This window comes from Enterobacter sp. BIDMC 27 (genome assembly GCF_000534415.1).
Classification (GTDB): Bacteria; Pseudomonadota; Gammaproteobacteria; order Enterobacterales; family Enterobacteriaceae; genus Enterobacter; species Enterobacter hormaechei_C.
This window is the reverse complement of sequence record NZ_KI973178.1, coordinates 343,062-573,747: the sequence shown is the minus strand read 5'-3', so window position 1 is coordinate 573,747 and position 230,686 is coordinate 343,062. Positions and strand designations below refer to the sequence as shown.

Annotated in this window: 218 protein-coding genes and 1 pseudogene (2 of these 219 only partly in view); 139 read left to right on the top strand and 80 right to left on the bottom strand. The window is 56.2% G+C overall.

Going from position 1 to position 230,686, the window contains the following annotated elements; genetic code table 11:
* From bcsQ to L463_RS19720, 8 genes are all read left to right on the top strand, one after another.
* Positions 1–507: the 3' portion of a cellulose biosynthesis protein BcsQ gene (bcsQ, locus tag L463_RS19685; protein WP_003861177.1), read on the top strand. 246 nt of this gene lie to the left of the window's left edge; the window shows 507 of its 753 coding nt (coding positions 247–753); its start codon lies beyond the left edge, outside the window; the stop codon is at positions 505–507.
* Positions 504–3,119, top strand: coding sequence for a UDP-forming cellulose synthase catalytic subunit (gene bcsA / locus L463_RS19690; RefSeq protein WP_032104374.1), 2,616 nt, complete (start codon positions 504–506; stop codon positions 3,117–3,119). The genes bcsQ and bcsA overlap by 4 nt, the downstream gene beginning before the upstream one ends.
* A 10-nt stretch (positions 3,120–3,129) precedes the next feature.
* Positions 3,130–5,553, top strand: coding sequence for a cellulose biosynthesis cyclic di-GMP-binding regulatory protein BcsB (bcsB, locus tag L463_RS19695; RefSeq protein ID WP_071993128.1), 2,424 nt, complete (start codon positions 3,130–3,132; stop codon positions 5,551–5,553).
* A 6-nt stretch (positions 5,554–5,559) separates the two neighbouring features.
* Entirely contained in the window at positions 5,560–6,666 is a 1,107-nt protein-coding gene (gene bcsZ / locus L463_RS19700) for a cellulose synthase complex periplasmic endoglucanase BcsZ (protein WP_032104377.1), read from the top strand.
* On the top strand, positions 6,648–10,130 hold the full coding sequence (bcsC, locus tag L463_RS19705; RefSeq protein WP_032104379.1) for a cellulose synthase complex outer membrane protein BcsC: 3,483 nt from the start codon (positions 6,648–6,650) through the stop codon (positions 10,128–10,130). Before bcsZ ends, bcsC begins: the two co-directional genes overlap by 19 nt.
* Before the next feature lie 120 nt (positions 10,131–10,250).
* Positions 10,251–12,257 carry a biofilm formation regulator HmsP gene (gene hmsP, locus L463_RS19710; RefSeq protein ID WP_023295578.1) on the top strand — a complete coding sequence of 669 codons (2,007 nt, stop codon included), beginning with the start codon at positions 10,251–10,253 and terminating at the stop codon, positions 12,255–12,257.
* Between the two features lie 159 nt (positions 12,258–12,416).
* Positions 12,417–13,703: a C4-dicarboxylate transporter DctC gene (gene dctA, locus L463_RS19715; RefSeq protein WP_015571524.1), complete on the top strand. Its 1,287-nt coding sequence runs from the start codon at positions 12,417–12,419 to the stop codon at positions 13,701–13,703.
* A gap of 222 nt (positions 13,704–13,925) precedes the next feature.
* Positions 13,926–15,416: a M16 family metallopeptidase gene (locus tag L463_RS19720; RefSeq protein WP_023295577.1), complete on the top strand. Its 1,491-nt coding sequence runs from the start codon at positions 13,926–13,928 to the stop codon at positions 15,414–15,416.
* Between the two features lie 62 nt (positions 15,417–15,478).
* Here the strand turns inward: L463_RS19720 and L463_RS19725 are convergent, their stop codons facing one another.
* A complete protein-coding gene (locus tag L463_RS19725) occupies positions 15,479–16,408 on the bottom strand; it encodes a 2-dehydro-3-deoxygluconokinase (protein WP_017384186.1) in 930 nt (309 codons plus the stop codon).
* A 230-nt stretch (positions 16,409–16,638) separates the two neighbouring features.
* On the opposite strand from L463_RS19725, the gene pdeH reads away from it, so the two are divergent.
* Together pdeH and L463_RS19735 are read left to right on the top strand one after the other, a co-directional pair.
* Positions 16,639–17,412, top strand: coding sequence for a cyclic-guanylate-specific phosphodiesterase (gene pdeH, locus L463_RS19730; protein WP_015571521.1), 774 nt, complete (start codon positions 16,639–16,641; stop codon positions 17,410–17,412).
* 65 nt (positions 17,413–17,477) lie between these two features.
* Positions 17,478–19,520, top strand: a complete 2,043-nt coding sequence (locus tag L463_RS19735; RefSeq protein WP_023295575.1) for an AsmA family protein — start codon at positions 17,478–17,480, stop codon at positions 19,518–19,520.
* Between the two features lie 510 nt (positions 19,521–20,030).
* Here the strand turns inward: L463_RS19735 and L463_RS19740 are convergent.
* The 3 genes from L463_RS19740 to L463_RS19750 form a co-directional block, all read right to left on the bottom strand.
* Positions 20,031–21,353: an MFS transporter gene (locus tag L463_RS19740; protein ID WP_032104617.1), complete on the bottom strand. Its 1,323-nt coding sequence runs from the start codon at positions 21,351–21,353 to the stop codon at positions 20,031–20,033.
* Positions 21,354–21,613: 260 nt separating this feature from the next.
* Positions 21,614–22,639 carry an inner membrane protein YhjD gene (gene yhjD, locus L463_RS19745; RefSeq protein WP_023295574.1) on the bottom strand — a complete coding sequence of 342 codons (1,026 nt, stop codon included), beginning with the start codon at positions 22,637–22,639 and terminating at the stop codon, positions 21,614–21,616.
* Between the two features lie 50 nt (positions 22,640–22,689).
* Entirely contained in the window at positions 22,690–23,589 is a 900-nt protein-coding gene (locus L463_RS19750; protein ID WP_032673074.1) for a LysR family transcriptional regulator, read from the bottom strand.
* 119 nt (positions 23,590–23,708) lie between these two features.
* Here L463_RS19750 and L463_RS19755 point away from each other — a divergent pair, with 119 nt between their 5' ends.
* Entirely contained in the window at positions 23,709–24,467 is a 759-nt protein-coding gene (locus L463_RS19755) for an SDR family NAD(P)-dependent oxidoreductase (protein ID WP_032104619.1), read from the top strand.
* Between the two features lie 174 nt (positions 24,468–24,641).
* The gene (locus L463_RS19760; protein WP_032104620.1) at positions 24,642–25,244 is read left to right on the top strand and encodes a response regulator transcription factor; all 603 of its coding nucleotides are present in this window, start codon (positions 24,642–24,644) and stop codon (positions 25,242–25,244) included.
* On the opposite strand, the gene L463_RS19765 is transcribed toward L463_RS19760, so the two are convergent.
* Positions 25,223–25,561, bottom strand: coding sequence for a lysozyme (locus tag L463_RS19765; protein ID WP_015571514.1), 339 nt, complete (start codon positions 25,559–25,561; stop codon positions 25,223–25,225). The genes L463_RS19760 and L463_RS19765 overlap by 22 nt on opposite strands.
* Before the next feature lie 71 nt (positions 25,562–25,632).
* Positions 25,633–26,172 carry a GNAT family N-acetyltransferase gene (locus tag L463_RS19770; RefSeq protein ID WP_017384181.1) on the bottom strand — a complete coding sequence of 180 codons (540 nt, stop codon included), beginning with the start codon at positions 26,170–26,172 and terminating at the stop codon, positions 25,633–25,635.
* A 146-nt stretch (positions 26,173–26,318) separates the two neighbouring features.
* Here L463_RS19770 and L463_RS19775 point away from each other — a divergent pair, with 146 nt between their 5' ends.
* Positions 26,319–27,905, top strand: a complete 1,587-nt coding sequence (locus L463_RS19775) for an STY4199 family HEPN domain-containing protein (RefSeq protein ID WP_017384180.1) — start codon at positions 26,319–26,321, stop codon at positions 27,903–27,905.
* Between the two features lie 57 nt (positions 27,906–27,962).
* Here L463_RS19775 and L463_RS19780 read toward each other — a convergent pair whose 3' ends face one another.
* From L463_RS19780 to L463_RS19795, 4 genes are all read right to left on the bottom strand, one after another.
* Positions 27,963–29,612 carry an alpha,alpha-trehalase gene (locus L463_RS19780; RefSeq protein ID WP_015571511.1) on the bottom strand — a complete coding sequence of 550 codons (1,650 nt, stop codon included), beginning with the start codon at positions 29,610–29,612 and terminating at the stop codon, positions 27,963–27,965.
* Positions 29,613–29,853: 241 nt separating this feature from the next.
* Positions 29,854–30,141 carry a hypothetical protein gene (locus L463_RS19785; RefSeq protein WP_015571509.1) on the bottom strand — a complete coding sequence of 96 codons (288 nt, stop codon included), beginning with the start codon at positions 30,139–30,141 and terminating at the stop codon, positions 29,854–29,856.
* Between the two features lie 171 nt (positions 30,142–30,312).
* Positions 30,313–31,665, bottom strand: a complete 1,353-nt coding sequence (gene gorA, locus L463_RS19790; protein WP_017384179.1) for a glutathione-disulfide reductase — start codon at positions 31,663–31,665, stop codon at positions 30,313–30,315.
* A gap of 70 nt (positions 31,666–31,735) precedes the next feature.
* Positions 31,736–32,578 (bottom strand): 23S rRNA (adenine(2030)-N(6))-methyltransferase RlmJ, encoded by an 843-nt coding sequence (locus L463_RS19795; RefSeq protein WP_006808562.1) that lies wholly within the window; start codon positions 32,576–32,578, stop codon positions 31,736–31,738.
* A 208-nt stretch (positions 32,579–32,786) separates the two neighbouring features.
* On the opposite strand from L463_RS19795, the gene prlC reads away from it, so the two are divergent.
* The gene (gene prlC / locus L463_RS19800) at positions 32,787–34,829 is read left to right on the top strand and encodes an oligopeptidase A (RefSeq protein WP_017693817.1); all 2,043 of its coding nucleotides are present in this window, start codon (positions 32,787–32,789) and stop codon (positions 34,827–34,829) included.
* A gap of 7 nt (positions 34,830–34,836) precedes the next feature.
* Positions 34,837–35,589 (top strand): 16S rRNA (guanine(1516)-N(2))-methyltransferase RsmJ, encoded by a 753-nt coding sequence (rsmJ, locus tag L463_RS19805; protein ID WP_032104623.1) that lies wholly within the window; start codon positions 34,837–34,839, stop codon positions 35,587–35,589.
* A 91-nt stretch (positions 35,590–35,680) separates the two neighbouring features.
* On the opposite strand, the gene uspA is transcribed toward rsmJ, so the two are convergent.
* Positions 35,681–36,118 carry a universal stress protein UspA gene (gene uspA / locus L463_RS19810; protein WP_003861223.1) on the bottom strand — a complete coding sequence of 146 codons (438 nt, stop codon included), beginning with the start codon at positions 36,116–36,118 and terminating at the stop codon, positions 35,681–35,683.
* A 283-nt stretch (positions 36,119–36,401) separates the two neighbouring features.
* On the opposite strand from uspA, the gene uspB reads away from it, so the two are divergent.
* On the top strand, positions 36,402–36,737 hold the full coding sequence (uspB, locus tag L463_RS19815; RefSeq protein ID WP_003861224.1) for a universal stress protein UspB: 336 nt from the start codon (positions 36,402–36,404) through the stop codon (positions 36,735–36,737).
* A 54-nt stretch (positions 36,738–36,791) separates the two neighbouring features.
* On the opposite strand, the gene pitA is transcribed toward uspB, so the two are convergent.
* Positions 36,792–38,291 (bottom strand): inorganic phosphate transporter PitA, encoded by a 1,500-nt coding sequence (gene pitA / locus L463_RS19820; protein ID WP_003861225.1) that lies wholly within the window; start codon positions 38,289–38,291, stop codon positions 36,792–36,794.
* A 228-nt stretch (positions 38,292–38,519) separates the two neighbouring features.
* Between pitA and L463_RS19825 the strand changes: the two genes are divergently transcribed.
* Together L463_RS19825 and L463_RS23265 are read left to right on the top strand one after the other, a co-directional pair.
* Positions 38,520–39,722, top strand: coding sequence for a BaiN/RdsA family NAD(P)/FAD-dependent oxidoreductase (locus tag L463_RS19825; RefSeq protein WP_032104624.1), 1,203 nt, complete (start codon positions 38,520–38,522; stop codon positions 39,720–39,722).
* 142 nt (positions 39,723–39,864) lie between these two features.
* Positions 39,865–40,044, top strand: a pseudogene (locus L463_RS23265) (transposase); the annotation flags it as partial.
* Between the two features lie 14 nt (positions 40,045–40,058).
* Here L463_RS23265 and L463_RS19830 read toward each other — a convergent pair.
* Positions 40,059–40,756, bottom strand: a protein-coding gene (locus L463_RS19830) for an IS1-like element IS1B family transposase (RefSeq protein WP_095033700.1) whose coding sequence is annotated in 2 segments (ribosomal slippage) — positions 40,059–40,507 and positions 40,507–40,756 — 699 coding nt in all. Because the reading frame shifts where the segments join, the coding sequence is not laid out codon by codon here.
* A 349-nt stretch (positions 40,757–41,105) separates the two neighbouring features.
* Here L463_RS19830 and L463_RS0122540 point away from each other — a divergent pair.
* Entirely contained in the window at positions 41,106–41,405 is a 300-nt protein-coding gene (locus L463_RS0122540) for a helix-turn-helix domain-containing protein (protein ID WP_001097216.1), read from the top strand.
* Positions 41,406–41,968: 563 nt separating this feature from the next.
* Positions 41,969–43,795: an AAA family ATPase gene (locus L463_RS19835; protein WP_032104736.1), complete on the top strand. Its 1,827-nt coding sequence runs from the start codon at positions 41,969–41,971 to the stop codon at positions 43,793–43,795.
* Positions 43,796–43,963: 168 nt separating this feature from the next.
* Here L463_RS19835 and L463_RS19840 read toward each other — a convergent pair whose 3' ends face one another.
* From L463_RS19840 to silR, 4 genes are all read right to left on the bottom strand, one after another.
* Positions 43,964–44,314: a CopM family metallochaperone gene (locus L463_RS19840; protein ID WP_000647571.1), complete on the bottom strand. Its 351-nt coding sequence runs from the start codon at positions 44,312–44,314 to the stop codon at positions 43,964–43,966.
* 147 nt (positions 44,315–44,461) lie between these two features.
* The gene (gene silE, locus L463_RS19845; RefSeq protein WP_000790485.1) at positions 44,462–44,893 is read right to left on the bottom strand and encodes a silver-binding protein SilE; all 432 of its coding nucleotides are present in this window, start codon (positions 44,891–44,893) and stop codon (positions 44,462–44,464) included.
* A 244-nt stretch (positions 44,894–45,137) separates the two neighbouring features.
* A complete protein-coding gene (gene silS, locus L463_RS19850) occupies positions 45,138–46,619 on the bottom strand; it encodes a copper/silver sensor histidine kinase SilS (RefSeq protein WP_000555733.1) in 1,482 nt (493 codons plus the stop codon).
* Positions 46,612–47,292, bottom strand: coding sequence for a copper/silver response regulator transcription factor SilR (gene silR / locus L463_RS19855; protein ID WP_000697966.1), 681 nt, complete (start codon positions 47,290–47,292; stop codon positions 46,612–46,614). Before silR ends, silS begins: the two co-directional genes overlap by 8 nt.
* 189 nt (positions 47,293–47,481) lie before the next feature.
* Between silR and silC the strand changes: the two genes are divergently transcribed.
* The 7 genes from silC (at position 47,482) to L463_RS19890 (ending at position 57,162) form a co-directional block, all read left to right on the top strand.
* Positions 47,482–48,867: a Cu(+)/Ag(+) efflux RND transporter outer membrane channel SilC gene (gene silC / locus L463_RS19860; protein WP_001507116.1), complete on the top strand. Its 1,386-nt coding sequence runs from the start codon at positions 47,482–47,484 to the stop codon at positions 48,865–48,867.
* A 27-nt stretch (positions 48,868–48,894) separates the two neighbouring features.
* Positions 48,895–49,248: a Cu(+)/Ag(+) efflux RND transporter periplasmic metallochaperone SilF gene (locus L463_RS19865; protein WP_001246152.1), complete on the top strand. Its 354-nt coding sequence runs from the start codon at positions 48,895–48,897 to the stop codon at positions 49,246–49,248.
* 113 nt (positions 49,249–49,361) lie between these two features.
* Positions 49,362–50,654: a Cu(+)/Ag(+) efflux RND transporter periplasmic adaptor subunit SilB gene (silB, locus tag L463_RS19870; protein ID WP_032104739.1), complete on the top strand. Its 1,293-nt coding sequence runs from the start codon at positions 49,362–49,364 to the stop codon at positions 50,652–50,654.
* Positions 50,655–50,664: 10 nt separating this feature from the next.
* A complete protein-coding gene (gene silA, locus L463_RS19875; RefSeq protein WP_001759379.1) occupies positions 50,665–53,811 on the top strand; it encodes a Cu(+)/Ag(+) efflux RND transporter permease subunit SilA in 3,147 nt (1,048 codons plus the stop codon).
* An 85-nt stretch (positions 53,812–53,896) separates the two neighbouring features.
* Positions 53,897–54,337, top strand: coding sequence for a DUF411 domain-containing protein (locus L463_RS19880; protein ID WP_000720618.1), 441 nt, complete (start codon positions 53,897–53,899; stop codon positions 54,335–54,337).
* A 127-nt stretch (positions 54,338–54,464) separates the two neighbouring features.
* A complete protein-coding gene (silP, locus tag L463_RS19885; protein ID WP_032104740.1) occupies positions 54,465–56,924 on the top strand; it encodes an Ag(+)-translocating P-type ATPase SilP in 2,460 nt (819 codons plus the stop codon).
* A gap of 40 nt (positions 56,925–56,964) precedes the next feature.
* A complete protein-coding gene (locus L463_RS19890; protein ID WP_000843494.1) occupies positions 56,965–57,162 on the top strand; it encodes a DUF2933 domain-containing protein in 198 nt (65 codons plus the stop codon).
* 33 nt (positions 57,163–57,195) lie between these two features.
* On the opposite strand, the gene L463_RS19895 is transcribed toward L463_RS19890, so the two are convergent.
* The gene (locus L463_RS19895; protein WP_000287499.1) at positions 57,196–57,933 is read right to left on the bottom strand and encodes a peptidoglycan DD-metalloendopeptidase family protein; all 738 of its coding nucleotides are present in this window, start codon (positions 57,931–57,933) and stop codon (positions 57,196–57,198) included.
* 274 nt (positions 57,934–58,207) lie between these two features.
* Positions 58,208–58,657, bottom strand: a complete 450-nt coding sequence (locus tag L463_RS19900) for a hypothetical protein (protein ID WP_001023231.1) — start codon at positions 58,655–58,657, stop codon at positions 58,208–58,210.
* Between the two features lie 234 nt (positions 58,658–58,891).
* On the opposite strand from L463_RS19900, the gene pcoA reads away from it, so the two are divergent.
* The 8 genes from pcoA (at position 58,892) to L463_RS19940 (ending at position 67,199) form a co-directional block, all read left to right on the top strand.
* Positions 58,892–60,709 (top strand): multicopper oxidase PcoA, encoded by a 1,818-nt coding sequence (pcoA, locus tag L463_RS19905; RefSeq protein ID WP_000925243.1) that lies wholly within the window; start codon positions 58,892–58,894, stop codon positions 60,707–60,709.
* A gap of 5 nt (positions 60,710–60,714) precedes the next feature.
* Positions 60,715–61,605, top strand: coding sequence for a copper resistance outer membrane transporter PcoB (gene pcoB, locus L463_RS19910; RefSeq protein WP_023063424.1), 891 nt, complete (start codon positions 60,715–60,717; stop codon positions 61,603–61,605).
* Between the two features lie 39 nt (positions 61,606–61,644).
* Entirely contained in the window at positions 61,645–62,025 is a 381-nt protein-coding gene (pcoC, locus tag L463_RS19915; RefSeq protein WP_000025662.1) for a copper resistance system metallochaperone PcoC, read from the top strand.
* A 55-nt stretch (positions 62,026–62,080) separates the two neighbouring features.
* Positions 62,081–62,959: a copper resistance inner membrane protein PcoD gene (pcoD, locus tag L463_RS19920; protein ID WP_229692861.1), complete on the top strand. Its 879-nt coding sequence runs from the start codon at positions 62,081–62,083 to the stop codon at positions 62,957–62,959.
* Positions 62,960–63,013: 54 nt separating this feature from the next.
* Positions 63,014–63,694: a copper response regulator transcription factor PcoR gene (gene pcoR, locus L463_RS19925; RefSeq protein WP_001188930.1), complete on the top strand. Its 681-nt coding sequence runs from the start codon at positions 63,014–63,016 to the stop codon at positions 63,692–63,694.
* A complete protein-coding gene (gene pcoS, locus L463_RS19930; protein WP_001211180.1) occupies positions 63,691–65,091 on the top strand; it encodes a copper resistance membrane spanning protein PcoS in 1,401 nt (466 codons plus the stop codon). Before pcoR ends, pcoS begins: the two co-directional genes overlap by 4 nt.
* Before the next feature lie 217 nt (positions 65,092–65,308).
* Positions 65,309–65,743 (top strand): copper resistance system metallochaperone PcoE, encoded by a 435-nt coding sequence (gene pcoE, locus L463_RS19935; RefSeq protein WP_000723069.1) that lies wholly within the window; start codon positions 65,309–65,311, stop codon positions 65,741–65,743.
* A gap of 430 nt (positions 65,744–66,173) precedes the next feature.
* Positions 66,174–67,199, top strand: coding sequence for a TerC/Alx family metal homeostasis membrane protein (locus L463_RS19940; protein WP_015571505.1), 1,026 nt, complete (start codon positions 66,174–66,176; stop codon positions 67,197–67,199).
* 60 nt (positions 67,200–67,259) lie between these two features.
* Here L463_RS19940 and L463_RS19945 read toward each other — a convergent pair whose 3' ends face one another.
* The 3 genes from L463_RS19945 to L463_RS19955 all read right to left on the bottom strand — a co-directional run bounded on the left by L463_RS19945 (position 67,260) and on the right by L463_RS19955 (position 69,737).
* Positions 67,260–67,922 carry an HAD family hydrolase gene (locus L463_RS19945; RefSeq protein WP_003861228.1) on the bottom strand — a complete coding sequence of 221 codons (663 nt, stop codon included), beginning with the start codon at positions 67,920–67,922 and terminating at the stop codon, positions 67,260–67,262.
* A gap of 106 nt (positions 67,923–68,028) precedes the next feature.
* The gene (locus L463_RS19950; RefSeq protein WP_017384097.1) at positions 68,029–68,823 is read right to left on the bottom strand and encodes an SDR family NAD(P)-dependent oxidoreductase; all 795 of its coding nucleotides are present in this window, start codon (positions 68,821–68,823) and stop codon (positions 68,029–68,031) included.
* A 32-nt stretch (positions 68,824–68,855) separates the two neighbouring features.
* Entirely contained in the window at positions 68,856–69,737 is an 882-nt protein-coding gene (locus tag L463_RS19955) for a LysR family transcriptional regulator (protein WP_023304577.1), read from the bottom strand.
* 99 nt (positions 69,738–69,836) lie between these two features.
* Between L463_RS19955 and L463_RS19960 the strand changes: the two genes are divergently transcribed.
* The 8 genes from L463_RS19960 to arnF all read left to right on the top strand — a co-directional run bounded on the left by L463_RS19960 (position 69,837) and on the right by arnF (position 78,014).
* Complete coding sequence (locus L463_RS19960; protein WP_017384099.1) at positions 69,837–70,343, top strand: phenolic acid decarboxylase; 507 nt, start codon at positions 69,837–69,839, stop codon at positions 70,341–70,343.
* Between the two features lie 325 nt (positions 70,344–70,668).
* Positions 70,669–71,808: a UDP-4-amino-4-deoxy-L-arabinose aminotransferase gene (arnB, locus tag L463_RS19965; RefSeq protein WP_032104186.1), complete on the top strand. Its 1,140-nt coding sequence runs from the start codon at positions 70,669–70,671 to the stop codon at positions 71,806–71,808.
* Position 71,809: 1 nt separating this feature from the next.
* Complete coding sequence (gene arnC / locus L463_RS19970; protein WP_017693824.1) at positions 71,810–72,793, top strand: undecaprenyl-phosphate 4-deoxy-4-formamido-L-arabinose transferase; 984 nt, start codon at positions 71,810–71,812, stop codon at positions 72,791–72,793.
* The gene (arnA, locus tag L463_RS19975) at positions 72,790–74,772 is read left to right on the top strand and encodes a bifunctional UDP-4-amino-4-deoxy-L-arabinose formyltransferase/UDP-glucuronic acid oxidase ArnA (RefSeq protein WP_015571500.1); all 1,983 of its coding nucleotides are present in this window, start codon (positions 72,790–72,792) and stop codon (positions 74,770–74,772) included. The genes arnC and arnA overlap by 4 nt, the downstream gene beginning before the upstream one ends.
* Positions 74,769–75,671: a 4-deoxy-4-formamido-L-arabinose-phosphoundecaprenol deformylase gene (arnD, locus tag L463_RS19980; RefSeq protein WP_032104187.1), complete on the top strand. Its 903-nt coding sequence runs from the start codon at positions 74,769–74,771 to the stop codon at positions 75,669–75,671. Before arnA ends, arnD begins: the two co-directional genes overlap by 4 nt.
* Complete coding sequence (gene arnT, locus L463_RS19985; RefSeq protein WP_032673073.1) at positions 75,668–77,311, top strand: lipid IV(A) 4-amino-4-deoxy-L-arabinosyltransferase; 1,644 nt, start codon at positions 75,668–75,670, stop codon at positions 77,309–77,311. The genes arnD and arnT overlap by 4 nt, the downstream gene beginning before the upstream one ends.
* Positions 77,311–77,634 carry a 4-amino-4-deoxy-L-arabinose-phosphoundecaprenol flippase subunit ArnE gene (arnE, locus tag L463_RS19990; protein ID WP_015571497.1) on the top strand — a complete coding sequence of 108 codons (324 nt, stop codon included), beginning with the start codon at positions 77,311–77,313 and terminating at the stop codon, positions 77,632–77,634. Before arnT ends, arnE begins: the two co-directional genes overlap by 1 nt.
* Positions 77,631–78,014 (top strand): 4-amino-4-deoxy-L-arabinose-phosphoundecaprenol flippase subunit ArnF, encoded by a 384-nt coding sequence (arnF, locus tag L463_RS19995; protein ID WP_017693827.1) that lies wholly within the window; start codon positions 77,631–77,633, stop codon positions 78,012–78,014. Before arnE ends, arnF begins: the two co-directional genes overlap by 4 nt.
* Here arnF and acpT read toward each other — a convergent pair.
* The 20 genes from acpT to L463_RS20095 all read right to left on the bottom strand — a co-directional run bounded on the left by acpT (position 77,986) and on the right by L463_RS20095 (position 94,637).
* Complete coding sequence (gene acpT / locus L463_RS20000; protein WP_015571496.1) at positions 77,986–78,579, bottom strand: 4'-phosphopantetheinyl transferase AcpT; 594 nt, start codon at positions 78,577–78,579, stop codon at positions 77,986–77,988. The genes arnF and acpT overlap by 29 nt on opposite strands.
* 2 nt (positions 78,580–78,581) lie before the next feature.
* Positions 78,582–79,811 carry a beta-ketoacyl-ACP synthase gene (locus L463_RS20005; RefSeq protein WP_032104189.1) on the bottom strand — a complete coding sequence of 410 codons (1,230 nt, stop codon included), beginning with the start codon at positions 79,809–79,811 and terminating at the stop codon, positions 78,582–78,584.
* Positions 79,808–80,539, bottom strand: a complete 732-nt coding sequence (locus L463_RS20010; RefSeq protein ID WP_032104190.1) for a 3-ketoacyl-ACP reductase FabG2 — start codon at positions 80,537–80,539, stop codon at positions 79,808–79,810. The genes L463_RS20005 and L463_RS20010 overlap by 4 nt, the downstream gene beginning before the upstream one ends.
* A complete protein-coding gene (locus tag L463_RS20015) occupies positions 80,533–81,009 on the bottom strand; it encodes a hotdog family protein (RefSeq protein ID WP_100160639.1) in 477 nt (158 codons plus the stop codon). The genes L463_RS20010 and L463_RS20015 overlap by 7 nt, the downstream gene beginning before the upstream one ends.
* Positions 81,006–82,172: a beta-ketoacyl-[acyl-carrier-protein] synthase family protein gene (locus L463_RS20020; protein WP_017384110.1), complete on the bottom strand. Its 1,167-nt coding sequence runs from the start codon at positions 82,170–82,172 to the stop codon at positions 81,006–81,008. The genes L463_RS20015 and L463_RS20020 overlap by 4 nt, the downstream gene beginning before the upstream one ends.
* Before the next feature lies 1 nt (position 82,173).
* Entirely contained in the window at positions 82,174–82,752 is a 579-nt protein-coding gene (locus L463_RS20025) for a DUF3261 domain-containing protein (RefSeq protein ID WP_032104191.1), read from the bottom strand.
* Positions 82,749–85,070 (bottom strand): MMPL family transporter, encoded by a 2,322-nt coding sequence (locus L463_RS20030; RefSeq protein ID WP_032104192.1) that lies wholly within the window; start codon positions 85,068–85,070, stop codon positions 82,749–82,751. Before L463_RS20030 ends, L463_RS20025 begins: the two co-directional genes overlap by 4 nt.
* Positions 85,039–85,644, bottom strand: coding sequence for an outer membrane lipoprotein carrier protein LolA (locus L463_RS20035; RefSeq protein ID WP_015571489.1), 606 nt, complete (start codon positions 85,642–85,644; stop codon positions 85,039–85,041). Before L463_RS20035 ends, L463_RS20030 begins: the two co-directional genes overlap by 32 nt.
* The gene (locus L463_RS20040; RefSeq protein ID WP_006812302.1) at positions 85,641–86,063 is read right to left on the bottom strand and encodes an acyl-CoA thioesterase; all 423 of its coding nucleotides are present in this window, start codon (positions 86,061–86,063) and stop codon (positions 85,641–85,643) included. Before L463_RS20040 ends, L463_RS20035 begins: the two co-directional genes overlap by 4 nt.
* Positions 86,064–86,066: 3 nt before the next feature.
* Positions 86,067–87,758, bottom strand: coding sequence for a glycosyltransferase family 2 protein (locus L463_RS20045; RefSeq protein WP_032104193.1), 1,692 nt, complete (start codon positions 87,756–87,758; stop codon positions 86,067–86,069).
* On the bottom strand, positions 87,749–88,099 hold the full coding sequence (locus L463_RS20050; protein ID WP_017693835.1) for an ApeI family dehydratase: 351 nt from the start codon (positions 88,097–88,099) through the stop codon (positions 87,749–87,751). Before L463_RS20050 ends, L463_RS20045 begins: the two co-directional genes overlap by 10 nt.
* Complete coding sequence (locus L463_RS20055) at positions 88,086–89,432, bottom strand: AMP-binding protein (protein ID WP_032104194.1); 1,347 nt, start codon at positions 89,430–89,432, stop codon at positions 88,086–88,088. Before L463_RS20055 ends, L463_RS20050 begins: the two co-directional genes overlap by 14 nt.
* Positions 89,425–90,024: a COG4648 family protein gene (locus tag L463_RS20060; RefSeq protein ID WP_023304569.1), complete on the bottom strand. Its 600-nt coding sequence runs from the start codon at positions 90,022–90,024 to the stop codon at positions 89,425–89,427. Before L463_RS20060 ends, L463_RS20055 begins: the two co-directional genes overlap by 8 nt.
* Positions 89,996–90,247 carry an acyl carrier protein gene (locus tag L463_RS20065; protein WP_003861262.1) on the bottom strand — a complete coding sequence of 84 codons (252 nt, stop codon included), beginning with the start codon at positions 90,245–90,247 and terminating at the stop codon, positions 89,996–89,998. Before L463_RS20065 ends, L463_RS20060 begins: the two co-directional genes overlap by 29 nt.
* Positions 90,248–90,258: 11 nt before the next feature.
* Positions 90,259–90,516: a phosphopantetheine-binding protein gene (locus L463_RS20070; RefSeq protein WP_003861263.1), complete on the bottom strand. Its 258-nt coding sequence runs from the start codon at positions 90,514–90,516 to the stop codon at positions 90,259–90,261.
* Positions 90,497–91,312 (bottom strand): lysophospholipid acyltransferase family protein, encoded by an 816-nt coding sequence (locus L463_RS20075; RefSeq protein ID WP_023304568.1) that lies wholly within the window; start codon positions 91,310–91,312, stop codon positions 90,497–90,499. Before L463_RS20075 ends, L463_RS20070 begins: the two co-directional genes overlap by 20 nt.
* Positions 91,309–92,031 carry a beta-ketoacyl synthase chain length factor gene (locus L463_RS20080; protein WP_032103650.1) on the bottom strand — a complete coding sequence of 241 codons (723 nt, stop codon included), beginning with the start codon at positions 92,029–92,031 and terminating at the stop codon, positions 91,309–91,311. The genes L463_RS20075 and L463_RS20080 overlap by 4 nt, the downstream gene beginning before the upstream one ends.
* Positions 92,032–92,156: 125 nt before the next feature.
* Positions 92,157–93,206: an AI-2E family transporter gene (locus L463_RS20085; RefSeq protein WP_003861270.1), complete on the bottom strand. Its 1,050-nt coding sequence runs from the start codon at positions 93,204–93,206 to the stop codon at positions 92,157–92,159.
* Positions 93,207–93,341: 135 nt separating this feature from the next.
* Positions 93,342–93,899 carry a DcrB family lipoprotein gene (locus tag L463_RS20090; protein WP_003861272.1) on the bottom strand — a complete coding sequence of 186 codons (558 nt, stop codon included), beginning with the start codon at positions 93,897–93,899 and terminating at the stop codon, positions 93,342–93,344.
* A 72-nt stretch (positions 93,900–93,971) separates the two neighbouring features.
* On the bottom strand, positions 93,972–94,637 hold the full coding sequence (locus tag L463_RS20095) for a 7-cyano-7-deazaguanine/7-aminomethyl-7-deazaguanine transporter (RefSeq protein ID WP_003861274.1): 666 nt from the start codon (positions 94,635–94,637) through the stop codon (positions 93,972–93,974).
* 169 nt (positions 94,638–94,806) lie between these two features.
* On the opposite strand from L463_RS20095, the gene tusA reads away from it, so the two are divergent.
* From tusA to L463_RS20115, 4 genes are all read left to right on the top strand, one after another.
* Positions 94,807–95,049 carry a sulfurtransferase TusA gene (gene tusA, locus L463_RS20100; RefSeq protein ID WP_000130627.1) on the top strand — a complete coding sequence of 81 codons (243 nt, stop codon included), beginning with the start codon at positions 94,807–94,809 and terminating at the stop codon, positions 95,047–95,049.
* A gap of 234 nt (positions 95,050–95,283) precedes the next feature.
* On the top strand, positions 95,284–96,255 hold the full coding sequence (locus L463_RS20105) for a TRAP transporter substrate-binding protein (protein ID WP_032103649.1): 972 nt from the start codon (positions 95,284–95,286) through the stop codon (positions 96,253–96,255).
* Between the two features lie 12 nt (positions 96,256–96,267).
* Positions 96,268–96,777, top strand: a complete 510-nt coding sequence (locus L463_RS20110) for a TRAP transporter small permease (protein WP_032103648.1) — start codon at positions 96,268–96,270, stop codon at positions 96,775–96,777.
* Between the two features lie 10 nt (positions 96,778–96,787).
* Complete coding sequence (locus tag L463_RS20115; protein ID WP_015571481.1) at positions 96,788–98,074, top strand: TRAP transporter large permease; 1,287 nt, start codon at positions 96,788–96,790, stop codon at positions 98,072–98,074.
* A gap of 99 nt (positions 98,075–98,173) precedes the next feature.
* On the opposite strand, the gene zntA is transcribed toward L463_RS20115, so the two are convergent.
* Together zntA and L463_RS20125 are read right to left on the bottom strand one after the other, a co-directional pair.
* Positions 98,174–100,345, bottom strand: a complete 2,172-nt coding sequence (zntA, locus tag L463_RS20120) for a Zn(II)/Cd(II)/Pb(II) translocating P-type ATPase ZntA (protein WP_032103646.1) — start codon at positions 100,343–100,345, stop codon at positions 98,174–98,176.
* Positions 100,346–100,421: 76 nt separating this feature from the next.
* Positions 100,422–101,048, bottom strand: coding sequence for a lysoplasmalogenase (locus L463_RS20125; protein ID WP_003861515.1), 627 nt, complete (start codon positions 101,046–101,048; stop codon positions 100,422–100,424).
* 129 nt (positions 101,049–101,177) lie between these two features.
* Between L463_RS20125 and L463_RS20130 the strand changes: the two genes are divergently transcribed.
* Positions 101,178–101,537, top strand: a complete 360-nt coding sequence (locus L463_RS20130) for a DUF2500 domain-containing protein (protein ID WP_032103644.1) — start codon at positions 101,178–101,180, stop codon at positions 101,535–101,537.
* A gap of 83 nt (positions 101,538–101,620) precedes the next feature.
* Here L463_RS20130 and L463_RS20135 read toward each other — a convergent pair whose 3' ends face one another.
* Together L463_RS20135 and rsmD are read right to left on the bottom strand one after the other, a co-directional pair.
* Positions 101,621–101,902: a DUF1145 family protein gene (locus L463_RS20135; protein ID WP_015571478.1), complete on the bottom strand. Its 282-nt coding sequence runs from the start codon at positions 101,900–101,902 to the stop codon at positions 101,621–101,623.
* Positions 101,886–102,488, bottom strand: a complete 603-nt coding sequence (gene rsmD, locus L463_RS20140; protein ID WP_015571477.1) for a 16S rRNA (guanine(966)-N(2))-methyltransferase — start codon at positions 102,486–102,488, stop codon at positions 101,886–101,888. The genes L463_RS20135 and rsmD overlap by 17 nt, the downstream gene beginning before the upstream one ends.
* Positions 102,489–102,615: 127 nt before the next feature.
* Between rsmD and ftsY the strand changes: the two genes are divergently transcribed.
* The 6 genes from ftsY (at position 102,616) to livJ (ending at position 109,600) form a co-directional block, all read left to right on the top strand.
* Entirely contained in the window at positions 102,616–104,076 is a 1,461-nt protein-coding gene (ftsY, locus tag L463_RS20145; protein ID WP_015571476.1) for a signal recognition particle-docking protein FtsY, read from the top strand.
* 2 nt (positions 104,077–104,078) lie between these two features.
* On the top strand, positions 104,079–104,744 hold the full coding sequence (ftsE, locus tag L463_RS20150) for a cell division ATP-binding protein FtsE (protein ID WP_006812284.1): 666 nt from the start codon (positions 104,079–104,081) through the stop codon (positions 104,742–104,744).
* Complete coding sequence (gene ftsX, locus L463_RS20155) at positions 104,737–105,792, top strand: permease-like cell division protein FtsX (RefSeq protein ID WP_017384126.1); 1,056 nt, start codon at positions 104,737–104,739, stop codon at positions 105,790–105,792. Before ftsE ends, ftsX begins: the two co-directional genes overlap by 8 nt.
* Positions 105,793–106,042: 250 nt before the next feature.
* The gene (gene rpoH, locus L463_RS20160) at positions 106,043–106,900 is read left to right on the top strand and encodes an RNA polymerase sigma factor RpoH (protein ID WP_000159624.1); all 858 of its coding nucleotides are present in this window, start codon (positions 106,043–106,045) and stop codon (positions 106,898–106,900) included.
* Positions 106,901–107,036: 136 nt separating this feature from the next.
* A complete protein-coding gene (locus L463_RS20165) occupies positions 107,037–108,302 on the top strand; it encodes a 4-aminobutyrate--2-oxoglutarate transaminase (protein ID WP_032103641.1) in 1,266 nt (421 codons plus the stop codon).
* 197 nt (positions 108,303–108,499) lie between these two features.
* Positions 108,500–109,600: a branched chain amino acid ABC transporter substrate-binding protein LivJ gene (livJ, locus tag L463_RS20170; RefSeq protein WP_015571474.1), complete on the top strand. Its 1,101-nt coding sequence runs from the start codon at positions 108,500–108,502 to the stop codon at positions 109,598–109,600.
* Between the two features lie 162 nt (positions 109,601–109,762).
* Here livJ and panM read toward each other — a convergent pair whose 3' ends face one another.
* Positions 109,763–110,146 (bottom strand): aspartate 1-decarboxylase autocleavage activator PanM, encoded by a 384-nt coding sequence (gene panM, locus L463_RS20175; protein ID WP_015571473.1) that lies wholly within the window; start codon positions 110,144–110,146, stop codon positions 109,763–109,765.
* A gap of 424 nt (positions 110,147–110,570) precedes the next feature.
* Here panM and livK point away from each other — a divergent pair, with 424 nt between their 5' ends.
* From livK to ugpQ, 10 genes are all read left to right on the top strand, one after another.
* Positions 110,571–111,680 (top strand): high-affinity branched-chain amino acid ABC transporter substrate-binding protein LivK, encoded by a 1,110-nt coding sequence (gene livK, locus L463_RS20180; protein ID WP_023295547.1) that lies wholly within the window; start codon positions 110,571–110,573, stop codon positions 111,678–111,680.
* A gap of 46 nt (positions 111,681–111,726) precedes the next feature.
* Entirely contained in the window at positions 111,727–112,653 is a 927-nt protein-coding gene (gene livH / locus L463_RS20185; protein ID WP_003861540.1) for a high-affinity branched-chain amino acid ABC transporter permease LivH, read from the top strand.
* Positions 112,650–113,927: a high-affinity branched-chain amino acid ABC transporter permease LivM gene (locus L463_RS20190; RefSeq protein ID WP_003861542.1), complete on the top strand. Its 1,278-nt coding sequence runs from the start codon at positions 112,650–112,652 to the stop codon at positions 113,925–113,927. Before livH ends, L463_RS20190 begins: the two co-directional genes overlap by 4 nt.
* Positions 113,924–114,688, top strand: a complete 765-nt coding sequence (gene livG / locus L463_RS20195) for a high-affinity branched-chain amino acid ABC transporter ATP-binding protein LivG (RefSeq protein WP_003861544.1) — start codon at positions 113,924–113,926, stop codon at positions 114,686–114,688. The genes L463_RS20190 and livG overlap by 4 nt, the downstream gene beginning before the upstream one ends.
* 1 nt (position 114,689) lies before the next feature.
* Complete coding sequence (livF, locus tag L463_RS20200; RefSeq protein ID WP_015571469.1) at positions 114,690–115,403, top strand: high-affinity branched-chain amino acid ABC transporter ATP-binding protein LivF; 714 nt, start codon at positions 114,690–114,692, stop codon at positions 115,401–115,403.
* 247 nt (positions 115,404–115,650) lie between these two features.
* Positions 115,651–116,967, top strand: coding sequence for a sn-glycerol-3-phosphate ABC transporter substrate-binding protein UgpB (ugpB, locus tag L463_RS20205; RefSeq protein ID WP_023304564.1), 1,317 nt, complete (start codon positions 115,651–115,653; stop codon positions 116,965–116,967).
* A gap of 157 nt (positions 116,968–117,124) precedes the next feature.
* Positions 117,125–118,012: a sn-glycerol-3-phosphate ABC transporter permease UgpA gene (ugpA, locus tag L463_RS20210; protein ID WP_003861551.1), complete on the top strand. Its 888-nt coding sequence runs from the start codon at positions 117,125–117,127 to the stop codon at positions 118,010–118,012.
* Positions 118,009–118,854, top strand: a complete 846-nt coding sequence (ugpE, locus tag L463_RS20215; protein ID WP_017693847.1) for a sn-glycerol-3-phosphate ABC transporter permease UgpE — start codon at positions 118,009–118,011, stop codon at positions 118,852–118,854. The genes ugpA and ugpE overlap by 4 nt, the downstream gene beginning before the upstream one ends.
* A gap of 1 nt (position 118,855) precedes the next feature.
* On the top strand, positions 118,856–119,926 hold the full coding sequence (locus L463_RS20220; RefSeq protein ID WP_015571467.1) for a sn-glycerol-3-phosphate import ATP-binding protein UgpC: 1,071 nt from the start codon (positions 118,856–118,858) through the stop codon (positions 119,924–119,926).
* Positions 119,923–120,663, top strand: a complete 741-nt coding sequence (ugpQ, locus tag L463_RS20225) for a glycerophosphodiester phosphodiesterase (protein WP_017693848.1) — start codon at positions 119,923–119,925, stop codon at positions 120,661–120,663. Before L463_RS20220 ends, ugpQ begins: the two co-directional genes overlap by 4 nt.
* On the opposite strand, the gene L463_RS20230 is transcribed toward ugpQ, so the two are convergent.
* Entirely contained in the window at positions 120,653–121,024 is a 372-nt protein-coding gene (locus L463_RS20230; RefSeq protein WP_017384131.1) for a DUF2756 family protein, read from the bottom strand. The two genes, ugpQ and L463_RS20230, sit on opposite strands and share 11 nt — an antisense overlap.
* 122 nt (positions 121,025–121,146) lie before the next feature.
* On the opposite strand from L463_RS20230, the gene ggt reads away from it, so the two are divergent.
* Complete coding sequence (ggt, locus tag L463_RS20235) at positions 121,147–122,892, top strand: gamma-glutamyltransferase (RefSeq protein WP_015571464.1); 1,746 nt, start codon at positions 121,147–121,149, stop codon at positions 122,890–122,892.
* 87 nt (positions 122,893–122,979) lie between these two features.
* Here the strand turns inward: ggt and yhhY are convergent, their stop codons facing one another.
* A complete protein-coding gene (gene yhhY, locus L463_RS20240) occupies positions 122,980–123,468 on the bottom strand; it encodes an N-acetyltransferase (protein ID WP_015571463.1) in 489 nt (162 codons plus the stop codon).
* 311 nt (positions 123,469–123,779) lie between these two features.
* Between yhhY and L463_RS20245 the strand changes: the two genes are divergently transcribed.
* From L463_RS20245 to L463_RS20270, 6 genes are all read left to right on the top strand, one after another.
* On the top strand, positions 123,780–124,817 hold the full coding sequence (locus tag L463_RS20245; protein ID WP_017693850.1) for an oxidoreductase: 1,038 nt from the start codon (positions 123,780–123,782) through the stop codon (positions 124,815–124,817).
* 123 nt (positions 124,818–124,940) lie between these two features.
* Entirely contained in the window at positions 124,941–125,636 is a 696-nt protein-coding gene (locus L463_RS20250; RefSeq protein ID WP_003861565.1) for a pirin family protein, read from the top strand.
* A gap of 91 nt (positions 125,637–125,727) precedes the next feature.
* A complete protein-coding gene (gene gntR, locus L463_RS20255; RefSeq protein ID WP_003861567.1) occupies positions 125,728–126,723 on the top strand; it encodes a gluconate operon transcriptional repressor GntR in 996 nt (331 codons plus the stop codon).
* Between the two features lie 126 nt (positions 126,724–126,849).
* Complete coding sequence (gntK, locus tag L463_RS20260; RefSeq protein ID WP_003861569.1) at positions 126,850–127,377, top strand: gluconokinase; 528 nt, start codon at positions 126,850–126,852, stop codon at positions 127,375–127,377.
* Between the two features lie 3 nt (positions 127,378–127,380).
* On the top strand, positions 127,381–128,721 hold the full coding sequence (gntU, locus tag L463_RS20265; RefSeq protein WP_023295539.1) for a gluconate transporter: 1,341 nt from the start codon (positions 127,381–127,383) through the stop codon (positions 128,719–128,721).
* 365 nt (positions 128,722–129,086) lie between these two features.
* Entirely contained in the window at positions 129,087–129,533 is a 447-nt protein-coding gene (locus L463_RS20270) for a hypothetical protein (protein WP_017693852.1), read from the top strand.
* Between the two features lie 187 nt (positions 129,534–129,720).
* Here L463_RS20270 and yhgN read toward each other — a convergent pair whose 3' ends face one another.
* A complete protein-coding gene (gene yhgN / locus L463_RS20275; RefSeq protein WP_003861574.1) occupies positions 129,721–130,314 on the bottom strand; it encodes an NAAT family transporter YhgN in 594 nt (197 codons plus the stop codon).
* Between the two features lie 178 nt (positions 130,315–130,492).
* Between yhgN and asd the strand changes: the two genes are divergently transcribed.
* From asd to glgP, 6 genes are all read left to right on the top strand, one after another.
* A complete protein-coding gene (gene asd, locus L463_RS20280; protein WP_032103637.1) occupies positions 130,493–131,596 on the top strand; it encodes an aspartate-semialdehyde dehydrogenase in 1,104 nt (367 codons plus the stop codon).
* Positions 131,597–131,835: 239 nt separating this feature from the next.
* On the top strand, positions 131,836–134,022 hold the full coding sequence (gene glgB, locus L463_RS20285) for a 1,4-alpha-glucan branching enzyme (protein ID WP_017693853.1): 2,187 nt from the start codon (positions 131,836–131,838) through the stop codon (positions 134,020–134,022).
* Positions 134,019–135,992, top strand: a complete 1,974-nt coding sequence (gene glgX / locus L463_RS20290; RefSeq protein ID WP_032103636.1) for a glycogen debranching protein GlgX — start codon at positions 134,019–134,021, stop codon at positions 135,990–135,992. Before glgB ends, glgX begins: the two co-directional genes overlap by 4 nt.
* A 17-nt stretch (positions 135,993–136,009) precedes the next feature.
* Complete coding sequence (glgC, locus tag L463_RS20295) at positions 136,010–137,305, top strand: glucose-1-phosphate adenylyltransferase (RefSeq protein ID WP_023295538.1); 1,296 nt, start codon at positions 136,010–136,012, stop codon at positions 137,303–137,305.
* Entirely contained in the window at positions 137,305–138,738 is a 1,434-nt protein-coding gene (gene glgA, locus L463_RS20300; protein ID WP_017384140.1) for a glycogen synthase GlgA, read from the top strand. Before glgC ends, glgA begins: the two co-directional genes overlap by 1 nt.
* 18 nt (positions 138,739–138,756) lie before the next feature.
* Positions 138,757–141,204: a glycogen phosphorylase gene (gene glgP / locus L463_RS20305; protein ID WP_032103634.1), complete on the top strand. Its 2,448-nt coding sequence runs from the start codon at positions 138,757–138,759 to the stop codon at positions 141,202–141,204.
* A gap of 87 nt (positions 141,205–141,291) precedes the next feature.
* On the opposite strand, the gene glpD is transcribed toward glgP, so the two are convergent.
* Positions 141,292–142,800 (bottom strand): glycerol-3-phosphate dehydrogenase, encoded by a 1,509-nt coding sequence (glpD, locus tag L463_RS20310; RefSeq protein ID WP_032103633.1) that lies wholly within the window; start codon positions 142,798–142,800, stop codon positions 141,292–141,294.
* Between the two features lie 285 nt (positions 142,801–143,085).
* Between glpD and glpE the strand changes: the two genes are divergently transcribed.
* From glpE to L463_RS20325, 3 genes are read left to right on the top strand one after another with little or no spacing between them, the layout of a single operon-like run.
* Positions 143,086–143,418: a thiosulfate sulfurtransferase GlpE gene (gene glpE / locus L463_RS20315; RefSeq protein ID WP_015571452.1), complete on the top strand. Its 333-nt coding sequence runs from the start codon at positions 143,086–143,088 to the stop codon at positions 143,416–143,418.
* Between the two features lie 47 nt (positions 143,419–143,465).
* Positions 143,466–144,296, top strand: coding sequence for a rhomboid family intramembrane serine protease GlpG (gene glpG, locus L463_RS20320; RefSeq protein ID WP_015571451.1), 831 nt, complete (start codon positions 143,466–143,468; stop codon positions 144,294–144,296).
* 16 nt (positions 144,297–144,312) lie between these two features.
* Positions 144,313–145,071 (top strand): DeoR/GlpR family transcriptional regulator, encoded by a 759-nt coding sequence (locus tag L463_RS20325; RefSeq protein WP_017384141.1) that lies wholly within the window; start codon positions 144,313–144,315, stop codon positions 145,069–145,071.
* A gap of 98 nt (positions 145,072–145,169) precedes the next feature.
* Here L463_RS20325 and malT read toward each other — a convergent pair whose 3' ends face one another.
* Positions 145,170–147,875, bottom strand: a complete 2,706-nt coding sequence (malT, locus tag L463_RS20330) for an HTH-type transcriptional regulator MalT (RefSeq protein WP_017384142.1) — start codon at positions 147,873–147,875, stop codon at positions 145,170–145,172.
* Positions 147,876–148,447: 572 nt separating this feature from the next.
* Between malT and malP the strand changes: the two genes are divergently transcribed.
* On the top strand, positions 148,448–150,841 hold the full coding sequence (malP, locus tag L463_RS20335) for a maltodextrin phosphorylase (RefSeq protein ID WP_015571448.1): 2,394 nt from the start codon (positions 148,448–148,450) through the stop codon (positions 150,839–150,841).
* Positions 150,842–150,850: 9 nt separating this feature from the next.
* A complete protein-coding gene (malQ, locus tag L463_RS20340; protein WP_032103651.1) occupies positions 150,851–152,929 on the top strand; it encodes a 4-alpha-glucanotransferase in 2,079 nt (692 codons plus the stop codon).
* Between the two features lie 111 nt (positions 152,930–153,040).
* Here the strand turns inward: malQ and gntT are convergent, their stop codons facing one another.
* The 3 genes from gntT to gntX form a co-directional block, all read right to left on the bottom strand.
* On the bottom strand, positions 153,041–154,357 hold the full coding sequence (gene gntT, locus L463_RS20345; protein ID WP_017384145.1) for a gluconate transporter: 1,317 nt from the start codon (positions 154,355–154,357) through the stop codon (positions 153,041–153,043).
* Between the two features lie 394 nt (positions 154,358–154,751).
* Positions 154,752–155,327: a Fe-S biogenesis protein NfuA gene (nfuA, locus tag L463_RS20350; protein WP_003861601.1), complete on the bottom strand. Its 576-nt coding sequence runs from the start codon at positions 155,325–155,327 to the stop codon at positions 154,752–154,754.
* Positions 155,328–155,388: 61 nt separating this feature from the next.
* Entirely contained in the window at positions 155,389–156,069 is a 681-nt protein-coding gene (gntX, locus tag L463_RS20355; protein ID WP_032104275.1) for a DNA utilization protein GntX, read from the bottom strand.
* A 36-nt stretch (positions 156,070–156,105) separates the two neighbouring features.
* On the opposite strand from gntX, the gene bioH reads away from it, so the two are divergent.
* The gene (bioH, locus tag L463_RS20360) at positions 156,106–156,888 is read left to right on the top strand and encodes a pimeloyl-ACP methyl ester esterase BioH (protein ID WP_017693858.1); all 783 of its coding nucleotides are present in this window, start codon (positions 156,106–156,108) and stop codon (positions 156,886–156,888) included.
* Here bioH and feoC read toward each other — a convergent pair.
* The 5 genes from feoC to greB all read right to left on the bottom strand — a co-directional run bounded on the left by feoC (position 156,863) and on the right by greB (position 162,898).
* The gene (gene feoC / locus L463_RS20365) at positions 156,863–157,099 is read right to left on the bottom strand and encodes a [Fe-S]-dependent transcriptional repressor FeoC (RefSeq protein WP_017384148.1); all 237 of its coding nucleotides are present in this window, start codon (positions 157,097–157,099) and stop codon (positions 156,863–156,865) included. The two genes, bioH and feoC, sit on opposite strands and share 26 nt — an antisense overlap.
* Positions 157,100–157,110: 11 nt before the next feature.
* Positions 157,111–159,429: a Fe(2+) transporter permease subunit FeoB gene (gene feoB / locus L463_RS20370; protein WP_032104277.1), complete on the bottom strand. Its 2,319-nt coding sequence runs from the start codon at positions 159,427–159,429 to the stop codon at positions 157,111–157,113.
* A gap of 30 nt (positions 159,430–159,459) precedes the next feature.
* Complete coding sequence (feoA, locus tag L463_RS20375; RefSeq protein WP_003861611.1) at positions 159,460–159,687, bottom strand: ferrous iron transporter A; 228 nt, start codon at positions 159,685–159,687, stop codon at positions 159,460–159,462.
* A 319-nt stretch (positions 159,688–160,006) separates the two neighbouring features.
* A complete protein-coding gene (locus tag L463_RS20380; RefSeq protein ID WP_015571440.1) occupies positions 160,007–162,337 on the bottom strand; it encodes a Tex family protein in 2,331 nt (776 codons plus the stop codon).
* Between the two features lie 87 nt (positions 162,338–162,424).
* Positions 162,425–162,898 carry a transcription elongation factor GreB gene (gene greB / locus L463_RS20385; protein WP_017384149.1) on the bottom strand — a complete coding sequence of 158 codons (474 nt, stop codon included), beginning with the start codon at positions 162,896–162,898 and terminating at the stop codon, positions 162,425–162,427.
* A 228-nt stretch (positions 162,899–163,126) separates the two neighbouring features.
* Here greB and ompR point away from each other — a divergent pair, with 228 nt between their 5' ends.
* A complete protein-coding gene (gene ompR / locus L463_RS20390; RefSeq protein WP_001157751.1) occupies positions 163,127–163,846 on the top strand; it encodes an osmolarity response regulator transcription factor OmpR in 720 nt (239 codons plus the stop codon).
* Entirely contained in the window at positions 163,843–165,189 is a 1,347-nt protein-coding gene (gene envZ / locus L463_RS20395) for a two-component system sensor histidine kinase EnvZ (RefSeq protein ID WP_003861615.1), read from the top strand. Before ompR ends, envZ begins: the two co-directional genes overlap by 4 nt.
* Positions 165,190–165,283: 94 nt before the next feature.
* Here the strand turns inward: envZ and pckA are convergent, their stop codons facing one another.
* Entirely contained in the window at positions 165,284–166,900 is a 1,617-nt protein-coding gene (gene pckA, locus L463_RS20400; RefSeq protein ID WP_015571439.1) for a phosphoenolpyruvate carboxykinase (ATP), read from the bottom strand.
* Between the two features lie 376 nt (positions 166,901–167,276).
* Between pckA and L463_RS20405 the strand changes: the two genes are divergently transcribed.
* Entirely contained in the window at positions 167,277–169,034 is a 1,758-nt protein-coding gene (locus L463_RS20405) for a DUF4153 domain-containing protein (protein WP_032104280.1), read from the top strand.
* A gap of 122 nt (positions 169,035–169,156) precedes the next feature.
* On the opposite strand, the gene hslO is transcribed toward L463_RS20405, so the two are convergent.
* The 4 genes from hslO to L463_RS20425 all read right to left on the bottom strand — a co-directional run bounded on the left by hslO (position 169,157) and on the right by L463_RS20425 (position 173,344).
* Positions 169,157–170,035 (bottom strand): Hsp33 family molecular chaperone HslO, encoded by an 879-nt coding sequence (gene hslO / locus L463_RS20410; RefSeq protein WP_032104287.1) that lies wholly within the window; start codon positions 170,033–170,035, stop codon positions 169,157–169,159.
* A 24-nt stretch (positions 170,036–170,059) separates the two neighbouring features.
* Positions 170,060–170,461 (bottom strand): ribosome-associated heat shock protein Hsp15, encoded by a 402-nt coding sequence (hslR, locus tag L463_RS20415; RefSeq protein ID WP_003861618.1) that lies wholly within the window; start codon positions 170,459–170,461, stop codon positions 170,060–170,062.
* Positions 170,458–171,141, bottom strand: a complete 684-nt coding sequence (gene yrfG / locus L463_RS20420; protein ID WP_000550486.1) for a GMP/IMP nucleotidase — start codon at positions 171,139–171,141, stop codon at positions 170,458–170,460. The genes hslR and yrfG overlap by 4 nt, the downstream gene beginning before the upstream one ends.
* A 64-nt stretch (positions 171,142–171,205) precedes the next feature.
* Positions 171,206–173,344, bottom strand: coding sequence for an intracellular growth attenuator family protein (locus L463_RS20425; protein WP_017384151.1), 2,139 nt, complete (start codon positions 173,342–173,344; stop codon positions 171,206–171,208).
* Between the two features lie 327 nt (positions 173,345–173,671).
* Here L463_RS20425 and nudE point away from each other — a divergent pair, with 327 nt between their 5' ends.
* Positions 173,672–174,232, top strand: a complete 561-nt coding sequence (gene nudE / locus L463_RS20430; RefSeq protein WP_003861622.1) for an ADP compounds hydrolase NudE — start codon at positions 173,672–173,674, stop codon at positions 174,230–174,232.
* A gap of 94 nt (positions 174,233–174,326) precedes the next feature.
* On the opposite strand, the gene mrcA is transcribed toward nudE, so the two are convergent.
* A complete protein-coding gene (gene mrcA / locus L463_RS20435) occupies positions 174,327–176,879 on the bottom strand; it encodes a peptidoglycan glycosyltransferase/peptidoglycan DD-transpeptidase MrcA (RefSeq protein WP_017384152.1) in 2,553 nt (850 codons plus the stop codon).
* A 120-nt stretch (positions 176,880–176,999) separates the two neighbouring features.
* On the opposite strand from mrcA, the gene pilM reads away from it, so the two are divergent.
* The 12 genes from pilM (at position 177,000) to trpS (ending at position 186,963) form a co-directional block, all read left to right on the top strand.
* The gene (gene pilM / locus L463_RS20440; protein ID WP_017693865.1) at positions 177,000–177,773 is read left to right on the top strand and encodes a type IV pilus biogenesis protein PilM; all 774 of its coding nucleotides are present in this window, start codon (positions 177,000–177,002) and stop codon (positions 177,771–177,773) included.
* Positions 177,773–178,264, top strand: coding sequence for a PilN domain-containing protein (locus L463_RS20445; protein ID WP_017384154.1), 492 nt, complete (start codon positions 177,773–177,775; stop codon positions 178,262–178,264). Before pilM ends, L463_RS20445 begins: the two co-directional genes overlap by 1 nt.
* Positions 178,265–178,267: 3 nt before the next feature.
* Complete coding sequence (locus L463_RS20450) at positions 178,268–178,720, top strand: HofO family protein (RefSeq protein ID WP_032104284.1); 453 nt, start codon at positions 178,268–178,270, stop codon at positions 178,718–178,720.
* Positions 178,710–179,114 (top strand): HofP DNA utilization family protein, encoded by a 405-nt coding sequence (locus L463_RS0122495; RefSeq protein WP_015571434.1) that lies wholly within the window; start codon positions 178,710–178,712, stop codon positions 179,112–179,114. The genes L463_RS20450 and L463_RS0122495 overlap by 11 nt, the downstream gene beginning before the upstream one ends.
* Positions 179,026–180,264 carry a DNA uptake porin HofQ gene (hofQ, locus tag L463_RS20455; protein WP_032104286.1) on the top strand — a complete coding sequence of 413 codons (1,239 nt, stop codon included), beginning with the start codon at positions 179,026–179,028 and terminating at the stop codon, positions 180,262–180,264. The genes L463_RS0122495 and hofQ overlap by 89 nt, the downstream gene beginning before the upstream one ends.
* Positions 180,265–180,550: 286 nt before the next feature.
* Positions 180,551–181,072, top strand: coding sequence for a shikimate kinase AroK (gene aroK, locus L463_RS20465; protein WP_003861630.1), 522 nt, complete (start codon positions 180,551–180,553; stop codon positions 181,070–181,072).
* Between the two features lie 57 nt (positions 181,073–181,129).
* On the top strand, positions 181,130–182,218 hold the full coding sequence (gene aroB / locus L463_RS20470) for a 3-dehydroquinate synthase (RefSeq protein ID WP_003861631.1): 1,089 nt from the start codon (positions 181,130–181,132) through the stop codon (positions 182,216–182,218).
* A 92-nt stretch (positions 182,219–182,310) separates the two neighbouring features.
* A complete protein-coding gene (gene damX / locus L463_RS20475; protein WP_017693869.1) occupies positions 182,311–183,615 on the top strand; it encodes a cell division protein DamX in 1,305 nt (434 codons plus the stop codon).
* A gap of 67 nt (positions 183,616–183,682) precedes the next feature.
* On the top strand, positions 183,683–184,495 hold the full coding sequence (dam, locus tag L463_RS20480; RefSeq protein WP_015571432.1) for an adenine-specific DNA-methyltransferase: 813 nt from the start codon (positions 183,683–183,685) through the stop codon (positions 184,493–184,495).
* A gap of 39 nt (positions 184,496–184,534) precedes the next feature.
* Positions 184,535–185,212, top strand: a complete 678-nt coding sequence (gene rpe / locus L463_RS20485; protein WP_003861634.1) for a ribulose-phosphate 3-epimerase — start codon at positions 184,535–184,537, stop codon at positions 185,210–185,212.
* Entirely contained in the window at positions 185,205–185,966 is a 762-nt protein-coding gene (gph, locus tag L463_RS20490; RefSeq protein WP_017384158.1) for a phosphoglycolate phosphatase, read from the top strand. The genes rpe and gph overlap by 8 nt, the downstream gene beginning before the upstream one ends.
* Complete coding sequence (gene trpS, locus L463_RS20495) at positions 185,959–186,963, top strand: tryptophan--tRNA ligase (protein WP_015571430.1); 1,005 nt, start codon at positions 185,959–185,961, stop codon at positions 186,961–186,963. The genes gph and trpS overlap by 8 nt, the downstream gene beginning before the upstream one ends.
* 137 nt (positions 186,964–187,100) lie before the next feature.
* Here trpS and L463_RS20500 read toward each other — a convergent pair whose 3' ends face one another.
* From L463_RS20500 to tsgA, 5 genes are all read right to left on the bottom strand, one after another.
* Positions 187,101–187,271: a YhfL family protein gene (locus tag L463_RS20500; protein WP_008503029.1), complete on the bottom strand. Its 171-nt coding sequence runs from the start codon at positions 187,269–187,271 to the stop codon at positions 187,101–187,103.
* Positions 187,272–187,413: 142 nt separating this feature from the next.
* Complete coding sequence (cysG, locus tag L463_RS20505) at positions 187,414–188,787, bottom strand: siroheme synthase CysG (RefSeq protein WP_023298772.1); 1,374 nt, start codon at positions 188,785–188,787, stop codon at positions 187,414–187,416.
* 134 nt (positions 188,788–188,921) lie between these two features.
* On the bottom strand, positions 188,922–189,248 hold the full coding sequence (nirD, locus tag L463_RS20510; protein WP_015571429.1) for a nitrite reductase small subunit NirD: 327 nt from the start codon (positions 189,246–189,248) through the stop codon (positions 188,922–188,924).
* Complete coding sequence (gene nirB / locus L463_RS20515) at positions 189,245–191,788, bottom strand: nitrite reductase large subunit NirB (RefSeq protein ID WP_032104008.1); 2,544 nt, start codon at positions 191,786–191,788, stop codon at positions 189,245–189,247. Before nirB ends, nirD begins: the two co-directional genes overlap by 4 nt.
* Positions 191,789–192,048: 260 nt before the next feature.
* Positions 192,049–193,233 carry an MFS transporter TsgA gene (gene tsgA, locus L463_RS20520; protein ID WP_032104006.1) on the bottom strand — a complete coding sequence of 395 codons (1,185 nt, stop codon included), beginning with the start codon at positions 193,231–193,233 and terminating at the stop codon, positions 192,049–192,051.
* Between the two features lie 278 nt (positions 193,234–193,511).
* On the opposite strand from tsgA, the gene ppiA reads away from it, so the two are divergent.
* From ppiA to L463_RS20540, 4 genes are all read left to right on the top strand, one after another.
* Positions 193,512–194,084 carry a peptidylprolyl isomerase A gene (gene ppiA / locus L463_RS20525; protein ID WP_000920483.1) on the top strand — a complete coding sequence of 191 codons (573 nt, stop codon included), beginning with the start codon at positions 193,512–193,514 and terminating at the stop codon, positions 194,082–194,084.
* 105 nt (positions 194,085–194,189) lie between these two features.
* The gene (locus tag L463_RS20530) at positions 194,190–194,774 is read left to right on the top strand and encodes a putative adenosine monophosphate-protein transferase Fic (RefSeq protein ID WP_023295530.1); all 585 of its coding nucleotides are present in this window, start codon (positions 194,190–194,192) and stop codon (positions 194,772–194,774) included.
* A gap of 30 nt (positions 194,775–194,804) precedes the next feature.
* Complete coding sequence (pabA, locus tag L463_RS20535; protein ID WP_032104005.1) at positions 194,805–195,368, top strand: aminodeoxychorismate synthase component 2; 564 nt, start codon at positions 194,805–194,807, stop codon at positions 195,366–195,368.
* 87 nt (positions 195,369–195,455) lie between these two features.
* Positions 195,456–196,676 carry a bifunctional acetylornithine/succinyldiaminopimelate transaminase gene (locus tag L463_RS20540; RefSeq protein WP_023295528.1) on the top strand — a complete coding sequence of 407 codons (1,221 nt, stop codon included), beginning with the start codon at positions 195,456–195,458 and terminating at the stop codon, positions 196,674–196,676.
* Here the strand turns inward: L463_RS20540 and L463_RS20545 are convergent.
* Together L463_RS20545 and crp are read right to left on the bottom strand one after the other, a co-directional pair.
* Positions 196,673–198,766, bottom strand: a complete 2,094-nt coding sequence (locus L463_RS20545; RefSeq protein WP_032673072.1) for a YccS/YhfK family putative transporter — start codon at positions 198,764–198,766, stop codon at positions 196,673–196,675. The two genes, L463_RS20540 and L463_RS20545, sit on opposite strands and share 4 nt — an antisense overlap.
* Positions 198,767–198,823: 57 nt before the next feature.
* Complete coding sequence (crp, locus tag L463_RS20550; RefSeq protein WP_000242758.1) at positions 198,824–199,456, bottom strand: cAMP-activated global transcriptional regulator CRP; 633 nt, start codon at positions 199,454–199,456, stop codon at positions 198,824–198,826.
* A gap of 310 nt (positions 199,457–199,766) precedes the next feature.
* Here crp and L463_RS20555 point away from each other — a divergent pair, with 310 nt between their 5' ends.
* Complete coding sequence (locus L463_RS20555; RefSeq protein WP_015571423.1) at positions 199,767–200,171, top strand: OsmC family protein; 405 nt, start codon at positions 199,767–199,769, stop codon at positions 200,169–200,171.
* 94 nt (positions 200,172–200,265) lie between these two features.
* On the opposite strand, the gene L463_RS20560 is transcribed toward L463_RS20555, so the two are convergent.
* The 3 genes from L463_RS20560 to L463_RS20570 are packed head-to-tail and all read right to left on the bottom strand — an operon-like array spanning position 200,266 to position 202,403.
* Positions 200,266–201,135 carry a phosphoribulokinase gene (locus L463_RS20560; protein WP_003861663.1) on the bottom strand — a complete coding sequence of 290 codons (870 nt, stop codon included), beginning with the start codon at positions 201,133–201,135 and terminating at the stop codon, positions 200,266–200,268.
* Positions 201,136–201,165: 30 nt separating this feature from the next.
* On the bottom strand, positions 201,166–201,384 hold the full coding sequence (locus tag L463_RS20565) for a YheU family protein (protein WP_014171926.1): 219 nt from the start codon (positions 201,382–201,384) through the stop codon (positions 201,166–201,168).
* Positions 201,384–202,403, bottom strand: coding sequence for a hydrolase (locus tag L463_RS20570; RefSeq protein WP_017693875.1), 1,020 nt, complete (start codon positions 202,401–202,403; stop codon positions 201,384–201,386). Before L463_RS20570 ends, L463_RS20565 begins: the two co-directional genes overlap by 1 nt.
* A 228-nt stretch (positions 202,404–202,631) precedes the next feature.
* Here L463_RS20570 and mdcA point away from each other — a divergent pair, with 228 nt between their 5' ends.
* The 8 genes from mdcA (at position 202,632) to mdcH (ending at position 209,678) form a co-directional block, all read left to right on the top strand.
* The gene (gene mdcA / locus L463_RS20575; protein WP_015571421.1) at positions 202,632–204,287 is read left to right on the top strand and encodes a malonate decarboxylase subunit alpha; all 1,656 of its coding nucleotides are present in this window, start codon (positions 202,632–202,634) and stop codon (positions 204,285–204,287) included.
* The gene (locus tag L463_RS20580; RefSeq protein ID WP_032103998.1) at positions 204,287–205,144 is read left to right on the top strand and encodes a triphosphoribosyl-dephospho-CoA synthase; all 858 of its coding nucleotides are present in this window, start codon (positions 204,287–204,289) and stop codon (positions 205,142–205,144) included. The genes mdcA and L463_RS20580 overlap by 1 nt, the downstream gene beginning before the upstream one ends.
* Positions 205,145–205,153: 9 nt before the next feature.
* The gene (mdcC, locus tag L463_RS20585; protein ID WP_000411786.1) at positions 205,154–205,453 is read left to right on the top strand and encodes a malonate decarboxylase acyl carrier protein; all 300 of its coding nucleotides are present in this window, start codon (positions 205,154–205,156) and stop codon (positions 205,451–205,453) included.
* Positions 205,446–206,279: a biotin-independent malonate decarboxylase subunit beta gene (locus tag L463_RS20590; RefSeq protein WP_017384167.1), complete on the top strand. Its 834-nt coding sequence runs from the start codon at positions 205,446–205,448 to the stop codon at positions 206,277–206,279. Before mdcC ends, L463_RS20590 begins: the two co-directional genes overlap by 8 nt.
* Complete coding sequence (mdcE, locus tag L463_RS20595; RefSeq protein ID WP_032104009.1) at positions 206,279–207,079, top strand: biotin-independent malonate decarboxylase subunit gamma; 801 nt, start codon at positions 206,279–206,281, stop codon at positions 207,077–207,079. The genes L463_RS20590 and mdcE overlap by 1 nt, the downstream gene beginning before the upstream one ends.
* 123 nt (positions 207,080–207,202) lie before the next feature.
* A complete protein-coding gene (locus L463_RS20600; RefSeq protein ID WP_000222846.1) occupies positions 207,203–208,162 on the top strand; it encodes an AEC family transporter in 960 nt (319 codons plus the stop codon).
* Positions 208,163–208,164: 2 nt separating this feature from the next.
* A complete protein-coding gene (locus L463_RS20605; protein ID WP_023295525.1) occupies positions 208,165–208,782 on the top strand; it encodes a malonate decarboxylase holo-ACP synthase in 618 nt (205 codons plus the stop codon).
* The gene (gene mdcH, locus L463_RS20610) at positions 208,782–209,678 is read left to right on the top strand and encodes a malonate decarboxylase subunit epsilon (protein ID WP_032103997.1); all 897 of its coding nucleotides are present in this window, start codon (positions 208,782–208,784) and stop codon (positions 209,676–209,678) included. Before L463_RS20605 ends, mdcH begins: the two co-directional genes overlap by 1 nt.
* 85 nt (positions 209,679–209,763) lie before the next feature.
* Here mdcH and L463_RS20615 read toward each other — a convergent pair whose 3' ends face one another.
* Both L463_RS20615 and L463_RS20620 read right to left on the bottom strand, forming a co-directional pair.
* Positions 209,764–210,696 carry a LysR substrate-binding domain-containing protein gene (locus L463_RS20615; RefSeq protein ID WP_032103995.1) on the bottom strand — a complete coding sequence of 311 codons (933 nt, stop codon included), beginning with the start codon at positions 210,694–210,696 and terminating at the stop codon, positions 209,764–209,766.
* Positions 210,697–210,711: 15 nt separating this feature from the next.
* Positions 210,712–212,616, bottom strand: coding sequence for an ABC transporter ATP-binding protein (locus L463_RS20620; RefSeq protein WP_023295522.1), 1,905 nt, complete (start codon positions 212,614–212,616; stop codon positions 210,712–210,714).
* Between the two features lie 132 nt (positions 212,617–212,748).
* Here L463_RS20620 and kefG point away from each other — a divergent pair, with 132 nt between their 5' ends.
* From kefG to slyD, 4 genes are all read left to right on the top strand, one after another.
* Entirely contained in the window at positions 212,749–213,300 is a 552-nt protein-coding gene (gene kefG, locus L463_RS20625; RefSeq protein ID WP_003861686.1) for a glutathione-regulated potassium-efflux system ancillary protein KefG, read from the top strand.
* Positions 213,300–215,105, top strand: a complete 1,806-nt coding sequence (kefB, locus tag L463_RS20630; protein WP_032103994.1) for a glutathione-regulated potassium-efflux system protein KefB — start codon at positions 213,300–213,302, stop codon at positions 215,103–215,105. Before kefG ends, kefB begins: the two co-directional genes overlap by 1 nt.
* A gap of 13 nt (positions 215,106–215,118) precedes the next feature.
* Positions 215,119–215,319: a YheV family putative zinc ribbon protein gene (locus L463_RS20635; RefSeq protein WP_003861689.1), complete on the top strand. Its 201-nt coding sequence runs from the start codon at positions 215,119–215,121 to the stop codon at positions 215,317–215,319.
* Positions 215,320–215,413: 94 nt separating this feature from the next.
* The gene (gene slyD, locus L463_RS20640) at positions 215,414–216,004 is read left to right on the top strand and encodes a peptidylprolyl isomerase (RefSeq protein WP_003861691.1); all 591 of its coding nucleotides are present in this window, start codon (positions 215,414–215,416) and stop codon (positions 216,002–216,004) included.
* 51 nt (positions 216,005–216,055) lie between these two features.
* Here the strand turns inward: slyD and L463_RS20645 are convergent, their stop codons facing one another.
* Positions 216,056–216,274 (bottom strand): protein SlyX, encoded by a 219-nt coding sequence (locus L463_RS20645; RefSeq protein WP_003861693.1) that lies wholly within the window; start codon positions 216,272–216,274, stop codon positions 216,056–216,058.
* A 238-nt stretch (positions 216,275–216,512) separates the two neighbouring features.
* Between L463_RS20645 and fkpA the strand changes: the two genes are divergently transcribed.
* The 11 genes from fkpA (at position 216,513) to bfr (ending at position 224,714) form a co-directional block, all read left to right on the top strand.
* Positions 216,513–217,331: an FKBP-type peptidyl-prolyl cis-trans isomerase gene (gene fkpA / locus L463_RS20650; RefSeq protein ID WP_003861695.1), complete on the top strand. Its 819-nt coding sequence runs from the start codon at positions 216,513–216,515 to the stop codon at positions 217,329–217,331.
* 167 nt (positions 217,332–217,498) lie between these two features.
* Positions 217,499–218,221 carry a helix-turn-helix transcriptional regulator gene (locus L463_RS20655; RefSeq protein ID WP_003861697.1) on the top strand — a complete coding sequence of 241 codons (723 nt, stop codon included), beginning with the start codon at positions 217,499–217,501 and terminating at the stop codon, positions 218,219–218,221.
* Positions 218,221–218,607 (top strand): sulfurtransferase complex subunit TusD, encoded by a 387-nt coding sequence (gene tusD / locus L463_RS20660; RefSeq protein WP_015571410.1) that lies wholly within the window; start codon positions 218,221–218,223, stop codon positions 218,605–218,607. The genes L463_RS20655 and tusD overlap by 1 nt, the downstream gene beginning before the upstream one ends.
* Complete coding sequence (tusC, locus tag L463_RS20665; RefSeq protein ID WP_032103992.1) at positions 218,607–218,966, top strand: sulfurtransferase complex subunit TusC; 360 nt, start codon at positions 218,607–218,609, stop codon at positions 218,964–218,966. Before tusD ends, tusC begins: the two co-directional genes overlap by 1 nt.
* Positions 218,967–218,973: 7 nt before the next feature.
* Positions 218,974–219,261 carry a sulfurtransferase complex subunit TusB gene (gene tusB, locus L463_RS20670; protein WP_015571409.1) on the top strand — a complete coding sequence of 96 codons (288 nt, stop codon included), beginning with the start codon at positions 218,974–218,976 and terminating at the stop codon, positions 219,259–219,261.
* 124 nt (positions 219,262–219,385) lie between these two features.
* A complete protein-coding gene (rpsL, locus tag L463_RS20675; RefSeq protein WP_000246815.1) occupies positions 219,386–219,760 on the top strand; it encodes a 30S ribosomal protein S12 in 375 nt (124 codons plus the stop codon).
* A 96-nt stretch (positions 219,761–219,856) separates the two neighbouring features.
* On the top strand, positions 219,857–220,327 hold the full coding sequence (gene rpsG / locus L463_RS20680) for a 30S ribosomal protein S7 (RefSeq protein ID WP_003861706.1): 471 nt from the start codon (positions 219,857–219,859) through the stop codon (positions 220,325–220,327).
* A 96-nt stretch (positions 220,328–220,423) separates the two neighbouring features.
* Entirely contained in the window at positions 220,424–222,538 is a 2,115-nt protein-coding gene (gene fusA, locus L463_RS20685; protein ID WP_006812195.1) for an elongation factor G, read from the top strand.
* A gap of 69 nt (positions 222,539–222,607) precedes the next feature.
* Complete coding sequence (gene tuf / locus L463_RS20690) at positions 222,608–223,792, top strand: elongation factor Tu (RefSeq protein WP_032673071.1); 1,185 nt, start codon at positions 222,608–222,610, stop codon at positions 223,790–223,792.
* A 178-nt stretch (positions 223,793–223,970) separates the two neighbouring features.
* Entirely contained in the window at positions 223,971–224,165 is a 195-nt protein-coding gene (bfd, locus tag L463_RS20695) for a bacterioferritin-associated ferredoxin (protein ID WP_003863268.1), read from the top strand.
* Positions 224,166–224,237: 72 nt separating this feature from the next.
* Positions 224,238–224,714, top strand: a complete 477-nt coding sequence (bfr, locus tag L463_RS20700) for a bacterioferritin (protein ID WP_003863270.1) — start codon at positions 224,238–224,240, stop codon at positions 224,712–224,714.
* On the opposite strand, the gene L463_RS20705 is transcribed toward bfr, so the two are convergent.
* Positions 224,698–225,171, bottom strand: a complete 474-nt coding sequence (locus L463_RS20705; protein WP_017693881.1) for a prepilin peptidase — start codon at positions 225,169–225,171, stop codon at positions 224,698–224,700. The two genes, bfr and L463_RS20705, sit on opposite strands and share 17 nt — an antisense overlap.
* 380 nt (positions 225,172–225,551) lie before the next feature.
* On the opposite strand from L463_RS20705, the gene rpsJ reads away from it, so the two are divergent.
* The 12 genes from rpsJ to rplN all read left to right on the top strand — a co-directional run.
* Positions 225,552–225,863, top strand: a complete 312-nt coding sequence (rpsJ, locus tag L463_RS20710; RefSeq protein ID WP_001181005.1) for a 30S ribosomal protein S10 — start codon at positions 225,552–225,554, stop codon at positions 225,861–225,863.
* Positions 225,864–225,895: 32 nt separating this feature from the next.
* On the top strand, positions 225,896–226,525 hold the full coding sequence (rplC, locus tag L463_RS20715) for a 50S ribosomal protein L3 (protein ID WP_003863274.1): 630 nt from the start codon (positions 225,896–225,898) through the stop codon (positions 226,523–226,525).
* Between the two features lie 10 nt (positions 226,526–226,535).
* Entirely contained in the window at positions 226,536–227,141 is a 606-nt protein-coding gene (gene rplD / locus L463_RS20720; protein ID WP_000424395.1) for a 50S ribosomal protein L4, read from the top strand.
* Complete coding sequence (gene rplW, locus L463_RS20725) at positions 227,138–227,440, top strand: 50S ribosomal protein L23 (RefSeq protein ID WP_000617546.1); 303 nt, start codon at positions 227,138–227,140, stop codon at positions 227,438–227,440. The genes rplD and rplW overlap by 4 nt, the downstream gene beginning before the upstream one ends.
* A 17-nt stretch (positions 227,441–227,457) precedes the next feature.
* On the top strand, positions 227,458–228,279 hold the full coding sequence (gene rplB, locus L463_RS20730; RefSeq protein WP_000301859.1) for a 50S ribosomal protein L2: 822 nt from the start codon (positions 227,458–227,460) through the stop codon (positions 228,277–228,279).
* Between the two features lie 16 nt (positions 228,280–228,295).
* Positions 228,296–228,574, top strand: coding sequence for a 30S ribosomal protein S19 (rpsS, locus tag L463_RS20735; protein ID WP_001138117.1), 279 nt, complete (start codon positions 228,296–228,298; stop codon positions 228,572–228,574).
* A gap of 14 nt (positions 228,575–228,588) precedes the next feature.
* A complete protein-coding gene (gene rplV / locus L463_RS20740) occupies positions 228,589–228,921 on the top strand; it encodes a 50S ribosomal protein L22 (protein WP_002919773.1) in 333 nt (110 codons plus the stop codon).
* A gap of 17 nt (positions 228,922–228,938) precedes the next feature.
* A complete protein-coding gene (gene rpsC, locus L463_RS20745; protein WP_000529945.1) occupies positions 228,939–229,640 on the top strand; it encodes a 30S ribosomal protein S3 in 702 nt (233 codons plus the stop codon).
* Between the two features lie 12 nt (positions 229,641–229,652).
* Positions 229,653–230,063, top strand: coding sequence for a 50S ribosomal protein L16 (gene rplP / locus L463_RS20750; protein ID WP_002919759.1), 411 nt, complete (start codon positions 229,653–229,655; stop codon positions 230,061–230,063).
* Complete coding sequence (gene rpmC, locus L463_RS20755; protein WP_003863282.1) at positions 230,063–230,254, top strand: 50S ribosomal protein L29; 192 nt, start codon at positions 230,063–230,065, stop codon at positions 230,252–230,254. The genes rplP and rpmC overlap by 1 nt, the downstream gene beginning before the upstream one ends.
* A complete protein-coding gene (rpsQ, locus tag L463_RS20760; RefSeq protein WP_002438707.1) occupies positions 230,254–230,508 on the top strand; it encodes a 30S ribosomal protein S17 in 255 nt (84 codons plus the stop codon). Before rpmC ends, rpsQ begins: the two co-directional genes overlap by 1 nt.
* 166 nt (positions 230,509–230,674) lie before the next feature.
* Positions 230,675–230,686: the start of a 50S ribosomal protein L14 gene (gene rplN / locus L463_RS20765; RefSeq protein WP_002919748.1), read on the top strand. Its footprint extends 360 nt past the window's final position; the window shows 12 of its 372 coding nt (coding positions 1–12); it begins with the start codon at positions 230,675–230,677; the stop codon falls past the right edge of the window.

The following is a 230,686-nucleotide window of genomic DNA, read 5'->3' as shown; positions in this document are numbered from 1 at the left end:
CCCTTTGGTCAATTGACCGAAACCGAGCGCGGGAATGAAGCCGCGTACCAGCGCCTGTTCTCTCGCTTCATCACCGCATTGCAGAGCCTGAAAGAGAGCGGGCACTATCAGTGGATCCTACTGGACCTGCCGCACGGTGCCGCGTCGCTGACCCGCCAGCTGCTGGCGCAGTGCGACCATGTGCTCTCCATCGCGAACGTAGATGCGAATTGTCATATCCGTCTGCATCAGCAACCGATGCCTGCCAATGCCCATATTCTGATCAACGATCTGCGCATTGGCAGCCAGATCCAGGACGATCTCTACCAGGTCTGGCTCCAGAGTCAGCGCCGCCTGTTGCCGATGGTGATCCATCGTGACGAAGCGATGGCGGAGTGCCTCGCGTCCAAACAACCTCTCGGGGAGTACCGTAGCGATTCACTGGCGGCGGAAGAGATCCTGACGCTGGCAAACTGGTGTCTGCTGCACTTTGCTAAACGGCCGGAGCCTGCCGGGAGTTCAGTATGAGCCGCCTGACTAACTGGCTGCTCATTCCGCCGGTCAGTTCGCGCTTAAGTGAACGCTACCGCCATTACCGTCATCACGGCGCTTCGTCGCTGAGCGCTGCGCTGGGTTGTTTCTGGATGATTCTGGCGTGGATGTTCATCCCCCTCGAACATCCCCGCTGGCAAATTATTCGTGCGCGCCACGGTGAACTCTATCCGCATATCAACCCGGACAAGCCGCGTCCGCTGGATCCCGCGCGCTACGCTATTCAGTCCATCTGGCTACTGGCGACCTCAACGGGTGGAGAGAAAAAAACATCCCGCTGGCGCAGCTTCGATCGTGTGCAGAACTTACGTGAACACTACCACCAGTGGCTTGACCGGCTACCTGACCGGGTGGGCGACAAAACGGGTCATTTAGATAACCACAAAGAGCTCGGGCACCTACACCCGGGCTTGCGGCGTTTTATTCTCGGCGTGGTTGTGGTGTTCTCGCTGATTCTTGCGCTGGTCTGTATTACCCAGCCCTTCAACCCGCTGGCGCAGTTCACCTTCCTGATCCTGCTGTGGGGCGTGGCGCTGCTGGTGCGGCGCATACCAGGGCGTTTTTCTGCCCTGATGCTGATTGTGCTATCGCTGACCGTTTCCTGCCGCTACATCTGGTGGCGATATACCTCAACGCTGAACTGGGACGATCCGGTCAGCCTGGTGTGCGGCTTAGTGCTGCTGTTTGCTGAGACTTACGCCTGGATCGTGCTGGTGCTGGGTTACTTCCAGGTTATCTGGCCGCTGAATCGACAGCCGGTGCCGCTGCCAAAAGACACGACCCAGTGGCCTACAGTTGACCTTTTCGTGCCGACCTACAACGAAGAACTGTCGGTGGTAAAAAACACCATTTACGCCGCGCTGGGTATCGACTGGCCGAAGGATAAAATCAAAATCTGGATCCTCGATGACGGTGGCCGCGCCGAGTTCCGCCAGTTCGCGGACGAAGTGGGGGTAGAGTACATCGCCCGTACCACGCATGAACACGCGAAAGCCGGTAACATCAACAATGCGCTGAAATATGCCAAAGGGGAGTTCGTCTCTATTTTCGACTGCGACCACGTGCCAACGCGCTCGTTCCTGCAAATGACCATGGGCTGGTTCCTGAAGGAGAAAGAGCTGGCGATGATGCAGACGCCGCACCACTTCTTCTCGCCGGACCCGTTTGAACGTAACCTCGGCCGTTTTCGTAAAACCCCGAACGAGGGCACGCTGTTCTATGGACTCGTGCAGGACGGGAACGACATGTGGGACGCCACGTTTTTCTGCGGCTCCTGTGCGGTGATCCGCCGGAAACCGCTGGATGAAATTGGCGGGATCGCCGTCGAGACGGTCACGGAAGATGCGCACACCTCGCTGCGTCTGCACCGTCTTGGCTATACCTCCGCCTACATGCGTATTCCTCAGGCGGCGGGGCTGGCCACGGAATCCCTGTCGGCGCACATCGGCCAGCGTATTCGCTGGGCCCGCGGCATGGTGCAAATTTTCAGGCTCGATAACCCGCTGATGGGTAAAGGGCTGAAGCTGGCGCAACGGCTGTGCTACGTCAACGCCATGTTCCACTTCCTGTCCGGTATTCCACGGCTTATCTTCCTCACTGCGCCGCTGGCGTTCCTGCTCCTTCACGCTTACATCATCTATGCGCCTGCGCTGATGATTGCCTTGTTCGTTCTGCCGCACATGATCCACGCCAGCCTGACGAACTCGAAGATTCAGGGGAAATATCGCCACTCCTTCTGGAGTGAAATTTACGAAACGGTGCTGGCCTGGTACATCGCGCCGCCAACCATGGTGGCGCTGATTAACCCGCATAAAGGGAAATTCAACGTCACCGCGAAGGGCGGGCTGGTGGAAGAGGAATATGTCGACTGGGTGATCTCCCGGCCCTATATCTTCCTGGTGCTGCTGAATATTGTGGGCGTGATTGTTGGGATCTGGCGCTACTTCTACGGCCCGGAAAACGAAATTCTGACGGTCTTCGTGAGTATGGCGTGGGTGTTTTATAACCTGATTATCCTCGGTGGCGCGGTGGCGGTATCGGTGGAGAGCAAACAGGTTCGCCGCGCGCATCGCGTCGAAATCAGCATGCCAGCGGCCATTGCCCGCGACGATGGACATCTCTTCTCCTGTACCGTACATGACTTTTCGGATGGCGGTCTGGGTATCAAGATCAACGGTCAGGCGAAGGTGCTGGAGGGGCAGAAGGTCAACCTACTGCTTAAGCGCGGCCAGCAGGAGTATGTCTTCCCGACGCAGGTGGTGCGTGTGAGAGGAAATGAAGTGGGTCTGCAACTGATGCCGCTGACCAAAAAGCAACACATTGATTTTGTGCAGTGTACGTTTGCCCGCGCGGATACGTGGGCTCTCTGGCAGGACAGCTTCCCTGAGGATAAGCCTCTGGAAAGCCTGCTGGATATTCTTAAGCTGGGGTTCCGTGGCTATCGTCACCTTGCAGAATTTGCCCCGTCGTCGGTGAAATTAATTTTCCGGTCACTTACTTCACTGGTTTCCTGGGTCGTGTCGTTCATTCCGCGTCGACCTGAGCGAGATGAAGCGAAGCAGGCGGACCCGGTTATGGCTCAACAATGATGATAACGCGATGAAAACAAAACTTTCCTGGTTATGTGCAGTGGCAATGGGGATGAGTGCGCTCCCTGCAACAGTGGCTAACGCAGCGCCTGATAACGCAGCGGCCACGCCCGCGCCAACGGTGCCTGTCGTCGCGCAAGCGACCGATCCGGTTGTGACGGCCGCGCCGGGGCAGACGGAAAACGTCGTCCCGAATCAGCCGACGACGGGGAATACGCTGCCCGCCGACAACCCGGTGGTTGGGCAGGTCATGCCTGGCGTGCCGGGAGCCAGTGCGCCGGTGGTTGCCGAAAATACGCCGTCGCGTGACGTTAAGCTGACGTTTGCCCAGATCGCGCCTCCTCCGGGCAGCATGGTTCTGCGCGGCATCAACCCAAATGGCGGTATCGAATTCGGTATGCGCAGCGATGAAGTCGTGTCGAAAGCGATGCTCAACCTGGAATACACCCCATCGCCGTCGCTGCTGCCGGTGCAGTCCCAGCTTAAGGTCTATCTGAATGACGAGCTGATGGACGTCCTGCCCGTCACCAAAGAGCAACTGGGTAAGAAAACCCTGGCTCAGGTGCCGATTAATCCGCTGTTTATCACCGACTTTAACCGCGTGCGTCTGGAGTTTGTCGGCCACTACCGCGATGTCTGTGAAAACCCGGCCAGCAGCACCCTGTGGCTGGATGTCGGGCGTAACTCTTCGCTTCAGATGACCTATCAGCCGCTGGCGTTGAAAAACGATCTCTCCGCCTTCCCGGTGCCGTTCTTCGACCCGCGTGATAACCGTCCGCTGAACCTGCCGATGGTCTTTGCCGGCTCTCCCGATGTGACCGAACAGCTGGCGGCCTCTATCGTGGCATCCTGGTTTGGTTCCCGCTCCGGCTGGCGTGGTCAAAGTTTCCCGGTCATGTACGACAAAATGCCGGACAAAAACGCGATCGTGTTTGCCACCAACACCAAACGTCCGGCTTTCCTGCGTGACCATCCGGAGGTGAAAGCGCCCACCATCGAGATGATCAGCCATCCGGACAATCCGTACGTGAAGCTGTTGGTGATCTTCGGCCGTGATGACAAAGATCTGGTGCAGGCGGCGAAAGGCATTGCGCAGGGGAATATCCTGTTCCGCGGTAACAGCGTTGTGGTGGACGAGGTGAAACCGCTGCTGGCACGTAAGCCTTATGATGCGCCGAACTGGGTACGTACCGACCGGGCCATCACCTTTGGCGAACTGAAAACCTATGAAGAGCAATTGCAGTCAACCGGGCTTGAACCTTCTCCTGTCAGCCTGTCGCTGAACCTGCCGCCGGATCTCTATCTGCTGCGCACCAACGGCATTGATATCAATCTGAACTACCGTTACACCGCGCCGGCGACCAAAGACAGCTCGCGCATGGATATCAGCCTCAACAACCAGTTCCTGCAATCGTTCAGCCTGACCAGCAGCCAGGAGACAAACCGGTTGATGCTTCGTCTGCCTGTATTACAGGGGCTGCTGGATGGCAAAACCGATGTGTCGATCCCGGCGCTGAAGCTCGGTGCGGTGAACCAGCTGCGGTTTAACTTCCAGTATATGAACCCCATGCCGGGTGGATCGGTGGAAAACTGTATTACCTTCCAGCCGGTGCAAAACCACGTGGTGATTGGCGATGATTCCACGATCGACTTCTCGAAGTATTACCACTTTATTGCGATGCCGGATCTGCGTGCCTTTGCTAACGCCAGCTTCCCGTTCAGCCGCATGGCAGACCTCTCTGAATCGATTGTCGTGATGCCAAAAGCGGCCAACGAAGGCCAGGTTACCACGCTGCTGGACACCATGGGCACCGTCGGGGCGCAAACCGGCTTGCCGGCGATCAACGTGACGGTGACGGATGACGGGAGCCAGATCCAGAACAAAGATGCCGATATCATGGTCATCGGCAACATTCCGGACAAGCTGAAAGACGAGAAGCGCGTCGATCTGCTGGTGCAGGCGGCTCAGTCGTGGGTTAACACGCCGCTGCGTCAGACCGAGTTCCCGAGCATCATGCCGGACAGCGGCGATCGTCAGGCCAATATCAGGACGACCGTAAGCTCAACGGGTCCGATGGCCGCGATTGTCGGCTTCCAGTCGCCGTATAACGACCAGCGCAGCGTTATCGCCCTGCTGGCGGACAGCCCGCGCGGGTATGAGCTACTCAACACGGCCATGAACGACAGCGGTAAACGGGCGGCAATGTTCGGTTCCGTCTCGGTGATCCGTGAGTCGGGGGTAAACAGCCTGCGCGTGGGGGATGTCTACTACGTCGGTCATCTGCCGTGGTTCGAACGCCTGTGGTACGCCCTGTCTAACCACCCGGTGTTGCTGGCCGTGCTGGCTGCGCTCAGCGTTGTACTGCTGGCGTGGGTACTGTGGCGTCTGCTGCGAATCATCAGCCGTCGTCGTCTTAACCCGGACCATGAGTAAGCGGTGATGAAAATCTTTCGCGGGTGTGTAGTCGCAGCGTTGATGCTGGCGGCGGCGAATCTTCACGCCGCCTGTCGCTGGCCTGCCTGGGAGACGTTCAAGCAGGATTATATGAGCGAAAGTGGACGCGTCATTGATCCCAGTGACGCGCGCAAAATCACCACCTCCGAAGGGCAAAGCTACGGACTGTTCTTTGCCCTCGCGGCAAACGATCACAAGGCGTTCGATCTGCTGCTGGCATGGACGCGCGATAACCTTGCCGAGGGAGATTTAACCCAACATCTCCCGGCCTGGCTGTGGGGGAAAAAGGACGACGAAACCTGGGCGGTTATCGACCCTAACTCCGCGTCTGATGCCGATATCTGGATTGCCTGGTCGCTGCTGGAAGCCGGGCGGCTGTGGAAAAATCCCGATTACACGCGCACGGGTAAGGCGCTGTTGACGCGCATTGCCAGTGAGGAAGTGGTGAAGGTGCCGGGGCTGGGTTCTATGCTGCTGCCGGGTAAAGTCGGTTTTGCCGAAGAGAGCGTCTGGCGCTTCAACCCCAGCTACCTGCCGCCGCAGCTTGCGAGCTATTTCACCCGTTTTGGCGCGCCGTGGACGACGCTCCGTGAAACCAACCTGCGTCTGCTGCTGGAGACCGCGCCTAAAGGATTTTCCCCGAACTGGGTGAAATACCAGAAAAAGGGCGGCTGGCAGCTGTCGCAGGATGCATCCCTGATCGGCAGCTACGATGCGATTCGCGTCTATCTGTGGGTAGGGATGATGAACGATAACGATCCGCAGAAAGCCCGGCTACTGGCGCGTTTCAAGCCCATGGCGACCACCACAATCAAACAAGGCTTGCCGCCGGAGAAAGTGGACGTCGCGACCGGGAAACGCACCGGAGATGGGCCGGTAGGGTTTTCTGCCTCCCTCCTTCCGTTTTTACAAAACCGGGACGCGCAAGCGGTGCAACGCCAGCACGTCGCCGATCGTTTTCCCGATAACAATGCTTATTACAGCTACGTTCTGACCCTCTTTGGACAAGGGTGGGATCAGCATCGTTTTCGTTTCACCGTGCAAGGTGAATTACTACCGGACTGGGGCCAGGAATGCGCACGTTCACACTGAATCTACTCACCTTATCGCTTGGCCTGGCGCTAATGCCCCTGGCCCTGGCCGCCAACTCCCCGCAGCAGAGACAGCTGCTGGAACAGGTCCGTCTGGGGGAATCCACCCAGCGTGAGGATTTAGTGCGCCAGTCGCTCTATCGCCTTGAGCTGATCGACCCCAACAACCCGGACGTGATTGCCGCGCGCTTCCGCTACCTGTTACGACAGGGCGATACGGCGGGCGCGCAAAAAGAGCTGGATCGCCTGAAAGGAATGGCGCCCGATTCCAGTGCCTATCAGTCCTCCCGTACTACCATGCTGCTCTCCACGCCGGATGGTCGCCAGGCCCTCCAGCAGGCTCGCCTGCTTGCCACCACCGGGCACACCCAGGAAGCCATTGCCGCGTATGACAAACTGTTTGACGGTAAGCCGCCCAGTGGCGACATCGCGACGGAGTACTGGAACGTGGTGGCGAAAGAGCCAGCCCGCCGCAACCTGGCCATTAATCAGCTTAAGAAAATAAACGCCAGCAGTCCGGGCAACGTCCCGCTAAAGTCCTCGCTGGCACAGCTTTTGTTCCAGAGCGGACGGCGTGATGAAGGGTTTGCGGTGTTACAGGAGATGGCCAAATCGAACAATGGCCGCAGTCAGGCGTCGGACATGTGGTACCAGCAGATCAAAGATCAGCCGGCCAGCAGCGCCAGCGTTACCGCGCTGCAACAATACCTGAGCGTGTTCAGCGATGGCGATAACGTGACGGCGGCGCGCGCCCAGCTTGAAGCGCAGCAAAAACAGCTCGCCGATCCGGCGTTCCGCGCCAAAGCCGAAGGGTTAGCCGCAGTGGATGCCGGGCAGGGCAGTAAAGCGGTAACGGAGTTGCAAAAAGCAGTCAGCGCCAACCACGCCGACAGTGAAGCCGTAGGCGCGCTGGGGCAGGCCTATTCTCAGAAAGGCGATCGCGCGCGTGCGGTTGCGCAGTTTGAAAAGGCGATCGCCCTCGATCCGCAGAGCGATAACCGGGGCAAATGGGACAGCCTGCTGAAGGTCAACCGATACTGGCTGCTGATCCAGCAGGGGGATAACGCCCTGAAAGCCAACAATACGGCCCAGGCCGAACGCTATTACCAGCAGGCGCGCAATATCGACAATACCGACAGCTACGCGGTTCTGGGCCTCGGTGATGCGGCGGCGGCGCGCAAAGATAACGACGCGGCCGAGCGCTATTACCGCCAGGCGTTGCGGATGGACAGCGGCAACAGCAACGCGGTACGCGGTCTCGCCAATATTTATCGCGTGCAGTCTCCGGAGAAGGCGACGCAGTTTATTCAGTCGCTCTCTGCCAGCCAGCGCCGCAGCATTGATGATATTGAACGTAGCCTGACGAACGAGCAGTTGTCAGCCCAGGCCGAACAGCTGGAAAGCGAGGGGAAATATGCGCAGGCCGCAGAACTTCAGCGCCGACGCCTTGCGCTTTCCCCGGGCGACGTGTGGATCACCTACCGACTGTCACGCGATCTGTATAGCGCGGGTCAGCGCAGCCAGGCGGATAACCTGATGCGTCAGCTGGCAAGCCAGAAACCGGGCGATCCGGATCAGGTTTACGCCAGCGGGCTGTACCTGTCCGGTAACGATCAGGACCGGGCGGCGCTGGCGCATCTGAACACGCTGCCGCGCGACAAGTGGAACGGCAACATTCAGGCGCTGGCGGACCGCCTGCAAAGTAACCAGGTGCTGGAAACCGCCAACCGCCTGCGCGACAGTGGAAAAGAGCAGGAGGCGGAAACGTTGCTTCGCCAGCAGCCTCCGTCCACCCGTATCGACCTGACGCTGGCGGACTGGGCTGAACAGCGTGGCGATCATGAGGCCGCGAAAACCGCCTACAACACCGTCCTGCAACGCGAACCGCAGAACGAAGACGCGATCCTCGGCCTGACCGAGGTCTATCTTGCCCAGGACAACAAGGACGCGGCGCGCGCGGCGCTGGCGAAACTGCCCGCGGCACAGAACGGCGAACCGCTCTCCATCAATATGCAGCGCCGGCTTGCCATGGCGCAGGCTGGCCTGGGTGATCATGCCGCGGCAGAAAAGACCTTCAACGCCATTCTTCCGCAGGCCAAATCGCAGCCGCCTTCGATGGAAAGTGCGCTGGTGATGCGCGATGCCGCCCGTTTCCAGGCACAAAATGGTCAGCCTCAGCAGGCGCTGGACACCTGGAAAGATGCGATGGTCTCATCGGGCATCACAACGACCCGTCCGACCGATAACGACAGCTTTACGCGGCTCACGCGTAACGATGAGAAAGATGACTGGCTGAAGCGCGGCGTGCGCAGCGATGCAGGCGATCTTTATCGTCAGCAGGATCTGAACGTCACGCTGCAACACGACTACTGGGGGTCCAGCGGCACGGGGGGCTATTCCGACCTGAAAGCGCACACCACCATGCTCCAGGTTGATGCGCCGCTGTCGGATGGACGTATGTTCTTCCGTAGCGATCTGGTCAATATGAACGCCGGTTCCTTTGCCACCGATAACGGAACCTACGATCCGACATGGGGTACCTGCGCCGAAACGCCATGTCGCGGTAGCACAAACCAGTCGGCCAACGGCGCCAGCGTGGCCGTCGGCTGGCAGAACAAAACCTGGGCGTGGGATATCGGTACAACGCCGATGGGCTTCGACGTGGTCGATGTGGTGGGCAGCCTGAGCTATAGCAACGATTTAGGGCCGATTGGCTACACCCTGAACGCCCATCGCCGTCCGATTTCCAGCTCGGTGCTGGCCTTCGCCGGGCAAAAAGATCCCAATACCGACACCACCTGGGGCGGCGTGCGTGCCACCGGTGGCGGCGTGAGCATGAGCTACGACAAAGGCGAAGCTAACGGGATCTGGTCAAGCCTGAGTGCCGACAGCCTCACCGGGAAGAATGTCGAAGATAACTGGCGCGTCCGCTGGATGACCGGCTATTACTACAAGCTTATCAATCAGAACAACGAACGCCTGACGGTGGGCGTGTCCAACATGCTCTGGCATTACGATAAGGATTTAAGTGGCTATTCGCTGGGCCAGGGCGGTTACTACAGTCCCCAGGAGTATGTGTCGTTCGCCTTACCGGTGAACTGGCGTAAACGCACAGAGAACTGGTCATGGGAGCTGGGCGGCTCCGTCTCCTGGTCTCATTCAAAAACAAAAGATGTGATGCGTTATCCGTTACAGGGGCTGATCCCGGACAATGAGCCAGGCCGTTATACCGATAAAGGTGTGATGGAAACCGGAAGTAGCTCGTCAGGGACGGGTTATACCGCAAGGGCGATTGTTGAACGCCGCGTGACGTCCAACTGGTTTGTCGGTCTGGGCGTCGATATTCAGGAAGCAAAAGACTATACCCCGAGCCATGCGCTGCTCTACGTTCGGTATTCTGCCGCGGGCTGGCAGGGTGATATGGACTTACCACCGGAACCGCTGGTGCCTTATGCAGACTGGTGATCGGATTTTTTCTTAATCTAATTGTAAGTCTCTCTTAAAAGTGCAGCTATCGGGTATACTCGGGCGCACCAGGTTTACACCCTGGTGCGCCCTGCGCTTCGAGTTTTGTGGAGAGTCATTTTGCGTGTCAGCCGTTCCTTAACGATCAAACAGATGGCGATGGTGTCTGCCGTCACAATGCTGTTTGTCTTCATCTTCTGCGTCATTTTGCTGTTTCACTCCGTACAGCAGAATCGCTATAACACGGCTTCGCAACTGGAAAGTATTGCCCGCTCGGTGCGGGAACCCCTGTCAGCCTCGATCCTGAAAGGGGATATCCCCGAGGCGGAATCCATCCTGAAGCGCATTCAGCCCGCCGGTATCGTGAGCCGCGCGGATGTCGTGCTGCCGAACCAGTTCCAGGCGCTGCGGATGAGTTTTATCCCGGAGCGTCCCGTCCCGATGATGGTGATGCGCCTGTTTGAACTGCCGGTGCAAATTTCCCTGCCTCTCTATTCCCTGGAAAGACCGGCTAACCCGCAGCCGCTGGCCTACCTGGTGCTACAGGCCGACTCGTACCGCATGTATAAATTCGTCATGAGTTGGGTTGCTACGTTAGTGACTACTTACTTACTTTTGACACTAATGCTGAGCGTGGCGCTGACGTGGTGTATCAACCGGTTAATTGTGCATCCGTTGCGCCGCATAGCCCGGGAGCTGAACGACCTCTCTCCACAGGAGCACATGGGGCATCAGCTTCCCTTGCCGCGCCTGCATCACGACGATGAAATTGGCATGCTGGTCCGGAGTTACAATATCAACCAGCAGCGTGTCCTGCGTCAGCAGGAAGAGCTCAGTAGCAACGCCACCCGTTTTCCGGTATCCGATCTGCCAAACAAAGCGTTTTTAATGGCCTTGCTGGAGCAGACCGTCGCCCGCCAGCAGACCACCGCGCTGATGGTGATTGCCTGCGAAACCTTGCAGGACACGGCGGGCGTGCTGAAAGAGAGCCAGCGCGAGATGCTGTTGCTGACGCTGGTGGAAAAGGTGAAATCCGTTCTGGCGCCGCGCATGGTGCTCACCCAGGTCAGCGGTTATGACCTGGTGGTGATCGCGCACGGTGTTAAAGAGCCGTGGCACGCCATTACGCTAGGTCAGCAAGTACTCACTGTCATTAATGAGCGGCTGCCCATTCAGGGTATCCAGCTTCGCCCGAGCGCCAGCATCGGTATTGCGATGTACTACGGGGGGCTGACCGCCGAGCAGCTTTATCGTCGGGCCTTCTCGGCCGCGTTCACCGCGCGCCGGAAAGGCAAAAACCAGATCCAGTTCTTTGATCCGGAGCAGATGGAAAAAGCCCAGCAGCGCCTGACGGAAGAGAGCGACATTCTGACGGCGATGGACAATCGCCAGTTTGCGCTCTGGCTACAGCCGCAGGTCAATTTGCGCACGGGTGAAGTGACCAGCGCCGAAGCGTTGCTGCGTATGCAACAGCCGGACGGCACGTGGGAGCTGCCTGAGGGGATGATCGAACGTATCGAGTCCTGCGGCCTGATGGTCACCGTCGGCTACTGGGTGCTGGAAGAGTCCTGCCGCCAGCTTGCGGCCTGGCAACAACGAGGCATCACGCTGCCGCTGTCGGTGAATCTCTCTGCGCTACAGCTGATGCACCCGACCATGGTGCCGGAGATGCTCGAGTTGATCCACCGCTACCGCATTCAGCCCCACACGTTGATCCTGGAAGTCACCGAGAGCCGTTGTATCGACAATCCTGACGATGCTGTCGCCATTCTGAAACCGCTGCGTAATGCCGGGATCCGCATTGCGCTGGACGATTTTGGTATGGGGTATTCCGGCCTGCGTCAGCTCCAGCACATGAAAACGTTGCCGGTGGACGTCCTGAAAATCGACAAAACCTTTGTGGAAGGGCTGCCGGAGGATTGCAGCCTGGTACAGGCCATTATTCAGATGGCGCACAGCCTGAATCTGCACGTAATTGCCGAGGGTATTGAAACCGACGCCCAGCGTGAGTGGCTGGCTGCGGCGGGCGTGGAGAGCGGACAGGGCTTCCTGTTTGACCGCGCCGTACCGACGGATATCTTTGAGCAACGCTATCTCGCCGACGCTGGCAATAACGCAAAAGTGTAATTTTGTTGCTGGCTTGTGCGAGCCAGCTCAAAGTTCTTAACATTTGTGTTTCAAATTTGAACCCCGTTTATTTCTGTCCTGTTATGTGGGTGTTATTTTAAAGCCGCAGGTTAACCATAACCTTACAAAGCCTGTAGTTTTTCTTTCCAGGGACACCCTATGAAAACCTCACTCTTCAAAAGTCTTTACTTCCAGGTCCTGACAGCCATCGCCATCGGTATTCTGCTCGGTCACTACTACCCGGAGCTGGGCGCGCAGATGAAACCGCTTGGCGACGCGTTCGTTAAGCTCATCAAAATGATCATCGCGCCGGTCATTTTCTGTACCGTGGTGACCGGTATCGCTGGCATGGAAAGCATGAAGGCGGTCGGGCGTACGGGGGCGGTTGCCCTGCTGTACTTCGAGATTGTCAGTACCATCGCGCTGATTATCGGCCTGATAATTGTCAACGTGGTACAGCCTGGCGCGGGCATGAACGTCGACCCGGCCACGCTGGATGCGAAAGCGGTGGCGGTTTACGCTGAACAGGCGAAAGATCAGGGTATTGTTGCCTTCCTGCTGGACGTGATCCCGAGCAGCGTGATTGGCGCGTTCGCCAGCGGAAACATCCTCCAGGTGCTGCTGTTTGCCGTGCTTTTTGGCTTTGCCCTGCACCGTCTTGGCAGCAAAGGCCAGCTGATTTTTAACGTCATTGAAAGCTTCTCGCAGGTGATCTTCGGCATCATCAACATGATCATGCGTCTGGCCCCGATTGGCGCCTTTGGCGCGATGGCCTTCACCATCGGGAAATATGGCGTCGGCACGCTGGTACAGCTTGGCCAGCTGATCGTCTGTTTCTACATCACCTGTATTCTGTTTGTGGTGGTGGTGCTCGGCTCCATCGCCCGTGCGACCGGCTTCAGCATCTTCAAATTTATCCGTTACATTCGTGAAGAGCTGCTGATTGTCCTCGGCACATCCTCTTCGGAGTCCGCGCTGCCGCGTATGCTCGATAAAATGGAAAAGCTGGGCTGCCGTAAGTCAGTGGTGGGGCTGGTTATTCCTACGGGCTACTCCTTTAACCTGGACGGCACCTCGATATACCTGACGATGGCGGCGGTCTTTATTGCCCAGGCCACTAACAGCCACATGGATATCTTCCATCAGATTACGCTGCTGGTGGTGCTTCTGCTCTCTTCAAAAGGGGCGGCGGGCGTAACGGGCAGCGGATTTATCGTGCTGGCGGCCACCATTTCGGCGGTGGGCCATCTGCCGGTGGCGGGCCTGGCCCTGATCCTCGGTATTGACCGCTTTATGTCTGAAGCCCGTGCGTTAACCAACCTGGTCGGCAATGGCGTGGCGACGATTGTGGTGGCGAAGTGGGTGAAAGAGCTGGATCACAAGAAGCTTAACGATACGCTGAATAACCGCACATCTGAGGACAAAACCCCCGGTTTATCCTCTTAATCCCTCATAAATGCCCGTATTCCCTTGTGGGGATGCGGGCACCTGCGCATAATAACCGTTCATACCTGTCATAATTCGACAAGATTTTTTTTGGGTATATTTCACTTCCGCCCGTGACGTTTAGCCGAACACGCTGTCTAATCGGAAGGTTTTCATCGTCATCTTTGAGTGCTCACGTCGCGAGACACTCTCTTTAACCAGGAATGTTGATCAGGGGTTCACATGCAGGGCACAAAAATTCGACTCTTAACCGGCGGTTTGCTGATGATGGCAGCAGCCAGTTATGTGCAGGCAGATGCGCTCCAGCCAGACCCGGCCTGGCAACAGGGAACACTGGCGAACGGTTTCCAGTGGCAGGTATTATCCACTCCGCAACGTCCGAGCGATCGCATTGAAATCCGTCTTTCTGTGAATACCGGCTCCCTCACTGAAAGCACCCAGCAGACCGGCTTAAGCCACTTTATTCCTCGACTGGCGCTCACCCAGAGCGGCAGTTTGCAGGCGGTTCAGGTGCGTTCTTTATGGCAACAGGCCATCGATCCGAAACGCCCGCTGCCCCCGGCTGTGGTCTCCTATGACTACACCATGTTTAACCTGAGCCTGCCCAACAACCGTAACGATCTGCTTAAAGAAGCACTGACCTATCTTTCGGATGCCACCGGCAAACTGGCGATTACGCCTGAGACCGTTAACTATGCGTTGAGCAACAGCGACATGGTGGCGACCTGGCCGACGGATACCAAAGAAGGCTGGTGGCGCTACCGCCTGAAAGGGTCAACGCTGCTTGGCCACGACCCGGCAGAGCCGCTGAAACAGCCGGTTGATGCCGCGCAGGTGAAATCTTTCTACCAGCAGTGGTACACCCCAGATGCCATGACCCTGATTGTGGTGGGCAACGTGGACAGCCGTGCGGTGATAGAACAGATCAACAAAGCATTTGGCGATCTGAAAGGGAAGCGTGAAACGCCCGCCCCTGTTCCTACCTTGTCCCCGCTGCGTCCTGAGACGGTCAGCATCATGACGGATACCGTGCGTCAGGATCGTCTTTCAATGATGTGGGATACGGCCTGGCAGCCGATCCGCGAGTCTTCTGCGCTGTTGCGTTACTGGCGTGCGGATCTCGCGCGTGAAGCGCTGTTCTGGCACGTTCAGCAGACGCTCAGCAAGAACAACGTGAAAGATATTGGCCTGGGCTTTGACTGCCGAGTGCTGTTCCAGCGCGCCCAGTGCGCCATTAACGTGGAATCGCCGGGCGATAAGCTGAATGCCAATCTCGGCGTGGTGGCGAAAGAGCTGGCTAAAGTGCGGAAAGAGGGCCTGTCTGAAGAGGAGTTTAACGCGCTGGTGGCGCAGAAATCCCTCGAATTGCAGAAACTGTTCGCCACCTATGCCCGCGCCGATACCGATATCTTAATCAGCCAGCGCATTCGCTCCTTGCAGAATCAGGTGGTGGATATCGCGCCGGAGCAGTATCAGAAACTGCGTCAGGACTTCCTGAACGGTCTGACCGTGGAGATGCTGAATCAGGATCTGCGTCAGCAGCTGTCGCAGGATATGGCGTTGATTCTGTTGCAGCCGAAAGGTGAGCCGGAATATGACATGAAAGAGTTGAAGGCCACCTGGAGCGCCATCATGGCGACGCCGCCGCAGCCAGCGCAGACGGCAGCCGATGATTTACACCAGGATGCGAGCGATATTCCGCAGGGCCAGTAAGCTCTGCGTTCCCTCAGCCCTGAGGGAGAGGGTTAGGGTGCGGGCATCAGCCCGCACAGTCCTTAAGCAGGCATCGCCTCGCGCGGAATAATCGCTCCGCGATACTGAATCACCGTGCTGGCCGTCAAGTGACCGCGCTGCGCCGCCGCTTCCGGCGTTCCCCCCGTCAGACGTACCGCCAGATACCCCGCGCTGAAAGAATCTCCCGCCGCCGTGGTATCGATTACCTTCTCTTTCGCCAGCTTCACCGCCGGCACCTCTGTCACGGCTTCACCTGCAACCGCCACCAGGCAAGACTCCGCCCCGCGCTTGATCACCACTTCGCTGACCCCGGCAGCCTGCGTCCGGGCAATGACCTCATCAACCGGTTTTTCGCCCCACAGAGCATCTTCATCATCCAGCGTCAGGAAGGCGATATCGGTGCATTCGAGCATCTGCTGGTAGACCTGCTGCGTCTCTTCGCGGCTGGCCCACAAACGCGGACGGTAGTTGTTATCGAAAATCACCTTACCGCCATTGGCCCGGCATTCGCGCAGCAGTGACAGCAGCTTTTCACGGCTCTCCTGGCTCAGGATCGCCAGGCTGATCCCGCTCAGGTAGAGATAATCGAAGGTCGCCAGTTCTTCGCAAATGGCAGCGGCGGCCTCGCTTTCCAGCCAGAATTTGGCGGCCGCTTCATTACGCCAGTAATAGAAGGTGCGCTCGCCGGTGCTGTCGGTTTCGATGTAGTACAAACCCGGCAGGCGGTTTTCCATTCGCTGGATGAGCGAGGTCCCAACGTTTTCACCCTGCCAGGCTTCCAGCATCTGCTGGCTGAAGCTGTCCGTTCCCAGCGCGGTAACGTAGCTCACGCTCAGCGCGTCGGGGGCGACCTGACGGGCAATGTAAACGGAGGTGTTCAATGTATCGCCACCAAAACCGCGGCTGACTTCCGCGCCTTTCTGGGACAGCTCAATCATGCATTCGCCAATCACGGCAATTTTTTTAGACATAGTCGTGAACCTGAACAAAGTAATTAAGGATAGTGTGCGCTGTGTGTTTTTTATGGTCAACTATATTAAAACGACGTTCCATTATTTTTTTTGAGCCAGCGCGTATTCCGGCATATTTCTGTCATCTTAATTTCATTTTCCCGGTGAATTGAACATAAAGTTCTCACCTGGCGGGCCGATAACTCAGTGACGAGTCCAGAAAGGCTATCCCATACAACAGGACATCCGAAATGAAGTCAGAGCAGGTTATCCAGCGGCTGAGCACTACGCCTGAGGCAAGTATTGAGAACTTGCAGGAGCATCGCTACTGGCTGCAATGTGAGCGAGCGTACACCTATCAGCCCATCTACCGTACCGACGGTCGGTTAATGGCGATTGAGGTGTTAACGGTCGTCACTCATCCATCGAATCCTTCACAGCGTATTGCACCGGACCGCTATTTTGCGGAGGTTGCCGTGCGTCAGCGTATCGACGTGCTGGAAGAGCAGCTGAGAATGCTGGCGACGAAGCAGGCGTTCTTCGAGCAGCACGGTATTCTGGCGTCGGTGAACGTGGATGGCCCAACCCTGATGGCGTTACGTCAGAACGCGACATTGCAGGCGCTGATTGCCACCTTGCCGTGGATGCGCTTCGAGCTGGTGGAACATGTTCAGCTGCCACAGGACTCCTCGTTTGCCTCGATGTGTGAGTTTGGCCCGCTGTGGCTGGATGATTTCGGTACCGGTATGGCCAACTTCTCCGCCCTGAGCGAAGTGCGTTATGACTACATCAAAGTGGCCCGCGATCTGTTTATCATGCTGCGCCAGACGCCGGAGGGACGGAACCTGTTTACGATGCTCCTGCAACTGATGAACCGCTATTGCCAGGGCGTCATTGTGGAAGGCGTAGAGACGCTGGAGGAGTGGCGCGACGTGCAAAATTCCCCGGCAGCGGCGGCACAGGGTTATTTCCTCTCTCGTCCTGTCCCCATGGATACCCTGGAAAAGGTGATAACCACCCTCTGATCTGCCCGCTTCCCTTTGTCTGAACTATAGTTTTAGAGGCAAGTTCATCAGGAAAGGGGACAACAATGACAAAAACAACCAGGGTGATTTCCTGGACAGCAGGGATTTTCTTGTTGCTGATCGTGGTCTTAATCATCATTATCGCCACGTTTGACTGGAACCGGCTCAAACCGACCATCAACCAGAAAGTCTCAACCGAGCTAAACCGCCCCTTCGCAATACGTGGCGATTTGGGTGTCGTGTGGGAGCGCCAGAAAGAGGAAACCGGCTGGCGAAGCTGGGTGCCATGGCCGCACGTTCACGCCGACGACATCATTCTCGGCAACCCGCCGGACATCCCCGAAGTGACCATGATCCACCTGCCGCGCGTGGAAGCCACGCTGGCGCCGTTAGCCCTGTTAACCAAAACGGTGTATCTGCCGTGGATCAAACTTCAGCAGCCCGACGCGCGGCTAATTCGCCTGTCAGAGAAAAACAACAACTGGACGTTCGATCTCGCCAGCAGCGGCGATAAAGATCAGAATGCGCAGCCCTCTTCGTGGTCTTTCCGCCTCGACAATATTCTGTTCGATCGGGGGAGGATCGCCATTGACGATAAGGTGAGTAAGGCTGACGTGGAGATCCTCGTCGATCCGCTGGGTAAGCCTCTGCCGTTTAGCGAAGTGACGGGCAGTAAAGCCAAAGGCGATGACAGCAAAGCGGGCGATTACGTCTTCGGCCTGACGGCGAAAGGGCGCTACAACGGCCAGCCGCTGACCGGTAAAGGCAAAATCGGCGGCATGCTGGCGCTCAGGAGTGAGGGCACGCCGTTCCCGGTGCAGGCGGATTTCCGCTCGGGCAACACCCGCGTGGCGTTCGTGGGCACGGTTAACGACCCGATGAACATGGGCGGCGTCGACCTCCAGCTTAAGTTTGCCGGGGATTCGTTGGGTGAACTGTACGATTTGACCGGCGTACTGCTGCCAGATACCCCGCCGTTTGAAACGGACGGGCGCCTGGTTGCCAAAATCAACACCGAAAAATCGTCCGTCTTTGACTACCGGAATTTTAACGGACGCATCGGCGACAGCGATATCCACGGCACGCTGACCTACACCACCGGTAAACCGCGCCCGAAACTGGAGGGGGACGTTGAATCCCGCCAGCTGCGTCTGGCCGATCTTGGTCCGCTGATTGGCGTAGATTCGGGCAAAGGCACGAAGTCTAAAGAGGTTAAAAAGGACGTTCAGCCTGCGGGTAAAGTGCTGCCCTATGACCGCTTCGAAACCGACAAATGGGACGTGATGGATGCGGATGTACGCTTCAAAGGACGTAAAATTGAGCATGGCAGCACGCTGCCGCTGAGCAACCTCTCGACCCATATCATCCTGAAAAACGCCGACCTGCGCCTGCAACCGCTGAAGTTTGGCATGGCCGGGGGAACCATCTCATCGAATATCCACCTGGAGGGGGATAAAAAGCCGATGCAGGGAAGGGCGGAGATCCAGGCGCGTCGGCTGAAGCTGAAAGAGCTGATGCCGGACGTGGAGCTGATGCAGAAAACCCTCGGTGAGATGAACGGCGACGCGGATATTCGCGGCACGGGTAACTCGGTAGCGGCGCTGCTGGGTAGCGGAAACGGCAACCTGAAGCTGCTGATGAACGACGGGCTGGTGAGCCGTAACCTCATGGAGATCCTGGGGCTGAACGTCGGGAACTTTATCATCGGGCAAATCTTCGGTGACGACGAAGTACGCGTTAACTGCGCGGCGGCAAATCTGGATCTGGTCAACGGCGTGGCGCGTCCGCAGATCTTCGCTTTCGACACGGAAAACGCGGTTATCAACGTCACCGGTACCGCCAGCATGGCGTCCGAGCAGCTGGATTTAACCATCGATCCGGAAAGTAAAGGCATTCGTATCATCACCCTGCGCTCGCCGCTGTACGTTCGCGGGACCTTCAAAGATCCGCAGGCGGGCGTGAAGGCCGGGCCGTTGATTGCGCGTGGTGCGGTCGCCGCCGCGCTCGCTACGCTGGTCACCCCTGCGGCGGCGCTGCTGGCGTTGATTTCGCCGTCAGAAGGCGAAGCGAATCAGTGTCGGACGATTTTGTCGCAGATGAAGAAGTAATCCCGTTTCTCCCTCTCCCTGTGGGGAGAGGGGGCTCCAGTAATTTGAAAGCAAAAGCTATAACGTTGCCTCAGAATAACTGAGGGCTTTCAGCGATGCCTCGGTCCGGCTGTAAATCGCTGAGGCGTTTCCTGTAGGCCGGGGCGAGGCGCAGGGATGCGCCGAGAGGGCGGGCTTTACAGGGATGTTACCTCCGCCCGTCCCCGATAAGCCGGAAGGAATAAGCCGAAGGCACCGCGAAGCGGCGATTTTCCGCCGGAAGCCCGGGTCGCCAGGGTGGTGGCGACTGAGCCACCCTGGCACGTTCACCGCTCATGTCGTGACAGAGTAGCAAGGAACATAAAGTGAACGGAATGACCACCTGAGCCGTATGTTCCCCCTCACCCCAGCCCTCTCCCTCAAGGGAGAGGGGGCCGTCTGTGCAGGCATTATTTTGTGGGGAGCCCTCAGCCCTGTGGGTGAGGGCTGAATCGTAGGCCGGGTAAGGCGTAGCCGCCACCCGGCATTCACTTACAGCGCCTGATGCTTCGTCTCGTGCGTCAGCAGCAGCGCAATCAGCGTCAGCGCTGCCATTGCCGCCAGATAGACACCCACATAGAACAGGCCATAGTTCGCCTGAAGCCATGTGGCGATATACGGAGCCACCGAGGCGCCCAGAATCGACGAAACGTTATAGGAGAACGACGCGCCGGTGTAACGCACTTCAGTCGGGAACAGCTCCGGCAGCAGCGCGCCCATTGGGCCAAAAGTCAGCCCCATCAGGCTCAGGCCAATCAGCAGATACGCCATCACCAGCGCAGGGCTACCTGAACCCAGCAGCGGCGGGAAGACAAACAGCGCGAACAGAATAATCAGCGAGGTGATGACGATCATGCTTGAACGACGGCCAAATTTATCCGCCAGCAGGCCCGCGATGGGCACCATCACGCCAAATCCGATGACCGCCATCATCAGCATCCACAGCACTTCGTTACGCGGCAGGCCCAGGCCGACCGGCGCGGCGGCGGTACTGAAGGTCATGGAGTAAACGGTCATGATGTAGAACAGCGTGTAGGTCGCCAGCATGATGAACGTGCCCAGCACGGTCACGCGGAGGTGTTTGGTCAGCAGCGTCCCCAGCGGAACTTTAACCTGCTTTTTCGCCGCGGCGACTTTAGCGAAGACCGGCGTCTCGTGCAGCGACACGCGAACGTACAGGCCAATCAGCACCAGCACGGCAGAGAAGACGAATGGAATACGCCAGCCCCAGTTCATGAACTGTTCATCAGTCAGCAGCCAGGAGAGGAGCAGGAAGGTGCCGTTAGCAAAGAAGAACCCAATCGGTGCGCCCAGCTGCGGGAAAGAGCCATACAGGGCACGTTTGCGCGCCGGGGCGTTTTCGGTCGCCAGCAGTGCCGCGCCGCCCCATTCCCCGCCCAGCCCCAGACCCTGCCCAAAGCGCGCCAGCGCCAGCAGCACAGGCGCCAGAATGCCAATAGTTTCATAGGTCGGCAGCAGGCCGATGGCGACGGTGGAGATCCCCATCGTCAGCAGCGAGGCAACCAGCGTCACTTTACGGCCGACGCGATCGCCAAAATGCCCAAAGACCGCTGAACCAATCGGACGCGCAACGAAGGCGATAGCAAAGGTGGCTAAAGACTGTAGCGTGGCTGCCGTCGGGTCGCCCTGAGGGAAGAAAATATGCGGAAAGACAATGACCGCAGCGGTGGCGTAAATATAAAAGTCGAAGAACTCAATGGCGGTGCCAATCAGCGATGCGACGACGACTTTATTGCGCGAGTTGACCGGAACGTGTTCCGCCCCTTCGTTAAGTGTGGAGGCTGTTGCTTGCATAATATTTTCTTATTTTTGGACGAACGAAGGGCCATATTAGGCATAGCGAAAGCGACATTTCAATCTGTAACAAAGGCGTGGTGTGGTCATAAAAGCAACAAAAAGCGGATAATTTTCAGACCAGCGAAAACACTTCTATGAAATGCTTCACACTTTTTAAATATCAGTCATTAAAACTGGTTTTGCGTTAAATAAAAGTTACGGCCTGGATTTATATGCTGAAATGGCGAATCGGGCTGAAATATCAGCCCGACATGATATCAGCGGTGGGTTTTACCCGGCATGCGCGGGTCATCTTTATACTCTGCCGTGGCGATCCACGCGGCGCAGAACAGCGTCAGGCGAGCGAAGAAATAGAAGAAAGCCATCAGCCCCAGCACCGAACCAAAGGCCGCGCCGGAGGGAGACTTCACCAGCGACGGCAGCGTATAGGTCATCACAATCTTGATCACCTCAAAACCAATGGCGGCAATCAATGTCCCGCGCATCAGCGCCTTCTTGCGCGGACGATGGCGGGGCAAACGCCAGAAGATCCAGAAGAACAGCAGGTAGTTAGCAAAGATGGAGATGGCCAGCCCAATGCCGCGCCAGGCCGGTTTCAGCCATTCAATGTAATCCAGGTACAGCGCGGAGATAATCATCTGCTGCGCGGAACCGGCGACCGAGGTGATGGAGAGCGTAATGACCAGCGCCACCAGCAGCCCAATCAGCGAAATAAAGTCGCGCAGATACTTCACCCATATCTTCTCCTGATCCTGCGGTCTACGCTCCCAGACGTCACGCGACTGGGCGCGAATAGCCTCACGCAGGTTGCCCATCCAGTTCACCCCGGAATAGAGCGCAATCAGCAACCCGACGATACCCACGGTGGTACGCTGCTGCACGGCGGTGTTGATGGTGCTTTTGAGCGTTGCGGCGAGCGTCTGGTCGCTGACGTTGGTCAGGATCTTATTGAAGATGTCCTGCAACAGCGTCGGGTGAGACGCCAGCACAAAACCGGCGGCGGCAAATGACACCATCAGGATGGGGATCATCGACAGGAACGAGAAATAGGTAATCGCTGCGCCAAACTGATTTCCCATGCGGTCGTTAAAGCGCTCAGCGGCGCGTATCAGGTGAGCAATCGCGGGTATCTGCTGAATTTTTTCGGCTATGCCGGTCACGGTGCCCAGCGCTTTGCTGGCCGTTCCAGGCTCTTTCGGCGCTTCAGGTTCGTTATCCATCTTTTTGATGGGTTCATAATCTAAATGTTGAGTCGGTCGTTGCGGGTTATTTTCCGGCGTCACGCGCATTTTCCTTTTCGTTGAGCTGGATGTTACTGAATTATAGCTTGTGACTAGTCGACGTAACCTTTTGTGAGTTCGGTAAGCCACTCCATAAACACATGCACCCGGCGGGAGAGGTTACGGCGGTGGGGATAAATGAGGGAGACGGGCATCGGTTCAGCCCGGTATTGCGGCAGGATCACAACGAGTTTTTTCGTGCGCAGGGCATCACGTACCCCGACGCGCGGAACCTGAATAATGCCAAGCCCGGCGATACAGGCGGCCTGATAGGTTTCAGTGCTGTTAACCGTCAATACGCCTCCCGTTTTTACCCACTGGGTCGCGCTGCCGTTGTAATACTCAAAACCCTGCGGACGCGTGCCCAGCGTGGCGGAGTAGTGGATGAGGGCATGCGAAGCCAAATCGTCCAGCGTCTCAGGGTAGCCGAATCGCGTCAGATAATCCGGGCTGGCGCAGTTAATCACCGAGAGTTTCCCAAGCGGGCGGGCGATAAGCCCGGAGTCCTTTAAGTTTCCCACGCGAACCACACAGTCAAATCCTTCGCGGATGACATCGACCAGACGATCGCTGCTACTCAGCTCCAGCTCAATGCCGGGAAACTGTTGTAAAAATGCAGGCAGTTTCGGAATGACTACATTTCGCGCAATGGCAACGGGCATATCCACACGTAGCCGACCGCTGATGGTTGAAGGGTCGTGCAGGAACATGCCGTCCAGTTCGTCCAGATTCATCAGCAGATCTTTAGCGCGCTCGTAATAAACCATGCCGTCCTGCGTCAGGCTGACGCGGCGGGTAGTGCGGTGCAGCAGCTGCGTGCCCAGTGCGTTTTCCAGTGCCTGGATCTGTCGCGATACGCTCCCCTTCGGCAGGCTTAACGTCTCCGCCGCGCGGGAAAAACTTTCCAGTTCCGCGACCCGAAGGAAAAGCTGCATTGCGTGTATTTTATCCATAGATGTTGGTCATTGTTGTTATGAATGAAACAGTGAAGCGCTGACGGCACTATTTATTGATTTTCTACCATCTAATAAGCTCTTTCTCAATCTTCATCACAGCCGAAACGAGGTGAATTATGAGTGAACGTATTGCTTTAGTGACGGGCGGTAGCCGCGGCCTGGGGAAAAATGCCGTTTTGAAGCTGGCCGCGGAAGGGACAGGGATCATCCTGACCTGGAACAACAGCCAGCAGGAGGCGCAGGAAGTTGTGCGCGAAATCGAGGGAACAGGTGGAAAAGCGGCAGCATTGCAGCTTAACGTCGGCGATACGGTAAGCTTTTCGCGCTTTGCTCAGCAGGTGAAGGATACCCTCAAACACGTCTGGCAACGTGACACCTTTGACTATTTAGTGAACAACGCAGGTACAGGGTTATACGCACCCTATACCGAGACGACCGAGGCGCAGTTTGATGATGCGCTGAACATTCACTTCAAAGGGCCGTTTTTCCTCACGCAACAGCTGCTGCCGCTCATAAAAGACGGAGGGCGGATCCTGAACGTCTCCAGCGGACTGGCCCGTTTTACTCAGCCCGGTTCAGGCACCTACGCGGCAATGAAAGGGGCGATGGAAGTGCTGACCCGCTATCAGGCAAAAGAGCTTGGTGCGCGCGGAATTTCCGTCAATATCATCGCGCCCGGCGCGATTGAAACCGACTTTGGGGGCGGACGCGTGCGGGATAATGCGGAGCTTAACCAGCTGCTGGCCTCGCAGACAGCGCTGGGACGCGTGGGCCTGCCCGATGATATTGGTGACGCCATTGCGGCGTTGCTCAGTGACAAACTGGGCTGGATGAATGCGCAACGTATTGAAGTTTCAGGCGGTATGTTCCTGTAATGTTCAGTCTTAAGGGGGAGGGAACCCTCTTAAGGAAATCCTTAAAACAGGTATGTCTAAATGCTGGAAGATATAAAGAGAGCTGGGTGATTTGTAACCTCTCCATTCATTGAGTTTTTTCTTAAAAAATGCCTCTGTAGAATCCCCCTTCGCTATTCTCAGAGGAGTAAAACGATGCGAGTAATCATGTTTGACAGGCAGTCATTATTTATTCATGGAGCGATGTACAGTTTGCAGAAGTTAATTCCGAAAATAGAGATGACAGGGGCTCGTCAGACTGATGAATTATGGGCGCAATTATCCGCGTCACCCTCCGCTATCGTCATGATAGATGGGTATTTAATTCGTGATAATGGTGTGGCTTTACTGGAAGAGATTATGGATCGTTTTCCAGCGTCGCGCGTGGTGTTGGTGTTAACGAAAAAAGAGCGACGTTGGGTTGAGCAAATGTTTCAGCGCAACGTGGTGGCGATAGTTCCCCGCAATGCGAATCCCGAACGCTTTTCCGCAGTGCTGGATTCCGTATCGCGTGGAATGGTCTGTTTTCCCGGCGAGTGGCTGAAGCAGCACTCCTCTCAGGATGAACTGGCAGTGTTAAGCGAGCGCCAGCGTGAGGTATTGAAGTTACTGGCGGCCGGAGAGTCCAATAAAGAGATTGGTCGTAATCTCAATATCAGTGCGGCAACGGTAAAAGCCCATCTTGAGACGCTTTTCCGGCGTCTTGATGTCAAAAACCGGACGCAGGCCGCGATGTACTACACCCGGGCGACGGCCTGAAGTATCTTCTCAGGCAGAGGGGACTCTTCCCCAAAACTGAAGAGGGTTAATATCAGGGCGTCATGCTGCTGTTGGGTTAATGGGCGTTTGTTCATTTCCCGCAGCAGCGCCTCACATAATTGAATATCATTAAAAAGCAAATTCTCCGCCTCAATCGGCGTGATGAGACTGTTAAATTTTTCCCACTGGCGAATCACGTGACCATAACCAATAACCCATATACCCTTTTCGTCACGGTATTTCTCCAGGGAAAGACCCTGTTGTTTTTTAATTAATGCGATTGCAGCAGAAGATATCTGCATTGCATAACCCGTCATAAGCGTTTCCTCTTAGTGGCACGACTATAGAGGAAACGCCGCCGGGGAAATATCCGCCAAATGGCTGTTAATCAGGTTAAACTGAACGGGAATTCCTTTTTCAGTAAACCGAATAGCCAGTCGTTATGCCATTGCCCTGAAAGGAAATAACTCTCACGCAACTCACCTTCCAGTTGAAAACCTGTTTTTTCCAGCAGTCGCCTTGAGGCGATATTTCCCGCCGTCACGGTGGCGGTGAGCCGACGGATATTACCCTGAGTCAGCGCGAAATCACACACAGCCCGCAGAGATTCAAAGCCGTAACCTTTCCCCTGCGCAGAGGGCGCAAAGAGAAAACCGACTTCAGCACAATCTGCTTCCCGGTGCACATAGCCGGTTACGCCCAGCGGCGTCTGGCTGGCCGTTTCACGCACCACAAGGCAGAGCCAGTGCGAGCTGCCCGGCGTCCACGGCAACAGACGAGACTCAAAGGCTTCCCGAATGTCCGCCTCGCTACGCGCAGGGGCGACAAAACGCATCACCTCAGGATTTTGCTGTAGCGACAGAAAAAAGGGCCAGTCTTGCTCTTGCAGCGGCGAGCAGGTGAGACGCGCGGTGGTTAAGGCGGGCATGACGATCCTCCGGAGGCATTGCAAATGATTATAAGGTTGTCACTTTATTTCAACAGAAAGTCAGGTATGTTTAACCTCATATAAATAAAAAGAAAAACGACTTTTAATGCCGCTTTAGCGGTACTCATTGTCTCTCAAGGAAAACAATGATGATTAGCTCATCGCATCATACCCGCGAACAGTTTGAACACTGTCTGGCAGCGATCCGTCAGGCGTCTGTTGAAATTTTACTTCTGTTGAATGTACATGTTTCTGAAGGAAAAGATCCACGCTGGTTTCTGGAGCAACTGGATAGCGCCCGCCTGGGGCTGGGCGGGTGGGGCGCCGTAGCCAGGAAGCTGAATCTGAATGATGCGGAAATGACGGCCTTTACGCTGCAATTACGCTTGCTTCAGCAGCGTGTTCCCCAGTATGAAAGCGGGCAGGATGTCAGCGAAAATCAACTGATTGCGGCGATGCGCTTCGTCACCTCCCTTGAATATCTGCGTCTGCAACAGCCCCTCCTGACCTACGATACCGGGAGGGTGCCAGAGAAGGAGAGCCAGCTTCAGGCGCAGAAACAGGTGCGTGCCATTGAGCTGATGATTAAAGGGCTGATACAGCAGGCGTGGCCCGATCCGGTACGGCTGAATAATCATCTTAAGACCTTGTTTAACGCTGAACGCGTGCGTCGCTGGCTGAAAAACGGTGAGATTAATGATGTTCTGAGCGGCATGTTGTTCAGCGAACTGGCCCAGCTGCTGGTGGATAAAAAAGAATTTAGCCGCTACTACGCGCCGCTGTTTAACGCTCCGGACATGCTGACGCTGCTGGTAGAGCCCCGCAAAACCCTGCAAACCTTCCTCGAAGATATTCGACAAATCCGCAACAGCATCACCGTGCAGCAGCCGTTAAGCGGGGCGCAAATCCAGCTGCTCGACTGCTATTACACGCAGATCACCCGCTCCGTTCAGCGCGCGTTTGAGGAAGGGCGGACACGCGTTAACCCGGCGGCGCTGATGGCGGTGGACGAAAGCGAGCTGCACGCGTTCTGGGAAAAGGCGCAAAAAATGGACCGCACCACAGGCGGCGATCTTTTTGAAGTGCGCGACAGTATAGAAAAACCGACTCAGCGCGCCGCGCGTACGCCAGAGCAGCGCGAACAGCTGATTTCCGGCGTGCTGTGGGGAGCGGTTGGCGTGATGGTTATCGCGATTGTCGTGGGGGGATTCTGGCTGGTGACCAGCAGTAAACCGCAGCCGGCTGTGGCCAGTACGGCATCTCCCGCGCAGGTGCAGGAGATGCGCGAAACGCCTTCCTCACGCGAGACGTTAACCCGCATGGGTGTTACCTGGGATGAGAATAATTTCCGCTCGGCCATCAATCGCAATGACACCCGCGTGGCGCTCCTGTTTTTGCAGGGCGGGATGGACTGGAAAATGTCATGGACGGAGGAGGCGTTGTCGGCAGGCTACGACGATGTACTGGAAGTAATGTTGCGCTACCGCCTGCAAATGACAGAGCAAAAGCCCTGCCGACGCTTTATTAATACGCTTAGCCATGCGATGGCGAACGGCGAATCGCTGACGCCTATGCGTAAGCAGTACCTGAAAGCATTCTGTACCGTCCCCGCGGTGGTGAAACGCCAGCAGCACGACGCCGATATGGCAACGCGCCGCGCGAAGACGCAGCCCGATGCCAGCACAAAAAAATGGCAGTCCATCCAGACTGCCATTTATGAGGTGATCCGCTGATTATTTTTCCCCCTCACCCTGCCACTCAGGGGAGAGGGGCAGGGTGAGGGGTGAGGCTCAGGGCTCCCCATACAGCCCAATCAACCGCCGCACCACGCCATTCGTCCAGCCGAAGCCATCCTGCAACGGATACTCACCCCCGCCACCTTCGCGTGGCGTGCTGCTGGCGATGTGGTACTTCTCAATCAGCTTATGATGGGTTTTGTAGTAATGGTTCACCGTGTGCAGCCAGCTCCAGGCGATCTCATCTCCCAGCGAGTCGTTGCCGTACTGCTTGAACCCCTGGATCGCCATCCACTGGAGCGGCGCCCAGCCGTTCGGCTTATCCCACTGCTCCCCGGTTTCATATTCGGTGGCGAGAATACCGCCCGGCGTGAGCAGACGGGCTTTAACGGCATCGGACAGCCGTTCAGCCTGCTCATGCGTCGCCATGCCCACATACAGCGGCACAATGCTGGCCGCAGAGAACAGCGCCAGGGCTTCACGCCGCCAGTCGTAATCACGATAACAGCCGTTCTCTTCGTCCCACAGATAGCGGTTCACCGCCGCGCGCCGGTCGCTGGCTTTCTGGCGGAACAGATCAGCCGTCTCTTTATCCCCTTTCGACGCGGAGATATTGGCGATAGCGCTCTCCAGTTTGAACAGGAATGCGTTCAAATCAATGGGGATAAATTGTGTCGTGCGGATGCTGGCCAGCCGCGCAGGATCGCGCAGCCAGCGGGATGAGTAATCCCATCCTGAGGCTGCCCCGGCGCGCAGGTCGCGATACACCTCGTTCGGCGGACGACCGGAATGACGGGCGGTTTCCACGTCCTCAATCCACGATTCATCTCGCGGCGTGTCGCGATCGTCCCAGTAGCGGTTGAGCAATGAGCCATCCGGCATGCGAACCGCACTGCGATAGGCCTGATTGAGCAGCAGCGATTCCGCCCCGTCCATCCAGAAGGCGTACTCCATCTTAAGATGCTCAAGATAGCGCTTCGCCCCGCGCACGCCGTCCTCTTCAAACAGCTCCACCATCAGGGCAAAAACGGGCGGCTGGGAGCGGCTGAGATAGTAGGTACGGTTGCCGTTCGGGATATGGCCGTAGCGCTCTATCAGCCAGGCGAAGTTATCGGCCATACATTTCAGCAGATCGTTACGACCGCTTTCAGCAAGCCCCAGCATGGAGAAGTAAGAGTCCCAGTAGTAGGTCTCACTGAATCGCCCGCCGGGCACAATATAGGCCTGCGGCAGCGCCAGCAGCGACGACCACGGGATGTGATCCTGCGGCTCACGCGTCAGCACCGGCCACAGATTATCAATATGTTCTTTCAGGGACAGGCCGGGGTCAGAGACGTACTCTTTGCTGTAGTCCTCCGGCAGCCAGAAGTGATTCTCCACAAAGCGCGCCAGGTCAAAATCACGGTGACGACGCACCTTGCGATAGCGGATCAAAATATCCAGCGGATCCATCTTCGGCGCGCAGTCGGGAAAGGTTTTGCTGTCCGCAAACAGCCGCGACGACTGGACGTGTTCAAACAGTTCAAGGTAGCGGTCTGCGGGCGTAAGGGCATCGGACGCCGGCAGCCCTTCAATCATTTCCGGTTCCGGCTCTGCCTCGATCATCTCATCCAGTTTTAACTCACAGGGATCGGTTTCGTAGCGCAGCTCTTCTGCAATCTCGAACTCGATATCCTCGGCAGTCTGTAGTTTCTGGTTGAACATGGTGTTCAGGACCTCCGGTTTTTGTCGTAACCAATACGGGTTTTTCCCGGCTATCTTTAAAGCGTAGACATTCGCTTCGGTTAATGCGGTGCGAAGTGTGCGGTAGATCACGCTTTCAAAATGGATTTAAACACGCTGAAAGTCAGATATCCCTTTGATTATGAAATTATTAAATCAGAATCTTTGGAAACAGAGCAGGAATAAAATTCAGAGCATTCGGTATTCTGCATATAAGCACGGATTAATGTGCCTGACGCGCATCGCCCTGAAGGCTGTTGGCGGTTTGATTGGCTTTCTGGCTGGCGCCTTCGCTTTTATCCATCGCTTTGCTGGCCGCTTTTTCCGCATGGGCGGCGCTGTACGCAGCCAGATGGGAAATCACGATGGCGTAAATGCTCATTAACGACACCCACAGAATGCTGTTTTTCCACCACAGCAGGGTAGGAATAGTCAGTATCGCCCATACCAGCGCGAGTACAAGGTGCATTTTGGCCATCAGTTTTGCGGTGATCTTTACGTGCATTTTCATATCTCTAATCTTTTTCCGTAGTAACAGGCGAACGCGTAGCGCTTTCTAAGATTAGTTAATTCCACCGCGGGTACCGGGTTATTTTGTTACCGTTTGTACAGCCGTTGGGTTTACCTGCCCAGGGCATAAAAAAACCGGCCAGCTGGCCGGTTTTGTTGCGGATCAGACGGATCAGCGCATAGTCACAAACTCTTCCGCCGCAGTCGGGTGGATCGCCACGGTGTTATCGAAGTCTTTCTTCGTTGCGCCCATCTTCAGTGCCACCGCGAAGCCTTGCAGGATCTCGTCCATGCCGAAACCAATGCCGTGGATGCCGACGATCTTCTCCTCCGGGCCCACGCAGACCAGCTTCATGCGGCATGGCTGACGGTGCGAGGTGACCGCGGTATACATCGCGGTAAACGCCGATTTATACACTTTCACCTGGTCATCGCCGTACTGCTCACGCGCCTGCGGCTCGGTTAAGCCGACGGTACCGATTGGCGGGTGGCTGAAGACCACGGTCGGGATGTTGCTGTAGTCCAGATGTTCGTCCGGCTTGTTATTAAACAGACGCTCGGAAAGACGACGCCCCGCCGCCACGGCAACCGGCGTCAGCTCTACGGCGCCGGTGTTATCACCGACGGCATAAATGCCCGGTACGCTGGTGTTCTGGAATTTATCAACGACAATGTAGCCTTTTTCATTGGTTTTCACCCCGGTTGCGGCCAGATTGAAGTTGTCGGTGGCCGGTTCACGACCAATCGCCCAGATCAGGCAATCAACGGTCTGGCTGCGACCATCTTCCAGCTCCAGAGTCAGGCTACCGTCCGCATTTTTCACCACCGCTTTTGGCACGGCGTTGGTGTGCAGGGTTGGGCCTTCGGCGTTCATCACCTCGACCAGCGTGTCGACGATCAGCGGGTCAAAGCTGCGCAGCGGCGCGTGTTTACGCACGAACAGGTGCGCTTCCGCTCCCAGGCCGTTAATCACGCCGGCCAGCTCAACCGCGATGTAACCTGCGCCCACAATGGCAACGCGTTCTGGCAGAGCAGGCAGCTCGAAGAAACCGTCGGAGTCGATACCGTATTCCGCGCCCGGAATGTTCGGGTGGCTCGGACGGCCACCGGTGGCGATCAGGATGTGATCGGCGGTGATCGTCTCGCCGTTCACTTCGATCGTCTTCGCATCCACGAAACGGGCGAAGCCGCGGATCACGTCGACGTTATTCTTGCCCAGTACGTTATCGTACGAGGTGTGAATACGGTCGATGTAGGCGGTACGGCTGGCGATCAGTTTATCCCAGTCGAAGTGGTTGATGGTGGTGTCAAAGCCGTAGTCCGGGCCATACATATGGATAGCTTCACGGATTTGCGCGGCATGCCACATCACTTTCTTCGGTACACAACCCACGTTCACGCAGGTGCCGCCGAGTTCTTTGGCTTCAATCAGCGCACACTTCTGGCCGTACATGGCTGCACGGTTGATGGAGGCGATGCCGCCGCTGCCGCCGCCGATTGCGATGTAGTCATAATGCTTAGTCATAGCGTTGTCCTTAATCGTGAATTGCCGCGATTGTATACCTGAAATCAATAGTTTCCACCGATGGCTGCGATTACTCCGGCACGATCCAGCTCACGGTGGCGTGACCCGTACCGGCTGGCACCAGCGTTTTGTGCAGCCACGGCAGCACGTTGTTCATCTGTGCTTCGAGCTTCCACGGCGGGTTAATGACGATCATGCCGGACGCGGTCATGCCGCGCTGGTCGCTGTCAGGGCGCACCGCCAGCTCAATTTGCAGGATTTTACGAATGCCGGTCGCTTCGAGGTCTTTGATCATGCGTTTAATTTGCGCGCGCAGCACTACCGGATACCACAGGGCATAGGTGCCGGTCGCAAAGCGTTTGTAACCTTCGTTAATGCCGGTCACCACCGCCTGATAGTCGGTTTTGATTTCGTACGGCGGGTCGATCAGCACCAGGCCGCGACGGGAAACCGGCGGCAGTTTGGCTTTCAGCTGCTGGTAGCCATCGGCTTTGTCCACGCGGGCGCGGTTATCTTTCTGAAACTCAGAACGCAGCAGCGGGAAGTCGCTCGGGTGCAGCTCTGTCAGCTGAAGGCTGTCCTGCTCGCGCAGCAGCTGGCGGGCAATCAGTGGTGAACCCGGGTAGTAACGCAGCTGGCCGTTGCGGTTGAAGTGATTCACCACGCCAATGTACGGCTCCAGCTCGGCAGGCAGATCGTCCTGCTGCCAGATACGCGCAATCCCTTCCAGATATTCACCAGTACGCTCGGCATGCTCGCCGCTCAGCTGATAACGGCCCGCGCCCGCGTGGGTGTCCAGATAAAGGAACGGTTTATCCTTTTCTTTAAGCGATTCGATGATCAGGCTCTGAACGGTATGTTTGAGGACGTCGGCGTGGTTGCCTGCGTGGAAGCTGTGGCGATAACTGAGCATGGGTAATGATATTCCGCTGAATTGACGATTTGCCACAGTTTACAGCAGAACGGCACAGATTACCCGCAGGCCCGGTAAGCGCAGCGCCACCGGGCGTTTTTCGACAACCTTCGGCATTGAAATCCTCTACACTTAACCCCATTACTGAAAACAATATGCACAGCGCCGGATGCGCGCTTCATTCATCTATTTCAACAGGACAGCGTTTATGACCAATCCATTACTGACGCCTTTTTCGTTGCCACCGTTTTCTAAAATCCTCCCTGAGCATGTGGTTCCGGCCGTTACCCAGTCGCTGAACAACTGCCGTGCGGCGGTAGAAAACGTGGTCGCGCAGGGCGTGCCGTACACCTGGGAAAATCTGTGTCAGCCGCTGGCCGAAGTGGACGACGTGCTGGGGCGTATCTTCTCCCCGGTGAGTCACCTGAACTCGGTGAAAAACAGCCCGGAGCTGCGTGAGGCCTACGAACAGACCCTGCCGCTGCTCTCTGAGTACAGCACCTGGGTCGGTCAGCATGAGGGGCTCTACAAAGCCTACCGCGACCTGCGCGACGGCGACCACTATGCCGAACTGAACACGGCGCAGAAAAAATCGGTCGATAACGCCCTGCGTGATTTCGAACTGTCCGGGATTGGCCTGCCAAAAGAAAAACAGGTTCGCTACGGCGAAATCGCCGCGCGCCTGTCCGAGCTGGGCAACCAGTACAGCAACAACGTCCTCGACGCCACCATGGGCTGGACGAAGCTGATTACCGATGAATCTGAACTGGCGGGTATGCCGGAAAGCGCGCTGGCGGCGGCAAAAGCCCAGGCCGAAGCGAAAGAGCAGGAAGGCTTCCTGTTAACGCTGGATATCCCAAGCTATCTGCCGGTGATGACCTACTGCGACAACCAGGCCCTGCGCGAAGAGATGTACCGCGCCTACAGCACCCGCGCCTCCGATCAGGGGCCGAATGCCGGTAAGTGGGATAACAGCCCGGTGATGGCGGAGATCCTCGCCCTGCGCCACGAGCTGGCACAGCTGCTGGGCTTCGACAGCTATGCCGATAAATCCCTTGCCACCAAAATGGCCGAGAACCCACAGCAGGTGCTCGACTTCCTGACCGATCTGGCGAAACGCGCCCGTCCTCAGGGTGAAAAAGAACTGGCTCAGCTGCGCGCCTTTGCGAAAGCGGAGTTCGGCGTGGACGAGCTTCAGCCGTGGGATATCGCGTACTACAGCGAAAAACAGAAACAGCATCTCTACAGCATCAGCGACGAACAGCTGCGTCCGTACTTCCCGGAAAACAAAGCCGTTAACGGCCTGTTCGAGGTGGTGAAACGCATCTACGGCATTACCGCGAAAGAGCGTACCGACATCGACGTCTGGCATCCGGACGTGCGCTTCTTCGAGCTGTATGACGAGAAAAACGAGCTGCGCGGCAGCTTCTATCTGGATCTTTACGCGCGTGAAAACAAACGTGGCGGGGCGTGGATGGACGACTGCGTGGGCCAGATGCGTAAAGCGGATGGTTCCCTGCAAAAACCGGTCGCCTACCTGACCTGTAACTTCAACCGCCCGGTGAGCGGCAAACCTGCGCTGTTTACCCACGATGAAGTGATCACCCTGTTCCACGAGTTCGGTCACGGCCTGCACCACATGCTGACCCGCATCGAAACCGCTGGCGTCGCCGGTATCAGCGGTGTGCCATGGGATGCGGTCGAGCTGCCAAGCCAGTTTATGGAAAACTGGTGCTGGGAGCCGGACGCGCTGGCATTTATCTCCGGCCATTACGAAACGGGCGAACCGCTGCCGAAAGAACTGCTGGATAAAATGCTGGCGGCGAAAAACTACCAGGCGGCGATGTTCATCCTGCGTCAGCTGGAGTTCGGCCTGTTCGACTTCCGCCTGCACGCCGAGTTCAGCCCGGAGCAGGGGGCGAAAATCCTCGAAACCCTGGCTGAGATTAAAAAGCAGGTCGCGGTTATTCCAGGCCCGACCTGGGGACGCTTCCCGCACGCGTTCAGCCATATCTTCGCAGGCGGGTACGCCGCAGGCTACTACAGCTACCTGTGGGCCGACGTGCTGGCGGCAGATGCCTTCTCGCGCTTCGAAGAAGAGGGGATTTTCAACCGCGAAACCGGTCAGTCGTTCCTTGATAACATCCTGACGCGCGGCGGTTCAGAAGAGCCTATGGAGCTGTTCAAACGCTTCCGTGGCCGCGAGCCGCAGCTGGATGCGATGCTGGAGCATTACGGAATCAAAGGCTGATTGCTACGTGAAGATCTGCTTAGTAGATGAAACAGGCGCCGGGGACGGCGCCTTATCTGTTCTGGCGGCCCGCTGGGGGCTGGAACATGATGAAGACAACCTGATGGCGCTGGTGATGACGCCGGAACATCTGGAGCTGCGCAAGCTCGATGAGCCAAAGCTTGGCGGGATTTTTGTCGATTTTGTCGGCGGCGCGATGGCGCACCGGCGTAAGTTTGGCGGCGGTCGCGGTGAAGCGGTGTCCAAAGCGGTCGGCATTAAAGGCAGCTATCTGCCGGACGTGGTGGATGCCACGGCGGGGCTGGGGCGCGATGCCTTTGTGCTGGCGTCTGTCGGCTGTCGGGTGCGGATGCTGGAGCGTAATCCGGTTGTCGCCGCGCTGCTCGACGACGGGCTGACGCGGGGCTACGCGGACCCGGAAATCGGCCCGTGGTTGCAGGAACGTTTGCAACTTATTCATGCCTCCAGCCTGACGGCGCTGACCGATATCACCCCGCGCCCGCAGGTAGTCTATCTCGACCCCATGTTCCCGCATAAGCAGAAAAGCGCGCTGGTTAAGAAAGAGATGCGGGTGTTTCAGTCTCTGGTGGGGCCAGATTTAGATGCCGATGGCCTGCTGGAGCCGGCTCGTCAGCTGGCGACGAAGCGGGTGGTGGTGAAGCGGCCGGACTATGCGCCGCCGCTGGCGGACGTTGCGACCACTAACGCGGTGACCACGAAAGGGCATCGGTTTGATATTTATTCGGGAACGCCAGAATAAAAAAGCCGGGTGGCGGCTTCGCCTTACCCGGCCTACATTCAGTGCCGCTTGTAGGCCCGGTAAGCGTTAGCGCCACCGGGCTTTTTTGCACTTACTCGTCTTCTTCGTCACGCAGTGGAACAATCAGCATATCCACGTGTACGGTGTTAATCAGCTGGCGCGCGGAAGACATCAGCTTGCTCCAGAAGTCCTGGTGATGACCGCATACCACCAGGTCCATATCGTATTTCTTAATCGCATCAACCAGCACCTGGCCCAGATCGCCACTACCGCTTAAGGTTTCAGTGATTGGATAGCCCGCGTTGGTAGAAAGCTCGCTCAGCGCGTGGTGAGTCTCTTCGGAGATGCGTTTCTGCATATCGCCGAGATTCACGTCGATCAGACCGGTGTAGAGGTCGGAGTAATTCACATCAACGTGAATCAGCGAAACTTTCGCGTTGTAGGGACGTGCCATGGATACTGCTTTATCAACCAGCACTTTACTCTCCGGGGAGAGGTCTACCGCGATGAGAATGTGTTTGTAAGCCATAGTGTTACTCCTTCCTTAAGTTATCGATGACTAAATGGGAAAGCCGTCGTCTGATGCTTTCATTACGGCCCAGTTAAACATATTTTTCAAGCTTTGGTGTTGATAACGATTAACCTTGTGGCAAAAAAATTAACGGATCTCCTACACTATTTAATGAGCCGTTCGGATATTAAAACGCGAACCGGATCGACTTTTGGTCATTCTTTCACTGAACTGTCTGTCAGGGCATTGGGGTGCGGTAGCTCAGGAGCCTTGCTTCGTGGGCGGACGCCGGGGAGGATGTATGATTAGCACCGTCGCATTGTTTTGGGCGTTATGCGTGGTTTGCATAGTGAATATGGCGCGCTACTTCTCATCGTTACGTGCGCTGTTAGTGGTACTTCGTGGTTGCGATCCGTTGCTTTATCAGTATGTGGACGGTGGAGGGTTCTTCACCTCGCACGGACAGCCCAGCAAGCAGATGCGTCTGGTGGGGTATATCTACTACCAACGCTACCGCGATCACCACGATGAAGAGTTTATCCGTCGCTGCGAGCGCCTGCGTCGTCAGTTCATTTTGACCAGCGCCCTGTGTGGCCTGGTTGTGGTGAGTATGATTGCGCTGATGATTTGGCACTGAGCATAAAAAAAGCGGGCCAGTTTCCTGACCCGCTTTTTTGTCGCCTTCAGCCAATTAAATCAGCTTCAGCGAAATCCAGTACAGACCGCCAGACAGCAGGATGGACGCCGGGAGGGTGAACACCCAGGCCATCAGGATGTTGGTCACGGTTTTACGCTGCAAACCGCCGCCGTCAACAATCATGGTACCTGCCACGGACGAAGAGAGTACGTGGGTGGTTGAGACTGGCATACCGGTGTAGCTCGCCAGACCGATAGATACCGCTGCCGTCATCTGCGCGGACATACCCTGCGCATAGGTCATGCCTTTCTTACCGATCTTCTCACCGATGGTGGTCGCCACACGACGCCAGCCAATCATCGTACCGATACCCAGCGCCAGTGCGACCGCCATGATGATCCAGATTGGCGCGTACTCAATGGTGTTGAGCATATCGCCTTTCAGTTTCTTCAGCAGACGTTGGTCGTCAGCATTAACCTCTGGCAGCTTCGCGACTTTATCGGTCACGTCGGAGATACAGAGCATGATGCGACGCAGTTGACCACGCTGTTCAACAGCCAGTTTGTCATAGCTTTCGATATCGGCCAGCATGCCTTTCGCACGTTCCAGCGCGTTAATCGCGTTTGCCGGATGGCAATGGAACTCGCCCGGTGCCGTCGTTGCGCCTGACTCCGGAGAAGGAATCAGCTGGTCCACGCCGGTCGCTTTCTTCAGCAAATCAGGATGCTGCTGGAAGTAAGTCTCAACGTTGTTTACCGCATCACGGGTACGGGTGATTTCGTAACCGGAGGCGTTCATGTTAACCACGAAGCCCGCCGGTGCGACGCCAATCAGAACCAGCATCACCAGGCCGATACCTTTCTGACCATCGTTCGCGCCATGAGAGAAGGCGACGCCGATAGCGGAAATGATCAGCGCGATACGCGTCCAGAACGGCGGCTTTTTCTTGCCGTCTTTCTTCTCACGCTCTGCTGGCGTCAGATGGATACGCGCACGTTTTTTCGTGTTGCTCCAGTAGCGACGCAGGATGAAAATCAAGCCACCCGCCACCACCAGACCGACGATAGGGGAGATGATCAGAGAGCCGAAAATACCGAGAACTTTCGGGATATTCAGCGCATCAACGACGGAGGTCCCGGTCATCAGGGCATTGGTTAACCCGATACCGATAATCGCGCCGATGAGGGTGTGAGAGCTGGATGCCGGCAGGCCGAAATACCAGGTACCGAGGTTCCAGATAATCGCAGCAAGCAGCATTGAGAACACCATGGCCAGGCCATGACCGGAACTCACGTTAAGCAGCAGATCCGTTGGCAGCATATGCACAATGGCATACGCAACGCTCAGTCCGCCCAGGAGGACACCAAAAAAGTTAAATACCGCCGCCATCACGACCGCAAGCTGCGATCGCATTGCGCGAGTGTAGATAACCGTTGCTACTGCGTTTGCAGTGTCGTGGAAGCCGTTGATCGCTTCGTAAAACAGCACAAAAACCAGAGCAAGCAATAATAAAAGCCCGGTATGTAAATCCAGGCCGGCAAACAAATGTAGCATAGGACGTTACGCCATTTTGAGGACATGAACGCGGCGCATTATCCAGGACAAATGCGCAACGGGCAAAGTGAAATATAGACTTTTTTTGACATACCACCTGATTTGAGAAATGTGCCTGAAAGGATAATCTTTAAATATCAATGAAATGGCTTTGTAATATCTTTTTACGCTGGTGCGACCACTGAGGAAACTTTACAATCCGCGGCAGTTAACGAAGAGGATTTTGACGTGGAAAGGTTTGATGCCGTAGTAATTGGCGCCGGTGCGGCGGGTATGTTTTGTGCGGCGATGGCCGGACAAGCGGGTCGTCGCGTGCTGCTGCTGGATAACGGAAAAAAGCCTGGCCGCAAGATCCTGATGTCTGGCGGCGGGCGATGCAACTTTACTAATCTTTATGTCGAGCCTGCGGCCTATTTGAGCCAGAACCGTCATTTTTGCAAATCTGCGCTGGCGCGCTACACCCATTGGGATTTTATCGAGCTGGTGGGTAAACACGGTATCGCGTGGCATGAGAAGACGCTGGGGCAGCTGTTCTGCGACGACTCCGCGCAGCAAATTGTCGATATGCTGGTGGCCGAGTGCGAGAAAGGCGGCGTAGTTATGCGCCTGCGCACCGAAGTGCTGGACGTCGCCCGTGACGAGCAGGGCTACACGCTGCAACTCAACGGTGAAACCGTCAGCGCCGATAACCTGGTGATCGCCAGCGGCGGCCTCTCGATGCCGGGTCTGGGCGCCTCACCGTTCGGCTATAAAATTGCCGAGCAGTTTGGCCTGAAGGTACTGCCCACCCGCGCCGGGCTGGTACCGTTCACGCTGCATAAGCCCCTGCTGGAACAGCTTCAGACGCTCTCCGGCGTGTCTGTGCCGTCGGTCATTACGGCCGAAGACGGCACGGTGTTCCGCGAAAATCTGCTCTTTACCCATCGCGGACTCTCGGGCCCGGCGGTATTGCAGATCTCCAGCTACTGGCAGCCGGGGGAGTTTGTCTCCGTAAACCTGGTGCCGGACTGCGATCTGGACGCCTTCCTCAACGAGCAACGCGCCGCGCACCCGAATCAAAGCCTGAAAAATACCCTGGCGATGCAGCTGCCGAAGCGTCTCGTGGAGTGCTTGCAGGTGTTAGGGCAAATTCCGGATGTCGCGCTCAAGCAGCTCAACAGCCGCGAGCAGGAAACGCTGGTGGAGACGCTGACGAACTGGCGCGTACAGCCAAACGGCACCGAAGGTTACCGCACGGCGGAAGTGACGCTGGGCGGCGTGGATACAAACGAACTATCATCCCGCACGATGGAAGCCCGCAACGTGCCGGGCCTTTATTTCATTGGTGAAGTGATGGACGTGACCGGCTGGCTCGGCGGGTATAACTTCCAGTGGGCGTGGGCCAGTGCCTGGGCATGCGCGCAGGCACTCGCTGATGTCCGAGGACAATAAAGTTGTACACAAAGCACTAAAGTTGTAACCATTCTCAAAAAACGACGCTAATGTTGTATACTTACTGAATGTGTGGTTATAGGGTTGGAGACTATAAAATGCACATATAGGTACGTATCAATGTCGTTTTTAGGGTACGATCATGGCTAGGGGTAGGCGTCTCAAATCCTATTTGGATTATGAAAATGCGCTAGGTGACGGCATAGGAGTGGGCTATGGCCAAAGTTATCAGCCCTGGCTTAGAGCTCAGGACGTTAAATCCCGTGGAAACCGTTCGATAGTCTTTGGCCTTAAGACGTTTCGAAACCATCATCTCCTTTCGGTAATGACTCCAACTTATTGATAGTGTTTTATGTTCAGATAATGCCCGATGACTTTGTCATGCAGCTCCACCGATTTTGAGAACGACAGCGACTTCCGTCCCAGCCGTGCCAGGTGCTGCCTCAGATTCAGGTTATGCCGCTCAATTCGCTGCGTATATCGCTTGCTGATTACGTGCAGCTTTCCCTTCAGGCGGGATTCATACAGCGGCCAGCCATCCGTCATCCATATCACCACGTCAAAGGGTGACAGCAGGCTCATAAGACGCCCCAGCGTCGCCATAGTGCGTTCACCGAATACGTGCGCAACAACCGTCTTCCGGAGCCTGTCATACGCGTAAAACAGCCAGCGCTGGCGCGATTTAGCCCCGACGTATCCCCACTGTTCGTCCATTTCCGCGCAGACGATGACGTCACTGCCCGGCTGTATGCGCGAGGTTACCGACTGCGGCCTGAGTTTTTTAAATGGCGGAAAATCGTGTTGAGGCCAACGCCCATAATGCGGGCGGTTGCCCGGCATCCAACGCCATTCATGGCCATATCAATGATTTTCTGGTGCGTACCGGGTTGAGAAGCGGTGTAAGTGAACTGCAGTTGCCATGTTTTACGGCAGTGAGAGCAGAGATAGCGCTGATGTCCGGCAGTGCTTTTGCCGTTACGCACCACCCCGTCAGTAGCTGAACAGGAGGGACAGCTGATAGAAACAGAAGCCACTGGAGCACCTCAAAAACACCATCATACACTAAATCAGTAAGTTGGCAGCATCACCTGGGGCAGGAATAAATTATCACTCATAGAGTTTCCCTGGGGGTTACCACCTGTGTATGATGCCGGTTAGCAACAACGTCTAAAAGACCTGCGATCACGTGGGTCCCTCTCCAGCAAAGGGGCAAGGGGTGCTATATAACGGTGTACTGCTTACCCAATACGGCCTTGTATTTGAAAGATGCCGCATCTTGGCAAGATTCGTATTACAGCCTATAGTCTGTTAATGAGCATTACAGCCTATATGCTGTAAATCCCTGCGTTATGCTTGTTAACCCGTCGATACGGAAGGTCACTTATGAACACTCAATACGCTTTGAAGACTTTGAATCAGTTACGTCCTGTTTTAATCGGCTTTCGCAAAGCCAATGGACTGACGCAAAAAGATGTTTCTGAACGTTTGGGTATAACACAGCAAACTTATGCCCGACTAGAGGCCAACCCTGCAAGTGCGGGTTTTGAGCGTTTGTTTAGGGTGTTCAGCGTCCTTGGAGTGGAGATCGTACTTTCATCCAGGGAACCTTTGTCAGATGCAAAGCCCGAATACGGAGCTATGCACAATTATTCTTCACTTCCAGCCAGGCGGGAGAAATGGTGACGCCTGGCGCTTCCCGGTCTAATTTTTCTTCAACAAGATTAACCCCTTAGCGGCCTGAAGTATCAGGTTGCGATAGAGCCTTTCATTTCTTCTGTTATGTTAAATACACCATTTTGAGCTATTTCGCTCGGCCTTAAATTATCTCTTCATTCTTCAGTGAAAATTTTATGTCGATCACATTATCGATGAATTTAGGAAATAATCCGTAAATGAAAATCTATCTTCTTTTAAATTCATCAGTGTCAGTAGCAAATATTACGCATAAAAGAATGGTTATTATTATCATTTAAATTATAAAGCTCATGAGTCAATTCCAAAAAATATAATAAGCATTGAAATCATTACCCGTGATTCTGGAGTTTTAACTTTGCCATGTAACCAACCACAAGTTAGTTTCCGGTGTTTTGAGGGGCAGTAAAGTTCTGAAAGCGCGACCAGATCATAATCCCGAAATGTCGTTAAGATATTCTGAATAACGGTTATCCCTGCTTGTTGGCAGGCATTTGAAAATATATTTTGTATTCAGGTTGCAGCAAAACGCTTTCTTACACACAGGACTTCATATGCGGCTCAGAGAATTAAAACTGAAAAACTTCAGAGGCTACAAAAACTCTACTGAAATCATTATTGATGAAAGCATGACGGGTATTGTCGGTCGTAATGACTTTGGGAAATCAACGCTTCTGGAAGCGCTGGCTATTTTTTTTGAAACAGAAGGAATGAAGGCTGACAAGAATGACATGAACTGTTTCAGCCTAAGAGAAGGGGACGGCCGTTTTGAAATAGCCTGTGAATTTGATGACCTGCCCGATTTTATCATGATCGACGACAGGGTGCAGACCACGCTCGCCTCAGAACATCTGCTGAATGAGGACGGCAATTTTGAAATCGTCAAAACGTTTAAAGCAACGACCTCAGGAAAACCGGAGCAGACCTGCATCCGCTGCATCCACCCGGATGAGGAGCCCCTGAGAAATTTACTGGGCATGAAAATTTCTGAGCTCAAGGCGGTGGGAAAAGAAGTTGAAAAAAATGTGGCGGATAAACGCACTGCATCGTTATGGCGTCAGGCCATCAGGGAAGCCGCAGCCCCCTATACCTGTTCGGAAATTATGCTGGATGTCGATAAAGAGTTCGGAACCGACACAAAATCATTATGGGGTAAGATCCTCGATTTGCTGCCCACGTATGCGATTTTCAAAGCCGACAGGGAAAGCAGCGACGGGGATTCCGAAGCTAAAAACCCCTTACAGCAGGCCGTAAAAGACGCTCAGGCTGCGCTGCAGGACAAAATTACAGCGCTGGAAAATGAGATTCAGGACAGCGTCCTGGATGTCGCACAGAGAACGCTGGATAAATTACGTGAAATGGCCCCCGAACTCGCCAGTGAACTGACTCCACGATTTAAGGAGAAACCCAAGTGGACCTTCAATTTCACCCTGGACGGGGAAAATGGCATCCCCATCAATAAGCGCGGCAGCGGGATAAGGAGGCTTATCCTGTTGAATTTTTTTCGGGCTGAGGCTGAAAAGAATGTCGCGGGGACGCCCAGAAATGTGATTTATGCCATAGAGGAGCCTGAAACGTCACAGCATCCGAACTATCAGATGATGCTGATGAAAGCGTTACTGGCACTGGCAGGCCAGCCGCACCGTCAGATTATCGTCACCACCCATGTCCCGGCGCTGGCCGGATTAATCCCTGTCGAAGGCGTACGTTATGTTACCCGAAATGAGGCGGGTGAACCCGTAGTAAAAATGCCGGATGACGCAGTGCTGAAGGAAGCCACTGAAAGCCTGGGGGTGCTGCCAGAGACCGGTATGGAAAGGGCGCAGGGGATTGTTCTGGTAGAGGGAAAGTCGGATGTTACTTTCCTGAGGCATGCGGCCAGTTCATTAAAACAGTCAGGTGCGCTGCCAGCCTCTCTGGAGGACGTGAAAATAGTGCCAGTCCTCATAGGAGGGTGTGGTAGCGTCAAACACTGGGTTACATTGAATCTGGCCAAAGATCTGGGGCTTCCCTGGTGCGTATTTCTGGACTCCGATATTGGGGGAGACCCTGCACAGGTTCTGTCCATCCAGAAGCGTAAAAAAGAAGTAGAGGAGGCCGGTAAGGTATTTTTCGCTACGCGCAAACGTGAGATAGAAAACTATCTGTGCCCGGATCTTATCGAGGAAATTACTGGTGTAGCCGTCACGTTTACGGACACCTGTGACGCTAAAAAAATAATCGGCCGGGCTGTGGGAATGAAACCCGATAATGTACTAGATAAATTCTGGCCTCAGATGACATCAGAAAGAATCATCTCAAGATCAACCTATCATGACGGAACGCAGGAGAGAAGCGAGCTGGTTGAGATCCTGAGCGACATTGTATCCATGACGAGATAATGTATTAAATAAGCATCTCAGGTGCTTATATTCCGGTCCTCAACAAAGGACCGGAGTACAGAGTAGTAAAAACCCGCAATTAATCGGGTTTGAATTATATAAAGATTAACCGACTCCCGCGCCCAGGAACGATGTAAAATCACGCTTGTCGTGACATTTCTACAATGTTTACTTTTGACTATCAAGCCATTTATTCATCTGCTCAATTTCACCTTTTTGAGCTTTAATGATGTCCTGCGCGAGCTTTCTCATTTTCGGATCTTTTCCGTATTTGAGCTCGGTCTCAGCCATTGCTATTGCCCCTTCATGGTGCGCTACCATGCCTTTCGCAAAAGCCTTGTCGGGATCGGACTCATTTACGGCAGCCATCATTTTGTCATGCATGTCTTTCATGCCAGCCATATATTCCTGTGACGAAGCCGAGGTAGACATATCAGTCATTTTCATTTCTGAATGTTCTGCTGAAATCGCTGGCAGGGATAACATTAATACTGCAAATAAAGTGTTTCTGGCTTTCATAAAAAATATCCTTTTAGCGTTGATGCCCGTTAACTGTAGCAGAATCTGATAAAAATGCCCCCTGTAGGGGGCAAAGATGTTGCCATATATCCGGTTACGGAAAAATCTATCAAGGAAATAAGGACAGCACAGATACTTCCCTCGCCGTCAGCCTGCACTGAGCATGCGACGATGCGCTTCGGCCATGGCCTGATGTGGGCCAGACTGACCGTTATTCATAAATTCATGGGCAACTGCAGCTCTTTCATGCTCATTCATTGCCGCTAATGACTTCGACGGCCCGGTAGGGGAAACGGTCTGACTTCCCATCATCCTCTGATGACTTTCCACCATTTTCTGGTGCGCATCCGCCGACCCGTTCGTCATGGTTTCATGAGCAATAATGGCCTGTTCATGCTGGTCCATACCGGCCATACGAGGTGCAGTCCCCTGGATCCCGACAGGAGCCGCAGCAGACTGCATCTGGTGAGCAGGTGCCTGTGCATTGTTGACCCGCTCATGGATATTCACGGTTTCAGTGGCCCAGGCCGAAGAAATTAAGCCAAAGCCCAGCAAGGATGCTAATACGATATTTTTCATGATAACTCTCCATTTCTTAATTAGTGATGTCCGGGGGAGTACAACCGGTGTTTTCAGTTCCATAACTGAAACAGGTTCGGAAGTGTTTATTTCTCCGGGAGAGGACTGGATATTCATTTCCTGGCGTCCACTGACGCCGGATATTGATAAAGCAATCCAGCCTTCCTGATAAGTTGCACTAATTATATCGAATGGCTTCTGTTTGCTGCATGACAGGCTAATGACATCTTTGTCATTTAAATCTTTATTCCCAGCACTGGGTGTCCGGAATCATTTTCTCCAGTCTGGGCACGGATAAGATAAAACGCGTTGAGTGTACGTCCGATTCCACCTGCACTCTTCCGTGATGTGCTTCCACGATTGACTTCACAATCGCAAGGCCGATGCCGCTGCCTTCTCCTTTTCGTTGTCTGGACGGATCCACCCGATAAAAACGGTCAAACAACCTTGATAAATGCTCTTCAGGGATTGGTTTCCCCGGATTTTCAATCACAAGGTCAAAAAAGCTCTCCTGCTCTCTTATTGAGACGGTGATTGCCTGTCCCTCTGGGGTATAACGCAGGGCGTTGGATAACAGATTATTGATCGCTCTTCTGAACATTTGTGGATCTCCCTCAACCAGGCAGGGCATCCCGTTAAATTTGAGCATAATATTGCGTTCTTCGGCCCAGGCTTCGAAAAACTCGAAGACTTTCATGACTTCTGCTCTGAGGTCAAACCGAACCCTGTCAGGTATCAGCTGATTATTGTCCGCCTGTGCCAGGAACAGCATGTCGCTGACCATTTTGGTCATCCGGTTATACTCTTCAAGGCTGGAATAGAGGACATCCTCAAGTTCCTTCTGCGTTCGATCCTGACTCAGAGCGATTTCAGTCTGCGTCACCAGATTGGTGATGGGTGTTCTGATCTCGTGCGCGATATCGGCAGAGAAATTGGCCTGGCGGGTAAAAACATCCTCAATCTTTCCAATCATATGATTGAACGAGATAACCAGCTGCTCCAGCTCAATGGGAACGCGTGTCGGTTCCAGCCGCGCATCAAGATTCTCGGAGGTGATGTTTTTAATGGCATTGCTGACATTACGAAGGGGCAGGTGCCCCTGACGGACAGCAATGCGAATGATCAGAACAATCAGCAGGCTTATCACGACGGCAATCGCAATCAGATTTTTTTTCAGCGCATCGAGGTAATGGAGATGGAAATTAATGGAGAGGCCAGTCAGCATGACATAGTTCTGCTGTTTGCCCTGAAATGTCGCCTGGCCAGAGGAGGCGATAATCCGGTACGTTTCCATCTTCATTCCGGACCCGGTATCCATCGCTCTCGCAGTATCCTCCACCGTCCAGAGAAAGACATCCCGTGCGCGGCTGTGCTCGCTAAAATCGGCTGAATTCACGGCCGGGCGTAGTGCTGCCCCCTGCGCAGAGCTGTACAGCACCTCACCCCGGGGATTGAGGAGCAAAAGGGCAACGTTGCGGTAGCTGGCGATCGATTCCTTTATTTTGCTTACTTTTTTTTCATCCGGATCTGCCGGGGACTGGAGTATACGGCTCAGTGTGGTGCTGATTTGTTGCAGATCGCTGACATCCTGCTCGGCAAAATGCTTTTCAACAGAATGCAGCATAAACCAGGTGAAGGCGATAAACGCCAGTATTGTGGACAGGCTGATAAAAAAGGTCAGCCGCAGAGCGAGTGAGAAAGGTCGTCTGGACGGTTTGCTATGCATCCGGGATCTCCAGCATGTAGCCCACGCCCCGCACTGTCTGGATCAGTTTTGTCCCGTAATCGTTGTCTATTTTAGCGCGGAGTCGCTTTACTGCGACATCAATCGCGTTAGTGTCGCTGTCAAAATTCATGTCCCAGACCTGAGAGGCAATCAGGGAGCGGGGAAGAACTTCTCCCTGATGGCGAATGAAGAATTCCAGCAAGCTGAACTCTTTACTGGTGAGCACAATGCGGTTCCCGGCGCGGCTGACTTTTCTGGATACGAGATCAACCGAGAGGTCAGCCACTTTAAGCTGGCTTTCCGTGATCATCGTGTTTCCCCGCCTGAGGAGGGTTCTTACCCGGGCGAGCAGTTCAGCAAACGCAAAGGGCTTCACCAGATAATCGTCCGCACCCAGCTCAAGTCCTTTGACCCTGTGTTCAATCGTGCCAAGGGCCGTCAGCAGTAATACCGGCATCCCCTTTCCGGCACTGCGCAGCATACGGATGATATCCCAGCCGTTTACATCAGGCAGCATGATATCCAGGATGGCTAAATCATACTCGGCTGTCATGGCAAGATGATATCCGGTCAGACCATTATCAGCGTGATCCACGACGAACCCCGCCTCTGTCAGCCCCTTGCTGAGATATTCACCTGTTTTAATTTCGTCTTCAACGATTAATATTTTCATCATGCTCCCCGGCTGGCTGCTAATGTCATTTTATTGCGCCCACGATCGTTATCAACGGATTACAGCAAAAATGACAACATTGTCATTATCCTGTCACCCGGCAAACAGAGAGCGTTCGGTAAAGTATCCCTATCAATACTCTGGACTTCGTTTGAACCATTTACCAGGTCTGCCTGTACGAGAAGCGTTATGTTCAAATTAAAATTACTCAGCATCAGTACCATATTCATCCTGGCTGGTTGTGTTTCTCTGGCACCTGAATATCAGCGTCCGCCAGCTCCGGTTCCCCAGCAGTTTTCATTGTCTAAAAACAGTCTGACGCCTGCGGTAAACAGCTATCAGGATACGGGCTGGCGAAACTTTTTTGTCGATCCCCAGGTCAGCAGGCTGATCGGTGAAGCCCTGAATAATAACCGTGATTTGAGAATGGCTGCCCTGAAGGTTGAAGAGGCCCGGGCCCAGTTCAACGTCACGGATGCAGATCGTTATCCCCAACTGAATGCCTCATCCGGGATCACATACAACGGTGGTCTGAAAGGTGACAAGCCGACCACACAGGAGTACGACGCGGGTCTGGAGCTCAGCTATGAGCTCGATTTTTTTGGCAAACTTAAGAACATGAGTGAGGCTGATCGCCAGAACTACTTTGCCAGCGAAGAAGCCCGTCGTGCCGTACACATCCTGCTGGTCTCCAACGTTTCACAGAGCTATTTCAGCCAGCAACTGGCGTACGAACAACTCCGTATTGCGCGGGAAACGCTGAAAAATTATGAACAGTCTTATGCATTCGTTGAGCAACAACTGGTGACCGGGAGTACGAACGTTCTGGCGCTTGAACAAGCCAGGGGGCAAATCGAAAGTACCCGCGCCGAAATAGCCAAACGAGAAGGCGATCTGGCTCAGGCAAACAATGCCCTGCAACTGGTGCTGGGAACGTACCGCGCAGTTCCGTCAGAAAAAGGGATTAAAGGTGGGGAGATCGCACCAGTAAAATTGCCACCAAATCTGTCGTCACAAATATTGCTGCAGCGTCCGGATATTATGGAAGCGGAATACCAGTTGAAAGCGGCTGATGCCAATATTGGCGCAGCGCGAGCGGCTTTTTTCCCGTCCATTACCCTGACCAGTGGTCTCTCCTCAAGCAGTACGGAGCTGTCCAGCCTCTTTACGTCAGGAAGTGGAATGTGGAATTTTATTCCTAAAATTGAAATTCCTATATTTAATGCTGGCAGGAACAAAGCCAATCTGAAGCTGGCTGAAATTCGCCAGCAACAGTCCGTGGTTAATTACGAACAAAAAATTCAGTCAGCCTTTAAGGATGTTTCCGACACGCTTGCGCTGCGCGACAGCCTTAGCCAGCAACTTGAGTCACAGCAGCGTTATCTTGATTCACTTCAGATAACTCTACAGCGTGCCAGAGGATTGTATGCAAGTGGTGCTGTCAGTTACATCGAAGTGCTGGATGCAGAACGTTCCCTCTTCGCGACGCAGCAAACCATTCTCGATCTTACCTATTCCCGACAGGTTAACGAAATTAATCTGTTTACCGCGCTGGGTGGCGGTTGGGTAGAGTAAATTTATTCAATTAATCAGGAAATTAAAATGCGTAATTCACTTAAAGCCGTTTTATTTGGTGCCTTCTCTGTCATGTTTTCTGCCGGTCTTCATGCTGAAACACATCAGCATGGCGATATGAATGCTGCCAGTGATGCTTCGGTACAGCAGGTTATCAAGGGCACCGGTATCGTTAAAGACATTGATATGAATAGTAAAAAGATTACCATTTCGCACGAAGCAATCCCGGCGGTGGGCTGGCCTGCAATGACCATGCGCTTCACTTTTGTTAATGCAGACGACGCTATCAATGCCCTGAAAACCGGCAACCATGTCGATTTCTCGTTTATTCAGCAGGGCAATATCTCCTTACTCAAAAGCATTAACGTTACGCAATCCTGATTAACAGTCCGGAGCGAATACATCCAGTGCGCCTGAACATTCATTATGGGATTACTGTGAATGAATAATCGTGCGCATATGCCAGGTGTTTTGATTTTTCAGCGAGAAATTGTATGGCTTCTTTAAAGATAAAATATGCTGCAATAATTATCAGCAGCCTCATAGCAGGGGGGCTGATATCGGTTACTGCCTGGCAGTATTTAAACTCATCACAAAAAACAGTACCAGCAGAACAAAAGGTACCGGAGAAAAAGGTACTTTTCTGGTATGACCCTATGAAACCGGATACCAAATTTGATAAACCCGGAAAATCGCCTTTTATGGATATGGACCTTGTGCCGAAATATGCTGATGAAAGTGGCGATAAAAGCAGTGGCGGGATCCGTATCGATCCAACTCAGGTTCAGAATCTGGGATTAAAAACGCAAAAAGTCACGCGAGGAATGCTGAATTATTCTCAGACAATCCCGGCTAATGTCAGTTACAACGAATATCAGTTTGTCATTGTGCAGGCGCGTTCTGACGGTTTCGTCGAAAAAGTGTATCCCCTGACGATTGGCGATCATGTGAAGAAAGGCACTCCGCTTATCGATATCACCATTCCTGAATGGGTTGAGGCACAAAGTGAGTTTCTGCTGTTATCCGGTACAGGCGGTACGCCAACCCAGATAAAAGGGGTTCTGGAGCGACTTCGTCTGGCTGGTATGCCGGAAGAGGATATTCAAAGGCTGCGTTCAACCCGCACAATCCAGACCCGTTTTACCATTAAAGCACCTATTGATGGTGTCATTACTGCATTTGACCTGCGCACCGGCATGAATATTTCCAAAGATAAGGTGGTGGCTCAGATTCAGGGGATGGACCCGGTCTGGATCAGCGCTGCAGTGCCAGAATCTATCGCCTATCTGCTGAAAGATACGTCGCAGTTTGAAATTTCGGTACCGGCTTATCCGGATAAAACATTCCATGTCGAAAAATGGAACATTCTTCCCAGCGTGGATCAGACAACCCGCACGCTTCAGGTCCGCCTCCAGGTTACTAACAAGGATGAGTTTCTCAAGCCGGGCATGAATGCCTATCTCAAACTGAATACCCAAAGTCAGGAGATGCTGCTGATACCAAGCCAGGCCGTTATCGATACCGGCAAAGAACAGCGCGTGATTACTGTTGATGATGAAGGCAAGTTTGTGCCGAAACAGATCCACGTTCTGCATGAATCACAGCAACAGTCCGGCATTGGCTCCGGTCTTAATGAAGGCGATACCGTGGTGGTCAGTGGCCTGTTCCTCATTGACTCCGAAGCCAATATTACGGGCGCGCTGGAACGTATGCGCCACCCTGAAAAAACAGAAAACAGTATGCCAGCAATGTCTGAGCAGCCTGTAAATATGCATTCAGGGCACTGAGGAGACGACGATGATTGAATGGATTATCCGGCGCTCTGTCGCCAACCGTTTCCTGGTCATGATGGGCGCACTGTTTCTCAGCATCTGGGGCACATGGACGATAATTAACACGCCGGTCGATGCGCTGCCTGACCTGTCAGATGTGCAGGTCATTATTAAAACCAGCTATCCCGGACAGGCTCCGCAGATTGTAGAAAACCAGGTCACCTATCCGCTTACCACCACCATGCTGTCCGTACCTGGCGCAAAAACCGTGCGTGGCTTTTCACAGTTCGGTGATTCGTATGTGTATGTCATTTTTGAAGACGGGACCGATCTGTACTGGGCCCGTTCGCGCGTGCTGGAATACCTGAATCAGGTTCAGGGCAAACTGCCTGCGGGTGTGAGCTCTGAAATCGGTCCGGACGCCACGGGAGTGGGCTGGATATTTGAATATGCCCTGGTCGATCGCAGCGGAAAACACGACCTTTCAGAACTGCGTTCTTTGCAGGACTGGTTTCTGAAATTTGAACTGAAGACCATCCCGAACGTGGCTGAGGTAGCCTCGGTTGGTGGCGTGGTGAAGCAGTACCAGATTCAGGTCAATCCGGTAAAACTGTCCCAGTATGGGATCAGCCTGCCCGAAGTGAAACAGGCTCTTGAATCGTCTAACCAGGAGGCCGGTGGTTCATCCGTTGAAATGGCCGAAGCGGAGTATATGGTCCGTGCCAGCGGTTATCTTCAGAGCATTGATGATTTTAATAACATCGTCCTGAAAACAGGTGAGAACGGCGTGCCGGTTTATCTGCGGGATGTTGCCCGCGTGCAGACCGGGCCCGAAATGAGGCGTGGTATTGCCGAGCTGAACGGCCAGGGAGAAGTCGCTGGCGGCGTGGTGATCCTGCGGTCGGGTAAAAATGCGCGCGACGTTATCACGGCAGTGAGGGATAAACTGGAGACGCTGAAGGCCAGCCTGCCGGAAGGCGTTGAAATCGTGACCACCTACGATCGCAGCCAGTTAATCGACCGGGCGATTGATAACCTCAGTTCCAAACTTCTGGAAGAGTTTATCGTGGTGGCCATCGTCTGTGCTCTGTTCCTGTGGCACGTACGTTCTGCCCTGGTGGCGATTATCTCTCTGCCGCTTGGCCTGTGTATCGCCTTTATCGTCATGCACTTCCAGGGACTGAACGCCAATATCATGTCGCTGGGAGGGATAGCGATTGCCGTCGGTGCGATGGTGGATGCCGCCATTGTGATGATTGAAAATGCGCACAAACGGCTTGAGGAGTGGGATCATCAGCATCCGGGTGAGCAGATTGACAACGCCACCCGCTGGAAGGTGATTACCGACGCCTCCGTGGAAGTGGGACCCGCGTTGTTCATTAGCCTGCTGATCATCACCCTGTCCTTTATTCCTATCTTTACCCTGGAAGGGCAGGAAGGTCGTCTGTTTGGCCCGCTGGCATTCACGAAAACGTACTCCATGGCGGGAGCGGCCGCACTGGCCATCATCGTCATTCCTATTCTGATGGGATTCTGGATCCGGGGGAAAATTCCTGCAGAGACCAGTAACCCCCTGAACCGGGTGCTGATCAAAGCGTATCATCCTTTGCTGCTGCGGGTCCTCCACTGGCCAAAAACAACCCTGCTGGTTGCGGCCTTGTCCATTTTCACGGTTATCTGGCCACTGAGTCAGGTGGGCGGTGAATTTCTGCCGAAGATTAACGAGGGCGATCTGCTGTATATGCCGTCGACCTTGCCTGGCGTCTCTCCGGCAGAAGCTGCAGCGCTCCTGCAGACAACAGACAAGTTAATCAAAAGCGTTCCTGAAGTGGCTTCTGTATTTGGCAAGACCGGTAAAGCAGAGACCGCAACGGATTCCGCGCCGCTCGAAATGGTGGAAACCACGATCCAGCTCAAACCTGAGGATCAGTGGCGTCCCGGCATGACAATTGACAAGATTATTGATGAACTCGACAGGACAGTCCGTTTACCGGGTCTGGCAAACCTCTGGGTGCCGCCTATCCGTAACCGTATTGATATGCTCTCAACCGGGATCAAAAGCCCGATAGGTATCAAAGTGTCCGGGACTGTTCTGTCCGATATCGACGCGACGGCGCAGAGTATCGAGGCGGTAGCCAAAACCGTGCCTGGCGTGGTGTCTGTCCTGGCTGAGCGACTTGAGGGCGGGCGCTACATCGATATCGATATCAACCGGGAGAAAGCCTCCCGCTACGGGATGACGGTAGGTGATGTCCAGCTGTTCGTCTCTTCAGCAATCGGAGGTGCTATGGTGGGTGAGACAGTTGAAGGGGTGGCCCGGTACCCTATTAACATTCGCTACCCGCAGGATTACCGGAACAGTCCGCAGGCGCTGAAACAGATGCCGATCCTGACCCCGATGAAGCAGCAGATCACGCTGGGCGATGTCGCGGATATTAACGTCGTTTCTGGACCAACCATGCTGAAAACCGAAAATGCCCGGCCAGCCAGCTGGATTTATGTTGATGCCCGCGGCAGGGACATGGTGTCGGTGGTTAACGACATTAAGACGGCCATCAGCGAGAAAGTGAAACTGAGACCGGGAACCAGTGTGGCATTCTCCGGACAGTTTGAACTGCTTGAGCATGCCAACAAGAAACTGAAGCTGATGGTGCCGATGACGGTGATGATCATTTTCATCCTGTTGTATCTGGCATTCCGCCGGGTTGACGAAGCCCTGCTGATCCTGATGAGCCTGCCGTTCGCCCTAGTTGGCGGAATATGGTTCCTGTACTGGCAGGGCTTCCATATGTCAGTGGCGACCGGAACCGGGTTTATCGCCCTGGCCGGGGTGGCAGCAGAGTTTGGCGTGGTCATGCTGATGTATCTGCGTCATGCCATTGAAGTGCACCCGGAATTGTCCCGTAAAGAGACGTTCACACCGGAAGGTCTTGATGAAGCCCTTTATCATGGTGCCGTGCTGCGTGTCCGGCCGAAAGCCATGACCGTGGCGGTGATCATCGCGGGTCTGCTGCCGATACTCTGGGGAACCGGCGCAGGTTCAGAAGTCATGAGCCGTATTGCGGCCCCCATGATTGGCGGGATGATCACAGCTCCGCTGCTGTCCCTGTTCATTATTCCTGCCGCCTATAAACTCATCTGGCTGCGCAGACATAAAAAGAGCGTGTCATAACCCTGAAAGGACACCCCTGCGGGTGTCCTTTTGCATAAATTCACCCTGACGTCAGGGTTTACATCGATAACATACAGAGGTGAGTATGAAAAAAATAATTTTAATGGCCCTGGCTTTTGGCCTTTCACTTCCGGCAATGGCAGGTGAAAAAGTAATAGACATGTACAAGTCTGAAAACTGTGGTTGCTGTTCCCTGTGGGGCAAGGCGATGGAAAAGGACGGGTTTGAGGTACGGACCCACGTCATGAATGATCAGGCTCTGTCAGCCCTGAAAGAAAAATATGCTGTTCCTGCTGAGCTGAGAAGCTGTCATACCGCAGTTACTGGTAATTTGATCATTGAAGGTCATGTGCCTGCCACAACGATACATAAGGCAATGCAGTCTGGTTCAGGGATTTATGGCCTTGCCACCCCCGGTATGCCTGCGGGAAGCCCGGGAATGGAGATGGGGGCCCGTAAAGAGGCTTACGATGTTATCGCATTCTCTCCGGAGGGCAGTAAAAAGATCTTCCAGCGAATCGAATAGTCAGCGGAACGGCTGATAACGGGACGCCGGTAGCAGGCACTCCTGTGCCGGCGACATTCGTGGTAATCGCATCCATGACATAACCTGAATACAGAAGACGCTTCAGGTTTGCATAAGGAGAGTTACTGTGAAAAATGACAATGCAGTGCAACACAACAACCAGACTGCCTCTGAACAGACATTATCCCCGGACGAGAGTCACGTATTGCATAAGGTGAGAGATCCCGTGTGCGGGATGACAATCATGCCCGATAAGGCGCACAGCAGCATTCGATACCAGGAGCATCAGCTTTATTTCTGCTCCGCCAGCTGTGAGAGCAAATTTAAAGCTCATCCCGATCATTATCTTACAGAAGATGCCAGTGAACATTCCCATCACCACCATCACCACCATCACCACCATCACCACGAGGTCATCCCTGATCAGATAAAACAGCCTCACCACCAGGCGGAGAACGATATTTCTGAAGGTGTGTGGACATGCCCGATGCACCCGGAGATACGCCGTCGTGGTCCAGGAAGCTGTCCTGTCTGTGGAATGGCACTGGAACCACTCGTAGCCACGGCATCCACGGGGCCAAGCGATGAACTTCGCGACATGACAAGACGCTTCTGGCTGGGGTTGTTGCTGGCGTTTCCGGTTCTGATACTCGAAATGGGATCTCATCTGTTTCCCGCCTTGAGAAATATAGTATCGCCACAGTACAACACATGGCTGCAGCTGCTTCTGGCCTCTCCTGTCGTGTTGTGGTGTGGCTGGCCATTTTTCGCCCGGGCCGGGATGTCGTTACGTAACCGTTCCCTGAATATGTTTACCCTTGTTGCTATGGGGACCGGCGTAGCCTGGGTTTACAGCGTCATTGCAACTGTCTTCCCCTCCTGGTTTCCTGCATCGTTCAGAAACATGGATGGCCTGGTGGCCGTTTATTTTGAAGCCGCGGCAGTAATTACGGTGCTTGTACTGCTGGGACAGGTTCTTGAGCTGCGGGCACGGGAACAAACCTCAGGTGCCATTACTGCGCTTCTGAACCTTGCCCCCAAAACCGCCAGGCGGCTGGACCATGACGGTCATGAAACGGATATTAATGCGGAAGATGTCCTGCCTGGCGATAAGCTCCGCATCAGACCTGGGGAGAGTATTCCGGTCGACGGTATCGTGGTCGAAGGCACAACAACCGTTGATGAATCGATGGTGACCGGGGAGTCTATGCCGGTTACCAAAACGGAGGGTGCCCCTGTCATTGGGGGGACGATTAATCAGACAGGTAGTCTTATCATCCGTGCAGAGAAAGTCGGAGATGAAACGATGCTCTCACGAATTGTTCAGATGGTCGCTGATGCACAGCGTTCGCGAGCCCCCATCCAGAGAATGGCTGACAGCGTTTCAGGCTGGTTTGTTCCTCTGGTGATACTTATCGCGGTTGTTGCTTTCGTGATCTGGTCTGTCTGGGGGCCCGAGCCCAGGATGGCGCACGGTCTGATTGCGGCTGTGTCGGTCCTGATTATTGCCTGTCCCTGCGCGCTGGGGCTGGCCACGCCGATGTCGATAATGGTGGGGGTGGGCAAAGGAGCCCAGGCCGGGGTGTTAATCAAAAATGCCGAAGCCCTTGAGCGTCTTGAAAAAGTGGACACGCTGGTTGTCGACAAAACAGGCACGCTCACGGAAGGTTCGCCTACGGTGACAGGAATTATCAGTCTCAGTCCGGGTGGGGAAGCCTCTCTTTTGCGTGTAACGGCCGCAGTGGAAAAAGGCTCGCAGCATCCGCTGGGTATGGCAGTCGTCAGAGCAGCACAGGAAAAGGGGATCGCAATACCCGCAGTCACTCATTTCGATGCGCCGTCGGGTAAAGGTGTCACAGGCGATGTCGAAGGTCAACGGATTGTTATTGGTAATGAACTGGTTATGCAGGAAAACAGTATCGTTGTTGATAATCAAAAGGCCGTTGCGGATACGTTGCGGATGGAAGGCGCTACCGTTATCTATGTGGCCACGGACGGGGACCTTGCAGGCCTGATAGCTATTTCGGATCCCGTGAAAGCAACCACGCCGGATGCACTTAAAGCGTTGCGTCAGGCGGGGATCCGCATCGTTATGCTCACCGGGGATAACCAGCTTACCGCTGAAGCAGTCGCACGGAAACTGGGAATAGATGAGGTTGAAGCCGGGATTCTGCCGGATGGCAAAAAAGCAGTGATAACCCGACTGAAAGCGTCTGGCCATGTGGTTGCGATGGCCGGAGACGGTGTGAATGATGCCCCGGCGCTGGCAGCGGCTGACGTGGGAATAGCCATGGGAACGGGTACAGATGTGGCAATTGAAAGTGCCGGAGTCACCCTTCTCAAAGGCGACCTGATGATACTGAACAGGGCCCGTCATCTGTCAGAGATCACCATGAAAAATATCCGACAGAATCTGTTTTTTGCATTTATCTACAACGCACTTGGTGTGCCGGTGGCTGCAGGCCTGCTTTATCCTGTGTATGGAATACTGCTGTCGCCAGTTATTGCGGCGGCGGCCATGGCTCTTTCTTCCGTCAGCGTCATTGTGAATGCGTTGCGTCTGAAAAGTGTCAGGCTCGGGAAATAACACTGAGTGAAGGGTCTGTTATGAACAGAAGGAGTCCAGTATGAAAAGTACCACCTATGCGCTTATTGCTGTCGCCGCGATCGCGGCATTTGCCCTCCTGCGAGAACACTGGTCACATGTGGCAGGTTACTGGCCATATCTGTTATTGCTGGTCTGCCCGCTAATGCATCTTTTCCACGGCCACGGAGGGCATGGGGATCACCAACATCACGGAAGTGAAAACGATAAAAAAAATTAATCCGGCAAACGGGGCCGCGTCGCGGTCCCGTTATCAGTCCAGGTATCGTTCGTAGTCTCTGGCATGCGCAAAGGCATGCTGTTCGAGTTTGTTATCAGCGGGTGCCGATGCCCGGAACGCCAGTGAATTAACAGGATTGTTATTGATGACCAGCTCGTAATGTAAATGAGGACCGGATGAACGTCCGCTGTTACCGGATAACGCAATAGCACCTCCCCGGGTAACTCTGGCCCCTTTAGTAACGAGTATTTTATTGAGGTGGAGATAGCGAGTTTTAACACCGGCTTTTCCCGTTACTTCAACAAAATATCCCATGGTACTGTTGTATTCGGCCCGGGTGATTTTTCCGTCGATGACGCTGACTATTTTCGTGTTCATGGGCATGGAATAATCAATGCCATTATGGGGACTCACTTTTCCCGATACCGGGTTAAGTCTTGCAGGATTGAAAGGTGAACTGAGTCTTGCTGTGGCTGGTAACGGATAATCGAGACTGCCTTTCCCGGAAGTATCGGAAAGATTATAGAACTTTTTGTCTGATATACGATACGCCGTGTAATTAAATGAGCCGGACGTAAATTTATAAGCCACTACACGTGATTTTCCCGCTTTCTTTTGCAGTACGAGTTTTAATGATTCATTTTTTTTCAAATGCCGAAGATTAAAGCGGGAAGGCAAAGAGCGCTGAAGGATAGCGATCTCGTTCGATTCCAGCCCCGAGCGGGTGGCTGAAAGGTAAGCATTTTCTTTTACGACATCGGTAGAATACATTTACTGGAATTCGCCGTTAGCATGAACACTGCGGCGTATGCTAGGGGTTTTCAGGAGGCGTGTCATCTGCCAGTTAATCGGGAGTACCGTTGATGGTCGTCATTTTTGTAACATATCTTGTTTCCCGTTTGCTCCTGAAGATCTGGGAACTGTATGACCAGCCTGACGGTGATGATTAACGGGACTGAAACAGGTTACGGCAGAGCAATATGGGGCTCATGTCCTGCTACGTAACCCGTCAGTAAAGCCCTGCTAAGCACTAACCCGCCTGCAGTTACCTGGAGGAATACAGGCCGCGAAGCTTTCTTGCCTGTGTCTGATGAGCTTCCGCACCGGCATTATTGACCTGCTCATGCACGAGGGCGGCTTTCTCTCCGGCATTCAGTTCGTTAAAAGAAGAAGAGGAGGTCTTTGAATTTGCACCACTGTCGGACAGCATTTTTTTATGTTCCTCAATCATTTTCTGATGTGCATAGGACGCGCTGTTGTTCATAAATGAATGAGCAACAATGGCCCTTTCATGTTCATTCATTTCAGAGAATGAGGGCGTGTTGTTTTTATTAACCCTGTCCGGTAAGTTTTCATGCGTCGAGGAATTCACATGACTGACGGCTGAGGCATTATTAACAAATCGATGTGCTTCATGGGCAATATCACTGGACTGAGCAAAAGCTGCCCCACAAAATAAAGCTGTAAACGCAGTGGCCGTGATTAATATATTCATGTGTAATTACCTTCTGAGGTACATAAAAGATGTCCTTATGATCATATATAAAAATAATCAACCTGTGGGGAAGATGACGTAAATGTAATACAGCTATGTACATTACACGATTGTAATGAATTTGTTTCTTAAGGTGTGCTAGATTCATTTCATTGTAAGTGGATGAACCAGTAATTTAATTTAAATCGGTTCTCGAATTCTGTCAGTAACCATACTTTAAATAAGGGAATGCGCATGCTGTTGAAAACGTCTCGACGAACTTTCCTGAAGGGGTTAACCCTCTCTGGCGTAGCCGGAAGTCTTGGCGTATGGAGTTTCAATGCGCGTTCCAGTCTGAGCCTGCCAGTTGCCGCATCCCTGCAGGGTACTCAGTTTGACCTGACCATTGGTGAAACGGCCGTCAATATCACGGGCAGTGAGCGTCAGGCCAAAACAATCAATGGAGGCCTGCCGGGGCCCGTTCTTCGCTGGAAAGAAGGTGACACCATTACCCTGAAGGTCAAAAACCGTCTTAATGAACAGACGTCCATTCACTGGCACGGCATTATTCTTCCGGCCAATATGGATGGTGTTCCGGGGCTGAGTTTTATGGGCATAGAGCCTGATGATACCTACGTTTACACCTTTAAGGTTAAGCAGAACGGGACTTACTGGTACCACAGCCATTCCGGTCTGCAGGAACAGGAGGGGGTATACGGTGCCATTATCATCGATGCCAGGGAGCCAGAACCGTTTGCTTACGATCGTGAGCATGTGGTCATGTTGTCTGACTGGACCGATGAAAATCCTCACAGCCTGCTGAAAAAATTAAAAAAACAGTCGGATTACTACAATTTCAATAAACCAACCGTTGGCTCTTTTTTCCGCGACGTGAATACCAGGGGGCTGTCAGCCACCATTGCCGATCGGAAAATGTGGGCTGAAATGAAAATGAATCCGACTGACCTCGCGGATGTCAGTGGCTACACCTACACCTATCTCATGAACGGGCAGGCCCCGCTGAAAAACTGGACCGGACTGTTCCGTCCCGGTGAAAAGATACGCTTACGGTTTATCAACGGCTCGGCAATGACCTATTTCGATATCCGTATCCCCGGGCTGAAAATGACGGTCGTGGCTGCAGATGGCCAGTATGTAAACCCGGTTACCGTTGACGAATTCAGGATTGCCGTTGCCGAAACCTATGATGTCATTGTGGAGCCTCAGGGTGAGGCCTATACCATCTTCGCACAATCCATGGACAGGACCGGTTACGCTCGAGGGACACTGGCCACGAGAGAGGGGTTAAGTGCTGCCGTTCCCCCCCTCGATCCCCGTCCTCTGTTGACCATGGAAGATATGGGTATGGGGGGAATGGGACATGATATGGCAAGAATGGACCACAGCCAGATGGGAGGCATGGATAACAGCGGAGAGATGATGTCTATGGACGGTGCTGACCTTCCGGATAGCGGGACATCCTCCGCGCCCATGGATCACAGCAGCATGGCCGGTATGGATCATTCCCGGATGGCCGGAATGCCGGGTATGCAAAGTCATCCTGCGTCAGAAACGGATAACCCACTGGTTGATATGCAGGCGATGAGCGTCTCTCCGAAATTAAATGATCCGGGTATTGGTCTTCGAAATAACGGAAGAAAGGTTCTCACGTACGCGGATTTGAAAAGCCGCTTTGAGGATCCTGACGGACGTGAACCTGGCCGTACCATAGAACTGCATTTAACCGGCCACATGGAAAAGTTTGCCTGGTCATTTAACGGAATCAAGTTTTCAGATGCCGCACCGGTGCTGCTGAAATACGGTGAGCGGCTCAGGATCACGCTGATCAACGATACCATGATGACTCACCCCATTCACCTGCATGGTATGTGGAGCGATCTGGAAGATGAAAACGGTAATTTCATGGTTCGTAAACACACAATAGATGTTCCCCCTGGTACAAAACGCAGTTACAGAGTGACAGCAGATGCGCTTGGCCGCTGGGCGTATCACTGCCATTTGCTCTATCACATGGAAATGGGAATGTTTCGTGAAGTCCGGGTGGAGGAATGATGCGAATGAAGAGAAATTTGAAGGCCATACCTGTTCTGGTCGCCGGTTTGTTTACCTCACAGCTTTCTATTGCGGCGGGCTCCGTCTCTGCAGATCCCCACGCCGGGCACGACATGTCTGCCATGCAGATGCCAGCAGATGAGAATTTCACTGAGATGACGTCAATGGAGCCCATTGTAACTGAGAGCAGAACGCCAATTCCGCCTGTTACCGATGCCGACCGGAAGGCTGCATTCGGCAATTTACAGGGGCATGCGATTCACGACAGTGCGATTAATTATCTGGTTCTGCTGGATCAACTGGAATGGCAACGGTCGGATAACACCAACAATTTCAGCTGGAGTGTTAACAGCTGGATTGGAGGCGACACAGATCGGATTTGGCTAAAGAGTGAAGGTGAACGAAGCAATGGGGAAACGGAGGCGGCTGAAGCGCAGTTACTCTGGGGACATGCGGTTGGCCCATGGTGGGATTTGGTTACGGGTGTCAGGCAGGATTTCAGACCTGCTTCTGCCCGGACCTGGGCTGCTGTCGGTTTTCAGGGGCTGGCACTCTATAATTTTGAGTCTGAAATTACGGGTTTTGTCAGTAATGGCGGAAAAGCAGCCCTTCGTCTGGGAGGAGAATACGACGTTTTACTGACTAACCGGCTCATACTCCAGCCATCCTATGAGGTGAATTTCTACAGTCAGGATGATGAATCGCGGGGTCGCGGCAGGGGACTGACTGACACAGAGCTGGGGCTCCGGCTGCGCTATGAAATACGCCGTGAGTTTGCACCCTATATAGGCGTTTCCTGGAATCAACTTTACGGGAAAACATCCGATATGGCGAAAAGAGAAGGTGAGAAAGACCATCAGGTAGTATTCCTGGCGGGAGCCAGAATCTGGTTTTAACGCACTGATATAAAACACTCAACTAAACAGGTAAATAAAATGTCGATTTTAAATAAAGCCATTCTTACAGGTGGCCTCGTTATGGGCGTTGCTTTCTCTGCTATGGCCCATCCGGAATTAAAAAGCTCTGTGCCACAGGCTGATTCAGCCGTAGCGGCCCCGGAAAAGATTCAGCTTAATTTCTCGGAAAATCTGACCGTGAAATTCTCAGGTGCAAAATTAACGATGACGGGTATGAAAGGCATGTCATCACATTCTCCGATGCCGGTCGCGGCAAAAGTGGCGCCAGGCGCTGACCCTAAATCGATGGTCATTATTCCGCGAGAGCCTTTACCCGCTGGCACTTATCGTGTTGACTGGCGCGCGGTTTCTTCAGATACGCACCCTATTACCGGTAATTACACCTTTACAGTGAAGTAATATTATGAACGACCTGATTATGATTGTTATTCGTTTTCTTCTTTATCTGGATTTGATGGTAATATTTGGATTGCCATTTTTTCAGATATATGGAATAAGCGGTGTCAGACATGAAACCTATAACCTGACTAATTTCAGGTCGTTTATAACCTTTGCTGTTGTTACAGGCATCATTCTTACTGGCATTAATATGCTCCTGGTATCTAATGCCATGAGTGGAGTAACTGACCTCAGAGAATTATCCATCCATGTTATCGAGATGGTGATAGAAGAAACTGATGTGGGTATTAGCTGGATTGTCAGGCTCTGTGCCCTGTTTACCACACTCGGTGCTTTGTTCCTTTACACTAATAAGAGAGTATTGTCCTGCCTGCTGATGACGATGAGTGGGGGCGTGGCGCTGGCTACACTTGCCTGGGGAGGACACGCCGTTATGCATGACGGTCTGCATTACTATCTCCATTTACTGAGCGATCTGACCCATCTCGGCGCTGCAGGTGCCTGGACAGGTGCTCTGGTTGCATTTGCTATCCTGCTGATGCGCAGAAACGAGCATAATGCACAGAGCGTCATTGTGATATCTGACTCCCTGGCAAAATTTGCCACGGCAGGAACGGTGATTGTTGTAGCCCTGATCCTGAGTGCGCTGGTCAACTATCTGTATATTGCTGAGGGTAACTTAACTCCCTTATTCAACAGTTCCTGGGGGAGGATATTGCTTGCCAAGACGGCTCTGTTTGTTCTGATGCTTCTTCTGGCTGCAGCAAACCGGTTTCACCTGGGTCCCCGGCTTGAAGTTATGGTCAGGGAAGGGAATTATGATCGCAGCGTTGCCCTGATGCGAAACAGCATCCTGACAGAATTCGTTGTTGCGATTATCATTCTGGGCGCCGTAGCGTGGCTCGGAATGCTTGCTCCGTCTCAGGTCAGCTAGGGGACAGCCAAAGCTCATGCGTGAGATTTTTACTTTCATATCAGCGAGTTGACCATGCAGCGTATTTTAATCGTTGAAGACGAACAAAAAACAGGTCGTTACCTGCAGCAGGGACTGGTTGAGGAAGGCTATCAGGCCGATCTCTTTAATAATGGCCGCGATGGTCTCGGGGCCGCGTCGAAGGGACAGTATGATTTGATAATACTGGACGTGATGCTGCCTTTCCTCGACGGGTGGCAAATCATCAGCGCACTGAGGGAGTCCGGGCACGAAGAACCGGTCCTGTTTTTAACCGCAAAGGACAACGTGCGGGACAAAGTGAAAGGACTGGAGCTTGGCGCAGATGACTACCTGATTAAGCCCTTTGATTTTACGGAGCTGGTTGCACGTGTAAGAACCCTACTGCGCCGGGCACGCTCGCAGGCCGCAACAGTCTGCACCATCGCCGATATGACCGTTGATATGGTGCGCCGGACCGTGATCCGTTCGGGGAAGAAGATCCATCTCACCGGTAAAGAATACGTTCTGCTTGAGTTGCTGCTGCAACGCACCGGAGAAGTGTTACCCAGGAGTCTTATCTCGTCCCTGGTCTGGAACATGAATTTTGACAGTGATACGAATGTGATTGATGTCGCCGTGAGACGTCTGAGAAGTAAAATTGATGATGACTTTGAGCCAAAACTGATCCATACCGTTCGCGGTGCCGGATATGTCCTGGAGATCAGAGAAGAGTGAGGTTCAAAATTTCCCTGACCACACGCCTGAGCCTGATTTTTTCTGCGGTGATGCTTACGGTATGGTGGTTATCAAGTTTTATCCTGATTAGCACCCTTAATGGCTATTTCGATAATCAGGACCGCGATTTTCTGACAGGTAAACTTCAGCTCACCGAAGAGTTTCTTAAAACAGAGACGTTCAGGAACAAAACGGATATTAAGTCATTATCAGAAAAAATAAACGATGCGATGGTGGGGCACAATGGCTTATTCATTTCTATAAAAAACATGGAAAATGAAAAAATTGTTGAACTCTATGCCAAAAATTCTGTTGTTCCAGCGGTCCTGCTTAATAAGTCGGGTGATATTCTCGACTATATGATCCAGACGGAAGAAAATAACACCGTGTACCGCAGTATCTCGCGGCGGGTTGCCGTGACGCCGGAACAGGGTAAAAGCAAACATGTCATCATTACGGTTGCCACGGATACTGGGTATCACACCCTGTTTATGGACAAACTCAGTACCTGGCTGTTCTGGTTCAATATCGGTCTGGTCTTTATTTCTGTTTTTCTGGGCTGGCTGACCACACGTATTGGTCTGAAACCGCTACGGGAAATGACCAGTCTGGCTTCCTCCATGACCGTACACAGCCTGGATCAGCGTCTAAATCCCGATCTGGCTCCGCCGGAAATCTCTGAGACCATGCAGGAGTTCAATAATATGTTTGATCGCCTGGAGGGGGCATTCCGGAAACTGTCAGATTTCTCGTCTGACATCGCGCATGAGCTGCGCACACCAGTCAGTAATCTGATGATGCAGACGCAGTTTGCACTGGCTAAGGAAAGGGATGTTTCGCATTACCGCGAAATTTTATTCGCTAACCTGGAAGAACTGAAAAGGTTGTCACGAATGACCAGTGACATGCTTTTTCTGGCACGTTCAGAGCATGGTCTGCTGCGGCTGGATAAACATGATGTGGATCTGGCAGCCGAACTGAATGAATTACGTGAGTTGTTCGAGCCCCTGGCAGACGAAACAGGAAAGACAATCACGGTTGAAGGAGAGGGCGTTGTTGCCGGAGACAGCGATATGCTCCGACGTGCTTTCAGTAACCTGCTTTCCAATGCAATCAAGTATTCTCCCGATAACACCTGTACAGCGATACACCTTGAGCGTGACAGTGACTGTGTGAACGTGATGATTACGAATACGATGTCCGGCCAGGTTCCCGCTAATCTGGAACGTTTGTTTGACCGGTTCTATCGCGCAGACTCATCAAGGTTCTACAACACGGAAGGCGCGGGGCTGGGATTATCAATTACAAGGTCGATCATTCATGCTCACGGCGGCGAGCTGTCAGCAGAACAGCAGGGGCGTGAAATTGTGTTCAAAGTGCGCCTGTTAATGGATTAATCCCGTTGTTCAGGAGAAACCTGGAAGGTGACAAAATTGTCATCATTCAGTCACGCGATAAACAGAGGCGGTTTTTTATAATTATTCATAAATCAGGAGCAGCGTGATAACACAATCACCTGGTTCCTGGAGTGATGATTAACCCGCCCTGAGATCAACTGCTTTCTCTGTTATAAGCCATTGATTGTTTGGGTATGTAAACACCGGAGACCCAACCATGAAAAAGATTCTCGTATCATTTGTTGCCATTATGGCTGCCGCTTCATCTGCCATGGCTGCAGAGACAATGAACATGCATGACCAGGTAAATAATGCACAGGCACCTGCCCACCAGATGCAGTCATCTGCTGAAAAAAGTGCAATTCAGGGAGACAGCATGACAATGATGGATATGAGCAGTCACGATCAGGCCGCAATGTCCCATGACATGATGCAAAACAGCAATTCTGCTGCCCACCAGGACATGGCTGAAATGCATAAAAAAATGATGAAAGCTAAACCCGGAGCTACCAACGAAACAGCAAAGTCATTTTCTGAAATGAGCGAGCATGAGAAGGCCGCAGCTGTACATGAGAAGGCGAATAATGGTCAGTCTTCCGTTGTTCACCAGCAGCAGGCTGATAAGCATCGCAGTCAGATCACCCAGAATTAACCCGCAGCTCCACTTGTTAGACCCTCATTTGACGCCGAAGTCACTGGCTTACGCTCCCGTCCGGGAGCGTTTTTTTTTCCCATATATCAAACTTTAACTCTGAAGAGGTGGAAGTATCTGACCAACACTGTCACGTAACGCCAGATAACTACAAAAACACCTTTTTCCTCCTGTAAATTGCAGTTCCTGCAAGAACATCAAGGCATAATGTTGGAACAGCGTGTGATACACACTTAGCATCATGTTTTGTATGTGTTTTTTTTAAAACTTTACAACTTTAAAGTCTTTTTCAGGTTAAAGGATACAACTTTAATGTCTCTACACAGCTGAAAAGAACGGTTAATATTTATTTTTTTAGCGTGCTGCGTCCTTATCGGGTCCACGCTTTTTATTGTGTGCATGGTGTTTTGTCTTCTTAAAAGGGTTGTCTATGTCTGCTGCTCATCTCGGTTTCCCGACGGAAACCGTTGTTGTCTTCGTGGTGATGGCCGTTGGGGCGATGTTTATCGACCTCTTCATGCACCGTCACGATAAACCGATCTCGCTGAAAAGCGCGGTCATGTGGTCCATCTTCTGGGTCATGATGGCGATGGCCTTCGCCGGATTCTTATACGTGCACCACGGCGCGGAGATGGCCAGTCTGTTCCTGACCGGCTATGCGCTGGAAGAGGTGCTCTCCGTCGACAACCTGTTTGTGATGATGGCGATCTTCGCCTGGTTTGGCGTGCCGGATAGATATCGTCACCGCGTGCTCTACTGGGGCGTGCTCGGGGCGATTGTGTTCCGTGGTATTTTTGTTGCCATTGGCACCAGCCTGCTGAGCCTGGGACCGTATGTTGAGGTCATTTTTGCGCTGGTCGTCGGCTGGACGGCGGTGATGATGCTGAAACGCAATGAAGAGAGCGATGAAGTAGAAGATTACTCCAACCATCTGGCGTACCGCCTGGTGAAACGCTTCTACCCGGTGTGGCCAAAAATCAGCAGCCATGCGTTTATCCTGACCCAGAAAGAGGTGGATGCCGAACTGGAGAAACCTGAAAACAAGGATGTGATGGTAGGCCGCGTGAAGAAGGCGAAGCGCTACGCGACGCCGCTGCTGCTCTGCGTCGCGGTGGTGGAGCTGTCCGACGTGATGTTCGCCTTCGATTCCGTACCCGCAATCATTGCCGTCAGCCGTGAGCCGCTGATCATCTACAGCGCCATGATGTTCGCGATCCTCGGCCTGCGTACCCTCTACTTCGTGCTGGAAGCGCTGAAGCAGTATCTGGTGCATCTGGAGAAAGCGGTAGTGTTACTGCTGTTCTTCGTGGCGTTCAAGCTGGGGCTGAATGCGACCGACCACTTCTGGCATCACGGTTATAACATCGGCGCCACGGCAAGCCTGTTTGTGGTGCTGGGGGTACTGGCGCTGGGGATTATTGCGAGCGTGATGTTCCCGGGAAAACGTGAGGCCTGATGTACCGCTTTTCTCCCTCTCCCTGTGGGAGAGGGCCGGGGTGAGGGCACCGGGCCGCACCTAACCCTTAATTGGTGAATTTCGGCGCTTGCTCGGATGATGAAAATGCCGCCAGTGCGGATCCTGCGCCGCCGCCAGCAACTCGTGGTCGCCACGCGTGTCGCCCCAGGCGCGCAGGTGATACGCGTTCAAATCCCCATACACCTTCTCCAGCCTCGCCACCTTCTGGGCACAACGGCAGTTGTGGCCGGTGATCCGCCCGGTCAGCTTGCCGTCTTTCACTTCCAGCTGCGTGCCAATCAGCTTAATGCCGAGCTTATCGGCCCACGGCTGCAATACCAGCGCCGGGGAAGCAGAGCAAATCGTCACTTCCGCACCGGAATTGACCTCGTTGGCGACGGCCAGCACACCTTCCGGGCGCATCAGCTTGTTCCAGTATTTTTCACAGAAGGCTTCCGCCTGCTGACGTAACCAGTGCTCATCCACCCCCGTCAGGAAGGTTTTGATCAACACCTCTTTCAGCTCATCTCGCGTCAGCTTGCGGCGCACACAGTGCAGCGTAGGCAGGGCCATGCGCACCAGTCGGCCAGCAAAGTAGCGCTTGCCAAAGGCAAAGCGCAGGAACGGGATAAAACTGTCGTGGTGCGTCAACGTACCATCAAAGTCAAAGACAGAGAGCACGCTGGACTTCGCCACGGCTTCGTCGGCAATCATATTGGTCATAAATACGTCTTAGCTGAAATACACATTCTGTTCACTAGTTTACCTGCTTTACCTTCACAGTCCTTATATCAGGTCGCATTTTTTCCTGAACCTGTGGCCTGACGGGTCAAACAATGTCATCCACCACGCCGCCGTCAACGCGCAGCGCCGCGCCGGAAGTCGCGGAGGCCTGCATGGAACAGACATATACCACCATATTTGCCACTTCTTCCACCGTGGCGGCGCGCTGGATCACCGAGCTGGGGCGATTCGCCATCACGAACTCTTTCGCCAGCTGTTCCAGCGATTTACCGGTTCTTTCGATCTCGTCTTTCATCATCGCGGCAAAACCGTCCGACATTGTCGGGCCCGGCAGCACGCTGTTCACCGTCACGCCACTGCCTGCCACGAACTTCGCCAGACCGCGCGCCAGCGAGAGCTGGGCGGTTTTTGTCACGCCATAGTGGATCATATCCGCAGGAATATTGCATGCCGATTCCGACGAGATAAACACTACCCGACCCCAGCCCTTTTGTACCATGCCGGGCAGCAGGGCACGAGAGAGGCGCACGCCGGACATCACGTTGGTCTGCCAGTAGCGTTCCCAGGTCTCGTCGTCGGTGGAATAAAAATCCTGCTGGCCATAGATCCCGGCGTTATTCACCAGAATATCGACGTGCGAGGCGACCCTGAGCAGTTCGTCAACGCCCTCCTGCGAGCTCAGATCGGCGATGGCGGCACGGACCTGTACGCCAGGCACCACCTGCTGTAGCGCCTGAATGCCTTTGTTCACCGAGTCGACGCTGCGCCCGTTCACGATCACTTCCGCACCGCTCTCCGCCAGCCCGCGGGCGATGGCAAACCCAATACCGCCGGTGGACGCGGTCACCAGCGCTACTTTCCCCGTTAAATCAATTTTCATCATTCGCTCCTTGTCATCTTATGGTTCAAAACTTAAAGCGTAGCAGTTGACGATGACGGCTCCTGTTTAAAAAGGCGCAACAGCGTCTCAACCTGCTCGTCCAGCGGGCTGAGGGAGCGTTTGACGATGAGGTGCAGCGGCGTGGCGCGACGTACGCCGTGGCTGAGCGGCAGCGTTTTAAGGATGCCCTGCTGGAGCGGGGTCTGAATGCGTTCTTCCGGTAACCAGCCGTATCCAACCTGATACATCACCGCTTCGATCGCGGCATCGATGGTGGAGAAGGTCCACGACTCCCCGGTAGAGTGAGCGGTGGGCTGGCTGTCTGCGATCTGAATGCGCGGCCACGGTCGTAGCATCTCGTCGTTAAGCGGTGTATCCAGCGCAAACAGCGGGTGAGCGTGATGCGCGACGGCAACAAAATCGATATTCATCAGCCATTCCCCCAGGCCGGTAATGTCCTGGCGGCGGGTTAAGACCATCACGTCGGCTTCATCATTGAGCGCATCCGCGCGGCTGTTTTCCAGCACCTCGGTAAGCCGCACCTGCGTTTGCGGGTACAGCTGCTGAAACTGGCGCAAAATCGCGAACAGCCGGCTGCGCGGAAAAATACTGTCTACCATCAGGTCGATACGGGTTCGCATCCCGCTGCGCAGGGTCGCAGCGCGCGTTTCAACATAGGCGAAGGCTTTCAGCAGCGGTTTAACCTGATTCAGCAACAGCTCACCCGCCGGTGTCAGCACGGCACGCCGTCCCTCTGTCATCAGGAGCGCCACGCCCAGCCGTTCCTGCAAAAGCGACAGGTTATAGCTGACCGAGGACTGGCTGCGGTGGGTCTCTTCCGCCGCCTTAGCGAAGCTGCCCGCCTCGATGACTCTCTCCAGCAAGGCCCATTGTTCGAGCGTCGTCTTGTGCATAATTAATCTAAATTTTGGATGAATTTGATTCAAACATAGCGTTATTCATTCATTTTTTGAAGGGGTACGATCGTCTCATCAAAACAAAGGAGACATCTTATGAGCACCTTCGATAAACATGATTTAAGCGGCTTCGTCGGTAAACATCTGGTATATACCTACGATAATGGCTGGAACTACGAAATTTACGTTAAAAACGAAAACACCCTGGACTACCGTATTCACAGTGGTCTGGTGGGCAACCGTTGGGTGAAAGATCAGCAGGCCTACATTGTCCGTGTTGGGGAGAGCATCTATAAAATTTCCTGGACGGAGCCAACCGGTACCGACGTGAGCCTGATCGTGAACCTGGGAGACAGCCTGTTCCACGGCACCATCTTCTTCCCGCGCTGGGTCATGAATAATCCGGAAAAAACCGTCTGCTTCCAGAACGATCACATTCCACTGATGAATAGCTACCGTGATGCCGGGCCAGCGTATCCAACCGAAGTGATTGATGAATTTGCCACCATCACCTTCGTGCGCGACTGCGGTGCGAATGACGACAGCGTTATTGCGTGCGCGGCCAGCGAGTTGCCAAAAAACTTTCCTGATAATTTAAAATAAGCGCGACAATTAACTAAAAAGAAAAGTTCCCGACTCATTTCATATTTATTGGAAATGGTCGGGGATTTTTTTTATTTGTTGATGTTTGGTTTAGATAATTGACTTTAATACGGTGAGCGGAATCACATAATAAATAATTCATAATTACTTAACCTATTGTTTAATAATAAATTTATATCAATTCATTCCTCCTTTTTATCACCATCTTAATTTTTCCCTAAGAAATGAACGTTACCTTGAGATGAGTTTATGGTTCGTTGAAATAAACGCATCGGCATTTGGTTAATATCAAAAAGTTGCCATGCATAACTCAAGGAAATTAATAATGCGTGATTTTTTGCCTTTTTCCCGGCCCTCAATGGGCGCGGAGGAAATCGCCGCGGTCCAGGAGGTAGTAACCTCCGGCTGGATCACCACCGGGCCGAAAAATCAGATGCTTGAAGAGGCGTTCTGTACGCTGACGGGAAACCGTCATGCGATTGCCGTCTCCTCTGCCACGGCGGGGATGCACGTCACCCTGATGGCGATGGGGATTGGTCCCGGCGATGAGGTGATTACGCCCTCCCTGACCTGGGTATCGACGCTGAATATGATCGTGCTGCTGGGTGCCATACCGGTGATGATCGACGTCGACAGAGACACGCTGATGGTGACGCCTGAAGCGGTCGACGCCGCCGTTACGCCTCGCACCAAAGCCATTGTGCCGGTTCATTATGCGGGCGCGCCGTGCGATATTGACGCCATCCGCGCCGTCGGTGAACGTCACGGTATTCCTGTCATTGAAGACGCGGCCCATGCCGCCGGAACGTACTACCACAGCCGTCATGTAGGCTGGCGGGGCACCGCAATATTCTCCTTCCACGCCATCAAAAACATGACCTGCGCCGAAGGTGGGCTGGTGGTGACGGATGACGAGCAGCTGGCGCAAAACATCCGTAGCCTGAAGTTCCACGGTCTGGGCGTTGATGCCTATGACCGCCAGACCCATGGCCGCGCGCCGCAGGCCGAGGTCATCACCCCGGGTTTTAAATACAACCTCGCGGATATCAACGCCGCGCTGGCGCTGGTGCAGCTCGGCAAGCTGGGCGAAGCCAACAGGCGCCGTCGCGACATTGCCGACCGCTACCTGCTTGAACTCTCGGATACCCCTTTCCAGCCGCTGTGCATTCCGTCATGGCCGCATCTGCACGCCTGGCACCTGTTTATAATTCGCGTGGATGAGGCCCGGTGCGGCCTCTCGCGCGATGCCCTGATGGCCGCGCTGAAGGAGCAGGGCATCGGTACGGGCCTGCATTTCCGTGCGGCACATACGCAAAAATACTACCGCGAGCGTTTCCCTGATGTGTCGCTGCCGAACACCGAATGGAACAGCGCGCGTATTTGTTCTCTCCCTCTTTTCCCGGACATGACCCATGACGACACAACCCGCGTCATTACCGCGCTCCATCAGCTTGCAGGACATTGATATGTTCAGTGCGCCGCCTGTACAAAAAGTTTCCGTGGTGATCCCGGTCTATAACGAGCAGGAGAGCCTGCCGGAACTGATCCGCCGCACGACTGCCGCCTGCGAGACGCTCGGCAAAGCTTATGAAATTCTGCTGGTGGACGACGGCAGCAGCGACGATTCCGCGCGGATGCTGACCGACGCCGCGCAGGCGGAGGGCAGCCACATTGTTGCCGTACTGCTCAACCGTAACTACGGCCAGCACTCGGCAATCATGGCCGGTTTCAGCCACGTGACGGGCGATCTGGTGATTACCCTGGATGCTGATCTGCAAAACCCGCCGGAAGAGATCCCGCGTCTGGTCGCCAAAGCCGACGAAGGCTACGACGTGGTCGGCACCGTGCGGCAAAACCGCCAGGACAGCCTGTTCCGTAAGCTGGCGTCTCGCACCATCAACCGTCTGATCCAGCGCACCACCGGTAAAGCGATGGGCGACTACGGCTGCATGCTGCGCGCCTATCGCCGCCACATCGTCGACGCCATGCTGCACTGCCACGAGCGCAGCACCTTCATTCCGATTCTGGCGAACACCTTTGCCCGTAAAGCGACGGAGATCCCGGTGCTGCACGCCGAGCGCGAGCACGGGGAGTCAAAATACAGCTTCATGCGTCTCATCAACCTGATGTACGACCTGATCACCTGCCTGACCACCACGCCACTGCGCCTGTTGAGCGTGTTCGGCAGCGTTATCGCGCTGGCCGGGTTTGCGCTTTCCGTTCTGCTGGTCGTTCTGCGGCTGGTCTTTGGTCCCCAGTGGGCGGCGGAAGGGGTCTTTATGCTGTTTGCCGTGCTGTTCACGTTCATTGGCGCCCAGTTCATCGGTATGGGTCTGCTGGGTGAGTACATTGGCCGTATTTACAACGATGTTCGCGCGCGTCCGCGCTATTTTATTCAACGTGTTGTCCGTCAGGAGCACCTGGCATCTCAAGAGGAAAACCACCCATGAAAACCGTCGTCTTTGCCTATCACGATATGGGTTGCACGGGCACGCAAGCCTTGCTGGACGCAGGCTTCGACATTACCGCCATCTTCACCCATCCGGATGTTGCCGGGGAAAACCACTTCTTCGGCTCGGTGGCGCGTATTGCGGCTGAACACGGTATTCCGGTTTACGCCCCGGACGATGTGAACCATCCGCTGTGGGTGGATCGCATTCAGAAACTCGCGCCGGACGTGATTTTCTCTTTCTACTACCGCAATCTGCTTTGCGACGACATCCTGAGCGTGGCGACAAAAGGCGCATTTAACCTGCACGGCTCGCTGCTGCCTGCCTACCGTGGCCGTGCGCCGCTGAACTGGGCGCTGGTTAACGGTGAAACGGAAACCGGCGTAACGCTGCACAAAATGGTACGCCGTGCCGATGCGGGCGGTATCGTGGCACAGCTGAAAGTGGGCATTGGCGCTGATGAAACGGCGCTGGAGCTGCACCACAAGCTCTGCATCGCCGCGCAAAGCCTGCTTCGCGACGCGCTGCCGACGATCCGTCAGGGGACTTTTACCGAAACCGCGCAGGACGAAAGCAAGGCAAGCAGTTTTGGTCGCCGCACGCCGGAGGACGGGCGACTGGACTGGGCGAAACCGGCGCGTCAGCTGCATAACCTGGTGCGCGCCGTGACCGACCCGTGGCCGGGCGCGTACAGCTTCGCCGGGGTCAGTAAATTTATCGTCTGGAAATCCCGCGTGCGTGAGGACATTCCGGCGGCAAAACCGGGCACCGTCATCTCCGTCTCTCCGCTGATTGTGAGCTGCGGCGAGCAGGCGCTGGAGATCGTCACCGGACAAACGGATAACGGGCTGTACGTGCAGGGGGCGCAGCTGGCGCAGTCTCTTGGGCTGGTGGCGGGGGCGCTGATCACCAGCGCGCCGGTGGTGGCGATCAAACGCCGCACGCGCGTCTTAATCCTCGGCGTGAACGGGTTTATCGGTAACCATCTGACCGAACGGCTGCTGGAAGACGACAATTACGAGATCTACGGTCTCGATATCGGATCCGATGCGATCGGTCGATTCCTCACTAATCCCCGTTTCCACTTCGTTGAAGGGGACATCAGCATCCATTCCGAATGGATCGAGTACCACATCAAAAAATGTGACGTGGTGCTGCCGCTGGTGGCGATTGCCACCCCGATTGAATACACCCGTAACCCGCTGCGCGTGTTCGAACTCGATTTCGAAGAGAACCTGAAGATTATCCGCGACTGCGTGAAATACGATAAGCGCATCATCTTCCCGTCGACGTCGGAAGTGTACGGCATGTGTACCGACAATAACTTCGATGAAGACACCTCCAGTCTGGTGGTCGGGCCGATTAACAAGCAGCGCTGGATCTACTCCGTCTCCAAACAGCTGCTGGACCGCGTGATCTGGGCATACGGTGAGAAAGAGGGGCTACGCTTTACCCTGTTCCGCCCGTTTAACTGGATGGGGCCGCGCCTGGACAACCTGAACGCAGCGCGTATCGGCAGCTCCCGCGCTATCACCCAGCTGATCCTCAACCTGGTGGAAGGTTCGCCCATTAAGCTGATTGAAGGTGGCAAACAGAAACGTTGCTTCACCGATATCAGCGACGGTATTGAAGCGCTGTTCCGCATCATCGAAAACAAAGACGGCCGCTGTAACGGAGAGATCATCAACATCGGTAACCCGGACAACGAAGCGAGCATCCGCGAGCTGGCGGAAATGCTGCTGGCAAGCTTTGAACGTCACCCGCTGCGCAGCCAGTTCCCGCCGTTTGCCGGTTTCCGCGAAGTGGAGAGCAGCAGCTACTACGGCAAGGGTTATCAGGACGTTGAGCACCGCAAGCCGAGCATCCGCAATGCGAAGCGCTGCCTGAACTGGACGCCGACGGTGAAGATGGAGCAGACCATTGATGAAACGCTCGACTTCTTCCTGCGCACCGTGGAGCTGTCGGAACAGGCATCATGAAAAAGGTCGGTTTACGCATTGACGTCGACACCTTTCGCGGCACGCGCGAGGGTGTGCCGCGGCTGCTGGAGTTGCTGAGCAAGCACGACGTGCGTGCCAGCATTTTCTTCAGCGTCGGGCCAGACAACATGGGGCGTCACCTGTGGCGCCTGGTTAAACCGGCCTTTCTGTTCAAAATGCTGCGCTCGCGCGCTGCATCGCTCTACGGCTGGGATATCCTGCTGGCCGGAACCGCATGGCCCGGCAGGCGCATCGGCGCGGAAAATGAAGCGATCATCTGCAAGGCCGCGCAGCATCATGAAGTGGGGCTGCACGCCTGGGATCACCATGCCTGGCAGGCCTGGGCGGGCGTGTGGGATATCCCCCGCCTGGCGCGTGAGGTTGAGCGCGGCGTGCTGGAGCTGGAAGCCATTACCGGCCAGCCTGTGCGCTGTTCCGCCGTGGCGGGATGGCGGGCCGACCAGCGCGTGGTGAAGGCCAAAGAACACTTTGCCTTTCGCTACAACAGCGATTGCCGGGGCACCGGACCGTTTTTACCGCTGCTGGGGGAAAACCGAACCGGCACGGTGCAGATTCCGGTCACTCTTCCGACGTGGGATGAAGTGGTCGGGCGCGAGGTGAGTGCCGACAGGTTTAACCGTTACATTCTGGATGCGATGCACCGCGATGCCGGTACGCCGGTTTATACCATCCATGCCGAAGTGGAAGGCATTGCGTATCAGCAGGATTTTGACGCGTTGCTTGCGCTGGCGGCGCAGGAGGGCATTCAGTTCTGCCCGTTAAGCCAGCTGTTGCCGGACGATCCTGGCACGCTGCCCCTGGGAAAAATCGTCCGTCGTGAAATGGCTGGCCGGGAAGGCTGGCTTGGCTATCAACAAACCGTGAGCCCGGCACTATGAAAACAGTCCGCTATGGCCTGACGCTTCTCGCCCTGTTTGTCGTTTACTACCTCCTTCCGGTCAACCTTCGCCTGTTATGGCAGCCTGATGAAACGCGCTATGCGGAAATCAGCCGCGAAATGCTGGCCTCCGGCGATTGGGTCGTCCCGCATTTCCTCGGGCTGCGTTACTTTGAAAAACCCATTGCCGGTTACTGGGTGAACAGCATCGGGCAATGGCTATTTGGACACACCAATTTTGCCGTTCGCGCGGGGGCGATATTCTGCACCGGGCTGACGGCGCTGCTGGTGATCTGGCTGGCCTGGCATCTCTGGCAGGATAAGCGGGTGGCGATCTTCTCCGGCCTGATCTTCTTAACCCTGTTCCTGGTCTATGGCATCGGCACCTACGCCGTGCTGGATCCCATTATCACCCTCTGGCTGGTGGCGGCTATGTGCAGCTTCTGGCTGGCTTCGCAGGCGAAAACGATAGCCGGAAAAGCGGGGGGCTACATTCTGCTGGGGCTGGCCTGCGGCATGGGCGTCATGACCAAAGGCTTCCTGGCGCTGGCGGTACCGGTGATTGGCGTGCTGCCGTGGGTGATTGCGCAACGACGCTGGAAGGAGGTGCTGGTTTTCGGCTGGCTGGCGATCCTCAGCTGCGTACTTATCGTCCTGCCCTGGGGGCTGGCAATCGCTCAGCGTGAACCCGATTTCTGGCGTTACTTCTTCTGGGTGGAGCATATCCAGCGCTTTGCCCGGAGCGATGCCCAGCATAAAGCGCCGTTCTGGTACTATCTGCCGTTCCTCATCGCGGGAAGTCTGCCGTGGCTGGCGATGCTGCCGGGCTCGCTGCGCCTGGGATGGCGAGACAGAGAAAACGAGAGGGCGGGGCTTTATCTGCTGGGCTGGATAGTGATGCCGCTGCTGTTCTTCAGCATCGCCAAAGGCAAGCTGCCGACCTATATCCTGCCGTGCTTTGCGCCGCTGGCGATCCTGATGGCGCGCTACGCCTGCACCGTCGCCGAAAAAGCGTTACGTATTAACGGTGGGATCAATATCGCGTTTGGCGTGCTTGGCATGCTGGCGGCGCTGGTGGTATCGCCATGGGGGCTTGCTAAACATCCGGTCTGGACACCGGTCGAATTGTACAAAGTCTTCTGTGCCGTGGTGGCGTTTCTGGTCTGGGCCTCGGTGGGCTGGTTTACCCTTAAAAATCCGCAGCGCTGGTGGCTGGCGGCGCTTTGCCCTGCCGGACTGGCCCTGCTGGTGGGTTTTGCGATCCCGGACCGGGTAGTGGATTCTAAACAGCCGCAGTCGCTGGTGGATTCCGTTCGCGAGCCATTACAGATGAGTAAATTCGTCCTGGCGAACAACGTTGGTATAGCCTCCGGGCTGGCGTGGGAGCTTCAGCGTAATGACATCATTTTGTATGGGCAGAGCGGTGAGCTGAAATATGGCCTGGATTATCCGGACGCTAAGGGGCGTTTTGTGAGCAAAGATGATATCGCGCACTGGCTTGAAGCGCATCGTCAGCAGGGACCGGTGTCGCTGGTGATCCTGCTGTCGAAAAACGACGACCTGGCCCGCGCCGGGCTGCCAAAACCGGACAACCTGACGATTCAGGGGCGTCTGGCTTACCTGCAATATCTGCCGCAGTGATGGCCTGGATCTGGCTGGTGCTGGCAAGCCTGTTGAGCTGCGCAGGTCAACTGTGCCAGAAACAGGCGACCCGGGCAGGCGGCGGTCAGCAGGTCGCCCTGTGGCTTGGGCTGGCCCTGCTGATGCTGGGTGGCGGGATGGTTGCCTGGCTGGTGGTATTGCAGCATCTGCCCGTCGGGGTGGCGTACCCCATGCTGAGCCTTAACTTTGTCTGGGTAACGCTGGCGGCAAAAATCGTCTGGCATGAGCCTGTCCCGCTACGTCACTGGCTGGGCGTCGGGTTGATTATCGTCGGGGTTATTTTGCTGGGAGGAAGCCTGTGAACGGTGCGTGTTGGGCGTTATGCAGCGTAGTGTTAGTCAGCGTGGCGCAGCTGCTGCTGCGTCATGCGATGGTGACGCTGCCCCCGATGAGCGACGCTTTCTGGGCAGCCCTCTGGCATATAGCCCCCGGTACGGGCGCGCTGATGCTGGGGCTGACAGGCTATTGCGCCTCAATGGGCTGCTGGTATCTGGCATTGCATCGTATGGCGCTCAGCAAAGCGTATGCCTTGCTGAGCCTCAGTTACATCCTGGTGTGGAGTGCTGCAATTTTACTGCCCGGCTGGGGAGAATACTTTTCCTGGCGCGGGCTGGCGGGCGTCGGCTTGATTATACTCGGCGTGCTGGTCATTTTTATGCCGCAGAAATACCGGAGTAAGTAACCGCTTCCGCCGTTAAGGTGAAAGGCGTAGGGGTACAGACCGCCAGGCTCAGCGAGCCGAAGCGTAGCTGACTGACCGGGAGGGTCTGGGCGGTGCTGTCAATACTGACAATCTGCCACGCGCTGCCGCCACGCTGTTTGACGATCGCCTCTTTGCGCGTCCAGATGCGCCAGAATGCGGAAAGCTGCTCTTCCGGCGCTTCACGTTCCAGCTCGTCATGTTCGGTGAGGCTGAAAACGGCATTCGCCAGCGCCTGCCAGTTTTCCCGCGGGCGGATCACTTCGATATCGCAGCCCACTTCACCTTCATCGCTCATCAGCAGGGCAATGTCGTCCCCGCTGTGGCTCAGGTTAAACCACAGAGGATGGCCGTTAGCGAAGGCCGGTTTTCCCTGCTCGCCGTAAATTATCTCGGGAAGCGGTGAGGGGGATAAGGTTCTGGCGAGCAGCGTCCGGCCTGCAAGCCAGGAAGCGTGTCGTGCACCCTGAGGTGCCATGTCTGCGAGCGTTGACGCCAGCGGGTCCGCGCTAAGGGTGGAGATCTTTCCCAGTACAAACTGGTACATAGTTACGCCCAGCGTTTAATGATTATCGAGGTATTGATGCCGCCAAAGGCAAAGTTATTGCTCTGAATAAATTCGCAATCAATCGGGCGGGTTTCCCCCATAATATAATCTAAAGCGCCGCATTGCTCATCCGGTTGTCTTAAATTGAGCGTTGGCGTGAACCAGCCCTCCCGCATCATGTGCAGACTCAGCAAGGCTTCCAGCGCGCCGCAGGCACCCAGGGTATGGCCGAAATAACTCTTTAAGGAAGAGATGGGCACGCTGTCGCCGAAAATGGCGGCGGTCGCCTGACTTTCGGCGATATCCCCGCGATCGGTTGCCGTGCCGTGGGCAGAAATGTAGCCAATCTCCTGAGGGCCAAGGCCCGCCATCGCCAGCGACTGCGCCATACACACCTGCATGGTTTCACGCTGGGGCTGGGTGATGTGCGCCGCATCGCAGTTGGTGGCAAAGCCCACGATCTCGCCATAGATTGTCGCCCCGCGCGCTCTGGCGTGATCCAGCTCTTCCAGCACCAGCGTGCCCGCCCCTTCGCCAATCACCAGGCCATCGCGCTGAACGTCAAACGGCGACGGCGTGGTTTTTGGCGCGTCGTTACGCTGGCTTGTGGCAAACAGGGTATCGAAAACCGCCGCTTCCGACGGGCACAGCTCTTCCGCGCCGCCTGCCACCATCACCGTCTGGTAGCCGTGACGAATCGCTTCCCAGGCGTAGCCAATCGCCTGGCTGCCAGAGGTACAGGCGCTCGAGGTGGGGATCACCCGTCCGCGCAGGCCAAAGAACAGCCCGGTATTCACCGCCGTGGTGTGCGGCATCATCTGCACGTAGGTGGTGCCGGTGATGTTGTGGGTGTGCTTTTCGGTGAGCATAGAGGCAAACTCGCTGACCGGCCCGGTGCTGCCGGTCGACGAGCCGTAGGCGATGCCGGTCTGACCGTTGGTCAGCACCGCGTCGTCGATCAGTCCCGCCTGCTCCAGCGCCAGCTCGGTGGCGCGGGTAGAGAGCAGCGACACCCGGCCCATGGCGCGAATGCGCTTACGGGTATAGTGAGCGGGGAGAGTGAAATCTTCAATCGGCGCGGCGAGCATGGTTTGCAGGCCGTCATACGCCTGCCACTCCGTCATGGTACGCACCGCATTTTCATACTCGCGCAGACGGCGCGAGATGGTCGGCCAGTCCTCGCCGAACGCGGTGACGCCGCCCATGCCCGTAATCACTACCCGGCGGGTCATAGCATGCCTCCGTTAATCGAAATCACCTGACGCGTCACATAGCCTGCTTTATCCGACATCAGGTAACTCGCCAGCCCGGCGACCTCCTCGGCCTGGCCCATACGCTGCATCGGGATCATCGACATCGCCGCGTGCAGCGCGGCTTCGTCCATCTCGATCATGCCGGTATCGATCAGCCCCGGCGCGATGCAGTTGACGGTGATTTTGCGTTTTGCCAGCTCGGTGGCGAGCGCTTTGGTGGCGCCGATGATCCCGGCTTTCGCCGCGCTGTAGTTCACCTGCCCACGGTTGCCCATAATGCCTGACACCGACGACAGGGTGATGATCCGCCCGCCCTTGCGGGTGCCGATCATCGGCATAATGCAGGGATGAATGACGTTATAAAAACTGTCGAGATTGGTGTGGATCACGCTGTCCCAGTCATCCTCGCTGAGCGCCGGAAACGCGCCGTCGCGGGTAATACCGGCGTTACTGACCACGCCATACCACGCGCCGTGGTCAGCGATCTCCTGTTCCAGCACCGTGCGGCACTGCTCGCGGTTGCCCACGTCGAAGGTGAGTAAACGGCCCGCGCCGCCTGCCTGGACAATCGCTTCCAGCGTCTCCTGCGCGCCCGCTTCATCACGATGGTAATGCACGCCGACGGTGAAACCGTCCGCCGCAAGCTGAAGGGCGATAGCGCGGCCAATGCCTTTGCTGGCGCCGGTGACCAGTACGGATCTCATGATGGTGTTCCCTGGTTGAAAAGTGTGGTTAATTCTTCCTCGCTCGGCTGGAAGGTGTTCACGCGGCCCGTGGCGAGGGAGACACTATCCGCATGAATGGTGCACTCGAAGCTGCCAAAGCGTTCATCCTGCATCAGACGTTCGATGGTGATGATCAGCGTGCTGCCTGCGGCAAAATGCCCTGCGTCGCACACCAGCTCGCGCGCGCCCAGCACCATGCCCAGCGCACAGTGCGGCAGCCCTTTTTGCATCCGGTGCCATTCAGACCAGACGCCCACGGTCTGGGCCATCAGCTCCAGCGCAAACCAGCCAGGCAGGTTGCCGTCCGCGTCCAGGAACGGAGCCAGAACGCCCCGATCGTTCACCGTCACGCTGCAAACGGCGCGGTCATCGGTGACGTTTTCCACGCTCTCAAGCAGCAGCATCGGCGTGTCGTGAGGAAGATAATCCCCGGGAGGTAAGTAGCGCATCATACCCTCCCCAGCAGAAGGCTGGCGTTGTTGCCGCCAAACGCAAAGGAGTTTGACAGGATCGCCGGTTTATTCAGCGGTGCGCTCTGGTGCAGCAGGCCGAAGGCGGGCAGGGTGTCGTCTGGCGCGTAGCGGGAAAAATCCTGCGGCGGCAGCGGCAGGTCTCGGGTCAGGATCAGCCAGCTCAGGGCGGCCTCGGTGATCCCCGCTGCGCCCAGCGTGTGGCCGGTAAGATGTTTCGTGGAGCTGCACGGCACGCGGTCGCCAAAGAGATCGTGGATCACCTGCGCCTCAATGCGATCGTTCAGCGGCGTAGCGGTGCCGTGCAGGTTGATATAGCCGACGTCCGCCGCCGTCATGCCCGCCTCGTTCAGCGCCTGGTTGATGGCGCGGATCGCCCCTTCGCCCTGCGGATGCGGGGCGGAAATATGGTACGCATCGCTGGATTCCCCCGCGCCCAGGAGCGCAACCTCGCCCGGCTCGCGGGTCAGCACCATCAGTGCCGCCGCTTCGCCAATGGTGATCCCCCGACGGTGGCGGCCAAACGGTTCGCACAGGGTCGGGGAGAAGGACTCCAGGCTGTTGAAGCCGTTGACCGGCATGCGGCTCAGGCTGTCGGCCCCGCCGACGATGGCGACGTCCACCAGCCCGGCGTCAATCAGGCGACGACCGCTGACGATCGCCCGCGCGCTGGAGGAGCAGGCGGTTGAGATGGTATACGCCGGGCCGTCCAGCGCAAGCCAGCGGGCGAGAAAGCGCGACGGATCGCCCAGCTCCTGCTGCGGATATTGCCACTGCGGGCTGCTCTCGCCGTTCTGCGCGCGGCGCACGTACTCATCACCCTCGTCCAGCCCGGAGGTGCTGGTGCCCAGAACAACCGCCACGCGGTCGCGCCCCACGCGCGCAATGGCCGCATCGACGGCGGGCCGGATTTGCGCCAGCGCCGCCAGCAGCAGCTGGTTGTTGCGGCTGCGATGTGCAGAAAAAGACTCGGGGACAGGGGGAAGTTCACCCTCCACGCCCCCCAGCACGGCCTCGGGTAAGCCCTGTAGCCAGCCCGCACGCTGGCGCATCCCGGGGGCCACACCAGCGATCAGGTTCGCCGCTATTTCATCAGCCGAGTTGCCGAGCGCGTTGACCATGCCAACGGCAGAAAGGTAAATCATCTCAGTCACCCAGATATTGAATGGTGATGTGGTAGTGAAAAGCGTGCTGCACAATGCTAATCGGTTCGCGCCTGCCGTTACGGTTCAGGTAGACAATTTCCGTGACCAGTTTGCCCTCGGGGTTGCGCAGTTCGCGTCTGGTGTCAGTATCGTTCAGCGTCCAGCCTTTCGGCAACTGCGGCTGCCAGGCGCTGAGCGGCCAGTGGCTCAGCATCACGTCGGCCAGCACCTGGCTGGCGGGCGGCAGCTGTGGCATCACAACCGACTGCTCGGTGTGGATCCCGGTGTCGTCGTAGGTGGCGAGGAACAGGCGGATCCCGACGGAGGAGAGGCCGGCAAGCGTCACTTTATCTCCGTCGGCGTTCAGCATCACCAGCAGCGACTGGGTCTGGTCTTTAAAACTGCCGGTAAGCAACTGCTGCACGCGGATGGCAGGCGTGATGCCCGGCGGGGGCAGCGTGACGCGGATGCCGGGCTGGAGCCAGGCCTGAGGGCGCGCGTCATCGCGGTTCGTCGTATGGCTACACCCCGCCAGCAACAGGGCCATCATCACTGCCGCCAGGCGAATGAAACGGGTCATGGTAAGTTCTCTTTGTTAGACGGCATCGCCTGCGGGGCGAGCAGGAACGCGGTGAAGATACCGCTCACCAGCACAATGCCAAAGCTGCTGATGGCCTGAGTGGTGCTGAACACCAGCATCCCCAGCGTCAGCAGAGTAGTCATCATTGCGAGGGTAATCGCCAGCATGGAGGTCAGCGGCGTGCCGCGCGGGTTGCTGAAAAACAGCGTGTAGTTAATGCCAATGCCGAGGACCAGCACCAGCGCCAGCAGGGAAAACAGGTTCACCGGATGGCCCGTCATGGCCAGCGCCGCCAGCCCGCCGCCCAGCGACAGCACGGACGGCACCAGCGCCACCAGCCCTTTTCGCCAGCCGAGGCGTAGCATCGCGCCGCAGGCAATCACCGCCAGCGCCACGACCAGCAGCCCCGTCAGCAGCGAGCGGTAGAGCGCAAACAGGCTGTCGAAGCTGGCCTTACGGTCAACCCAGACGACCCCGGGATGGCGGGCGGCCAGCTCACCGAGCGCGGCGCTGTTTCTGACGCCATCGACCGGGACCAGCACACCGCTTTTGCCGTCCGGCAGCGTCAGCCACAGCAAACGCCAGCCTTCGCTGGCCGGGCTGGCGAGCCACGCTTCCACGCTGACAGGCATGGCGTTCAGGTTCGGCTCACTGGTCTTCAGCTCCGTGCTTTGCAGCATTTTCATCACCGTCGGCGCGGCGTTACGCAGAAGATGCAGATCGCTGTTCTGCCGCGCCAGCGAGTTCAGCGGCAGGGTGCGCCAGCGGGTTAATTCACCGGCTTTTTGCGCCTGCGCCAGCGCCGGGGTAAACGCCTCCAGCCGCTCCAGCGTTTCCTGAGCCGACGCGCCGTACACCACGAACCACTTCTGATCGACATTTTGCCCGGTCAGGGCGGTGATGGTTTTTTCCTGCGCCAGAATGTCCTGCGGCAGCGCCTGAAGCCGGGCGATATCGTCATCCACCCGCAGGCTGGCGATCCCGATGGCGGAGAGCAGCGCCAGCGCTACCGGCAGCCCGACAGAGAGGGGTTTACTGTCGCGCCAGGCGTTCAGCCAGCGCTGCATCATCCCTCTCAGGGGGACCGGGCGGACCGGCATGCCCCGACATAACCACGGATGCCAGAACATTACCGTCAGGCACGAGGCGCTCAACCCTGCGGCGGCGAACACCGCCATCTGACGAATGCCGGGGAAGGGGGCCAGCATCATGAAGAGATACGCCACGACGGTGGTCAGCAGCGCCAGCAGCAGCGCGTTACGTACTTTCGCCAGGCTTTGCCAGGGCGAGTGTTCCGCGCCGTGCACCATCCGCTCCGTGAGGTAGTAAATCGTATAGTCCGCCGAGATGCCGATGATGCTCATGCTCATCACCAGCGTCATCAGGTGCAGTTCACCGAACAGCAGCAGCGTCACGACCGTCCCCGCCAGCGCGCCGATGGCAATGGAGAGCAGGCTCAGCAGCAGCGGACGCACGGAGCGAAACACCGACACAATCAGCAGGATCACCCCGAGCACCGTGGCGACGCCAAGCGTGGAAATATCGTTTTTAGCCTGTTGGCTGGCGTAATCGCTGTAGAACACCGTCCCGCGCGAGAGCAGCTGCGCCTGTGGATACTGGCTTTTCAGCGTCTGCTGCAACGCGTTAAGGGTGGTCACCAGCTGGTGGGTTTGCTGCATATCAAACGATGAGCCCGCCAGCTCGCCGTGCAGCAGATACCAGTAGTTCCCGGCCGCATCTTTTGTCACCAGCCAGCCGTCCATCAGCTGCATCTTTTGGCTGTTTTTCGCCAGCGCGAGCTGCGCGCCGCGCATCAGCATCAGCGGATCGTTTTGCAGCTCCTTGCCGCTCACGCCGGAAAAGGCGGAGTAGAGCTGGGACAGGATCCACTGGGCCTGTGCTTGACCGCCGTTTTGCAGGCGGGCGCGGGTGGCCGGATCGACCAGGCCATTGCGGTGTTGCCAGAAGAAATCTCCCCAGGCCTGTTGCCCGGCGGCGTCCAGCGGACCTTTTACGACACTCAGCGCCTGGCTGCGTTGCAGCAGGGTTAACCACTGCTGCGCCACGCGCGGGTCCGGCTGTTTGCCGGGGCTGACCAGCCAGATGAGCTGGCGGTCGAGGCGCTGCATAAATCCGTCGTTGAGAGCGGGAGGGATCGCGCCGAGCGTCTGTTTCGGCAGCATGGCGAGCACGCTGCTGTTCAGCCGCGCGCCGGGCAGCAGCGACAGCAGCACGCCCAGCAGGATCAGGCATACCGCGGCCCACAGCAGCGCCGGGCGCAGGGCGTTACGGTGCGGCAAAGCGCTGGCGTTCTGCATCGGTCAGGCGGGCGGGCGTCAGTTGGTGGCGGGAGAGGGCGATATCCGTCGTGTCGCCCTGCTTATCGTTCAGGCGAATGGATTCCAGATAGATCGCGCCCTTCAAATCAAGGGTGGAGAAAATCTTGTCCAGCGGCGTGGTGACGGGCGTCAGCACCAGCGACCAGCGGCCTTCGCCCAGGTCTTTGAAATCGACGCGGAAGTTCTCTTCCAGCACCTTGCGGTCGGCCTGGAACAGCGCCCGCAGCAGATGGTTGAACTGGAACATCTGCGGGTTAGTGTCGGCGGTAATGGTCTGCGGCGACTGACCGTTGACGATCTGCACCATCCGTTTGTCATCCAGCAGCAGCGTCATCGGGAACGGCGCTTTTTGATCCCACAGCAGGCCATTGTCACGGGCGATCAGCATCTCCCCCTGCGAGCGCAGGGGCTGAGGCATGTCCTTGATCGTGCGGGTCTGTTCGAAGTGTGCGCGTACCACTGGTTGCTCCGCAAACCGCTGTTGCAGTTCATCCAGCGTGATCGCGTTCACCAGCGGGCTTACCAGCAGCGCGAGTAGCGTTATCCATTTCATGGCGCGATCCCCATGCGTTCGAACAGAATGGCCGGGCTGACAAAGCACATCTCCCGGCTTGCTTCTTCCACCGCCACTTGAATCGTGTAGCCGGTGGTGGTGCGTTTCCCGGTTTGCGCGTCGAAGATTTGATAGGCGATGCGCAGACGGTTTTCAACCTCTTCAATGTGGGCGCGGACGCGAATGCGCTGCTCGAAGGTCACCGCGTCGCGGTATTTCACCCGGGTATCCACCACCGGCCAGACGTAGCCGGACGCTTTCATCTGGCGATAGCCGTAATCAAACTGGTTGAGCAGCGCTTCGCGGGCAATCTCAAAGTAGCGGAAGTAGTTGCCGTGCCACACCACGCCCATCATATCGACATCGTGGAACGGAACGGTGATTTCAACTTCAGCCGTAAAGCGGGGATCGGTCAGCACCCTTTACTCCTTCTCGTTGACCTCTGGCAGCTGCCAGAAATCGAAAAAATTAAACCAGTCGAGCGGCGACAAGAGCGCGTAATGCTCCAGCCGCTGCGCATAGCGGTCGACGGTCTGCTGTAGCGCCTGCTGGCGTTCGCCGCGCGGCAGCAGCAGCGGGTCGGCAAACGGCTCGCAGTGCAGGGTCAGCTTTCCCTGCTGACAGAGGGCAAAAATCAGCACCACCGGGCAGCGCAAAATGGACGCCAGGATAAATGGCCCCTGCGGGAACGGCGCGGGCTGGCCCATAAATTCGCTCCATATCACCCGCCAGCTACCGCCGCGCTGCGGGGTGACGGCGATGCGATCGCCCACGATCGCCACCCATTCGCCGCGATCCAGCTTCTCTTTAATGAGGATGGCAGTCTCCGGGCCAATGTCGGTGACCGGCATCAGGTGAATGCCCGCCTGCGGTGCCATCTCCTCCATCACCTGCTTAAAGCGTCTGGCGTTGTCGCTAAAGACCAGCGCGTTGATGGTTTTTGCCCCTTCGCGCTGGACCAGCGCCCGACAGGCTTCCACATCGCCAAGATGCGACGCGAGCAGCAGTTTGCCCTGAGGATCGTCGAGCCCCAGCGCCTCCTGCGCGCCTGGCGCAAAGACCAGATCGCGATGGAGTTTCATTTCGCCGCGCCAGCTGGCCACTTTATTCAGCATGGCATGACCGAAGCGCAGGAAGTGGGAAAAACTGTTAAGCCGCGCGGGTTGCGGCATTTGCCGCTGTGCCATCACCGTTTTAACCCGCGCCAGCCACTGCTGCGACGCCTGACGCGCAGAGCGGGCGGTCAGCCAGTAGACGGCGGTAACCGGCCACAGCAGGGCGGTAAACGCCTTACGCCCCAGCAACTGCCAGACGCGCAGCATCAGGCGCATGCCCCATAATCCTTTTACCTCCTGCTGCTGCGCCCAGTGCTGTGAGCGGCGACGCATCAGCAGGGAAGGAATGCGCGGCAGCATGCCGAGAAACAGACGGGTATGCATCAACGAGATGCGCACGTTGTCTTTCAGGGCATCGAAATGGGATACCCCGTCCGGCGGATAGGTTACGCGGGTGGGCAGAAAATAGCTGGTGTTGCCCTGCCAGTAGAGGCGCACCATCACTTCGGTATCAAAATCCATTCGCCTGCCGAGCGGCGTGGTTGCTGCAAGGCGCAGAACCGGGGCTATCGGGTAAACGCGAAACCCGCACATACTGTCTTTCAGTTGCAGGGAGAGGGTTTCAATCCAGACCCAGACGTGCGTTATCCAGCGCCCGTACAGGCGCGAACGGGGGATTGAGTCATCGTAAACGGGCTGCCCGGAAATGAGCGCATCGGGATGACGCCCGGCCAGCGCCAGCAGTTTGGGAATGTCCTCGATAGCGTGCTGGCCGTCAGCGTCCACCTGAACGGCGTGGGTGAAGCCGCGATCGGCGCAGGCTTTCAGCCCCTGCATCACCGCCGCGCCTTTGCCGCTGTTTTCGGCCAGCCGCAGCAGTGTCATCTGCGGACGATCCGCCGCCAGCGCTTCAAGCGTGCGGCGCGTGGTTTCATCGCTGCCGTCGTCCACCACCAGACAGGGCAGATCGAAAGGTGCCAGGCGCGCCAGCACCGAAGCCATCATCGCCCCGTGGTTGTAGCAGGGGATCAGCACGCAGGGACGGAAGGTTACTGACATAAGCGAATCTTCCCGCTGCTGGCGGTGTGGCGCTCGTTACCCGCATGGCGCTGGTAGCTAAAGGTCAGCAACTGGCGTTCAGGCTGCCAGGCAAGGAGCAGCGTGACCGTGTTCTCCGGCAACAGCGGGGCGGCGAACTTCACGTTCTGAATACTGTGAAAACGGTAGCCCGACGCCAGCGCGGCGGCGTAATGCATCACCCAGTCGAGCTGCGCCACGCCCGGCAGCAGCGGCTGTACGGCGAAATGTCCCTTAAACCAGAGCAGGTCAGGATCAAGATAAAAGGTTATCTCCAGATGCTGTGGATCGGGCTGGAGGCGCCCGATTTCAGGGATCTTCATGAAACAACTCCTGTAGCTGCGCAGTCACGCGCTTGTTCATGCTGTTGACCGGGATTTCATCAACGATCCGCCAGTAGCGCGGTACGGCAACCGGTTCAAGCCAGGGGCGAAGGGCGCGTCGCCAGGCGAGCTCCTGCGCTGTTTTGCTCTGTTCGTGTTGCTGACGCACCGCTTCATTCAGCACCAGCAATACGCCAATGCCCTGACGCCCGCCGCGCGTCACCGTCAGCGCGGCGGCCTCGCGGATGCCGTCCAGCGCCAGCAGGCGGTGCTCAATGTCATCGAGTGAAATGCGCTTATCTTCAATTTTGACCACCCGACCACGACGCCCGACGAGGCTGAACTGCCCGTCAGCCGTGAAGTGCAGGATATCATCCAGCACGATTCCCTCCGCCTCGGGGATCAGCGGCGACGTCACGCGATCGCCGTGAAACGTCACGCCGGGAAAAGGCTGCCAGCGCGTGCTTTCCTCCTGACGGTAGCGCCAGGCCATTACGCCCGTTTCCGTGCTGCCGTATATTTCATCCGGCCAGACGTTGAGCCAGGCCTGAACCGCGGCGACCTCCTGCCAGGGCAGCGCGCCGCCGGCGGAGACGAGCAGGTTGACGGGGGGCGGCGTCAGCGACGCGTCCAGCCGCTTGAGAAACGCCGGACTGCTGATGAAAAGGTAGCGTTTATCGTCGGGAAGGGCAGAGAGCTGCTCGGCATAGTTGAGCAGGCTGGCATGCAGCGGCAGGCCGAGCGCCATGGGTAAGACAACACGAAACGTCAGGCCATACAGGTGGTGCAGCACCACGGAAGCCACGACGTGACAGCCCGCCAGACGCTCGCCAAAATGCGCCGCCAGCAGACGAGCCTCACGATCAAGGCTGACCACCGGCTTACTTACCCGCTGCGGCGTGCCGGTCGAGCCGGAGGTGTAAAGCTCGATCGTGCGCGTCTCACCGATGGCTGGCAGCGGTGAAAAGGGATGGCCTGCCCGCTGCGCGGAAGCCACCCGCAGCTGTCGCCCCTGAAAATCGAGCGTGGTGTCGCTCAGGACGCCGCTGAACAGCGCCCGCTGTTCGTTAAGCTGCGCCGCCCGGCTGTGCCCGGGGAGGACCGGCGTTTTACCCGCATGCAGCGTCGCCAGCAGCGCGACAATAAACAGATAACCGTTTTCGATGCACAACGCCCAGCGTTCGCCATCTTCACGACGCAGCGTGTCGACCAACTGAGTGACGTCGTGGCGCAGATCGCCAAGCGTCCAGAGATGGTCGTCCTGCCAGGCGACAGGGGTGTCGTCAGGGCGGGGCGCACTGAGCCACTGGCTAAGCGGAAGAGGGTTAAGCATCGTTTTTCATCGCCCGTTGTCGCACCACCCACTCGCCAGCCATCAGCGTGCCCATCAGGAGATAGGCAATCATCCCATTCCACAGCGTCCACAGACGGATATCGGCGTGTAATACGGTAAACAGCGCGATCGCCCCGTTGATAATAAAAAAGCCGCACCAGACCTGGGTAACCCGGCGCGTGTAACGTACCCCGACGGGGGAGAGATCCGGTTCACGCAGGCGCGCCAGCCGTTCAACGACAGGCATTGCCGTCCACAGCGAACCGCCAAACACCACCAGCATCACCAGATTCACCACCACCGGATATAACAGCACCCACTGGTGAGCGTGCAGGACGTAGCTCGCCGCGCAAAGCGCTATGCCAGCCAGCGCCACGCTCACGAACAGATAACGCAGGGGGCCGCCCTGCCGACGGGCCTGGCAGACGCGCAACAGCAGCACCAGCGCCATCACGGGCAGTATCCCGTGCAGGCTATTATTCGCCAGCCCGAAGCCGATCAAAAACGGCCATGCCAGCAGCATCAGCCCCGTCAGGGCGGGAAGAACTGGAATCGAACGCACGTTACGCGTCGCGCTGAAGCTGTTCCACAACGTCCACGACGTCCTGCACCGTGCGCACCGCTTTGAAGGTTTCAGGCTTGATTTTATGGCCCGTTTTCTTTTGCAGGTGCACCACCATATCGACGGCATCAATGCTGTCGAGGTCCAGATCCTCGTAAAGACGTGCCTCAGGGGTAATATCCTCCGGGGCGATTTCAAACAGCGTAATAAGAAGCGCAGAGACTTCCTGATAAATCGTTTGTTGTTCTGTCATAGCGGTCATTCTCAGGCGCGTTGTTGATGGATAAAAGCCGCGAGCGTGGCAACGGAATAGAAGTGCTGACGCATCTCGTCACTTTCGGCAGAAAGCACTACGCCGTACTGATTTTTTACCGCCAGCCCCAGCTCAAGGGCGTCGATTGAGTCCAGACCGAGGCCGTCGCCAAAGAGCGCGGCGTCTGTATCAATATCCTCTGGGGTAAGTTCTTCCAGATTCAGCGTAGAGATAATGAGATTCTTAATTTCAAGATAGAGCGCTTGCATCTTTCGTTCCTGACAAAGATTGAAGACCGGTTGTTAACTGATGCTGCATATGCCGGTTTAACTGCCTTGCTGCCAGCGCGGGTTCGTGCTGACTCGCATCATAAAAATCATGAATGTTGATGCGTTCGCGAACATCCACGGTGAAAACAGGTTTGTTGGGGGGCACGTTATACCAGCTGCTCTGTTTATCAAGCATCCGTTCGCTACAGTGGATCACCACCACGCGCACGGCGCTGTTGCAGCGAACGGCGATATTCGCCGCCCCACGTTGCAGGGTCATGGCTTCCCCCACCCGGGTGCGGGTGCCTTCAGGGAAGATAAGCAGGGTGTCGCCCTGGGCCAGACGCTGCTGGCTTGCGGCAAGCAGCGTGTCGGCTTCGCTGTTAATCAGATAGTCAGCCGCGCGGATCACGCCGCTGACGAACGGGTTACGCAGCAACGCGCTTTTCACCAGACAGTCGGTTTCGTTCATCACCGACGCCAGCAGAACGTAGTCCAGCAGCGAGGGATGATTCGCAATCACCAGACAGCCCCGCTCGGCGCGCAGAACGTCCAGGTTGTTGAAACGGTAATCCAGTACCCCTGCACCGCGTACCACCGCGAGGAACAGGCGAAAACTGGCAGAAATAGTGCGGCGTGCCAGGCGGCGACGTTGAGTGCGGTCGCGCTGGAAAATCAGCAGCAGGTTAAACCACACCAGCGACAGCGTCAGCCCGCCGAGGCCGAACAGGACGAAGCACAATCCGGTCATCAGCATCCGCCATATCCGATCGAGGCGGGAACGTAACCCTCTCATTGGCGCGTCCATTGCCACAGCAGGCGCTCGCCCGGCAGGGTAAACTGGCGCTCGTCCCGCAGGTAATGGCGCAGGAACTGGAGGCTTTGCGGCAGCGCGGGCTCTTCAGGCGTGCGGTTGACGTGCGTTTCACAGCTGAGCGTATTTCCCGCCTCAATCACCAGCGCCAGCGCGTAGGGCCAGACGGGCATCTGCGGCGGCAGCCCGGCGTGATAAAAATCAGGCAGCAGACCGTCGAAATCCACCAGCAACACGCGGGAGTAGCCCGCATGCAGCAGGCTCAGCACGTCGCACAAGCTCTGCTGGAAGGTATCCATACCGGCGGAAACCGACGAAGAGACAACAGGCTGACGCGCGGCGATAGTGAGATTGCCGACCGCCGAGTTGTGTACCGACATGGCAAAATCGGTGGGGGAAACGGGCTGTTCTGCCGCCAGGGTCTGGAGAATACGGAAATTGCGCTCCAGCTCCCCATGACGGCTACTGTAGACGACGGCATCGATGCGGTGTTTGCGCAGCATCATCAGGCCAAGATCGACGGCCAGCCTGCTGCCTGAATTCAGGCGGCGGGCGGTCATCATCGGCAGATCGGTCAGTTTCGCCAGCGGTGCAGCGGGATCGATGGCGTCAGACCGGCGTGACCATGCCTGCCATTCGTCGGCATCGCTGAGTCCTGGCGCTCTTGCCTGCCAGTCGATAAGGGTAAGTGTAAATTTCATCTACGCGCGTCCGCGATAAACCTGTTTCTGTGACTTTTTCTTCGCCAGCGCGATTTGCTGCGCACATCGTACAATGTTGTCGTCGCGCTGGCGAATAAACGTCACTTTTGACCCTTTCCACCCGGTTATCCCGGCAAACGGCTTTTTGGCCGACCCGGACCCAGAAGAATGGCGAGTTTACTGCCTCCTTTCGTGGTTTCCATCCAGATTTTACAGACGCTGGTGAGCGGCACGGAGAGCAGCATGCCCACCGGACCCAGCAGCCATCCCCAGATCAGTAACGATAAAAACACCACCATCGTCGACATGCCCAGACGGTGGCCCATCATGCGCGGCTCAAGAATGTTACCCAGCACCATATGCACGACAAGGAACAGCGCCCCTACCAGCATGCACTCATAAAAACCGTTAAACAGGAACGCCTGGATCATCGGCGGAACGGCGGAAAGCACCGCGCCGATATTGGGTACGTAGTTTAGTAAAAAGGCCAGCACGCCCCACATCAGCGCGAACTGCACGTCCAGCAGTACCAGCCCCAGCCAGACGATCACGCCGGTCCACAGGCTTAACAGCGTTTTCAGCGCCAGATATTTGGATACGCCCTTCAGCGCACGGTGCAAGCCGGCAATGTGGATCTGAGGATTGTTCAGGGCAAAACGCAGTTTATACGGCACGTGGCGTACTTCGAACAGCATAAACACCACCGTCATCACCAGCAGCAGAATGCTGGCCATTGCCCCGGAAAGCCCGGTCATCAACGTGGTGGCGTAGGTCATCACCTTCTCGGAATCCATCCGACGCAGCATCCGTTCCGGTGAGATATGCAGATTCACGAACGGCAACATGCGCTGAAGATCGACCAGCTTGCGCGTCAGCTCTTTATTGTACTGCGGCAGCATGGTGGAAAATTCGCTCAGCGAGGCGGCGAGCACGCCGAACAGCGCCGTCAGGACAACCAGCATCACCATCACCACAATGGTAATCGCGACCGGGCGGCTGATGCCCCGGCGTAAAAACCATGTCACCAGCGGGTTGAGCACAATGGCGAAAAACAGCGCCAGCAGAAGCTGAACAATGATATCCGCCGCCGCGTGGATACCCGCAAGGATAACCACCAGGCAGGCAAGTTTTAATAAAATATGAAGTCCGGCTTTGTCGGGCGGGCTGGCAGTCATAAGAATTCCTTTTTCCGGGGGGCGTGTTAATTGTAGTGCGCCGGATGGGCTTCGTCTGGCGTGTTAGTCTGAAAGTCGTGGCAAAAAAATGGCCCCCGGCGCAAGCGACGGAGGCCACGGCATCCTGGTGAACGATTACTGGATCACGAGGGTGTTAATGATGTTTTCAGCGGCGGTCTGCGCTTTCTGCTGATTGTCTGCCGGCAGGGTGATCTGCATGGTCAGCAGTTTATTGTCCACCTTGCCGAGCACCACGGAGGAGTAGGCGGTCTGGCCTTTGGCAGAGATGATGCTGTCCAGCTGTTGCAGCGTGTGGCCTTTCAGTTCAACAGACTTGTTGGTGACCACCTGAAGCTGCGGGTCGCGGCTGCGCTGCTGATCTTCCAGGCGTTTGGCCAGCACGCCAAGATCTTCGCTGGTATCGTCACCGACGATCACAATCACCGCTTTTTGGCCGGTGGCATCGGAATAGACGTGCATATTGTTCGCCTGGGTACCCAGCTTACCGCTCTGGTCGGTCATGTCCGCAGGCAGAGAGAAACTGAGTTTGCCATCCATCAGGCTCACCGGCTGACCGGTGGCGTTGCTTTCTGCTGACGCGCCCTGAGCAGGCGTTTTGGTGTCGCTGTTATCACAGGCTGCAAGGCCAACAACCAGCAGGCCAATCCCGACATATTTAACCAGATTGCGCATTGACTTCTTCCTTTCGATAAACGGCCATAACGGCTCATTCGTTCATCTTATCACAACTGATAAAGCGAACCCTTAACCTGCCTGCAATGCGGAGATTTCAGATTTATCTGCCAGCCTTTTCAGCAGCATATTCAACAGTACGCCGTACATCGGCAGGAAGAAGACCAGGCTGATAAGCACCTTAAAGGCGTAGTCCACCAGAGCGATTTCCATCCAGTGTTCTGCCATGAAGGCGTCCGGGCTGCGCCAGAAGGCGATGAAGAAGAAGGCCAGCGTATCGCTCACGTTACCGAACAGCGTGGAGGCCGTTGGTGCCATCCACCAGCGATGGTTTTGACGCAGGCGGTTAAACACGTGGACATCGAGGATCTGCCCCAGGGCATAAGCCATAAAGCTGGCGGTGGCAATACGCGCGACGAACAGGTTGAAGTGCGTCAGCGCTTCGAAGCCCTGCCAGCTGCCCATGTAAAACAGCGAGGAGATGGCGTAGGAGACAAACAGTGCCGGGATCATCACCGCAAAAATAATCCGCCGCGCCAGCGGTGCGCCAAAAATACGCACGGTTAAATCCGTCGCGAGGAAAATAAACGGGAAACTGAACGCGCCCCAGGTGGTATGGAAACCAAAAATGGAGATGGGGAGCTGTACCAGATAGTTACTGGAGATGATCACCAGCAGATGAAATAGCGAAAGCCAGAACAACGCCTTGACGCGCTGCGATTGTGTAAAGGAGTTCATATTGTACCTTTTTGATTAATATTTGGGGTGAGGGAACCCAATAAAGCCGCCGCATGATACTGCTTTGACGACACTTTGCAATGGCTAATTTTCACGCAATCGTTAACCTGGTTTGCATTGGCGATAGCGGGGCGTAAACTACAGCCGTTTTTACCTGAACGAGAAGAAAATGACCGACCTGTTTTCCAGCCCAGACCACACGCTTGATGCTCAGGGCCTCCGTTGCCCGGAGCCGGTAATGATGGTGCGTAAAACCGTCCGTAACATGCAGAGTGGCGAAACGCTGCTGATCGTCGCCGATGACCCGGCTACCACCCGTGATATCCCCGGCTTTTGTACCTTTATGGAACATGAACTGGTGGCGCAGCAAACCGAGACCTTGCCGTACCGGTATTTGATTCGTAAGGGGTAAGTGCGGCCTGACGCCCGGCGGCGCTTCGCTTGCACGGGCCTACGGGTGTAGTAGGTCGGGTAAGGCGCAGCCGCCACCCGACAAGTACCCATCACAATTTCGAACCATCGTTTCAAAATTTCGCGCTTTTTGTGAGGCGCTTCACCCTCCCTTTTCCAGCCGTAGTCTAATTTTTAAGCGTCAAAAACTAAAACATCGTTTTAACGCTTATCTCACTACCCTGGAGTTGACTCAATGAAAACGACCCTCAAGCCGTTACTGGCCGCGCTGTGTCTGTCTGCTTTCGCCTGCACCGTTTCTGCCCAGACCATTAAAGCCGCCGATGTGCATCCCGAAGGCTACCCGAACGTGGTGGCGGTTCAGCACATGGGTGAAAAACTCAAACAACAAACCGATGGCAAGCTGGAGATTAAGGTCTTCCCCGGCGGCGTGCTGGGGGATGAAAAGCAGATGATTGAGCAGGCGCAGATGGGGGCGATCGACATGATCCGCGTCTCTATGGCGCCGGTGGCCGCCATCCTGCCGGATATCGAAGTGTTTACGCTGCCCTACGTATTCCGCGATGAAGACCACATGCACAAGGTGATCGACGGGGATATCGGCAAGCAGATTGGCGACAAACTCACCGCCAACCCGAAATCGCGTCTGGTCTTTCTTGGCTGGATGGACTCCGGCACCCGTAACCTGATCACCAAAGAGCCGATCGTCAAACCGGACGATCTGAAAGGGAAGAAAATCCGCGTGCAGGGCAGCCCGGTGGCGCTGGCCACGCTGAAAGCGATGGGGGCAAACTCGGTGGCGATGGGCGTCAGCGAGGTTTACAGCGGCATGCAGACCGGGGTGATCGACGGCGCGGAGAACAACCCGCCAACCTTTATCGCCCACAACTACATGCCTGTCGCCAAAAACTACACGCTGAGCGGCCACTTCATCACCCCGGAAATGCTGCTCTACTCCAAAGTGAAATGGGACAAACTGAGCGCTGACGAACAGCAAAAGATCCTGACGCTGGCTCGCGAAGCGCAGTTCGAGCAGCGCAAGCTGTGGAATGCGTATAACGACCAGGCGCTGGCAAAAATGAAGGCCGGTGGGGTGCAGTTCCACGACATCGATAAAACGGTGTTTATCAAGGCGACAGAGCCGGTGCGCGCGCAGTATGGCGACAAGCATCAGGATCTGATGAAAGCCATCGCTGACGTTCAGTAAGCCGGAGTACGTATGTCCGAACTCTACCTGAAGTGGATGGACCGTCTGTACCTGCTCGCCATGGTGCTGGCGGGTCTCTCGCTACTGGTGATGACGATTGTGATCCCCATTGGCATCTTCTCTCGCTATGTGCTCAATCGCGGCGAATCCTGGCCGGAGCCGATCGCCATTATCTGCATGGTGACGTTTACCTTTATCGGCGCGGCGGTGAGCTACCGCGCCGGGTCGCATATTGCGGTCAACATGCTCACCGACCGCCTGCCCGCGTCGCTGCAAAGAGTGTGCGCGCGGGTGGTGGATCTGCTGATGCTACTGATTTCAGGCCTGATGTGCTGGTACAGCTACTGGCTGTGCGTCGAGCTGTGGGAGCAGCCGGTGGCGGAGTTTCCGCTCCTGACCTCCGGCGAAAGCTATCTGCCGCTGCCTGTCGGGTCGGCCATTTTGATCCTGTTTGTGCTTGAACGCCTGCTGTTTGGCTCGCAGGAAAACCGTCCGGTCGTGCTGATCGGCAATCACAGTTAAGGGGTGAACAATGGATGCGTTTGTTTTGTTATTCACCCTCGCCATTTTGCTGGCGCTGGGGATGCCGGTGGCCTTCGCCGTCGGCTTAAGCGCCGTGGCGGGCGCGCTGTGGATTGACCTGCCGCTGGAGGCGCTGATGATCCAGATCACCAGCGGGGTGAATAAATTTACCCTGCTGGCGATCCCGTTCTTCATTCTTGCCGGGGCGATCATGGCGGAAGGGGGCATTGCCCGACGGCTGGTTAACTTCGCGTACGTTTTTGTCGGCTTTATACGCGGCGGGCTGTCGCTGGTGAACATCGTGGCATCAACGTTCTTCGGCGCGATTTCCGGCTCGTCGGTGGCGGATACGGCGTCTATCGGCAGCGTGATGATCCCGGAGATGGAGAAGAAGGGCTATCCGCGCGAATACGCGGCGGCGGTGACGGCCAGCGGGTCGGTGCAGGCGATCCTGATCCCGCCCAGCCACAACTCGGTGATTTACTCCCTGGCGGCGGGGGGAACGGTCTCCATCGCCACGCTGTTTATCGCGGGCGTGCTGCCGGGCCTGCTGCTGGGCGTGAGCCTGATGGTGCTCTGCCTGTGCTTCGCCCGCAAGCGCGGCTATCCGAAGGGGGACAAAATCCCGTTCAGGCAGGCGCTGAAAATCATGCTCGATGCCCTGTGGGGGCTGATGACGGTGGTGATTATCCTCGGCGGGATCTTGTCCGGGATCTTCACGGCGACCGAATCTGCCGCCGTGGCCTGCCTGTGGGCGTTCTTCGTCACCATGTTCATTTACCGCGATTACAAGTGGAATGAACTGCCGAAGCTGATGTGTCGCACGGTGAAAACCGTCACCATCGTGATGATTTTGATTGGCTTTGCCGCGGCGTTTGGCGCGGTAATGACCTACATGCAGCTGCCGATGCGCATCACCGAATTCTTCACGTCGCTCTCCGATAACAAATACGTGATCCTCATGTACCTCAATATCATGCTGCTGTTGATTGGCACGCTAATGGACATGGCGCCGATCATCCTGATCCTGACCCCGGTACTGCTGCCGGTGACCAACTCGCTGGGGATCGATCCGGTGCATTTCGGAATGATCATGATGGTGAACCTGGGGATTGGGCTGATCACGCCGCCGGTCGGGTCGGTGCTGTTCGTGGCGAGCGCGGTGAGTAAGCAGAAGATCGAGCACGTGGTGCGGGCGATGCTGCCGTTTTACGGTATGTTGCTGGTAGTGCTGGGGATGGTGACATACATCCCGGCGATATCATTGTGGTTGCCGGGGGTGCTAGGGATGCAGTGACGCCGTTTTATGCCGGGTGGCGGCTACGCCTTACCCGGCCTACGGTTACGGTTCAGAGATGTTGTAGGCCCGGTAAGGCGTAGCCGCCACCGGGCATTTTTACCGACGGCGCAACAGCCGCAACGCGTTCGCCGTAACCAGCACCGTCGCCCCCGTATCCGCCAGTACCGCCAGCCACAGTCCGGTCATGCCGAGCAGCGTGGTGACCAGGAAAATCCCCTTCAGACCCAGCGCAATGCCGATGTTCTGCCGAATATTAGCCCGCGTCGCCCGCGCAAGATCTATCATCTGCGCCAGCCCGGTCAGGCGGTTGTGCGTCAGCGCCGCGTCGGCGGTCTCCAGCGCCACGTCGGTGCCGCTGCCCATCGCAATGCCGATGGTGGAAGCCTTCATTGCCGGGGCGTCGTTTATCCCGTCCCCGACCATCGCCAGCGGGGCATGACCGTTCAGCTCGGTTACCGCGCTGACTTTATCCGCAGGCAACAATCCGGCCTTAAACTCCAGCCCCAGCTCGCCGGCAATCGCCGCCGCCGCGCGCGGGTTATCCCCGGTCAGGATCACGCCCTGTACCCCCAGCCTGTGCAGCGCGTCGACGGCGTCTTTCGCATCGTCACGCAGGGTGTCGCGCAGCGCCAGCATGCCCATCGGTACACCGTCCTGCATCACGGCAACGACCGTCTGCCCGGCCTGCTCTAATGCCTCAACCTGTGGATTAGGGAACGCGCCTGCCGCGGCGATTAGCACTTTTTTGCCTTCGACCACAGCCTCAATCCCTGACCCGACCAGCGCTCGCTGGGCGGTTGCCGGAGGGATGGTCAGCCCGCGCCCCTTCGCTTCACGCACAATCGCCTGCGCCAGCGGGTGGGTGGAGCCCTGCTCCACGGCAGCGGCCAGCGTCAGCAGGGCGTCTTCACTGATGTCCTGCGGATACACGCCGGTCACCTGCGGCTTGCCGACGGTCAGCGTGCCGGTTTTATCGAAGGCGATGTGCTGAACCTGGCTCAGCTGTTCCAGCGCCGCGCCGCCCTTAATCAGCGCCCCGCGACGTGCCGCCGCCGCCAGCCCTGAGGTAATCGCCGCCGGGGTGGAGATCACCAGCGCACACGGACAGCCGATCAGCAGCAGCGTCAGCCCTTTGTAAATCCAGCCCTCCCACGGCGCGCCGAAGAACAGCGGCGGGACGACGGTGACCAGCAGCGCCACCAGCATGATGGAGGGGGTGTAAATCCGGCTGAAGCGATCGATAAAGCGTTCTACCGGCGCGCGGCGCTCCTCGGCTTCTTCTATCAGCCTGAGGATGCGGTCGATGGCGCTGTCGCCCGGTTCGGAAAGGACCGTCAGCAGCACCAGTCGGTCGACGCTGGTGGCGCCCGCAGGCACCTTTTCACCTGCCGCGCGCGCTACCGGGATGGATTCCCCGGTCAGGGCGCTTTCGTCAAAGCTCGCGGTGGCGGTAATGAGGGTCCCATCGGCTGGCAGACGTCCGCCTGCGGGCACTTCAATCACGTCGCCCGGGCGCAGGGTATTGATGGCGACCGTTTCACGCTGACCATGAATAACCCGCGTGGCGGTTTCCGGCTTCAGCGCCATCAGCGCGCTCACCCCTTTACGCGCCCGGCTCGCCGCCCAGCCCTCAAGGCGTTCGCCAATTAAGAACAGCAGCAGCACCATGGCCGCTTCCGCCGTCGCGCCAATAAACAGCGCCCCGATAGCCGCCACGCTCATCAGCGTTTCGATGGCAAACCAGCTGCCGCTTCTCATCAGACGCAGCGCCTGACGCGCAATCGGGAACAGGCCAACCAGCGTGGTGGCGATAAACGCCAGGTTGCCGAACGGGTGGTTGATTTGCTCCAGCCCCCAGCTCAGGGCCATCATGATGATGAGGGTAATGAGCGGCAGATTTTCTTTTAGCGGGGACGTTTTTTCTGCGGGCGCCGTTTCGCTGCGCAGGGTATAACCCGCTTTGCTGACGGCGGCTTCAACCTGTCTGCTGACGTCGTTTTCGGCGCTGACCAGCAGCTTTTCGGTAGCGAACAGCACCTGAACGTGTTTCACACCCGGCACCTGCTTCACCGCATTTTCCACTTTGCGGGCGCAGGCCGCGCAGTCCATGCCGTTGACCACCCAGCTATAGTGATTGCCGTTTTCAGGCAGCGCTTCGGTCCGGGTTTCGCACGCGCCCTCGCAGCAGCAGTCCTCTTTTGGCGGAACCGGGCTGAGCTTAAGTGCCGAGAATTGGGGAACTTTTTTAGGTATTTCTGGAGTCGACATGGCAGTCTCCGGTAATGATAATTTTCTCATTAACCGCAGCATACACTCTGGAGTCGACTCCAGAGTCAAGCGTTATTTAGATATACAGCGAACGCACAATCAGGAAGTGTCCGGCAAAGTAACAGGCGGCGGAAATCGCATTATCCGCACGGAAGCGGCGACGATAGTGGCTGCCCAGCCAGACGATATTACCCAACAGCAACAGTGCGGCACCGAAGAACGCAGACATTGCCGGAGCGGTCGGACGGAAGAACCACAGCTCGCCCGCCAGCCACACCATCACCAGCGTCATGGCGATAAACGTACAGACCGGGAGACGCATCTCTTCCAGACGCGACCAGATCACCGCGATCAGCAGGGCGCCAATCACCAGCAGCACCAGCGGCAGCGGCCAGAAGAAGGAGAGCGTCATCTGGCTGGCAAAGTAGATGGTATAGAGCAGATGCGACAGGAAGAATGCCCCCACGGCGTACAGCAGGCGCTGGCGTGGCAGCAGGGTTAAGGCATCGCCAATCAGGGAAGCACACAGCCCCGCGAGGACAAGATAGCTAACGGCGTTAAACATCGGGGCCTGCCAGGCAAGCAACAGCAGGAGTAATAGCGTGACGGGTTTAAACAACCAGCGCTGCCAGGCTGGGCCACGGTAAGACGCATCGACGTAAAGCCATGCGGAAAAACAGACAGCGATAAATGACCAAAGCATATTAACTCCCTGTAACTGTTGAGGCTGAATGATCAGTTCCTGATCCAGTGTAGTGACGCGAGCGGGCGTTTGGCAATGCCGGGGCAGGCGAGGTATCCTGAATTCCGCATAATCTGATGGGATTTTTCAATGAGCAAGATGCCGCTGTTTTTCATTATCGTGGTGGCGATTATCGTCATTGCCGCCTCGTTTCGCTTCGTGCAGCAGCGCCGTGAGAAGGCCGACAATGACGCCGCGCCGCTGATGCAAAAGCGCGTGGTGGTGACGAACAAGCGTGAGAAACCGCTTAACGACCGCCGCTCCCGCCAGCAGCAGGTGACGCCTGCGGGCACAACGATACGCTATGAAGCGAGCTTTAAGCCGGAAACCGGCGGGCTGGAGATGACCTTCCGCCTGGAGGCGCAGCAGTACCACCAGTTGACGGTGGGGGAGAAAGGCACGCTGAGCTACAAAGGGTCGCGGTTTGAAGGATTTGAACCGGAGCTGTAATTTTCCCCTCACCCCGGCCCTCTCCCAAGGGGAGAGGGTGTAATCATCCCCTCTCCCCTTGGGAGAGGGTTAGGGTGAGGGGCCTACTTCTTCACCTGCGCCTTAAACTTCTTCATCCACACCAGCAGCTCAAACACGCCGAAAATAAACACCCGCAGCTGCTGCCAGCCGGTCATCGGTGGGCCATCTTTCGGCAGGCCGTTTTTCAGCATCACCATCTGCAAGGCATGCATGAACGCGGTAAAAATCAGCGCCACGTTAATAAAGATATTCAGCGGACGCGGGAACGGGTGCACCAGATTCAAAATCAAAAATGCCCAGACGCCCAGCATCAGCACGCGCCCTACGTTAATCAGTACTGGCATCGGATCCTCCTTGTGCCTGACGGTGATACAGACGATAAGCCACCTGGCCGGCGACCTTCTCGCGGTGCAGATCCCAGTGAACGGGAACGGGCGGCAGGCCATTTTCCACTTCGCTTTCAACGTAAATCAGCGCGTCGTCTGCCAGCCAGCCATTTTTTTCCAGCAACGATAATGTCTCTTCCAGCAGCCCTTTACGGAACGGCGGGTCAACAAACACCACGTTGAACGGCGTCCCCTGTTGGGCGAGGAAGCTCAGCGTGTTGGTATTCACCACTTTCGCGTTGGTTGCCTTTAGCGTAGCCAGATTTTGCTGCAACGTCTGCGCGACGCCGCGCTCCATCTCCAGCAGCGTGGCGCTGGCGGCATAACGCGACAGCGCTTCCAGCCCCAATGCACCGCTTCCGGCGAAGCAGTCCAGGCAGTTGGCGTCTACCATAGACGGGGCGAGCCAGTTAAACAGCGTCTCGCGAACGCGGTCCGTGGTGGGGCGTAAACCGGGGCTGTCCGGCACCGGTAATTTCCGGCCTCGCCACTGACCGCCGATAATGCGAATTTGACCGGCCGGGGCGCGGGTGGGTTTCTTCATCTCAGGAAAGCTCTGTTAACCATTGCCCTGCGATTGCGGGCGGTGATGTCAATTAAGTAAAGTGTTAGACTATTTCATCATTTTTTTAGCTTCCCTGTATATAGCGCCGCGAGGAGTGTAGTCGCAGATGGCAAAACAAAAAAAACGTGGCTTCTTTTCCTGGTTGGGTTTCGGTGAAAAAGAGCAAGAAACAGAACAGAAAACCGAAGAACAGCAGGTTGTAGAAGAGCCGTCACAGCCTGAAACGCCTGTCGAAACCGCTGCGGTTGTCGAAGCGGAAGAGCCAGCCCACAGCAAAGAAGAGATTGAATCCTTTGCCGAAGAGGTGGTTGAGGTTACTGAACAGGTTCAGGAGAGCGAAAAACCAGAGCCGGTTATCGTTGAAACCCTTAACGAAGCGCCGCAGGCCACTATCGAACACGAAGAGCTGCCGCTGCCGGAAGAGGTGAAAGCTGAAGAGGTTTCTGCCGAAGAGTGGCAGGCCGAAGCGGAAACCGTTGAAATTGTTGAGGCGGTGGAAGAAGAAGCGGCCCTTGAGCCAGAGCTGACCGACGAAGAGCTGGAAGCCCAGGCGCTGGCGGCGGAAGCGGCTGAAGAAGCGGTCATCGTCGTGCCGGTGGAAGCGCAGGCCGAAGAAGAGATCGTTCAGGAGCAGGAAAAACCGACCAAAGAAGGTTTCTTTGCGCGCCTGAAGCGCAGCCTGCTCAAAACCAAAGAAAACTTAGGTTCCGGATTTATCAGTCTGTTCCGCGGCAAAAAGATCGACGACGATCTGTTTGAGGAGCTGGAAGAGCAGCTGCTGATTGCGGACGTGGGCGTGGAAACCACCCGGAAGATCATCGCCAACCTGACCGAAGGGGCGAGCCGCAAACAGCTGCGTGACGCCGAGGCGCTGTACGGCCTGCTGAAAGACGAGATGGGTGAAATTCTCGCAAAAGTTGACGAACCGCTTAATATTGAAGGCAAAATGCCGTTTGTTATCCTGATGGTTGGCGTCAACGGCGTGGGCAAAACCACCACCATCGGCAAGCTGGCGCGCCAGTTTGAGCAGCAGGGCAAATCGGTGATGCTGGCGGCGGGCGATACCTTCCGTGCGGCAGCGGTGGAACAGCTTCAGGTGTGGGGCCAGCGCAACAATATTCCGGTTATTGCTCAGCACACCGGCGCGGATTCCGCGTCCGTGATTTTCGATGCCATCCAGGCGGCGAAGTCGCGTAACGTGGACGTGCTGATTGCGGATACCGCAGGGCGTTTGCAGAACAAATCGCACCTGATGGAAGAGCTGAAGAAAATCGTTCGCGTCATGAAGAAGCTGGACGAAGATGCACCGCATGAAATTATGCTGACTATCGACGCCAGCACCGGACAGAACGCCATCAGCCAGGCGAAACTGTTCCATGAAGCGGTAGGACTGACCGGGATCGCGCTGACCAAGCTGGACGGGACCGCGAAAGGCGGGGTGATCTTCTCCGTGGCCGACCAGTTCGGCATTCCTATCCGTTACATCGGTGTGGGCGAGCGTATTGAGGATTTACGTCCGTTTAAAGCGGACGACTTTATTGAGGCACTATTTGCCCGAGAGGACTAACAATGATTCGCTTTGAACACGTCAGCAAGGCCTATCTCGGCGGGAGACAAGCGCTACAGGGGGTGACATTCCACCTCCAGCCAGGCGAGATGGCATTCCTGACCGGCCATTCCGGCGCGGGGAAAAGTACCCTGCTCAAGCTGATCTGTGGGATCGAGCGGCCAAGCGCCGGGAAAATCTGGTTCAGCGGCCATGAAATTAGCCGTCTTAAGAACCGTGAAGTACCGTTCCTGCGTCGTCAGATTGGCATGATTTTCCAGGATCACCACCTGCTGATGGATCGCACGGTTTTCGATAACGTCGCGATCCCGCTGATTATTGCTGGCGCCAGTTACGATGATATCCGCCGTCGCGTTTCGGCGGCGCTGGATAAGGTCGGGCTGCTGGACAAAGCGAAGAACTTCCCGATCCAGCTCTCCGGCGGTGAGCAGCAGCGCGTGGGTATCGCCCGCGCGGTAGTGAACAAGCCTGCCGTTTTGCTGGCGGATGAACCGACCGGTAACCTGGACGATGCCCTCTCTGAAGGGATCCTGCGTCTGTTTGAGGAATTTAACCGCGTGGGGGTCACGGTACTGATGGCGACGCACGACATGGGGCTGATCTCCCGCCGTTCGTACCGCATGCTGACCCTGAGCGACGGGCATTTGCACGGAGGCCACGGTGAATAAGCGTGATGCAATGAACCAGATTCGGCAGTTCAGCAACCGGTTTGACCGTTTCCGCAAGCCTCAGGGCGGCGGGGACGGCAATCGCAATGCGCCTAAGCGTGCCAAAGCGGCACCGAAACCGAACTCCCGCAAAACCAACGTCTTTAACGAGCAGGTGCGGTACGCCTTCCAGGGCGCGTTGCAGGATCTGAAAAGCAAACCGCTGGCGACGTTCCTGACGGTGATGGTGATTGCCATCTCCCTGACGCTGCCCAGCGTCTGCTACATGGTTTACAAAAACGTAAACCAGGCGGCGTCCCAATACTATCCGTCGCCGCAGATCACCGTTTATCTGGATAAAGCCCTCGACGATAACGCGGCGGCTCAGGTGGTGGGGCAGATTCAGGCCGAGCAGGGCGTGGAGAAGGTGAACTATCTTTCCCGCGATGAAGCGCTGGGTGAGTTCCGCAACTGGTCCGGATTCGGCGGCGCGCTGGATATGCTTGAAGAGAACCCGCTGCCCGCCGTGGCGGTGGTGATCCCGAAACTCGATTTCCAGGGCACGGATTCGCTCAACACCCTGCGCGACCGCATTACCCGCATTAACGGGATTGATGAAGTGCGCATGGACGACAGCTGGTTTGCCCGTCTTGCCGCCCTGACCGGGCTGGTAGGACGCGTGTCGGCGATGATCGGCGTGCTGATGGTGGCGGCGGTGTTCCTCGTCATCGGTAATAGCGTGCGCCTGAGCATCTTCGCCCGTCGCGATACCATCAACGTGCAGAAACTGATTGGCGCAACGGATGGTTTCATCCTCCGCCCGTTCCTTTACGGCGGCGCGTTATTAGGTTTTTCTGGTGCATTTCTTTCATTGATATTGTCAGAAATTTTGGTGATGCGGCTGTCGTCTGCCGTGACTGAAGTGGCGCAGGTTTTCGGAACTAAGTTTGATATCAGTGGCTTAGGGTTCGATGAGTGCCTGCTGTTGCTGCTGGTGTGCTCCATGATCGGCTGGGTGGCGGCATGGCTGGCAACGGTTCAACATTTACGCCACTTTACTCCCGACTAATAAAAGCGTGATATAATCTTTCCCTGCACCGAGATGTTCGCTTGCAGGGAAAGCGTCCCTGTTGTCTCTTCCCCTGTAATCATCTTCATGTCACATTTTGTGCGTAATTTATTCACTGTTGCACCTGGAACTTGTGGATAAAATCACTGTCTGATAAAAGAGTGAATGCTAATCTCGTTGCTCAAACGCTTTGGCATGGTTGTTGCCTGACGGGGACAACCTGGACCAGAAGAAACATTGAGAGGAATGAATGACCAAAGAAATGCAAACTTTAGCTTTAGCCCCTGTTGGTAACCTGGAATCTTACATCCGGGCTGCGAACACCTGGCCGATGTTAACGGCTGAGGAAGAAAAGGAGCTTGCTGAAAAGCTGCATTACCAGGGCGATCTGGAAGCAGCTAAAACGCTGATCCTGTCTCACCTGCGCTTTGTTGTTCACGTTGCTCGTAATTATGCGGGCTACGGCCTGCCGCAGGCGGACCTGATTCAGGAAGGTAACATTGGCCTGATGAAGGCGGTACGTCGCTTTAACCCGGAAGTGGGTGTGCGACTCGTCTCCTTCGCCGTGCACTGGATCAAAGCGGAAATTCACGAATACGTCCTGCGTAACTGGCGTATTGTGAAAGTCGCCACGACGAAAGCGCAGCGCAAACTGTTCTTCAACCTGCGTAAAACCAAGCAGCGTCTGGGCTGGTTCAATCAGGATGAAGTGGAAATGGTGGCGCGCGAGCTGGGCGTTTCCAGCAAAGACGTCCGCGAGATGGAATCCCGTATGGCCGCCCAGGACATGACGTTTGATATGTCTGCCGACGATGACGCGTCCGACAGCCAGCCGATGGCCCCGGTTCTGTATCTACAGGATAAAACCTCTAACTTTGCTGACGGCATTGAAGAGGATAACTGGGAAGACCAGGCGGCGAACAAGCTGACCTTCGCGATGGAAGGCCTCGACGAGCGTAGCCAGGATATTATTCGTGCCCGCTGGCTGGACGAAGATAACAAGTCCACGTTGCAGGAACTGGCCGACCGCTACGGCGTCTCCGCTGAACGTGTGCGTCAGCTTGAGAAAAACGCCATGAAAAAACTTCGCGCCGCTATCGAAGCGTAATTTCCGCGAAGTACACCGAGAACCCTCGAATGCAAATTCGGGGGTTTTGTTTTTTTAGCGCCCGCTCTGGCGAATTTCTTCCCCCTGGCAAACACTTACTGATGCGCTAAGCAGGCGACTTTCAGAGGGTGACAGGGTGAAAAATAACGAACTGAACGACCGGCGTTTACAGGCGACGCCGCGCGGTATCGGCGTCATGTGTAACTTCTATGCCGATAAAGCCGAAAACGCCACGGTGTGGGACGTGGAAGGTAACGAGTATATTGATTTTGCCGCCGGGATCGCCGTGCTGAATACCGGGCATCGCCATCCTAAAGTTATCGCCGCCATCGAAAAACAGCTTCACGCCTTTACCCATACCGCTTATCAAATCGTCCCCTATGAAGGTTATGTGGCGCTTGCCGAGCGCATCAACCAGCGCGTACCCATAGAGGGGCCAGCCAAAACCGCCTTCTTCTCAACGGGGGCGGAAGCGGTCGAAAACGCGGTGAAAATCGCCCGCGCGTACACCAGACGTCCCGGCATTATCACCTTCGGCGGCGCGTTCCACGGCCGTACCTTTATGACCATGGCGATGACCGGCAAAGTGGCGCCCTATAAGCTCGGCTTCGGCCCGTTCCCCGGCTCGGTGTACCACGCGCAATTCCCCAACAGCCTGCACGGGGTTAGTACCGCCGAAGCGCTAAAAAGCCTGGAGCGCATCTTCAAAGCCGATATCGCGCCCGATCAGGTGGCGGCAATCATTATTGAACCGGTTCAGGGCGAGGGCGGGTTCAACGTCGCGCCCACTGATTTTATGCAGGCGCTGCGTGCCCTGTGCGATACCCACGGGATTTTACTGATTGCCGACGAAGTGCAAACCGGCTTCGCTCGTACCGGCAAGCTGTTCTCCATGGAAAACCACTGCGTGAAGCCCGATCTGATCACCATGGCGAAAAGCCTGGCGGGCGGGATGCCGCTCTCTGCCGTCTCTGGCCGGGCGGAGGTGATGGATGCGCCCGCCCCGGGCGGTCTGGGCGGAACCTACGCGGGTAACCCGCTGGCGATTGCGGCGGCCCATGCGGTGCTGGATGTGATTGACGAGGACGATCTCTGCACCCGCGCGGCGCATCTCGGGCATCATCTGGTCGAGGTGCTGAATAAAGCGAAGGATGGCTGTCCGTATATCGCCGATATCCGTGGGCAGGGCTCGATGGTGGCGGTAGAATTTACCGATCCGCAAACCGGACAGCCGTCGCCCGAATTTACCCGTCAGGTTCAGGAGCGCGCGTTGAACGAAGGGCTGCTGCTTTTGAGCTGCGGCGTTTACGGCAACGTTATTCGCTTCCTCTACCCGCTCACCATCCCCGAAGTGCAGTTCCGTAAAGCGCTGGATATTATTTCCGCCTCGCTGACACGATAAAGCCAAAAGCCCGGCTGAAATGACAGTTGGGCTTATCATATTTTCATTTCAAATTAGCTATTCCAAAATCATAAAAATGGGGTATGTTTTAGCAGAGTATGCTGAAAAAGCGCGAACAGCACGCCTATAACTGAAATAAAGCGCTACACAACAACATCACAACAATCGTTATAACCATAATAATGGGGAATCTCAGGATGAACATGAAGGGTAAAGCGTTACTGGCAGGATGTATCGCGTTGGCATTCAGCACTATGGCCCAGGCCGATATTAAAGTGGCCGTGGTGGGCGCGATGTCCGGTCCGGTAGCACAGTACGGCGACCAGGAATTTACCGGCGCGGAACAGGCGGTTGCAGACATTAATGCTAAGGGCGGCATCAAGGGCGAAAAGCTGCAAATCGTAAAATATGACGATGCCTGTGACCCGAAACAGGCGGTCGCGGTGGCGAACAAAGTGGTAAACGACGGGATCAAATACGTTATCGGTCACCTGTGCTCCTCTTCCACCCAGCCCGCGTCTGACATCTACGAAGACGAAGGCATTCTGATGATCACGCCGGCCGCGACGGCGCCAGAGCTGACCGCGCGCGGCTATAAGCTGATCCTGCGTACCACCGGTCTGGACTCCGATCAGGGGCCAACCGCCGCGAAATATATCGTGGAAAAAGTGAAGCCGCAGCGCATCGCGATTGTTCATGACAAACAGCAGTACGGCGAAGGCCTGGCCCGTGCGGTGCAGGATAACCTGAAAAAAGCGAACGCCAACGTGGTGTTCTTTGACGGTATCACCGCCGGTGAGAAAGACTTCTCGACCCTGGTCGCGCGTCTGAAGAAAGAAAATATCGATTTCGTTTACTACGGCGGCTACCACCCGGAAATGGGGCAGATCCTGCGCCAGGCGCGTGCGGCGGGTCTGAAGACGCAGTTCATGGGGCCAGAAGGTGTCGCGAACGTTTCCCTGTCTAATATCGCGGGTGAATCCGCTGAAGGGCTGCTGGTGACCAAACCGAAGAACTACGACCAGGTGCCTGCGAACAAACCTGTTGTCGATGCCATCAAGGCGAAGAAACAGGATCCAAGTGGTGCGTTCGTCTGGACCACCTACGCAGCGTTGCAGTCTCTGCAAGCGGGCCTGAACCAGTCAGCCGATCCGGCGGAGATTGCCACCTGGCTGAAAGCGAACTCGGTGGAAACCGTGATGGGGCCGCTGTCCTGGGATGAGAAGGGCGATTTGAAGGGCTTCGAGTTCGGCGTGTTTGACTGGCATGCCAACGGCACGGCGACTGACGCAAAATAAACGTAAAAAGGCAACGCAAGTTGCCTTTTTTAATGTTTTCTCCCTCTCCCCGTGGGAGAGGGCCGGGGTGAGGGCATCAGCCCGCTCAGCCCTCTTTTGCCCGGTGGCGCTTCGCTTACCGGGCCTACTATGAGCACCTCGCAGCCGCCACCCGGCTTTCTTTTAGCGCTTCTCCCACCCGTTCGCCTGCGCCGTAAACCCTAACGCCTGCATAAACGCCGCCATCACGCCGCGATCCTCTACGCCCACGTCGGCCATCCACCAGGAGGTTACGCTCGGGTTTTCGCGGATCACCTCTTCAATCAAATACTGCCCGACCCCGCGACGACGGGTCACGTCGCGCACGCGCAGGGAGTCCAGCGCCCCTTCCGTGCCGCTCAGCGTTACGCGGACGGCGGCCAGCAGACGTTCATTAAAACGCGCGGCATAGATGCGGTGGTTTTCATCGACGGCCAGCGATGAAGGGGAATATTCCGGCCAGATCTTGCCCAGGTCGATACGATCCTGGTCGCTAAAGGTCACCAGACGCACGATAGTCAGTTTCATTAGCTGCTTGTCCAAATCAAAAAGAGTAGGGCCAGTGTACTCAATTTATTTGCTCAGGCGCTTTCTCTTTTTCTTCCCATTTACCAGGTGATTAGTTTTTTGGCAGCGCGATGGGCAGTTTGAAAACACATGGATCGAAAAATAAGCAGAATTTTAACCTGAAGGGCAGTGATTTATTCGGCGCTTTGTACCGTTATTTTATGCTGCAAACCGCGCTTTTATTTGTTTATCTCCGCCTGATTTCAGAATATTATCTTTGCTTAATCGCCTGAAAAATAGAGATTTTAGTCTGGTTTTTGACAAAAAACTGCGCTAAACCATTAAAGGCACTGGTAAAAATAGCGTTGTTCATAAAAAGTACAGAATGCTTTTTAACCATAATAAAACAAAATATAAACATGACATCACGAATGGGGATTCAGAGATGAAAAGGAACGCGAAGACGTTAATCGCGGGGATGGTCGCACTGTCGATCTCGCATGCCGCTATGGCAGACGACATTAAAGTTGCGGTAGTGGGGGCGATGTCCGGCCCTGTTGCCCAGTGGGGTGACATGGAGTTCAACGGCGCGCGTCAGGCCATCAAAGATATCAACGCCAAAGGCGGCATCAAAGGCGACAAGCTGGTAGGCGTGGAGTATGACGACGCCTGCGATCCTAAACAGGCCGTCGCGGTCGCCAACAAAATCGTTAACGACGGTATCCAGTACGTCATCGGGCACCTGTGTTCTTCCTCCACGCAGCCTGCGTCTGATATCTACGAAGACGAAGGCATTCTGATGATCACCCCGGGTGCCACCAACCCGGAACTGACCCAGCGCGGCTACCAGCACATCATGCGTACCGCCGGTCTGGACTCCTCTCAGGGGCCAACCGCCGCCAAATACATCCTCGAAACCGTTAAGCCGCAGCGTATCGCCATCATTCATGATAAACAGCAGTACGGCGAAGGCCTGGCGCGTTCCGTACAGGACGGCCTGAAAAAAGGCGGCGCAAACATCGTCTTCTTCGACGGCATTACCGCTGGTGAGAAAGACTTCTCCGCGCTGATCGCCCGCCTGCAAAAAGAGAATATCGACTTCGTTTACTACGGCGGCTACTACCCGGAAATGGGGCAGATGCTGCGCCAGGCGCGCGCCACCGGCCTGAAAACCCAGTTTATGGGGCCAGAGGGCGTCGGTAATGCCTCCCTGTCCAACATCGCGGGCGATTCTGCCGAAGGCATGCTGGTGACGATGCCAAAACGCTATGACCAGGATCCGGCGAATAAGGCTATCGTGGATGCGCTCAAGGCGCAGAAGAAAGATCCGAGCGGTCCGTACGTCTGGATCACCTACGCGGCCGTGCAGTCTCTGGCCACCGCGCTGGACCGTACCGGCAGTAAAGAGCCGCTGGATCTGGTGAAAGATTTAAAAGCACACGGGGCGAACACCGTGATTGGGCCGCTGAACTGGGATGAGAAAGGCGATCTGAAGGGATTTGAGTTTGGTGTCTTTAAGTGGCACGCCGACGGGTCTTCCTCGGTCGCCAAATAATCATCCCACCGCCCGGCTCACCGGGCGGGTATAAAAAGGTTTTCTTATGTCCGAGCAGTTTCTCTACTTCTTGCAGCAGATGTTTAACGGCGTCACGCTGGGAAGCACCTACGCGCTGATCGCCATCGGCTACACGATGGTTTACGGCATTATCGGCATGATCAACTTCGCCCACGGCGAGGTGTACATGATCGGTAGCTACGTCTCCTTTATGATTATCGCCGCGCTGATGATGATGGGCATCGACAGCAGCTGGCTGCTGGTGGCCGCCGGGTTTGTCGGCGCGATTGTGATCGCCAGCGCCTACGGCTGGAGTATTGAACGGGTGGCCTACCGGCCGGTGCGCAGCTCCAAACGCCTGATCGCGCTAATCTCCGCCATCGGTATGTCCATTTTCCTGCAAAACTACGTCAGCCTGACCGAAGGTTCACGCGACGTGGCGCTGCCAAGCCTGTTTAACGGCCAGTGGATTGTGGGGGCCAGCGAAAACTTCTCTGCCTCTGTCACCACCATGCAGCTGGTGATCTGGGTTGTGACCTTTATTGCCATGCTGGCCCTGACCCTGTTCATCCGCTACTCCCGCATGGGACGCGCCTGCCGCGCCTGCGCGGAAGATCTGAAGATGGCGAGCCTGCTCGGGATTAACACCGACCGCGTGATTGCCCTGACCTTCGTGATCGGCGCAGCGATGGCGGCGGTGGCTGGCGTGTTGCTCGGCCAGTTCTACGGCGTAATCAACCCGTACATCGGCTTTATGGCCGGGATGAAAGCCTTCACCGCGGCGGTACTGGGCGGCATCGGCAGCATTCCGGGCGCGATGATCGGCGGCCTGATCCTGGGCGTGGCCGAAGCGCTCTCCTCGGCGTACCTGAGCACCGAATATAAAGATGTGGTGTCGTTTGCCCTGCTGATTCTGGTGCTGCTGGTCATGCCTACCGGTATTCTGGGCCGTCCGGAGGTAGAGAAAGTATGAAACCGATGCATTTTGCGATGGCGCTGCTCTCTGCCGCCATGTTCTTCGTCCTGGCGGGCGTCTTTATGGGCGTCCAGTTAGGACTGGACGGCACGAAGCTGGTGGTGGATACCGCTCCCGACATCCGCTGGCAGTGGGTGTTTATCGGCACCGCGGTGGTGTTCTTGTTCCAGCTGTTGCGTCCGCTGTTCCAGAAGACGCTGAAAAACGTCTCCGGGCCGAAATTCGTCCTGCCGGCGATCGACGGTACAACGGTGAAACAGAAGCTGTTCCTGGTGGCGCTGCTGGTGGCTGCCGTAGCGTGGCCGTTTATGGTCTCGCGCGGGACGGTGGATATTGCCACCCTGACCATGATCTACGTGATTCTGGGGCTCGGTCTGAACGTGGTGGTGGGGCTGTCTGGCCTGCTGGTGCTGGGCTACGGCGGGTTCTACGCCATCGGCGCTTACACCTTCGCGCTGCTGAACCACTATTACGGCCTCGGCTTCTGGACCTGTCTGCCGCTGGCGGGGCTGGTCTCTGCCGCGGCGGGCTTCCTGCTCGGCTTCCCGGTGCTGCGCCTGCGCGGTGACTATCTGGCGATTGTGACCTTAGGCTTCGGCGAAATCGTCCGTATTCTGCTGCTCAACAATACCGAAGTGACCGGCGGTCCGAACGGCATCAGCCAGATCCCGAAACCGACCTTCTTCGGCCTGGAGTTCAGCCGTACCGCCCGTGAAGGCGGCTGGGATACCTTCAGCAATTTCTTTGGCATCAAGTACGATCCGTCCGACCGCGTGATCTGGCTCTATCTGGTGGCGCTGCTGCTGGTGGTGATTACCCTGTTCGTGATCAACCGTCTGCTGCGCATGCCGCTGGGCCGCGCCTGGGAAGCGCTGCGCGAAGATGAAATCGCCTGCCGCTCCCTGGGCCTGAACCCGACCCGCATCAAGCTGACCGCATTTACCATCAGCGCCGCGTTTGCCGGTTTCGCCGGGACGCTGTTTGCCGCACGTCAGGGCTTCGTCAGCCCGGAATCGTTCACCTTTGCCGAATCCGCCTTTGTGCTGGCGATTGTGGTGCTCGGCGGAATGGGCTCGCAGTTCGCCGTGATCCTCGCGGCTATCCTGCTGGTGGTCTCCCGCGAGCTGATGCGCGACTTTAACGAATACAGCATGTTAATGCTGGGTGGTTTGATGGTGCTGATGATGATCTGGCGTCCGCAGGGTCTGCTGCCGATGACCCGTCCACAGCTGAAGCTGAAACGCACACAGGCGAAAGGAGAGCAGGCATGAAGCCTTTATTATCCGTTAACGGCCTGATGATGCGCTTTGGCGGCCTGCTGGCGGTCAACAATGTGAATCTGGATCTGCACAAGAAAGAGATTGTCTCCCTGATTGGCCCGAACGGCGCGGGAAAAACCACGGTCTTTAACTGTTTGACCGGCTTCTACAAGCCGACGGGCGGCACCATCATGCTGCGCGACCAGCACCTTGAAGGGCTGCCGGGCCAGCAGATTGCCCGCATGGGCGTGGTGCGCACCTTCCAGCACGTGCGTCTGTTCCGCGAGATGACGGTGATTGAGAACCTGCTGGTGGCACAGCATCAGCAGCTGAAAACCGGGCTGTTCTCCGGCCTGCTGAAAACCCCGGCCTTTCGCCGCACGCAGGAGGAGGCGCTCGACCGCGCCGCGACCTGGCTCGACCGTATCGGCCTGCTCCAGCACGCCAACCGCCAGGCGAGCAACCTCGCTTACGGGGATCAGCGTCGCCTTGAGATCGTGCGCTGCATGGTGACCCAGCCGGAGATCCTGATGCTCGACGAACCAGCGGCAGGTCTCAATCCGAAAGAGACCAAAGAGCTGGACGAGCTGATTGCCGAGCTGCGCGACCATCACGACACCACCATCCTGCTGATTGAGCATGACATGAAGCTGGTGATGGGCATTTCGGACCGTATCTACGTGGTAAACCAGGGCACGCCGCTGGCAAACGGCACGCCGGAAGAGATCCGCAACAACCCGGACGTGATCCGCGCATACCTTGGTGAGGCATAAGATGGAAAAAGCGATGTTAACGTTCGACAAGGTCAACGCGCACTACGGCAAGATCCAGGCGCTGCACGACGTCAGCCTGCACATCAATCAGGGCGAAATCGTCACCCTGATTGGCGCCAACGGCGCGGGTAAAACCACGCTGCTCGGCACCCTGTGCGGCGACCCGCGCGCCACCAGCGGGCGGATTGTGTTTGACGGCAAAGATATTACCGACTGGCAGACGGCTAAGATCATGCGTGAAGCGGTGGCGATTGTCCCGGAAGGGCGCCGCGTATTCTCCCGCATGACGGTGGAAGAGAACCTGGCGATGGGCGGTTTCTTCGCCCATCGGGATGAATTCCAGACCCGCATCAAGTGGGTGTACGAACTCTTCCCGCGCCTGTGGGAGCGTCGTATTCAGCGAGCGGGCACCATGTCCGGCGGCGAGCAGCAGATGCTGGCGATTGGCCGCGCGCTGATGAGCCAGCCGCGCCTGCTGCTGCTGGACGAGCCGTCGCTTGGTCTTGCGCCGATCATTATCCAGCAGATCTTCGACACCATCGAGCAGTTGCGTAAAGAGGGGATGACCATCTTCCTCGTCGAGCAGAACGCCAACCAGGCGCTGAAGCTCGCCGACCGTGGCTACGTGCTGGAGAACGGGCGCGTGGTGCTCTCCGATACCGGTGACGCGCTGCTGGCGAACGAGGCGGTGCGGAGTGCGTACCTCGGAGGCTAAGCCGTCTGTGTTGCCCGGTGGCGCTGCGCTTACCGGGCCTACAGGGATCGACCAGGCCGGGTAAGGCGTAGCCGCCACCCGGCTTTTTTAACCACTAAACCCCTTCACACAACCATCATCCCCCTGACGCCTGGCTGTCACTTATCTGTAAACAAACAGTTATTTTTCTGTCATTCGAGCATGTCATGTTACCTCGCGAGCATAAAACGCGTGATATCGCGCATCCGGCACAATAAGAGAGATGACAATGACATCGTTACGACACACAGCTTTGGGTCTGGCACTGGGTCTGGCTTTTGCGACGAACGCAATGGCTGTGACCACCATTCCGTTCTGGCATTCCATGGAAGGGGAGTTGGGTAAAGAGGTTGACTCCCTGGCGCAGCGTTTCAACGACACCCACCCGGATTACAAAATTGTGCCGGTGTACAAAGGCAACTACGAGCAGAGCCTGAGCGCGGGCATCGCCGCCTTCCGTACCGGTAACGCGCCTGCGCTGTTACAGGTTTATGAAGTGGGCACCGCCACCATGATGGCCTCCAAAGCCATCAAGCCGGTCTATGAAGTGTTCAAAGAAGCGGGCATTAACTTCGATGAATCCCAGTTCGTACCGACCGTCTCCGGTTATTACACCGATTCCAGAACCGGCCACCTGCTGTCCCAGCCGTTTAACAGCTCCACGCCGGTGCTGTACTACAACAAAGACGCCTTCAAAAAAGCCGGTTTAGATCCGGAGCAGCCGCCAAAAACCTGGCAGGATCTGGCGGAGTACACCGCGAAGCTGAAAGCGGCGGGGATGAAGTGCGGCTACGCCAGCGGCTGGCAGGGCTGGATCCAGATTGAAAACTTCAGCGCCTGGCACGGGCTGCCGGTTGCCACCCAAAATAACGGCTTCGACGGTACCGACGCGGTGCTGGAGTTCAACAAGCCGGAGCAGGTGAAGCACATCGCGCTGCTGGAAGCACTCAACAAGAAGGGCGACTTCAGCTACTTCGGGCGTAAAGACGAATCCACCGAGAAGTTCTACAACGGCGACTGTGCCATTACTACCGCCTCGTCCGGCTCGCTGGCGGATATACGTCACTATGCCAAATTCAACTACGGCGTGGGCATGATGCCGTACGACGCTGACGTGAAGGGCGCGCCGCAAAACGCCATCATCGGCGGGGCGAGCCTGTGGGTGATGCAGGGTAAAGACAACGGCACCTACAAAGGCGTGGCCGAGTTCCTCGACTTCCTGGCGAAGCCGGAAAACGCCGCCGAGTGGCACCAGAAGACCGGCTATCTGCCGATCACCAAAGCCGCGTACGACCTGACCCGCGAGCAGGGCTTCTATAGCAAAAACCCAGGGGCGGACATCGCGACGCGCCAGATGCTGAACAAGCCGCCGTTGCCGTTCACCAAGGGTCTGCGTCTGGGCAACATGCCGCAGATCCGCACCATCGTGGATGAAGAGCTGGAAAGCGTGTGGACCGGTAAGAAAACGCCACAGCAGGCGCTGGACGCTGCGGTAGAGCGCGGGAATCAGCTGCTGCGCCGCTTTGAGCAGTCGACGAAATCGTAATCCGTGATTCGCCCGGTGACGCGTAGCGATCCGGGCCTACGGGGATCGTGCGGGCTGATGCCCTCACCCCAACCCTCTCCCACGGGGAGAGGGAGAAATATTTGTAGGCCGGGTAAGGCGTAGCCGCCACCCGGCATTGTTCAGGAACCTAATCTCAATGTCCTCATCCCGTCCGGTGTTCCGTTCCCGCTGGCTGCCGTACCTGTTGGTCGCACCGCAGCTGGTCATCACCGTTATCTTCTTTATCTGGCCTGCGGGCGAAGCGCTGTGGTACTCGGTACAAAGCGTCGATCCGTTCGGGCTTTCCAGCCAGTTTGTCGGGCTGGACAACTTTACCGCGCTGTTCCACGACAGCTACTACCTGGACTCCTTCTGGACGACGATCAAATTCAGTGCGCTGGTCACCGTGAGCGGTCTTGTCGCGTCGCTGTTTTTCGCCGCGCTGGTGGATTACGTGGTGCGCGGCAGCCGTCTGTATCAGACCCTGATGCTGCTGCCCTACGCCGTGGCTCCTGCCGTGGCCGCCGTGCTGTGGATCTTCCTGTTTAACCCAGGGCGCGGGCTGATTACCCACTTCCTGGGCGAGTTTGGCTACGACTGGAACCACGCTCAGAACAGCGGTCAGGCGATGTTCCTGGTGGTGTTCGCCTCGGTGTGGAAGCAGATCAGCTATAACTTCCTGTTTTTCTTTGCCGCGCTACAGTCTATCCCGCGTTCGCTGGTGGAGGCCGCCGCCATCGACGGCGCAGGGCCGGTGCGCCGCTTCTTCCGCCTGTCGCTGCCGCTGATCGCCCCGGTGAGTTTCTTCCTACTGGTGGTTAACCTCGTGTACGCCTTCTTCGATACCTTCCCGGTGATCGACGCGGCGACCGCAGGCGGTCCGGTGCAGGCGACAACGACGCTGATCTACAAGATCTACCGCGAAGGCTTTGCGGGGTTGGATCTCTCCGCTTCTGCCGCGCAGTCGGTGGTGCTGATGTTCCTCGTCATCATCCTCACGGTGGTGCAGTTCCGCTATGTCGAAAGTAAGGTGCGCTACCAATGATTGAGAACCGTCGCGGGCTGACGATTTTCAGCCATACCATGCTGATTTTAGGGATTATCGTCATCCTGTTCCCACTGTACGTGGCCTTCGTCGCCGCCACGCTGGACACCAAAGCGGTGTTCGACACGCCGATGACGCTGATCCCAGGCGGGCAGCTTTTCGAGAACATGAAAACTATCTGGACCCAGGGCGTGGGCGCCAACAGCGCGCCGTTCTGGCTGATGATGCTCAACAGCTTCATCATGGCGTTTGGCATCACCGTCGGCAAAATTACGGTGTCGATGCTCTCAGCGTTCGCCATCGTCTGGTTCCGCTTTCCGCTGCGTAACCTGTTTTTCTGGATGATTTTCATCACCCTGATGCTGCCGGTAGAGGTGCGTATCTTCCCGACGGTGGAGGTGATCGCCAACCTGAAGATGCTCGACAGCTACGCGGGCTTAACCCTGCCGCTGATGGCCTCGGCGACCGCCACCTTCCTGTTCCGCCAGTTCTTTATGACCCTGCCGGATGAGTTGATTGAAGCCGCGCGCATCGACGGGGCCTCGCCGATGCGCTTCTTCCGCGACATCGTGCTGCCGCTGTCGAAAACCAACCTCGCGGCGCTGTTTGTGATCACCTTTATCTACGGCTGGAACCAGTATCTGTGGCCGTTGCTGATCGTTCAGGACGTCAACCTCGGCACCGCCGTGGCAGGCATTAAAGGCATGATCGCCACCGGCGAAGGCACCACCCTCTGGAACCAGGTGATGGCGGCGATGCTGCTCACCCTTATCCCACCCGTAGTCATTGTTTTAGCCATGCAGCGCGCGTTTGTCCGCGGCCTGGTCGATAGCGAGAAATAAGATGGCAGGTTTAAAATTACAGGCAGTTACCAAAAGCTGGGACGGTAAAACCCAGGTCATTCAGCCGCTGACGCTCGACGTGGCGGACGGGGAATTTATCGTGATGGTCGGCCCGTCCGGCTGCGGAAAATCCACCCTGCTGCGTATGGTGGCGGGGCTGGAGCGCGTAACGTCCGGGGATATCTGGATTGACCGCCAGCGCGTCACCGAGATGGAACCCAAAGATCGCGGTATCGCGATGGTGTTCCAGAACTACGCCCTCTATCCGCACATGAGCGTGGAAGAGAACATGGCCTGGGGGCTGAAAATTCGCGGTATGGGCAAAGGTCATATCGACGAGCGCGTAAAAGAGGCCGCGCGCATTCTGGAGCTGGACGGCCTGCTTAAGCGCCGCCCGCGCGAGCTCTCCGGCGGCCAGCGTCAGCGCGTGGCGATGGGGCGCGCCATCGTGCGCGACCCGGCGGTATTCCTGTTCGACGAACCGCTGTCAAACCTCGACGCCAAACTGCGCGTGCAGATGCGCCTTGAGCTACAGCAGCTGCATCGCCGCCTGAAAACCACGTCCCTCTATGTGACTCACGATCAGGTTGAAGCCATGACCCTCGCCCAGCGCGTGATGGTGATGAACAAAGGCATCGCCGAGCAGATTGGCACCCCGGTGGAGGTCTACGAAAAACCGGCCAGCCGTTTTGTGGCGAGCTTTATCGGCAGCCCGGCGATGAACCTGCTGGACGGGCGGATCAATACGGCGGGAACCCACTTCGAGCTGGAAAGCGGGATGGCGTTGCCGATCAACTGGTACTATCGTGGCTACGCCGGGCGTAAGATGACTCTCGGTATCCGCCCGGAGCATATTGGTTTGACGTCTCAGGCGGACGGCGGCGTGCCGCTGGTGATGGATACGCTGGAGATGCTGGGCGCAGACAACCTGGCGCACGGGCGCTGGGGCGAGCAAAAGCTGGTGGTGCGCCTGCCGCATCAGGAGCGCCCGAAGGCAGGCAGCACGCTGTGGCTGCATATGCCGGAAAATCACCTGCACTTATTTGACGGTGAAACAGGACAACGAGTATGAGCAACTGGCCTTACCCCCACATCGTCGCCCACCGTGGCGGCGGTAAACTGGCGCCGGAAAACACCCTGGCGGCAATTGACGTTGGCGCGCGCTACGGCCACACGATGATCGAGTTCGACGCGAAGCTGTCGAAGGACGGCGAAATTTTCCTGCTGCACGACGATAATCTCGAACGCACCAGCAACGGCTGGGGCGTGGCGGGCGAACTGCCGTGGCGTGACCTGCTGAAGGTGGATGCCGGTAGCTGGTACAGCGGCGAATTTAAAGGCGAACCGCTGCCGCTGCTGGCGGAAGTGGCGGACCGCTGTCGTCAACACGGCATGATGGCCAACATCGAAATCAAACCAACCACCGGCACCGGGCCGCTGACGGGTAAAGTGATTGCCCTCGCCGCGCGCGAGCTGTGGGAAGGGATGACCCCGCCGCTGTTGTCGTCCTTTGACATCGACGCGCTGGAAGCCGCACAGGCTGCCGTACCGGAGTTGCCGCGCGGGCTGCTGCTGGATGAGTGGCGAGAAGACTGGCGCGCGCTGACGACCTTCTTAGGCTGCGTGTCGATCCACCTCAACCATAAGCTGCTGGATGAAGTGCGCGTGACGCTGTTGAAGGAGGCCGGTCTGCATATCCTGGTGTATACCGTCAATAAACCCCAGCGTGCAGCCGAGCTGCTGCGCTGGGGCGTGGACAGCATCTGTACCGATGCGATTGACCAGATTGGGCCGAACTTTATTTATTAAGCATACTGCCGTTCTGCTGGGTCGGCAGCATATGCTGCTGACCGCTGCTTTGCGACACCCCGCCCCCTAACATCCCACCGTTTGAGTTTGGCAGCGGCTGCTCCCGCATCTGGCCCTGCTGCACGCGCTGGGTGTTGGTATTCATCTGGTTTTGCAGGTGCTGCTGCTGCACCTGGGTCTGCGTTTTTAACTGCTGATTGAGCATCCCTTTCTGCTGCTGTTGCTGGCTCATCATCTCCGTCTGCATACGCTGCTGGCTCGGAATGACGTAGCCCGGCTGGTTCGGGTTGTTCAGGGTGTTGATTGGCTGTGCGAGCGCGGCGAACGGAAGCAGCGCGGTCAGGATCAGTAATCGTTTCATGGTTATCTCCTCCTTTGAGGCTTCTCTTAAGTTTACCCTGATTCCGGCATAACGATGATTTTTTAAGAGTTGTGAACCAGGCTTAAGCGGGGAATATGGGCCCCTTCACCTGGAGAACAATAATGATGAAACCAACCTTTTTGCGCTGGGTCGCCATCGCTGCGCTGATGGCAGGCGGCACATTTACCGTGGCGGCCAACCCGCCCGCCGCTCCTCCGGTCTCTTACGGCGTGGAGGAGGATGTTTTTCACCCCGTACGGGCGACGCACGGCATGGTGGCCTCGGTTGACGCGCTGGCAACGCAGGTGGGCGTCGATATTCTTAAACAGGGCGGTAACGCGGTGGATGCGGCGGTCGCGGTGGGATATGCGCTGGCGGTGACGCATCCACAGGCGGGGAACCTGGGCGGCGGCGGGTTTATGATGCTGCGCACCAAAGACGGTAAAACCACGGCCATCGACTTCCGTGAGATGGCGCCGAACCAGGCCTCCCGCGATATGTTCCTCGACGATCAGGGCAATCCGGACAGTAAAAAGTCTCTGACCTCGCACCTTGCCTCCGGCACGCCGGGCACCGTTGCGGGCTTCTCGCTGGCGCTGGAAAAATACGGCACGCTGCCGCTGAATAAAGTGGTGCAGCCAGCCATCAAGCTGGCGCGCGACGGCTTCGTCGTCAACGACGCGCTGGCGGACGACCTCAAAACCTACGGCAGCGAAGTTATTCCCAATCATGAGAACAGCAAGGCTATCTTCTGGAAAGACGGCGAGCCGCTGAAAAAGGGCGATAAGCTGGTGCAGAAGGACCTCGCAAAAAGTCTCGAACTGATTGCCGAAAACGGTCCGGACGCCTTCTATAAGGGGCCGATTGCCGATCAGATTGCCGATGAGATGCAGAAGAACGGCGGGCTGATCACCAAAGCGGATCTGGCGGAATATAAGGCGGTGGAGCGCGAGCCGATCAGCGGCACCTATCGCGGCTACGAGGTCTTCTCCATGCCGCCGCCGTCCTCCGGGGGCATTCACATCGTGCAGATCCTCAATATTCTGGAAAACTTCGATATGCACAAGTTCGGCTTCGGTAGTGCCGATGCCATGCAGGTGATGGCGGAGGCGGAGAAGCGCGCCTACGCTGACCGCTCGGAATACCTTGGCGATCCGGACTTCGTGAAGGTGCCGTGGCAGGCGCTGACCAACAAAGCCTATGCCAAATCGATTGCCGACGAGATCGACATCAATAAGGCTAAGCCGTCGAGCGAGATCCGCCCGGGCAAGCTGGCGCCGTATGAAAGTAACCAGACCACCCACTTCTCGGTGGTGGATAAAGACGGTAACGCGGTGGCGGTGACGTACACGCTTAACACCACTTTCGGCACCGGGATTGTGGCGGGCAACAGCGGTATTTTGCTGAACAACGAGATGGATGACTTCTCTGCCAAACCGGGCGTGCCGAACGTCTACGGCCTGGTCGGCGGCGATGCGAATGCGGTCGGGCCGAAGAAGCGCCCGCTGTCGTCCATGTCGCCCACCATCGTGGTGAAAGACGGCAAAACCTGGCTGGTGACCGGCAGCCCTGGCGGGAGCCGGATTATCACAACCGTGCTGCAAATGGTGGTGAACAGTATCGACTTTGGGATGAACGTCGCCGAAGCGACCAATGCGCCGCGTTTCCACCACCAGTGGCTGCCGGACGAGCTGCGCGTGGAGAAGGGCTTTAGCCCGGACACCCTCAAGCTGCTTGAGCAGCGCGGGCAGAAGGTGGCGGTGAAGGAGGCGATGGGCAGCACCCAGAGCATTATGGTCGGGCCGGACGGGGCGCTATTTGGCGCATCGGACCCGCGTTCGGTGGATGATTTAACGGCGGGGTATTGATTTTTTTGCCCGGTGGCGCTGCGCTTACCGGGCCTACAACGGCACGAACGTAGGCCGGGTAAGGCGAAGCCGCCACCCGGCAACAAACTACTTCATACGCGCCATATAATACGCATCCACATACTCGCCGTTGCGCAGGGCGTAGCGCCTGCCGGTGCCTTCAATCTCAAACCCGTGCTTTTTGTACACCGCGATTGCCGGTTCGTTATCCACAAACACCGTTAACTCGATGCGGTCGACGCGCAGCCAGTTGTCGCACATATCGATCATGGTGCGAATCAGTGCGCTGGCCACGCCGCGGTTATGCCACTGCGCGCCAACGCAGATACCGAAATCTGCAACGTGGCTGCGGCGTGGTCGCTGGGCGACATCAATGGTGAGGTGGCCGACCACGATATCATCAATGCAGGCAACCAGCTGTTTAATGCCCGGCTGTTCGCCTAGCCGCATTTGCCACATTTCCATTGAAGGATGAGGAACCTGTAGCGTGTTGTGGTACACCTCCGGCTGGGCGTGGATCTGACGAATGGCGTCGTAATCTTTCGGTTCAGCGTGGCGTATCACTATTTCACTCATTCCTTGTTCCTCAGTCAGTTAAAAGTCCCCTCCAACATCAGTGACTTTAAAAGTTGAGTCAATCGCTATTTTTTGCAAAAAGTGTTGGACAAGTGCGAATGAGAATGATTATTATTGCTCTGCATTCAGGAAGACCTCCTACGGGAACCTGAAAGCACGACATTGCTCACATTGCTTCCAGTATTACTTTAGCCAGCTTCTCGCTGGCTTTTTTTTTGCCCTTTTTCTCCCTCTCCCTGTGGGAGAGGGCTGGGGTGAGGGCAAAACATGCGCTATGGTAAAACTCAGTAACCTTCCAAAAGGACTGAGCCATGACACTACATTGTGCATTTATTGGATTTGGCAAAAGCACCACGCGTTACCACCTTCCGTATGTTCTTAACCGAAAAGAGACCTGGCACGTGGCCCATATCTATCGCCGCCGCGCGAAGCCAGAAGAGCAGTCTCCGCAGTATTCCCATATTCATTTCACCAGCGATCTTGATGAGGTGCTTAACGACCCGCAGGTGAAGCTGGTGGTGGTCTGTACCCACGCCGACAGCCACTTTGACTACGCGAAACGCGCGCTGGAAGCAGGTAAAAACGTGCTGGTGGAAAAGCCGTTCACCCCGACCATCGCCGAAGCGAAGGAGCTGTTCGCGCTGGCGAAAAGCAAAGGGCTGACCGTCACGCCGTACCAGAACCGTCGCTTTGACAGCTGCTTCCTGACGGCAAAAAAGGCAATTGAAAGCGGCAAACTCGGCGAGATCGTGGAAATCGAAAGCCACTTCGATTACTACCGCCCGGTGGCGGAAACCCAGCCCGGACTGCCGCAGGACGGATCTTTCTACGGTCTCGGTGTGCACACCATGGACCAGATCATCTCCTTGTTTGGCCGCCCGGACCACGTGGCGTATGACATCCGCAGCCTGCGCAATAAGGCCAACCCGGACGATACCTTTGAAGCGCAGCTGTTCTACGGCGACCTGAAAGCCATCGTAAAAACCAGCCATCTGGTGAAAATCGACTACCCGAAATTTATCGTTCACGGCAAGAAAGGCTCCTTTATCAAGTACGGTATTGACCAACAGGAGACCAGCCTGAAGGCCAATATCATGCCGGGTGAACCGGGCTTTGCGGCAGATGATTCCGTGGGCGTGCTGGAGTACGTGAACGACGAGGGCCTGGCGGTCAGGGAAGAGCTGAAGCCGGAAACGGGCGACTATGGACGCGTCTACGATGCGCTGTATGACACCCTCACCACCGGCGCGCCGAATTATGTCAAGGAATCTGACGTTCTGACCAATCTGGAAATCCTTGAGCGGGCCTTTGAACAGGCTTCTCCTGCCACGGTAACCCTCGCCAGATAAGCAAAAACGGCTCCTCTGCGCTTGTTCTAAATTTTTGAACAGAGGAGTCAATTTTCACCCTCTATGATCCCAGGGCGTTTGCGTCCACACTTACTCCATCGAAACGAACTGAGGGTGAAAACAATGATCTACTTACGCAAAGCAAACGAACGTGGTCACGCGAATCATGGCTGGCTGGACTCATGGCATTCATTCTCGTTTGCCGACTACTACGACCCGAACTTTATGGGCTTCTCCGCACTGCGCGTGATTAACGACGACGTGATTGATGCAGGCCAGGGCTTCGGTACCCACCCGCACAAAGACATGGAAATCCTGACCTATGTGCTGGAAGGGGCGGTTGAGCACCAGGACAGCATGGGCAACAAAGAGCAGGTTCCGGCGGGCGAGTTCCAGATTATGAGCGCGGGTACCGGGGTGCGTCACTCTGAGTACAACCCGAGCAAAACGGAAAAACTGCACCTGTATCAAATCTGGATCATTCCAGAAGAGACCGGCATCACGCCACGCTACGAGCAGCGCCGCTTCGACGCGAAACAGGGCAAACAGCTGGTGCTGTCCCCGGATGCGCGTGAAGGTTCCCTGAAAGTGCATCAGGATATGGAGCTGTACCGCTGGGCGCTGGCGAAAGATGAACAGTCTGTACACCAGATTGCCGCTAACCGCCGCGTGTGGATCCAGGTGGTGAAAGGTGAAGTGTCCATCAACGGCACCAAAGCGACAACCGCCGATGGCCTGGCAGTCTGGGATGAGCAGGCGCTCTCCGTGCATGCCGACAGCGAAAGTGAAATTCTGCTGTTTGACCTGCCGCCGGTCTAAATAATTTCTCAACCTTCCCTTTAAACGGGGAAGGTTGAGCTTTGTCCGTGATAAACTGAGCAAATCTCTCACTTCAAGATTTCTCAGGACGATGAAAAAGAAACGCCCCGTACTTCAGGATGTCGCCGATCGCGTCGGTGTGACCAAAATGACGGTCAGCCGTTTTTTACGTAACCCGGAACAGGTTTCCGTGGCGTTGCGTGGCAAGATTGCCGCCGCCCTTGATGAACTGGGTTATATCCCCAACCGCGCGCCCGATATTCTCTCCAATGCGACCAGCCGTGCGGTGGGCGTCCTGCTTCCTTCCTTAACCAACCAGGTATTCGCCGAAGTGCTGCGTGGCATTGAAAGCGTCACCGATGCGTTTGGCTATCAGACCATGCTCGCCCACTACGGGTACAAGCCGGAACTGGAAGAGGAACGTCTTGAATCGATGCTTTCCTGGAACATCGACGGCCTGATTTTAACGGAACGTACTCACACCCCGCGCACGCTGAAAATGATTGAAGTGGCAGGCATTCCGGTGGTGGAACTGATGGACAGCCAGTCGCCGTGCCTCGACATCGCCGTGGGGTTCGATAACTTTGAAGCGGCGCGTCAGATGACGGCGGCGATCATCGCCCGCGGTCATCGCCATGTGGCCTATCTGGGTGCGCGTCTGGATGAACGTACTATCATCAAACAGAAGGGATACGAGCAGGCGATGCTCGACGCCGGTTTAACCCCGTACAGCGTGATGGTGGAGCAATCTTCTTCTTACACGTCGGGTATTGAGCTGATGCGTCAGGCGCGACGCGAGTATCCGCAACTGGACGGTATTTTCTGCACCAACGATGACCTTGCGGTCGGCGCCGCGTTTGAGTGCCAGCGTCTGGGTTTAAAAATCCCGGATGATATGGCGATTGCCGGCTTCCACGGCCACGACATTGGCCAGGTGATGGAGCCGCGTCTGGCGAGCGTCCTGACCCCGCGTGAACGCATGGGCCGCATTGGCGCAGAACGCCTGCTGGCGCGCATTCGTGGTGAGGCAGTTACCCCGAAAATGTTAGATTTAGGTTTCACCTTGTCACCGGGTGGATCTATTTAATCCGACAAATTTGAAGTAGCTCACACTTATTCACTTCGCGCACGTTTGGATATTGCTTCTCATATGCCCCGGCAGGACAATGTTACCGATAACTGTTACCCGTAACAATTGACTGAGGGACACCCTTTGAGCACGACTAATCACGATCACCACGTTTACGTCCTGATGGGCGTGTCCGGTAGCGGTAAATCTGCCGTGGCGAGCGAAGTGGCGCATCAACTCCAGGCTGCGTTTCTTGATGGTGACTTCCTCCATCCGCGCAGCAACATCATGAAAATGGCTTCCGGCGAGCCGCTGAACGACGACGACCGCAAACCATGGTTGCAGGCGCTGAATGACGCCGCGTTCGCGATGCAGCGCACCAATAAAGTCTCCCTGATCGTCTGTTCCGCACTGAAAAAAACCTATCGCGACCTGCTGCGCGACGGCAACCCGAACCTCTCTTTCATCTACCTGAAAGGTGATTTCGGGGTGATTGAAAGCCGCCTGAAGGCGCGTAAAGGCCACTTCTTCAAAACCCAAATGCTGGTAACGCAGTTCGAAGCGTTGCAGGAGCCGGGAGCTGACGAACAGGATGTCTTAGTGGTTGATATCGATCAGCCGCTGGAAGGTGTTGTTGCCAGCACCATCGAGGTTATTAATAAAAGGCAGTAAGTTTTGAGTACATTAACGCTAGTTTTGACAGCAGTGGGTTCCGTATTGCTGCTGCTGTTTTTAGTGATGAAGGCGCGTATGCACGCCTTTGTGGCTTTGATGGTGGTTTCTATTGGTGCCGGTCTCTTTTCCGGCATGCCGCTCGACAAAATCGCGGCGACGATGGAAAAAGGGATGGGCGGCACGCTCGGCTTCCTGGCCATTGTGGTGGCGCTGGGCGCGATGTTTGGCAAGATTTTGCACGAGACGGGCGCGGTCGATCAGATTGCGGTCAAGATGCTGAAATCCTTCGGGCACAGCCGTGCGCACTACGCGATTGGTCTGGCCGGTCTGATTTGCGCGCTGCCGCTGTTCTTTGAAGTGGCCGTTGTGCTGCTGATTAGCGTGGCGTTCTCCATGGCGCGGCATACTGGTACCAACCTCGTGAAGCTGGTCATTCCGCTGTTTGCGGGCGTGGCGGCGGCGGCGGCGTTCCTGCTGCCGGGGCCTGCGCCGATGCTGCTGGCCTCCCAGATGCATGCTGACTTTGGCTGGATGATCCTGATTGGCCTGTGCGCGGCAATTCCGGGGATGATTATCGCTGGTCCGCTGTGGGGCAACTTCATCAGCCGTTACGTTGAGCTGCACATTCCGGATGACATCTCCGAGCCGCACCTGGGCGAGGGAAAAATGCCGTCCTTCGGCTTCAGCCTGTCGCTGATCCTGCTGCCGCTGGTGCTGGTGGGCCTGAAAACCATCGCTGCGCGCTTTGTGCCGGTGGGGTCAACCGCTTACGAATGGTTCGAATTTATTGGTCATCCGTTCACCGCGATCCTGGTGGCGTGTTTGGTAGCAATTTACGGCCTGGCGATGCGTCAGGGCATGCCGAAAGACCGCGTGATGGAGATCTGCGGCGCCGCGCTGCAACCGGCGGGGATTATCCTGCTGGTGATCGGGGCGGGCGGCGTGTTCAAGCAGGTGCTGGTGGATTCCGGCGTTGGCCCGGCGCTGGGCGAAGCGCTGACCGGGATGGGGCTGCCGATTGCAGTCACCTGTTTCGTGCTGGCCGCGGCGGTACGTATCATTCAGGGCTCCGCGACCGTAGCGTGCTTAACCGCCGTGGGTCTGGTGATGCCGGTGATTGAACAGCTGAACTACTCCGGTGCGCAGATGGCGGCGCTCTCTATCTGTATCGCGGGTGGCTCGATTGTGGTTTCTCACGTTAACGACGCGGGCTTCTGGCTGTTCGGTAAATTTACCGGCGCAACCGAAGCGCAAACCCTTAAAACCTGGACGCTGATGGAAACCATCCTCGGCACGACGGGTGCGATTGTCGGGATGATTGCGTTTACGTTGCTGAGCTAATCCCGGTTTACTCCCTCTCCCTGTGGGAGAGGGGGGGGGTGAGGGCATCAGGCCACACCCTAAAATAAAATTTCGTTTTGCGAGCCACCTTCCAGAGCCTCTCTTGTCACCCCGTCCCCAACGCAGTATCTTCTTGCCGCGCCTGCAAAATCAGGCGTCAGGATTAGCCTCCTGAACTACCTCATCAGCGACACGAGTGTTATCGTGTCGTGCGCTTGGCTACACTCCAATGGTGGGCCAGGCGGGGGCGTCGCAAGACGCGCCGGTAGCTGATGAGGCCGGTAAGGCTAACCCTGTCTGGTTCCACCACCCGTGAGATTAGCCTCTCCAGTGGTGGATACACATTACTCATCAGAGGCTGTCTTATGACTACTACCCCTAACTTTTCTCACACTTTATTTACTACCCCATTCGATCACACCACTGATTTCACCGAACTGGCAGATAATTGCTCGCGGTTTGTCGACGTGCTGGTTGAATGTGACGATCCAACCCAGAAGATGGCGCTGTGCGGACGGCTCTCAGCCTGCCTCGCACTGCTTCAGCCTACGCTGCTTGAACCTGTTCCGGAATATTTAAAAGCCAGCCTGACGGTGGATGACCTGCCGCTGGACGTGCCGGTCTTCGAACCGGAAGTGGATCAGTTAGGGCGATATTGCCAGCTGTTAACGCAAATGCTGTTAGCGCATTCGCTGTCAGAAAGCGATGAAAGAGTCGCAGGAGATTTGTTGCAGGATTTAGTGGGGTTTTACAGTGATACGCTGAAAGCGCCGCGCTGGTTGCTCACAAAGGAAGGCATCGTGCCGCTGTAAAAAAACCGGGTGGCGCTTACGCTTACCCGGCCTACGGGACCAGAGTTTGTTGTAGGTCGGGTAAGGCGAAGCCGCCACCCGACAAAATAAGACCTCTGCGGCCTGATGCCCTCACCCCGGCCCTCTCCCACGGGGAGAGGGGGCAAACACTAAAAACGGCAATCTAAGATTACCGTTTTGCTTTTACCTACCCTTTCATCCATGCCCGGATCCCGTCCAGGAACATCTGCGTCGCCATCATCACCAGAATCAGCCCCATCAGGCGCTCCAGCGCGTTCACCCCTTTCTCACCCAGCAGGCGCAGGAACAGCGACGACTGCAACAGGATAATAAACGTCCCGCCCCAGGCGATCAGCAGGGCAATCACCAGATGGCTCATCTGATTCGGATACTGATGCGACAGCAGCATCAGCGTCGCCAGAATCGTTGGCCCGGCGACCAGCGGAATTGCCAGCGGCACGATAAACGGCTCTTCACCCGCAGGCAGGCCGCTGCTGCTGCCCTCCGCGCTCGGGAAAATCATCTTAATAGCAATCAGGAACAAAATGATCCCGCCGGAAATGGAGACCGTTTCGGCGCGTAAGTTCAGGAAAGCGAGGATTTTTTCACCGGCGAACAGGAAGATAAACATCACCAGCAGGGCGATGAGCAGCTCGCGGATCATGATCGCCCGGCGGCGCTTCGGCTCGGTATGCTTCAGCACCGACATGAAGATCGGCAGATTACCGAGCGGATCCATAATCAGGATCAATAAAACCGCTGCGGAAATGATTTCACTCATCTTAAATTATCCCTGATACTTATTGTGGTCATTGCGATGATTAGCACTTTTTCTGATTGCCGGGCAATCATCGATTAATTTCGCTTGCGACTTTGGCAGCATTTTGTAATGTGAAGCATATCCCAGTTCAATACTGGCTTGCACAATCAGCACACACCCCTTGCAGGAAAAAAATGCTATGAAAAACGTTGGTTTTATCGGCTGGCGCGGTATGGTCGGCTCTGTACTCATGCAACGCATGGTTGAAGAGCGCGATTTCGACGCCATCCGCCCGGTCTTCTTCTCCACTTCCCAGCTCGGCCAGGCTGCACCGTCCTTTGGGGGTACCACAGGCACGTTGCAGGATGCTTACGATCTGGAAGCGCTGAAGGCACTCGACATTATTGTGACCTGCCAGGGCGGCGATTATACCAACGAAATCTATCCGAAGCTGCGTGAAAGCGGCTGGCAGGGCTACTGGATTGATGCGGCCTCTTCGCTTCGCATGAAAGACGATGCCATCATTATTCTTGACCCGGTTAACCAGGGCGTGATTACCGACGGCCTGAACAACGGCGTGAAAACCTTTGTTGGCGGTAACTGCACCGTCAGCCTGATGCTGATGTCCCTCGGCGGCCTGTTCGCACAGGATCTGGTGGAGTGGGTCTCCGTGGCGACCTACCAGGCGGCCTCCGGCGGCGGCGCGCGTCATATGCGTGAGCTGCTGACCCAGATGGGCCAGCTGCACCAGAGCGTCGCTGCCGAGCTGGCAGACCCGGCGTCCGCCATCCTCGACATCGAGCGTAAAGTCACTCAGCTCACCCGCAGCGGCGAGCTGCCGGTGGATAACTTTGGCGTACCGCTGGCCGGTGGCCTGATCCCGTGGATCGACAAACAGCTGGATAACGGCCAGACCCGCGAAGAGTGGAAGGGCCAGGCTGAGACCAACAAAATCCTCGGCTCCGCGAACACCATTCCGGTTGACGGTCTGTGCGTGCGTATCGGCGCGCTGCGCTGCCACAGCCAGGCCTTTACCATTAAACTGAAAAAAGATGTGTCTATTCCGACCGTGGAAGAGCTGCTGGCCGCACACAACCCGTGGGCGAAAGTGGTGCCAAACGATCGCGATATCACCATGCGCGAACTGACCCCGGCAGCCGTTACCGGCACGCTGACCACCCCGGTTGGTCGTCTGCGCAAGCTGAACATGGGGCCGGAGTACCTCTCCGCGTTCACCGTTGGCGATCAGCTGCTGTGGGGTGCAGCCGAGCCGCTGCGCCGCATGCTGCGCCAGCTGGCGTAATAATTTGTTAAACACGGGGGGTGATTGTCACCCCCTTTTTTTGCGTACTACATGGAGTAAAACGCAGATGTCTTATTTTTTATCAGGAGGACCCACGACGTTGGCTATGCTTTAAGGAAGATTTATTTCTCACCTGAGGGTAGGGCGGAGCAGAGAGGATTAACTGCACCGTTTAGGTCACATTAAAAGTCGTCCCGGAGCGCGTAAAAAGGGCGACATAAAAAAACAGGATGAACACCATGTCCGATCGTATTTCGAGAGACGTGATTAATGCGCTTATTGCGGGTCACTTTGCCGACCCCTTTTCTGTGCTAGGGATGCACCGTACAGAGGCCGGACTGGAAGTTCGGGCGCTGTTACCGGATGCAACAGAAGTGTGGGTTATCGAACCCAAAACCGGCCGCAAGGTAGGTAATCTGGAATGCCTCGACTCGCGTGGCTTCTTCTCGGGCGTCATGCCCCGCCGTAAAAATCCTTTTCGTTATCAGCTTGCCGTTATCTGGCACGGTCAGCAAAACCTGATTGACGATCCCTATAGCTTCGGCCCGCTCTTAAAAGAGATGGACGCCTGGCTGCTGTCCGAAGGGACCCATTTACGCCCCTACGAAACGCTGGGTGCCCATGCGGATACCATGGACGGTATCACCGGCACGCGTTTTGCCGTATGGGCGCCAAACGCCCAGCGCGTCTCCGTCGTCGGGCAGTTCAACTACTGGGACGGTCGTCGTCACCCCATGCGCCTGCGCCGGGAAACCGGCATCTGGGAGCTGTTTATCCCCGGCGCGCACAACGGTCAGCTCTACAAATTCGAGATGATCGATGCCAACGGCAAGCTGCGCATTAAATCCGACCCGTACGCCTTTGAGGCAGAACTACGCCCGAATACCGCCTCGCTGATTTGCGGCCTGCCGGAGAAGGTTGTCCAGAGTGAGGAGCGCAAGCAGGCCAACCGCTTTGATGCGCCAATCTCCGTCTATGAAGTGCATCTCGGCTCGTGGCGTCGCCACACCGATAACAACTTCTGGCTGAGCTATCGCGAGCTGGCGGACCAGCTGGTGCCGTACGCCAAATGGATGGGCTTTACCCATCTGGAGCTGCTGCCGATCAACGAACACCCATTTGACGGCAGCTGGGGCTATCAGCCAACCGGGTTGTATGCGCCCACGCGCCGCTTCGGCACGCGCGATGACTTCCGCTATTTCATCGATGCCGCGCACGCCGCCGGGCTGAACGTGATCCTCGACTGGGTGCCGGGCCACTTCCCGTCGGATGATTTTGCGCTGGCAGAGTTCGACGGCACAAAGCTGTACGAGCACAGCGACCCGCGCGAAGGCTATCACCAGGACTGGAATACGCTGATCTATAACTACGGTCGCCGTGAAGTATCGAACTACCTGGTCGGGAACGCGCTGTACTGGATCGAACGTTTCGGCATTGATGCCCTGCGCGTGGATGCGGTGGCGTCGATGATCTACCGCGACTACAGCCGCAAAGAGGGGGAGTGGATCCCGAACGAGTATGGCGGCCGTGAAAACCTGGAAGCGATTGAGTTTCTGCGCAACACCAACCGCATTATCGGCGAGCAGGTGGAAGGCGCCGTGACCATGGCGGAAGAGTCCACCGACTTCCCGGGCGTTTCCCGTCCACCGGCAATGGGCGGCCTGGGCTTCTGGTACAAGTGGAACCTCGGCTGGATGCACGACACGCTCGACTACATGAAGCTCGACCCGGTTTATCGTCAGTATCACCACGATAAGCTCACCTTCGGGCTGCTCTACAACTACACCGAAAACTTCATGCTGCCGCTGTCGCACGATGAAGTGGTGCACGGCAAGAAATCCATTCTCGACCGCATGCCGGGGGACGCGTGGCAGAAGTTTGCCAACCTGCGCGCTTACTACGGCTGGCTGTTTGCTTTCCCGGGCAAAAAACTGCTGTTTATGGGCAACGAATTTGCGCAGGGGCGCGAATGGAACCACGATACCAGCCTTGACTGGCATCTGCTGGAAGGCGCGGACAACTGGCACCACGGCGTACAGCGTCTGGTCCGTGACCTGAACCTGACCTATCGCCACCACAAAGCGCTGCACGAGCTGGACTTCGATCCGTACGGCTTTGAGTGGCTGGTGGTGGACGACCACGAGCGCTCGGTGTTTGTCTTTGTGCGCCGCGACAAGGCGGGTAACGAGATCATTGTCGCCAGCAACTTCACGCCGGTGCCGCGCGAACACTATCGCTTCGGCATTAACCAGCCGGGCAAATGGCGCGAAATTCTCAATACCGACTCCATGCACTACCACGGCAGCAACGCGGGTAACGGTGGCCTGGTGCAGAGCGATGCGATTGAAAGCCACGGTCGTCCGAACTCCCTGAGCCTGACGCTGCCGCCGCTGAGCACCATCTGGCTGGTGCGGGAGGGCGAATGACGCAGCTCTCGGCAGGTAAACCCGAACCGCTCGGGGCGAGTTTTGACGGAAAGGGGGTGAACTTCACGCTCTTTTCTGCCCATGCGGAGCGGGTGGAACTCTGTGTGTTTGACGGGGAAGGTAACGAGCATCGTTACGATTTACCGGCGCGCACGGGGGATACCTGGCATGGCTACCTGACCGGAGGACGGCCGGGGATGCACTACGGTTTTCGCGTACACGGCCCCTGGGAGCCCTCTCAGGGGCACTGGTTTAACCCGGCGAAGCTGCTGATTGACCCGTGCGCGCACCGCGTGGACGGTGAGTTTAAAGATGACTCGCTGTTCCACGTTGGCTACGGCGAACCTGACCACCGCGACAGCGCGCCCGTCGCGCCCAAAAGCGTGGTGGTGCACGATCTCTACGACTGGGAAGACGATGCCCCGCCGCGCACGCCGTGGGGCAACACCGTTATTTATGAAGCCCACGTTAAAGGGCTGACATATCTGCACCCGTCAATCCCTAAAGAGATGCGCGGCACCTACAAAGCGCTTGGGCATCCGACGATGGTCGCGTACCTGAAGCACTTAGGGATCACCGCGCTGGAGCTGTTGCCCGTGGCGCATTTCGCCAGCGAGCCGCGGCTACAGCGTCTTGGGTTAAGCAACTACTGGGGCTACAACCCGCTGGCGATGTTCGCCCTCGACCCGCGCTACGCGGTGCAGCCGGAGAAGGCACGGGATGAGTTTCGCGATGCGGTGAAGGCGCTTCACGCGGCGGGTATCGAGGTCATTCTGGACGTGGTGCTGAACCACAGTGCGGAAAGCGATCTTGACGGCCCGACGCTCTCACAGCGCGGAATCGATAACCGTAGCTATTATTGGATCAGGGACGACGGCGATTACGAGAACTGGACCGGGTGCGGTAACACCCTCAACCTCAGTCATCCGGCCGTTACGCATTACGCGTACGAGTGCCTGAAATACTGGGTTGAGACGTTCCACGTGGACGGTTTTCGCTTCGACCTGGCGCCGGTGATGGGGCGCACCCCGGCGTTCAGCCAGCAGGCGCCGCTGTTTGAGGCCATCAAAAACTGCCCGGTGCTCTCAAAGGTTAAGCTGATCGCGGAGCCCTGGGACATCGGAGAGGGCGGTTATCAGGTGGGGAATTTCCCGCCGCTGTTTGCCGAGTGGAACGACCACTTCCGCGATGCCATCCGCCGCTTCTGGCTGACGCGCGATCTGTCGCTGGGGGAGTTTGCCGGTCGCTTTGCCGGCTCCAGCGATCTCTTCAAGCGTGACGGCAAACGTCCGTCGGCCACCATTAACCTGCTGACGGCACACGACGGTTTTACGCTGCGCGACTGCGTTTGTTTCAATCAGAAACACAATGAGGCAAACGGCGAGGAGAATCGCGATGGGACTAACAATAACCATAGCTTCAACCATGGTATAGAAGGGTTAGGCGGAAGTCTGGATGTGATCGAGCGGCGACGCGCCAGCGTTCATGCGCTGCTGACGACGCTTTTGTTGTCGCAGGGCACGCCGATGCTGCTGGCGGGCGATGAGCACGGCCACAGCCAGCACGGCAACAACAACGCCTATTGCCAGGACAACACCCTGACCTGGCTCGACTGGGGAGAAGCGAATAGCGGGCTGACCCATTTCACCGCGGCGCTGATCCATCTTCGCCAGCGCATCCCCGCGCTCACCGCCGACCGCTGGTGGGAAGAGGGCGACGGAAACGTTCGCTGGCTGAATAAAGACGCGCAACCGTTAAGCGCGCAAGAGTGGCAACACGGCATACCCTGTCTGCAAATCCTGCTTTCGGATGCGTGGCTGGTGACGCTGAACGCGACGGATGACGTCGCAGAGATTGTTTTACCTGACGGGGAATGGCGAGCCATTCCTCCCTTTGCCGGAGCGGATAATCCGGTTGTTATGGCTGTCTGGCACGGGCCTGCGCACGGAGTGTGCGTATTCCAAAGATGATAAAAAAGGAGTTAGTCATGGTTAGATTAGAGAAGAACGATCCGTTAATGTTGGCGCGCCAGCTACCATTAAAAACAGTTGCCCTGATACTCGCGGGCGGGCGTGGTACCCGTCTGAAAGATTTGACCATCAAGCGCGCCAAACCGGCCGTTCACTTTGGTGGTAAGTTCCGTATTATCGATTTTGCACTTTCCAACTGCCTGAACTCAGGCATTCGCCGTATTGGCGTCATTACCCAGTATCAGTCGCACACGCTGGTGCAGCACATTCAGCGCGGCTGGTCATTCTTCAGCGAAGAGATGAACGAATTTGTCGATCTGCTCCCGGCGCAGCAGCGCGTTCATGGGGAGAACTGGTACCGCGGCACGGCGGATGCCGTGACCCAGAACCTCGACATCATTCGTCGCTACAACGCGGAATACATCGTTATCCTCGCCGGGGACCACATCTACAAGCAAGATTACTCCCACATGCTAATCGACCACGTCGAAAAAGGGGCGCGCTGCACCGTGGCGTGTCTGCCGGTGCCTGTTGCGGAAGCAACCGCGTTTGGCGTGATGCATGTAGATGGCGACGACAAGATTATCGACTTTGTCGAAAAGCCGGCGAACCCGCCAACCATGCCGGGCGACGACACCAAATCGCTCGCCAGCATGGGGATCTATGTCTTTGATGCCGATTATCTTTATGAACTGCTGGAAGAGGACGACAAAGACGAAAACTCCAGCCACGACTTCGGTAAAGACATCATCCCGAAAATCACCAAAGCTGGCATGGCGTATGCACATCCCTTCCCGCTGTCCTGCGTGCAGTCCGATCCGAATGCGGAGCCTTACTGGCGCGATGTGGGAACGCTGGAAGCGTACTGGAAAGCCAACCTCGATCTGGCGTCCGTCACGCCTGAGCTGGATATGTACGACCAGAACTGGCCGATTCGCACGCATATGGAATCGTTGCCGCCGGCGAAGTTCGTTCAGGATCGCTCCGGCAGCCACGGCATGACGCTCAACTCGCTGGTCTCTGGCGGTTGCATTATCTCCGGTTCGGTGGTGGTGCAGTCCGTGCTGTTCCCGCGCGTGCGTATAAACTCATTCTGTAATATCGATTCGGCAGTTCTGCTGCCGGATGTCTGGGTAGGGCGCTCATGTCGTCTGCGTCGCTGCGTTATCGATCGTGCCTGCATCATTCCCGAAGGGATGGTGATTGGGGAAAACGCGGAAGAAGATGCGCGTCGTTTCTACCGTTCGGAAGAGGGGATCGTGTTAGTAACACGGGAAATGTTGCGGAAGCTGCAAATCAAACAGGAGCGATGATGCAGGTTTTACACGTATGTTCTGAGATGTTCCCGTTGTTAAAAACGGGCGGCCTGGCGGATGTTCTTGGTGCATTACCAGCGGCGCAAATCGCCGGAGGGGTGGATACCCGCGTGTTGTTGCCCGCTTTTCCGGATATCCGGCGCGGTATTCCCGATGCAAAGGTTGTTACCCGTCGCGAGACCTTCGCGGGACGTATCACCCTGCTGTTTGGACATTACAATGGCGTAGGGATTTACCTGATTGATGCCCCGCATTTATACGATCGACCCGGCAGCCCGTATCACGATACCAACCTGTACGCCTATACCGATAACGTGATGCGCTTTGCCCTGCTCGGCTGGGTGGGGGCGGAAATGGCCGTCGGACTGGATCCGTTCTGGCGTCCGAACGTGGTGCACGCGCATGACTGGCATGCGGGGCTGGCTCCTGCGTATCTGGCGGCGAAGGGGCACCCGGCCAAATCGGTGTTTACGGTGCACAACCTGGCGTATCAGGGCATGTATTACGCGCATCATATGAATGACATCGATCTGCCATGGTCGTTCTTTAACATGCACGGACTGGAGTTTAACGGACAGATTTCGTTCCTGAAGGCGGGTCTGTACTACGCCGACCACATCACGGCGGTCAGCCCAACCTACGCGCGGGAAATTACTCAGCCGGAGTTCGGTTACGGTATGGAAGGGCTGCTGCAACAGCGCCACCGTGAAGGTCGTCTGTCGGGCATTCTGAACGGCGTGGATGAACAGATCTGGAATCCGGAAACGGACCTCCTGCTGGCGGCGCGCTATGGTCGCGACTCCGTGGAGGACAAAGCGGAGAACAAGCGCCAGCTACAGATTGCGATGGGGCTGAAGGTCAACGACAAGGTGCCGCTGTTTGCGGTGGTCAGCCGCCTGACCAGCCAGAAAGGGCTGGATCTGGTGCTGGAAGCGCTGCCGGGATTACTGGAGCAGGGCGGCCAGCTGGCGCTGCTCGGCGCGGGCGACCCGGTATTGCAGGAAGGTTTCCTTGCGGCCGCGGCGGAACATCCGGGGCAGGTGGGCGTGCAGATTGGCTATCACGAAGCGTTCTCGCACCGCATCATGGGCGGCGCGGACGTGATTCTGGTGCCGAGCCGCTTCGAGCCCTGCGGCCTGACGCAGCTCTATGGTCTGAAATACGGCACGTTGCCGCTGGTACGCCGCACGGGCGGGCTGGCGGATACGGTGTCTGACAGCTCCCTGGAAAACCTGGCGGACGGTATCGCCAGCGGGTTTGTTTTCGAGGACAGTAATGCCTGGTCGCTGCTTCGGGCGATCCGGCGTGCTTTCGTCTTGTGGTCCCGTCCATCCCTGTGGCGTTACGTACAACGTCAGGCGATGTCCATGGACTTTGGCTGGCACGTTGCGGCGCAGTCCTACCGCGACCTTTATCAACGCTTGATGTAACGAGGCGAAGTTACTGATATGAATGCTCCATTTAGCTACTCTTCCCCCACGCTCAGCGTTGAGGCTTTGAAACACTCCATCGCCTATAAGCTGATGTTTACCATTGGGAAAGATCCCGTTATTGCCAACAAACATGAGTGGCTGAACGCCACGCTGTTTGCGGTGCGTGACCGTATGGTCGAACGCTGGCTGCGCTCCAACCGCGCCCAGCTTTCGCAGGAGACGCGACAGGTGTATTACCTGTCGATGGAGTTTCTGATTGGTCGCACCCTCTCCAATGCGCTGTTATCGCTCGGGATTTATGACGACGTCAAAAACGCACTGGAAGAGATGGGGCTGGATTTAGAAGAGCTGATTGACGAAGAGAACGACCCGGGGCTGGGTAACGGTGGTCTCGGGCGTCTTGCCGCCTGTTTCCTCGATTCACTGGCGACGCTGGCGCTGCCGGGGCGCGGCTACGGTATTCGCTACGACTACGGTATGTTCAAGCAGAATATCGTGGATGGTCGTCAGAAAGAGTCTCCAGACTACTGGCTGGAGTACGGTAACCCGTGGGAGTTCAAGCGCCACAACACGCGCTACAAGGTGCGTTTTGGCGGGCGTATTCAGCAGGAAGGGAAAAAATCCCGCTGGGTGGAAACCGAGGAGATCCTCGCCGTGGCCTATGACCAGATCATCCCCGGCTACGACACCGATGCGACCAATACGCTGCGCCTGTGGAACGCGCAGGCCAGTAGCGAGATCAACCTGGGTAAATTCAACCAGGGTGACTACTTCGCGGCGGTGGAAGATAAAAACCACTCCGAGAATGTGTCACGCGTCCTGTATCCGGATGACTCGACCTACTCAGGCCGCGAGCTGCGCCTGCGTCAGGAGTATTTCCTCGTCTCGGCAACGATTCAGGATATCCTTAGCCGTCACTATCAGCTGCACAAAACCTATGCGAATCTGGCGGAAAAAACCGCCATTCACCTCAACGATACCCATCCGGTGCTGTCGATCCCTGAGCTGATGCGCCTGCTGATTGACGAGCATAAGTTCAGCTGGGATGACGCGTTTGAAGTAACCTGCCAGGTGTTCTCGTACACCAACCATACGCTGATGAGTGAAGCGCTGGAGACGTGGCCGGTGGATATGCTCGGCAAAATTCTGCCGCGCCATCTGCAAATCATCTTCGAGATCAACGACTACTTCCTCAAGACCTTGCAGGAGCAGTACCCGAACGATACCGGTCTGCTGAGCCGCGCCTCGATCATTGATGAATCCAACGGGCGTCGCGTACGCATGGCCTGGCTGGCGGTGGTGATCAGCCACAAGGTGAACGGCGTGTCAGAGCTGCACTCGAACCTGATGGTGCAGTCGCTGTTTGCGGACTTCGCGAAGATCTTCCCGACGCGTTTCTGCAACGTGACCAACGGCGTCACCCCGCGCCGCTGGCTGGCGCTGGCGAACCAGCCGCTCTCCGACGTTCTGGATGAGAACATTGGCCGCACCTGGCGCACCGATTTGAGCCAGCTGAGCGAGCTGGAGCAGCACATTGATTTCCCGACGGTGAATAAAGCGGTACGGGAAGCCAAGCTGCTGAACAAGAAGCGTCTGGCGGTCTGGCTGGCGATGCATCTGAACGTGGTGGCGAACCCGAAAGCGCTGTTTGACGTGCAGATCAAACGTATCCACGAGTACAAGCGTCAGCTGATGAATGTCCTGCACGTTATTACCCACTACAACCGCATTAAGGCTGACCCGACGGCGGAGTGGGTGCCGCGCGTGAAAATCTTTGCCGGTAAGGCGGCGTCCGCGTACTACATGGCGAAGCACATCATTCATCTCATCAACGATGTGGCGAAGGTGGTGAATCACGATCCGGACATTGGCGATAAGCTGAAGGTCGTGTTTATCCCGAACTACAGCGTAAGCCTGGCGCAGCTGATTATTCCGGCGGCGGATCTCTCTGAGCAGATTTCCACGGCGGGGACGGAAGCATCCGGCACCAGTAACATGAAGTTTGCCCTGAACGGCGCGCTGACTATCGGCACGCTGGACGGCGCAAATGTCGAAATGCTGGAGCATGTGGGCGCGGAGAATATCTTTATTTTCGGGAATACGGCGGAAGAGGTGGAGGCGCTGCGCAAGCAGGGCTACTCGCCGCGTGAGTATTATGAAGAGGATGAAGAGTTACGCCAGGTGCTGACGCAAATCGCCACCGGCGTGTTTAACCCTGAGGAGCCCGGACGCTATCGCGATCTGGTGGACTCGCTGATTAACTTTGGCGATCACTATCAGGTGCTGGCGGATTACCGCAGCTACGTGGATTGTCAGGATAAGGTGGACGAACTGTACCGTCAGCAGGAGAAGTGGACCAGCGCCGCGATGCATAACATCGCCAACATGGGATACTTCTCGTCGGACAGGACCATCAAAGAGTATGCCGAGAATATCTGGCATATTGATCCGGTGCGGTTGTAAAAACAAAGCCCGGTGGCGCTGCGCTTACCGGGCCTACGGGATCGAGTAGGCCGGGTAAGGCGGAGCCGCCACCCGGCTTTTTTTCAATTACGACGCCAACGACAGTTCACGCTTTCCCGCATGCTGCTGCAACCATTGCGCCACGCGAGACTGCTGCTCGGCATTCAGCCACATCCCTTCTTTAGTACGACGCCAGATAGCATCGTCCAGACGGCGCACCCACTCGTGTTCCACCAGGTAGCGCAGTTCCGCTTCGTACAGCTCATGGCCAAAATGCTCGCCCAGATCGGCAATCTCTTTCGCCTCGCCGAGGAACAGTTCGGTGTTGCTGCCGTAGGTGCGGGCATAGTGGCGCGCCATTCCTTCGGTAATGAACGGGAAGCGGCGACGCAGCTTCGCGGCGTAATCGTCGCGGTTATCGCCGATATCGCCGCCAGGCAGCACGGCGCCTTTCGTCCACGCCGGGCCGATGCCTTTGTAATACGGCGCCAGTTTCTCCAGCGCGTGCTCCGCCAGTTTACGGTAGGTGGTGAGCTTACCGCCAAATACCGACAGCAGGGGCGCCTGACCGTCCACGTCATGAATATCAAGCGTATAGTCACGGGTGATGGCCTGCGGTGAGTCAGACTCGTCATCACACAGCGGACGCACGCCGGAGTAGGTCCAGACCACGTCATCGCGCGCCAGCTGTTTCTTAAAGTGCGCGTTGTACACTTTCAACAGGTAGCTGACTTCACTCTCGTCGATCTCAACGTTTTTCGGATCGCCTTTGTACTCTACGTCGGTGGTGCCGATGATGGAGAACTCGTCCATCCACGGGATCACAAACACAATGCGCTTGTCTTCATTTTGCAGGATATAAGCCTGTTTCTGGGTATGCACGCGCGGCACCACAATGTGGCTGCCCTTGATCAGGCGGATGCCGTACGGAGAAGGCAGGTGCATACCGTCATCGAAGAACTGTTTTACCCACGGGCCGGTGGCGTTCACCAGGCCGCGCGCTTTCCAGCTAAACTTCTTACCGGTATCCACGTCTTCCGCTTCCACAATCCACAGGCCGTTTTCGCGGCGTGCGGCGGTCGCGCGGGTACGGGTTTTTACCTCGCCGCCTTTCTTCTCGACCATCTGCGCGTTAGCCAGCACCAGACGCGCATCGTCCACCCAGCAGTCGGAATATTCGAAACCGCGCACGATTTCAGGCTTAAGAACCGACTCTGAGCCAAAACGCAAACCAGTCGAACCCGGCAGGCTGGTGCGTTTACCCAGATGATCGTACATAAACAGACCAATGCGGATCATCCACGCCGGACGCAGATGCGGGCGATGAGGCAGACGGAAACGCATCGGGATCGCCAGATGCGGAGCCATTTTCAGCAGTACTTCGCGTTCGGCCAGCGCTTCGCTGACCAGGCGGAATTCGTAGTGTTCCAGGTAGCGCAGGCCACCGTGGATCAGCTTGGAGCTGGCGGACGACGTCGCGCAGGCGAGATCGTTAGCTTCCAGCATCAGCACGGATAAACCGCGTCCTGCGGCATCAACCGCAATACCGGCACCGTTGATGCCACCGCCTATCACAATCAGATCTTTGGTTTCCATAACACCCTCATGCACTTTCGTTAAAGCTCAAAAATGTTCGATATCGCTCATAATAGCAAAGGAACGCGCTTTTGGTAACATCAAAAAAACAATTTAGAGTGATATGGATAACATAATGGCGTTTACCCGCCGCCAGGACGTACACTACGGGGTAAAATAGTGCGGTCTGATGCCCTCACCCCAGCCCTCTCCCACGGGGAGAGGGTGATCCGTTTCCCTCTCCCTCAGGGAGAGGGTAGGGTGAGGGGAAAACCGCACCACACCTGAATATAAGATGAGAACACCATGGATCAGTTTGAATGTATTAACGTAGAAGAAGCCCATCAGAAGATGCACCAGGGACAAGCGGTGCTGGTGGATATCCGCGATCCGCAGAGCTTTGCGATGGGCCACACGCCGGGCGCGTTCCATCTCACCAACGACACGCTGGGCGCGTTTATGCGCGATAACGACTTCGATACCCCGGTGATGGTGATGTGCTATCACGGCAACAGCAGTAAAGGCGCGGCGCAGTATCTGCTCCAGCAGGGTTACGACGCGGTGTACAGCGTCGATGGCGGCTTCGATGCCTGGCATCGTCATTTCCCGGCAGAAGTTGAATACGCGTTTGAGCGCTGATCCCGCTATACTGTCCCCTTTTGTGTGGAAATAAGCGACCGCTGCCCATGTTGATGATCACCTCTTTTAGCAACCCGCGCGTCGCCCAGGCGTTTGTCGACTATATGGCGACGCAGGGCATTATCCTGACTATTCAGCAGCATACACAGACGGATGTCTGGCTGGCAGACGAAAGCCAGGCCGGCCGCGTGAACGACGAGCTTGCGCGTTTTCTGGAAAACCCGGGCGACCCGCGTTATCTGGCGGCAAGCTGGCAATCCGGCCAGACCGGCAGTGGCCTGCACTATCAACGTTTTCCGTTTCTCGCCACCCTGCGCGAGCGCGCAGGACCGTTTACGCTGCTTTTGATGGCAGCCTGCATCATCGTCTTCATTATTATGAGCGTGGTGGGCGACCAGAGCGTGATGATTGCCCTCGCATGGCCGTACGATCCCTCCCTGCAATTTGACGTCTGGCGCTACTTCACCCATGCGCTGATGCACTTCTCGGTGATGCATATCCTCTTTAACCTGCTGTGGTGGTGGTATCTCGGCGGGGCGGTGGAGAAGCGGCTCGGCAGCGGCAAGCTGATTGTGATCACCCTTATCAGCGCCCTGTTAAGCGGCTACGTGCAGCACAAATTCAGCGGTCCATGGTTTGGCGGGTTATCCGGCGTGGTGTACGCCCTGATGGGTTACGCCTGGCTCAGAGGCGAGCGCGACCCGGATAGCGGCATCTATTTACAACGTGGATTAATAACCTTTGCGTTAATATGGCTTATTGCCGGATGGTTTGATCTGTTTGGTATGTCTATCGCCAATGGTGCGCACGTTACCGGCCTGGCGGTTGGGCTGGCGATGGCGCTGGCCGATACGCTCCATGCGCGAAAACGAACATAATTCCCAGGGATATTTCATGAAACAAACACAACGTCATGACGCCATTATCGAACTGGTAAAAAAACAGGGATACGTCAGTACTGAAGAGCTGGTGGAGCAGTTTGCCGTCAGCCCGCAAACCATCCGTCGTGACCTCAACGACCTGGCCGATCAGAACCGTATTCTGCGTCACCACGGCGGCGCCGCACTGCCGTCCAGCTCGGTGAACACCTCATGGCATGACCGTAAGGCGACGCAAACGGCAGAGAAAGAGCGTATCGCCCGTAAAGTGGCGAGCCAGATCCCGAACGGCGCGACGCTGTTTATTGATATCGGCACCACGCCGGAAGCGGTCGCCCATGCGCTGCTGAACCACGAGAACCTGCGCGTGGTGACCAACAACCTGAACGTGGCCAACACGTTGATGCAGAAAGACGATTTCCGCATCATCCTCGCGGGCGGCGAACTGCGCAGCCGCGACGGGGGCATTATCGGCGAAGCGACGCTCGATTTTATCTCTCAGTTCCGCCTCGACTTCGGCATTCTGGGGATCAGCGGCATCGATAGCGACGGCTCGCTGCTGGAGTTTGATTACCACGAGGTGCGCACCAAGCGCGCGATCATTGAAAACTCACGTCACGTGATGCTGGTGGTGGACCACTCCAAATTTGGCCGTAACGCGATGGTCAACATGGGCAGCATCAGCATGGTGGATGCGGTTTACACCGACGTAATGCCACCGGCGGGCGTGATGCAGGTAATTAAGGATAACAATTTGCAGCTGGAATTGTGCTAGCGGTTGTGTCGGGTGGCGCTGCGCTTACCCGACCTACAAAATTTTCTCCCTCTCCCTGTGGGAGAGGGCCGGGGTGAGGGCATCAGACCGCAGAGGAATTACACTCCATATCCCATCATCTTCAACAGCTGCTGCGCATGCTGCACCGCATCCTGTCGATGCGCTACGCCCAGCTTCTGATACAGATTGCGAATGTGCGTTTTGATGGTGGTCGCCGCCACCGCCAGCTCACCGGCAATCTGCTCGTTGCTGTAGCCGGAATAGATCAGCCCCAGCACCTGCCATTCACGCTGGGTGAGCGGGCTGGTGCGGATAAGCTCCGGCACTTCCGGATGGTTCAGCAGACGTTCAACAAAGTTCTCATCGAAGTGCGCAAACTTGTGGCGGTGGTGCTGGTTAATCTCGCGCAGAATGCGCTGGGCGCGATGCTGATCGAGTTCTGGCAGCGTGTTGAGCTGAATCAGCTGGCGCAGCTGCTGGGCCATCACTTCACCCTCAATCACAAAGTGGCTGATAAACCCGGTGCGGTTCGCCAGCTGTAACGCTTCCAGCAGTACGCGCTGGGCATCGTTTTTACGGCCCGCCTGCCAGTAAAGCTGGTTTAACAGCAGCAGGTTGCGGTTTAAATCGCTCATCAGGCGCAGGCTGCGGGCGTTTTCGTTTAACTCTTCCAGCACAATCTCGGCAGGCTCAAAGTCACCCAGCAGGATCTGCACGCGAGCGATGTTGCGCCACTGGCTTTGCAGGAAGTGGTTATTGGCAAATTCCGGTTTAGGCGTATGACGCAGCCAGTTGGCGGCGGACTTTTTATCGCCGGTCATCTGCCAGTAAATCACCCGCACCTTATCGGCGTTGGACACCCAGTCGCTATGGTACTGCCCGTTGCCGAGCAGGTTTTCCAGGCGGTTAAGATGGTTGCGGGCATTATCCAGGTCGCCGCGCGCCAGCGAGCACTGCACCAGCAGAGCCAGACACTGGAGCTGCTGCTGCGGCTGGAAGCTCGAAAGGACATTCAGACCCTGGCGGGCGCTGCTTTCTGCTTCATCCAGACGCGACCATGCCCACAGCAGCTGAGCGCGAATACGCAACAGGAACTCGTGCATCGGCAGCTGTTCCAGATGCTGTTCACGGATCAGCTGGAACGCTTTCTCCTGGTTTTCCCAGGCGGCTTGCAGGAACCCCTGAGCAAATAAAATCTCGCTTTGCTGGATCAGGCTCCAGAGGGCGTAATGCCAGACATCGTGGCGGCGCGCCATCTGTTCGGTTTGCTGCATGAGTGAAAGCGAACGCGTGAGATCGCCCTTACAGTGCAGCACTTCGCCGTGTACCGAGGTGGCGACAATACGGCTGTAAAAATTCGCCAGCGGCAGCTCATCCAGCGCGACCATCGCCAGCCGTTCGGCTTCCTCAGGGTCACCGTCGTTAATCGCCACCTGCGCACGCAGGGCGTTAAATTCGCCATGCAGGGTGGTATCCATCTCGCTTTCCATCTCCTGTTCGGCGCGCGCCAGCAGGGTGTTCACTTCGCTGTAGCGATGCTGGCTCTGCATCAGCCAGGCCTGGAGCAGCACCAGACGCGGATTCTCCAGCAGGCTTTCCCACGGCAGCGCTTTTAACGACTCTTCCAGCAGCGTCAGTTCACTGTGGTTGAACAGTCCCCACGCGTGGTTGAGCAGAATATCGCGCAGCATACCGGCATCCCCGGCGGCCAGCGCATGGTGGATAGCCTCGCTCGGGAAACCTTGCGCCATCCAGCTTTCGGCGGCGGCGCGGTGAATGTCAGGCAGCTCTGCGGCCAGTTCCCACTGGCAACGCTGGCGCAGGAAGCTGCCAAACAGCGGATGGTAGCTAAACCATTCGCCGGGATCGTCCATGCGCGTCAGGAACAGACCCTGACGTTCAATCTCTTCGAGCTGAAGCTGCCCGTTTTCAATGCCGGTGACGCGTACAATCAGCGCATCGTTCATGGAACGCAGCAGGGAGCTTTTCAGCAGGAAATGGCGGGTGGAGAGGTCAACGCTGTCGAGTACCTCATCCACCAGATAATCCGACAGGTGGCTGGCGTTGATGCCCGCCAGGCGGCGTGCGGACTGATGCGTCGGGCTGTTGTTTTGCCGCGCGGAGAGGGCAATCAGCTGAAGCGCCGTGGCCCAGCCGGCAACGTCATCGCACAGGCGGCTGCTTTCCGACGCCTCAATCGGAGACGTCAGGCGGCAGTCAAAGAACTGCTTCGCTTCCTGATGGGTAAAGGCCAGCTGCTGACTGCCGATTTCCAGCAGCTGATCGCGCACGCGCAGGTTGGCAATGCCCAACTGCGGAAGGTTACGCGACAGGACAACCAGCGTCAGGTTTTCCGGCTGATGGCGCAGGAAGAAACGCATGGACTCGTGAATAACCGGGTTGGTGATCAGATGATAATCATCAATCACCACATACAGCGGGCGATGCCATTCGGCCAGCTCGATAAACAGCTGGGAGAAAAGAGAGGACAGGCTGGCGTACTGGCGCTTTTGCACCATCACCTCGCTGGTGACGCAGTGTCCGTTGGTTGCCTGCTGAATCGCGGCAATTAAATAGCTGGCAAAACGCTCCTGCTGGTTATCCCCTTCATCCAGGGAGTACCAGCCAAGATCGCTTTTACCTGCCGCCCATTGCGAAATGAGCGTTGTTTTTCCATAACCCGCAGGACTCGTAACCAGCGCCAGTCGGAAATTATGCGCACCGGAAAGTTTAGCCAGCAGGCGCTCGCGGACCACAGTATGGTCAAGACGAACCGGGCGACTTAATTTGGACGGAATCAACATAGTTTTCACTTCACTGTGGGGAACGAGAGAATTTATTTTTTTTGCGCTTCGTAATTAATATCTATAAGTTCGGCCAATAGAGGAACTATTGCAAGTTATGTCTGGGTTTGGAGGCTCTGAATTTGCACTCTGTCACAAAACATTCTCATCACTGATGGAACTTTCCGTAAATGGCTGGATGCCGCGCTGCTTCTGGCTTGTCTGCATAAGTCGCGGTTGCGCTGAAACTGGTTTCAGAAAGAGATAATGACGCTGAAGTTAATTAACTTCGGGGAAAGTTGCATCGGCTTAATAGGGGTGCTGAATAATCCCGACGCGCGGAAATATTATTCTACGTAAGTAATCATTTCAGCGATGATTAATTTCCTCCGAAACTGCATTTCATTTCTTTGACGCTCTTCCGGGATCGCTTTTTCCGCGAAGCGCACACTCACACAGTGGCCTCGATCACACTTTTATGCTCATCCCCGCTACTCCTCCCTGTCTAATCCCCGACAGGAGGAGGAAGAGGCGCAATGAGCCAGGCACACTAGCGTTAAATGTTTTTACTCTCTACAGGATGCCGATTCCCTATGTCACAGCCTACTTTCAACAAAGCTCAATTTCAGGCTGCCCTGACGCGTCAGTGGCAGCGTTTTGGCCTTCATGCTGCAAACGAAATGACGCCTCACCAGTGGTGGCAGGCGGTGAGCGGGGCGCTCGCAGAGCAGCTGGACGCTCAGCCTGTGACGAAGCCCGTGAAAGGCCAGCGTCACGTCAACTACATTTCAATGGAGTTCCTGATTGGCCGTCTGACGGGTAACAATCTGCTGAACCTTGGCTGGTATCAGGAGGTCGGTGACGTGCTGAAAGAACACGACATCAACCTGACCGATCTGCTGGAAGAAGAGATTGATCCGGCGCTGGGTAACGGCGGTCTGGGACGTCTGGCAGCCTGCTTCCTGGATTCCATGGCAACCGTGGGCCAGTCGGCGATTGGCTATGGCCTGAACTATCAGTACGGCCTGTTTCGTCAGTCATTTGCCGACGGCCATCAGATGGAAGCGCCAGACGACTGGCACCGCAATACTTATCCGTGGTTCCGCCACAACGCGCAGCTGGATGTGCAGGTCGGGATTGGCGGGAAAGTCACGAAGCAGGGGCTCTGGGAACCGGCGTTCACCATTACCGGTGAAGCCTGGGATCTGCCGGTACTCGGCTACCGTAACGGCGTGGCGCAGCCGCTGCGTCTGTGGCAGGCGAAGCACGCGCATCCGTTTAACCTGACCAAATTCAACGACGGTGATTTCCTGCGCGCCGAGCAGCAGGGGATCGATGCCGAGAAGCTGACCAAAGTCCTCTACCCGAACGACAACCATCTGGCGGGTAAAAAGCTGCGTCTGATGCAGCAGTACTTCCAGTGCGCCTGCTCCGTGGCGGATATTCTGCGTCGCCACCACCTGGCGGGCCGCAAGCTGGCTCAGCTGCCGGACTTCGAAGTTATTCAGCTTAACGACACGCATCCGACCATTGCGATCCCGGAGCTGCTGCGCGTGCTGATCGACGAGCATCAGCTGAGCTGGGACGACGCCTGGGCCATCACCAGCCGCACCTTCGCCTACACCAACCACACCCTGATGCCGGAAGCGCTCGAGTGCTGGGATGAGAAGCTGGTGAAAACGCTGCTGCCGCGCCATATGCAGATCATCAACAAGATTAACGACCAGTTCAAAACGCTGGTGGAGAAAACCTGGCCGGGCGATAAGGCCGTCTGGGCGAAGCTGGCCGTTGTGCACGACAAGCAGGTGCGCATGGCGAACATGTGCGTGGTCAGCGGCTTTGCGGTGAACGGCGTTGCCGCGCTGCACTCGGATCTGGTGGTGAAAGATCTCTTCCCGGAATACCACCAGCTGTGGCCGACCAAATTCCATAACGTGACCAACGGCATCACGCCGCGTCGCTGGATTAAGCAGTGCAACCCGCTGCTGGCCGGCCTGCTGGACAAGACCCTGAAGAAAGAGTGGGCCAACGACCTGGACCAGCTCATCAACCTGGAAAAACAGGCCGACAACGCGAAGTTCCGCGAGCAGTACCGCGCCATTAAGCTGGAGAACAAGGTTCGTCTGGCCGAGTTTGTGAAAATGCGCACCGGAATTGAGATCAACCCGAATGCGATTTTCGATATCCAGATCAAACGACTGCACGAGTACAAACGTCAGCACCTGAACCTGCTGCACATTCTGGCGCTGTACAAAGAGATCCGCGAGAACCCGCAGGCCGACCGCGTCCCGCGCGTGTTCCTGTTCGGTGCGAAAGCGGCGCCGGGCTACTACCTGGCGAAAAACATTATCCTTGCCATTAATAAAGTGGCGGCGGCGATCAACAGCGATCCGAAAGTGGGCGACAAGCTGAAGGTGGTGTTCCTGCCGGACTACTGCGTTTCTGCGGCTGAAATGCTGATCCCGGCGGCGGATATTTCCGAGCAGATCTCTACCGCCGGTAAAGAAGCGTCCGGTACCGGCAACATGAAGCTGGCCCTGAACGGCGCGCTGACCGTCGGCACGCTGGACGGTGCGAACGTCGAAATCGCCGAGAAGGTCGGCGAAGAGAACATCTTTATCTTCGGCCATACTGTTGAAGAAGTGAAAGCCATCAAAGCCAAAGGGTACGACCCGGTGAAATGGCGTAAAAAAGATAAAGTGCTGGATGCGGTGCTCAAAGAGCTGGAAAGCGGGAAGTACAGCGACGGCGACAAGCACGCGTTTGACCAGATGCTGCACAGCATGGACAAACAGGGCGGCGACCCGTACCTGGTGATGGCTGACTTCTCGGCTTACGTTGAAGCGCAGAAGCAGGTCGACGTGCTGTATCGCGACCAGGATGCCTGGACCCGCGCGTGTATCCTGAACACCGCGCGCTGCGGTATGTTCAGCTCTGACCGCTCAATCCGTGATTATCAGGCTCGTATCTGGCAGGCAAAACGCTAAGGAAGCGCGATGGAGAGTAAACGTCTGGACAGTGCCGCGCAGGCGGCGGGAATTAGCCTCAGTTACATCAATGCGCACGGCAAACCGCAGTCTATTGGTGCGGACACCAAAAGACGTTTGCTGGATGCCATGCACAAAACCGACGCGAAAGCGTCGGGTGCGCCGGTGCCGAACGTCAAGGTCTTTACCGCGGGCAAAAAGATGCCGCTGGCGGTGGAGGGGCGCGGCGAGTTCAGCTGGCTGCTCACCACCGAAGAGGGGCATCAGCACAAAGGCCATGCCACCGGCGGCAAAACCCTCAACCTTCCGGCGAAGCTGCCGGAGGGCTACCACACGCTTACGCTGACCCGGGACGACCAGCGTTTTCACTGTCGGGTGATTGTGGCGCCAAAGCGCTGCTATGAGCCGCAGGCGCTGCGTGAAGGCAAAAAGCTGTGGGGCGCCTGCGTGCAGCTCTATACCCTGCGTTCGGACAGCAACTGGGGCATTGGTGATTTTGGCGACCTGAAAAAGATGCTGGCATCTGTTGGTGAGCGCGGCGGCGCGTTCATCGGCCTCAACCCGATCCACGCCCTCTATCCGGCGAATCCGGAAAGCGCCAGCCCGTACAGCCCGTCTTCCCGTCGCTGGCTGAACGTGATTTACATCGACGTTAACGCGTTAGACGATTTCAAAAACAGCAAAGAGGCGCAGGCGTGGTGGAAGCTTGAGACCACGCAACAGCTGCTGAAACAGGCCCGCGATGCGGACTGGGTTGATTACGCCTCCGTTACCGCGCTGAAAATGGCGGCTCTGCGTCTGGCCTGGAAGGGCTTTGCGAAGCGTGACGACGAGCAGATGGCAGCCTTCCGCCAGTTTGTGATGCAGGAAGGTGAGAGCCTTTACTGGCAGGCAGCGTTTGATGCGCTGCATGCGTATCAGGTTCAGGAGGACGAGATGCGCTGGGGCTGGCCGGTGTGGCCGGAAGCGTATCAGTCCGTGGATACCCCGGAAGTGAAGGCATTCTGTGAGACGCATGCCGACGAGGTGGATTTCTATCTCTGGTTGCAGTGGCTGGCGTACAGCCAGTTTGCCGCCTGCTGGCAGGTGAGCCAGGGCTATAACATGCCGATCGGGTTGTATCGCGATCTGGCTGTCGGCGTGGCGGAAGGCGGGGCGGAAACCTGGTGTGACCGCGAGCTTTACTGCCTGAAATCTTCTGTGGGGGCGCCGCCGGATATTCTGGGCCCGCTTGGTCAGAACTGGGGCTTACCGCCGATGGATCCGCACGTGATGGCGGCGCGTGCCTACGAGCCGTTTATCGACCTGCTGCGCGCTAACATGAAGAACTGCGGTGCGTTGCGTATCGACCACGTGATGTCCGTGCTGCGCCTGTGGTGGATCCCGTACGGTGAAACGGCTGACCACGGGGCGTACGTGCAGTATCCGGTGGACGACCTGCTCTCAATTCTCGCGCTGGAGAGTAAACGTCATCAGTGCATGGTGATTGGCGAAGATCTCGGTACCGTGCCGGTGGAAATTGTCAGCAAGCTCCGCGACAGCGGGGTTTACTCCTACAAAGTGCTCTATTTTGAAAACGACCATGAGAAAACCTTCCGCGCGCCGAAAGCGTACCCTGAACAGTCAATGGCAGTCGCGACGACGCATGATCTTCCTACGCTCAGAGGCTACTGGGAAAGCGGCGACCTGACGCTCGGCAAAACGCTGGGTCTCTACCCGGATGAAGAGGTTCTGCGTGGGCTGTATCAGGATCGCGAGCTGGCGAAGCAGGGGCTGCTGGATGCGCTGCATAAGCATGGCTGTCTGCCGAAGCGCGCCGGGCATAAGGCGTCGCTGATGTCGATGACGCCAACGCTTAACCGTGGCTTACAGCGCTATATTGCCGACAGCAACAGCGCGTTGCTCGGTCTGCAACCGGAAGACTGGATTGATATGGCGGAGCCGGTAAACATCCCCGGCACCAGCTATCAGTACAAAAACTGGCGTCGCAAGCTGTCCACAACGCTTGAAGCGATGTTCGCCGATGACGGGGTGAACAGGTTGATTAAGGATTTGGATAAACGGCGAAAAGCAGCCGCGAAGAAGTGATAAAAAACCCGCCAGTGGCGGGTTTTTTATTGCCCGGTGGCGCTAACGCTTACCGGGCCTACGTGCATTAAGTAGGTCGGGTAAGGCATAGCCGCCACCCGACTTAATACATCAAACCACCATATTCAACAGCAGCACCCCGACCAGACCGCACACCGAAATAATGGTTTCCAGCGCGGACCAGGACTTGATGGTTTCACCGATGGTCAGGTTGAAGTACTCCTTGAACAGCCAGAAGCCCGGATCGTTCACGTGGGAGAAAATCACGCTCCCGGAACCAACCGCGATAACCATCAGCTCAGGGCTTACGCCCGTGGTCGCAATCAGCGGCGCAACGATACCGCCCGCGGTAATCGCCGCAACGGTCGCAGAGCCCAGCGCGATACGCAACACCGCGGCAATAGACCATGCCATCAGCAGCGGGGAGACGTTGGTTTCATGCATCATGGCCGCGATGTATTTATCCACGCCGCTGTCGACCAGCACCTGCTTGAACGCGCCGCCACCGCCGATGATCAGCAGCATCATGGCAATGATTTTGATGGAAGAAGTCAGCGTGTCGTTGATCTGATCCATGGAACGACCACGGTTAAGACCGAAGGTGAACATGGCGATCAGGACCGCAATCAGCGTCGCCATCACCGGGTCGCCCAGGAACTCCGCAACGGACAGGAACGCGTGACCTTTCGGCAGAACCATCTCTGCTATGGCACGCATCGCCATCAGGATCACCGGTACCAGTGAGGTCCAGACGCTGACGCCAAAGCCTGGCATCTCTTCTTCAGTAAAGGTTTTGGCGCTGTACAGCCCTTCCGGGATAGGCTTATCAATGCCTTTCAGGAAGCGCGCATACACCGGGCCTGCCAGAATCACCGTCGGGATCGCCAGAATCGTACCGAACAGCAGGGTTTTACCCATATCGGCATGGAAGATGGTGGCGATAGCCGTTGGGCCCGGATGCGGCGGCAGGAAACCGTGGGTGACGGACAGCGCCGCAGCCATCGGCACACCCACGAACAGCAGCGGGATGTTGGCGGCAGCGGCGATGGTGAACACCAGCGGCAGCATCAGCACGAAGCCCACTTCATAGAACAGCGCGAAACCGACGGTAAAACCGGTTAACACCACCGCCCATTGAATGTTCTTCTTACCAAATTTGTCGATCAGCGTGGTGGCAATACGCTGTGCGCCACCGCAGTCCGCGAGCATTTTACCGAGCATGGCGCCGAAGCCCATGATCAGCGCCAGGCTGCCGAGCGTACCGCCGACACCGGCTTTAATGGAGCTGATAACTTTAACCAGCGGCATTCCCTGCATCAGACCGACTGCAAGTGCCACCAGAACCAGAGCGATAAATCCGTTCATTTTGAAGCGGATCATCAAGAGCAGTAATAACACAACACCGATAGCGACGATGACTAATGGCATGATTGACCTGGCCTTTGAATTGTTATGGGTAACGTCATTGTTTCAACGACAAATTCCGGTTGTCCCAACTGGGAACAGAGTGTTAACGGCACTCATACTGATGCCTGCGAAAACGTTAAGTTTAGTCGGCTGTTATAAGGGTGTTGAGTGCCCACGAGAATGATACGGGTAACATGCGGTGATTGAGAATCACCCAGGGAGGCAAAATTTGAATTATGAGACGCAGGTCAACATACAGAGGGAGAGGTAAACGCAAAACGGTAACCCTGAGGTTACCGTTTTTAATGTTTTCACCCTCTCCCGTGGGAGAGGGCCGGGGTGAGGGCATCAGACCGCACTGTTTTTGTAGGCCCGGTAAGCGCAGCGCCACCGGGCAATACAGACAGGGACTGAATCAGTAGTAAGAGTGCTCGCCGCGCTGGTGCTCGGTCAGATCGCGCACGCCTTTCAGTTCCGGGAATTCGTTCAGCAGCTGCTTCTCGATCCCTTCTTTCAGGGTTACATCAACCATGGAGCAGCCGTTACAGCCGCCGCCGAATTGCAGGATCGCCAGACCATCTTCGGTGATTTCCATCAGGGAAACACGTCCCCCGTGGCCGGCCAGCTGCGGGTTGATCTGCGATTGCAGCAGATATTCCACACGCTCCATCAGCGGGGCATCGTCAGAGACTTTACGCATCTTCGCGTTTGGCGCCTTCAGCGTCAGCTGAGAACCCAGCTGGTCAGTGACGAAATCAATCTCCGCATCTTCAAGATACGGCGCGCTCAGCTCATCAACGTACGCGGTGAGCTGTTCAAATTTAAGGGCAGTGTCAGTTGCTTCCACAGCATCCGGAGGACAATAAGAGACACCACATTCTGCATTCGGAGTGCCTGGATTGATCACAAACACGCGGATCTGCGTCCCTTCTTCCTGATTTGCCAGCAGTTTGGCAAAGTGCGCTTGTGCAGAATCGGAAATACGGATCATAGCTTTGGCCTAATAGTTGACTAAATTACCTGGGTATAATCATACGCCCATTGAAGAAGGGCTACAAGGTACGGCACAGACACCATACCTGAACTGACGCGGCGCCGCTTTGCAAAAGCAGTCGGGAAAGTTCAGCCACGGTACTGCCCGTGGTGACGACATCATCCACAATCGCGATATGGAGGCCGTTGACCGGCAATTCAAGGCGAAAGGCGTTTTTCAGGTTCCTTTTGCGCGACCGGGCGTTGAGCCGGTGCTGAACGGCAGTGGCATGAGTACGTTTCAGCGCAGAGGCTGGGTACCCGCAACCCAGCCAGTGGGCGAGCGGACGGCACAGCAGGTCGCTCTGATTGTATCCCCGCCGCCAGTGCCGACGCTGAAACAGTGGCACGTTCACAAGCGTGTCGACCGGCGGCAGCCCGCGCGTTCTTCGCGCCTGTAATACCGCCAGTAACAACAGGCGTGCCAGGGGCTGCGCCAGTGCAGTCTGGCTGGAAAACTTAAACTGATGAACCAGACGACTCAGCGGCAAAACGTAATCATCCACCGCCACCAGCGCGCTCCACGGCGGCGCTTTTTTCAGGCAACGGCCGCAGGGGAGCGTCTGGCTTACGGCAGGCAAGCCGCATTGCGGACAGCCCTTCAGGTAACCCAGCGCTCGCGTGCAAACGGAACAGACGCCCCACGCGCTCATCGCAAGTGGCATTCGGCATAGCCAGCACAAGCCGGGCACTGTTAGCATACGCAACCTCCATGTGAAAAAAGAGAACGTTAACTGATGAAGACGCTGTGGTGGCAGACCGTTGGGACGGGAAATTGTCATCTTGTGCTGCTGCACGGATGGGGACTGAACGCCGAAGTGTGGCGTTGCATAAGTGAGGAACTGGCCTCGCAATTCACGGTACACCTGGTGGATCTACCGGGCTATGGCCGCAGCCACGGCTACGGCGCGATGACGCTCGACGACATGGCGGAGCAGGTTCTGGAGGCGGCGCCGCAAAAAGCCGTCTGGCTCGGCTGGAGCCTGGGCGGGCTGGTGGCAAGCCAGATTGCGCTGCGCCATCCTGAACGGGTGCAGGCGCTGATCACCGTTGCCTCATCACCCTGTTTCAGCGCCCGCGAGGCGTGGCCGGGCATCAAACCGGAGGTGCTGGCCGGGTTCCAGCACCAGCTGAGCGAAGACTTCCAGCGGACGGTGGAGCGTTTCCTGGCATTACAGACGATGGGAACAGAAACCGCCCGTCAGGATGCGCGGACGCTGAAGCAGACGGTGCTTTCTCTGCCGATGCCGGAGGTTGAGGTGCTGAACGGTGGACTGGAGATCCTGAAAACGGTCGATCTGCGCGAGCCGCTGGCGTCGTTAACGGTGCCGCATCTGCGTATTTATGGCTATCTGGATGGACTGGTTCCGCGCAAGGTGGTTCCGCTGCTGGATGCGCTGTGGCCGGAGAGTAAATCAATGGTGGTTGCCAAAGCGGCACATGCGCCGTTCATCTCTCATCCTGCTGAGTTTTGTTCGGCGCTGTCCGGTTTTATCAGCGAAGCGTCCACCACTCCCTGAGACAGGCTTTACCTTCAGGACAACTCTTACAACTGCCGGACAGACAACCGTCCGGCTCTTCCTGAATGCGCACGGCTTTCCCCATGGCCTCCAGCCTTTCCAGCATGGCATCGATCATCGGCTGCGGCGTATGCAGGCTGAGGCTGAGCTGCTTCGCCTCCATTCGTCCCTGTAACGCCAGTAAATCACGAACCTGAATCAACGATGCCATCTTTTTTCCCCTCAGTGACAGTCGCCCGCAGGGCTGCTACAGCAGGTCGTCGGGGTTTTGCGCGTTGCCAGCAGGTTAACGTCAACGCGGCTACGCGCCCGGCGCAGCAGGCCAATCACCATCACGTTAAACAGGATCACCGCGAGGATACAGACCAGGCTGTAGCGCGGATGCTGGCTGTAATTGACGGCCTGATAAAACACGGTCGCCAGCGAGTAGGCAATGTTCAGCCCCCACAGAATGGAGAAGCCCATCCAGCCGCGGCTGGACTCACGGGCAATGGCGCCCATGACCGAGATGCACGGAATATAGAGCAGGACGAAGATCAGGTAGCTGTAGGCCGCCGACGCGCTGCCAAATTTCTGGCCCATCACGCCCATTGCTCCGGTCGCCATTTCGCCGTCGCCTTTGCTGGCTTCAATCGGGTTCGCCAGTACGCTCAGGCTGAAGGTGTCTTTCAGGCTCTGCCAGGTCTCTTCCACCGCGCCAAGCAGTTCATCGCCGAGGTTGAACGCTGCCGGATTAAACTCCTCTTCCTGGATGTTTTCCGCGGTGTAAAGCGTGTTCAGGGTGCCGACAACCACCTCTTTTGCCATCGCGCCGGTGAACAGGCCCACGGTTGCCTGCCAGTTGTCTTCCTGAACGCCAATCGGTTTGAAGACCGGCGTAATGATCCGGCTGACGGAGGCCAGGGCAGAGTCATTAATGTTGTCCGCGGCCTGGCCGCTCAGAGTGAAGCTGATCAGGGCGCTCAGGAAAATGCTGACCACCACAATCACCTTACCGGCGCGCAGAACGAAGCCCTTCAGGCGCTGCCATGTCTGAATAATCAGGCTTTTCAGATGCGGAACGTGATAAACCGGCAGTTCCATCACGAACGGCGACGCTTCGCCACGCATGATGGTGTGCTTCAGCATCAGGCCGGTGAGAATAGCCATCACGATACCCAGCACATACAGGGAGAAGACGGCCAGCGCTCCTTCCTGACCAAAGAACGCCGCGGCAAAGACCGCGAAGATCGCCAGCCGCGCGCCGCAGGACATGAACGGCGCCATCATGATGGTCATCAGGCGTTCGCGCGGGGCATCCAGCGTGCGTGCGCCCATCACCGACGGCACGTTACAGCCAAAGCCGACAATCAGCGGCACGAAGGATTTGCCCGGCAGCCCCAGCGCCTGCATCAGGCGGTCCATCACGAAGGCGGCGCGCGCCATGTAACCGGAATCCTCAAGGAAGGAGAGGAACAGGTACATCATGCCGATCTGCGGCACCAGCGGCAGGACGGTATTGATCCCGCCGCCGATCCCCTGCGCAAGGAAGATGGTCAACCATTCCGGGAAGTGGAGGGTGTAGCCCAGCCACTGAATACCGTGCACGAAGATAGCGACAGAGCCGCCATCAAAGATAGGTTGTAATGCACCGCCGATGTTAATGGCGAGCAGGAACATCACATACATCACCAGTAAAAAGATCGGTAAACCGAGGAAGCGGTTGAGCACAATCTTATCCACGGCGGCGGTGAAGCGGCTGGGTTCAGCGGTTAATGCATTGCTGACCACGTCACAGATAGCGGCGATGGCCTGATAGCGCGCATCCGCAATGTGCAGGGCCGGGTCATCCAGCTCGTCGCTAAGGCGAGCCTGTGCGACATCCAGCTTATCCGCCGCATCGCCTGCGTAGGCGCGGCTGTAGATATCGCCTTCCAGCATTTGCAGGCCAAGCCACAGACGTTGTCTGGCGGGCATGCTGTTATCCATCTCCTGCGCCAGCTGCCCGGCTTCGCGCAGCAGCGGCTGGGCGTAGTGCACCAGTTCGACGTCGGCATTGCCCGTGTGGCGGTCAATCGCCAGCTTCAGGGCGTCAATGCCGCGCGCGCGGGTAGAAACCAGCGGAACCACCGGGCAGCCCAGACGGGTGGAGAGGGCATCGACGTCGATGCGCAGCTTTTGCTTCTCCGCGATGTCGAGCATGTTAAGCGCCACGATGCAGGGAATACCCAACTCCAGCAGCTGTAACGTGAGATACAGATTTCGTTCGAGGTTGGAGGCATCCACCACGTTGATAAGCAGATCTGCGTCGCCGCTCAGAATATAGTGGCAGGCAATTTGCTCATCGAGAGAGGTCTGCGATGAAATCGTGGTGAGGGAATAGGTCCCCGGTAAATCAACCAGCGTGACCTGATTATCTGTCGTGGTGAACTGGCCTTCTTTGCGTTCCACCGTCACGCCTGCCCAATTTCCCACACGCTGGCGTGCGCCGGTTAACTGATTAAATAAGGTTGTCTTGCCGGAATTAGGATTGCCAATTAAGCCAATAGTTAATTTTTTCATTGTAATAGACTCACTGAAACCGCTGGCTTGTTAACGGGATAAAGATTCAACTTCAATTAATGCGAGGTCTTTTTTACGCAGAACCAGATTAACGCGTCGGGTTTCGATATGAACTGGATCGCCCAACGGCGCAACGCGCACAACCTGGAATGATGAGCCGGGTAGCATGCCCAGTGACAGGAGCTTCTGCCGATAGGCCGGGCTTATCTCACGGGTAAAACCGATAATTTTCCACGCACTGTCTGGAGTGAATTGCATAGCGCCTGATTCCACGATAGGTTAAATAATCTACACTGCGATGATAATGAGAATAGTTTTTATCAGCAATAATAAAAATGTGACGGGATGTTGTTAATCGTATTAATTTGCGGTCTGCTTGACCTTGCTCAATATTTTCGAAATTGAGGTGAAAATAAAAAGAGGGCTATTTGTTAATGAGGTGATAATTCGTGGTTTAAATATGGATACAACATATTTATTTTAATTCCCTGCGGCCTGCTTGCCGGGCGGCACTGCGTTTGCCCGGCCTACAAAACCGTAGGCCCGGTAAGCGTCGCGCCACCGGGCATTTACAGCATTAGCGTTTCTTACCCATCGCCGCTGCCAGCGCATCCATCATCGCGCTGTTGCCCGCCGGCTGTGCGTCACGTCCGCGTGGCTTCGCGGCTTTCGCTGCCGGACGCTGCTGTTCACGGCCACCGCCATTACCGCCACGGCGCGCGTTAGTGTCGCCCGGCTGCTCGTCCAGACGCATGGTCAGGGCAATACGCTTGCGCTGGAGATCCACTTCGAGCACTTTCACCTTCACGATGTCGCCCGCTTTGACCACGGTGTGCGGATCTTCAACGAACTTGTCGGCGAGGGAAGAGATATGCACCAGACCATCCTGATGCACGCCGATATCCACAAACGCGCCAAAGTTGGTGACGTTGGTTACCGCCCCCTCCAGCACCATGCCCGGCAGCAGGTCGTTCATGGTTTCTACGCCCTCAGCAAAGGTCGCGGTTTTAAACTCAGGACGCGGATCGCGGCCCGGTTTTTCCAGCTCTTTGATGATGTCAGTGACCGTCGGCACGCCGAACTGTTCGTCGGTGAAATCCACCGCTTTCAGGTTACGCAGCGCGCTGCTGTCGCCCATCAGGTCTTTCAGCGCTTGCCGGGTGGCGGCCAGGATGCGCTCAACAACAGGGTACGCTTCCGGGTGAACGGTAGAGGCATCCAGCGGGTTATCGCCGTGGTTGATGCGCAGGAAGCCCGCGCACTGCTCAAATGCTTTCGGCCCCAGACGGCTCACCTTCAGCAGCTGCTGGCGGTTCTGGAACTGACCGTTTTCATCACGCCAGGCGACGATATTCTGCGCCATCATACGGGTCAGGCCCGCCACGCGGGTCAGCAGGGGCACGGAAGCGGTGTTCAGGTCCACGCCAACGGCGTTAACACAGTCTTCCACTACCGCATCCAGCTTACGCGCCAGCTGCGTCTGGCTCACGTCGTGCTGATACTGGCCCACGCCGATGGATTTCGGGTCAATCTTCACCAGCTCCGCCAGCGGATCCTGCAAACGACGGGCGATAGAGACCGCACCGCGCAGGGAAACGTCCAGATCCGGGAACTCCTGCGCTGCCAGTTCCGAGGCGGAATAGACAGATGCCCCCGCTTCACTGACGATCACTTTCTGCGCCGTCACTTTCGGGAACTGCTTCTGCACGTCGAGATAGAAACGTTCAGTTTCTCGGGACGCCGTACCGTTACCGATGGCAACCAGCTCAACGTTGTACTTCTCGCACAGCGCGGCGACGACGACAGCCGCTTTCGCTGCCTGACCGGTGTGCGGGTAAATGGTGTCGGTGGCGACAAGCTTGCCGGTGCCGTCAACCACGGCCACCTTCACGCCGGTACGCAGACCCGGATCGAGACCCATGGTGGCGCGCAGGCCAGCTGGCGCCGCCATCAGCAGGTCGTGCAGGTTACGGGCGAAGACGTTGATCGCTTCGTCTTCGGCGCGCTCGCGCACGGTGCCCATCAGCTCGGTTTCGAGGTGCATCAGCACCTTGATGCGCCAGGTCCAGCTCACCACGCCTTTGCGCCAGCTGTCCGCCGGGGCGTTGTTCAGGCGCAGGCCGAGATGATCGATAATGATCTGCTCGCAGTGGCTCTCTTTTGGCGGCTCGTCAAACTGTGGATCGGCATTCAGGGAGAGTTGCAGCACGCCTTCGTTACGGCCGCGGAACATCGCCAGCGCGCGGTGAGACGGCGCGGTAGAAATGGGTTCGTGGTGATCGAAGTAGTCGCGGAATTTCGCGCCTTCTTCCTCTTTGCCGGACACCACGGTGGAGACGATATGCGCGTTCTTCCACAGGTAATCACGCACTTTGGCCAGCAGCGCCGCGTCTTCGGCGAAGCGCTCCATCAGAATATAGCGCGCGCCGTCCAGCGCGGCTTTGGTGTCCGCTACGCCTTTATCGGCGTCGATAAATTTGGCGGCTTCGGTTTCCGGATCGTGAGACGGCTCGTTCCACAGCAGATCGGCCAGTGGCTCAAGGCCGGCTTCGATCGCAATCTGCCCGCGCGTGCGGCGCTTCGGTTTGTACGGCAGATAGAGGTCTTCGAGCTCGGTTTTACTCAGGGTACCGTTAATGGCTTTTTCCAGGTCACTGGTCAGCTTGCCCTGCTCGCCGATAGATTTGAGGATCGCCTGACGTCGGTCTTCCAGCTCGCGAAGATAGCCCAGACGGGTCTCCAGGTTTCGCAGCTGCGTGTCATCCAGACCGCCGGTGACTTCCTTACGATAACGTGCAATAAACGGCACGGTGTTCCCTTCATCAAGCAGGCGAACGGCAGCTTCTACCTGTTCGGCTCTGGCCTGAAGTTCACCCGCAATAATGCGGCAGAGCGACTCTTTCATCATGGTCAGTTCATCTTGTGGATCGAAAATCAGGGGGATAGTTATACGGGCTGACACCAAAAAATGCCAGCCGGGGAGGGCGCTCTCGGACTATTTAACATACTCGATTTCGTTGACGTACCAGCTTGCTTCACCCGCAGGCGTCTGGACAACGGCTAAATCGCCTACCTCTTTTTTCAGCAGGGCGCGGGCCATGGGTGAGTCGATAGAAATGTAATCCTTACGACCGAAAATTTCATCGTAGCCGACGATACGAAAACGCAGGGTGTCGCCGCTGTCGTTTTCAATTTCGACCCACGCGCCGAAGAAGACTTTACCTTCCTGCTGCGGGGAGTAATCGACAATTTTGAGATTCTCGAGGCACTTCGTCAGGTAGCGTACCCGGCGATCGATTTCGCGCAGCCGCTTTTTATTGTACTGGTAGTCCGCATTCTCGCTGCGGTCGCCCAGGCTTGCTGCCCAGGTGACTTTTTTGGTCACTTCCGGACGCTCTTCGCGCCACAGGTAATCCATCTCTTTTTTGAGTTTCTCGTACCCTTCACGGGTGATCAGAGGCGTTTTCATGGTGCAGCCTTTAATGCCGGTTAACTGTCTTTGCGCACAATACGTAGCGCACAGTGTAACAGACAAGATTAATAATGATTTATGTGATGAAATGAACAGATAAGCTGCTGTTAAATATGCTTTGTAACAATTTCGTCTAGAATTTATACCAGAATTTGCTGGTCGAACCCGTGCACTTTTTTAGAATACGCTGTTCCAGGCTTATCCGAACCTTTGGGAGTACACACAATGCAAGAGAACTACAAAATTCTGGTCGTAGATGACGACATGCGCCTGCGTGCGCTGCTGGAACGTTATCTGACCGAGCAGGGCTTCCAGGTTCGTAGCGTCGCGAACGCGGAACAGATGGATCGTCTGCTGACGCGTGAATCCTTCCACCTGATGGTGTTGGACCTGATGCTGCCTGGCGAAGACGGGCTCTCTATTTGCCGCCGTCTGCGCAGCCAGAGCAACCCGATGCCGATCATCATGGTGACGGCGAAGGGTGAAGAAGTTGACCGTATCGTCGGCCTTGAGATCGGCGCTGATGACTACATTCCAAAGCCGTTCAACCCGCGTGAACTGCTGGCGCGTATTCGCGCCGTGCTGCGTCGTCAGGCGAACGAGCTGCCGGGCGCGCCGTCTCAGGAAGAGGCCGTCATTGCATTCGGTAAGTTCAAGCTGAACCTCGGCACCCGTGAAATGTTCCGTGAAGATGAGCCAATGCCGCTCACCAGCGGCGAGTTCGCGGTGCTGAAAGCGCTGGTCAGTCACCCGCGTGAGCCGCTCTCCCGTGACAAGCTGATGAACCTGGCGCGTGGTCGTGAATACTCCGCGATGGAGCGTTCTATCGACGTGCAGATCTCTCGTCTGCGCCGTATGGTGGAAGAAGATCCGGCGCATCCTCGTTATATTCAGACCGTGTGGGGTCTGGGCTACGTGTTTGTCCCGGACGGCTCTAAAGCATGAGGCGAATGCGCTTCTCGCCGCGAAGTTCGTTTGCCCGCACGCTGTTATTGATCGTCACCCTGCTATTCGTCAGCCTGGTGACGACCTACCTGGTGGTGCTGAACTTTGCAATCCTGCCGAGCCTTCAGCAGTTTAATAAGGTGCTGGCATACGAAGTGCGTATGCTGATGACCGACAAACTGCAACTGGAGGACGGCACGCAGTTGGTTGTTCCCCCGGCGTTCCGTCGGGAAATCTACCGTGAGCTGGGCATTTCTCTCTACTCGAACGAAGCGGCGGAAGATGCCGGCCTGCGCTGGGCGCAGCACTATGAATTCCTCAGTCAGCAGATGGCGCAGCAGCTTGGCGGCCCGACGGAAGTGCGCGTTGAGGTCAATAAAAGCTCGCCGGTTGTCTGGCTGAAAACCTGGCTGTCACCCAACATCTGGGTGCGCGTTCCGCTCACCGAGATTCATCAGGGCGACTTCTCGCCGCTGTTCCGATACACCCTGGCGATCATGCTGCTGGCCATCGGCGGCGCATGGCTGTTTATTCGTATCCAGAACCGACCGCTAGTCGACCTGGAGCATGCGGCATTGCAGGTCGGTAAAGGTATTATCCCACCGCCGCTGCGTGAGTATGGCGCATCGGAAGTGCGCTCGGTAACGCGTGCGTTTAACCACATGGCGGCAGGCGTTAAACAGCTGGCGGACGACCGTACGCTGCTGATGGCGGGGGTCAGCCATGACCTTCGCACCCCGCTGACGCGTATCCGGCTGGCAACAGAGATGATGGGCGAGCAGGATGGTTATCTTGCAGAGTCCATCAACAAGGATATCGAAGAGTGTAACGCCATCATCGAGCAGTTTATCGACTACCTGCGCACCGGGCAGGAGATGCCGATGGAGATGGCGGATCTGAACGCAGTTCTGGGCGAAGTGGTTGCTGCCGAAAGCGGCTACGAACGTGAAATTGCGACCGACCTTCAGGCAGGTGAGATTCAGGTACGTATGCACCCGCTCTCCATTAAACGCGCGGTGGCGAATATGGTGGTCAACGCGGCGCGCTACGGCAACGGCTGGATCAAAGTCAGCAGCGGTACGGAACTCAACCGCGCCTGGTTCCAGGTGGAAGACGATGGCCCGGGCATTAAGCCTGAGCAGCGTAAGCACCTGTTCCAGCCATTTGTGCGTGGCGACAGCGCGCGCAGCACCAGCGGAACCGGCTTAGGCCTGGCGATTGTGCAGCGTATAGTTGATAACCATAACGGACTGCTGGAAATTGGCACCAGCGAGCGGGGCGGTTTGAGTATTCGTGCGTGGTTACCGGTGCCGGTTTTACGGGGGCAGGTGAAAGAGAGTTAAAAAAGGGGGGGGGCCTGATGCCCTCACCTCGGCCCTCTCCCACGGGGAGAGAGAGAAAACATTAAAAAAGGCAACTTTCGTTGCCTTTTTGCTTTTACCTTGGTCCCGCACTCACCAGCGCAGCACCCGCCGGTGTGTCGGTATACTTCTCGAAGTTTTCGATAAACAGTTTCGCCAGCGATTCAGCCTTCTCACGCCACTGTTCCGGTGAACCGTAGGTGTTACGCGGATCCAGGATACGCGTATCCACGCCCGGCAGCGCTGTTGGGATCGCCAGATCGAACATCGGCAGCGTAAAGGTCTCGGCGTTATCCAGCGAACCATCCAGAATCGCGTCGATGATGGCGCGTGTATCTTTGATGGAGATACGTTTGCCCGTACCGTTCCAGCCGGTGTTCACCAGGTACGCCTGGGCGCCGGATGCCTGCATGCGTTTCACCAGCACTTCCGCGTACTGCGTTGGGTGCAGCGACAGGAACGCCGCGCCGAAGCAGGCGGAGAAGGTTGGGGTTGGCTCGGTCACACCGCGCTCGGTACCCGCCAGTTTAGCGGTAAAGCCGGAGAGGAAATGGTACTGCGTCTGGCTGGCGGTCAGGCGGGAAACCGGTGGCAGCACGCCGAACGCATCCGCGGTCAGGAAAATCACCTTCGTGGCATGACCCGCCTTCGACACCGGCTTGACGATGTTCTCGATGTGGTAGATCGGGTAAGAGACGCGTGTGTTTTCCGTTTTCGAGGCATCGTCGAAGTCGATAGAACCATCGGCACGCACGGTGACGTTTTCCAGCAGCGCATCGCGGCGAATCGCGTGGTAGATATCCGGCTCTGCCTCTTCCGACAGGCGAATGGTCTTCGCGTAGCAGCCGCCTTCAAAGTTAAACACGCCGTCATCATCCCAGCCGTGTTCATCGTCGCCAATCAGACGACGTTTTGGATCGGTGGACAGCGTTGTTTTACCGGTGCCGGAAAGGCCGAAGAACACTGCTACATCGCCTTTTTCCCCGACGTTCGCCGAGCAGTGCATGGAGGCGATACCGCGCAGCGGCAGCAGGTAGTTCATGACTGAGAACATCCCTTTCTTCATTTCGCCGCCGTACCAGGTACCGCCGATCAGCTGGATACGCTCGGTCAGGTTGAAGGCGATAAAGTTTTCGGAGTTCAGACCCTGCTCTTTCCACTGCGGGTTGGTGCATTTCGCGCCGTTCATCACGATAAAGTCAGGGGTGAAGTCTTGCAGTTCTTCATCGGTCGGACGAATGAACATGTTCTTCACGAAATGCGCCTGCCAGGCCACTTCAGTAATGAACCGTACGGAGAGACGGGTGTCGGCGTTAGCGCCGCAGAACGCATCAATAATAAACAGACGCTTGCCGGAAAGCTGATGGGTGACAAGTCCTTTCAGATGCTGCCAGGTTTCCGGGGAGAGCGGTTTGTTATCGTTCTTCCCTTTGCCCTTATCAGCCCACCACAGCGTATCGCGGGTGGTGTCGTCTCGGACGATATACTTATCTTTAGGCGAACGACCGGTAAAAATACCCGTATCGACGGCGATAGCACCCAGGTTCGTCAACACACCACGCTCGTATCCTTCCAGTGCCGGATTGAGCTCTTCCTGATACAGCGTATCGTAATCGGGGTTGTAGACCACTTCCTGGACGTCGTGAATACCATAAGCCTTGAGATCTTGCGGGGTTAAACCATTAACACGCATATCACTGCTCCTTAGCCAATATGTACTGCCTGAAATTGTAGGGTTTTTCTGGGGATGTTAACCGCGACGGGGCTCATAGATTTACGTATCTGGTCAAAACCCTTACTAACGGAAAACGCTGCGACTCCAGTCACAGGGCGGGCAGATTATCGCAGGAATCGCTTTTTGGATGGGGAAAATGTTCTTAAAAGGTTAATCTCTGGTGAATTTATCCAGAAGAATGTGAATGTAATCGCATACATGTAAGAAAATTACGTAAGGGTTACATTGGGAAAACGATTCAGGTCTCTTGGGTCAGCTATTTTCAGAGTTTGAGGTGGGGGCCAGAGTTTTGCTTTGATGAGACAATAGATTTTTCATGAACAAGGGATGAGAAATGGAAAACCGTGAGACGTTATCCCCTTCAACGCGCGTAGCCGTCGTGCTGGCGGGGGCTTTACAGGGCGTAATTTGCTATGTAATCACGTGGTATATCGAGTACGCAAAATTGCCATCGGATACGCTGTGGCTGATGTGTGTAGTACCTGCCACCGTGGTAATGACAACCACGTTGTCGCTTGCCATGACGTCATTCAGAAAGCCATTTTTGTGGCTGTCACTCGGGATGATTGGCGCGGCAGTCGCGGGGATGGGCGGCTGGCTTAAGTGGAGCGTTGCGGGGCTGGACAACTGGGATACCAGAAATGCGGTGCTCCTTTTCGGTTTTCATCTGCTCCTGATGACGCTTCTCCTGTTGCCATGGCTTCAGCGACGCCTTGAGACCGCACCGACGGACGCTTTCTACCGCGATTTCAACGATAAAAACTGGCATAACGCGCTGACATTTCTTCTTGTTTTTGTCTCGAATGGGCTGTTCTGGCTGGTGCTTTTCCTCTGGGCTGAGCTTTTTAAACTCATTGGCATCTCTTTTTTTGATCGGCTTTTCTTTAATTCTGACTGGTTTATTTCAGTGGCGATTGGCGTGGTTTCAGCCAGCGCGGCAGTACTTGCGCGTATGCAGGTTCGGCTGATTCTGGCATTGCAAAATCTCCTTACGCTTATCGCGACAGGTTTGCTTCCACTGATGGCTGCGCTGGCGCTGCTCTTTATAGGCATATTGCCCTTCGTTGGCTTAGAGGCTGTTTCAGCACGGATCTCGGCTGCGGGCTTACTGACGACGCTGGCGCTGTTGCTGTTATTGCTGGTGACTGTCGTATGGCACCCACAACGTCAAAAGCTGCCTTACTTCTCTCCCCTGCGAGGAATGATTCATCTTGCCGTGATTATCGCTCCTGCGTATCCCGTCCTGGCGGGCTGGGCGCTCTGGCTGCGCATCGCACAGTATGGCTGGTCACCGGAGCGTCTGTACGGTGTGCTGATTACGATAGTGGCGCTGGTCTGGACGGTAGGATTCTGTCTTAGCGTACTTTTTTACCGTCGGGATCCACAAAGGCTCCAGGCTCATATCACTCCGGCTACCGGATTACTGGCGCTGATCTTCCTGGTGTTGGTCTATACACCGGTGCTTGATCCCTGGCGTATCAGCGTTGAAAGCCATATGGCGCGTTATCAGGATGGCAGAATAAACGCAGACCAGGTAAGCCTGTATATGCTCAGCAATACCGGACGAAAGGGGCGAGAGGCGATGCAAATGCTGCAAAATGATCCACAGTTTATCTCAAACCCAAAACGCCAGCGTGAAATAAATGGTCTTCTCTCCGGGAACGCTGGCGGAGCAGGTAAGATGACCGCCGCGATGCTGGAAAAACAGATCCAGCTCGCACCGGGAATGGCCCGTCCTGATAAGGCATTGTGGCGAGCCATGCTCAGCAATCAGTATCGCTTTGAGAGCTGCGATAGCGCCCAGAGAAACTGTTTACTCATGCCGCTGGATCTTAACAGCGACGGCAAGCCGGAAGCCGTGCTATTTCAATTTACCGATCGCAGGATCGTGGCTTACACACAAACCAACACGGGCTGGAGGATCGCCGGGGACGCGTGGAAAATGCCGGAGGCGTTGACCAGAGAAGAACTTGACCGCGCATTAAGGCAGAGGAAAGTGAAATCTGTCGTGAAGCCCTGGGCGGATATTGAGATTTTTGGGGAGCGTGTCGATATGAGCTACGACAGTTACAATAATGCGCAGTGGCGTTAGTGCTTTTTCTTGCCGGGTGGCGCTACGCTTACCCGGCCTACAATTAGCAATCATATCAAAAAATTGCACAATTCATTGTAGGCCCGTGCAAGCATAGCGCCGCCGGGCAACAGGCTCAGAGCTTAGTGAACCTGCGGGTCCGCCGGAGAGGCGTTATTGCGGATCTCCGCGATATCCATGGAATTGAACACGTAGTGCGTACCGCAGTAATCACAGTGCATATCGATCTCACCGTCTTCCGCCATGATGCTGTCGATCTCTTCATCCGGCAGCGTTTTCAGGGCGCCAGCACAACGCTCGCGAGAGCAGGTGCACTTAAATTCCACATCCTGCGGATCGTAAACCGTCACTTCTTCTTCGTGGTACAGACGCCACAGCACGTCGGTCGCCGACAGGGTGAACAGCTCTTCCGCTTTGATGGTTTCCGTCAGCGTTGCCAGATGCTCGAAATCATTGGTCTGCGCATCCTGCGCAGGCAGAACCTGAAGCAGCATACCACCGGCAGCAGGCTGACCATCCACTTCACCGGTGCGGATGAACAGGCGGGTTGGCAGCTGTTCGGAACGCATGAAGTAATCTTCCAGGCAGGCGGCCAGCGTGTCGCCTTCCAGACCGACAACGCCCTGATAGCGCTCACCCTCTTCAGGCGAGATCGTGATAACCAGATAGCCATTTCCGACCAGCGTTTTCAGATCCGCATTTTCAGGGATATCGCCCTGAACGCGCGCCACGCCGCGCATCTGCTGCTGGTTATTGCCGTTGATCACCGCCAGCAACATCGGGCCATCACCCTGCAACTGAACGGTAATATCGCCAGCGAACTTCAGCGTGGCGGTCAGCAGGCTGGTGGCAACCAGCAGTTCGCCCAACAGGGTTTTCACCGGCAGCGGGTAGTTGTGGTTTTCCAGAATCTGTTTCCAGGTTTCGGATACGGTGACCAGCTCGCCGCGCACGGCGAATTGTTCAAACAGATAGCGGTGTAATTGGTCGTGTTGGGCCATTTTCATCTCTCGTGCAGGTGAGGGTTACTCGCTCTCACCGTGTTTAAATTTCATCAGATCGCGGCGCTCTTTTTTATCCGGTCGCCGGTCCGGGTGAGGCATGGTCAGCGCATTCATCTTGCGCGCCAGCGCGGTTTTCTCGCGCTTCTCTATGCTTTCGGCCGTCTCTTCATACAGCAAAACGGCTTCGGTTGCGGGCCGCCGCTGCTCGGTAATGGCTTTCACCACCACCGTTTTCTCATCGTTGCCCTGGCGAAGCGTTAGCGTGGCATTCAGTTCAACCAGTTTGCTCGGTTTGCTGCGCTGACCGTTGTAATGCACCTTTCCGCCATCAACCATTTCACGGGCAAGGGCGCGCGTTTTGTAAAAACGGGCGGCCCACAGCCATTTATCCAGTCTTACCCCATCAGAGGGTTTTTCTTTCATGGCGTCTCCTTCACAGTGAGTGAGGGGATCATCCGGCGATAGTCGTTCAGCCCCGGATGTCGCAGATAGCTTTTTTCAGCCAGGCCGGAATCCGGATTAGTCACGCCCAGACAATAGCGAATGCCAAAAGCGGCCGCAGAATCCAGAATCGGCTCGCTGTCGTCAATAAACAGCGTGCGTTCCGGCTGTAAACCGGTCTCTTCCACCACGGCATGCCACAACCGCTGATCCTCTTTCGGATAACCAAATGTGTGGGTGGAAAGCAATAAATCAAGGTGTGAAGCAAGACCGGTATGTTCCAGCTTCACGGCCAGGTTATGGGGATGCGCATTCGTCAGCAAAATGCGGCGCTTACCGCAGGCTTTCAGCGCATCCAGGAACGGGACCGTATCGTCGCGCAGTACAGCGCGTGCGCCCTGGGCGGTGGTCATGGCACAAATATCCAAACCGAGTCGCTCGCTCCAGTAGTCAAGACAGTACCAGTTTAGCGTATGCTGCACCGCGCTATATTGCGAACGAATGAATTCCTGCGCTTCCGCCGGGGAGATCCCCTGCTGTTCACCGTATGTTTCCGGGACCAGCTTTTGCCAGAAATAGTTATCAAAGGCGAGATCAAGCAGCGTGCCGTCCATATCAAGCAGGACGGTATCGACCGCCTGCCAGTCGATATTAAGATGCATAAGGGGGAACTCCAGCCAGAAGAAACGTGCGCGACAGGGTAGCACAACTTGTCGCGCAGGGACGTTATCCGATCAGGCTCTCGGAAGAGGAGATCAGTTTCGGGTTCAGGCAATTTTCGTAGTAGGCCTGGATTTCTGCCAGCCGCGTGCGGGAACGCTGATAGCGGCGTACGGCCTGATAACCGTTCCAGACAATGCACGCCAGCATTGCAATCAGCAGCAGGGATGTCCCTATATAGCGCCACAGGCCAGCGCTATCCGGCATACGGTGCAGGCCAATATGACGCGTGCCGTTGGCGTCGGTAAAGAGGGTGGTGACGATCCCTTCCGCGCTGAATGGCGTCTGCATCAGCATCTGCGCCAGACGCTGGAATTCGCTCCACTGCTCCTGGGCAGGATAGTCATAGAGCGAAACCTGCGGATAAGGTTGATCCACCAGGTCGCTGCCTTCATCGCTGGCAATCACAAAACCGCCGGGCGCCGGGCTGTTAAGCGCCTGGGCAGCACGGGTGGTTTCACGCATCACGAAGGGGGCGGTAGAGGTCGCCACCAGGTTATCCAGCGACTCGGCGCTGACCGGACGCAGAAGCACGTTCACACCGTCCAGGCGTCCCGCTTCGGCGCGTTTCACCAGCGCGTCCCAGTCTTTGCTGTTGCCGAGGTTGACCAGCGCGTTCTTGAGCCGGATACAGTCATCCTGGGCGGAACAGAGATCCTCTGTTTTCAGGACGATTTCGCCAAAGTCATCCAGCAGTACCATGCCCGACTTCTGAATAGCCGAACGCAGGGCAGGGCTGACGCGAGAATCATCATCCGGTTTTGGATGGAGCTGGCGATTAATCGTCTGGGTGAGCGCAGTGGCCTTGTTGACCACATCCGATTCCGGCAGCGGCAGCGGAGAGGCGTCATTCCAGATGATCTGAGAGCAGTCGAACGGCGCGAACGGCGAGTTCTGGCGCGTGTTCCAGGCGCCCGGCGTGTGGATATTACACATCCCGGTGCCTTTGAGGCGCAACGTATCTCCCACGCGTACACCCGCTTCTTCGAGCTGCTGTACGCTGGTGGCTTCCACAGTTTGCGCCCCTTTGATCCACGACAGGGTAAATTTAATCGGCATATCCAGCGGCACGAAGAGCAGCAGCATGACGAAGATTAACGCGGCACCACCGGCAATCACCGCGCTGCGGAGCCAGTGCTGAAGCGGGAAGTTTTTCACTTCGTCGTGCAGGGATAAGTAGCGCCCCTGGCGTACAACGTGGCGGTCGAGATAGATATCAATATCCGTTTTGTGGCCAAGGTCCTGCGCTATCCACGGCTGCCAGTGGCGCGGATAGATAAGATCGATGATCCCGAGCGAGATATTGTTGATATGTTCCTGATCGTTCTCACCGAACAGTCCCCAGCGTTTTGGGGTTCCGCGCAGGCAGTGAATTTCGCGTAATGACGTTTTTGCCGGCGGAGCAAATATGCCCCACAGCCCGGCGGCCAGAAGCAGTACTGCGCCACCCGCGAGCCACGGAACAAACACGTCCGGCGTCAGCAGGCAGATGAAAAAGAGCAGGAACGAGGCGACAATCAACACCGCTTCGCGAATGCCATCCGGGCGGCTCAGGACGTACTCTTCATGCGTCTCCTGGCGGATGTTCAGCAGTTCGATCTGCTCAGTCTCTTCACCGCGAATAGAGGCCTGCGTTCCGCTTGCGCGTTCCAGCGCAAAGCGTGGCGCTTCCTGAACATATTCGCTCAGAGTATGACCATTGAGGGAGATAACCAGCGGCAGCGTATCGGTATGGATGAGCTCGACGCTGTTTTCGTCGTTAATATACTGCTCCCAGAAGGGAGGCAGGTGCACTTCAACAGAGTCGAGATAGTAACGCCACTTGTTGGGATCGTCGGTTGTAATGCCGTAGCGGGTAATGGAGCGCGTTACGCACAGAACGGTGTCACTTTGGGCGTTCAGGTTGAGCGATACGGGGGCGGCGCTGGCGCCGGTAGGGCCAGGCGAAAGCCGGGATCGGTTCAGCGTGTCGAGATACTGCTCAACGGTGCTGCGTTCCTCTGGCGAAAGCTTGCGCGTGTTTGCCCCGGCAAACGCGTTCAAAAAGGGCAGCCGATAACGGCGATGTACGCGGCGCCTGAATACCCACACCGCAATCGACGCGCAGGCCAGCACAGCAGCGAGAAAAATCAAAATGGTGCTCATGCTTTCCCCATCTTACTTATCTTCTTACAGGTGTTGTCAGTCGCACCTTTTGTACAATGAATGAGATTCTGTGGTCGGCTATCGGCAAGTATGGAGTCTAACTTGAGCATGTTGACGCGCATCCCAGTGACCGGTAATGATAACAAAGCCTGTTCCGGCGCGATATCAGCAAATTCCTGGAAACATTTCAACCTCTTGACATTTGTTTTGAAATGAGAATCGCCTACAGTTACGTTGCATAAATGTAAATAAAGAGCAATTGACATTGCCGAAACCGTGCGGCGTATCGCACAATAAAGCCAGTTCACCCAGCAAAGACCCGTCAAGATGACCAAACCCTTACAAAAGCCCACCATTCTGAATGTTGAAACCGTCGCGAAATCGCGTCTGTTTAATGTCGAAAGCGTGGATCTGGAGTTCAGCAACGGTGTGCGTCGTGTTTATGAGCGTATGCGCCCCTCCTCGCGTGAAGCGGTGATGATTGTGCCCATCGTCGACGAGCACCTGATCCTCATTCGTGAATACGCCGTGGGCACAGAATCCTACGAGCTGGGTTTCTCCAAAGGACTGATCGACCCGGGCGAAACGGTGTTTGAAGCGGCAAACCGGGAGCTGAAAGAAGAGGTCGGTTTTGGCGCGAAAGAGCTGACGTTCCTGAAAAAGCTGAGCATGGCACCGTCCTATTTCTCCAGCAAAATGAACATCGTTGTCGCGGAAGATCTCTATCCTGAATCGCTGGAAGGAGACGAGCCGGAACCGCTGCCGCAGGTTCGCTGGCCGCTGGCTCATCTGATGGATTTGCTGGAAGATCCTGACTTTAACGAGGCGCGCAACGTGAGCGCACTGTTCCTGGTGCGGGAATGGCTGAAGGGGCAGGGGCGTTTGTAGCGCCACCATTAAAAACGGCAACCGAAGGTTGCCGTTTTGCATTGACGTTGTAGGCCGGGTCAGGCGTAGTCGCCACCCGGCTTTTTTGTTGGCGTCAGAACAGCTCGTGCGTCTCGCCGTTATCAATGATCTCTGTACCCACCTCATGCACTGCCTGCGTGGTTGGCTGCGTACCCTCAATGAAATACTCGGCACGGCTGTTACCGCCATTCGCGAGCTGTCCGGTACTGCGGTCGATATTCACCGTCACCACGCCCGGTGGAGGCGTTAGCGGCTGCTCTGGTACGCCCTCGAGAACGGCCTTCATGTATGCATCCCAGGCAGGTTGCGCACTCTTCGCGCCGCCTTCGTATCCGGAAATCTGATCTTTAATCGCGCCAGAGGCGGTGGTGCGCCCCAGATCGCGGCGGTGATCGTCAAAACCAATCCAGACGGAGGTGACAACCCCCGGGCCATAACCTGAGAACCAGGCATCTTTTGAACTGTTGGTTGTCCCGGTTTTGCCGCCGATGTCGTGGCGCTGCAAATCGCGGCCCGCTCGCCAGCCGGTGCCTTGCCAGCCCGGTTCGCCAAAGATGTTGGTGTTCAGTGCGCTCTTAATCAGGAACGACAGCGGCGTGCTGATCACGTGCGGGGCATACTCCTGCGCGCCACTCTGGGCGACCAGCGCCTGATTGGCCTGTTCCAGCTGAGGCTGCGGCACCGCCAGATTCTGACGTTCCTGAGAGATCGCCACATCTTCCATATCCTTGTTTTCCAGGACATTGGATTTTGGCGTGTCGCCGTAAATCACCGGAATATCGCATTCAGGGCAGGCAATTTTCGGTTTCGCTTCAAACAGTACGCCGCCCTGATCGTTCTCGATTTTGCTGATGAAATACGGATCGACCAGGAAGCCGCCGTTCGCCATCACCGAGTAGCCACGCGCAACCTGGAGCGGCGTAAAGGACGCGGAGCCGAGCGCCAGAGATTCAGTATGAACGATGTTTTGCGCCGGGAAGCCAAAGCGTTGCAGATACTCTGCCGCATAATCCACGCCCATCGCACGCATCGCGCGAACCATGACCACGTTCTTCGACTGGCCAAGGCCCTGGCGCAGGCGGATAGGGCCAGCGTATTGCGCCGGAGAGTTCTTCGGCTGCCAGTCAGAGCCCGCACCGGCATCCCAGCGGGAAATTGGCACGTCGTTGAGAATGCTGGCGAGAGTCAGCCCCTTATCCATCGCCGCGGTATACAGGAACGGTTTGATGTTCGAACCAACCTGACGCAGCGCCTGGGTCGCGCGGTTAAATTTGCTCTGGTTGAAATCGAACCCGCCAACCAGCGCCATCACGGCGCCGTTCTGCGGATTGATGGAGACCAGCGCAGAGTTTACGTCCGGCACCTGCGCCAGCCACCAGGCATCGCCGACCTGACGCACCCAGATTTGTTGTCCGGTTTGTACGACATCGGTCACTTTACGTGGCGTAGGCCCCTGAAGGGTGTCAGAACGGTATGGACGCGCCCAGCGGACACCCTCCATGCGCAGCGAAACGGATGTGCCATCGGCCATCATCGCCACTGCTTCCTGTGGATCGGCCTGGGTGACGACCGCCGGACGCAGCGGGCCATAGGTCGGCAGCGCTTTCAGGGAATCCGTGATTTTTTTACTGTCCCATGCGCCTTCACCCACTTTCCACAGCACGTTGGACGGGCCGCGATAGCCGTGACGCATATCGTAATCCATCACGTTATTACGCACCGCCTGCTGGGCAGCCTGCTGCACCTTGCGGGTCACGGTGGTATAGACGCGATAACCATCTTCATACGCTTTATCACCGTAGCGACTCACCATCTCCTGGCGAACCATTTCAGTGAGATACGGTGCAGAGAAAGCAATTTCCGGCGCATGGTAATTGGCGTCAATAACGTCGCTGCGCGCCTTATCGTACTCAGACTGGCTGATATAGCCTTCGCTCAACATACGCGACAGCACCACGTTACGGCGCGCGGTGGCGCGGTCCAGCGAGTAGAGCGGGTTAAACGTGGATGGCGCTTTTGGCAGGCCGGCAATGGTCGCCATTTCGCTCAGCGTGAGCTGATCGATCGGCTTACCAAAATAGACCTGAGCCGCAGCCCCTACGCCATAGGCGCGGTAGCCCAGATAGATCTTGTTGAGGTAAAGCTCAAGGATCTCGTCTTTGCTCAGCAGTTGCTCAATGCGGATCGCGAGGAACACCTCTTTGATCTTACGCATCAGCGTCTTTTCCGGGCTGAGGAAGAAGTTACGCGCCAGCTGCTGGGTAATGGTACTTGCCCCCTGAGAGGCATGACCGGAGAACAGCGCCACGCTTGCCGCACGGAAAATACCGACCGGATCGACACCGTGGTGCTCGTAAAAACGGCTGTCCTCGGTGGCGATAAAAGCCTTCACCATCACGGGTGGAATTTGATTTAAGGTCAGAGGGATACGACGTTTCTCGCCGTATTGCGCCATCAGTTCACCATCGGCGCTATAGACCTGCATAGGGATCTGAAGCCGCACATCACGAAGCGTGGCGACATCAGGGAGTTGCGGCTCGACATATTTGTACAAACCAATAATCGAGCCTGCTCCCAGCAGAATGCAACAGACTGCAAGGATCAATAAATACTTTACGAACTTCACCGGAGATTTCCCATTTGGTTTAGCCTGGGCAGTTTCTAAACAATCGCGCGGTAGTATAAAGGCAAGCCTGATTCATTGATATAGCCGTCACTCCGACGGGCGATAAGGAGATCGTGAAGCATGGCTTTTAAAACGTGGCAAACAGGCGTTCATATTCAACAGGATAAGGTGGTTGCGGTAGCGCTGACCAGAGAGCGGGCCGGATGGCGTTTACGGCGCTGGTGGGCGGTGCCGCTGTCGGACGGCGTTATCGGGGAAGGCAAAATACTTAAGCCAGAACAGCTGGTTAACGCATTACGTGGCTGGCGGAAAACATTGCCGCACTCGCATCGGGTATTTCTCTCATTTCCGGCGACGCGCGTTCTGCAACGCGCGTTGCCCCGTCCATCCGTTACCTTGCGTGACAGCGAACAGCTCACCTGGGTAGGCGCCGCATTAGCGCGTGAGCTGGAGATGCCCGCCGATACGCTCTGCTTTGACTACGCGCATGATACGTTCAGCAACACTTTTCAGGTTACCGCAGCGCAAAACAGAGAGGTCGATACCCTGTTGACGCTGGCGAACGCGCTGCGTTTGCGTCTGGCAGCAATCGCCCCGGATGCCGGCGCGCTGGCTAATCTTCTCTCTGCTGTTGCCCCCGCCCGGTGCGTCGCCTGGAGAGATCAACACCAGTGGCTATGGGCGATGCGTCACCAGTGGGGGCGGCGCTACACCACAGAAGCGGCGACGGTGAATGAACTGGCGGCGCTGCTTGCGCTTTCTCCTTCTGATATCGCCGTGTTTGATGCTGCCCGCGATCCCTGGGAAGCGGTGACGCTGTGCCAGCCGCCGCTGCCGGAATGCGGTGCTGATTACACCGTCGCCCTGGCGCTGGCCATGAGCGAGGCGCCGTAATGAGCATGCCCAATCTTTTACCCTGGCGTCGGCAGCAACGTAATCAGCGCCTGCGTTTCTGGGGGCTGCTGTTTGCTGGCTCATGGCTGGTGATGCTGGCGGGGAGTATCAGCCTGCGGGCGACGCAGACTCTCGCATTGCAGGCGTTGCAGAGCGAACTGGCGGGGACACGTGCGGTACAGAAAGTATTGAGAGCCCGTCAGCCGCAGTCAGCGGGGCAGAAAACCCCTTCGCTGCCGTTTGATCCGGCCTGGCAACCTGCGCTGGAGTCCCTTGCCAGCGCAATGCCCCGGCAGGCGTGGCTAACGGCGCTGCGTTATCAGCCACCCTCGCTGACCCTGACCGGCTATACCACCTCACTGCCAGCGCTCACCGCCATGACCGATGCCCTGAAAAGGGTGACGGGATTTAACCCCGGACCGGCAGGCGAAATGCAACAGGATAGCCAGGGGCGATGGATGTTCTCTTTTCAACTGCATAGCCGGAGGTAGCCCGTGGGTATCTGGTATCAACGCTGGACTGATGCACGTCCTTCCCGGCGCGTCCTTTGCTGGTTGATCGCATCGGGGCTTGTTGCGTGGGCAATTTGGGGACTGCTGCTCAGGCCCGCAGCTCTGCGTTACGCCGATATTCAGGCGCAGGCCATCAGTGCGAAGCGAATCAACGCCTCGCTGTGGCCAGAGGCCGGACGGCGAGCAGTGGTTACGCAAGTGACGCCCTCGCAGCCCTTTTCTCCCCTGGCTTTTCAGCGTGAGGGCGCAAGGCTGGTGTACTGGAAGCCGCAGCAGAGTGGGGGAGAGCTGGCGCTGGATGCCTCCTGGGGCGCGGTCCCGGCGCTCTTTTCCCGGCTGGCGCTTGAGAACGCGCGGGTGAGCGCGTTTTCCATCACCCCACAGGGCAAACAGTTACGCCTCAGCCTGCAACTGGAGATCGGTCATGCGCAGTAAAGCCCGTTTGCTGATCCTGCTTTCTCCGCTTTTCCTGACCGGGATGCGGGATCCCTTCTCTGTGCCGGAAGAGCGTTGCGCAGCCGGGCAGCTCAGCCAGTGGCGGTATCAGGGGATAGTCAGCGGCAGCAGGGATATCGGCCTTATGCAGGACGGGCAGAAGCGTTGGTACCGGGTAAAAACGCAGGTGCGGTTACCGACAGGCTGGCGGGTGAGCGCGATAGATAAACAACAACTGACCGTTGATGTCGGCGACATGTGCGAGCCGAAGCGATGGACATGGCAACGAGAAGGAACGAAAAAAAGTGAAGATAAGGATAGGGCTGTTACTGGCGGCACTCAGCCAGCCCCTGTGGGCCGCGACGCCAAAACCGGTCACCCTGCTGGTGGATGATGTCCCGGTGGTGCAGATATTACAGGCGCTGGTGGCGCAGGAGGATCGCAATCTGGTGGTGTCGCCGGATGTCAGCGGTTCGCTTTCGCTGAATTTAACGCGGGTGCCCTGGAGACAGGCGCTTCAGACGGTCGTGAACAGCGCCGGGCTGGTATTGCGGGAAGAGGGCGGCATTTTTTATGTGCATACGGCGGCCTGGCAACGGGAGCAACAGACGCGTAAAGAGCAGGAGCGGGCCCAGCGTCTGCTTGACGCCCCGCTGCACTCTCACAGCATTCCGTTTGCTTATGCGGATGCAGCCGAATTGCAAAAAGCGGCAGAAAAGCTCTTAAGCCCGAAAGGCAGTCTCTCCGTCGACAAGCGCACCAACCGTTTCCTGGTCAGGGATAACCAGACGGTGGTGGATATGCTCCAGCGCTGGGCTGTGCAGATGGATCTGCCCGTCGAGCAGGTGGAACTGGCGGCGCAGATTGTGACCATCAGTGAAAAAAGCCTGCGTGAACTGGGGGTGAAATGGAACCTCGCTGACGCAACGGAGGCCGGTAAGGTGGGTCAGGTCACGACGCTGGGGGCGGACCTGTCGGTGGCCAGTGCAACCACCCACGCAGGGTTTAACATCGGGCGCATCAACGGCAGGATGCTGGATCTTGAGTTGTCGGCGCTTGAGCAAAAGCAGCAGGTGGATATCATCGCCAGCCCGCGGCTGCTGGCATCGCACATGCAGCCGGCCAGCATCAAGCAGGGCAGCGAAATTCCGTATCAGGTTTCCAGCGGCGAGAGCGGGGCGACGTCCGTTGAATTTAAAGAGGCGGTATTAGGCATGGAGGTCACGCCGGTGGTCCTGCCGGGCGGTCGCGTGCGCCTGAAACTGCATATCAGTGAAAATATGCCCGGCCAGGTGCTGCAACAGGCAGACGGCGAAACGCTGGCGATCGATAAGCAGGAGATCGAAACGCAGGTAGAGGTAAAAAGTGGGGAAACGCTCGCGCTGGGCGGGATCTTTTCGCAAAAGAATAAAACCGGACGCGACAGCGTGCCCGTGCTGGGCAACATTCCGTGGCTGGGTCAGCTGTTCCGCCATGACGGAAAAGATAACGAACGGCGCGAGTTAGTGGTGTTTATCACGCCACGTCTGGTCAGTATTCATTAATGGGTAACGATCCCCGCAATGATTTTGCATTCAGTTTGTTGCAGATGTTTGACGTGGGGCATGAATTAGCATACAAGGAGTACCGATTTGAGTTGGACTTACGTCTTATTTCCTTATGCGCCGGGAACGGTGATTTAATCAGTTGCCAAACAAGCCGGAGTATTGAGATAATTTTTCGTCTGACTCTCGCTCTATTGCAAATGAGGTTTCAGTTCATGTCCTGCTACGCCGGGTGTCTGCGCAGCGGGGATTACCATTAACGAATAGTCTTAGTAGTACCGAAAAAATGGCAGAGAAACGCAATATCTTTCTGGTTGGGCCTATGGGTGCCGGCAAAAGCACTATTGGGCGTCAGTTAGCTCAACAACTCAATATGGAATTTTACGATTCTGATCAAGAGATTGAGAAACGAACCGGAGCGGATGTGGGCTGGGTCTTCGACGTAGAAGGCGAAGAAGGTTTCCGTGACCGAGAAGAAAAAGTGATCAACGAACTCACGGAAAAACAGGGCATTGTGCTGGCAACTGGCGGCGGCTCTGTAAAATCTCGCGAAACCCGCAACCGTCTCTCCGCCCGTGGCGTAGTGGTCTATCTTGAGACGACCATCGAAAAACAGCTGGCACGCACGCAGCGTGATAAAAAGCGCCCGTTGTTGCAGGTTGAAACACCGCCACGTGAAGTTCTGGAAGCTTTGGCCGATGAACGCAATCCTCTGTACGAAGAGATTGCTGATGTGACCATTCGTACTGACGATCAAAGCGCTAAAGTGGTTGCAAACCAGATTATTCATATGCTGGAAAGCAACTGATTCTGGCTTTATATACACTCGCCTGCGGGTAAAAGCATTTAAGGTGGATGTCGCGTCATGGAGAGGATTACAGTTACTCTCGGGGAACGTAGTTACCCTATCACCATCGCGGCTGGTTTGTTTAACGACCCAGCTTCCTTCTTACCACTGAAAGCGGGTGATCAGGCGATGCTGGTCACCAACGAGACGCTGGCTCCGCTTTATCTCGACCGTGTACGTCACCTGCTTGAGCAGGCGGGCGTGAAGGTCGACAGTGTGATTCTGCCCGATGGCGAGCAGTACAAAAGCCTGACGGTACTGGATACCGTCTTTACCGCACTTCTGCAAAAACCGCACGGTCGTGATACAACACTGCTTGCCCTGGGCGGCGGCGTTGTGGGCGATCTGACCGGTTTTGCAGCCGCCAGCTATCAGCGCGGCGTGCGCTTTATTCAAATTCCAACCACGTTGCTCTCACAGGTCGATTCTTCTGTGGGCGGTAAAACGGCGGTAAACCATCCGCTCGGCAAAAACATGATTGGCGCGTTCTACCAGCCTGCCTCGGTGGTGGTGGATCTCGACTGTCTGAAAACCTTGCCAGCGCGCGAACTGGCGTCCGGCCTTGCAGAAGTGATCAAATACGGCATTATTCTTGACGGGGAATTCTTCACCTGGCTGGAAGAGAATATGGATGCGCTGCTGCGCCTCGACGGGCAGGCAATGGCCTACTGTATTCGCCGTTGTTGTGAGCTGAAAGCAGAAGTCGTTGCCGCAGATGAGCGTGAAACCGGCTTACGTGCTTTACTGAATCTGGGGCATACGTTTGGTCATGCGATCGAAGCCGAAATGGGCTACGGTAACTGGCTTCACGGTGAAGCTGTCGCTGCCGGAATGGTTATGGCGGCGCGAGCCTCTGAACGTCTGGGGCAGTTCAGGCCGGAAGAGACAGCACGTATCATCGCGTTGCTTAAACGTGCTGGCTTGCCGGTGAGTGGTCCGCAGGAAATGTCTGCGCAGGCGTACCTTCCCCACATGATGCGCGATAAAAAAGTATTGGCAGGTGAGATGCGTCTGGTACTCCCGCTTGCAATAGGGAAAAGTGAAGTGCGCGGCGGAGTGCCGCACGAAGTCGTACTTGGCGCTATTGCTGATTGTCAGCAGGCGTAACAACTAGAAAGGTCAGACCGCTGTAACAGGTGGTCGTTTTAGCTTCAGGTAAATGCAGAGTCGTTGGCAGAAGCCTTTGAGTGGGGTGTTAAATGGATGAATTCAAACCAGAAGACGAGCTGAAACCCGATCCCAGCGATCGTCGTACTGGTCGTTCTCGTCAATCTTCAGAACGTGATAACGAGCCGCAGATCAATTTTGACGATGTCGAACTGGATGCAGACGATCGTCGCCCTTCGCGTAGCCGTAACGCGCGAAATGAGCGAGAAGACGAGGAGTATGAATCCGAAGAAGAGTTAATGGATGAACAGCCTGTTGAACGTCGTCCGCGCAAACGTAAAAAAGCGGTAGCGGCAAAACCGGCCTCCCGTCAGTACATTATGATGGGCCTTGGCGTTCTGGTGCTGGTCTTGCTGATTGTCGGCATTGGGTCCGCGCTAAAAGCACCTTCTACCAATTCTACCGAGCAGACGGCGTCTGCCGAGAAGAGCATTGACCTGTCTGGTAACGATGCGAGCAACCAGGCGAATGGCGCTCAGCCTGCGCCGGGCACCACTTCCGCAGAGCAGACCGCAGGTAACACCAGCGCTGGCCAGGATATCTCTCTGCCGCCTGTCTCTGCGACCCCGACTCAGGGCCAGGCGCCTGCGACGCCTGAAGGTCAGCAGCGTGTTGAAGTTCAGGGCGATCTGAACAATGCGCTGATGCAGCCGCAGAATCAGGAGCAGGTTAACGCTGCCGTGGTGAACTCCACGCTGCCAACTGAACCAGCCACCGTTGCGCCAGTTCATGGCAGCAATGCCCAGCAGCAAACGGCGACAACGGAAACCAAACCGCGCCAGACGCAGACTGCGCCACGCCAGGAGCGTAAGCAGGCTGTGATTGAGCCGAAGCGTGAGACGAAACCGCAAACCGTGGCAAAAGCGCCAGAAACGAAAGCGCCAGCGCAGACCAAACCTGCTGTGAGCCAGCCGGTTAAAGCGCCAACGCCTGCGGCAACCACTGCACCGAAAGCAACGGCGACCACAACCGCGCCTGCTGCAACAACACCTTCTGCAACAACACCTGCGGCTCCCGCAGCCAAAACGGGCGCTGCATCAGGTAAAACGACGGGCAACGTGGGTTCTTTGCAGTCGGCCTCTTCCAGCAACTACACCCTTCAGCTGAGCAGTTCGTCTAACTATGACAACCTCAACGCCTGGGCGAAGAAATCGAATCTGAAAAACTACGTGGTTTATCAGACGACCCGTAACGGTCAACCGTGGTATGTGCTGGTGAGTGGTATTTATGCTTCCAAAGATGAAGCAAAACGTGCCGTTTCCACGCTGCCAGCCGACGTGCAGGCGAAAAACCCGTGGGCGAAGCCGATTCATCAGGTGCAGGCCGATCTGAAGTAATGTTTAAAGCGCAGGATGCTGTCGGAGCTTTCTCCACAGCCGGAGAAGGTGTAATCAGTTAGTCAGCATGAAAAAAAATCGCGCTTTTCTGAAATGGGCAGGGGGGAAATACCCCCTGCTCGACGATATTAAAAAGCACCTGCCGAAAGGCGAGTGTCTTATCGAGCCCTTCGTGGGTGCTGGATCGGTGTTCCTGAATACCGATTTTTCTCGTTATATCCTGGCGGATATCAACAGCGACCTTATCAGCCTCTATAACATCGTCAAACTGCGTACCGATGAGTATGTGGAAGAGGCGCGGAAGCTGTTTACGCCAGAGAACAACAACCCGGACGTCTACTATCAGTTCCGCGCTGAGTTTAATCAAAGCCAGGATCCGTTCCGTCGCGCGCTGTTGTTTCTTTATCTCAACCGCCATGGTTACAACGGTCTGTGCCGGTATAATCTGCGTGGCGAGTTTAACGTGCCGTTTGGCCGCTATAAGCGTCCCTACTTCCCACAGGACGAGCTGTATCACTTTGCTGAAAAAGCGCAGAATGCCGAGTTCTACTGTCTCTCCTATGAAGAGTGCATGGATCTGGCGGGCGTAAACTCGGTGGTCTACTGCGACCCGCCTTACGCGCCACTGTCTGCCACGGCAAATTTCACCGCCTACCACACCAATAGCTTCAGCCCGGCCGAGCAGGCTCGTCTGGCTGAGATGGCGGAAAAGCTGGTCAGCAAAAGAATTCCGGTGTTAATTTCGAATCACGACACGCCTGATACGCGCGAATGGTACAAAGCCGCGAAGCATTTTCAGGTAAAAGTGCGGCGTAGCATTAGCAGCAACGGCGGCACACGTAAAAAGGTGGACGAACTTCTGGCGCTTTATCGACCCTGAGCCTTTGCCCGCCGGTAAACACATTTCAAGGAGATGCGGATGAAACAGTTTTTGATTGCCCCCTCAATTCTGTCGGCCGATTTTGCCCGCCTGGGTGAAGACACTGCCAAAGCTCTCGCGGCTGGCGCGGATGTCGTCCATTTCGACGTTATGGATAACCACTACGTTCCCAACCTGACCATCGGTCCGATGGTGCTTAAAGCACTGCGTAACTACGGGATCACCGCGCCCATTGACGTGCATCTGATGGTGAAACCGGTTGACCGCATCGTGCCTGATTTCGCCGCGGCGGGTGCCAGCATCATCACTTTCCACCCGGAAGCCTCCGAACACGTTGACCGCACGCTACAGCTGATCAAAGAGAACGGCTGTAAGGCGGGACTGGTCTTTAACCCGGCGACCCCGCTGAGCTATCTCGACTACGTGATGGACAAGCTGGACGTGATCCTGCTGATGTCCGTCAACCCGGGCTTTGGTGGTCAGTCATTTATCCCTCAGACCCTCGACAAACTGCGTGAAGTGCGCCGCCGTATCGATGAGTCTGGCTATGATATTCGTCTGGAAGTGGACGGCGGCGTGAAGGTCAATAACATCGGTGAGATTGCGGCGGCAGGGGCGGATATGTTCGTCGCAGGCTCCGCCATCTTCGATCAACCGGATTACAAAAAAGTCATTGATGAAATGCGCCGTGAACTGGCGAAGGTAAGTCATGGATAAATTGCAGGCTATTCGGGGTGTAGCATTTGACCTCGACGGCACGCTGGTCGACAGCGCGCCAGGATTAACCCGCGCCGTCGATCAGGCGCTGTATGCCCTTGAACTCCCCGTTGCAGGCGAAGAGCGCGTGGTGACGTGGATTGGTAACGGTGCAGACGTGCTGATGGAGCGCGCGCTGACCTGGGCTCGTCAGGAGCGTGCCTCTCAGCGTTCCGCGCAAGGTAAACCGAGTGTTGACCACGCGGATATTCCCCAGGATGAGCAGCAGCGTATTCTGCGCAAACTGTTCGACCGTTTCTACGAAGAGACCGTCGAAGAGGGTAGCTTCCTGTTCCCGGATGTCGCTGAAACGCTGAGCGCGCTACATGCCAAAGGCATCCCGCTGGGACTGGTGACTAACAAGCCGACACCGTTCGTTGCGCCTCTGCTGGAAGCGCTGGATATCGCGAAATACTTCTCCGTAATTGTGGGCGGCGATGACGTGCAGAATAAAAAGCCGCATCCGGAACCGCTATTGCTGGTGGCAGGAAAATTATCCTTAGCGCCTGCGGAGCTGCTCTTTGTCGGGGATTCCCGCAATGATATTCTGGCTGCCAGAGCGGCAGGTTGCCCGTCGGTTGGGTTGACCTACGGCTACAACTACGGTGAAGCCATTACGCTGAGTGAGCCGGACGTTGTGTTCGACCACTTCAAAGATTTGTTGCCCGCACTCGGGCTCTCGCACAGTGAACATCAGGAATTGAATAATGACTAAGCCCATCGTTTTTAGTGGCGCACAGCCTTCAGGTGAACTGACCATTGGTAACTACATGGGTGCGTTACGTCAGTGGGTGAGCATGCAGGATGACTACCACTGCATTTACTGCATCGTGGATTTGCATGCTATCACCGCGCGTCAGGATCCCGAGAAGCTGCGCAAAGCAACACTTGATACGCTGGCGCTGTACCTGGCGTGCGGTATCGATCCAGAGAAGAGCACCATTTTCGTTCAGTCTCACGTGCCAGAGCACGCGCAGCTGGGCTGGGCGCTGAACTGCTACACCTATTTCGGCGAGCTGAGCCGCATGACCCAGTTCAAGGATAAGTCTGCCCGCTACTCTGAAAACATCAACGCCGGTCTGTTTGACTATCCGGTGCTGATGGCGGCCGACATTCTGCTGTACCAGACCAACCAGGTGCCGGTGGGTGAAGACCAGAAGCAGCACCTGGAGCTGAGCCGCGATATTGCCCAGCGCTTCAATGCGCTTTACGGTGACGTGTTCAAAGTGCCTGAGCCGTTTATTCCGAAATCCGGTGCGCGCGTGATGTCGCTGCTGGAGCCGACCAAAAAGATGTCCAAGTCTGACGATAACCGCAACAACGTTATCGGCCTGCTGGAAGATCCGAAATCGGTGGTGAAAAAGCTCAAGCGTGCGGTGACCGACTCCGACGAGCCGCCAGTGGTGCGCTACGACGTGCAGAACAAAGCGGGCGTGTCAAACCTGCTGGACATTCTCTCCGGTGTGACCGGACAGAGCATTCCTGAGCTGGAAAAGCACTTTGAAGGCAAGATGTACGGCCACCTGAAAGGCGAAGTGGCAGACGCCGTTTCCGGCATGCTGACCGAGTTGCAGGAGCGCTATCACCGTTACCGTAACGACGAAGCTTTCCTGCAAAAAGTGATGAAAGAGGGCGCGGAAAAAGCCAGCGCGCGCGCCTCCGAAACCCTGAAAGCGGTGTACGACGCGATTGGGTTTGTGGCGAAACCTTAAGCCGCTTTGCCGGGTGGCGCTAACGCTTACCCGGCCTACGGGACTTTGCAGGTCGGGTAAGGCGGAGCCACCACCCGACAAAACTGACGAAACAAAAAAACCGGGACATCCCCGGTTTTTTTACGCCTGAAAAACGCTTACTGCTGTGCCGCCGGGCCGCAACCGCCGATGATCTTCGAAATGGAGATCGCCGGGTGAAGCAGGTAATCGTAGCTGCAATTATTTTTAGTATTTTGAACGTGACCGGTGCAGGCCGTCAGAGTTGATAACAGGCCGACCAGTACGGCAGCTTTTGCCAGTTTGAACATACGCATTCCTTGTCAAAAAATCGAAAATTGGATGTAACACGAGGGAATAAATGGAAAAGTTCCATTATGCGGGCGGTATGTTATCGACTGAGGTAAGAAGGGAGTAGTCCGCTTAAAGACTACTCCCGGGAGAGATTATGCGTTAGTGGCTGGAGAACCAGTTCAGTTTTTCGCGCAGGGCTACCACGCGACCCACCACGATCAGCGCCGGGCTTTCAACCTGCTGCGCCAGCTCGCCCAGCTGCGTCAGCACGCCATCGACCACGCGCTGCGTAATGGCGGTGCCGTTTTCCACCAGTGCGACCGGCATATCTGCTTCCATGCCGTGCTCCAGCAGTTTCGCCTGAATCGTGGCTGCCTGATTTAGCCCCATATAGAACACCAGCGTCTGCTTTTCAGCGGCCAGATTATGCCAGTCCAGTTCGCTGCCGGTTTTCAGGTGGCCCGTCACCAGGCGCACGCTCTGGGCATAGTCGCGATGGGTTAACGGAATGCCGGAATAGGCAGAACAGCCGGACGCCGCCGTAATGCCCGGCACCACGGAGAACGGAATACCCGCGTTGCACAGGGTTTCCAGCTCCTCGCCGCCGCGACCAAAGATAAACGGATCGCCCCCTTTCAGGCGCACCACGCGCTTACCTTTTTGCGCTTCCCGCAGCAGGATCTGGTTGATCTCCTCCTGCGGTACGCAGTGATAACCTGCCCGTTTGCCGACGAACACGCGGTCAGCATCCCGGCGCACCAGATTCATGATGTCATCAGAGACCAGACGGTCATACACCACGATGTCCGCCTGCTGGATCTGCTGGAGACCCTTCAGCGTCAGCAGGCCCGCATCGCCGGGGCCAGCGCCCACCAGCACCACTTCACCGCGATGATCCAGCGGTTCAGAGAGGAGTTGCTCGGTCGTCTCTTCAACGGCTTTGGTGTCCTGATTGGCCAGCGACTGCGCCAGCCTGTCGTTGACAAAGAACTTCTCCCAGAAGCGACGGCGTTCGCCCACGGTTGCGAAGGTTTGCTTCACGCGGGAACGCAACTGCCCGGCGTAATGGGCTATCTGACCAAGATGCTGCGGCAGCACGGCTTCCAGTTTTTCCCGCAGCAGACGGGCAAGAACGGGCGAGCGCCCGCCGGACGACACCGCAATCATCAGCGGTGAACGGTCAATAATCGACGGCATGATAAAGCTCGCCTCTTTCGGCGCATCCACCACGTTACAGAAGATGCGGCGCGCTTCGCAGGCGTCGCTGACGCGCTGGTTAACGTCATCGTTATCCGTTGCGGCGATGGTCAGCCAGCAGGTATCCAGCAGGGATTCATCAAATTCGCCCTGCACCTGGGTGAGCATCCCTTCTTGCGCCCAGACGTCAAACTGTGGGGCAAAAGTGAGGGCGTTGACGGTCAGCCGGGCACCCGCCTCTAACAGCAGGCGTGCCTTGCGTTCAGCCACATCGCCGCCGCCCACGAGCAGGCAGTCGCGGTTGCGTAATTGACAAAAAATCGGCAGGTGATCCACGACGTTACCTCACAGCATTCATGGCGGGGGAAGAATTGACGTCAGGATAACAGCAGGAATCGTACAGAACATACGGTTTTTCCTGCCGTTACCCATAAGGGGTCATAAGCCTTTCCTATTGAAAAGGCGAGAGGTTACGCTTTCAGCTGCACCTCGCCGTCCTTCACGCGGACGTCGTAGTGTTTGACCGAGAAGCTTTCATCTTCCATGCAGAGTCCGTCGGTTAAGCGGAAGCGCTGCTTTTTCAGCGGGCTGGCAACCCACAGCTCGCCCTGGTGCTCCGCAATCAGACCGCGGGAGAGCACGCTGGCCTCGAAGAACGGGTCGATATTGCTGATGGCATAGACCTGTTCATCGTGGCGAGGGCGGAAAATCGCCACCTGCTCGTTGCCCAGCAGGGCACAGACGCCGGTTGCTGGCAGAATGTCGTTAATGTTGCAGATGTTTACCCACTGGCTCATGCGTTTTCCTCCACCAGCATCACCGGAATACGTTCATACGGGGTCGCTGGACGGTGCTGTTCGCGCTCCGGCACCACCTGCACGTTCGGGTCGCGCTGGGTGCTGTTGATAAAGTGTTTGAAGCGCGTCTGCGCCGCTGGCGTGTTCACGGTTTCGGTCCACTCGCAGATCACCGCCTCGCGCAGGCGAGTCATCTCGGATTCCAGCTGTTCATTCAGACCCAGCTTGTCGTCGATAATGACCGACTTCAGGTAGTCGATGCCGCCTTCGAGATTATCCAGCCAGGACGCGGTACGGGTCAGCTTATCGGCGGTACGAATGTAGAACATCATGAAGCGGTCGAGGTATTTGATCAGCGTATCGCGATCGAGATCGGCGGCCAGCAGATCCGCGTGGCGAGGTTTCATCCCGCCGTTACCGCACACGTACAGGTTCCAGCCTTTCTCGGTGGCGATGATACCCACGTCTTTCCCCTGGGCTTCCGCACATTCACGGGTACATCCTGACACGCCGAACTTCATTTTGTGCGGCGTACGGATGCCTTTGTAGCGATTTTCCAGCTCTACGCCGAAGCCCACGCTGTCGCCCACGCCGTAGCGGCACCAGGTGCTGCCGACGCAGGTTTTCGCCATGCGCAGCGCCTTGGCGTACGCGTGACCGGTTTCAAAGCCCGCTTCAATCAGCTGACGCCAGATTTCCGGCAGGTCATCTTTCTGCGCACCGAACAGGCCGATACGCTGGGAGCCGGTGATTTTGGTGTACAGGTTAAACTCACGGGCGATACGGCCCACGGCGACCAGCCCTTCCGGGGTAATCTCCCCTCCGGCAGAACGCGGGATCACCGAGTAAGTCCCGTCTTTCTGAATATTGGCCAGGAAGTTATCGTTGGTGTCCTGAAGCGGAGTGTGTTCTGGTTTGAGCACATATTCGTTCCAGCAGGACGCCAGCAGGGAACCGACGGTAGGCTTACATACTTCACAGCCATAGCCCTGGCCGTGTTTCTCCAGCAGTTCGTCGAAGGACTTAATGCCTTCCACGCGGATTAAGTGATACAGCTCCTGGCGAGAGTAAGCGAAGTGCTCGCACAGGTTGTTGTTCACTTCAATGCCCTGTTTTGCCAGCTCGGCGTTCAGCACCTGAGTGACCAGAGGAATACAGCCGCCGCAGCCGGTCCCGGCTTTGGTTTCCGCCTTCAGCGCCGCAACGGTGTGGCAGCCTTTGTTAATGGCGGAGATCAGCATGCCTTTGGTCACGTCGAAGCAGGAGCAAATCTGCGCGCTGTCCGGCAGTTTATCCACGCCGATGGACGGCTTACCGCTGGAGGCGTGCGCCGGGAGGATTAGCGCGTCCGGGTTCTCCGGCAGCTCAATGGCGTTCAGCACCAGCTGGAGCAGGTTACCGAAGTCGCTGGTATCACCCACCAGCACCGCCCCGAGCAGGGTTTTGTTGTCCGGGCTGACGATGAGACGTTTGTAGACTTCTTTGCTTTCGTCCAGATAAACATAGCTGCGGGAGTTCGGGGTGCGGCCATGCGCATCACCAATACCGCCCACGTCCACGCCCAGCAGTTTCAGCTTGGCGCTCATGTCTGCGCCGGTGAAGGCGTTTTCGCTGCCGAGGATATGGTCAACGGCGACCTGCGCCATTTTGTACCCTGGTGCAACCAGACCGTATACGCGGTTATTCCAGCTGGCGCATTCGCCGATGGCGTAGATATCCGGATCGGAGGTCTGGCAGGTATCGTTGATCATGATCCCGCCGCGCTGCGCAACGGCCAGACCGCACTGGGTGGCCAGCTTGTCGCGCGGGCGAATACCGGTGGAGAAGACGATGAAATCCACTTCCAGCTCGCTGCCGTCGGCAAAGCGCATGGTTTTACGCGCTTCGGTGCCTTCCTGCACGATCTCTTTGGTGTTCTTGCTGGTGTGAACCTTCACGCCCATGCTTTCGATTTTACGGCGTAGCTGGTCGCCACCCATATGGTCCAGCTGTTCCGCCATCAGCATCGGGGCAAATTCGATGACGTGGGTTTCAACGCCGAGGTTTTTCAGTGCGCCTGCCGCTTCCAGACCCAGCAGACCACCGCCGACAACCGCGCCGCGTTTGCTTCGACGTGCGCAGGATTCAATGGCGTTGAGGTCTTCAATGGTACGGTAAACGAAGCAATCCTGGGTTTCCGACCCTTTAATAGGCGGGATCCACGGATACGAGCCCGTCGCCATGATCAGCTTATCGTAAAAAACCGTACGTCCGGCGCTGGAGTGGATCACTTTCTCCTGACGGTTGATGGTGATAGCGCGTTCGCCCACCAGCACTTTTACGCCATGCTTCTCGTAGAACCCTTCACGCACCAGAGAGAGCTCTTCGGCGGTATGGTGAGAGAAGTAGGAAGACAAGTGCACACGGTCGTACGCCTTGCGGGGTTCTTCACAGAACACGGTAATATCGAACTGCTCAGCATCGGCTTTATCGAGAAGATCCTCAATAAAGCGGTGGCCGACCATGCCGTTACCGATGATAGCGAGTCTGACTTTGCTCATTTTTGCCTCGATTTCTTTTCTATTACTGCCTACCTTAACGATTCAGCAGGGGCACTTATTGATGCAAATCAAATACGCCTTCACCTACCCCTTAGTGGGTATATCTATGATTTGTCAGGATTTTTATAAGTGACGGATATTGTTTGATTTTTGTGCTTGCTTATTTTTTGCACAAATATAGTGGGGTTTTTTACCCATCGGCGGGCAGGGCGGGTGAGCAGGGGAAAACCCCTTTGCAGTACGCAAAGGGGTTATGGCGATTAGTGGGTAGCTGTTGCCGGGTTGTGTTGACGGTGACGGGTCACAAAGCCCAGCACGAAGCACATGATGAACACCACGGCGTACAGACCGTTAGCGGTATGCAGCGCCGCCAGCGGGCCGCTGTGCGCAACAATCGGGCCCGTGACCACGAAGGTCAGCATGGTGCCGATGGTGCCGCAGGTCAGCACGGAGTTCACCAGCTTTGGCGAGGCCACTTTGGTCTGAAGAGAGCCAAGGGTGATGATCGAGGTGTAAATCGCACTGGAGAAGAAGCCCAGGGTCAGGATGAACCACGGCATATGCTCCGGGGAACCGTTGATGAACAGATACATCAGCACGGTCGCCAGACCCGCCAGAACGGTCAGGATCCGTTGCAGGTCGAAGAAGCGCAGGATAAAGCTAAACGCCCACATGCCGAACATGTAAGACATCCAGAAATCGCTCACCAGTTTACCCGCGTCGTTCAGGCTCATGCCCAGACCTTTCGCGTATTCAGGAACCCAGGAGATAAAGCCCAGCTGACCGAGGATGTAACACAGCGCGGCGATGGAGAGGAACAGTACGCCGATACCCCATTTTTCTTTCGCAACCGGCTCGGACGTAGTCTGCGCTTTTTTGCCCAGCACCGGGAACTCGCAGCCGAAGGTGAGAACAAAGATCGCGACATAAACCAGACCAATGCAGGCGTACACCCAGTACCACTCAATGCTGCGCGCCAGAAGATACGCGGCGACCATCGGGAAAATCATCCCGGCCATGCTGAAGAAGGAGTCGGTGAACAGCAGACGCGCGCCGCGCTGGCGGCCTTCATACATGTGCGTAATCAGGAATGTACCGATCGACATGGTGATCCCGCTCACCAGGCCCAGCACGAACATGGCGGCAGAGAAGAGGGCGATGCTGTGGCTCAGCATCAGGCCCGCCACGGCGGCAACCATCAGCACGAAGCCGAAACGCAGCTGCGTTTTCAGCGGCACGATTTCCATCAGCCAGGCATTAAGGAAAATAGAGATCAGGATCCCCGCGTTCAGGAAGGTGAAGGTGTTACTCATGCTGGAAACGGGCAGCTGGAAGTAGTCTGCGATATTTCCCATCACCATCCCGGTGACGATCACCAACGCGCCGGTCAGGGCGTAAGAGAAGAAGCTGATCCATGTGAGCTTGATGCGATTGCTGTTAGTCATGTCTGGCCTGTTAAAAGTAAAGAAAAACGCAATGACTGCGTTTGAGCGGGCAGATTTTAGTCGCGAAAGTGATCTAATTAAATCTTTTCAGAAAATTTTGAGCACAATTGCAGGTTTTAACGTGATGCAGATCACATTACGTTGTGGGGTGAACAATCGTTTGCGCGGTAATAATTGTTTCAATTTGGTAAAATTAGGTAAAAGACTGGTCTGGGTTCATACTGCTCTTTAGAATCAAGCCATTCGCTTTTTATACTGCGCTTTGTTAAGGAATTCTCATGCTCAAATCAACACTGGCGGCTGTCGCAGCTGTGTTTGCTCTTTCTGCCGTTTCCCCTGCTGCGCTGGCAGCTAAAGGAGACCCCCACGTCCTGCTGACTACCTCTGCGGGGAATATTGAGCTGGAGCTGGATAGCCAGAAAGCCCCTGTTTCGGTGAAAAACTTCCTCGACTACGTGAACAGTGGTTTTTATAACAACACCACGTTCCACCGCGTGATCCCGGGCTTTATGATTCAGGGTGGCGGGTTTAACGAGCAGATGCAGCAGAAACAGCCCAACCCGCCTATCAAAAATGAAGCAGACAACGGCCTGCTGAACAAGCGCGGCACCATCTCCATGGCGCGTACGGCGGACAAAGACAGCGCCACCAGCCAGTTCTTCCTCAACGTGGCTGATAACGCTTTCCTGGACCACGGTCAGCGCGACTTTGGCTACGCGGTGTTTGGCAAAGTGGTGAAAGGCATGGACGTTGCGGATAAGATCTCTCAGGTTCAGACTCACGATGTCGGTCCATACCAGAATGTGCCGTCTAAGCCAGTCGTCATTCTCTCCGCGAAAGTGCTGCCGTAATCGTTCCCCCACACGGGCACATCTTGCCCGTGTCTTTCCACCCTCCCTGCGAAAGCGCGTTTTGCTGCTTATACTTGTGGCAAACGGACTATTCAGGGAGGCGTAGTGAAAAAACTCACCGACAAGCAAAAATCCCGTCTCTGGGAGCAACAACGTAAGGTCAATTTTCAGGCCAGCTGCCTCCTTGAAAAAGGTAAGGGTCCCGCTGAACCCGATATCGAGACGCTGGAACTGGGGCCTTCCGCACCGGGTTTACCCCATCTGTGTCTTATTCACCGCCATTTATTCCGCAACGAAATGAAAGGCGCGGGCGAGCTGCGCACCGCCGATATTTCTAAGGGCGACATTCCTTTTTGCCATTTCGAGTACATCGAGAAAGTGGGTAATGAGCTGATGGCTTCGCTGGAAAGTGATAAATATCTGGTGGGCCTTCAGAAAGCAGAGTTTACAGACAGAATCAGTCATTACTACTGTGAAATCAACATGCTACATCCGTTTATGAGCGGTAATGGCGTGGCCCAGCGGATCTTCTTTGAACAACTGGCTATTCATGCGGGCTATGTGCTGAACTGGCAGGGGATCGACCCGAACGACTGGGCAGCCGCCAATCAGAGCGGGGCAATGGGGGATTTGACAGCCCTGAACGCCATCTTTGCCAAAGTTGTGAGCGAAGCGCGGGAATCTGCGTAAAATAGGGCGGCCATTTTTTCAGGAGCCGCCATGATTCTGCTGATTGATAACTACGATTCCTTTACCTGGAACCTTTACCAGTATTTTTGTGAGCTGGGGGCAGAGGTGGCTGTCCGCCGTAACGATGAGATCGCGCTGGCTGACATTGACGCGCTGGCACCCCAGAAAATCGTGATTTCGCCGGGGCCGTGTACCCCTTCGGAGTCCGGTATCTCGCTGGAGGCGATCCGCCATTATGCGGGCAAACTGCCGATTCTGGGCGTCTGCCTGGGTCATCAGGCCATTGCGCAGGTCTTTGGCGCCACCATTGTCCGTGCCGCGAAAGTCATGCACGGCAAAACCTCTCCGGTCACGCACACCGGTACCGGCGTATTTCTGGGGCTAAACAATCCGTTAACCGTGACGCGCTACCATTCTCTGATCATTGATCCGCCGACCCTGCCGGCCTGCTTTGAGGTCACCGCCTGGAGCGAGACGCAGGAGATCATGGGCATTCGTCACCGTGAGTACGATCTGGAAGGCGTGCAGTTCCACCCGGAAAGCATTCTCAGCGAACAGGGGCACGCGCTGCTGGCCAATTTCCTTAATCGCTGAATATCTGTTGCCTTGTTGTGATTTTTTATGCATATTTTGTGATTATATTTTCACAATCAATGTGACATAAAAATGGATGGTCATGACATGGCAACTGAACAACCAGCAATTACCCGCGCGACATTCGATGAAGTGATCCTGCCGATTTATGCACCGGCTGAGTTTATCCCGGTGAAAGGGAGAGGCAGCCGCGTCTGGGATCAGCAGGGCAACGAGTATGTTGATTTCGCAGGCGGTATTGCGGTGACGGCGCTGGGCCATTGCCATCCTGCGCTGGTGGACGCGCTGAAAACGCAGGGCGAAACGCTGTGGCACACCAGCAACGTGTTCACCAACGAACCGGCGCTGCGTCTGGGGCGTAAGATCATCGATGCCACCTTCGCCGAACGCGTGCTGTTTATGAACTCCGGCACCGAAGCCAACGAAACCGCCTTTAAGCTGGCGCGCTACTACGCAACCACGCGTCATAGCCCGTACAAAACCAAAATCATCGCCTTCCATAACGCCTTTCACGGACGCTCCTTCTTTACCGTTTCCGTTGGCGGCCAGCCGAAGTATTCCGACGGCTTTGGTCCGAAACCTGCGGATATCATCCACGTGCCGTTTAACGATCTCCACGCCGTTAAAGCGGTGATGGACGATCACACCTGTGCCGTGGTGGTCGAGCCCATTCAGGGGGAAGGCGGCGTCACGGCGGCCACCCCGGAATTTCTGCAAGGGCTGCGCGAGCTGTGCGACGAGCACCAGGCGCTGCTGGTGTTTGATGAAGTGCAGTGTGGGATGGGGCGTACCGGAGACCTGTTTGCTTATATGCACTACGGCGTAACACCGGATATTCTGACCAGCGCGAAAGCGCTCGGCGGCGGTTTCCCGGTCAGTGCGGTGCTCACCACCCAGGATATCGCTTCCGCATTTCATGTGGGCTCACACGGCTCCACCTACGGCGGTAATCCGCTGGCGTGCGCCGTGGCGGGTGCGGCGTTCGACATCATTAATACGCCGGACGTCCTGAATGGCGTGAATGCGAAACGCGACCTGTTTGTGAAACATCTCCAGCAGATTGACCAACAGTTTGATGTCTTCAGCGACATCCGTGGGATGGGGCTGCTGATCGGCGCCGAACTGAAGCCGCAGTACAAAGGCCGCGCGCGCGATTTCCTGCACGCCGCCGCGCACGAAGGCGTCATGGTGCTCAACGCCGGGCCGGACGTGATGCGCTTTGCGCCATCGCTGGTGGTGGAAGACAAAGACATCGAAGACGGATTAACCCGTTTTGCCGCGGCGGTCGCGAAGATCGTCAGCGGCTAATACGCGGTTCGTTTTAACCGGCGCGTTAACCAAATCCCGTGATGCGGGCGCTGACGCCATGCCACCGACGAAATGGTGTGCATGGTGTTCAGGTGCCCGAGAACGCGCTGTAAATGCTGCTCAAGGGTGCTCATCGGCCCGTGGGTCAGCGTCTCCGGCGCTTCCAGAATGTTCGAATCCCCTGACTCGCCCGGCGCGTCATACTCCAGACGCTGCTGACAGCGCTGCAACGCAATTTCACACGACTGCAAATAGCGCTGCGCCAGATCCGTCGTCAGCATCGTGTGCTCCCGCGCCAGCGTCGTCATGGCATTGATGTGCTCGACGATAAACTGGCTGTGCGTGACCCACAGCTTCATGTCAGCCAGATAGTGCGCGTTAAAGCCCGGCTCCTGCATGGCCTGGTTAAGGGAGTTGAACAGGGCGTTATGCGCCTGGTTGACCTTCATGCGCTCGTAGGCCAGCGGAGAGGGCTGCGGGTCATCGCTCAGAATAAGACGAATGGCCTGCTGGTCAGCTTCGAGCGCGTCGTGGGCGTTCTGCCTGAGCAGCCCGCTTTGCCACTGCGGCCACAGCCAGACCATGCCGCCAAAGGCGATCAGGCAGCCAATTAGCGTATCGACCAGCCGGGCAATAATAAACTGTTCCCCGTTAAGCGTGAGCAGTTGCAGGGTATACACCGCCGTCACCGTAAAGCCCACCATCGCCCAGCCGTAGTTTTTGCGGATGATCAGGTAGCTCACCAGCGTGATTGCCAGCATACCGGCCAGGGTATAGCCTTCCGGCACGTGGAAGTGCAGCGTCACGCCCGCGATAATCAGCCCCGCCATCGTACCGCCCGCCCGATGCAGAATGCGCACCCGCGTGGCGCCATAGCCGTTCTGGGTGACAAACAGCACGGTCATTAAGATCCAGTAGGGTTTCGGCAGGTGCAGGGCCATTCCCATCAGGCTGGCGATGCTCAGCATCACACTGATCCGCGCGGCATTGCGCAGGGCGGAAGATTTCAGTGATAGATAGCTTTTGAGCGCGGGCAGCAGCGGCAGCCGTTTTTGCTTATCGGCCATCAGGTCCCGGGCATAAAGCGGGCGCTGGGTGCGTAACACCCGGGCGATGCGGCTGAAATGCCAGGCAGCAAATTGCCCGACCGGGTTATCCGCGTGCTGACGCGCAATCTTTTCCAGCGCGCCGAGCTGTTTGTCCATGTTAAAGCGCGTCGGGTAGCGGTGATAGAGGATATCGTCAGCCAGCACCCGCAGGCGGGCCGCGACGGTCTGCGCGTTCCAGCGGATCACCGCTTCCGCATGGCTGCGCTCCACCAGCTTTTGCACCTCTTCCGGATTATGAAGGCTGACGGAGATATGCTCCTGCAAATCCAGCCCGACCTGGAAGGTTCGCAGCAGCCGCTTGTATTCATGATTTTTGTTGGCGGCAAGCATGTGCAACTGCTGATAGCACTGGCTGATCAGATCCACCACTTTTTGCTGGCGCGCCAGCAGCGGCGGCAGGGATTTTTCCGGGTCGGTATGTTGAGTGAGCAGGGTGTATTTTGCTTCGCAGTATTCAGCAAGCTGCACGTAGAGCAGGCTCAGGGATTCGCGCAGCGGCTGTTCCCGCCACAGCCAGAACCAGAACCAGAACCAGTTAAACAGCCCGTACCACAGCGTGCCGAGGGCGTAGATCAGCAATGGCTCCCACACCGGCATATTGCCCGCAAGGCTTAAGGTGAAGATGGCGGCAATCAGCGACGCGGGAAGCAGGCGGGCGTGCAGCGAGCTGATTTCGGCGGTGACGCCGAGCGTCATCGCCAGCACGGTCAGGATCAACGGCAGAGGAATGTCGCGGGCCAGTAAAAGTTGTACGGCAAGGCTACAGCCGGCAAACAGGCAGCCGCCAATAATCAGACGTTTAAAAAAGCGTTTATGCGGCGTATCCAGACCGGCAATGTTGCAGCAGGCGGGCACGAGGGAAAACAGCAGGCCTTGCTGAAGATGTCCGAGGATCAGGCCCACGGCCACGGGAAGACACAGCACCAGCGTTTGTCGTAGTGCGTAGTTAACTTCCGGGTGATAGATCAGCCTGCGCCACATGAGGAGTAGAGACAAAAACGGCGTGCCACCCTGCGGCGGCACGCCGTTTGACCGAAATTAACGGGTTCCGTAGACCACGATAGTTTTACCGTGGGCAGAGATCAGGTTCTGGTCTTCCAGCATCTTCAGGATACGGCCCACTGTTTCACGGGAGCAGCCGACGATCTGACCGATTTCCTGACGGGTAATTTTAATTTGCATACCGTCAGGGTGGGTCATGGCGTCTGGCTGTTTCGCCAGGTTCAACAGCGTCTGCGCGATACGACCGGTCACGTCCAGGAAGGCGAGGTTACCCACCTTCTCAGAGGTCACTTGCAGACGGCGTGCCATCTGGGAAGAAAGACGCATCAGGATGTCAGGGTTGACCTGAATCAGCTGACGGAATTTCTTGTAAGAAATTTCAGCCACTTCACATGCTGTTTTTGCACGAACCCAGGCGCTACGTTCCTGGCCTTCTTCAAACAGGCCCAGTTCACCGATAAAATCGCCCTGGTTCAGATAAGAAAGGATCATCTCTTTTCCTTCTTCATCTTTGATCAGCACGGCCACCGAGCCTTTAACGATGTAATACAACGTTTCCGCTTTTTCACCCTGGTGAATCAGCGTGCTCTTTGATGGGTACTTATGAATGTGGCAATGAGACAAGAACCATTCGAGAGTCGGGTCTGTTTGCGGTTTGCCAAGCACCATGCGCTGTTATCCTCTGTTATAAGCTGTCACCAGAGTCATAAGATGCATCCGGACTCTGGGGTTGCAATCGAATTCTTACCCATACCTGGGAAGTCGGCTGTCGTAACGTTTCGCAGCCAGTAAAGTTTGATGTCCTCTGCATACATGTGTAACGTCAATGTATTACTGTAGCATCCAGAGTGTTTTAGCATAGCTTTCGCCGCGTGTCTCCTGGTGTCTCGCTTCAGCATGACGCAGGTCGCCTTCCGTTGCGAGAAATGTAACGTACACGTAATCTGTCATAAAAAATGCAACGTTGGAGTGAGTGAATATGCAAGCGCGTGTGAAATGGGTTGAAGGGTTAACGTTCCTGGGCGAGTCTGCTTCTGGGCACCAGGTTTTGATGGATGGCAACTCCGGCGATAAAGCGCCAAGCCCAATGGAAATGGTGCTGATGGCGGCAGGCGGATGCAGTGCGATCGACGTGGTGTCGATCCTGCAAAAAGGCCGTCATGACGTGACCGATTGTGAAGTGAAGCTGACGTCGGAACGTCGTGAAGAGGCGCCCCGCCTGTTCACGCATATTAATTTGCACTTTATCGTCACCGGCAAAGAACTGAAGGACGCGGCGGTCTCGCGTGCGGTTGACCTGTCTGCGGAAAAATACTGCTCTGTGGCGTTAATGCTGGAGAAAGCGGTAAAAATCACCCATTCGTATGAAGTGATCGCGGCTTAATTTTTGGCGGGTGGCGCTTCGCTGACCCGCCCTACAAAAGCTACAACTGCACGAACGTAGGCCGGATAAGCGAAGCGCCATCCGGCAACAGGCGTCACGCGATCTGCTTTCCTTCCATCAGCCGCTGCACCAGCGGTGTCATGATCAGCTCCATTGCCAGCCCCATTTTTCCCCCGGGCACCACTAACGTATTCATGTGCGAAATAAACGAACCCTGTAGCATCGCCAGCAGCCAGGGGTAATCAATGCCTTCCAGGTTGCGGAAGTGGATCACCACAAAGCTCTCGTCCAGGGAAGGGATGCTTTTTGCAGCGAACGGGTTGGAGGTGTCCACGGTGGGGACGCGCTGGAAGTTAATGTGGGTTCGGGAGAACTGCGGCGTCAGGAAGTTGATGTAATCTTCCATGGAGCGCACCACCGAGTCCATGACCGCCTCTCGCGAATGGCCGCGCTCGCTCATGTCACGCGTCAGCTTCTGGATCCACTCAAGGTTAACAATCGGCACCACCCCCACCAGCAAATCCACGTGGCGCGCCACGTCGTGCTGAGGCGTCACCACGCCGCCGTGCAATCCTTCGTAAAACAGCACGTCAGTCGGTTCCGGCAGCGGCTGCCAGGGCGTGAACGTGCCGGGGACCTGGTTCCAGGGCACGGCTTCATCGTAGGTGTGGAGATACTTGCGGGACTGCCCGGTACCGCTTTGCCCGTATTCACGGAAGGTTTGCTCCAGCAGGCCGAAGTCATTCGCCTCCGGGCCGAAGTAGCTGATGTGTTTACCCAGATCGCGCGCTTTGCGGATGGCCATATCCATCTCCGGGCGCGTGTAGCGGTGAAAGCTGTCGCCTTCTACCTCTGCCGCCCGTAAGTTAAGCTGGGCGAAGATCTTGCGGAAGGCGAGGCTGGTGGTAGTGGTTCCCGCCCCACTCGAACCCGTAACGGCAATAACCGGATGTCTGGCAGACATAGCAACTCCCTGACTGGAAAAGTGTAAAGATCAGCCGTGAAACGCGTTGCGGGGCATGATATTGACCGTCTCATGCAGTTCGGACCATACCAGCACCACGTCGCCGCTTTTAAGCTGGCGCTTAACATCGTTGACCTTTTGTTCAAGCGAACGTTCATGTTCACCATAATCGGTGCCTTCGCGCAAGACAAAGCTTTCAATCAGATTATCGAGCGTGTCGGGAGAGAGATCCTGCCAGGGAATAATCATTATTTACCGTCCAGATAAGCCGTTAACCAGTCGGGAATACGCGTCTCAAGCCACATTTTTGGCCGACGCAGCGTGCCGCCGACAAAGCCGACGTGTCCCCCGAATTGGGTGAGCTGATACTCCACGTTGGCCGGCAGATGATCGGGCGCCGGAATCGAGTGATGATCCATAAACGGATCATCTTTGGCGTGGATAATCAGCGTAGGTTTCGTGATTTGGTTCAGTAAAGGCATGGCGCTGCACTGACGGTAATAGTCAATCGCATCGGCAAAGCCGTGAATTTTCGAGGTGATCAAATCATCAAACTCGCGCAGGCGCTTCACGCGTTTGAGCTGTTGCAGCGTCACAGGCAGCGTATCCGGATAGGCCTTCAGCTTGCGCGCGGCGTTGGCTTTCAGCAGGTTGAGCAGGTAGCGCTGGTACACTCGCGAAAACCCCTTTTCCATATGATAGCTGCACTGCTCCAGCATAAAGGGCGCAGAGACGATCACCGCCGCATCCAGCGGTACGGCGTCGCTCTCCTTCGCCAGCAGGCAGGCCAGCATATTGCCGCCCAGCGAATACCCCACCGCTGCCGTTGGCGCCTCGCCGAAATTGTCTCTTAGCCAGCGCAGGAACCAGGTACCGTCCTCGGTTTCACCCGAGTGATAAATACGTTTCTGACGATTAGGCTCGCCGCTGCATCCGCGAAAATGCATCACTACCCCAAGCCAGCCGCGGGCTTTCGCCGCCTCAATGAGACCGTGTGCGTAAGGGCTGTGCAGGCTGCCTTCCAGACCGTGAAACACCACCAGACGGGGTTTATGTCTGGCCCGATCCGGATCTTCGCTCCAGGCGAGATCCAAAAAATCGCCATCCGGCAAATCCAGCCGTTGCCAGTGCGGGGTGAACTGTACCTTGCGGCGGATCAGGCGCGGCAGCATGGTTTGCAGGTGAGGGTTAGCCACACCGCGCATGGGCACGAACTCTGCGCTCTCTTCGGCTGCAATGTCGAAGTCTGAGGGAATGATTTGGGTCATAAGGGCGATGCTGATTCTTGTCAGAAATTAACTATACCTTCCGAATTGTACCCCGTTTAGCCCGTTTTTCCGAAACATGAACTGATCCCGATCACAAATATTTACCTTGATTATTACTCTCAGGCTAATGATTTGGCTCTACGCTTAATTGATGCCTTTCTCACCAGAGCGCACACTTTACTCAACGTTAAGCAAATCAGAATGATGTGCTGAATCAGGAGGTTAATAATGTTATCTGGGCAAACACCCACCCGGCAATGGAACACCCGACGCAGTGAGAAAGCGCGTCGTCTGGCGTCCGTACCGGTGCAGGGCAAGGTACTGCCAACCGGCGATCTTGTCGCCATGCTGGAAAAACTGATCGCACCAGGCGACAAAGTCGTTCTGGAAGGCAACAACCAGAAGCAGGCGGATTTCCTTTCCCGTTCACTGGCGGAAGTGAACCCGCAAATCGTGCACGATCTGCATATGATCATGCCGAGCGTGGGCCGCAGCGAACATCTGGACATCTTTGAGAAAGGCATCGCCCGCAAGCTGGACTTCTCCTTCTCCGGTACGCAAAGCCTGCGAATCTCCCAACTGCTGGAGGATGGTCAGCTCGAAATCGGGGCGATTCACACCTACATCGAACTCTACTCACGTTTATACGTCGACCTATCGCCAAACGTGGCGCTGATTGCCGGTTTTAAAGCGGACCGCAAAGGCAACCTCTATACCGGGGCGAGTACCGAAGATACTCCGGCGCTGGTGGAAGCCGCCGCGTTCCATGACGGCATCGTCATCGCGCAGGTAAACGAGCTGGTGGACGACGAGTGCGACCTGCCGCGTGTGGATATTCCGGGCTCGTGGATTGATTTTGTGGTGGTTGCCGATAAGCCGTTCTTTATCGAACCGCTCTTCACCCGTGACCCGCGCCTGATCAAACAGGAACACATCCTGATGGCGATGATGGCGATTAAAGGCATCTACGCTGAACACCAGGTGCAGTCCCTGAACCACGGGATTGGCTTTAACACCGCAGCGATCGAGCTGCTGCTGCCAACCTACGGCGAACAGCTCGGACTCAAAGGCAAAATCTGTAAACACTGGACCCTGAACCCGCATCCAACGCTGATCCCGGCCATCGAAAGCGGCTGGGTGGAGAGCGTCCACTGCTTCGGCGGCGAGCTGGGAATGGAAGAGTACATCCGCGCCCGTCCTGACGTGTTCTTTACCGGTGCCGACGGCTCCATGCGCTCTAACCGCGCCTTCTGTCAGCTGGCAGGTCAGTACGCGGTCGATATGTTTATCGGCTCCACGCTACAGGTCGACGGTTACGCTAACTCCTCAACCGTGACTCGCGGCCGTCTTTCCGGCTTCGGCGGCGCGCCAAACATGGGCCACGATCCGCACGGTCGTCGCCACGCCACACCGGCCTGGCTGAACATGATCACCGAGCCTGACCCGATGCAGCGCGGTAAAAAGCTGGTTGTGCAGATGGTGGAAACCTTCCAGGCGGGCGTGAAGCCAACCTTCGTGGAAAAACTCGACGCCGTTGAGGTCGCGAAAGCCTCTGGTATGCCGCTGGCGCCGGTCATGATTTACGGCGATGACGTCACCCACGTGCTGACGGAAGAGGGGATTGCTTACCTCTACCGGGCGAAAGATCTGGAAGAGCGTCGCGCCATGGTCGCCGCCGTGGCGGGTATCACCGATATCGGTCTGGGCGTTGACGCCAAACGCGTGGCGGAACTGCGCCAGAGCGGCAAGGTTGTGTATCCGGAAGATATGGGCATTCGCCGCACCGATGCCACCCGTTCGCTGCTGGCGGCCGGTAGCGTCGCGGACCTGGTGGAATGGTCCGGCGGTCTTTACAACCCACCTGCGAAATTCCGGAGCTGGTAATGAAACTTCTGCCCCAGATCCAGGTTGAAGGCGGTGCCGAATGGCTGGCGCGAACCGCCACGCAGTGTCTGATTGACGAAGCACGTTTAAGCCCGAAGCCCGGTCTGGTGGACAGCCGGGGGAACGGCGCGCACCACGATTTATCGCTTGCGCTGATGGAGCGCTCCGCTCACAGCCTGACCCCCACGTTTCAGGCGCTGGCGCAGCAGAGCTGGCAGCGTCCGGCGGATATTGCCCTCAGGCAAACCGTTGGCCGCCTGGGTCGCGAAGGTGAACGGCAGATGATGGCCGCTACCGACGGCGTGAACACGCACCGTGGCGCGATCTGGGCGCTGGGATTGCTGGTGAGCGCGGTGGCGATGCTGGGCGGCGATGCCCGGGCGCAAACCGTCGCGAACACCGCCGCTCAGCTGGCGAAGCTGCCGGATGACGCGGCGCCGAAAGTGTTCAGCAAGGGGTTACGCGTCACGCACCGCTACCGTGTACCGGGCGCGCGTGAAGAGGCTCAGCAGGCGTTTCCGCACGTTATGCAGCGCGCGCTGCCGCAGCTTCGCCTCAGCCGTCTCAACGGCAGCAGCGAAACGCAGGCCAGACTCGACGCGCTGATGGCGATCATGACCTCGCTCACCGACACCTGCGTGCTGTCGCGCGCCGGCATGGAGGGGCTGGACGCCATGCAGAACGGCGCCCGTGCGGTGCTGAACGCCGGAGGATGCGCAACCCTCGCCGGGCAGCAGGCGCTGGCGCGGTTAGACCGTCAGATGCTGGCGCTTAACGCCTCGCCGGGCGGAGCCGCAGACCTGCTTGCCGCCACGCTGTTTCTTGACCGCGCCGAAACGCCCTATTCAAAGCATTAAGAGGATGTTATGGAAAAAATCACATTGACCGTGCCCGCCAGCCGCGAAGTAAGCGGCAGGGCGCTGGCAGGGGTCGTCGGTTCCGGGGATATGGAGGTGCTTTTCACCGCCGAACCGGGCCAGACCTTAACCATTGATATCACCACCTCCGTCGACAACAGCCGCGGGCGCTGGGAGGCATTGTTCAACCGCCTGCAAACCGTCAGCAGCCTGCCCGCCGGTAAGCTGACCATCCACGACTTCGGCGCGACGCCGGGCGTGGCACGCATTCGTATCGAACAGGTTTTTGAAGGGGTGAACCATGCGTGATGACAGCAGCTTTATCGAATTAAAAGCGCGCCAGCGTGCGCAGGCGCTGCTCGACGACGGCAGCTACCGCGAACTGCTGGATCCGTTTGAAGGCATTATCTCTCCGTGGCTTGGGCCACAGGGGATTGTTCCTCAGGCCGATGACGGCATGGTGGTCGCGAAAGGGACCATCAACGGCCAGCCTGCGGTGGTGGTGGCGATTGAAGGCACCTTCCAGGGCGGCAGCATGGGCGAAGTGTCCGGCGCCAAAATGGCGGCAGCGCTGGAGCTGGCGGCGGAAGATAACCGCAACGGCATTCCGACTCAGGCGGTGCTGTGCCTCGAAACCGGCGGCGTACGTTTGCAGGAAGCCAACCTCGGCCTGGCGGCGATTGCCGATATCCACGCCGCGATCGTTGACCTGCGTCGCTATACCCCGGTCGTCGGGATTGTCGCCGGGACCGTGGGCTGCTTCGGTGGGATGTCTATCGCCGCGGCGCTGTGCAGCTACCTGATTGTGACCCGCGAAGCGCGGCTCGGCCTCAACGGTCCGCAGGTTATCGAGCAGGAAGCGGGCATTGAAGAGTATGACTCCCGCGACCGTCCGTTTATCTGGAGCATGACCGGCGGCGAAGTACGCTTTGAAAGCGGGCTGGTGGACGCGCTGGTGGGCGACGGCGTGAACGCGGTGAAAGCCGCGATGAACGAAGCCATCGCCAAAGGCGTACCGGCGAAACATCGCACCGATAACTACGACGATTACCTGAACCGTCTGACGAATTTCGACACCCGCAAACAGGCCGATGCCGAACAGATTAAAGCGCTTTTTGCCCGGGAGGTGAAATGATGACTAACTCAATTAGCCGTGGCGAACTCTGGCTGGAAACTCTGGCCCCGAACGCGAAACGTCTGGAGGGGTTATGCCCGTCCGTGCAGGCCGCAGACGGCGAGCTAAACGGTGAAACGGTGCGTTTTGTCGCCGTGGTGCCGGACGCCAACAACCACTTCCCGCGCGCGGCGCAGGGTGAAGTCGGCCTGCTGGAAGGATGGACGCTGGCAAAAGTGGTCAGCGAAACCGTCGCCGCCGACGCAGATAAAGCCGTGAAGCGCCCGATTGTGGCGGTAATCGACGTCCCAAGCCAGGCCTATGGCCGTCGCGAAGAGGCGTTTGGTATCCACCAGGCGCTGGCCGGCGCCGCTGCCGCCTACGCTAATGCGCGGCTGGCGGGTCATCCGGTGATTGGTCTTATCGTCGGTAAGGCCATGTCCGGCGCGTTTCTGGCGCACGGCTACCAGGCTAACCGTCTGATTGCCTTCAACGATAAAGGCGTGCTGATCCATGCCATGGGCAAAGAGTCTGCGGCGCGCATTACGCTGCGTACCGTTGAGGCGCTGGAAAAACTGGCTGCAACCATTCCGCCAATGGCGTATGACATCAGCAACTACGCCACGCTGGGGCTGCTTTCCGACCTGCTGGATATCAGCAATCCGGATGCCCCTACCGAAAGCGATCTGACGCGGGTGAAAACCACCCTGCAACAGGCCATCAGCGACGCGCGTCAGGACACCACGTTGAAAAACCGTCTGGGTGCTGACAACCGCCGCAGCTCGGCGCTCGTACGTGAACGTATGCGAGCCAGCTGGTAAGTAAAAAGAGACCTGCCAGATGCATCACCCCGTGGGCGCGCCCGTTGCGTCCACGCGGGAACCTGCATCCTGAAAATAATAAACATCGCGCCAGTGCTTAAACTTTTTTACTACAGGTGATTTATGACTTACGTAATTGTTCATGCTCTTGCACCGATTTTCGTCATCATGCTGCTGGGATTCTGGGCCGGTAAGGCAAAGATGGTCGATAACAAAAATGTTTCCCTGCTGAATATCTTCGTGATGGATTTTGCACTCCCGGCTGCGCTGTTCAGCGCCACCGTGCAAACTCCGTGGACCGGCATCGTGGCGCAGTCGCCGCTGATCCTGGTGCTCACCCTGGCGATGTGGATCACCTATGCGGTCATCTACTTCCTCGCGACGAAAGTGTTTAAAAAATCCCCGCAGGATGCGGCCGTGCTGACGCTTACCGTCGCCCTGCCAAACTACGCGGCGCTTGGCCTGCCGATTCTGGGCAGCGTGCTGGGCGAAGGCCCTTCAACCTCACTGTCCGTGGCGGTCTCCATCGCCTGTGGTTCAGTGTTGATGACCCCGTTCTGCCTGCTGATTCTGGAGCGTGAGAAAGCCCGCGCCGAAGGCAATAACTCGGGTTCAACGCTTTCCATGCTGCCGGTGCTGATGTGGCGTTCCATTAAAAAACCGATCGTGATGGGCCCGCTGCTGGGTGTGATCCTGTCCGCTATCGGCATCAAAATGCCGGAGCTGGTACTGGCGGCGATTAAACCGCTGGGACTGTCTGCGACCGCTGCGGCGCTGTTCCTGACCGGGGTGATCCTCTCCGCGCGTAAACTTCAGATCAACACCATGGTGATCACTTCCACTATCGCCAAGCTGCTGATCCAGCCAGCGATCGCCTGGGGTATCGTTTTAATCTTCGGTCTGCACGGCTCCGTGGCGATCACCGCCATCCTGATGATTGCGCTGTCCGCGGGCTTCTTTGGCGTGGTGTTCGGTAACCGCTTTGGCGTGCAGTCGCCGGATGCTGAAGCCGTGCTGCTGTTGAGCTCCGTACTGTGTATCCTGTCGCTGCCGCTGTTTATCTCGCTGACTTCAGGAATGTAATCATGACCACAACATTACGCCCACACGACCTCATCTGGCTTACCGCGCGCGACGCCCTGGAAGGGATTACCGAATCCTGGGTGGACGCGGCCTGGCATGCCGGACTACCGGTAGTGGTGCGGCGTGATGTTGATAATGAAGGCCGTATTCCCGTTGGCGTGCGCGGATTGCGCCGCGACCAGCGGGCGGGCGGATGGGTGAAGCCTGAGAACGTGTTGCGCGTGGTGTCGCCCGAAGATTTGAGCGTTGCCGCCGACCTGCTGCGTTCGCCGTTTATCACTCAGCCGCCGGTTCAGGTGGCGCTTCAGCTTGCGCAGCAGTCGTGGACGTGGACGTGGGGGATAACCGGCAGTACGGGTTACGCGCTGGCGACCGGCATTCCGGTGATCCACGCCGACAGCGATCTCGATCTGCTCATCCGCGCCCCGCGTGCCGTTTCCCCTGAGGCGTTTACTGGCTGGCAGGCTCAGCTCAGCCGTGCGTTGTGCCGGGCGGATACGCAGGTGGACACGCCCGAGGGCGGATTCGCGCTGGCGGAATGGTTACGCGACGGCAAAACGCTGCTAAAAACGCAATGTGGACCGCGCCTGGTGGCGGATCCATGGCACAGGGAGGAGTAATGAAAATACTGTTTACCTTTCCGGGGCAGGGCACACAGCATGAAGGTATGCTGCAAAACCTGCCGGGAACGGAGCTGGAGCAGGCCCGTGCTGTGCTGGGGGCGGAAGTTGATACCCTGGACAGCGCATGCTCGTTAACCCACACCCGTGCGGTTCAGCTTTCGCTGTTGATTGCCGGCGTGGCGTGGGCGCGCGAGCTGGAACGTCGCGGCGTGTCGCCGGATATCGTCAGCGGGCTGTCCATTGGCGCTTATCCTGCGGCGGTTATCGCCGGCGCGCTGGACTTTATGGACGCGCTGAAGCTGGTGGCGTTGCGCGGCGATCTGATGGAGCAGGCATACCCGCACGGCTACGGCCTGACGGCGATTATGGGGTTGACCCTGCCCCAGGTGGAAAACCTGCTTCAGGGGACAGGAACCTATATTGCTAACCTGAACGCCGAAACGCAGATCGTGATTGCCGGAGCCGATGACGGCATGGCGCAGGTGGCGGAGCGCGCCCTGGCAAAAGGCGCGAGCAAGGCTAAGCGGCTGGCGGTGAGCGTACCGTCGCACTGTGAACTGCTGGCGGAACCGGCGCAGAAGCTGGTGGCAGCATTTAATTCGGTCACGCTTTCACGTCCGCGCTGTGCGTACCTGAGCGGCAGTACCGGACGCGTGCTCTGGCAGCCGGAGAAAATTGCCGACGATCTGGCGATGAATATGGCGCGAACCGTGCGCTGGCAGGAGGCGGTGATTTCCGCTAACGAGCGTGAAGCGCGGCTGGCGATTGAGATGCCGCCAGGGGGCATCCTGACCTGTCTGACGCGGCAGGCGGCGTGGGAAGGTGAATCCATTTCGCTGGAGCGCAGCGGGGTGGACGTGGCGGTGCATCTGGCGGGTCGGCTTCGTGCATGAGTTTTTAGCCCGGTGGCGCTACGCTTACCGGGCCTACAATTCGGGAGTAGGCCCGGTAAGGCGCAGCCGCCACCGGGCAATAACATCAGGCACTATCCTGCAAACTTCTCGCATACATCCGCCCTTCCGCGGCCAATGCCCGCAGGCTCGGATCCTGCTCGCGGTTGCGGGCAAAGACGATCGCAATCAGCTGCTGCATCTGGTACGGCTGCGCCAGCTTCAGTAGCTGTACCGAATTTTCATACACTTTCTTCATCCTGCCCGGCATCAGCGTAAACCCGACCCCCGCCTGCACCAGACTCAGCATCGAGAAGATATCGTTTACGCGCGTCACAATCTCCGGCTCGAAACCGGCGATATGAAACGCTTCCTGAAACCCGGCGTAAGTGGCGAACCCTTCCGCGAGGGCGACAAACTTCTGATCTTTATAATCACGCAGATCGGCGGGGCCGTTGGTATTCAGCGTGGCAGAGGCCGGTGCGGCAAGGAAAATATCGTCATGGAACAGAGGAAGCACTTCGAGGCTGTTACGGTCGATATCGCTTTCGGAAATAGAGATTAAAATCGCATCCAGCGATCCCTCATCCAGCATATGGAGCAGGGTTTCGTTCGAGCCCATCGTCAGATCCATCTCCAGATCCGGACGGCGCAGCTTCATGCCCATTATCAGGCGCGGCACGGTTTCCAGCGTCAGCGAGTAGAGCGTGCCGACGCGCAACCGTCCCTGGCCGATACCGGCGATCTTGCGCGACTCTTCCAGCCCGCGCTCCATCACCTGCATCACCTCCTGACAATACTCCAGCAGCGTCCACGCGGAGGGGAGGGCAATCAGGTTACGCCCTTTGTGAGCAAAGAGCGGGCAGCGGACGTTCTCTTCGAGGGTATGCAGCGCGCGGTGCACGCTGACACCGCTCAGGCCGAGCGTTTCGGCGGTACGTGCGATATTGCCCTTCTCCATGAACGTCATGAAGATGCTGAGCTTACGGAATGTAATCTCGCTCGTGGTATCGAAGCCCATAACCCTCCCGGCGTGTTAGTCGGCTTGCAGCATCGCTTCCAGCTGTTCCTGCGCGTCCAGCCATGCCATTTCGCACTCTTCGAGGCTGGATTTGGCTTTCGCCTGAGTTTGCAGACAGTCCGTCAGCTCCGCTTTGCGGCTCTGATCGTACAGTTCGCTGTCGCCCAGCTTCTCTTCGACGGCAGCAAGCGTGGCGTTGAGCTTTTCCATCTCTTTTTCGAGACGGGCAATCTCTTTACGCAGCGGCTGCGTCTGGGTGCGCAGTTCCGCTTCACGGCGCTTCTGGTCTTTACGCGCCTGGGCGCTGTTGGCGTTGTCTTTCGCTGACTCTTCCGGCTGGTTTTCCTGCTTCTGCACGTCCGTCAGCCACTGCTGGTAATCTTCCAGATCGCCGTCGAACGGCTCCACTTTGCCGCCGTGCACCAGGTAGAGATCGTCGGTGGTGGAGCGGATCAGGTGGCGGTCGTGCGATACGACAACCAGCGCCCCTTCGAACTCGATCAGCGCTTCGGTCAGCGCCTGGCGCATGTCGAGATCGAGGTGGTTGGTCGGTTCATCAAGCAGCAGCAGGTTTGGACGCTGCCAGACGATCAGCGCCAGCACCAGACGGGCCTTTTCGCCGCCGGAGAAGCGCTCGGTGTTTTCAGTCACCTTATCGCCCTGGAAGCCAAAGCCGCCGAGGTAGTCGCGCAGCTTCTGCTCCATCTCCTGCGGCGCCAGGCGCGCCAGGTGCTGGATCGGCGATTCATCCGCGCGTAAAAATTCCAGCTGATGCTGGGCGAAGTAGCCTAGCTTGATGCCCTTCGCCAGCCCGATTTCGCCGCTGACCGGGTTAAGCTCGCCCGCCAGCAGTTTGATCAGCGTGGATTTACCGGCACCGTTGCGCCCCAGCAGACCAATACGTGAACCCGGCACCAGGTTGAGCTTGATGGAATCGAGAATAATGCGCTCGGCATAGCCCGCGCTGACCTTCTCCATCTTCAGCAGCGGGTTAGGCAGGCTTTCAGGCTCGCGGAAGCTGAAGTGGAACGGGTTATCCACGTGCGCCGGGGCGATCATCTCCATGCGTTCCAGCATCTTGATGCGGCTCTGCGCCTGCTTGGCTTTTGAAGCCTTGGCCTTGAAGCGATCCACAAAGCTTTGCAGGTGCGCCACGCGCTGCTGCTGGCTTTCATACATCGCCTGCTGCTGGGCAAGGCGCGTCGCGCGCTGGCGCTCGAAGGAGCTGTAGTTGCCGGTGTATTCGAACATGCTTTGCTGTTCGATATGAATGATTTTATCCACTACCGGATCGAGGAAGTCGCGGTCGTGAGAGATCAGAATCAGAGTGCCCTGATAGCTCTTGAGCCACTTCTCCAGCCAAATAACCGCATCAAGATCGAGGTGGTTGGTGGGTTCATCGAGCAGCAAAAGGTCGGAGCGGCAGATCAGCGCCTGGGCCAGGTTAAGGCGCATGCGCCAGCCGCCCGAGAAATCGCTCACCGGGCGTTCAAGCTGTTCGTTGCTGAAACCCAGACCGTGCAGCAGGCTGGAGGCACGGGAGCGAATGGTCCAGGCATCGATGGCGTCCAGCTTGCCGTGGACGGTGGCGATGGCGTGGCCGTCGTTACGTTCGTTGGCGGCGTTGAGCTCCGCTTCGAGCTTGCGGTATTCACGATCGCCGTCGATAACATAGTCGAGCGCGGGTTCGCTCAGCGCGGGCGTCTCCTGGTTCACCCAGGCGAGCTGCCAGTTGCCCGGGAAGGTAAAGTTACCGCCATCCGCGCTTATCTCGTTTTTCAGCAGCGCCAGCAGGGTGGATTTACCGCAGCCGTTTTTGCCGACCAGCCCCACTTTCTGGCCCGGGTTGATGGTAGCAGTCGCGTTATCCAGCAGGACGCGCACGCCGCGACGAATTTGTAACGAGGAGAAAACAATCATAGAAGCGCCGTATGTTCCGACTATGTTAATTTGTCATTATGATAATGTAAGGTGTGGGCCATTTTCCCCACCGGGCCGCCATGGTAGCCCAAAACGACAACAATACACAAAAACAGAACCGGGAGGGGAGTGATGTCTCAGACAGCGAAAGTGCTGCTGCTGTATGCCCATCCGGAATCACAGGACTCGGTGGCGAACCGGGTGCTGCTTAAGCCGGCCACACAGCTCAGTAACGTAACGGTGCACGATCTCTACGCGCACTATCCTGATTTTTTTATCGATATTCCTTACGAGCAGGAACTGCTGCGTCAGCACGACGTGATTGTGTTCCAGCATCCGCTTTATACCTACAGCTGTCCGGCGCTGCTCAAAGAGTGGCTGGACCGCGTGCTGAGCCGGGGCTTCTCCAGCGGGGTGGGGGGCAACCAACTGGCGGGAAAGTACTGGCGGAGTGTCATTACCACCGGTGAGCCGGAAAGCGCTTACCGTCACGACGGGCTGAACCGTTACCCCATGAGCGACATTCTGCGGCCGTTTGAGCTGACGGCGGCGATGTGCCGTATGCACTGGATGAGCCCGATTATTATCTACTGGGCACGGCGACAGGATCCGAAAGCACTGGCGAGCCATGCCAGGGCCTATGGCGAATGGCTGGCGTCACCGATTCCGGCGGGAGGACGCTAATGGACGGTTCGAATTTACTCCTTGCCGGGGTGCTGTTTCTGTTTGCCGCCGTCGTCGCGGTCCCGCTTGCTGCGCGTCTCGGCATTGGCGCGGTGCTGGGCTATTTGCTGGCAGGGATCGCCATTGGCCCCTGGGGGCTTGGGTTTATCAGCGATGTGGATGAAATTCTCCACTTCTCCGAGCTGGGCGTGGTCTTCCTGATGTTTATCATCGGGCTGGAGCTGAACCCCGCCAAGCTGTGGCAACTGCGGCAATCTATTTTTGGCGTCGGGGCGGCGCAGGTGTTACTCAGCGCGGCCATTCTCGCGGGACTGCTGATGTTGACGCAGTTTTCCTGGCAGGCCGCGGTGATTGGCGGGATCGGTCTTGCGATGTCGTCGACGGCGATGGCGCTTCAGCTGATGCGCGACAAAGGGATGAACCGCAACGAGGCGGGGCAACTGGGTTTTTCGGTGCTGCTGTTCCAGGATTTAGCGGTGATCCCGGCGCTGGCGCTGGTGCCGCTGCTGGCGGGCTCCGGAGACGATCATTTCGACTGGATGAAGATCTCCATGAAGGTGCTGGCCTTCGCGGGGATGCTGATCGGCGGACGGTTTTTACTGCGTCCGGTATTCCGGTTTATTGCCGCATCCGGCGTGCGCGAGGTATTCACCGCCGCAACGCTGCTGCTGGTGCTTGGCTCAGCGCTGTTTATGGATGCGCTGGGGCTGTCGATGGCGCTTGGGACGTTTATCGCCGGGGTGCTGCTTGCGGAAAGTGAGTACCGCCACGAGCTGGAGACCGCCATCGATCCGTTTAAGGGGCTGCTGTTAGGGCTGTTCTTTATCTCGGTGGGTATGGCGCTTAATCTTGGCGTGCTCTATACCCATCTGCTGTGGGTTATTGCGAGTGTCGCCGTGCTGGTGGCGGTCAAAACGCTGGTGCTGTATCTCCTCGCGAGGATTTACGGGCTGCGCAGCTCGGAAAGAATGCAGTTTTCCAGCGTGTTAAGCCAGGGTGGAGAATTTGCGTTTGTGCTGTTTTCCACGGCGTCGTCTCAGAAGCTGTTCAAAGATGACCAGATGGCGCTGCTGCTGGTGACGGTTACGCTGTCGATGATGACCACCCCGCTGCTGATGAAGCTGGTGGACAAACTGCTGTCGCGCCGCCTGAATCCCGCAGACGATGAAGACGAAGCGCCGTGGGTGGAAGATGATAAACCGCAGGTGATCGTCGTGGGCTTTGGTCGCTTCGGACAGGTGATTGGTCGCCTGTTGATGGCGAATAAAATGCGCATTACGGTGCTGGAGCGTGATATCAGCGCCGTCAACCTGATGCGCAAATATGGTTATAAGGTGTACTACGGCGATGCGACGCAGCTTGAGCTGTTGCGCTCGGCGGGGGCAGAGGCTGCGGAGTCCATCGTCATCACCTGCAACGATCCGGAAGACACGATGAAGCTGGTGGAGCTGTGCCAGCAGCATTTCCCGCATCTGCATATTCTGGCGCGTGCGCGTGGACGTGTGGAGGCTCACGAACTTTTGCAGGCGGGTGTGAAACACTTCTCCCGCGAAACCTTCTCCAGCGCGCTGGAGCTGGGACGCAAGGCGCTGGTTTCGCTGGGTATGCATCCTCACCAGGCGCAACGCGCCCAGATGCATTTCCGCCGGCTGGATATGCGAATGCTGCGTGAACTGATGCCCGTGCACAGCGACACGGCGCAGATCTCCCGCGTGCGGGAAGCGCGTCGCGAACTGGAGGAGATCTTCCAGCGTGAGATGCAACAGGAACGACGCCAGCTCGACGGCTGGGATGAATTTGAATAAAGGGTAACGAAAGATGGCTGTACGTAAACGCTTTATCGCGGGCGCAAAATGCCCATCCTGCCAGGCGCAAGATACACTGGCCATGTGGCGTGAAAATAATATCGATATCGTTGAATGTGTTAAGTGCGGTCACCAGATGCGTGAGGCCGATAAAGAAGCCCGCGATCACGTTCGCAAAGAAGAGCAAGTGATCGGCATTTTTCATCCAGACTAGCGATATGCTCTGAGTTTTTTTAAGCTTAAGGGTACACGGGTGCAGATTTCCGCTACAATCTGCGCCAGCAATTTTCCCACGCTCAGGAGATATCATGAAAGTAGCAAAAGACCTGGTGGTCAGCCTGGCCTATCAGGTACGTACAGAAGACGGTGTGTTGGTTGATGAGTCTCCGGTGAGTGCGCCGCTGGACTACCTGCATGGTCACGGTTCCCTGATTTCCGGCCTGGAAACGGCGCTGGAAGGCCATGAAGTTGGCGACAAATTCGACGTTGCTGTAGGCGCGAACGACGCTTACGGTCAGTATGATGACAACCTGGTTCAGCGCGTTCCTAAAGACGTATTCATGGGCGTTGACGAGTTGCAGGTTGGCATGCGCTTCCTGGCGGAAACTGACCAGGGTCCGGTGCCGGTTGAAATCACTGAAGTTGAAGACGACCACGTTGTGGTTGACGGCAACCACATGCTGGCGGGTCAGAACCTGAAGTTCAACGTAGAAGTTGTTGCGATCCGTGAAGCGACCGAAGAAGAGCTGGCTCATGGCCACGTTCACGGTGCGCACGGTCACGATCATGACCACGATCACGGCCACGACGGCTGCTGCGGTGGTCACGGCCACGACCATGGTCATGACCACGGCCACGGTAAAGGTGGTTGCGGTAACGGCGGCTGCGGTTGCCACTGATTCCGTACTCCGGAAAATAAAAAAGCGGGATAATCCCGCTTTTTTTACGCCTCAATAATGAGGTGGTGGCGTCTCTTCTGACTGAGAGGCAATGTTTGACGGCTGTGTGGCCTTCAGCTTTTCCGTCAGCAGGCGCATGTGATCGCGCAGTTTTGCCATTTCAAGCTCATGGGCCGTCACGGTCTGATTCAGTTCTTCGATGGTGATGTCCTGAAAAGCCAGGCGGCTTTCCAGCTCAGCCAGTCTCGCTTCGATCGTTGTATCCTTCATCATTCACCTCGTTTATCTCTCATTCGCCATAATGGACCAGCGGCGGCGAAGTTTAGCTGACTTTTTCCTTAAGTACAGTATCCATCTCCCTGACAAGAAACTTATTTAAACAAAAATAGTCTGAAAAGAAGCGACATTCGGGGGAGTCTGTCTGTAGATTTCTTCCGCAACGTTTTATAGTACGTCACTCATTTACGTTTAACACTGGGGTGAGAGACCTCAGGTCCTGGAGATATGGATGAAATCACTGTTTAAAGTTACGCTGCTGGCGACCACTATGGCTGTAGCGCTCAATGCGCCGCTGTCTTTCGCTGCTGATACTGCTGCGAAGCCTGCTGCGACTACAGACAGCAAAGCGGCATTCAAAAATGACGACCAGAAATCCGCCTACGCACTTGGCGCGTCTCTGGGTCGTTACATGGAAAACTCTCTGAAAGAACAAGAGAAACTGGGCATCAAACTGGACAAAAACCAGCTGATCGCAGGGGTTCAGGATGCGTTCGCAGACAAGAGCAAACTGTCTGACCAGGAAATCGAGCAGACTCTGCAAGCGTTTGAAGCGCGCGTGAAAGGCGCCGCTCAGACCAAGATGGAAGCAGACGCTAAAGATAACGAAGCGAAAGGCAAAGCCTACCGCGACAAGTTCGCTAAAGAGAAAGGCGTTAAAACGTCTTCTACTGGCCTGATCTATAAAGTTGAGAAAGAAGGTACCGGCGACGCGCCTAAAGACAGCGACACCGTTGTGGTGAACTATAAAGGTACGCTGATCGACGGTAAAGAGTTCGATAACTCTTATACCCGCGGTGAGCCTCTCTCCTTCCGTCTGGATGGTGTGATCCCGGGCTGGACCGAAGGCCTGAAGAACATCAAGAAAGGCGGTAAAATCAAGCTGGTCATCCCACCGGATCTGGCTTACGGCAAAACCGGCGTTCCGGGTATCCCGGCTAACTCCACGCTGGTATTTGATGTAGAACTGCTGGACATCAAACCGGCGCCGAAAGCGGATGCGAAAACAGACGCACCGGCTGACGACAAAGCCGCAGCAGCTAAGAAGTAATGCTGAAAAAAACCGCCGCCTTTACAGGCGGCGGTTTTTTTATTGTGGGGCAGATATAATTAACACTGGAAAGCGTTATACACGCTGTATTAATTTAGTTGTCCGTGTAGATAATGAGCCTGCCCTGAAAACCTAACGACAGGCTCCTGAAAAGGAGTGTTTTTTTCATGTCCAGGTCGCTTTTAACCAACGAAACCAGTGAACTTGATTTGCTGGATCAACGTCCATTTGACCAGACCGACTTCGATATTCTGAAATCCTACGAAGCGGTAGTGGACGGGTTAGCGATGCTCATTGGTTCCCACTGCGAAATCGTATTGCATTCCCTGCAAGATCTTAAGTGTTCCGCTATCCGCATTGCGAATGGTGAGCACACTGGCCGTAAAATTGGTTCGCCAATCACCGACCTTGCATTGCGTATGTTGCATGACATGACCGGCGCGGACAGCAGCGTCTCAAAATGCTATTTCACCCGCGCCAAAAGTGGCGTGCTGATGAAATCAGAAACGATCGCGATTCGAAATCGCGAACACCGGGTAATCGGTTTGCTGTGCATCAACATGAACCTTGATGTGCCATTCTCGCAAATCATGAGCACCTTCATCCCGCCAGAAACGCCGGACGTGGGCTCATCGGTGAACTTTGCTTCTTCGGTTGAGGATCTCGTGACCCAGACGCTGGAGTTCACCATTGAAGAGGTGAATGCCGATCGCAACGTATCCAACAACGCCAAGAATCGTCAGATCGTCCTGAACCTCTATGAGAAAGGGATTTTTGATATCAAAGATGCCATCAACCAGGTGGCCGATCGCCTGAATATCTCCAAACACACGGTTTACCTCTATATTCGCCAGTTCAAAAGCGGCGACTTTCTGGGACAAGACAAGTAATGCGTTTTGCGTTAATGGTGACGGGCCCGGCGTACGGTACCCAGCAGGCCAGCAGCGCGCTACAGTTTGCCCATGCGCTGCTTGATGCCGGTCATGAACTGGCAAGCGTCTTCTTTTATCGCGAAGGCGTATATAACGCGAACCAGTTTACGTCTCCGGCGAGCGATGAGTTTGACCTTGTGCGCGCCTGGCAAAAATTAAACGAAACGCAGGGCGTTGACCTGCATATCTGCGTCGCGGCGGCACTGCGTCGCGGCGTGACGGATGTGACCGAAGCCGAACGCCTTGGTCTGGCGGGGGCTAACCTGCAACCGGGCTTTTCGCTCAGCGGACTAGGTGCCCTGGCACAGGCGGCGTTGACCTGCGACAGAGTGGTGCAATTTTGATGAAGCGCGTAGCGTTTGTTTTTACTTCTGCGCCGCATGGCAGCGCTTCAGGCCGGGAAGGGCTGGATGCATTGCTCGCGACATCGGCTTTAACCGAAGATATTGGCGTCTTCTTTTTAGGCGATGGCGTATTCCAGCTTCTGGCTGGCCAACAACCGCAGGCCATTCTTGCGCGCGACTACATTGCGACCTTTAAAGTTCTGCCGCTCTATGACATTGAAACCTTCTATGTGTGCGCCGATTCGCTGGCCGCGCGTGGGTTAAACGAGAAAACACCGTTCGTGCTGGACGTGACGCTCCTGACCTCTGCTGCGCTGCGCGAACAACTCTCTCACTACGATACCGTTCTGACTTTCTGAGGCTGTCATGCTCCATACCCTGAGCCGTTCACCGTGGCAATGCGATATCGACACGTTACTGAGCATGCTGCGCGAAGGTGATGATCTGCTGCTGATTCAGGATGGCGTGCTTGCGGCGCTTGAAGGCAGCCGTTTTGTTGAAATCCTCGCTAATGCCCCCATAACAGTCTCTGCGCTGAAAGAGGATCTGGATGCGCGGGGTCTTTCTGGTCAAATTTCAGCCAAAATTGATGTGGTTGGCTATACTGATTTCGTCAATCTTACTGTGACGCACGCCAGTCAAATGAACTGGTGATTTGAGATCGCTGTATATTTCTTGACACCTTTTCGACGTAGCCCTAAAATTTCGCGTCCTCATATTGTATGAGGTCGTTTTATTACGTGTTTACGAAGCAAAAGCTAAAACCAGGAGCTATTTAATGGCAACAGTTAACCAGCTGGTACGCAAACCACGTGCACGCAAAGTTGCAAAAAGCAACGTGCCTGCGCTGGAAGCCTGCCCGCAGAAACGTGGCGTATGTACTCGTGTATATACCACCACTCCTAAAAAACCAAACTCCGCACTGCGTAAAGTATGCCGTGTGCGTTTGACTAACGGTTTCGAAGTGACTTCCTACATCGGTGGTGAAGGTCACAACCTTCAGGAGCACTCCGTGATCCTGATCCGTGGCGGTCGTGTTAAAGACCTTCCGGGTGTTCGTTACCACACCGTTCGTGGTGCGCTGGACTGCTCAGGTGTTAAAGACCGTAAGCAGGCTCGCTCCAAGTACGGCGTGAAGCGTCCTAAGGCTTAATGGTTCTCCGTTAAGTAAGGCCAAACTGATTTATCTTAATGTCAAACTAAACTCGTAGAGTTTTGGACAATCCTGAATTAACAACGGAGTAATCCCATGCCACGTCGTCGCGTCATTGGTCAGCGTAAAATTCTTCCAGATCCGAAATTCGGATCAGAACTGCTGGCAAAATTTGTAAATATCCTGATGGTAGATGGTAAAAAATCTACCGCAGAAGCAATCGTATACAGCGCGCTGGAGACCCTGGCTCAGCGTTCTGGTAAAAATGAACTGGAAGCCTTCGAAGTCGCTCTCGACAACGTGCGCCCGACTGTAGAAGTTAAGTCTCGCCGCGTTGGTGGTTCTACTTATCAGGTTCCAGTTGAAGTTCGTCCGGTTCGTCGTAATGCTCTGGCAATGCGTTGGATCGTTGAAGCTGCTCGTAAACGCGGTGATAAATCCATGGCTCTGCGTCTGGCGAACGAACTTTCTGATGCTGCGGAAAACAAAGGTACCGCAGTTAAGAAACGTGAAGACGTTCACCGTATGGCAGAAGCCAACAAGGCGTTCGCACACTACCGTTGGTAATCCCTTCGGAGTCGTAGTCACCAGGCGGGCGCTTCAGAGAAGCCGCCCGCTCTGGGTAACTTAACTGAACGCCTAAAGATATAAACGAGGAATCAAATGGCTCGTACAACACCCATCGCACGCTACCGTAACATCGGTATCAGTGCGCACATCGACGCCGGTAAAACCACTACTACCGAACGTATTCTGTTCTACACCGGTGTAAACCATAAAATCGGTGAAGTTCATGACGGCGCAGCCACCATGGACTGGATGGAACAGGAGCAGGAGCGTGGTATTACTATCACCTCCGCAGCGACTACTGCATTCTGGTCAGGTATGGCTAAGCAGTACGAACCGCATCGCGTAAACATCATCGACACCCCAGGGCACGTTGACTTCACCATCGAAGTAGAACGTTCCATGCGTGTTCTTGACGGCGCGGTAATGGTTTATTGCGCAGTTGGTGGTGTTCAGCCACAGTCTGAAACCGTATGGCGTCAGGCAAACAAATATAAAGTTCCACGCATCGCGTTCGTTAACAAAATGGACCGTATGGGTGCTAACTTCCTGAAAGTTGTTGGCCAGATCAAAACCCGTCTGGGCGCGAACCCTGTTCCGCTTCAGCTGGCAATTGGTGCTGAAGAAGGTTTCACCGGCGTTATCGACCTGGTGAAAATGAAAGCCATCAACTGGAACGAAGCAGATGCGGGCGTTACCTTCGAATACGAAGATATCCCGGCAGAGATGCAGGACCTGGCTGACGAATGGCACCAGAACCTGATCGAATCCGCAGCAGAAGCTTCTGAAGAGCTGATGGAGAAATACCTGGGTGGTGAAGAACTGTCTGAGCAAGAGATCAAATCTGCTCTGCGTCAGCGCGTTCTGAACAACGAAATCATCCTGGTAACCTGTGGTTCTGCGTTCAAGAACAAAGGTGTTCAGGCGATGCTGGATGCGGTAGTTGACTACCTGCCATCCCCGGTTGACGTTCCTGCGATCAACGGCATCCTGGACGACGGTAAAGATACTCCGGCTGAGCGTCACGCAAGTGATGACGAGCCGTTCTCTGCACTGGCGTTCAAAATTGCTACCGACCCATTCGTGGGTAACCTGACCTTCTTCCGCGTTTACTCTGGTGTGGTTAACTCCGGTGACACCATCCTGAACTCCGTGAAAGCGGCGCGTGAACGTTTTGGCCGTATCGTACAGATGCACGCTAACAAACGTGAAGAGATCAAAGAAGTTCGTGCGGGCGACATCGCTGCTGCTATCGGTCTGAAAGACGTGACCACTGGTGACACCCTGTGTGACCCGGATCACCCGATCATTCTGGAGCGTATGGAATTCCCTGAGCCGGTAATCTCCATCGCAGTTGAACCAAAAACCAAAGCTGACCAGGAAAAAATGGGTCTGGCTCTGGGCCGTCTGGCGAAAGAAGACCCATCATTCCGCGTATGGACTGATGAAGAATCTAACCAGACCATCATCGCTGGTATGGGTGAACTGCACCTGGACATCATCGTTGACCGTATGAAGCGTGAATTCAACGTTGAAGCGAACGTGGGTAAACCTCAGGTTGCTTACCGCGAAGCGATTCGCGCGAAAGTTACCGATGTTGAAGGTAAACACGCTAAGCAGTCTGGTGGTCGCGGTCAGTACGGTCACGTTGTGATCGACATGTACCCACTGGAGCCGGGCTCTAACCCTAAAGGTTACGAGTTCATCAACGACATCAAAGGTGGTGTAATTCCTGGCGAATACATCCCTGCCGTTGATAAAGGCATCCAGGAGCAGCTGAAAGCTGGTCCTCTGGCTGGTTACCCGGTTGTAGACATGGGTGTTCGTCTGCACTTCGGTTCTTACCACGACGTTGACTCCTCTGAACTGGCGTTTAAACTGGCTGCGTCTATTGCCTTTAAAGAAGGCTTTAAGAAAGCAAAACCAGTTCTGCTTGAGCCGATCATGAAGGTTGAAGTAGAAACTCCTGAAGAGAACACCGGTGACGTTATCGGTGACTTGAGCCGTCGTCGCGGTATGCTGCGTGGTCAGGAATCCGAAGTAACTGGCGTTAAGATCCACGCTGAAGTTCCGCTGTCTGAAATGTTCGGATATGCGACTCAGCTGCGTTCTCTGACCAAAGGTCGTGCATCATACACTATGGAATTCCTGAAGTATGATGATGCGCCGAACAACGTTGCTCAGGCCGTTATCGAAGCCCGTGGTAAGTAATCCACAGGATTAAAACCTAAGTCCCGTGCTCTCTCCGAAGGGGAGAGCACTATAGTAAGGAATATAGCCGTGTCTAAAGAAAAATTTGAACGTACAAAACCGCACGTCAACGTTGGTACTATCGGCCACGTTGACCATGGTAAAACTACCCTGACTGCTGCAATCACTACCGTACTGGCTAAAACCTACGGCGGTGCTGCTCGTGCTTTCGACCAGATCGATAACGCACCAGAAGAAAAAGCTCGTGGTATCACCATCAACACCTCTCACGTTGAGTATGACACCCCGACTCGCCACTACGCACACGTAGACTGCCCAGGCCACGCCGACTATGTTAAAAACATGATCACCGGTGCTGCGCAGATGGACGGCGCGATCCTGGTTGTTGCTGCGACTGACGGCCCTATGCCTCAGACTCGTGAGCACATCCTGCTGGGTCGTCAGGTAGGCGTTCCTTACATCATCGTGTTCCTGAACAAATGCGACATGGTTGATGACGAAGAGCTGCTGGAACTGGTAGAGATGGAAGTTCGTGAACTGCTGTCTCAGTACGATTTCCCAGGCGACGACACTCCAATCGTTCGTGGTTCCGCGCTGAAAGCGCTGGAAGGCGACGCAGAGTGGGAAGAGAAAATCATCGAACTGGCTGGCTACCTGGATTCTTACATCCCAGAACCAGAGCGTGCGATTGACAAGCCATTCCTGCTGCCAATCGAAGACGTATTCTCCATCTCCGGTCGTGGTACCGTTGTTACCGGTCGTGTAGAGCGCGGTATCATCAAAGTGGGTGAAGAAGTTGAAATCGTTGGTATCAAAGAGACTGCGAAGTCTACCTGTACTGGCGTTGAAATGTTCCGCAAACTGCTGGACGAAGGCCGTGCTGGTGAGAACGTTGGTGTTCTGCTGCGTGGTATCAAACGTGAAGAAATCGAACGTGGTCAGGTTCTGGCGAAGCCAGGCTCAATCAAGCCACACACCAAGTTCGAATCTGAAGTGTACATTCTGTCCAAAGACGAAGGCGGCCGTCATACTCCGTTCTTCAAAGGCTACCGTCCACAGTTCTACTTCCGTACAACTGACGTGACCGGTACCATCGAACTGCCAGAAGGCGTAGAGATGGTAATGCCAGGCGACAACATCAAGATGGTTGTGACGCTGATCCACCCAATCGCGATGGACGACGGTCTGCGCTTCGCAATCCGCGAAGGCGGCCGTACCGTTGGCGCGGGCGTAGTTGCTAAAGTTCTGGGCTAATTAATTATCCCTGAAATAAAAAGGACGCTTCGGCGTCCTTTTTTGTTTTCTGCCGTTGGGGCATTGTCATAAAAATTCGCATTTTTTGCTTTCTCCCGCCACGTATTCCGACGCCCGCGCTATTGTAATCATAACCATTCTCACTTACACTTTGCGCATATTTTGAACGGGAGTCTTTATGTACGTTTGTTTATGTAATGGTGTAAGCGACAAAAAAATTCGTCAGGCCGTTCGCCAGTTTCAACCACAATCTTTCCAGCAGCTTCGCAAGTTTGTTCCGGTGGGAAATCAATGCGGTAAATGCGTTCGCGCAGCGCGTGAGATCATGCAGGACGAACTGATGCAGATCCCGGAATTCAAAGAGATCGCGTAAGCCTCTATCTTTTTTTTGACATCCCCGTAGCCCGATCTACGCTTCAATGAGTGGAAGCGGAGGGACTATATAATGAAAGGTGATGTTAAAATCATAAGTTATCTCAATAAATTATTGGGAAATGAGCTTGTCGCAATCAATCAGTATTTTCTCCATGCAAGAATGTTTAAAAACTGGGGACTGACTCGCCTCAACGATGTTGAATACCATGAGTCCATTGATGAAATGAAACACGCCGATAAATACATTGAGCGTATTTTATTCCTCGAAGGCATTCCTAACCTACAGGATCTCGGAAAACTGGGCATCGGAGAAGATGTCGAAGAGATGCTGCGTTCTGATCTCCGGCTGGAGCTGGAGGGTGCAAAAGATCTGCGTGAAGCCATTGCCTATGCGGACAGCGTACATGACTACGTCAGCCGCGATATGATGATCCAGATCCTGGCCGATGAAGAAGGGCACATCGACTGGCTTGAGACCGAACTGGATCTCATTAGCAAAATTGGCCTACAGAACTACCTTCAGTCTCAGATCAAAGTGGAAAGTTAATCAGGCTTTCCCAGCCAACGCATAAACCCGCTGCCGCCAGAAATGGCCCAAAAGGCAGTGGGTTTTTTAATGCCTGCTTATCAGGGGTAAATAACGAGAAAGCAACCAGATACAGCAGAGCCATTAACGCGGCCACTAATGCCAGTATTGGTAGTACACACCAGCCATGCCATGCCCCCAGCGCCGCCAGATATTTTATGTCGCCATATCCCATCCCTTCACGTCGGCAGATGAGACGGTATCCCCAATAGATAATGGCGAATCCGGCGTATCCTGCCATCGCACCCACTACCGCGCTCGGCAAAAAATCAGGATGGAGACAAAGCTGGTAGAGCAGGCCCGTCCATAGCAGCGGGCAAAGAAATTTATCGGGAAGAAGCCCCGTGCGGATATCGGTGCGAACAAGCAAGGCCGATAACGCAAAATAGATCAGCAGAAAGGGGAGGGACAGTAGCATAGCGAGAGCCTCAAAATGGTTTGAGCGCATACTCGTAATAATCTGCATGCCCGGCAATGTGTAAAAACAGCAATTGCGTAGCGGCTTCAGACAAAGAGTTGAGAAGGGATACTTTGCATAAAAAATTGCGCGGCCTTACGTATAGTACGTCTTTGGCGCTTAATTTCTAAACGGCACTTGCGTCTTTCTCTGATTTACGTATAATGCGCGGGCTTGTCGTAATTGACGGCGGGTTCAATCTGAACCAGAGTAGCTCACTTTGTTACTCAACAATGCTCCCAATTGGGGAGCTACGTAAGAACGGTTACACTCTCCCATCAATCGTAATGGGTTTGAGGAGTAATCATTTTCGTTTATAAAATAATTGGAGCTCTGGTCTCATGCAGAACCAAAGAATCCGTATCCGCCTTAAAGCGTTTGATCATCGTCTGATCGATCAATCAACCGCGGAAATCGTCGAGACTGCTAAGCGCACTGGTGCGCAAGTCCGTGGTCCGATCCCGCTGCCGACCCGCAAAGAGCGCTTTACCGTTCTGATCTCTCCGCACGTTAACAAAGATGCGCGTGATCAGTACGAAATCCGCACTCACAAGCGTCTGGTTGACATCGTTGAGCCAACTGAGAAAACCGTTGATGCTCTGATGCGTCTGGATCTGGCTGCCGGTGTAGACGTGCAGATCAGCCTGGGTTAATCAGGTCATCGAGCGATTGAGAGGTTGAAACAATGATTGGTTTAGTCGGTAAAAAAGTGGGTATGACCCGCATCTTCACTGAAGATGGCGTTTCTATCCCAGTAACCGTAATCGAAGTTGAAGCAAACCGCGTTACTCAGGTTAAAGATCTGGCTAACGATGGCTACCGCGCTATTCAGGTTACCACTGGTGCTAAAAAAGCTAACCGTGTAACCAAACCAGAAGCGGGTCACTTCGCTAAAGCTGGCGTTGAAGCTGGCCGTGGTCTGTGGGAATTCCGTCTTGCTGAAGGCGAAGAGTTCACCGTAGGTCAGGACATTAGCGTTGAGCTGTTTGCTGACGTTAAAAAAGTTGACGTAACCGGTACCTCTAAAGGTAAAGGTTTTGCTGGTACCGTTAAGCGCTGGAACTTCCGTACCCAGGACGCTACTCACGGTAACTCCTTGTCTCACCGCGTTCCGGGTTCTATCGGTCAGAACCAGACTCCGGGCAAAGTGTTCAAAGGCAAGAAAATGGCAGGTCAGCTGGGCAACGAACGTGTAACCGTTCAGAGCCTGGACGTAGTACGTGTTGACGCTGAGCGCAACCTGCTGCTGGTTAAAGGTGCGGTCCCGGGTGCAACCGGTAGCGACCTGATCGTTAAACCAGCTGTGAAGGCGTAAGGGGATAGCAATGGAATTAGTATTGAAAGACGCGCAGAGCGCGCTGACTGTTTCCGAAACTACCTTCGGTCGTGATTTCAACGAAGCGCTGGTTCACCAGGTTGTTGTTGCTTATGCAGCTGGTGCTCGTCAGGGTACTCGTGCTCAGAAGACTCGTGCTGAAGTAACTGGTTCAGGCAAAAAGCCATGGCGCCAGAAAGGTACCGGCCGTGCGCGTTCAGGTTCTATCAAGAGCCCGATCTGGCGTTCAGGTGGCGTGACCTTCGCTGCGCGTCCACAGGACCACAGTCAAAAAGTTAACAAAAAGATGTACCGCGGCGCGCTGAAAAGCATTCTGTCCGAACTGGTACGTCAGGATCGTCTGATCGTTGTCGAGAAGTTCTCTGTTGAAGCGCCTAAAACTAAGCTGCTGGCACAGAAACTGAAAGACATGGCTCTGGAAGATGTGCTGATCATCACCGGTGAGCTGGACGAGAACCTGTTCCTGGCCGCGCGTAACCTGCACAAGGTTGACGTACGCGACGCGACTGGTATCGACCCGGTTAGCCTGATCGCCTTCGACAAAGTCGTAATGACTGCTGATGCTGTTAAGCAAGTTGAGGAGATGCTGGCATGATTCGTGAAGAACGTCTGCTGAAGGTGCTGCGCGCACCGCACGTTTCTGAAAAAGCGTCTACTGCGATGGAAAAAACAAACACCATCGTTCTCAAAGTTGCTAAAGACGCGACCAAAGCAGAGATCAAAGCTGCTGTGCAGAAACTGTTTGAAGTCGAAGTCGAAGTCGTTAACACCCTGGTAGTTAAAGGGAAAGTTAAACGTCACGGACAGCGTATCGGTCGTCGTAGCGACTGGAAAAAAGCTTACGTCACCCTGAAAGAAGGCCAGAACCTGGACTTCGTTGGCGGCGCTGAGTAAGTCGGAGGAGTAATACAATGGCAGTTGTTAAATGTAAACCGACATCTCCGGGTCGTCGCCACGTAGTTAAAGTGGTTAACCCTGAGCTGCACAAGGGCAAACCTTTTGCTCCGTTGCTGGAAAAAAACAGCAAATCCGGTGGTCGTAACAACAATGGCCGTATCACCACTCGTCACATCGGTGGTGGCCACAAGCAGGCTTATCGTATTGTTGACTTCAAACGCAACAAAGACGGTATCCCAGCAGTTGTTGAGCGTCTTGAGTACGATCCGAACCGTTCCGCGAACATCGCGCTGGTTCTGTACAAAGATGGCGAACGCCGTTACATCCTGGCCCCTAAAGGCCTGAAAGCTGGCGACCAGATTCAGTCTGGCGTTGATGCTGCAATCAAAGCAGGCAACACCCTGCCGATGCGCAATATCCCGGTTGGTTCTACCGTTCATAACGTAGAAATGAAACCAGGTAAAGGCGGTCAGCTGGCGCGTTCCGCGGGTACTTACGTTCAGATCGTTGCGCGTGACGGTGCTTATGTCACCCTGCGTCTGCGTTCTGGTGAAATGCGTAAAGTCGAAGCAGACTGCCGCGCTACTCTGGGCGAAGTTGGCAATGCTGAGCATATGCTGCGCGTTCTGGGTAAAGCTGGTGCTGCACGCTGGCGTGGTGTTCGTCCTACCGTTCGCGGTACTGCGATGAACCCAGTCGACCACCCACATGGTGGTGGTGAAGGTCGTAACTTTGGTAAGCACCCGGTAACTCCGTGGGGCGTTCAGACCAAAGGTAAGAAGACCCGCAGCAACAAGCGTACTGATAAATTTATCGTACGTCGCCGTAGCAAATAATTTTAGAGGATAAGCCATGCCACGTTCTCTCAAGAAAGGTCCTTTTATTGACCTGCACTTGCTGAAGAAGGTAGAGAAAGCGGTGGAAAGCGGAGACAAGAAGCCCCTGCGCACTTGGTCCCGTCGTTCAACGATCTTTCCTAACATGATCGGTTTGACCATCGCTGTCCATAATGGTCGTCAGCACGTTCCAGTCTTTGTTACCGACGAAATGGTTGGTCACAAACTGGGTGAATTCGCACCGACTCGTACTTATCGCGGCCACGCTGCTGATAAAAAAGCGAAGAAGAAATAAGGTAGGAGGAAGAGATGGAAACTTTAGCTCAACATCGCCATGCTCGTTCTTCTGCACAGAAGGTTCGCCTTGTTGCTGACCTGATTCGCGGTAAGAAAGTGTCGCAGGCCCTGGACATCCTGACCTATACCAACAAGAAAGCTGCGGTATTGGTCAAGAAAGTACTGGAATCTGCCATTGCTAACGCTGAACACAACGATGGCGCTGACATCGACGATCTGAAAGTCGCGAAAATTTTCGTAGATGAAGGCCCAAGCATGAAGCGCATTATGCCGCGTGCGAAAGGTCGTGCAGATCGCATCCTGAAGCGCACCAGCCACATTACTGTGGTTGTGTCCGATCGCTGAGACTCTGGAGACTAGCAATGGGTCAGAAAGTACATCCTAATGGTATTCGCCTGGGTATTGTAAAACCATGGAACTCTACCTGGTTTGCGAACACCAAAGAATTCGCTGACAACCTGGACAGCGATTTTAAAGTACGTCAGTACCTGACTAAGGAACTGGCTAAAGCGTCTGTATCTCGTATCGTTATCGAGCGTCCAGCTAAGAGCATCCGTGTGACTATTCACACTGCTCGCCCTGGCATCGTTATCGGTAAGAAAGGCGAAGACGTAGAAAAACTGCGCAAGGTCGTAGCGGATATCGCTGGCGTTCCTGCACAGATCAATATCGCTGAAGTTCGTAAGCCTGAACTGGACGCTAAATTGGTTGCTGACAGCATCACTTCTCAGCTGGAACGTCGCGTTATGTTCCGTCGTGCTATGAAGCGTGCTGTACAGAACGCAATGCGTCTGGGCGCTAAAGGTATCAAAGTTGAAGTTAGCGGCCGTCTGGGCGGCGCGGAAATCGCACGTACCGAATGGTACCGCGAAGGTCGCGTACCGCTGCACACTCTGCGTGCTGACATCGACTACAACACCTCTGAAGCGCACACCACTTACGGTGTAATCGGCGTTAAGGTATGGATCTTCAAAGGTGAGATCCTGGGTGGTATGGCTGCTGTTGAACAACCGGAAAAACCGGCTGCTCAACCTAAAAAGCAGCAGCGTAAAGGCCGTAAATAAGGAGCGTCGCTGATGTTACAACCAAAGCGTACAAAATTCCGTAAAGTGCACAAAGGCCGCAACCGTGGTCTGGCGCAGGGTACGGATGTTAGCTTCGGCACTTTCGGTCTGAAAGCTGTTGGCCGTGGTCGTCTGACTGCACGTCAGATCGAAGCAGCACGTCGTGCAATGACCCGTGCAGTTAAGCGTCAAGGTAAGATCTGGATCCGTGTATTCCCGGACAAACCGATCACCGAGAAGCCACTGGAAGTTCGTATGGGTAAAGGTAAAGGTAACGTGGAGTACTGGGTTGCCTTGATCCAACCGGGCAAAGTCCTTTATGAAATGGACGGTGTTCCGGAAGAGCTGGCCCGTGAAGCCTTCGGCCTGGCAGCAGCGAAACTGCCTATCAAAACCACCTTTGTAACTAAGACGGTGATGTAATGAAAGCAAAAGAGCTGCGTGAAAAAAGCGTTGAAGAGCTGAACGCTGAGCTGCTGAACCTGCTGCGTGAGCAGTTCAACCTGCGTATGCAGGCTGCAAGTGGCCAGCTGCAACAGACTCACCTGCTGAAGCAAGTGCGTCGCAATGTTGCGCGCGTTAAGACTTTACTGACTCAGAAGGCGGGTGCGTAATGACCGATAAAATCCGTACTCTGCAAGGTCGTGTTGTTAGCGATAAAATGGAGAAATCCATTGTTGTAGCTATCGAACGTTTTGTGAAACACCCGATCTACGGTAAATTCATCAAGCGTACGACCAAACTGCACGTACATGACGAGAACAACGAATGTGGTATCGGCGACAAGGTGGAAATCCGTGAATGCCGTCCACTGTCCAAGACTAAGTCCTGGACGCTGGTTCGCGTTGTAGAGAAAGCGGTTCTGTAATAGAGTACGCATTCTCAATACGAATAAACGGCTCAGCGATGAGCCGTTTATTTTTTCTACCCATATTGCAGAAGCGGTGTTATAATGCCGCGCCCTCGATATGGGGCTTTTTAACGGCTCTGATTTTAGAGTCTCAGGTAGTAGTTGACATTAGCGGAGCACTAAAATGATCCAAGAA

Excerpts from the sequence above, each read along its gene's own strand:
- bcsA (WP_032104374.1), top strand. The coding sequence starts at position 504 with ATGAGCCGCCTGACTAACTGGCTGCTCATTCCGCCGGTCAGTTCGCGC.
- bcsB (WP_071993128.1), top strand. The coding sequence starts at position 3,130 with ATGAAAACAAAACTTTCCTGGTTATGTGCAGTGGCAATGGGGATGAGT.
- bcsZ (WP_032104377.1), top strand. The coding sequence starts at position 5,560 with ATGAAAATCTTTCGCGGGTGTGTAGTCGCAGCGTTGATGCTGGCGGCG.
- bcsC (WP_032104379.1), top strand. The coding sequence starts at position 6,648 with ATGCGCACGTTCACACTGAATCTACTCACCTTATCGCTTGGCCTGGCG.
- dctA (WP_015571524.1), top strand. The coding sequence starts at position 12,417 with ATGAAAACCTCACTCTTCAAAAGTCTTTACTTCCAGGTCCTGACAGCC.
- L463_RS19720 (WP_023295577.1), top strand. The coding sequence starts at position 13,926 with ATGCAGGGCACAAAAATTCGACTCTTAACCGGCGGTTTGCTGATGATG.
- L463_RS19725 (WP_017384186.1), bottom strand. The coding sequence starts at position 16,408 with ATGTCTAAAAAAATTGCCGTGATTGGCGAATGCATGATTGAGCTGTCC.
- pdeH (WP_015571521.1), top strand. The coding sequence starts at position 16,639 with ATGAAGTCAGAGCAGGTTATCCAGCGGCTGAGCACTACGCCTGAGGCA.
- L463_RS19735 (WP_023295575.1), top strand. The coding sequence starts at position 17,478 with ATGACAAAAACAACCAGGGTGATTTCCTGGACAGCAGGGATTTTCTTG.
- L463_RS19740 (WP_032104617.1), bottom strand. The coding sequence starts at position 21,353 with ATGCAAGCAACAGCCTCCACACTTAACGAAGGGGCGGAACACGTTCCG.
- L463_RS19750 (WP_032673074.1), bottom strand. The coding sequence starts at position 23,589 with ATGGATAAAATACACGCAATGCAGCTTTTCCTTCGGGTCGCGGAACTG.
- L463_RS19755 (WP_032104619.1), top strand. The coding sequence starts at position 23,709 with ATGAGTGAACGTATTGCTTTAGTGACGGGCGGTAGCCGCGGCCTGGGG.
- L463_RS19760 (WP_032104620.1), top strand. The coding sequence starts at position 24,642 with ATGCGAGTAATCATGTTTGACAGGCAGTCATTATTTATTCATGGAGCG.
- L463_RS19765 (WP_015571514.1), bottom strand. The coding sequence starts at position 25,561 with ATGACGGGTTATGCAATGCAGATATCTTCTGCTGCAATCGCATTAATT.
- L463_RS19770 (WP_017384181.1), bottom strand. The coding sequence starts at position 26,172 with ATGCCCGCCTTAACCACCGCGCGTCTCACCTGCTCGCCGCTGCAAGAG.
- L463_RS19775 (WP_017384180.1), top strand. The coding sequence starts at position 26,319 with ATGATGATTAGCTCATCGCATCATACCCGCGAACAGTTTGAACACTGT.
- L463_RS19780 (WP_015571511.1), bottom strand. The coding sequence starts at position 29,612 with ATGTTCAACCAGAAACTACAGACTGCCGAGGATATCGAGTTCGAGATT.
- L463_RS19785 (WP_015571509.1), bottom strand. The coding sequence starts at position 30,141 with ATGAAAATGCACGTAAAGATCACCGCAAAACTGATGGCCAAAATGCAC.
- gorA (WP_017384179.1), bottom strand. The coding sequence starts at position 31,665 with ATGACTAAGCATTATGACTACATCGCAATCGGCGGCGGCAGCGGCGGC.
- L463_RS19795 (WP_006808562.1), bottom strand. The coding sequence starts at position 32,578 with ATGCTCAGTTATCGCCACAGCTTCCACGCAGGCAACCACGCCGACGTC.
- prlC (WP_017693817.1), top strand. The coding sequence starts at position 32,787 with ATGACCAATCCATTACTGACGCCTTTTTCGTTGCCACCGTTTTCTAAA.
- uspA (WP_003861223.1), bottom strand. The coding sequence starts at position 36,118 with ATGGCTTACAAACACATTCTCATCGCGGTAGACCTCTCCCCGGAGAGT.
- uspB (WP_003861224.1), top strand. The coding sequence starts at position 36,402 with ATGATTAGCACCGTCGCATTGTTTTGGGCGTTATGCGTGGTTTGCATA.
- pitA (WP_003861225.1), bottom strand. The coding sequence starts at position 38,291 with ATGCTACATTTGTTTGCCGGCCTGGATTTACATACCGGGCTTTTATTA.
- L463_RS0122540 (WP_001097216.1), top strand. The coding sequence starts at position 41,106 with ATGAACACTCAATACGCTTTGAAGACTTTGAATCAGTTACGTCCTGTT.
- L463_RS19835 (WP_032104736.1), top strand. The coding sequence starts at position 41,969 with ATGCGGCTCAGAGAATTAAAACTGAAAAACTTCAGAGGCTACAAAAAC.
- L463_RS19840 (WP_000647571.1), bottom strand. The coding sequence starts at position 44,314 with ATGAAAGCCAGAAACACTTTATTTGCAGTATTAATGTTATCCCTGCCA.
- silE (WP_000790485.1), bottom strand. The coding sequence starts at position 44,893 with ATGAAAAATATCGTATTAGCATCCTTGCTGGGCTTTGGCTTAATTTCT.
- silS (WP_000555733.1), bottom strand. The coding sequence starts at position 46,619 with ATGCATAGCAAACCGTCCAGACGACCTTTCTCACTCGCTCTGCGGCTG.
- silR (WP_000697966.1), bottom strand. The coding sequence starts at position 47,292 with ATGAAAATATTAATCGTTGAAGACGAAATTAAAACAGGTGAATATCTC.
- silC (WP_001507116.1), top strand. The coding sequence starts at position 47,482 with ATGTTCAAATTAAAATTACTCAGCATCAGTACCATATTCATCCTGGCT.
- L463_RS19865 (WP_001246152.1), top strand. The coding sequence starts at position 48,895 with ATGCGTAATTCACTTAAAGCCGTTTTATTTGGTGCCTTCTCTGTCATG.
- silB (WP_032104739.1), top strand. The coding sequence starts at position 49,362 with ATGGCTTCTTTAAAGATAAAATATGCTGCAATAATTATCAGCAGCCTC.
- silA (WP_001759379.1), top strand. The coding sequence starts at position 50,665 with ATGATTGAATGGATTATCCGGCGCTCTGTCGCCAACCGTTTCCTGGTC.
- L463_RS19880 (WP_000720618.1), top strand. The coding sequence starts at position 53,897 with ATGAAAAAAATAATTTTAATGGCCCTGGCTTTTGGCCTTTCACTTCCG.
- L463_RS19890 (WP_000843494.1), top strand. The coding sequence starts at position 56,965 with ATGAAAAGTACCACCTATGCGCTTATTGCTGTCGCCGCGATCGCGGCA.
- L463_RS19895 (WP_000287499.1), bottom strand. The coding sequence starts at position 57,933 with ATGTATTCTACCGATGTCGTAAAAGAAAATGCTTACCTTTCAGCCACC.
- L463_RS19900 (WP_001023231.1), bottom strand. The coding sequence starts at position 58,657 with ATGAATATATTAATCACGGCCACTGCGTTTACAGCTTTATTTTGTGGG.
- pcoA (WP_000925243.1), top strand. The coding sequence starts at position 58,892 with ATGCTGTTGAAAACGTCTCGACGAACTTTCCTGAAGGGGTTAACCCTC.
- pcoB (WP_023063424.1), top strand. The coding sequence starts at position 60,715 with ATGAAGAGAAATTTGAAGGCCATACCTGTTCTGGTCGCCGGTTTGTTT.
- pcoC (WP_000025662.1), top strand. The coding sequence starts at position 61,645 with ATGTCGATTTTAAATAAAGCCATTCTTACAGGTGGCCTCGTTATGGGC.
- pcoD (WP_229692861.1), top strand. The coding sequence starts at position 62,081 with ATGGTAATATTTGGATTGCCATTTTTTCAGATATATGGAATAAGCGGT.
- pcoR (WP_001188930.1), top strand. The coding sequence starts at position 63,014 with ATGCAGCGTATTTTAATCGTTGAAGACGAACAAAAAACAGGTCGTTAC.
- pcoE (WP_000723069.1), top strand. The coding sequence starts at position 65,309 with ATGAAAAAGATTCTCGTATCATTTGTTGCCATTATGGCTGCCGCTTCA.
- L463_RS19940 (WP_015571505.1), top strand. The coding sequence starts at position 66,174 with ATGTCTGCTGCTCATCTCGGTTTCCCGACGGAAACCGTTGTTGTCTTC.
- L463_RS19945 (WP_003861228.1), bottom strand. The coding sequence starts at position 67,922 with ATGACCAATATGATTGCCGACGAAGCCGTGGCGAAGTCCAGCGTGCTC.
- L463_RS19950 (WP_017384097.1), bottom strand. The coding sequence starts at position 68,823 with ATGAAAATTGATTTAACGGGGAAAGTAGCGCTGGTGACCGCGTCCACC.
- L463_RS19955 (WP_023304577.1), bottom strand. The coding sequence starts at position 69,737 with ATGCACAAGACGACGCTCGAACAATGGGCCTTGCTGGAGAGAGTCATC.
- L463_RS19960 (WP_017384099.1), top strand. The coding sequence starts at position 69,837 with ATGAGCACCTTCGATAAACATGATTTAAGCGGCTTCGTCGGTAAACAT.
- arnB (WP_032104186.1), top strand. The coding sequence starts at position 70,669 with ATGCGTGATTTTTTGCCTTTTTCCCGGCCCTCAATGGGCGCGGAGGAA.
- arnC (WP_017693824.1), top strand. The coding sequence starts at position 71,810 with ATGTTCAGTGCGCCGCCTGTACAAAAAGTTTCCGTGGTGATCCCGGTC.
- arnA (WP_015571500.1), top strand. The coding sequence starts at position 72,790 with ATGAAAACCGTCGTCTTTGCCTATCACGATATGGGTTGCACGGGCACG.
- arnD (WP_032104187.1), top strand. The coding sequence starts at position 74,769 with ATGAAAAAGGTCGGTTTACGCATTGACGTCGACACCTTTCGCGGCACG.
- arnT (WP_032673073.1), top strand. The coding sequence starts at position 75,668 with ATGAAAACAGTCCGCTATGGCCTGACGCTTCTCGCCCTGTTTGTCGTT.
- arnE (WP_015571497.1), top strand. The coding sequence starts at position 77,311 with ATGGCCTGGATCTGGCTGGTGCTGGCAAGCCTGTTGAGCTGCGCAGGT.
- acpT (WP_015571496.1), bottom strand. The coding sequence starts at position 78,579 with ATGTACCAGTTTGTACTGGGAAAGATCTCCACCCTTAGCGCGGACCCG.
- L463_RS20005 (WP_032104189.1), bottom strand. The coding sequence starts at position 79,811 with ATGACCCGCCGGGTAGTGATTACGGGCATGGGCGGCGTCACCGCGTTC.
- L463_RS20015 (WP_100160639.1), bottom strand. The coding sequence starts at position 81,009 with ATGATGCGCTACTTACCTCCCGGGGATTATCTTCCTCACGACACGCCG.
- L463_RS20020 (WP_017384110.1), bottom strand. The coding sequence starts at position 82,172 with ATGATTTACCTTTCTGCCGTTGGCATGGTCAACGCGCTCGGCAACTCG.
- L463_RS20025 (WP_032104191.1), bottom strand. The coding sequence starts at position 82,752 with ATGACCCGTTTCATTCGCCTGGCGGCAGTGATGATGGCCCTGTTGCTG.
- L463_RS20030 (WP_032104192.1), bottom strand. The coding sequence starts at position 85,070 with ATGCAGAACGCCAGCGCTTTGCCGCACCGTAACGCCCTGCGCCCGGCG.
- L463_RS20035 (WP_015571489.1), bottom strand. The coding sequence starts at position 85,644 with ATGAAATGGATAACGCTACTCGCGCTGCTGGTAAGCCCGCTGGTGAAC.
- L463_RS20045 (WP_032104193.1), bottom strand. The coding sequence starts at position 87,758 with ATGTCAGTAACCTTCCGTCCCTGCGTGCTGATCCCCTGCTACAACCAC.
- L463_RS20050 (WP_017693835.1), bottom strand. The coding sequence starts at position 88,099 with ATGAAGATCCCTGAAATCGGGCGCCTCCAGCCCGATCCACAGCATCTG.
- L463_RS20055 (WP_032104194.1), bottom strand. The coding sequence starts at position 89,432 with ATGCTTAACCCTCTTCCGCTTAGCCAGTGGCTCAGTGCGCCCCGCCCT.
- L463_RS20065 (WP_003861262.1), bottom strand. The coding sequence starts at position 90,247 with ATGACAGAACAACAAACGATTTATCAGGAAGTCTCTGCGCTTCTTATT.
- L463_RS20070 (WP_003861263.1), bottom strand. The coding sequence starts at position 90,516 with ATGCAAGCGCTCTATCTTGAAATTAAGAATCTCATTATCTCTACGCTG.
- L463_RS20075 (WP_023304568.1), bottom strand. The coding sequence starts at position 91,312 with ATGAGAGGGTTACGTTCCCGCCTCGATCGGATATGGCGGATGCTGATG.
- L463_RS20080 (WP_032103650.1), bottom strand. The coding sequence starts at position 92,031 with ATGAAATTTACACTTACCCTTATCGACTGGCAGGCAAGAGCGCCAGGA.
- L463_RS20085 (WP_003861270.1), bottom strand. The coding sequence starts at position 93,206 with ATGACTGCCAGCCCGCCCGACAAAGCCGGACTTCATATTTTATTAAAA.
- L463_RS20090 (WP_003861272.1), bottom strand. The coding sequence starts at position 93,899 with ATGCGCAATCTGGTTAAATATGTCGGGATTGGCCTGCTGGTTGTTGGC.
- L463_RS20095 (WP_003861274.1), bottom strand. The coding sequence starts at position 94,637 with ATGAACTCCTTTACACAATCGCAGCGCGTCAAGGCGTTGTTCTGGCTT.
- tusA (WP_000130627.1), top strand. The coding sequence starts at position 94,807 with ATGACCGACCTGTTTTCCAGCCCAGACCACACGCTTGATGCTCAGGGC.
- L463_RS20105 (WP_032103649.1), top strand. The coding sequence starts at position 95,284 with ATGAAAACGACCCTCAAGCCGTTACTGGCCGCGCTGTGTCTGTCTGCT.
- L463_RS20110 (WP_032103648.1), top strand. The coding sequence starts at position 96,268 with ATGTCCGAACTCTACCTGAAGTGGATGGACCGTCTGTACCTGCTCGCC.
- L463_RS20115 (WP_015571481.1), top strand. The coding sequence starts at position 96,788 with ATGGATGCGTTTGTTTTGTTATTCACCCTCGCCATTTTGCTGGCGCTG.
- zntA (WP_032103646.1), bottom strand. The coding sequence starts at position 100,345 with ATGTCGACTCCAGAAATACCTAAAAAAGTTCCCCAATTCTCGGCACTT.
- L463_RS20125 (WP_003861515.1), bottom strand. The coding sequence starts at position 101,048 with ATGCTTTGGTCATTTATCGCTGTCTGTTTTTCCGCATGGCTTTACGTC.
- L463_RS20130 (WP_032103644.1), top strand. The coding sequence starts at position 101,178 with ATGAGCAAGATGCCGCTGTTTTTCATTATCGTGGTGGCGATTATCGTC.
- L463_RS20135 (WP_015571478.1), bottom strand. The coding sequence starts at position 101,902 with ATGCCAGTACTGATTAACGTAGGGCGCGTGCTGATGCTGGGCGTCTGG.
- rsmD (WP_015571477.1), bottom strand. The coding sequence starts at position 102,488 with ATGAAGAAACCCACCCGCGCCCCGGCCGGTCAAATTCGCATTATCGGC.
- ftsY (WP_015571476.1), top strand. The coding sequence starts at position 102,616 with ATGGCAAAACAAAAAAAACGTGGCTTCTTTTCCTGGTTGGGTTTCGGT.
- ftsE (WP_006812284.1), top strand. The coding sequence starts at position 104,079 with ATGATTCGCTTTGAACACGTCAGCAAGGCCTATCTCGGCGGGAGACAA.
- rpoH (WP_000159624.1), top strand. The coding sequence starts at position 106,043 with ATGACCAAAGAAATGCAAACTTTAGCTTTAGCCCCTGTTGGTAACCTG.
- livJ (WP_015571474.1), top strand. The coding sequence starts at position 108,500 with ATGAACATGAAGGGTAAAGCGTTACTGGCAGGATGTATCGCGTTGGCA.
- panM (WP_015571473.1), bottom strand. The coding sequence starts at position 110,146 with ATGAAACTGACTATCGTGCGTCTGGTGACCTTTAGCGACCAGGATCGT.
- livK (WP_023295547.1), top strand. The coding sequence starts at position 110,571 with ATGAAAAGGAACGCGAAGACGTTAATCGCGGGGATGGTCGCACTGTCG.
- livH (WP_003861540.1), top strand. The coding sequence starts at position 111,727 with ATGTCCGAGCAGTTTCTCTACTTCTTGCAGCAGATGTTTAACGGCGTC.
- L463_RS20190 (WP_003861542.1), top strand. The coding sequence starts at position 112,650 with ATGAAACCGATGCATTTTGCGATGGCGCTGCTCTCTGCCGCCATGTTC.
- livG (WP_003861544.1), top strand. The coding sequence starts at position 113,924 with ATGAAGCCTTTATTATCCGTTAACGGCCTGATGATGCGCTTTGGCGGC.
- livF (WP_015571469.1), top strand. The coding sequence starts at position 114,690 with ATGGAAAAAGCGATGTTAACGTTCGACAAGGTCAACGCGCACTACGGC.
- ugpB (WP_023304564.1), top strand. The coding sequence starts at position 115,651 with ATGACATCGTTACGACACACAGCTTTGGGTCTGGCACTGGGTCTGGCT.
- ugpA (WP_003861551.1), top strand. The coding sequence starts at position 117,125 with ATGTCCTCATCCCGTCCGGTGTTCCGTTCCCGCTGGCTGCCGTACCTG.
- ugpE (WP_017693847.1), top strand. The coding sequence starts at position 118,009 with ATGATTGAGAACCGTCGCGGGCTGACGATTTTCAGCCATACCATGCTG.
- L463_RS20220 (WP_015571467.1), top strand. The coding sequence starts at position 118,856 with ATGGCAGGTTTAAAATTACAGGCAGTTACCAAAAGCTGGGACGGTAAA.
- ugpQ (WP_017693848.1), top strand. The coding sequence starts at position 119,923 with ATGAGCAACTGGCCTTACCCCCACATCGTCGCCCACCGTGGCGGCGGT.
- L463_RS20230 (WP_017384131.1), bottom strand. The coding sequence starts at position 121,024 with ATGAAACGATTACTGATCCTGACCGCGCTGCTTCCGTTCGCCGCGCTC.
- ggt (WP_015571464.1), top strand. The coding sequence starts at position 121,147 with ATGATGAAACCAACCTTTTTGCGCTGGGTCGCCATCGCTGCGCTGATG.
- yhhY (WP_015571463.1), bottom strand. The coding sequence starts at position 123,468 with ATGAGTGAAATAGTGATACGCCACGCTGAACCGAAAGATTACGACGCC.
- L463_RS20245 (WP_017693850.1), top strand. The coding sequence starts at position 123,780 with ATGACACTACATTGTGCATTTATTGGATTTGGCAAAAGCACCACGCGT.
- L463_RS20250 (WP_003861565.1), top strand. The coding sequence starts at position 124,941 with ATGATCTACTTACGCAAAGCAAACGAACGTGGTCACGCGAATCATGGC.
- gntR (WP_003861567.1), top strand. The coding sequence starts at position 125,728 with ATGAAAAAGAAACGCCCCGTACTTCAGGATGTCGCCGATCGCGTCGGT.
- L463_RS20270 (WP_017693852.1), top strand. The coding sequence starts at position 129,087 with ATGACTACTACCCCTAACTTTTCTCACACTTTATTTACTACCCCATTC.
- yhgN (WP_003861574.1), bottom strand. The coding sequence starts at position 130,314 with ATGAGTGAAATCATTTCCGCAGCGGTTTTATTGATCCTGATTATGGAT.
- asd (WP_032103637.1), top strand. The coding sequence starts at position 130,493 with ATGAAAAACGTTGGTTTTATCGGCTGGCGCGGTATGGTCGGCTCTGTA.
- glgB (WP_017693853.1), top strand. The coding sequence starts at position 131,836 with ATGTCCGATCGTATTTCGAGAGACGTGATTAATGCGCTTATTGCGGGT.
- glgX (WP_032103636.1), top strand. The coding sequence starts at position 134,019 with ATGACGCAGCTCTCGGCAGGTAAACCCGAACCGCTCGGGGCGAGTTTT.
- glgC (WP_023295538.1), top strand. The coding sequence starts at position 136,010 with ATGGTTAGATTAGAGAAGAACGATCCGTTAATGTTGGCGCGCCAGCTA.
- glgA (WP_017384140.1), top strand. The coding sequence starts at position 137,305 with ATGCAGGTTTTACACGTATGTTCTGAGATGTTCCCGTTGTTAAAAACG.
- glgP (WP_032103634.1), top strand. The coding sequence starts at position 138,757 with ATGAATGCTCCATTTAGCTACTCTTCCCCCACGCTCAGCGTTGAGGCT.
- glpD (WP_032103633.1), bottom strand. The coding sequence starts at position 142,800 with ATGGAAACCAAAGATCTGATTGTGATAGGCGGTGGCATCAACGGTGCC.
- glpE (WP_015571452.1), top strand. The coding sequence starts at position 143,086 with ATGGATCAGTTTGAATGTATTAACGTAGAAGAAGCCCATCAGAAGATG.
- glpG (WP_015571451.1), top strand. The coding sequence starts at position 143,466 with ATGTTGATGATCACCTCTTTTAGCAACCCGCGCGTCGCCCAGGCGTTT.
- L463_RS20325 (WP_017384141.1), top strand. The coding sequence starts at position 144,313 with ATGAAACAAACACAACGTCATGACGCCATTATCGAACTGGTAAAAAAA.
- malT (WP_017384142.1), bottom strand. The coding sequence starts at position 147,875 with ATGTTGATTCCGTCCAAATTAAGTCGCCCGGTTCGTCTTGACCATACT.
- malP (WP_015571448.1), top strand. The coding sequence starts at position 148,448 with ATGTCACAGCCTACTTTCAACAAAGCTCAATTTCAGGCTGCCCTGACG.
- malQ (WP_032103651.1), top strand. The coding sequence starts at position 150,851 with ATGGAGAGTAAACGTCTGGACAGTGCCGCGCAGGCGGCGGGAATTAGC.
- gntT (WP_017384145.1), bottom strand. The coding sequence starts at position 154,357 with ATGCCATTAGTCATCGTCGCTATCGGTGTTGTGTTATTACTGCTCTTG.
- nfuA (WP_003861601.1), bottom strand. The coding sequence starts at position 155,327 with ATGATCCGTATTTCCGATTCTGCACAAGCGCACTTTGCCAAACTGCTG.
- gntX (WP_032104275.1), bottom strand. The coding sequence starts at position 156,069 with ATGCTAACAGTGCCCGGCTTGTGCTGGCTATGCCGAATGCCACTTGCG.
- bioH (WP_017693858.1), top strand. The coding sequence starts at position 156,106 with ATGAAGACGCTGTGGTGGCAGACCGTTGGGACGGGAAATTGTCATCTT.
- feoC (WP_017384148.1), bottom strand. The coding sequence starts at position 157,099 with ATGGCATCGTTGATTCAGGTTCGTGATTTACTGGCGTTACAGGGACGA.
- feoB (WP_032104277.1), bottom strand. The coding sequence starts at position 159,429 with ATGAAAAAATTAACTATTGGCTTAATTGGCAATCCTAATTCCGGCAAG.
- feoA (WP_003861611.1), bottom strand. The coding sequence starts at position 159,687 with ATGCAATTCACTCCAGACAGTGCGTGGAAAATTATCGGTTTTACCCGT.
- L463_RS20380 (WP_015571440.1), bottom strand. The coding sequence starts at position 162,337 with ATGATGAAAGAGTCGCTCTGCCGCATTATTGCGGGTGAACTTCAGGCC.
- greB (WP_017384149.1), bottom strand. The coding sequence starts at position 162,898 with ATGAAAACGCCTCTGATCACCCGTGAAGGGTACGAGAAACTCAAAAAA.
- ompR (WP_001157751.1), top strand. The coding sequence starts at position 163,127 with ATGCAAGAGAACTACAAAATTCTGGTCGTAGATGACGACATGCGCCTG.
- envZ (WP_003861615.1), top strand. The coding sequence starts at position 163,843 with ATGAGGCGAATGCGCTTCTCGCCGCGAAGTTCGTTTGCCCGCACGCTG.
- pckA (WP_015571439.1), bottom strand. The coding sequence starts at position 166,900 with ATGCGTGTTAATGGTTTAACCCCGCAAGATCTCAAGGCTTATGGTATT.
- L463_RS20405 (WP_032104280.1), top strand. The coding sequence starts at position 167,277 with ATGGAAAACCGTGAGACGTTATCCCCTTCAACGCGCGTAGCCGTCGTG.
- hslO (WP_032104287.1), bottom strand. The coding sequence starts at position 170,035 with ATGGCCCAACACGACCAATTACACCGCTATCTGTTTGAACAATTCGCC.
- hslR (WP_003861618.1), bottom strand. The coding sequence starts at position 170,461 with ATGAAAGAAAAACCCTCTGATGGGGTAAGACTGGATAAATGGCTGTGG.
- yrfG (WP_000550486.1), bottom strand. The coding sequence starts at position 171,141 with ATGCATCTTAATATCGACTGGCAGGCGGTCGATACCGTCCTGCTTGAT.
- L463_RS20425 (WP_017384151.1), bottom strand. The coding sequence starts at position 173,344 with ATGAGCACCATTTTGATTTTTCTCGCTGCTGTGCTGGCCTGCGCGTCG.
- nudE (WP_003861622.1), top strand. The coding sequence starts at position 173,672 with ATGACCAAACCCTTACAAAAGCCCACCATTCTGAATGTTGAAACCGTC.
- pilM (WP_017693865.1), top strand. The coding sequence starts at position 177,000 with ATGGCTTTTAAAACGTGGCAAACAGGCGTTCATATTCAACAGGATAAG.
- L463_RS20445 (WP_017384154.1), top strand. The coding sequence starts at position 177,773 with ATGAGCATGCCCAATCTTTTACCCTGGCGTCGGCAGCAACGTAATCAG.
- L463_RS0122495 (WP_015571434.1), top strand. The coding sequence starts at position 178,710 with ATGCGCAGTAAAGCCCGTTTGCTGATCCTGCTTTCTCCGCTTTTCCTG.
- aroK (WP_003861630.1), top strand. The coding sequence starts at position 180,551 with ATGGCAGAGAAACGCAATATCTTTCTGGTTGGGCCTATGGGTGCCGGC.
- aroB (WP_003861631.1), top strand. The coding sequence starts at position 181,130 with ATGGAGAGGATTACAGTTACTCTCGGGGAACGTAGTTACCCTATCACC.
- damX (WP_017693869.1), top strand. The coding sequence starts at position 182,311 with ATGGATGAATTCAAACCAGAAGACGAGCTGAAACCCGATCCCAGCGAT.
- dam (WP_015571432.1), top strand. The coding sequence starts at position 183,683 with ATGAAAAAAAATCGCGCTTTTCTGAAATGGGCAGGGGGGAAATACCCC.
- rpe (WP_003861634.1), top strand. The coding sequence starts at position 184,535 with ATGAAACAGTTTTTGATTGCCCCCTCAATTCTGTCGGCCGATTTTGCC.
- gph (WP_017384158.1), top strand. The coding sequence starts at position 185,205 with ATGGATAAATTGCAGGCTATTCGGGGTGTAGCATTTGACCTCGACGGC.
- trpS (WP_015571430.1), top strand. The coding sequence starts at position 185,959 with ATGACTAAGCCCATCGTTTTTAGTGGCGCACAGCCTTCAGGTGAACTG.
- L463_RS20500 (WP_008503029.1), bottom strand. The coding sequence starts at position 187,271 with ATGTTCAAACTGGCAAAAGCTGCCGTACTGGTCGGCCTGTTATCAACT.
- nirD (WP_015571429.1), bottom strand. The coding sequence starts at position 189,248 with ATGAGCCAGTGGGTAAACATCTGCAACATTAACGACATTCTGCCAGCA.
- nirB (WP_032104008.1), bottom strand. The coding sequence starts at position 191,788 with ATGAGCAAAGTCAGACTCGCTATCATCGGTAACGGCATGGTCGGCCAC.
- tsgA (WP_032104006.1), bottom strand. The coding sequence starts at position 193,233 with ATGACTAACAGCAATCGCATCAAGCTCACATGGATCAGCTTCTTCTCT.
- ppiA (WP_000920483.1), top strand. The coding sequence starts at position 193,512 with ATGCTCAAATCAACACTGGCGGCTGTCGCAGCTGTGTTTGCTCTTTCT.
- pabA (WP_032104005.1), top strand. The coding sequence starts at position 194,805 with ATGATTCTGCTGATTGATAACTACGATTCCTTTACCTGGAACCTTTAC.
- L463_RS20540 (WP_023295528.1), top strand. The coding sequence starts at position 195,456 with ATGGCAACTGAACAACCAGCAATTACCCGCGCGACATTCGATGAAGTG.
- L463_RS20545 (WP_032673072.1), bottom strand. The coding sequence starts at position 198,766 with ATGTGGCGCAGGCTGATCTATCACCCGGAAGTTAACTACGCACTACGA.
- crp (WP_000242758.1), bottom strand. The coding sequence starts at position 199,456 with ATGGTGCTTGGCAAACCGCAAACAGACCCGACTCTCGAATGGTTCTTG.
- L463_RS20555 (WP_015571423.1), top strand. The coding sequence starts at position 199,767 with ATGCAAGCGCGTGTGAAATGGGTTGAAGGGTTAACGTTCCTGGGCGAG.
- L463_RS20560 (WP_003861663.1), bottom strand. The coding sequence starts at position 201,135 with ATGTCTGCCAGACATCCGGTTATTGCCGTTACGGGTTCGAGTGGGGCG.
- L463_RS20565 (WP_014171926.1), bottom strand. The coding sequence starts at position 201,384 with ATGATTATTCCCTGGCAGGATCTCTCTCCCGACACGCTCGATAATCTG.
- L463_RS20570 (WP_017693875.1), bottom strand. The coding sequence starts at position 202,403 with ATGACCCAAATCATTCCCTCAGACTTCGACATTGCAGCCGAAGAGAGC.
- mdcA (WP_015571421.1), top strand. The coding sequence starts at position 202,632 with ATGTTATCTGGGCAAACACCCACCCGGCAATGGAACACCCGACGCAGT.
- L463_RS20580 (WP_032103998.1), top strand. The coding sequence starts at position 204,287 with ATGAAACTTCTGCCCCAGATCCAGGTTGAAGGCGGTGCCGAATGGCTG.
- mdcC (WP_000411786.1), top strand. The coding sequence starts at position 205,154 with ATGGAAAAAATCACATTGACCGTGCCCGCCAGCCGCGAAGTAAGCGGC.
- L463_RS20590 (WP_017384167.1), top strand. The coding sequence starts at position 205,446 with ATGCGTGATGACAGCAGCTTTATCGAATTAAAAGCGCGCCAGCGTGCG.
- mdcE (WP_032104009.1), top strand. The coding sequence starts at position 206,279 with ATGACTAACTCAATTAGCCGTGGCGAACTCTGGCTGGAAACTCTGGCC.
- L463_RS20600 (WP_000222846.1), top strand. The coding sequence starts at position 207,203 with ATGACTTACGTAATTGTTCATGCTCTTGCACCGATTTTCGTCATCATG.
- L463_RS20605 (WP_023295525.1), top strand. The coding sequence starts at position 208,165 with ATGACCACAACATTACGCCCACACGACCTCATCTGGCTTACCGCGCGC.
- mdcH (WP_032103997.1), top strand. The coding sequence starts at position 208,782 with ATGAAAATACTGTTTACCTTTCCGGGGCAGGGCACACAGCATGAAGGT.
- L463_RS20615 (WP_032103995.1), bottom strand. The coding sequence starts at position 210,696 with ATGGGCTTCGATACCACGAGCGAGATTACATTCCGTAAGCTCAGCATC.
- L463_RS20620 (WP_023295522.1), bottom strand. The coding sequence starts at position 212,616 with ATGATTGTTTTCTCCTCGTTACAAATTCGTCGCGGCGTGCGCGTCCTG.
- kefG (WP_003861686.1), top strand. The coding sequence starts at position 212,749 with ATGTCTCAGACAGCGAAAGTGCTGCTGCTGTATGCCCATCCGGAATCA.
- kefB (WP_032103994.1), top strand. The coding sequence starts at position 213,300 with ATGGACGGTTCGAATTTACTCCTTGCCGGGGTGCTGTTTCTGTTTGCC.
- L463_RS20635 (WP_003861689.1), top strand. The coding sequence starts at position 215,119 with ATGGCTGTACGTAAACGCTTTATCGCGGGCGCAAAATGCCCATCCTGC.
- slyD (WP_003861691.1), top strand. The coding sequence starts at position 215,414 with ATGAAAGTAGCAAAAGACCTGGTGGTCAGCCTGGCCTATCAGGTACGT.
- L463_RS20645 (WP_003861693.1), bottom strand. The coding sequence starts at position 216,274 with ATGAAGGATACAACGATCGAAGCGAGACTGGCTGAGCTGGAAAGCCGC.
- fkpA (WP_003861695.1), top strand. The coding sequence starts at position 216,513 with ATGAAATCACTGTTTAAAGTTACGCTGCTGGCGACCACTATGGCTGTA.
- L463_RS20655 (WP_003861697.1), top strand. The coding sequence starts at position 217,499 with ATGTCCAGGTCGCTTTTAACCAACGAAACCAGTGAACTTGATTTGCTG.
- tusD (WP_015571410.1), top strand. The coding sequence starts at position 218,221 with ATGCGTTTTGCGTTAATGGTGACGGGCCCGGCGTACGGTACCCAGCAG.
- tusC (WP_032103992.1), top strand. The coding sequence starts at position 218,607 with ATGAAGCGCGTAGCGTTTGTTTTTACTTCTGCGCCGCATGGCAGCGCT.
- tusB (WP_015571409.1), top strand. The coding sequence starts at position 218,974 with ATGCTCCATACCCTGAGCCGTTCACCGTGGCAATGCGATATCGACACG.
- rpsL (WP_000246815.1), top strand. The coding sequence starts at position 219,386 with ATGGCAACAGTTAACCAGCTGGTACGCAAACCACGTGCACGCAAAGTT.
- rpsG (WP_003861706.1), top strand. The coding sequence starts at position 219,857 with ATGCCACGTCGTCGCGTCATTGGTCAGCGTAAAATTCTTCCAGATCCG.
- fusA (WP_006812195.1), top strand. The coding sequence starts at position 220,424 with ATGGCTCGTACAACACCCATCGCACGCTACCGTAACATCGGTATCAGT.
- bfd (WP_003863268.1), top strand. The coding sequence starts at position 223,971 with ATGTACGTTTGTTTATGTAATGGTGTAAGCGACAAAAAAATTCGTCAG.
- bfr (WP_003863270.1), top strand. The coding sequence starts at position 224,238 with ATGAAAGGTGATGTTAAAATCATAAGTTATCTCAATAAATTATTGGGA.
- L463_RS20705 (WP_017693881.1), bottom strand. The coding sequence starts at position 225,171 with ATGCTACTGTCCCTCCCCTTTCTGCTGATCTATTTTGCGTTATCGGCC.
- rpsJ (WP_001181005.1), top strand. The coding sequence starts at position 225,552 with ATGCAGAACCAAAGAATCCGTATCCGCCTTAAAGCGTTTGATCATCGT.
- rplC (WP_003863274.1), top strand. The coding sequence starts at position 225,896 with ATGATTGGTTTAGTCGGTAAAAAAGTGGGTATGACCCGCATCTTCACT.
- rplD (WP_000424395.1), top strand. The coding sequence starts at position 226,536 with ATGGAATTAGTATTGAAAGACGCGCAGAGCGCGCTGACTGTTTCCGAA.
- rplW (WP_000617546.1), top strand. The coding sequence starts at position 227,138 with ATGATTCGTGAAGAACGTCTGCTGAAGGTGCTGCGCGCACCGCACGTT.
- rplB (WP_000301859.1), top strand. The coding sequence starts at position 227,458 with ATGGCAGTTGTTAAATGTAAACCGACATCTCCGGGTCGTCGCCACGTA.
- rpsS (WP_001138117.1), top strand. The coding sequence starts at position 228,296 with ATGCCACGTTCTCTCAAGAAAGGTCCTTTTATTGACCTGCACTTGCTG.
- rplV (WP_002919773.1), top strand. The coding sequence starts at position 228,589 with ATGGAAACTTTAGCTCAACATCGCCATGCTCGTTCTTCTGCACAGAAG.
- rpsC (WP_000529945.1), top strand. The coding sequence starts at position 228,939 with ATGGGTCAGAAAGTACATCCTAATGGTATTCGCCTGGGTATTGTAAAA.
- rplP (WP_002919759.1), top strand. The coding sequence starts at position 229,653 with ATGTTACAACCAAAGCGTACAAAATTCCGTAAAGTGCACAAAGGCCGC.
- rpmC (WP_003863282.1), top strand. The coding sequence starts at position 230,063 with ATGAAAGCAAAAGAGCTGCGTGAAAAAAGCGTTGAAGAGCTGAACGCT.
- rpsQ (WP_002438707.1), top strand. The coding sequence starts at position 230,254 with ATGACCGATAAAATCCGTACTCTGCAAGGTCGTGTTGTTAGCGATAAA.